Source organism: Bacillus sp. 2175, assembly GCF_057812155.1.
The window spans coordinates 360,001-590,686 of the sequence record NZ_CM173819.1 but is presented as its reverse complement, the minus strand read 5'-3'; the positions used below and the strand labels follow the sequence as shown (position 1 = coordinate 590,686).

Here is a 230,686-nt window from a genome sequence, read left to right as displayed (position 1 = left end):
TTTTTAACATTTTCTAATACTTGAGTCATCCTAATCTCCTCCATTTTTGATTAGTACAGGACTAAGATTTTTTATATAACAGCTTACACACTTAGAATACTACTTTTTTACGAAAGTGAACGAAATAGTTGTGACATGTTTGTGAAATATTGAGCAAACTACTATATATATAGTGTTAACTTCATTTAAAAGTCTTTAAAATTAACCCTTTCCTTAATTGTATTTTTTTGGTATCCTTATATACGAGTCCTATTTTGTAATATAAGAACAATACCCATTGTAGAGCTGTAATACTCTTATCTCCTAATCTGTTATAGTTTTTATAACAGAACAAAAAAGTGTACACATGTTGTACACTTTTTTGTTACTTCTATAAAACATCTCTTTTTCTATTGCCATCATAGAATCCGCCACGATTGTCTGTTAATGAAATTATTTGCTCTAGTCCCTCTATATGATCACCTATAATTCGAAGTACAGCTGGAGGGTGACCTATTTTTGCGAAATGTTCACTGGGACGAATACGGTTCATCTTATCAACCTCAACACGATATACACATGCAATTTCAAATCCAGACAGAAGAGCCTTCACTTGTGCTACACAAGGTGACAATAAAGATTTATACCCAATTGCTTTCAAACACTTTTGGCTAAATGCATTAGGTACCGCAATAAGTGAGCCTACCCCTAAATCCTTTCTATCACAAGCTAAATTTAGTGCATACTTAAATGCAGTTACAAGATGAAGTGGTACTCTTAAATCTAAATAGTGATTTAAATCATTTAATGCGACGTCCTTTCCATCTGCTATAGCTTTTGCAAAAGGATATAGCTCACTCGCTGGAATAATAAAATCGCCGTCTATAAATAACACAATTTCTCCTTTGGCAAAATAAGTTCCAAGTGAGCGCCCTACATCATTTCCGAGTGCTTCTTTATATACAATTGTCGTTGCCCCTTTGTCTTTTGCAATTTTTTTCGTTTTATCTGACGAACCATTTACGACAACGATAATTTCGAAGGGTTCAATTTTGCGAAGCTCTTCTATAACGTTTCCAATTGTTTTCTCTTCATCTTGTACGGGAATAACAACAGATAGTTGCTTTCCTTTATACAAATTAGATGTGACGCCCCATCCTTGATAAAACTCTTCAAAACTTAAAGTATGATAGACACTATCCCTTTTCCTATTTCCATCATAATATCCTCCGCGCTCATCACTGCTTAATATCCGTGCCGCTACTGCTTCTATATGATCACCTATCATTCTTTTTTCAGATTGGGAAAGATTTGTTCCATATGCAGCATGCTGGAATGGACGAAATTTATTTGGCGTAATAACGTCAATGGCGCAATGACGACTAATTCTCCATTTACTTTGAAGTAGGCGTAAATGAGCCACAATAGGATTAACAAAACATTCATATCCGATGCTTTGAACGACTTCTTTCGTCAGCGCATGAGGTACATCTAATAAAGAATTAATTTTTAATTCTTCACGCTCTAACATTGCATTTAATATTTGGCGCCATACTGTAATAGAAGTAGGTTTTTGCCTTTTTAAAAATAATGCATCCAAATTATTTAAAACTACATCTGCCTGATCGTATAAAATCGGATTAAGGAATAATTTTAATTTTGAAGTTTGAATAGCAAAATCACCATCTATAAATAGTAATACATCACCTATCGCATGTTTTGCGCCGACTGCACGTCCAACATCGTTCCCTAGTAGCTCTGTATGTTTGATTACTTTACACCCTAAACGATCTGCAACATCTTCTGTTCCATCATTACAACCGTTTGCTACTACAATAATTTCTACTGGATTTAATAGTCTTACCGATTGAATAACGTCTGAAATCGTATCGACCTCATTACATGCAGGAATAATAACAGATAATGACTTAGCCATTGTTTTGTTCACGAAACCACTTAATTGTTTCCTTCAATCCGTTTTCCCACGTTACTTTCGCCTGAAATTGAACAAGCTTTTTTAATTTTGTTACATCTGGTCTTCTATTTGGAATTTCTTCAAAACCATGAGGATATACTTCTTCAAAAGGCACTTGTACAATCTTCGAAGAAGAATTCGTTAATTTTTTAATTACTTCTGCTACTTCTTTTATACTCTGTTCATTCTCAGAACCTATATTAATAATCTCACCATTTACCTTCTCATCCATTGCCCGAATTGTTGCTTCTACCGCATCACTCACATACGTAAAACAACGTGTCTGCTTTCCATCTCCATATACGAGAATGTCTTCTCCTTGCAAAGCCGCACTAATAAATCGCGGGATTACCCCTGCATACGGACCATCTTTCGCTCTTGGACCATAAATATTAAAATATCGAACAATCGTTACCGGTAAACCTTCTAATGCGTATCCTAAACATAATGTCTCTTCCAACGTTTTACAAACTGCATAACTCCAACGAATTTTAGAAGTTGCCCCGTATAATCGATCTCCCTCTTCAGAGAAAGGCGGCTTGGCCTTACCATATACTTCTGAAGTAGAAGCAAAAACTACTTTCTTCTTTCCTTTTAACGCTGCTTGTAAAATATTTCTCGTCCCATCAAAATTCGTTTCTATGAGCTCTATACTTTTTTCCATTGTTGTTTTCACACCTAAAATTGCTGCTAAATGAAACACGACATCATGCTGATCTACTAATTCATAAATAGAATTTTTATCTAAAACACTTATTGGAATAACACGGATTTTTTTCATTAACTCTTTATGGTACTTATTTTTACCTTTATAAAAGTTATCCACAACAGTGACCTCATAACCTCTTCTCATCAACTCTTCAGCTAAATGCGACCCGATAAATCCGGCCCCACCTGTAATTAAACATTTCTTACTCATTTACTCACCTTCTTTACAATCCCGCGTGTATCTATTACTCGGTCCATTCCTTTAAAAAGCTTCCAATCAATATTAGAATGATCCGTTAAAATTAAAATACAATCCGCTTTTTTAACTTTTTCTTCATCTAAAGAAACAGATTGATACACCTTATCTCCAATTTCCGCGAAAGAAATATAAGGATCATGATATTCTATCTCGTATCCTTGATTTCTTAATAATTGAATAATCGGTAACGCTGGTGATTCTCTCAAATCATTTACATCTTTTTTATACGCAATCCCTACAATTAACACCGTTGCAGGTGATTGCACCACACTTTTTACTTTCCGGACCATTTTCTCTGGCATTTCTTCATTAATTATATGTGCTGCCTCAATTAATTGACTAATTGCCCCATTCTTTTTTATTCTCCATTGAAAATATAAAGGGTCTACTGGAATACAGTGTCCCCCTATCCCTGGCCCTGGCCAATATGGAGTAAACCCAAATGGTTTTGTAGATGCCGCTTCAATGGCCTCATAAAAATCAATGCCTAAACTTTCACATAGTGTGTTTAGTTCATTTACTAAAGAAATGTTAACTAAGCGCTGAATATTTTCAAATAGCTTGCACATCTCTGCTACTTTCGGAGAGCTAACAGGTACAACTTCGTCAAAAATGGTACTATATAAATCCTGTACCTTTTGTCTACACTTTTCTGTTTGTCCACTAATAACTTTTGGAATAGCTTGAACTGAATATTGACTATTTGCTGGATCAATTCTCTCAGGGGAATATCCGATATAGAAATCTTCCCCTACCTTGTTACTATTTTGAGAAATAATAGGTATGATGACTTCTTCAAGTGTGCCTGGATATGTGGAGCTTTCAAAAATGAAGGTTTGTCCTTTTTGAAGGTTTTGTTGTATATAATGCGAAGCTGAAATGAGGGCACTTAAATCTGGTTCTCTTTGTTCATTAATTGGAGTCGGGACAGTGACAATAACATAATCACTACTTTGAAAATCAGCAATGCCTTGATCCGGTGTGTTTACTGTTAATTTTTTTTTCGTCAATAAACTTTGTAACTCTTTAGAAGAAACATCTGGAATATAACTTTCTCCTTTTATAATTGAGTCTATTTTTCTAATATCTTTATCTAATCCAAGTACTGTATGCCCTCTTTCTGCAAAATGTACCGCTAAAGGAAGGCCAACATACCCTAACCCAATAATAGCTACTTTACTACTATTCATTTGTATTCTCTTCTTCCCTTCTCAATTGTTGAATGATATCTCTATCTCTATCTCCATCAGTAAAGCCACCACGTTCATCCGTACGTTGTAATAAATACGTAACCGCCTCAAGTTGATCACCGAAAATACGATCAAACGCTGAAATACGCCCATTTACAAATTCGTGTTGCTCTGGACGTACTCGATTTGTTTTTATAACATCTACTAACTCTACTGTTGTAATAGAGAATCCTTCTAAAATAGCTTTCACTTGTGCTAATGGCGGAATGATAAGGGCGTCATATCCTATTTTCTCTATTACCTTCTTATGCATGGCATGTGGTACAGCAGTTAGTGAGTTATTCCATAAATCTGGTCTTTTCGCTACCAAATTCAAAAAGTATTTTCCCATACTAATTGGATCTGCTGGATGAAACATATCTAATAAGCATTGTAAATCATTTAACACCACGTCATTTCCATCTTCAACAGCATGTAAAAATGGAGTGAGTTTTTTTGCTGGAATAACAAAATCACCATCAACGAATAAACAAATATCTGCCGTAGCATGCATAGCCCCTATTGCTCGTGCTACATTATGTCCAAGCGCCTTCGTAAATTCAACTACAATAACATTCTCTAGCTTTGCCTGTTTAACAGTCTCAACATCTGCTCCATTCGCGACAACTATAATTTCATCTACACCTGCTTCTTTCACTTCTTGTATAACAGACCTTATAGTTATTTTTTCTTCTGATACCGGGATAATGGCACTATATTTCGCTTTTTTCTTTTGTAATAAAACTGGTTTATACTTTCCTACAAACGCTCTATCTCTATTGTCCTCTGAAAAACCACCGCGATTACCGTATGTTTCGATTACGTATTGTAAAGCACGCAAATGATCACCCATAATACGACTAGTCGCTTTCGGATAAGGAGAGCCAGGTGATGCGCCCGTATGGACAGGACGAACTTTATTTGTGTAAATGACATCAACTGAAGCCATATCAGAAATATCTACTCCTCTAGACATCGCCATCGCTTGAAATAATGCTGGATCTGCTAAATTCCACCACCCCAGTTTTTCAATCACTTTACGACTTATCGCATGTGGTATTGCAATTAAAGATCCTACAACAAACTCCTTCTTGTTCAAATAACGATTTAACATATATTTTCCAACCGTCGTATAATGCGGTCTCATCTTCAAATAAACGGACCATGTTAAATTATTTAAAACAATCTCATGTCCTTGCTGTATTCCTTTAATAAAATTGTATAATTCTTCACTTTTCATGACGATATCACCATCTAAAAATAAAACAATTTCACCTTTTGCTTCTCTAGCACCAATTGCCCGTCCCACATCATTACCAAGGGAATATCTATAATAAATTACACGGCAATTATGCTGTAGCGCTATTTCTTTCGTACCATCTGTCGATCCATTATCTACTATGATAATTTCATATGGTTCGAGCTTTCTTACTTCTACTAAAACTTTTGATAAAGTACTTGCTTCATTATGCACTGGAATAACAACTGACACTCTCATACTTGTATCACTCTTACCCTTCCAAGCGAACATATGAAATAATAGGAATACGTACAACTACATCTTCCGGTGGTCCATAAGAAGGAGAAGTACGAACACTTACTGCTCCATCTGTCACAGATAACAGAATACCTGCAACAATTTCGGCCGCTGTCACAACTTGCACTAACTCACCAACATGGTTACGTAATTCTTCAGTAAATAACATATATAAGTCTCCTTTCTTACGCTTCTTTAATTGATATAATACTTGTAAATGGTAATAAAACTTCTGTTCCTATTCCTTCTTGCAATGTTAAGAAGTCATCACCAACTGCTACAATAACGCCTGTTAACTGTCCCACTGTCACAGTAATTTCTACGTTTTTACCTAAATACTGCTCTGCAATTTCTTTAAAAGGTGATGTATTACATTCTTTTAAAATGTTACAAATAATCGATTGAAATTGACTTGATTTAATAAATTCTTCTGTAGCTTGCTTGGAATTTCTTTGAATAAACCTCGCGAAGTTTTGCGAAAATAAAAGTCTTTCCACAGCAGGCAATAACTTATTATCTAAAAAATAATCTAATTGTCTATTAAACAATCTTGATAACTTTTTCCAATAATTACTGAACAGACACATATACTTCTCCTCCTATTATTTTTAAATTATAAAAATACATCCATACATCTTAATGTATACAAAATAGATATTTTTGTGATAGGTAAGACATACATTTTCTAAAAGAAATATTTGTTTCAGGGCATAAAAAAAACTATCCAAAAGGATAGTTTCTTACACTTCAATATTTCTTAACATCGTATATATATCGTTATTCACTTTACCAAATGATTTAATATTGTTTTGAATGTTAGATAATAAAACAACGTACACACTACCGTTTTTACTAAATCCATTTAAACAATTCCAACCTGGCATTACACCATGATTCGAATAGCTTCCTGGGTCTACGTACCAGCCAAATCCGTAATCCTTTTTCACGGCTGTAAACATTTGATCGTAACTTGCTTTTGAAATTAACTTTCCAGAGTATAACGCTTCGTTAAATAAATATAAATCATGTGCACTCGTATATATATCACCACAACCATATAGTTGTGACATGCTCGGAATATTAGGTGTTGTCATATTATTATTTACTATTTTATAACCCGTTGATGGGAATCTTGTTTGTTCTAACGCTGTGCCAAAACCAGAATGTTTCATACCCGCAGTAGCAAAAATATGTTGTTTAATATATTCTTCGAGCGACTGTCCACTTACCTTCTCGGCAATGTATGCAAGTACGGAGTAGTTCGAATCGGAATACTTCCATTTCTCTCCTGGACCACCAATACGCTTTTGATTTCCTATCCGCTTTATCAGTTCTTCATGAGAAATATCTTCTTTTCCCTGCTCATATTCGGGAATCCCTGATGTATGTGTTAATAGATGTTTTAGCTGAATACTATTACCTTGTGGGAAATTTGGAATATACTTTGCAACAGTATCTTCTACTTGTAATTTATTCTGATCTTTCAACTGCATAATAGCAGTTGCTACAAACGCCTTTGAAATAGAACCAATATAAAAAGTCGTCTCTGAATTATTCGGTACTTGCTGCTCTTTATTTGCCATACCGTATCCTTTATTCAAAAGAACTTTTCCATTCTTCACAATAACAGCTGTCCCGCTAAAGCCTGCGTTTTTTAAATACTGGTCCAATTGAGCGTTTTCATTAATTTCTTGAGTTGGTCCTTCAGCAGGCTGTTCCGCAACTTGCGCTTGCTTCACTTGTTCTTCCTGCTCTTTTTGTTTTTGCTTCTGTACTTCTTGTTTCTTTTTTTCTTCTTTCTTTTTTAGCTCTTCTTGTTTCTTCATTTCTGCTGCCGCTTTTAAAGTTTCTTCTTTCTTATTATGCGCAACAATTTTTGTATACATGAAATATACAAGTGATAATAGTAAGACGAGAATGATTGTTCTTTTGATGTATACAATCGGCCGACGTACTTTCCCATTCGCATTATTTTTTTCCTGATCCATAATTGCTTTTTTCCCCTTACTCACCAATAATTTAATTCCTCTATTAAAGATTTATTTTAGTAGATTATGGATAATCCATTCTATATCATCCCTACTTTATCACGCACTGCACATATTACCAACCTATATGTACAAAAAAGAAAAAGAAAATTTACAAAAGTAAGATTCCCGTTAAATTATTAACAAAAAAAAGAGGATATCCTCTAAAAAATTGATGTTATCAATCTTTTTGGACATCCTCTTATCTCATTATTTATACGTGTTTTTTCATATCATCGGCAACAGATTCAACATTTGTACCTACGATAACTTGTACACTTGTATTACTTAATTTCATAACACCTTTTGCACCAGCACGTTTTAATGCTGCTTCATTTACTTGACCAGCATCTTTTACTTGTAAGCGTAGACGTGTTGCACAGTTATCAATAACTGTTAAGTTTTCTTTTCCGCCTAAAGCTGCTACGTAAGTTTCACCAATTGAACCTGCAACTGGTGCATCACCATCTTCAACTAACTCATCGTCATCTTCACGACCAGGAGTTTTTAAATCGAACTTCTTAATTAAGAAGTAGAATACTATGAAATAAATTGCTGCGTAAATTAAACCAATACCTGCTAGTAAGACTGGTTTTGTTGCAATACCGAAGTTTAAAGCGTAATCGATTGCACCGGCACTAAATGAGAAACCATCATGAATGCCAAGCGATGTTGTAATGAATAAAGAAAGACCTGTTAATACAGCATGAATACCATATAATACTGGTGATAAGAACATGAATGAGAATTCAATAGGCTCTGTAATACCAGTTAAGAATGAAGTTAATGCTAGACCAGCTAACATACCAGTAACTGCTTTACGCTTTTCTGGTTTAGCAGCTGCAATCATTGCGAAACATGCTGCTGGTAAACCGAACATCATAACTGGGAAGAAACCAGTCATAAACATACCTGCTGTTTTGTCACCTGCAAGGAAACGAGCAATATCACCATTAACAACATTACCTGCTGCATTTGTAAAGTCCCCAAATACAAACCAGAAGTATGTGTTCATTACGTGGTGTAAACCAATTGGGATTAATAAACGGTTTAATAAACCAAATAGTCCTGAACCAATTGCACCTAAATTAACAATTCCATGAGCTAATGCATCAATACCATTTTGAATTGTTGGCCAAATTTGTGCAAATAGAATTCCTAATATCAGCATCACAACTGATGTAACAATTGGAACGAAACGTTTTCCAGCAAAGAAACCTAACCATTCTGGAAGTTTAATCTTATGGAATTTATTATAAAGAAGTCCTGCTATAACACCAACAATAATACCACCTAAGACTTTCATATCTACTTTAGTCGATAATTCAGCAGCCTTAGATACTTGTGTCATTGTATCCGCAAGCTTAGATGGATCTACATTTGCGCTATTACCTATTAAATCTTGGACTTTACCTAATTTACCTTGTAATTCAGCAGTTGAATACCCTTTGCTAAGTGCATCAATACTATTTTTCATAACAAGATAACCAATTGCACCTGCAAGACCTGCTGCACCACTACCATCCACTGAAAGACCGATTGCAATACCAATTGCAAAAATAAGTGCTAAGTTATCAAAAACTGCTGCGCCGGCCTGTGCCATAACAGGAATATCAAATACATCTGGTTGCCCTAAACGAAGCAATAATCCTGCTGCTGGTAGTACTGCAATCGGAAGCATTAAAGCTTTACCAATACGTTGTAAAAACTGCAACATTTTAATTCCCCCTAATCAAATTTATGAAATCGTTATCATTATAAGTACGCTTTAGAAAACGCTTTCTATTACATAACCATAATAACATATAGTTGTATAGATGTGTAGTTTTTATTTCTGAACTTTTTATGGATAAATCTCCTATTTCCAAACTGTTATATAAAAGGAAAATTCTCCTTTTTAAAATACAGAATACTCGAAACGAAAGACCTATTATAGCACATTGAACTTTCGTTTTATCATTCCACTTTTTCATGTTATTATTTATTTCCGAGCATATCGGGAAAAGTAAACTTAGTTAATTCAAAATAGGAGCGTTGGTACTATGCAGTGCATTGAAACAAACAACTTACAACAGTTGTTAGAACAAGTAAAACCATATACGAAAAAAGGAAAACTTGCTACTTATATCCCCGAACTAGGAAATGCAAATCCAGACGATTTAGGGATTGCCATTTTCCATAAAGAAACAGAATATATCCATGCAGGTAACTCACAAACACTATTTACTCTTCAAAGTATTTCCAAAGTAATTACACTTGCCCTTGCCCTTTTAGACCGTGGTGAAGAATATGTATTTTCTAAAGTTGGAATGGAACCAACGGGTGACCCATTTAATTCTATTATTAAGTTAGAAACGACAAGTCCGTCCAAACCCCTTAATCCAATGATAAATGCAGGAGCTTTAGCTATTACAAGCATGTTAGCAGGAAAAGATAACGAGGAAAAAATGGAACGTATTCTTCATTTTGTACGTGAAATAACAGATAATCCTACTATTAATTATTCCTCTAAAGTTGCCGATTCAGAACTAGAGACAGCTTACCTAAACCGTTCACTTTGTTATTATATGAAACAAAACGGAATTATCGATTGTGATATTGAAGAACTTATGGATTTATATACTCGTCAATGCGCAGTTGAAGTAAACTGCATCGATTTAGCACGTATCGGCTTAATTTTTGCAATGGATGGATATGATCCATATAAGAAAAAACAAATCATCCCTAAACATATTACAAAAATTTGCAAAACATTTATGGTCACATGTGGTATGTATAACGAATCTGGTGAATTTGCAATTCGTGTTGGTATTCCTGCAAAAAGTGGTGTAGCCGGTGGTATTTTTGGCTGCGTAAAAGGAGACATGGGAATCGGTATTTTCGGACCAGCTTTAGATGCAAACGGAAATAGTATTGCCGGTTTTAAAATTCTTGAACTTCTTTCTGCTCAAGAAGGTTGGAGCATTTTTTAATCGCGAGTTATCCTGCTATACTAGCAGGATTTTTTATTTCGCCAAAACCTCACTTTTGTCAGTTATCAATCCTCTTACAAAAACAGTGCTGAAAGTTTCTCTATATCATGCATATTTGTTCCCCCCTCCTGAATAATATAGTACAACCTAGCGCTATATGTGGAGGTGTGAAAGATGAAACTAATATTTCAAATGGGAAAACAACCTGTTCTTGAAAAAACAATCCTTCTTTTTATATTGAGTATTGTAGAAAGCTTGAAGTTAAAAGTTGTTTCACTCGACGAAGCTCACCGATACATATTCAATTTAGAAGTACTTGAATTATTAATGGATCGGAACATCGATGATCAAGTACTTGAACTTATTCATTTCGGGATGGGACTTGAAGACATTTATCATGTGCTTCCTGAAGAACTTGAGCATACGATTGAAGAATTAAAGTGGCTTTGCATTCAAGTATTAAGTGAGTACAGTATGCATGAAGAATCCGAACAATTAATTGAAGATATACGGTAAAAAAGCACCTATGTAGGTGCTTTTAATGTTTTTTTAAACTATTTTTATACGCCTCAATATTTACTGGTAGCTCTTCCTCTTCCAAAGTATGTTCATTTACATCTTTATGAATGAACGCACCTTTAGGTGGTTGATGATCATGCCCTTTTTTCTTATGATCAAATGCTTTCCCGCGTCCCATACAAATCCCCCTTTCTTAAAAGAAATCCGTATTAGTATGGAGAAAAGTACGTCGATATATGCAATCTCTTGCTGTATTTCCAAGGAAATACTCGAACCTTGTTTTCTACTCTCCTTACAACAACTGATCGATCCCAATAAGAATTAATAACACTCCTGCGATAACTGTCGCCCATTTCCCTAAGTATTCTGCTAAAAATCGTTTTCCTACATACGCAAAACCACTAATACAAATAAAACTAAACACCCCAGAAATAGTCGCTGTAAGCCAAAGATTTAAATTTGTTACCCCTGCATCAAATCCACCTGCAATATTATTAATAGACAACGCAACTCCTAAAACAATTGCTTCTGAGAAACTAATTGTTTTAGAACCATCAAAATCTGCTTTTTCCGGATCACGTAAAATTCCCATAAGTACATTATCATCTTTAGAACCTGCAGTATTTTTTTGGCCCAAGAAAGGCTGACATAAAATAAACACACCGATTATCCCTAAAAAGATTGCTCCAATCAGATTTGCTGTAAACTCTGAAATAAATAACGCAATCCAGTTTCCAAAAAATCCAGCTAGTAAAGTAAATAAAAATCCAAAGAATGCAATGATAAAATTGTTAAACCACGAAATACGAATTTTACGAATGCCATATGCAATTCCAACACCTGCATTATCTAAATTAGAAGCGATCCCGATTAAAAAAATTGAAAATAAGCCTACCGTACTCATAAATAGTCACCCCTTTTTCTCACTTTTCAATGCATATTATGAAAATGTTGAGCAACTGTGCCTGTCTGTTTCATATACTTGTAATAAATGCTCAATATTTTTTCAACACTAAAAAAGGAGTGCCTACACTATGGCTAATGAAAACCCGAATGATCGGCTTGGCAAATTAATAAAAAAACTTTTAAAAGAACGCGCCTTATCTATGCGCCAACTAGGAATACTTACAAATATTGATCCTGCAACAGTCTCAAGAATTATTAATGGCAAACAACCGCCAAAACAAAAACATCTACAAAAATTTGCAGAATGTCTTCAAGTTCCACCCCAATTGTTATTTGATGAAATGTACCCTGATTCTCCTCACATAAATAAAGAAAAAACAGATATGTACACATCTCTTGATACCATTCAGCAAACGCTGCAATCCTCTAACTTATTCGATTTCGATTACACTACAACTCGCGTAAAACAAGAACTCGAAAATTACGAACGCTATGCCCAGACAACAGAAGGTGAAAAACGTATTCATAACAGTTTCGCAAGCAAATTAGAGCAAATTGATAGTGCAGGTCCTTTTATTGAACAATTAACAGATATGTATCAACAATTTTGCAATGAAACCATTTCAAAAGAAGAACGTGCAGTTCTTGGGAGCGCATTACTTTATTTCATTTTATCGACAGATATTATTCCCGACTATCTCTTTCCAATTGGCTATTTAGATGATGCGATCGCCGTTGAATTAGCAAAAGAGAAATTACTTGAAATAAAACGAAAGACATAGCAAAATAAAGAACTATTTCAGTTGTTTATATTCAACTCTGAAATAGTTCAATAAAAAATCGTACAAGTATACATACTCGTACGATTTTACTATACAAATCTATTTTTTCGTGTGGCACCATTCATATATAAATGCTGTTATCACTTTTGTAAATTCAATTAACTGTTCAACTTCAACTTTCTCATTTACAGAATGTGCTTCTTCTAATGTACCTGGTCCATATATAATCGCTGGAATGTGAAACTCACTAAACCAACCGCCATCAGTTACCGTTGCAGACATATCTAAAATTGCATTTTTTGATAAAATAGACTCGTGTACTGAGCTAAGTTTTTTTACAGCTGCATGTTCCCTATCTACTTCTAATGAAGGGAAAATTTCACCACGATCTACAATCATTGATTCTCCGCCCCACTTAAATTGTGGCGGATTTTCACTTAACCATGGATCGGCAGCTGCTACCTTTCCAATATACTCTTCAATTTCTTTTATTATTTGTTCATGTGTTTCGTTCGGATAGAAGTGCACTGTTATCCATAACTGGCACTCATCCGCAATAAACGCCGCATGCCTTCCCCCCTCAATAACAGCTGGATTAATTGTTGTTGTTCCAGATGGATAGCCTTCATATGTTTTCATGACTGCCCAGTGGCGCTCTAATTCTTGTAAACTTTGCACAATTTTCATCATTTTTTCAATCGCACTCGCTCCGAATAAACGTCCCCCTGCATGGATCATTTGCCTACGTGTTGCATCATGAAACGTTTGCGGGCTTTTCACAGTAATCCATCCAGTAATTACGCCGCCCTGTCCTTGCATATGTAAATCACTCGTATCCACTACGACTGCAAAATCAGCATCATAACCTCGCCTGCAGCATTGAAGCGTGCCAGCTTCTCCAACTTCTTCCCCAATTACGGATTGAAAGATTACATCTCCAGGTAATTCAATGCCAGCTTCTTGTAAAAGCTGAATAGCAAATAGTGCCCCAGCCAATCCCCCTTTCATATCTGCCGCACCACGTCCAACTAACCAACCATCTTTTATAAATGGCTCAAACGGATTCATTTCCCACGCCTCATCTGCTGTCACTTCAGCTACATCCATATGTCCATTAATAATAAGACTTTTATGTGTGTCACTTTCTATCCCTTTTTTCACCCCAACAACGTTCGGATCATTCGGATATACATCCCATTTATCAACACTAAAATTTCGTTTTCTTAAAAACTCTGCAACAAATTCTTGCGCCTCATTTGTGTTTCTCGCCGGCGGTGCTAGTGTTTCAAAACGAATTAAGGTTTTTGTAAGCTCTAGTAACTCATCTTTTCGTAAATCAATCTGTTCTAATAGCTGTGAAACTTCTTGATTCATCGCTAATTCCCCTTTGCATACATAGTATGTTTCCAGCTTTATTTTCACAAAAAAAGAGACTGTTTACAATTTTACAGTCTCCAAATTACTCAATATTATAAACTTTCTACTTTTGTTGTATTGATCTTTTCAATATGCTCTACTTTACGTACCTTATTTCTTGTCGCACGGTAAAACAGTAAACAAACAATCATAAATGGAATTCCACAATATAACGCCATTCTTTGCTCTGGGATAAAAGCCATAGCAACTATAACTGTTATATTTAATGCTAATGCCAGAAGTGGTACGAATGGATATAGCGGTGTTTTAAATTTCAAGTCCTTCACATCTCCGCCCTGCTTAACATATGCCCTTCTAGCTAATAAGTTAGATAAAGCAATAGATGCCCAAACTAATATCGCCCCAAATCCGGCAATAGAAAGTAGCCATAAATAAACTGTATCTTCCGCATAAATACCTGATAGTAATGAAAGACAGCCTACAATCGTGCTTACAATCAATGCATAAATAGGAACACCATTTTTAGATAACTTACCAAAAATCGGACTAATCATTCCTTGATTAGACATAGACCATAGCATACGAGAAGTTGCATATAATCCTGAATTCGCAACGGATAGTACTGCTGTAATAATAACGAAGTTTATAATATCAGCTGCATAAGGAATACCAATTTTATCAAATACAACTACGAATGGACTTTCTATCACTCCTGCTTGCTGCCATGGGAATAATCCTGCAAGAATGAAAATAGATAATACAAAGAACACGAGTATACGCCAAACTGTATTATTAATTGCCTTTGGGATTGTTTTTTCTGGATTTTCACTCTCACCTGCTGCAATACCGACTAGTTCTGTTCCTTGGAAAGAAAAATTAACAGCAATCATCGTAATTAAAATAGCGGATAATCCATTTGGAAACAATCCACCATAATCAGTAAAACTAGAGAACATTGGTGCTGGTTCATTTCCTTTCATATCTAGAAAACCAAACATTGCTGCCCCGCCCAAAATAATAAATGCAATGATTGTAATTACTTTAATACTTGCAAACCAAAATTCAACTTCTGCAAAACTTCTTGAAGATAATGCATTGATAGCAAAGAGAAGCACCGCAAACGCTACACACCAAATCCATGACGGTACATCAGGAAACCATCGTTTCATTAAAATACTAACTGCAATCAGTTCAATACCTATCGTAGCAGACCAGTTTAACCACGACATCCATCCGACTACATAACCCGCTGCAGGGGAAATGTGCTTCGTTGCATACGTTTGATAAGATCCTGCGTCGGGCATCGCAACAGCTAACTCTCCAAGACAGAGCATCGTTAAATACATAACAAACCCTCCAACAAGATACGCTACAATTGCTCCCCCAGGCCCAGCTTCATGAATTGTATATCCAGATCCTAAAAAAAGACCGGTACCAATAACTCCTCCAAGTGCAATCATAAATATGTGCCTGCTTTTCAATTCACGTTTTAAACCTTGGTTTTGATCCATCATATAAATCCCCCCTTTTCCCTTTGGAAACCCATTTCATGTAAGCGTTTTTAAAATCATTCATAATAAAAATGATTATTGAAAAGAGTGAAATACATAGCACTTATTAATCACTACCTGTTATTAAAAGATCATCCCTCACTGTTATTAATAACTTTTTATCAGCAATGGCTTGTCCTTCTACTACTTCTAATGATTCGATATACCCACTGATTCCTACCTTAATTTCTACTTTCTGTTTATCTATTGTTTCAATTAACGCTAATTTCTCCCACTCGTATACGTATGAACTTTCCGCAACAAATAGCTTCTCTACTTTTCCATAACAAGGACTATACACACCTTCTATAACTGTCTTCACTTTATAAATTCCTCCCTCTTATTAATTGACACCAAAACGTTGTATATCCTGTAAAAATTCATATTCTCCCCTCTAGAGATTTCGAATATTATTTATGCAAAATACGTACCAAGTCTCTGATTCATATATTAAATGAGAGTTTCACACAAAAAAGTGTGCACAACCGCAAAATTTTTCTATCATTTGAAAAGTTTTAAGAGAAAAATAGCAAAAAAATTTTGCGATTTTATAAGAATTTTAATAAAATTATAAAAAGTCAGTCTTCATAGGGTGAAATGAGGAGAAGATAATCTATGCGTACAGAAGAAATTAATTTAAAACAGATCGTTGAAATGAATATGCTATATGAAACTTTACTCAATGAGCTCGATATCGGGATTCATATTATTAATGAGGAAAGTAAAACGATTATCTACAACCGCAAAATGATGGAAATTGAATCAATGGAACGCTCAGATGTATTATATAAAAGTCCTTTAGAAGTATTTGCATTTGAAGAAAATAAAAATAGTACTCTTATAGAGGCATTAAAATTAGGAAAAACAAACAAAAATATAAAACAAACGTATTTTAACAATAAAGGACAAGAAATTACAACGATTAACGATACTTTCCCTATAATAGAAAATGGAAAAATTAAAGGCGCTATTGAAATATCAAAAGAAATTAGTCACTTAAAGCAGACGATAAAAATGGGTCCTTCTCGAAAACAAAGCACCAAATTTACCTTTGATCACATAATTGGTGATTCTAAAGCCATTCAATCAATCATTACAGAAGGAAAAAGAGTAATTCGTACATCTTCCTCCATACTTCTAGTAGGAGAAACAGGCACTGGTAAAGAACTATTTGCACAAAGCATCCATAATGAAAGTCAGCGTTCAACAAAACCCTTTATTTCACAAAACTGTGCCGCTATACCTGATACCTTAATGGAAAGCCTACTATTTGGCACAAATCGAGGTGCCTTTACAGGAGCAATAGATAAATCAGGCTTATTCGAAGAAGCGAACGGAGGAACTTTGTTATTAGATGAGATTAATTCATTAAGTCCAGCACTTCAAGCGAAGTTACTGCGAGCTATACAAGAAAAAACAATAAGAAGAATCGGAGGCACACAAGAAAAAGAAATTGACGTTCGTATTATAGCAACTATTAATGAAGATCCTCTTGAAGCTATTACACACAATCGATTACGAGAAGACTTATATTATCGATTAAGCGTCGTTACTTTATGTCTTCCGCCTTTACGTGAACGAAAAGAAGATATTCCGGCTCTTGTTCAGCACTTTATCGAAAAATACAATATTCAATTCGGACTTAGTGTAACAGATGTAGATGTGCATGTAAGAGAGTTTTTATATGCATATGATTGGCCTGGAAACGTAAGAGAATTGGAACATATCATTGAAGGTTCAATGAATTTAGTTGAAGATGAAAACATCATTACAGCGTTTCATCTTCCCACTCGCTTTCGCGAACGAATAAAAAAAGAATTCAATATGCAACCTTTCTTAACTAATAACGATACTGATACGCCTAAAACGTTAAAGCACACAATAGAAGAAATGGAAAAAAACTACATCAATCAAATTCTAAAAGAGTATCACGGGAATATCTCACAAGCTGCAAAATTTTTAGGATTAAGTAGACAAAACTTACAATATCGAATTAAAAAACTGCATTTACACATATGAAATGAAACTTGGATGAGTGGATTGCTAGCCCTAATCAATTCGACTTTTATTGCTTGTTAATGCAGCATAAATCTGCTTTAACATACAAATAAACACTTGGTAAAATATGCTACAATAAACATATAACATACTAGAAAGGAGCGATATATATGAGTAATGATAACAAATTAAAGTTATTACAATACTTAGCCTTCTTCCCTACCATTGTATGTATGATGTTACTAATTGATATAAACGCCTATCCTTATGCAAAGCTATTAGCAACAATTAGTGGCTCCTTTGCAGCTATTATGCTTGCTGCTTTTTGGAATTTGAAGCTACGTATAAAAAACGAGAAATCTTCGTAATACAAAAAAAATCGAGCTACTTAGCCCGATTTTTTTATTTGCCATTAAAACTCAACATTCTCTAAATACAACCCACTTGCCTCAGCAAGACAATTAATTTGATTGCGCTGCTTTTCCTCTAAAATGTTTGGAATTGCTTCAGCGTCTAATTGTCCTAATCCAACTTCAATTAATGCCCCGACAATTTTTCTTACCATATTATGAAGGAAGCCGTTACCACTTACTCTAATTTGTACAAACCCTGCCTCTTCCATCACATCAAGTGTATATACTTCTCGAACCATAGATTTTTTCTTTGATTTCGCATTTGAAAAAGCAGTAAAGTCATGTGAACCAACTAAATGTTTCGCAGCTGCTTTCATGCTTTTCACATTTAATTTTTTATTCACATGCATGCTGTATTTACGCATAAATGGATTTGTATGCTCTTCATTCCAAATTTTATACAGATATGTTTTTGCTTTAGAATTGTAACGAGCATGGAAACGATCATGTACTTCTTCCACATTCGTAATGCTAATATCATTAGGTAAATATTGATTTAAATATTTTTTCACTTTATGTTCCACTAACTTCTCATCACTTTGAAAGTTAGCAACTTGATTCAAAGCATGTACACCAGCGTCTGTTCTACTACAACCAATAATTTCAATTTCTTTTCCGACCATTTCAGATATGACACTTTCGATTTTTCCTTGAATTGTATTATCGTTATTACCGAGACGTTGCCATCCTTTAAAACGTGCGCCATCGTACTGAATTGTTAATTTATAATTATGCATAATATTCTCCTTCATAGAAAATATTCCCTCATACCATGAGGGAATATTAATAAACTTTACTTTCTAACAAGCTTCACTACATTTTCTACGTGAGCTGTATGCGGGAACATATCAACTGGTTGCACATACTCCACTTCATAGCTCTTCATTAATGCTTGTACATCACGCGCTAATGAAGAAGGATTACAAGACACATACACAACTTGTTTCGGCTTCACCTTTAAAATTGTTTCCAGTAATTTATCATCGCAACCTGTACGTGGTGGATCGACAACAATTACATCTGGACGCCATCCTTCTTTTACCCATTTCGGTAACCATTGTTCAGCTTTACCTGCTTCATATTTCGTATTTGTAAATCCGTGACGCTTCGCATTTTTTCTTGCATCTGCAATCGCTTCTGGAATTACATCCATACCACGTACTTCCGCTGCATCATTTGCAAGCCAAAGACCGATTGTACCAACGCCACAATACGCATCTACAATTTTCTCATCGCCTGTTAACGCAGCGGCTTTTTTTGCTTCATTATATAAAACAACGGTTTGCTCTGGATTCAACTGGAAGAACGCACGTGCTGATAATTCAAATGATAAATCACCAAGTGTTTCTTGAATTACTTCTTTTCCAGCTAATTTAAATGTTTTGTCGCCAAAAATAACAGATGTTTTACGCCAGTTTACATTTTGCATAATTGATTTAACCGCTGGCATCTGTTTTTGTACTTCTGCAATAAATTGTTCTTTATTTGGTAATTCTTCTTTTGTTGTAATAAGTGTAACTTGTACTTCACCTGTTTGAACTGCAGTACGTGTTACAATTGTGCGTACTAAACCTTTTTGTTTTTTCTCATTGTAAATAGAAACATTTAATTTTTCTAAAATACGTCTTACAACTTTTGTCGCTTCATTCGTTGCTTTATGTTGAATCATACAGTGAGCGATATCAATTAACTGATGTGAGTTTTGTTTATATAGCCCTGTAATAACCTTTTCGTCTTTACGCCCCACTTGTAATTGACTCTTATTACGATAATGCCATGGATTTTCCATGCCAAGCGTTGGACGAATTTTCTCTTCCATACTATTTTTCATGTACTTCTCAAATGCTTGTACAACGATATCACGCTTTTGATTCAATTGTTCTTTATAATCTAAATGTTGCAGCTGACAACCGCCACACTCCTCATATACTGGACACGGTGCTTTCACACGATGCGGTGAAGCTTTACGAACTTTTTTCACTTTCGCTTCAGCGAAGCCACGCTGAATTTTCGTTGTTTCTGCAACAACTTCTTCTCCTGGTAATGCCCCTGGAATGAAAACAACTTGTCTCTTAAAATAACCAACGCCTTCTCCGTTAATCCCAAGACGTTTAATTGTCACAGGAAACGTTTGACCAACTTCCAACTTACTCTCATGTTGCTTTTGTATCATTATTACACCTCTACTCTATACTTTTCCATAAATATAACGCTGCATAACTGCAGTATGGTTCACACTCTTGTTTCAATTTTTCTAAAAATGCATCATCAGGTTTATCATCTAATTGAAATATACCTTGCACTGCACGCTGAATCCCAATGTCCGCTTTCGGGAACATATTTTTCCGTCCAAGCCCAAACATTAAAAAGTTTTGCACTGTCCATGCACCAATTCCCCTAATTGGCAACAATTGTGCTGAAATGTCTTCTTCCGTCCCATTTTCTATACTCGCTAAATTTAATGTACCACTGACAATACTTCGACCTAATCCTACTATATATTCAGCCTTTCGCTGACTAAACTTCTGCTCTCTCAATTCTTCTATTGAAATATTTGCTACTATTTCCGGAGTGGGGAAAAAGAATACACCGTTCTTCTCTGTTCCATACCGTTTCACAAATTGTTCTGTTAACACAGTAGCAAATTTCAAATTTATTTGTTGGTGAATGATACAGCGAAGCAGACAAGCAAAATAATCAAATTCTAAAATAATTGGAGTATAAGCATATGTTTCAAATAGTGGACGTAATGATGTGTTTAAAAAATGATTTTGTATATCTTGAAACGGTTCATTCCAATGAAAAATGGCTCTCATTCGTTTCATGACTTTCTCTGGATCTCCTGTCTGACTAGAAATCCAAAACTGTGGATTTTGAACAGTACCAATCCCTTGTAAGCGAACAACAACCTGTTCCTCGTCGATACAAAGCGGGATATAAATAACTTTCTCATCTAATTGAATGACGTTAAGAGGATCAAAAGATAAACGTTTTAATACTTCTTCAAAATGATACGGATACTCTAACGTAACATGCTCGCTCCACATACGTTTCCCCATCCTTTTTACACATCATTATAGCATGAGAAAACCGTAAGCATACATGCTTACGGTTGATTGCCTTTTACTAAGTCATCTAGACTTTTAAAATGATACCCTTTCTCGCGCAAATCATCAATGATTTTTGCAAGTGCTTCTGCATTATCTTTTGATATTGCATGAAGTAATAAAATAGATCCTGGATGAATCATCGTCATAACATTATTATGCGCATATTGCCATCCTCTTTGCTGATCCACTTTCCAATCCAAAAATGCAAGTGACCAAAATACATTATAATAGCCCATTTCTTTCGTAAGAGCTAACGTTCTTTCACTAAATACACCGCGCGGAGGACGTACATATTTCACTTCTTTTTGCCCAGTTACTTTTTTAATTTCTTCCGTTACACTCGTTAATTCTTCACGAAGTTTCTCATCATTTACCGCTGTAAAATCAGGATGACTCCAAGAATGGTTTCCAATAATGTGTCCTTCATCCTTCATTCTTAACAATAAATCTTTTTGTGTTTTAATGTAATGCCCCGTTACAAAGAAAGTTGCTGGTACTTTTTTCTCTTTTAATACATCTAATATTTTCCCTGTGTATCCATTCTCATATCCATTATCAAATGTTAAATAAATATCTTTTTTCTTCGTATCTCCTAAATAAAACCCGCCATTTTTTTGTAGTAAATCTGTATATAACTTTCCTGCATCTGGTACTGTTTCATTTTTAGGACGCGGGATTCCCCAGTTATGTGGAGTATTTGTATAAGCCAGTGCTGAAACTGGAACAAGTGCCATCATAATTGAAAAAATGAGACCGATATATAACCATTTATATTTCATAAATAGTCTCCTTTCCATATATAATCGTACTTGTAGTTTCTGTTGCAACGCATTCTTTCATGCTGAACATGTTTTTCTATATATACCAAAAAAATGCATCTCGAATCATTCGAGATGCATTTTTTATTTACTTAAATACTGGCTCTTTAAAGCTAGCTAATTTTTCAAGTGATGTTTTATCAACATCTGCATGTAAGCTATTACCATGAGAGTCCATCGTTACAACTGCTTTAAAACCGTCGATACGTAAATGCCACATTGCTTCTGGAATACCAAATTGTAAGAAATCAACATCTTTCACTTCTTTAATACATTCAGCATAATATTGCGCTGCACCACCGATTGCGTTTAAATATACACCGCCATGTTCTTCTAAAGCCGCTAATGTTTTCGCACCCATACCGCCTTTTCCAATGACAGCGCGAATACCGAATTTCTTCATAATATCGCCTTGGTACGGTTCTTCACGAATACTTGTCGTTGGACCTGCCGCTTTAATTTGCCAATTGTCATTGTCATCTTTCACAACAACTGGACCACAGTGGTAAATAATTTGTCCATTTAAATCTACTGGACAATCATTATCCATTAAATGCTTATGGATTGCGTCACGACCTGTATACATCATGCCATTAATTGTTACAACATCACCAACGCGAAGTTCACGAATTTGCTCTTCTGTAATTGGTGCTTCTAATACAATCTCACGTTGCTCTGTTTTTTCTTGTACTTCATGCTGAAGTGTATCTTCCCCTTCTTGATATAGCCAATCCATAATGTCTCCTGTTTCAGGATGGATTTTCACACCAAGGCGACGATATGCCCAGCAATTATACGCAACAGATACATAGAAACTAGCTGGCAAACGATTATAGACGCCAATTTTACAACCAAGTAAAGTTGTTTCTCCGCCAAATCCCATCGTACCAATGCCAAGCTTGTTCGCATTTTCTAATACGTACTCTTCAAGATGTTGTAACTCTGGTACTGGATTGACATCATCTAATGTACGGAATAATTGATTTTTTGCTAATTCATAACCTGATGTGCGGTCTCCCCCGATACCAACACCAATTACACCAGCGCTACATCCTTGCCCTTGTGCTTGATATACTGCATGAAGAAGGCATTTACGAATCCCTTCTAAATCACGGCCAGCTCGTCCAAGTCCTTCTAGTTCACACGGTAAGCTATATTGAATATTTTTATTCTCACAGCCACCACCTTTTAGGATTAAACGTGCATCAATATAATCTTTTTCCCATTGTTCAAACTTAATCACCGGCGTACCTGGTCCTAAATTATTTCCACTATTATCTCCAAAAAGAGAATCAACAGAATTGGGACGAAGTTTACCATCTTTTGTCGCCCGCTCAAGCGCATTATAGATAGCTTCCTTCAACTTTAATTGATTCACACCAACTGGTGTATAAATTTTAAACGTTGGCATCCCTGTATCTTGGCAAATCGGCGAGATGTTATCATCAGCCATTTTAATATTATTTGTAATTGTGCCAAGTGCCATCGCAGAACGAGTCCCTGCATTTTCTCGCTCTTTCGCTTGTTGAATCGCACGACGAACATCTTTCGGTAAGTTCGTTGACGTTTCAACAATTAGTTGATACATGCTTTCTTGAAGCTTTTCCATTGTTACTTCCCCCTCAATTGTGAACGCTACCAAAACGTTATGAGCTGAAAATTCAATTGTTATGCTCTTTAGCTATTTATTTCACGCTATTAGAGCATAAATGAAATTTTTCACAACTTGATTATACCTCTTTTTCTATCGTCCTTCTATTACCCGAACAGAAAAAGGCTACCAAATTGGAATTGGTAGCCTTTTTAATATATTATTCGTCTTTTTTAAATTGCTCACATTTTAATTCTAATTCATCTAACATTGCAAGAAGACGATCTACATCTTCTAATTCTACTTCTTCGGGTTCAATTGTATCAATTACTTCAATGAACATATTTAAACGTTCTTTTAAATATACTAATTGTGTATCTTTATCTTGAATTGCTTTTCCCATGAAGGCACTCTCCTTTTAATTCGAGTTGCTTTTATTATACCGCAAAAACGATTGCTATGGGCATGAAATTTCATCAATTTTGTCACAGTCATCCACTATAATGTAAGCCCTCTCTCTTTTCATGCTAAAAAGTTTCACTTTATAAAAAGCACATATTCTTCTATTATAGAGAATGGACAAATTGTTATTTCAATAGTCAAAGGAGTATTTCATATGATGATATCACAAAAAATGAAGCCGATTACTCCTTCTTACGATCCATGGGAAGCGTATATGGACCTTGAAGAGTACGGCAAACTACTATTAACAAATGTTGAGTTTACAACGACGACGTTATGCAATATGCGCTGTGAGCATTGCGCTGTTGGTTACACGTTACAGCCGAAAGACCCGAATCCGCTTCCGATGGATCTTTTATTAAAACGATTAGATGAGATTCCTCATTTACGTTCTTTAAGTATTACTGGCGGCGAACCTATGCTTTCAAAAAAATCCGTCGACAACTATGTAACACCACTCTTAAAATATGCCCATGAACGAGGCGTTCGCACTCAAATCAACTCTAACTTAACTATAGATTTAGCACGTTACGAACAGATTATTCCTTATTTAGACGTATTGCATATCTCTCATAACTGGGGAACAATTGATGACTTCGTTGAAGGCGGATTTGCAATGATGGAGCGTAAACCTACTTACGAACAACGTGCAAAATTATTCGAAAGAATGATTACAAATAGTAAGGCTCTATCAGATGCAGGTGTACTTGTATCTGCCGAAACAATGCTAAACAAAAGAACTCTACCACATATTGAACATATTCACCGCCAAATCGTCGAAGAGATGGGCTGTAAACGTCATGAAGTTCATCCAATGTATCCAAGTGACTTCGCGAGTAATCTAGAGATTTTAACAAAAGCTGAAATTCGTGATGCGATTGAGCATTTACTAGAAATTCGCGATGAAAATGTATGGATGTTATTTGGAACTTTACCTTTCTATGCTTGTAGCGATGACGAGCGAGACATTGCCACATTTAAAAAGTTACAAGAGAGCAAAAATGTAACTGTTCGTAACGATCCAGATGGTCGTTCACGCTTAAATGTAAATATTTTTGATGGCAATATTATCGTTACTGATTTTGGTGATGTTCCACTTCTAGGAAACATACAAACAAACACATTACAAGAAGCGTATGAAAAATGGAGCGCTTCAAAAACAGCAAAATCATTAAGCTGTCACTGTCCTGCAGTAAAATGTCTTGGACCAAATGTTCTTGTAAAAAACAGCTACTATCCGACAGAAGATTTCTTATCAAAAACAGCAAATATTACATTATAAAAAAACGTCAGCTTATAAGCTGACGTTTTTTCATGTTATTGCGAGTGGGAAGAAGAAATGAATTTAAAATACAAATAATCATGAATTGGGATAGCAGCACCGATTCCTTGAGAAGTAATATTTTTTACAACAAGCCTTTTTTGATTTCCTTTTAATACAAGGTATACTTCTCCAAATGTTACTTTTCCTTTTTCATTTACTGCTGGTGTATAAGCATATAAATATCCAAGTTGACTCGGACTAATATTATACACACGCTCATGCCCTGTACCATAACCAATAGTCGTTTTAAATGAAAGCGGCAATTGTACTTTTTCAAGTGCTTTGAGAAGCATCATTTTTTTCACATCTGCAGCATCTTTCATATCTGCTGTTAAATCGCCTTCAACCGTCTTTTGTGTTTCTTGCTTATAGCGAAGTGGATATAAACGGTCTCCTCCGCGATTATCATACACATTTCGATTCACTTGTTTATATTCCCAATTAATCGATGTGTCTACTGATTCATAATGTAAAGCCCATTGACCTAAATAAATTTTTGCCCGATACCCTACTGCAAGCGGCGCATTTGAAATTGTCGTTTCATTAAACATCCGAATTAAGTCTGGATTTTCAATTTTAATATTAGCCGTTTTCAATAGCTCTTGAGCAAATTTACTTGGTTGTAAACGTGGCAAATCTTGCGCATCATTTGGAAATGTATTGTCTTTTGAAATATTTAAAACAGATGAAGGCATTTTTGTTCCTACTGTTGTCTTTGCAAAACTCATGTTAGGAAATAATAAAATAAACGAGACCATAGTTGAAAGACATATGCTGTATACTCGTTTCACCTGTCTGGCTCCTTCCTATGTAGGTATATATACTACTTCGTTTATTGTTTTCTCTGAGCGCAATTGTTATGCCTATTTTTCATAATAAATAAAAACCAATTCCCATAATGACATACGCCGCTAGTAAAGTGCCACCTTCAAACCAGTTTGTATCTCCATCATTTGAAATCGCAATCGTTAAGAAAACGGCTGTAATCATAGACACAAGTTCTGGTATAGTAAATACTAAAGGCATCCTTTGCGCGAAGAACATAGATAGCAATACTAATACAGGAGCAACAAACATGGCGATTTGTAATGTAGAGCCTATTGCAATTTCGACTGCAATATTTACTTTATTTTTATAAGCCATAATAATTGCAGACGCATGTTCCGCTGCATTCCCAACAATCGCAACGATAATAACCCCTATAAATAACTCTGACCAACCAAATGACTTTGCAACAGTTTCAAAAGTATGTACGAGTGCCTCTGACACATAAGCTACTGCCAGTGTTGCTATCGCTAAAATAAGGAGCGCCTTCCCTTTTGACCACTCTTGCTCTTCTTCATGCGCTACTTCGTCACTTTTATGTTGATATACACCACGGTGCGTAACTAACTTAAATAGTAATGCAGCAAGGTACATGATAATCATAATAATAGAAACACCTATACTTAATTGATACGTCTTGCCAGCGTCCATCTTCATTGAAAAGATCTCTGGAATAACAAAGGCCACAACAACAGCAAATATTAATAAAGCTGAATTATGCCTTGCATCATATACATTAAAACTTTGTCTTTTGTATTTAAGACCTCCAACAAAGAAAGATAACCCTCCTACCAATAATAAATTTCCAAGTACAGAACCGGTTAAAGAAGCTAACACCACTTCAATTAACCCTGCTTGAAGTGCAAAAATTGAAATGATAAGTTCAACAGCATTACCGAAAGTAGCATTTAATAATCCGCCTATTCTAGGACCAGAAACAATTGCTAAACTCTCTGTTGCTCTCCCCATAAAACCAGCTAATGCGATAATCGTAATACAATACACAGCGAACATAATTGTTTCTGGCCAATGAAGTGTTTTGCCAAGTACAGATAGTGGTACACCTATAAGTGCTACTATAAGAAATATTTTATTAAACATGCTTTTCATCCTTCCATCGTATGTATTTCTCCTCAATATTATTATTATTCTTCTCCTAACTTGTCCGATTTCATCACGATTACGTTTAAAAAATCGACTTAAAGAAAACAGTATGAAAGATATTTAAATTATCTTGTTTAAACAGAGAAAATATAAATTAGGAAAAGAGGTAAAGAATATGCACTTAAAAGAGAAAATTGCAACTATTATTCAAGGACAACGTACTGGTGTATTATCTACAGTACGTAACGAGAAACCTCATAGCGCCTTTATGATGTTTTTCCATGAAGATTTTGTACTATATGTTGCAACAGATCGAAAATCAAAAAAGATAACAGATATCGAAAAAAATCCAAATGTACATGTACTACTTGGACGTGAAGGAAAAAAATTAGATGAAGATTATATTGAAGTTGAAGGGTTAGCTTCAATCGAGGAAGACTCAACATTAAAAAACAAGTTTTGGAATAATAGCTTAAAACGTTGGTTACTCGGTCCTGAAGACCCTAATTACGTATTGATAAAAATCAATCCCGACACAATTTATTACATTGATGGTGCCGGTACGACGGAGCCTGAGTTTTTACGACTATAAAATAAAACAAGCCCCTCCTTAGGTGGGCTTGTTTTGTCGAAAAGTTCTTTTTGAAAAAACAATAAAATAGGTGGAACTTTCTAAAGATTCTGTTATATAATAGCAGTAACTTAAATAAACTGTATTAAAACAGATTGAGAGGAGAAATAAAATTGATGAAGAGAGAAGAACGCAAAAACATGATTGAGTTTATTGAAAAGAAAAAAGGGATTGAGCGTGACGAATTACTGTTTATGACAGACGATGAAGTAGAACATATTTATAATGTAACGTACTTTTTATATGAGGAAATTGCAGAGTAGTATAATAATCCCCACCTTATTAAAAATATAAGGTGGGGATTATTTCGTTATTTAGCCCACTATTTGCAGGCAGTAAAACTCCCACCTTAAAATTCAGGTGGAGCAAGAAGTTAAGTTGAAGTCGCACTTCCTATAAAGCTCAATTGCTTCAACTTTATACATGAGAATCATTTTCATGTATAATACTGTAAGATTGGAGGAATTTTACTATGAGTTCGTGGCTCTTATTTGCACTATTATCAGCAATTGCTGCTGCCCTTGTATCTATTTTTGGAAAGTTTGGTTTAGACGGAATCGATGCAAACGTTGCAACAACAATTCGATCTATTATTATGGCATTATTTATGATAGGCGTTATTATCATACAAGGTAAATTTCAAAATATCGGCGACGTACTGCTAAATAAAAAAGCACTGCTATTTATCACATTAAGTGGGGTTGCAGGTGCTTCGTCATGGCTATTTTATTTTCTTGCCCTCAAAACAGGAAAGGTTTCACAAGTAGCTCCTGTCGATAAATTAAGCGTCGTATTTTCTATCATTCTCGCTATGATTATCCTCGGTGAAAAGTTAAACTTTATGACCGGTGTTGGTGTAGTCTTTATTACAGCTGGTGTATTATTTATTGCTTTCAGCTAAAAAAAACCGCTATTAGCGGTTTTTCTTTTTCTTTATGTACAACCATACAACACATGTAACAACTGCTGAAATTAATAAAATCCATATTCCATAATGATGTAAACTATACTCAACGAAGCGCCACTTCTCGCCTAACTTCCAGCCAAGCCCAATAAAAACACTTATCCAAATAAGCGCACCACCATAAGCGTACAAACAAAAACGCCAAAATGTCAAATTTGATACTCCAGCAAAATATGCCGTTAAATGACGTACTCCCGGTATAAAATAACCAATCATTAAAAGAAATGGCCCATATTTTTCAAATAAAATATGTGTTTTTTCAATGTGATGTTCTTTAATTCTAATTTTCGGCCCATATTTCTTTAAAACAGGGAGCCCAAGTTTTAAACCTAATATGTAGCTTAACGTGATCCCTAACATCGCACCAGCCATCCCACTTAAAAAAGCAGCAGTTCCTGACATAACTCCTTTTGAAACATTATAACCAACAAAGGTCAATAAAAACTCGTCTGGTATCGGTAATCCGACAATCCCACCAGCCAAAGCTATAACAATTCCAAAATAGCCATAATGCGCGATTAACTCGCCAATATGTTGTTCCATTCGGAAGACACATCCTATGCACGATCGTTATTCCACATTGTACCCTTTCTATCTTTAAGGCAAACATGGTATACATATTCACTATACATTGTTTTTATAATGAACTCTACTTCTATTCTTTCCTTTAACAGAGATAAAGTGAAACTTTAATCAGTGGGAGTTTTGTTTATCCTCTACTAATTATTAACCTATGCCAATCTTGCTTCTATAGACATCCCGACTCCCACATAACTTACTTACATTCAACAATTTTGAGATTAGATTCTTACTGCCCGCAAATAACCCGATAAAAAATAAAAATTCATATGCGTGTTTTTTTGTTACAATAAAGGAAAGTTACTTTTCGCAACGGTTTAACTCTCAAGAAAAATGATATATCTAGCAAAAACATAGTTTGGTCTATATAATGCAACTTCTACCTATTAAAAGAACATACACCCTTTTACATACGACATCATTTTTCTAAATTATACAGGGGGGAACGAACATGACCATTGAAAATCAATTTATTCAAAAAGTTTACTATAAAACATTTTTAACAGAAGAAACTTCTACTCCTGCATCGGAAGTACTCGGTGAAGCATATATAAATGAATCTAAAAATGAATTCTCCAACATTTCTAATATTCGATTTGCTCAAGGTGAATTTTATTATCAAAATAAAGATTTTGAAGCAGCTATATTTAAATGGGAAAAAGTAAATAATGCTCTTGCACTTTGGGCGACAAAAAATATTGCAGATGCTTATTTTGAACTAGGATTCTTACCAAAGGCAGAAGAAATTTATCAATCTATTCAAACGGAAGATACAACTCTTACGATGGAGGTTTCCTTACAACTTCTTTCTCTTTATATCGAACAAGATCGTTTAGGACTCGCTTTTAAGACGATTAGTGAAGCTGTTGCATTCCAACCGGATTATCCAAATATTACTGCAATTGCACGTTCTTTCTATGAAAAACAAGAAGATTGGAACAACGCTATCGAACTAGCTGTTCAAGAAGGTATTCGAACACAATCTTTACACTGGTTTGATACGTTAATAAATTACATAAACAAAGGATTTACAAAAAATATTAAGCCTGAATATTTCTATGAGTCTTTAAAAGCTCTATATGCTGTTGATCAAGCTCAATTTAAAGAGCTTGTTATTGCTCTTTGGAATAGCTATCAACATGAATCCTTATACCTTCCTTGGATTCAAAGTATTAATCATTTATTCTTGCATATTGAAACAGACAATAATGACGATTGGAATGAAATTTCTACTCGCTATCAAGAAACATACTTTGCATTAATTACCGGAAATCATTTTATGCATGAATTAAACGGACTTGTACCAAATTTATTAACAAATTGGTTTAGTTTAACGAAAGCAAAAGATTCTCTAGTTGTCTCTGCAGCAGTGTTAGCATGGAATGAAGTCTCACCTACAACTTTAGAATCATTACTCGTAAAAAGTGCTGGATCCTTACTTTCTAATACATCAGCTGAAGCAGATGTAAATATGGAAACAGTTTCTCATTTATTCGAAACAATCGCTGTATGGGCTGAGAAAAATGATGTAGATTTAAGTCATCAATTTACGCTACTAGTCCATGAACTATGTGATTTAAATGTCACACCACTACTAATAGCTGGAACTAGTGACCATGATAAAACATCATTTGTTAATTCAATATTGGGAGAGAACATCTTAACTGAAACTTTAACAACTCCTATTCTATTTAAAGACGCTAGTCAAACTGAAATAACAGAATTTACCGAGTTAGATATACGAAATATCCCTAACCTTGATGAATTCCATCAAATAACGGCTACATCTGCTCAGTCAGAACTTGAGAAAAAATGTATAGAAATTAAGCTACCAAGTAGGTTTTTAAGAAAAAATAAGTTTACATTTCTTCTTACACCATCCATTCAAGAGCAATTGGATAAAAACAATGCATACTTTGAATACTTACAAGCAGCAGATAGTCTTGTTTACGTATTAAATTCTTCTTCACCATTGCATAGTAAAGAAATTGATACATTAATTTATTTACGTGAACAAGTACCAAACTTACAAATTCACTTCGTATTACACACAAATAATACGACTACTAATGAAAAACTAATTAGTAAACTTAAAGTACATTTTCCAGATGCACAATTCTTCCCATACTCTCCTTCGCAAGAGAGTAGCCAGCAACTTGGAGATGTAACAGAATCTATTCTCTCTAATCTTGCAAAACGCGATATAGAAAAAGAACGTATAGAAAAGCTAATATGGTTTACACAAAAGACAATTGCTTATCTCATAAATGAACGTGTGGAATTAGAAAATACATTAGTAAAATCCGTACGCTGGAATAAACACATCTCAGTGAAACTTACTGGATTTATTAATAACCTTACTGCTCTTGAAAAAGATAAAATTCGCTCTATTACCGAATCCTATCTTTTAACGAAAGAAGAAATTACACGAGATATACATTCTCAAATTCCTGAATTATTACAGAGTTGCTCTGATCTTGTTCAAGAAGATAGTGATTTCAAACTAGTTCATGAAGAATTAAATGCTGCAATGAATGAACGTGTTCAAAAGCATGTACAACAGGTACTTCTTCCTAAATTTACTGGGTCTATTCAAGAATGGATTGAAACAGCACATAATGAATTTATTCAAGCTCAAGCTTATTTAGATGAAATGAGTGAAACGTTTAATAAATTATATAAAGAAGAACGTATGAAACTTCCTTGCGATTTCAAATTATTAGATGATTGGAATCGAGATGTTGCACGAATGACAAATCGAATTACAGTAACGAACATCAATATTTTATTACGCTTTACACCGACACAGTTTTTCTTAAAAAGTGCCGGAAAATTATTTGGTAATATGCAAAAAAACCAATCTATGCTCGCCAACAAATATAAACAATATATTGAAACAGAAGACTATACAGAAATTGCTCACACAATTTCCAAACAATTCTTCCTTCAATTTGAAGTATTTGAAGGTGCATTAGAACGTGATATCATGATGTTCTTCAAAGATCCACTTAATATATTGAAACAAAATGTAGATGCAGCTCAACTTGAGATACAGGAAGACGAGCAAACATTAGCGACGCTAAGAAGCAATCCAGAAACATATCATGATCCTTTGGCGTTATTTAAACTACAATTACTACAACATAAATTTGTTTTAAGTACTACAAAGAAACATGAAGATATCTTTGTATCAAACGAATCTCCTACTGTTTAACAAAAAAACCAAGCAAACTAAAATTTGCTTGGTTTTTTTACTTTATTATTTTCATATGTTCAAACGGATAATAAATGCCTGCTAACTTTCCTAACACATCTTCTCTATCAATAAAACCTAAACCATTTCTACTATCTTTACTTATTAAGCGATTATCTCCCATAACAAAAATCTTATTTTTAGGAACTGTAATCGGTCCAAAGTCCTCTGTTAAATTCATAAGTTTTTTTTCTGCTTGTTTTTTATTACTATCCAAATACTCTTCATCTTTCATTTCAGAATTTACATATAATTGATCATTTCTCATCTCAATTATATCTCCAGGCAATCCAATCACTCTTTTGACATAAAAATTATCTGTTTTCACAACAATAATATCTTCTCTCCCATAGCTTTCAAATTGTTTTGCTAACTTATTAACAATCACCCTATCTCCATCTTGCAACGTTGGCCTCATAGATGCTCCTTTTACAGTCGTCGGAAAAAACACAAAAATTTTCGCCAAAAACACCAATAAACATGCAATTGCAATAGTTCCAAAGAATTCACGCCAACGTTTTTTCTTTTGCATCATTTCACCAACTCATCATCTTTTTACTTTTATTATAAATAATACGACCGGTGATTTTCTACAAAATTCTGAATTGTAAAATTATAATATTAGAAATTTCACAATAAAAATACTGATCAAATTAACAAGCAAAAAAGATACTCTCAAAATAGTCTATCCACTATTTTTGAGAGTATCTTTTTATAATCCCACATATACAATACACATTTGAGCAGCTACATATGTAAGCCAAATCCAAAGTGGCTCATACTTCAATTTACGCCCTCCGATATCTGTCACGCCAATAATGAAATCAGAAATTACAAACAGTAAGCCACCAAACGCTGGTATCCACCATATCCCTGTATTTTCATAATATAAGGCGAATGCAAAGCAAGCCATTCCTCCAACCCACAATCCGTAAATTAGAGCTCCTATCGTAAACAACTTATCCTGTTTATCATTTCGGATAAAGAAGAACCATCCTACAATTAGAAAGAGCCCATATACGAGTAAGCCAATCCAAAAACCATTCCATGAAATTCCTGTTTGCAAAAATGCTTTTACATAAAAACAATGAGCAAGAGCGAAAGTAACCATCCCTCCAATTAATCGATGACCAATTGGAATCAGCCCAGCCATAAACAAATCTCCCACAGTCGATAAAGTCATACCAAGTGCAACCCACGTACTATACTCTACAGATGGATCTTGTAACCATATGCAAATTGCACTACCTGTTAAAGAAAAACTAAGAATAAGACGAATTGCTAAAGGTAACGGCATATTATCTTTCGTTCTTTTTGTCTGCCCCATTGCATAAATTGCACCAATAAAAAAAAGAAATATTTGCCCAATTAACACCACGTAAAGTAGATTCATAATATTTTCTCCTCAATAAATGCTTTTTGTATCTTTTTTCGTTACACTTAGTCTATTATCCTTTTTCTATGAAAAAAGAAGAACAGTACTGTTCTTCCATTGTAATCGCTTTTCTGCTCTCTATGCTACTTGTTTTTCTTGCTCCATTTTTTGCTTAGCTGGTGTCCTATTTACCACAATGATTCCCGCGGCTACACATGCTAAACCGAGTAGCACAAATGAATGAATTGCTTCACCTAAAATCATGCTCGATAATAACACACCAAATACGGGTATAAAGAACATATACATAGATACTTTTCCAACCTTGTTATACTTCATAATTGTATTCCAAATGCAAAAACCAGCTGCAGATAAGAAAGATAAATAAATTAGCATAAGTAGTGCATGTAGACTAAATGTAAATGGCATGACTCCAACTTGTAAAGCCCCTATACATAATAATCCTATAGAACCAAAAATCATTTGGTATGCTGTCATATAGCCAACATCTAATGTTTTACTACCTTCTTTTGCTAATATGTTTCCATATGAATACAGCATGCTGCACTAAGAAGTAATAAGCTTCCGATCCCAAAATGAAATGATAAGCTACCATCACTCGGCACATTTACTAAAATGACGCCACAAAAACCAATAGATACCCCAATTAATTTTCTCATATTGAGAGCATCATCTTTATATAAAAAATGGGCGAGTAAAATTTGAAAGAATGATGATGTTCCTGAAATGATAGCTCCTTCAATTCCTGAACTATAACTCATTCCAATGTAAAAACAGATATATTGAAGAAACGTTTGGAATAAACCAATTTGTATTAACTGTTTCCCTGTTCCTTTTTTGAAGCTCATATCTTTTCCTAACACTTTAAAGAATAATAAGAGCATGACTCCAGATAAAAAGAAACGATAACCGGCAAATAATATTTGCTCTCCAACTTCTTGTGGTTGAATTCCAAGTTCAACATAACTTAATTTAATAAAAGGAAATGCGCTTCCCCATAAAAAAGTTGCTACTATTGCAGCAATAAATACGCCAATCGGATGGGTAAAAATTTTCTCTGTCTTCACTTGTTGTCTTCCTTTCCGATCTTTTTATGAACAATATTCATATATACCAGAGGAGTTGCGAAAACACAAGTTTTCCGTTTATACTTGAAACAAAACCGTACCATCTCATAAAAACATATGATATACTATAGAATAATTACAACATAAGAACTATTAAAAACAGATTCAACAGAAATGCTGCTATCCATTATGGATGGCAGCTTTCGTCGTTTTATAGGGGTTTCGATTTTGATTATTTTTCTCAATAAGAATGCGGAAGGAGCGGGTAGTAATGAACTCAGAAGTAAAAACGTTACAGTCAAAAGAAACAATTTCTCATCCCTCTTTATGGGACACATTAAAAAAACATTATGAACTTGTATTTGCAGTAGCATCTGGTATTTTTATTTTAGTTGGCTGGTTATTCACAAAAAACGATGTAATGAATGTAGGTATTACTTGCTATATCCTTGCTTATATAGTTGGTGGATATGCAAAAGCGAAAGAAGGCATTGAAGATACGATTGAAGAAAAAGAGCTAAATGTTGAAATGCTAATGCTCTTTGCAGCTATTGGTGCTGCAATTATTGGCTACTGGGCAGAAGGGGCTATCTTAATCTTTATCTTTGCGCTCAGCGGTGCTATGGAATCTTATACATTAAGTAAGAGCCAAAAAGAAATTTCCGCTCTTCTTGACTTACAACCCGAAGAAGCATTACGCATTTCCAACGGAACGGAGGAACGTGTTCCTGTTGGAGAGTTACAAATTAACGACATTATTTTAATTAAACCAGGTGAACGTGTTCCCGCTGACGGTACGATTCATAACGGTGAAACAAATATTGATGAAGCAGCAATCACGGGAGAACCTATTCCAAATGAGAAAAGACATGGCGATGAAGTATTTGCAGGTACTGTAAATTTACGTGGTGCTATCGAAGTTAAAATTACGAAGCCAAGCGATCAAACATTATTCCAAAAAATTATCCGTCTCGTCCAAAGTGCACAAAGTGAAAAATCACCATCACAACTATTCATCGAAAAGTTTGAAGGAACATACGTAAAAGGTGTACTACTCGTTGTTGCGCTTATGATGTTCGTTCCTCATTTCTTACTTGACTGGAGCTGGAATGAAACGTTTTATCGCGCTATGATCTTACTTGTAGTCGCATCTCCTTGTGCACTCGTTGCTGCCATTACACCAGCAACGTTATCTGCAATTTCTAACGGAGCAAGAAATGGAATTCTCTTTAAAGGTGGCATACATTTAGAACGCCTCGCTTCAGTAAAAGCAATCGCCTTTGATAAAACAGGAACATTAACAGAAGGAAAACCTACCGTAACAGATGTATATGTTCGAGAAAATATGACAGAAAAAGAAGTACTTTCTATTACAGCATCCATTGAAAGTCACTCTACACATCCTTTGGCTGCATCTATTGTTAAATATGCACAACATGCGTACGACATTACATTAAAAAAACCTGAAAAGGTTGAAGATGTAACTGGTTTTGGGCTAAAAGGAATATTCGAAAACAACGCTTATAAAATAGGTAAAGCTGATTTTATCGGTGAAGAAACAAAAACATTTCATAATGGTATTTCTGCCTCACTTGAAAAGGAAGGTAAAACTGTCGTTTATATTAGTGATGAGGGAGGCATTCTTGGACTTATCGCTTTAAAAGATACGCTTCGCCAAGAAACAATAGCTGCTATTCGTGAATTACAAAGCATTGGTGTCGAAGCAATTATGATTACTGGAGATAATGAAGAAACGGCAAAAGCAATTGCCTCTGAAAGTAATATAAAGGAATATTACGCATCATGTTTACCAGAAACAAAAGTTGAAACGATTAAAAAGTTAAAAGAAAAATACGGTACAGTAGCAATGGTCGGAGACGGTATAAATGATGCACCTGCACTAGCTACTGCTAGCATTGGTGTCGCAATGGGAGAAGGAACAGATGTAGCTTTAGAAACTGCGGATGTTGTACTGATGAAGAACGAACTATCTCGTCTTTCCCAAGCAATTCGTTTATCAAAACGAATGAACCGTATTGTGAAGCAAAACGTAATCTTTTCGCTAGCCGTTATTGCCATGCTAATTTGTTCAAACTTCTTGCAATTTTTAGCTCTTCCATTCGGTGTTATTGGCCATGAAGGAAGTACGATTCTTGTCATTTTGAATGGCTTACGATTATTAAAAGGCAGCAAATAAAACGGGTCCCTCATAGAGGACCCGTTTTTTTTAATGATAGCTATTATGACCGTTCGCACTGCTACTCGTTTTATGCTTTGGATGCGAACTGCTCTTTTGTTTATTATTACTTTTATTATTATGGTTCTTTTTATTATTACTCATGAAATATCCCCCCTGTTCCTTTTTATTATGGAACAAGAGCTCATTATTCATTACGGGAATTATTGTCACCGGTTCTATAATGGTGGAGTAAACCATTAATTTCACCGCCAAGTAAAATTACCCATCCAGTTAAGTAAAACCATAACATTAAAATAATGATACCACCGAGACCACCATATGTATTGGCGTAATTCGCAAACTTATCTACATAATAAGCAAATGAGTACGATACCACAATCCATCCTACAGTAGCAAATAACGCCCCTGAAATAACTTCTCTTCTTTTTAACTTTCGATCTGGGGCAAATGTATATAAGAAACTAAACAAAGCAAATAGCACGAAGAAACTCGCTACTAATCGTGTAATGCTCCACACGAAAGAAAAACTATCTGATAAACCGAGTGCTTTAAACACTGCTGCTCCAATAACTTGTCCGAATACCGGAACAATTAATGCAAAGACAATCATAAAAATAATAGCTAATGTAAACACAATTGATAACGCTCTTGTTGTAATAAAAGAACGTGTTTCCTTCACGTCATAAGCGCGGTTAAAAGCATTCATAACCGCATTAACACCATTTGAGGCAAACCATAACATGGATAATAAACCAAATGATAATAAACCACCATTTTGCTGGTTTACAACTTTATCTACATTTACCTCAATTAAGTTCATTGCATCATCTGGTACATAAACCTCTAATAAACTAAGCACATCCTCTGTTTGAATGGGAATAAATCCAAGAAGCGTAATTAAGAAAACGAGCCCAGGAAAAATTGCAAGCAAGAAGAAATAAGCGAGCTGTGCTGCCAAGCCCGCTACATCATCGCGCATCGTCCGGTCATATAAATCTTTACCAAACGAATAAGTACGATTTCTTCTCACCTTTTCTAAAATTTTTCTCATATATGTTTAAACGCTTTTCTTCTCTTCTTTATCTTGCTTTAACTCAATGTACGCTTCAGTTTTTTTTTCCACTGCATTTGAGTCTTTCATAAATAATTCACGCGCTTCTTTCATACCACCATCTTCAGCAACTACTGGCTCTTCTTCTGCTTTCAGCTCATCTACCTTTGGAGATACAGCTTGAATTTCAATCGTTTCTGGCTTTTCTTCTGGCTCAACTTTTTTCTTACTAAAAATTTCTTTCGTTTCTTTTAACGTCTCTACAACAGATGGCGTTAATTTTTTAATTTCTGCTACTTTCGCTTTTACCACATTGAAATCAGCAAGTTCGCGTCCTTTATCTGTAACAGTTTGCACTTTTTCTTTAATCTTTGCATTTTCACCAATTTCAATCATCTTTGTTTTTGCTTTTTCTGCTGTATTTTTTACTTTTTCACGGTTTTCTTTCTTTAACATGGATACAGCTACACCTGCCGCTACACCAATCGCAATGTTTCGAGCAATATTATTTTTCTTTGCCATATTCCTTCACCCTTTCATTTCTTATGTTAGAAAGTATTTCTTTCTAAGCTTCCTCATATTCCTTGTTCATTTCGAATGAAAGCTAATAGCTTTGCACACCCTTCTGTTACAAGGTCATATACTTCTTGGAAATTCCCTGTATAGTAAGGGTCAGGAACGTCTGTCCAGCCACCGTCTGGAACAAAGTCGGACAGCCTACCAATATAGCCTCCAGTTTTACCTAAACTTTTTAAATCTGCTATATTCTTGTTGTCCATGGCAATAATATAATCAAACTTTGTTAAGTCTTCTTTTTCTACTTGCCTTGCTTTAATTCCTTCAAAAGTGACTGCATTTTCTTTTAAAATTTTTTGTGTTCCTTTATGTGGCGGATGGCCAACATGCCAATCTCCAGTTCCTGCAGAATCAATGACAATTTTCTCTTCAAGTCCCTCTTTTACGACAAGATTTCGAAAAATCGCTTCTGCCATCGGAGAACGGCAAATGTTCCCAAGACAAACAAACAATACTTGAACCATACTTTTGTTTCTTCCCTTCTTGGTGCATTTCTTTATATATACTTATAGTATAAACAACCAATTATTAAATATAAAGGAAATCCCTACTAATTTAATGGGATTGAAAAGATTCATTAACGAAAATGATAAAAAATGTTAAGATAGCCTTATGTTATTTTAAAGGGGGACACTTCGGTGGATTTATCCGTAAAGTCAGAAGAAAACGTTGAATATATGGTCGAAGCTATTAAAGAAAAATTACGTATGGTTAATGCTGGAGCGATGAGAGCTGCTAGTTTTAACGAAGAAATGTACGAAGATTTACGTGACATTTATGATCATGTTATGAAACGTGAAACATTCAGCATTAGTGAAATGCAAGCTATTACAGAAGAATTAGGTACATTAATTAAAAAGTAAAAAAGCCTCTCTTATATGAGGCTCTTTTTTATTTCCAACAAATTCATGACAACTCTTCTCTTTCCCTCAACCAACTGTAAAATATTGTACAATAGAAGTAGAACCTCACCTTAGATTTTTCTCCATACATACTACTCACAAATAATAGCAACACTACCATTGCTAACTGTTTTTACTGGAGGTGCTTACTTATGAGCAATTGGTACAGTAAGACGAAAGATCAAACATTAATTGACCTAGAAACAAACGAACAACACGGTTTAACAGATGAAATTGTAAGTGAACGTTTAAAGCAATACGGTTCTAATGAATTAGCTACAAAACAAAAACGCACTTTATGGCAGCGTATTTTCGCCCAATTTAATGACGTCCTCGTATATGTCCTTATTATTGCTGCCCTTATTTCTGCCTTTGTAGGTGAATGGGCGGATGCCAGTATTATCGCGCTTGTTGTAGTTTTAAATGCTGTTATCGGTGTTGTCCAAGAATCTAAAGCAGAACAAGCTTTAGAGGCACTAAAAAAGATGGCAACACCTAAAGCCATCGTCAAGAGACATGGTGAACTAAAAGAAATTCCATCTGAGCACGTCGTTCCAGGTGATATCGTTATGCTCGACGCCGGACGATATATCCCATGCGATTTACGCCTTATTGAAACCGCAAATTTAAAAGTTGAAGAATCTGCTCTAACTGGTGAATCTGTCCCTGTTGATAAAGATGCAATCTACCACCCTTCCATGCAAAGTGATGAACAAGTACCACTCGGCGATCAAAAAAACATGGCCTTTATGTCTACTCTTGTAACATACGGAAGAGGCGTCGGTGTTGCTGTTGAAACTGGAATGAACTCACAAATTGGTAAGATTGCTACCCTTTTACATGAAGCAGACGATGATATGACACCACTTCAAAAAAGCTTAGCACAAGTCGGAAAATATTTAGGCTTTGTCGCTGTAGCTATTTGTATCATTATGTTCCTCATCGGTTTTTTACAAGGCCGGGATACGTTAGAAATGTTTATGACTGCTATTAGTTTAGCCGTTGCAGCTATTCCAGAAGGCTTGCCAGCTATCGTTTCCATCGTTCTTGCAATTGGTGTGCAACGTATGATTAAACAAAACGTTATCATTCGCAAACTACCAGCTGTTGAAGCCCTCGGTTCTGTCACAATTATTTGTTCAGATAAAACAGGTACGTTAACGCAAAATAAAATGACCGTTACTCACTTTTATAGTGATAACACATACGATCGCTTAGAAAGTTTAAATGTAAATAATGATGCGCAACGTCTATTGTTAGAAAATATGGTGCTATGTAATGATGCGTCTTATAATAACGAATCACAAACGGGAGACCCGACTGAAATTGCACTTCTCGTTGCTGGAACCACTTTTAACATGCAAAAAGATTATTTAGAAAAAATACATGAACGTGTTAACGAAGTACCTTTCGATTCAGATCGTAAAATGATGTCAACCGTGCATACATACGATGAAAGCTACTATAGCATGACGAAAGGCGCTATCGATAAGCTCTTACCTCGATGTACCCATATTTTTAAAAACGGCAAAATCGAGATTTTAACTGATTCTGATAAAAATCAAATATTAGAATCTGCCGGAGCAATGTCTCAAGAAGCTTTAAGAGTACTTTCATTCGCATTTAAACAATACAATTCAAACGATATGGATATAAATCATCTTGAAGAAAATCTTATCTTTATTGGTCTTGTCGGTATGATTGATCCACCACGAACTGAAGTGAAAGATTCAATTAAAGAATGTAAAAAAGCCGGTATTCGCACAGTTATGATTACCGGTGACCATAAAGATACCGCCTTTGCAATTGCCAAAGAACTTGGCATTGCTGAAGAACTTGGCATTGCTGAAGAAATATCGGAAATTATGATTGGAACTGAATTAGATAACATTTCTGATACAGAACTAGCTAGCAAAATTAATCATTTAAATGTATTCGCTAGAGTCTCTCCAGAGCATAAAGTGAAAATTGTAAAGGCATTACGCGCGAAAGGAAATATCGTTTCTATGACTGGTGATGGTGTCAATGATGCACCATCTTTAAAGCAAGCTGATGTTGGCGTAGCGATGGGCATTACAGGAACAGACGTTGCAAAAGGGGCAGCAGATGTCGTGTTAACAGATGATAATTTCTCATCTATTGTGAAAGCCGTTGAAGAAGGTAGAAATATTTATCGTAACATAAAAAAATCAATTCTCTTCCTACTCTCTTGTAACTTCGGAGAAATTATCACTTTATTTTTAGCCATTTTACTCGGCTGGGCAACACCACTACGACCTATTCACATTTTGTGGGTAAATTTAATTACAGATACCCTGCCTGCATTATCACTTGGGGTTGATCCTGAAGATCCTGATGTGATGAAGGAAAAACCACGACATGCGAAAGAAAGCTTATTTAGTGGTAGCGTTCCTTTCCTTATTTTCAATGGGATTGTCATTGGGCTTTTGACGCTAATAGCCTTTATCGCCGGAGCAAAGTTCTATACTGGAGATACACATTTATTCCCTCTTTTCCCAGAGCAAATTGATGAGGATGCTCTATTACACGCTCAAACGATGGCATTTGTCGTTCTTAGTTTTTCTCAGCTCGTTCATTCATTTAACTTGCGTTCAAGAACGAAATCAATTTTTTCCATTGGGATCTTTACAAATAAATATTTAGTCTTCTCCCTTCTTATCGGTGTTCTTATGCAAGTTTGTATCATCTCCATCCCGCCCCTTGCAAATATATTCGGTGTACATGCATTAACGATGCGAGATTGGGGATTTGTTCTCTTATTAAGTATCATTCCACTTATTGTGAATGAGATTATTAAATTAGTGAAGAGAAACTAAAAGGCAATGAGGAATAGTCCTCATTGCCTTTTCATTTACCCTACTATTTTCCGTGCAGTAAAACTCCCACCTCAAAATTCAGTTTGAGCAAAGAAGTTAGGTGGTAGATTAACTGCCCATAAATGTCCAATTGTGAAGGCTAATAATCGGTGGGGATGAACAAAACCCCACTGATTAAAGTTTCACTTTATCCTTGTAATTCTTTTTTGATATTCTCTGTTAATGTAGCCATACGTTTGCGGCTTTCTTCACGCTCACGTTTGTTTTGTTCTTCAATTTGTTGTGTTTCTTGCATACCTCTTGAAATAATGTTCCAAGTTTCCTCAAGTGTTTCCATCTTAATACTAGAAGAACCTGATAATCTCGCTACTTCTACACTTTGCGTTGCGATATTTTGTGCATTTTTCTTAAGTAATTCATTTGTACGGCGATCCAGTTCAGCCATAGAATCTGCAACAAGCTTTTGACGCTTCGCATTTACCGCTTGAATGATACCATTTTTAAAAATAGGAATCGTTGTAATAAATGCTGTATTAATTTTACCAATTAATTTATTATTACCACGTTGAATCATACGAATTTGTGGTGCTGTAAGTAGCGCAACCATACGCGCTTTTTCTAAATCATCAATACGTTGCTCTAAAATTTCAACCGAGTTTTTAAGCGACTCTAATTCAATACCTGCTAATTGATCATTATTACGCACACGCTCTTCATACATCGGAACTAACTCTGTATTTAAACGCTCTAATAACATTTCTCCTGCTACTACGTACTTCTCTAAGTCTAAATAATATTTTAAGTTTTGCTCATACAAGCCATCTAACGTACCAATTGATTTTTTCATCTCATCTTGGTACTTCGTAATTTCCACATACACTTTATCAATTTCACGGCCCATCGTTTGATACTTGCTAAAGATTTGTTCAATCATTTTATCCGCTTTTTTGAACATACGTGAGAAGAAACCACTTTTCTCTTCCGCAAAGTCTTTGCTATCAAATCTGTCCATAATTTTACCAAGCTGTTTTAATAATTCACCAGAATCTTCTATCTTTGATAATGACATTGTATGTAAAATTTGATCAGCAAAACGTGAAATTTCCATAGAAGGTTCTTTTCCAAGTTCAATTAATTCTAATTGATCTTTAATATCTACTGCATTATAAATACGTTGTACATCCGCATCTTGTCTAAGTTGCAAGCGAATATCTTGTGCTGTTTGCTCATTTAATTCTGTTTTCGGATCTAGTACGACTGGGTTATTCATATGGTATTCTCCCTTTCCTTATAAAAATGGACGAAATAGTCCTTTTATTGTTTGTGATAAATTTTTATAGGCTGATGAACCATGAAACTCAAGATCGAAATTAACCTCTTCAAGCCAATGGGAATCAAATGCCCCCGCTTCAATATACGGTTCAATATCGTTTCTTCCCGTTGGATTGAAATGGAATACATCTACTCCAATTTGATTTAAAAATAGTAATAAAACAGCATCAGAACGAGTTAACTCTCCACTCTTCTCATTATTAAATATAACAATTTTCGGCACATCTTGTGAATAATCAAATTTCTCAAGCTGTTCTAAAATATTCGGTGGTATTTGAGAAAGTTGCGCGAAAACATATAGCGCTACATCTTGTTTTGTCTCTTTCGCAATTGGTTTGCACATTTCACTTTCACACGTATGGATAATCGCTTCTGCAATCCCATGTTGTAAACCTTCCGGTAAACGCTTATGCGGCCACCAATGGCTATTCATAATTAGATCAGGATGTAATTTCCCCCCACGGTCTAATGCATCTCGATAATGATATTGGAAGTTTGCTTTTTGCTCTTTCGTAAATGGGAATGTATTAACTAGTATACTGTTATCAAATGATGTAACAGCCTTTAATCGTTGAAAATACTCTTTATCATTCTTTGAAACGCCTGATATTTTCGCAAATAAAGAAGGGATATAAATATGTTTATTTTCAACAAAGAATGTCGGGCGTACAAACGCCTTTTCTTTCGTAATTAAAAAGAGCTCATCATATGTTGTTTTTAGTGTACGAGCTACAGGCGTATAGGAACGGAATTGCCACGGCTTGTACAGCAGTGAATTATCGTGGTGAAGTACTTGCTCAATTTCTTTTGAAGCTTGATACGCTACTGTTGCCACACGCTCGCGGCGGCGATCTGGAAATGGTTCAAGAGAAATACGGCCTGGATGAGACACAATAAAGGTCCTTCCCTCTTCATCAACATTCTCAAATCCATCTTTTCCTTCTGGGTGATAATAAAGCACATCACAACCGAGCATAATAAGAAAGTATAAGAAATATATACGGCTTTCCTGTGCATCACCATACCAAACGATACGCGGCATCTGTTTCTTATAATTAATCGTAGTAAACCACTTCGCTACATAATTTTCGCTTAGTTTAATTATGTCGATTAAGAAACGACGGAAGCCTTCTGTCTTTAACGACTGATTATGTTGTTTCTCATATAATTTCAATAGTGAAATAAACGTCGTATGTATGTAATGCTGTAAATCAGGATTGTCTACTTTCGGTAAAAGTTGTTTCCCAGATAAGTGTGCAACTAACCTATTTACTGTCAGACCATTTGGTGCTTCTTGATGTAATCCGAACACTTCTTGAATATGACGAAGCTTTTCCGAATCAATCACTTTGTTTAAATTTTGTTCGTGTAAAACTTCGATTCCTTTCGCTTCACTATAATCAAACAGTTCATTAAAATATTCATCTACATCATTAGGAACGCCAAGGATTCGACATGCTATATAACTAAATTTCATCTCATTCTCTGTCAGTTCATATTGTGGACGTTTTTCTAAAAGCGTTTCAAATTGCTTTAAATCTGATTCATCTTTTAATGCATATGGTTGAAGTGTAAAACGTGAAAACACAACAGTTCACCTCCAAAAACAGTTACGTTTTTTCTAAGTCCTTCTTCTATTATAAACTATTTTTTGTTATAAAAAATGGGCGCTCGCAAAACGAGCAAACCCATTTCAATTATTTATTATCTTCTTTAGTAGCTGCAACTTCTTCTTTAGCTTGTCCAGAATTCTTCATGTAGTGAATTATAAATGTTGCTCCAAATGCTACAACTAAAATAATAAAGAATAGTGTATGACTAATCTCAATCTCGATTAAAGACAGTAACATTTTCGATGCAATAATTAAGATTAAAATGTATGCTGTCGTTTCAAGCTCTGGAATACGCTCTAATAATTTCAAGAATACACCGGCAATACCACGCATCATTAAAATACCTAGCATTCCGCCTAATAATAAAATCCAAACTTCATTAGATACACCAAATGCAGCAAGTACACTATCTACAGAGAATGCGATATCCATTAATTCGACCATTGCAACTGTTCCCCAGAAGACACCGAACATTCTGAAGAAAATACTGTTTTGGTTCATACCATGAGCTTCCTCTTCTTCACCTGCACCTTTACGCTTATCAATAAAGTATTTTACTGATAACCAAGCAAGGTAAAGTGCACCAAGAAGTTTTACCCACCATAATTTAATTAAGAACATTCCGATTCCAATTGCAATAAAGCGGAATATATAAGCTCCAATAAGTCCATAGAATAATGCTTTTTTACGTTTCTCTTCAGGAAGGTGTTTTACCATTACCGCTAACACAAGTGCGTTATCAGCAGATAACAACCCTTCAAGTACAACAAGTGTACCAATTAATCCCCAAGATACTGGATCTTGCAACACTTTAATCCACATGTCCAAGTCGAAAAACTGAGCATACGTATCAAGGATTCCTTGCAAAATACTCATCTTACCTTTATCCCCTATTCTTTGCTAGATTTATAGAAAGGTCAAAAAAAGGAAACGAATATCGTTTCCTTTCTATGCATCCAAGCCATACGCTCTTACAAGCGCACCTAAACCACCTTGGAATCCACTTCCTACTGCATTAAACTTCCACTGTCCATTATGACGGTATAATTCACAAAAGACAACTGCTGTTTCGATAGAGAAGTCTTCCCCTAAATCAAAACGAAGAACTTCTTCGTTCGTCTCTTCATTCGCTAAACGAACGAATGCGTTTCCTACTTGTCCAAAGTTTTGATTACGGCCTTCCGCATCATAAATTGTAACTGTAATAGCAATTTTATGAACGTCTGCTGGAACCTTTTTCAAATCTACAACAAGTTGCTCATCGTCGCCTTCGCCTTCACCTGTTCTGTTATCGCCAGTATGTAAAACTGATCCACAAGGAGACTTTAAATTATTATAGAAGATAAAATCAGTTTCCTTCGTACATTTCCCGTTCGCATCTAATAAAAAAGCAGATGCATCTAAATCGAAATCGTCTCCGCCATCATAAGATTTAATATCCCATCCAAGACCAATTACTGCTTTTGTTAAACCAGGACTCGTCTTACCTAAATCAATCTTCTGTCCTTTTTGTAACTGAATAGCCATTTATATTCACCTCTATATTTTTATCTTTAAAAATATACCCATCAGTAAACATGCATTTCACCAATGGATATATAAATTAAATCTATTACTCTACATCTAAACCAAAGTTATTACATAGAGACGCTAACCCACCTTGGAATCCACTTCCGATTGCATTGAACTTCCAATCACCTGCATGGCGGTATAATTCACCTACTACTACCGCTGTTTCAATAGAGAAATCTTCTCCTAAATCGTAACGAATTAACTCTGCATTCTTTTCTTCATCGAGAATACGTACGAATGAGTTAGAAACTTGACCAAAGTTTTGGCTGCGGCCTTCTCCATCATAAATTGTAATTGTGAAACAAATACGTTCGATGTGAGCAGGAACATTTTTTAAATCGATTTTAATCGCTTCATCATCGCCTTCGCCTTCACCAGTTCGGTTATCTCCTAAATGCTCTACAGCACCATTCGCACCTTTGGGATTATTATAGAAAACGAAATCTTCTGCTCCTGAAACTTTACCGTTCGCACCTACTAAAAAGATACTAACATCTAAATCGAAATCAGCTTGTCCATCATAACGATTTGTATCCCAGCCAAGCCCTACAAGTACCTTTGATAAACCTGGATTTGTTTTTGTTAAATCTACCTTTTGTCCCTTTTTTAAAGAAATAGATGCCATTTAAAAATTCCTCCTTAGTTTATCCTATTGATAACGTGATACAATCTCACTTAAGTTTTTATCTTGCGTGCCTTCTCCAACTGCTGAAAACTTCCACTCATTTTCGTAGCGATACATTTCTCCTGCAATTAAAGTTGTTTTACTAGCATAGTTTTCTGATAAATTATAACGTGCTAATTCCTCACCTGTATGAGGATTTTGAATACGAATATAAGCGTTACGAATCATACCAAAGTCTTGACGTCTGTTTACACAGTCATAAATATTTACAACGAATACTAAACGGTTAATACGACTTGGGACTTTATGTAATTCTACAAAGATTGTTTCATCGTCACCTTCGCCTTCACCTGTTAAATTATCTCCTGAATGAATAATACTACCACAAGTAGAAAGTTTGTTTCCGAAGTAAACTAAATCATTTTTGTTTAAAAAACGATCTCCTTCTAACATAACAACAGATGCATCACAATCTATATTTGGTTTACTTCCAAATAATGAAGACAGAAATCCACCTGATTGCCCAATTGGATCCCAGCCTAAGCCAACCTGTAGTTTTGCTACTTTTGGTTGTCCTTTCGTTAAATCGATCTTTTGACCTTTTTCTAAAATAATAGGCATGAAGTTTCTCCCTTTCTACAAAGCATTTTCCATATCGGAAAATATTGTATTCTTCTCTTATATTGTAGCATTATTTACCTATTGATAAAAAGGATAAATTCTCAGTTATATGAAAACATTCATATAATTTACTTATGATGATGTAATAAGTGGTAAATAGCACCAATCATTCCTGCACAATTACCGTTTTGTGCAAGTTCAATCTCACAATTATTATAAATCTCTTGATTTAAGTATTTACTGACCTCTTCTTTTACTTCTTTTAAAAACTCATTTCCTCTATCGGTAATTCCTCCCCCAATAATAATTGTTTCTGGATTAAAAATATAAGCAAGATTACTAATTCCGATTGCCAAATGTTTAAAGAAAATCCCAACTGCTTGAGCAACTTCTCTATCTCCTTTATCATACAACTCAAAAATTGTTCTCCCATTCCACTCGCCTTTGCCTTTATATTTTCTTACAAGCCGAATTAATCCTGAAATCGAAGCAACCTCTTCAAACGTTTTTCCTTCTATTAGCATATTCCCCCATTCACCAGCACTAAATGAATGTCCTCGGTACAATTCTCCATCTATAAAAATTGCTCCCCCAACTCCTGTTCCAATGGTGAGCATAATAAAGTTCTCTTTCTCTCTTACACTACCATTCCACTTTTCTCCAAACGCTGCACAATTCACATCATTGTCAATCGATACTGGAACTTTTAATATCTCTTGCAATCTATCAATAATAGGAATAGTACTATATCCCGGAATATGATCCGCGCCTCCCGTCACAATTCCCGCAGTGCTAATACCAATTCCGGCAATAGTATGTTCATTCATTAATTTTTTTGATAAAAGAATGAGTTTTTGAATAATTTGTTCTCCGCCTAAGTGAATTTCTGTTGCAACTGTTTTACGCTTTAATACTCTCCCTGCTTCTGAAATAATGCCATACTTAATTTGCGTACCGCCAATATCAAACGCTATATACTTTTTCATCTACTGCCACTTCCTCTACCGTTATGAATGTAAATTCTCCACCTCTATTATTTGTAGGAAATCTACATTAACTCTTTTCTGCTTTGACAAATATACCACCTTTTTCTATATATAGTTTTTTTTGCATAAAACTCTTTTTCCTAAGAAATATTACAAAGGGATGTATTTTAGATGGAACATTCATTTCTTAGGAGGAAAACCATGACGAAAATCTTCATTTTAGCATCAACACTCTCTCTATCTTTTTTTAGCGGTTTAAATATCGGTAATGCTGCAACTGAAAACTTCCAACCATTAACAAACGCTATTGTACAAAATAGCGATCATTTTGCAGAAGGAAACTCAAAGGATAATAATAAACCTCCAGGAAATAACGGTTCTCAGGACGATAGTGGTTCCGGTGGCAGCGGCTCTGGTGAAAACGGTTCTGGTGAAAACGGTTCTGGTGGCTTTGGCGGCAACAGTTCCGGCGGTAACGGTTCTGATGGCAGTGGCCCTGGCGGCAATGGTTCCGACGATAACGGTTCTGGTGGCAACGGTTCTAGCGGCAGTGATTCTGGCGGTTCTGGCGGCAACGGTTCCGGCGGTAATGGTTCCGGTGGCAGTGGCCCTGGCGGCAATGACTCTGGTGGCGATGGCTCTGGTGGCAACGGTTCTAGCGGCAGTGGTTCTGGTGAAAACGGTTCCGGTGGCAGTGGTTCCGGTGGCAGTGGTTCTGGCGGTAACGGTTCTGGTAGCAACGGCTCTGGTGGCAGCGGCTCTGGCGGCAACGGTTCCGGCGGTAATGGTTCCGGTGGCAGTGGCCCTGGCGGCAATGGTTCCGGCGATAACGGTTCTGGTGGTAACCGTTCTGGTAGCAACGGCTCTGGTGGCAGCGGTTCTGGCGGTAACGGTTCTGGTGGTAACCGTTCTGGTGGCGATGGTTCTGGTGGCAGTGGCTCACACGGCGGTAATGGCTCTCAAGGTGGCAATCGTGTTAAAGGCGATAGCAATTCTCAGGAGGGCAACGGTTCTCAAGGGGGTAATGTAAAAGATAATACGAAAAAACAAGGTGATAAATTACCGAATACCGCAACGCATTACCCTATATCTATTTTAATGGGTCTTTCAATATTCCTAATTGGTATGTTACTGTTTATTCGTCGTAAAAACGTAAAATAAGAGCAACATACTTCCATCTAAAGAATACATGAAATACTTTATAAAACTAAAAAGGACTTTGGATTGCATTTTATTATGCAGCCCAAAGTCCTTTTTATCACCTATCAGAAAAAGTATTAATACGCTTTTCCCCAATACACCATTTGTTTAGCTTCTTTACCACAACAAATGCATTCTTCAGCTAAATGCTCTTGCTCAAAAGGCATACAACGTGAAGATACTCCAACTTCTTCTTTTAGTTTTTCTTCACAAGCTAATTCCCCGCACCACATTGCCTTAATAAAGCCTTGCTTTTCGTCAGCTATTTTTTTCATCTCTTCGAAATTTGTCGCAACATACGTATTCTCATCGCGAAATGCTTTTGCTTTATCAAATAAAGCAATATGAATTTCTTCAAGTAATGCTGGAATACGTTCTTCTAATTGATCCATTGGTACAAACTCTTTTTCCTTCGTGTCTCTTCTTACAAGTACAACTTGATTCTTTTCAATATCTTTAGGGCCAACTTCTAATCGAATTGGAATCCCCTTCATTTCATACTCATTAAATTTCCAGCCTGGTGTTTTATTACTAGCATCTATTTTTACTCGTGCAACCTTTTGAATATGTTCTTGTAACTCTATTGCTTTTGCTAAAACTCCTTCTTTATGCTGAGCAATCGGTACAATAACAACTTGCACTGGAGCGACTTTTGGTGGCATTACAAGTCCATTATTATCACTATGAACCATTATTAGCCCGCCTATCATTCTTGTTGATACACCCCAAGATGTTTGGTGCACATATTGCCACTTACCGTTACGATCTAAAAACTTAATATCAAATGCTTCTGAGAAATTCGTGCCAAAGTTATGAGAGGTTCCTGTTTGAAGTGCTTTTCCATCATGCATTAAACTTTCAATTGTATAAGTTGCCTTTGCTCCAGCAAACTTCTCTTTTTCTGTTTTTTGTCCTTTAATAACTGGTATTGCTAAATAATCCTCACAGAAAGAAGCATATAAGTTTAAAATATTTAATGTTTCAGCCTGCGATTCTTCTGCCGTTTCATGGATTGTATGACCCTCTTGCCATAAAAATTCAGTCGTACGAAGGAACGGCCTAGTTGTCTTCTCCCAACGAACTACTGAACACCACTGATTATATAACTTTGGCAAATCATTATAGGATTGCACAATTTTTGAAAAGTGCTCACAGAATAAAGTTTCAGATGTAGGACGTACACAAAGTCTTTCCGCTAACTTTTCATCTCCACCATGCGTAACCCATGCTACTTCAGGAGCAAATCCTTCAACATGATCCTTCTCTTTTTGCAATAAACTCTCTGGGATAAACATTGGCATATATACATTTTCATGGCCAGTTCCTTTTAACTTCTCATCCATCACCTTCTGCATATTCTCCCATAAGGCATAGCCATACGGACGTAAAATCATGCACCCTTTTACACTTGAATAATCAACAAGTTCGGCTTTTTTTACAATATCGGTATACCACTGCGCAAAGTCCTCTTCCATCTTCGTAATGGCTTGCACTTGTTCTTTTGCCATAGTCAGTCTTCCTCCTTCTAGAAAATACAAAAAAGCCCGCGTCCCTAAATAGGGACCGAGCTTTGCCGGCGTTACCACCCTGATTCATGCACAAAAATTGCGCATGCTCTCTTTTTGATAACGGGAAATTCCCGCTGCATATGCAGAACTCAAAGGCAGGTTCCATATTGCCTTTTTAAGAATCTTTCAGCCTGACGGATTCTCTCTCTGCTAAAAAGGTTGAACATGTACTAGTCCTTTTTCATCGTTATAACGAAATAAATTTGTTGATTATCATAATACAAATTCTTTTTTAAAACAATAGCTAATTTTCTTATTTTTATATATCCTTTTCATTTTTTGTAGTTTTATACGTAGCTTTTCCGCGTAATTTTCACAAGTTGATGTGCAATCATACCGATAAGTGTACCAATTAGGACGAAGAAACCAATAAATCCATATCCCATTCCTTCCCACCCACCAATAACCATCATTGTAACGGGAAAGGACGCTAAGCAAAGAAGTATTAAACTAAGTGCAAATATAATATCAAACTGTTTGTCTGGAAACCGTTTCTTTAGTAAATATGAAATAGTAAATACAAGGATAATCGTGATTCCGCCAATGATGTAAAAAATACCAAATCCATCTAACCAATCCATAGTGTTCCCTCCCTCCATAGATTCCCTTATACTTAATTATATGTTTAATTTTTCTGAAAATAAATAATAAACTTTCACCTAAATATATGTATTTATTACTAGGTGTTAATAGTAATATATAATAATAGGTTTTATATAATCAGGAGGGAACTTTATGGATAAAGCATTAACAAACCACGTCATCATTTTATCATTCGACTGTTTATCAGCTTTAGATTTTCCTATACTACAAAAACTACCTCATTTCCAATCTCTAATAAAAAAGGGCACGGTTGTCGAAAAAGTAGAACCAATTTATCCTTCTGTAACATATCCAAGCCACTCAACAATCGTAACTGGTAATTACCCTAACAAGCACGGTGTTGTTAGCAATACGTTACTTCAACCAGGGCGTGAATCACCTGATTGGCATTGGTACCGAAAATCAATAAAAGGAACAACATTGTATGATGAAGCGCGCAAAGCAAATTTAACGACAGCTGCCCTTCTATGGCCTGTTACTGGAAGAGCGAACATCGATTACAATTTACCAGAAATTTTCCCCAATAGACCTTGGCAAAATCAAGTGTTAGTTTCCTTATTTAGCGGTAGCCCACTATACCAATTAGATTTAAATCGTCGTTTCGGCCATATAAGAAATGGTTTATCACAACCAGAGCTGGATGATTTCGTCCTCGCCTCTGCTGTGCATACAATCCAGACGAAAAAGCCTAATGTCATGTTCGTACATTTCACCGATCTAGACACACAAAGACACTATCACGGCTTTGAATCTAACGAAACAACAGCTGCTATCCAGAGACACGACGAACGTCTAGGGAAAATTATTCAAGCACTAAAAGAAAGTGACCTATACGAAGAAAGTACAATTATTGCCCTTGGTGATCATAGCGCTTTAAGTGAAAACAAATCCATCCAATTAAATGTGCTATTCCATGAAAGAGGACTTATATCTCTTAATAAAAAAGGAAAATTAGTAGACTGGAAAGCCTATTGCCAAAGTTGCGACGGCTCTGCCTATGTATATGTAAGGGACAAAAATGATACGGATACAATCCGGGAGGTACAACTACTCCTTGAAGAACTACTTCAAAATAAACAAAACGGAATTGAATTTATACTTCATGATGAAGCTGCCAAAGACTGCGGTGCAGACGTTAATTGTTTATTCATGTTAGAAGCACGAGAAGGGTATTATTTCACTGAAAACTATACAGGAGATTTTATAAAAGAAATTACTGAAAAAGATGTTACGCCTAGTAAAAAATATACATTTGGTACGCATGGATACTCTCCAACAAAACCTAACTATGAAACAATTTTTATCGCTGCTGGGAAAGGAATAAAAAGTGGCTTTACCGTCCCGTATATGAGACTTATTGATGAAGGTCCAACTATCGCTAGACTACTCGGTTTACACTTAGGTGAAACAGACGGAGCAATTGTAGAGGATTTACTCCAATTGTAAAGAACTGTGTATATATGTAAAAGTTATGTAAAATTCATCACTGTTTCTCTTTTTATAATTTTTATTTTTGTACACTGTTAGTAAAACAAATTTAAGGGGGAACATTATATGAAAAAAATGTCCAGACAAGAAAAAAGCTGGATATTATACGATTGGGCGAACTCTGTATACTCGCTCGTCATTACAACTGCATTATTTCCAATTTACTTTAAAGCAGCTGCAAAAGAAGCTGGACTATCTGGGGCAACTTCAACAGCATATTGGGGATATGCAAACTCATTCGCAACACTTTTAATTTCTATACTTGCTCCTATTCTTGGCACAGTTGCTGATTATAAAGGATTTAAAAAACGTTTTTTCACATTCTTCTTTGGACTCGGTATCGTATTTACAAGTATGTTAGCAGTCGTTCCAACCTCTCAGTGGTACTTATTGCTAGGGTGCTATATGCTCGCCTTAATCGGCTTTGCTGGAGCAAACATTTTCTATGATGCATTTTTAGTAGACGTCACTTCTGAAGATAGAATGGACCGAATTTCTACAAGAGGATTTGCATTAGGTTATATCGGGAGTACAATTCCTTTTATCGGTTGTATCGCTCTTATTATTCTTTCTCAAAAAGGAACTATTCCCTTATCGGTCGGCATTGCTAGTCAAATTTCCTTTGCAATAACAGCTCTTTGGTGGGGGTTATTTACAATTCCAATGCTAAAAAACGTAGAGCAAACACACTATATTGAGCGTCATCCAAGACCTATTAGAATGAGCTTCAAACGTCTTGCTGATACTTTTAAAAATATTAAAGAATATAAAACTGTATTTATGTTTCTAATCGCTTACTTTTTCTATATTGACGGAGTCGATACAATTATTACTATGTCTACCGCTTACGGAACCGATCTCGGTATTAGTGCAACGAATCTATTAATCATATTATTTGTAACACAAATTGTCGCTTGTCCATTTGCTTTACTATACGGAAAATTATCTGAAACATTTACTGGCAAAAAAATGCTATATGTCGGTATCATTATTTATATCATTATTTGCACATATGCTTATTTTTTAAAAACGACACTTGATTTTTGGATTTTAGCAATGTTAGTTGCTACATCTCAAGGTGGTATTCAAGCACTAAGTCGTTCATACTTTGCAAAACTAGTACCAAAAGAATCTGCTAATGAATTCTTCGGATTTTATAATATATTTGGGAAGTTTGCCGCAATTATGGGTCCGGTATTAGTCGGTGTTACAACGCAATTAACAGGAAAAACAAACGCTGGTGTTCTTAGTATTATTGTTCTATTTATTATCGGAGGATTCTTACTAACTAGAGTTCCAGAAAATAATACATCCGTTACACCACCTAGTCCAAAGACTAAAACGCTATAAGAAAAGATCCTCTTCTCATAAGAAGAGGATCTTTTTTATTTTTAAAGGTGCGCCTTATAATGAACGACTCTACTGCTTGTACAAAAATAATTTATCAACAGTTGTTCCTAATACTTCAGCTAAACGGAACGCTAACGCTAAGCTTGGATCATATTTATTATTCTCAATTGCATTTATCGTTTGTCTAGAAACCTTACATTTATCAGCTAATGCGCCTTGTGAAATATTATTTTCAGTGCGTAATTCATAGATTTGATTTTTCACACCATTGCTCCTAACCTGTAAAATCGTTTTTACAACATCAGTATATAATTGGCTCATATAGTTGTCAAAAGTTCCTCAAAGAAAAAAGGAGCAATATTGCTCCCTTACAATAGTTATTTTGAAGCTAATGAATTTGTTAGTGCCTCTTTGTTAGCGATATCTTCTTTCTTTATTTGCATACGTACAACTGGCCCTATCGCTAATAAAATAAGTGCCATCGCTATACAAAACACAGTAACTAGTGAAGTTAGTTCCTTTAATCCTCCAGCTAATGAAGTTCCAATTAGCATTGCCCCCATAAACAGTGGTAAAATCGTTCCATTTACTCTTCCAACCATATTTTCTGGTACAAGTTGAATCATAAGCGTACCGACAACAATATTAACACAAGCTAAACAAATACCTGTTCCAAATCTCATGAAACTAGTAATCCAAAATGATGTAGATAGCCCTTCTACTAAAAATGAAAGGGCTAATATACCCATACCGAATACAAACATCTTTTTCGGATTCACTTTTGAAGCGAAAACTGCAGCAACAATACCACCGAGTAACATACCTATTCCGTCAGCTGCCGCTAAATATTGAACAGCTTCTTTTTCCATACCTAAACGTTCAATTACAAGAAATACTTCTAATGGATTCGTTAATCCAACAGCTAAACCCATAATTGTAAAAGTGATCGTAATCATACGTAAATTTTTCGTATGAAGAACATACTTCCAACCTTCTTTTATATCATTTTTTAATGAGTCTCTCGCCACCTGCTCTTTTTCAACCCATTTTGGTAAGAATGAAAGGGCGATAGCAGATAACAAAAATAAAATGATTAAGCTATATAGTGATGTAAATAAACCAAGTTGTGTATACACAAGCGATCCTACCACTGGTCCAAAAATCAGAAATAATGACTGTAATGTTTGGTTAAATGCAATCGCATTTGCTACCTCTCCTTCTTTTACATAGCGCTTAAATATACGCGAAGATGAGGGCTGAGAAAACTGACCTACAATCGCGGAAATGAGTGTTGCAAAAAATATAGCCTGCCAATAATCCAGCTTTAACAACAAGACAATTCCTATAATAGACAGTACACTTAATACATCTCCAGCGACCATTGTTCTTTTCGGATTCCAGCGATCAGCTAGCGCACCACCGATAAACGAGAAAATAAAAATAGGTGCATATTCCATAACTGATAACAACGAAACAGAAACTGGATCATTATTCGTTCGCTCCATTATAAAATACAAAAGAGCCATATTTCTGATCCAAATTGCAAATTGTTGTAAAATATCAGACGCCATAACGAGCATAAATGCTCGGTTTTTAAATAAAGCGTTCATTTTCATTCCCCTTTCATAAACCGACCGTTCGGTCTAATTTATTTTGTAAGAAAAGCAACTGACCTATTATTCAGCTGCCATTCCTTTTAACAATACATCTATTGCCTTTTTATAAATACGTTTCAGCTCTTTATAATCTAATTCGTAGTAAAGCACTCCAAGTCCTGATAATAATCCGTTTACAATATACATAAGATCACGAGTATTATCTTCACGGAACTCTCCAGACTGTATACCTACTTCAATTAATTTCTCAAACATAACATATGATTCTCTAGTTAAAGCTAACAGTTCATCCAGAATCTCTTTACTTACAACTTGGCTCATAGAGAATTCCTCTATTGCATTTGAAATTGGTTGCTGTATGTCCTCTACATGATATTCCGCGAGACCATATAGTTTTTCAGTACTAGTGCTATACAACTTCTCTTTTTCATTCCATTTTTCAATCCAATCATACGTATGCTGTTTCACTACAAATAAAAATAATTCTTCTTTACTTTTAAAGTGATAATAAATACTTCCTTTACTTCGCTCTGTAATTTCACAAATCTCTTCCATAGATGTAGCTGCGTAGCCCTTCTGTGAAAATAGACTTTCTGCTTTATATGCAATTTCTTTCTTTATCTCTTCTGCGCTTCTTCTCATATTCACACCTCTTTAAACCGACCGTTCAGTCTAATAATAACAAATCAAAAACCTCTATCGCAAGAGGCTATATTCCTTATTTAAGAAAACGTACTTTCAAACCAAGTTCGAATCATATGTATGGTTCCAAATTTAAATGCTAATTTAACAAGAAATACGCCTCCCGCAGCTAATAAAAATAACACTACTTTCCCCTTATTTTTCACTTTCGGTTCCCTTTTCATTTCCATTCCCCTTAGTATGTTAAAAATATTAAACAAACGTTTGTTTAACTGTGTTTATGCATATGTAAGCCGACTAATCAAACGTTTGTTTAAAAAGAAATACGCCTATATAAGGCGCATTTTTATCAATCACCACCGCCACCACAGCTTCCTCCGCTATCTCCCCCAAAAGATCCTCCACAATCATGTGAGCCGCCATCATGCGAGCTATCATTATCAGATCCAGCAAAGAAAAATAATGGTGATGAGCTGTTAGATGAATTATGAATGTTATTTTGTTTTGTAAGATTTACCTTCTTTTTGTTCGATCGAACTGCTGTTACGATTGTTCCAACTACAACAAATAATAGTATGACAATAATAAATTCCATTTAAAAGCCTCCCTTATTCCTCGAATAATTGAATGGTTCTCTCTAGATTTTCAAGTGAAATGAAGCGTGATTCACGAAGAATTTCTTTTCCATTATGAAATAATAAAATTGTTGGCCCTGTAAATACTCCATATCGCCCCGCAATCTCCTGCATGTCTTGTAGTAATATCTCTATTTTCTCTACGTAATCATAATTCTCTAATACGCAATTTACTTTTCTTAGCATAACATCACAAACACCACAATTTTCCGTTTTAATAAACAGAAGTACCAATTGTTGTTCTTCGATATAGGTCGCTAATTCTTCTATCGTTTTAAATGTAGTCATCTTATCCCTCTTAGCGTAATTTACGAAATACTTTGTCTTGATACATACGAAAAGCTGAACTATCTTTAATCTTTCTCTTTTCCATTACCTGCTGAAAACGAAGCGTTTTTGCTGTTAACTCTTCTTGTAATTCTTTTCTCTCTGCTTCATCATAACAGCAAGCAATTAGATCCTCTATTTTTAATATATCTTTTTGTAGTTCCATTTCTGGTAGAATCATTCCCGCATTTTTTAAAATTTTATAACTCATTCTAAGTTCTGGAGGTACCATTGAAAGATCTTCTAATTGTAGTGGTTTTCCTTTTCCCGGAAGATAATCAAGATCACCATTCCGTATTGCTTGTCGAATTTTTTCTTCAGCAATGTTCAAAAACACATCCACACTATTCCCTCCTTTACATATTTTTACTATTATTTTACATGATATTTCCTTATCTTTCTACGTCTTTAATAATTGGCTCCATACAATTTTTTCTCAAATTTATTTATAATGAGCTATTTCCTCCCATACCAATCTTTCGTTTTCATATATAGTTTGTATTCAAGCCTTTTTGTATTGAGAAAGTCTTTTTCAACTTAATAAAGCGTTTACACTAAATCTTACATTTGTTACGATTTAATCACCCCCAGCTCCCTTGTATAGACTTCGTGATGTCTGATCATTTTATCTAGACGTTTCACACGTCTAGATTCATTTTGATTTATTGGCGTATGCCTTTAAATATATCTTTTATTTTGAAAGGAGAAATGGCTATGAGGTCTCAAAAATTCACACTGCTATTACTATCCCTACTACTTTTCTTACCTCTTTTTCTCACAAATTTTATTACTCCAAATCTCGCATTAGCAGATTCACCAAAGCAAAGTCAAAAAATTGTTGGGTACTTTCCTTCGTGGGGCGTTTACGGACGTAATTATCAAGTTGCTGACATTGATGCATCAAAACTTACTCACCTTAACTATGCTTTCGCGGATATTTGTTGGAATGGAAAACATGGAAACCCTTCTACTCATCCTGATAATCCAAATAAACAAACGTGGAACTGTAAAGAATCTGGTGTACCATTGCAAAATAAAGAGGTTCCTAATGGTACTCTCGTACTCGGGGAACCATGGGCTGATGTTACCAAATCGTATCCTGGCTCAGGGACAACTTGGGAAGATTGCGATAAATATGCCCGTTGCGGAAATTTCGGGGAACTAAAACGATTAAAAGCTAAATATCCTCACTTAAAAACAATTATTTCCGTTGGTGGCTGGACTTGGTCTAACCGCTTTTCTGATATGGCCGCTGATGAAAAAACAAGAAAAGTATTTGCTGAATCTACAGTAGCTTTTCTTCGCGCATATGGGTTTGATGGCGTAGATTTAGACTGGGAATATCCGGGCGTTGAAACGATTCCTGGTGGTAGTTATCGTCCTGAAGATAAACAAAATTTCACTCTCCTTCTTCAAGACGTCCGAAATGCTTTGAATAAAGCAGGTGCTGAAGATGGCAAACAATATTTACTAACAATCGCTTCAGGTGCAAGCCAACGCTACGCTGATCATACAGAACTAAAGAAAATTTCTCAAATACTCGATTGGATTAATATTATGACATATGATTTCCACGGCGGATGGGAAGCTACTTCTAATCATAATGCAGCTCTATATAAGGATCCAAATGATCCAGCAGCAAATACGAATTTTTACGTAGATGGTGCTATAAATGTTTATACAAATGAAGGTGTTCCAGTCGATAAACTAGTATTAGGCGTACCCTTTTACGGACGTGGCTGGAAAAGTTGTGGCAAAGAAAATAACGGACAATATCAACCTTGCAAACCAGGTAGTGATGGGAAACTTGCTTCTAAAGGTACTTGGGATGATTACTCTACCGGTGACACAGGTGTCTATGATTACGGTGATTTAGCAGCCAATTACGTTAATAAAAATGGTTTTGTACGCTACTGGAATGACACAGCTAAAGTACCTTACTTATATAATGCAACTACAGGCACATTTATTAGCTACGATGACAATGAATCTATGAAATACAAAACAGACTATATAAAGACGAAAGGTTTAAGTGGAGCAATGTTTTGGGAACTAAGCGGAGATTGCCGTACAAGTCCAAAATATAGTTGCAGTGGTCCAAAATTACTTGATACGCTAGTAAAAGAATTACTTGGTGGACCTATTAATCAAAAAGATACTGAGCCACCAACGAATGTTAAAAACATTGTAGTTACGAATAAAAATTCAAACTCAGTTCAATTAAACTGGACTGCATCTACTGATAACGTAGGAGTTACGGAATATGAAATTACTGCTGGAGAAGAGAAATGGAGTACAACAACAAATAGCATTACAATTAAAAACTTAAAACCTAATACGGAATACAAATTTTCAATAATTGCCAAAGATGCTGCTGGAAATAAATCACAACCTACCGCTCTTACTGTCAAAACGGATGAAGCTAATACGACACCTCCTGATGGAAATGGTACTGCTACATTTTCAGTCACTTCGAATTGGGGCAGCGGTTATAACTTCTCGATTATAATCAAAAATAATGGAACGAACCCTATTAAAAATTGGAAATTAGAATTTGATTATAGCGGCAATTTAACACAAGTTTGGGATTCTAAAATTAGTAGTAAAACAAATAATCATTATGTAATTACGAACGCAGGATGGAATGGTGAAATTCCTCCTGGTGGATCTATTACAATTGGCGGTGCAGGAACAGGTAATCCTGCCGAACTTTTAAATGCCGTCATTAGCGAAAACTAGACGTAATATCCATTAATTACTTCACTGAAGTTTGAATTTAGGTTTGAGCAATACCTCCTAAATTCAAACTTTTAATTTTATGAAAAATCAAAAACATCTCAATAACTTGTTATAATTATATTTAGTTTCTAATATGAAGTTTATATGAAGTTCATTTGAATTTTACATGGATTTCCTTTAATTTCTATTGTCTTCCTATAATATCCATATTATCCTTTACATAAAGGAATTATTTTCATTCCATTTTGAACTATCTATATATATAAAGAAAGATAGTCACCTGTTAGGGAAAGGCTTTCGTATTATTATAAATATAACAAAAGAAAAAGCACGCTTATAAGCGCACCATAAGAGTGCTTCTTCATACAATTCTCATGTAAGAGTTCTCGAAAATCATGTTAATCACAAAGAAAAGGCATTAGCTCATAAAAGCTAATGCCTTTTCTTTATTCATATTGTTCAGCATTCCAATCTTCTATATTCCATACTTTTGTTATCCACGATTCATAGAAAGAAGGCTCATGTGAGACAATTAAAACCGTTCCTTTGTATTGTTGTAATGCTTCCTATAAAGCCATCTTAGTTTCTACATCCAAATGATTAGTCCGTTCGTCTAAAATTAAAACATCAGCTTTTTCTATTTTTTCATATAAGGAGCTAACACACTTAAAATCTCTTCTTTATCCTTTTTTAATTCGAGTGATGTTAACATATCCATCGTTCTCGGCCTAGGTAATTTCACTTGTACCTCGCCAACTATTGAAGCTGGTCTTTGAGATAAAATAAATACGCGATCTGAAAGCAAGATTGCCTCATCTAGGTCATGTGTAACCATAACGATTGTTTGCTTCTCTTGATGCCAAGAGTTTAAAAGCCAGCTATGTACTTCCATTTTTGTAAATGCATCTAATTTACCAAAAGGCTCATCAAGTAGCATAATTGGCTTTTCACATAAATATGTGCGCAGAAAACTAATTCTTTGACGCATACCACCAGACAATTCATCTGGATAATGGTCTGCATATTCATCTAGTTCGAACTGCTTTAATGCTTCCATTCCCTCTGTTAGCCTTTGTTTTTTCGGTTTCCCTTCGATTTCCAATGGAAGAACGATATTTTGCAAAGCTGATCGCCACGGTAGCAATAAATCTTGTTGTGGCATATAACTAACAACATCTTGTTCTTGTACTTGCTTATCGTTATACGTTACGTTCCCGTTTGTTGGTTTTTCAACATTTGCAATCATGTTTAATAATGTGCTTTTCCCGCAACCACTCGGTCCTACAAAGGAAACAAACTCTCCCTCTTGTATAGAGGCACTAATATTCTCTAATACATTTTTTCCGTCGAAAGATTTCACTATATTTTTTATTTGTAATCCGCTCATTTTTCACTTGGAAGGAATTCATTTGTAAAAGCATCTTTTACATCGATTTTCTTCTTAATAACTTTGTTGTCATATAAGAAATTCATGTAATTCGTCCAAATTTCTTCCTTCTGTACTCCCCATGCTTTAGCATCATCTTGATACTTCGTACTTAACCATTTTTGGCTTTCTTGAACTAAATCTTTATTCACATCTGGAACAGCTTTAATTAAAATATCAGCAGCCTCTTTCGGTTCCTTAATTGCAAAATTATAACCTTCTGTCGTTGCACTCATAAACTTTTTCACAAAGTCTTTATCTTGCTTCGTATGTTTTTCACTCGTAATAATAACAGGACTATAGAAATCAAGCGCTGGATCTAAGTCCTTCACCATAATCGTATTTAACTCTTTTCCTTGACGCTTCGCTTCAATACCATCCCAACCGTAATAAATCCATTCGAAATCTGCATCACGGCCAATTGATTTAAAGAAATCTGTTTGTCCTAAGATGATTTTTTCAACTTTATTAAAATCAGCTTGATGTTTATCCATAATCGTCTTTAATGTCGCTTCTTCTGCTGGTCCTCCCCAGCCGCCGTAACGTTTACCTTCAAAATCTTTCGGTGACGTCATATTGTCTTTCTTAAGCGATGCAAACGCTGAAGTGTTATGCTGAATAATCGCTCCTACAGATACAACAGGAATTCCTTCTACACGAGCTAACGTTACATTTTCTTGTGCGCTTATTGCGAAGTCTGCTTTTCCTGATGCTATCATTTGCTCTGCTGTTACATTGTCACCTGGTTGAATAATTTCTACATCTAATCCTTGCTTTTTGTAATAATCTTTCGTTTTCGCTACATACAAGCCAGTATGATTCGTATTTGGAAACCAATCTAATACTACTTTTACTTTTTGATCTTTACTTGCACTTTCTTCTTTCTTCGCCGGATTACATCCAGCCACACCTACCGCTACTAAGGCAGCTAACATAACTTTCAAACCTTTTTTCATTTTCTGCCGTCCTTTCTATATATCCATGGTGCTGTTATTCTTGCCATAAACTCTACGATAAAATACAGGCATAATGTCACCATAACGATGATTGCTGCAACACCAAATACTCGGGCAGTCAAAAAGGATTTTGTAGCCCTCGTAAGCATAACGCCTAATCCTTCACTTGCACCGAGCCATTCTCCGATAATTGCTCCCATTACGCTATATGTAACTGCAATTTTTAAACCTGAGAAAAAGTATGGGAGCACTGCTGGAAATTTTACTTTCTGGTAAACTTGCCATTTCGTCGCCTTCATTGTTTGTAACAGTTTCAGCATATTTTTATCTACTGTTTGAAAACCTTCTAAAATACTAAGCGCAATTGGGAAGAAACAAACGAGTATTACGACCATTACTTTCGGCAACATCCCATATCCAAACCAAATAATAAATAGCGGTGCAAGTACAACAATTGGAATTGTTTGCGAAATAACGAGCAATGGATTTATTAAAATACGAAATAACGGTATAACGTCCATAATAATTGCGATACTCGTCCCCAATAAAATTGCAAAGAATAGTCCAATTATAACTTCCTGCAGTGTTTGCATCGTATTTGGTAATAGTAAATCTTTCATCCCAATTAATTCTTGAACATTGGCAGAAGGCTTTGGTAAAATCCACGGTTCGATTTTAAATAATGAAACAGATCCTTCCCATATCGCAATGAGAAGGATAAGCCAAATAGTTGTAATAAGTTTAGATTGCTTCTGGTTTTGCATATTCATCACGGTACTTCCAAACCTTTTCATCTATCGTTACACCAGTGCTTGGACGATAATGGATTTTAATAGAAGTAATCACTTCTTCTGCTCCAGCATCGACGCAAGCTTGTTGCGCACGTTTAACGACATCAAGAAGTACATCTAATTCTCCTTCCAAAGTTGTTTCCATTGCCCCTACTTCATAACGAACTCCCGATTGTTGCACAACTTCAATTGCTTTATCGACAACAGAATATACATCTTTCGTTTTCGCTTGTGGTACTACTGAAAATGACATTGTAACTTGTTGTGACATAATAAAATCCCCCTTATAAAATTAAATTTCAAAAATAAGAAAAGGCTTTCCTACTGCGTAGGAAAGCCTTGTATGCAAGTTATTACAGAATAACATATGCTACATCACTTTAAGTAACTCCCTACGCTGGCATTATCCAGATCAGGTTGAGGGTCGATGTTTACTTACATCCTCTCAGCCAATTGGCTCCCCGGTCCTTAATTCGTTTTCATTGTAGCATGATTTATTTTATTGAACAAACAAAAGCATGCATAATCATTTCATTATTTTTGGAAAATAACCAACTTTTTCACCATGAGCTAATAACTGCTGTATAAATTCTTTATTAATTGCTGGTACTATCAATTCTTTTTTCTTAATCCATTCATTCGTTCTACGCGTACCCATTACAATTTCAGATTGCTGTGCTCCATCTCCTGCAACTTGAGAAGCAATTAACTCTGCTATTACTTCATTTCCCTTCGCTAATGCAAGTCCGGTATTTACATATTCTGAAAGTGGAACCATTTCAAGATTGTATCCACACTCTCCAATTAGCTGTATAAATTGTTCAAACTCAATTTGATGTGGATGACAAATATGTAACGTCTCTCCTACAATTTGCGCATCTTGTAAATACGATACAATTGATTTACTAGCAAAATCAATTGGTGTGAAATCAACTTTCCACTTCACATTTGGTGCTTTCCCAATTAATAGCATTGTTTTAATAAGACGATAAAATGCGTTTCCTTCAATATTTTGTTGGAACGAACCTGTTTCTGAATGACATGCTAAATTACCTGCACGATAAATATTTCCGCGCAAACCATTTTTCATTGCTTCACGAACAATGTTTTCCGCTTGTAGTTTACTATTTGAATATACATTCTCTAAGTCTACACTGTAATTAAAATCACCAGTTTTCATGTATGTATCCCATTGATCTACCGCTAATTCTAACGGGATACCAATTGTAGAAATAAAATGGAATGTAGCACCTTTCTCCGCTAATGCTAGCATACGGCTAGTTCCTTGGACATTTATATTTTCAAATTGTTTTACATCTCCAAAATGTCTTACATCTGCACCGCAATGAATTATCGTATCCATCTTAGAACTGATGAACATAAATTCTTCTTCGCTCATCCCAAGATACTCTTCTCCCAGATCACCAGCTACGGCCTGTATACGCTGTAACCATTCTTCACATATATCATTAAAGTAGCCTGTTAATGTATCTATAATTCTTTGCTGCACATCTTTGGTTGGTCTTACTAAACAATAAATAGTAGCAGATGTATCTCTCAACAATTCATATAATATGTGTGATCCTAAATAACCAGTAGCTCCTGTTAAAAAGACATTTGAAATCTGGATTTCTTCCAAAACGTTTGCATACGTGATAGTATCTGGCTCGTGAATCACTTTATATTCACGAAATACTTCTTCTTTCTCTACTTTTACTTCTCGCTCAATTCGAGCTAATCCATATATCGTTCTTTCTTTAAAGAAATCTTGAATTGTTAAATGTGAGAAATCTTCTTTTAACAATGTTAAGACTCGTAATACTTTTAATGAATGTCCACCAATTGTAAAGAAATCATCATGCACTCCAACTTTTGAAATTCCTAATACTTCCGCCCAGGCGTTCGCGATTTGTTTTTCTGCTTTATTAGAAGGTGCAACATATTCTTGTAGCCGAACCGGTTCATACTTTTCTTCTAACTGAGCTAACTTCTTAACATCAATCTTTTTATTAGGTGTAAGTGGTAATTCATTAATATAAATTAGTTTAGATGGCACCATATAATCTGGTAATTGCTCTTGTAACTGATAAACTAATTCTGGTATTTCTTTTTTATTTAAAGTTGTATAGAACGCGATTAAATATTGGCTACCTTCCTTACTCTTCTTAGCAAAAACAGCATTTTCTTTTATATTATGATTTTGAGAAATTTTACTTTGGATTTCTCCTAGTTCAATACGATGTCCTCTAATTTTTACTTGATCATCTTTCCGATGTAAAAACTCTATATTTCCATCCTCTAGCAACTTAACGATATCACCTGTTTTATATATATTAACTATAGGATTAAAAGGGTTCGGAATAAAAGCTTCAATTGTTTTATTAGGCTTATTAAAATACCCTTTTGCTAATCCCACTGAATCTATATATAATTCACCAGGTACACCAATTGGACAAAGATTCATATTCTCATCCAAAATCATAACTTGATAATTAGCACATGGTTTACCAATGGGAATACTCGCAACATCCTCATTTAACTGACTAGGTATTTTATAGGTTGTCGTCACTACAGTACATTCTGTCGGTCCGTATACATTATAAATTTCAACATTTGTACCTATTCTTTCTCTCCACAATTTAATAACCTCTACAGGCAACATTTCACCACCAATCGCAATTCTTTTTAGGGAAGCTAGCTTATATATATCTTCTTCTGCTAAATAAGTTGCTACTTGTCGAACAAAAATTGTTGCTAATGCCAAGATTGAAGTTGCTTTCACTTTATAGATTGCATTTGCAAATGCCTCTACAGACAATCGCTCTTCCTCTAATAGTACATACAAGTTTCCTCCGCAGAATAAAGAAGCAAATGACTCCCATACAGAAGCATCGAAACTAAAGGAAGGAAATTGAGCAAATACATCCTCTTCTGTCAATTCATATTGCTTTTTCATCCAAGTGTACAGATTAACAACGCCTCTATGTGCTAACATCGTTCCCTTTGGATTCCCTGTTGAACCCGATGTATAAATCATATAAGCTACATCATCACAATGAATAGACAACTTTACATCTATATCTTCATAAGTTTCACTATCATACAATGAAACTGTTTGAACCCCATCACATGTTATAGGCGTCTCTTTCATCAATATAACTTTCGCTTGGCTATCTTGAATAATGTACTGTATTCTACTTTCCGGATAATCTGGATCAATCGGAACATACGCTGCACCAGCTTTTAATATAGCTACCATACTTACTACTGTGTCTATGCTACGTTTCATAAATATTCCAACATAGTCTCCTAATTGGACGCCGTTTTTAATTAACATATGAGCTATTTGATTACTTTTTTTATTTAGCTCCTCATAAGTTAAAGTACCTTCCCTTGAAGATAAAGCTATACGATTTGGAAATTGAGTAACAGTATTATAGAACATATCGACGATACTTTTCTCAGGATATACTGCTGTCGTATCATTCACTTGACTATAAAGTGCCATCTCGGCCTCTGTAATAATATTAAAATGTTTTATATACTTATTAGTATTTTGTGATATATCAACTAAAACACCTTGTATTTGTTGTGCATAACGAGTAATCGTTGTCTCTTTCCAATTAACACTATTAAATATTATTTCTACACTTTGCATATTTTTACTAAATACAAATTGTAATGTATTCGTGTCTTGTAGCTCATAATATGTTTCACCAATAATAATAGGTGACATTTCATATAATGTATTACCGTTTTGAAACTCTTCTATTTCTTCCTCATTCATTTCTTTAATTTGCTCCAGTTGCTCTTCAATTTGTAAATTTAAACTTTCATAGGAGAGAAAATTAGAAACTTCAATAGTAATTGGAAATAAATTTCCTCTTACATGATAAAGCATGACAATATGTTTTTCTTTAGAAATATGATATAACCACGTTGCAGTCGCTCCTATTAAATCTACAATGTGAGTCAAATTTGAAAACAGTTCCGTTTTCCTTTTTATCCTAAGTTCTGTTCCGTGCACATCTTTAGGTATTTTAATACTTCCTTCTACTTTTCCTAAAAATTCTTTTATCATCTCATTATAAGAAATCACTAATTTCATATTTATGTAAATTCCTCTCTTAAATATAATAAAGGTGTGAAAATTCACACCTTTTTCATCCCTTATTAAAGGGCAGATTCGTTCAATTCATAATCAGTAGCGGAGATACCCCCCTTGATTAGAATTGAACTTTCTCCTTATTCGCTTTTAAACTCACCAATAAGCTCTTGCAATTCCTGAGAAAGCCAACTTAAAGAAGTCGCTAATTCTGCAATATCTTGTACTGATATTTCTTGCTCTTTCATGCTTTCTTCAACATTACTACTGCTGTTGGCATAAGTATTTGCAATATGTGATAATTCATTTACGACTTGAACAATATTCTGGCTATTTTGTAAAATGTCACTCGAATTACCGGAAACAGCTTTTACTTGATCTGTAACAGATTGCGCTGATTTTGAGATTTTTTCAAAGAAATCTCCACTACTTTGAACAAGCGAAATTCCAGTTTCTACTTCTTTTGAACCTTTTTGCATGGAAACTACAGCATCTTCTGTCTCAGCTTGTGTTTCACCAATTAATTTCGCTATATCTTTTGCAGACGCTTCCGTTTGTTCTGCTAATTTTCGTACTTCATCAGCAACAACTGCAAACCCTCTTCCAGCTGCTCCAGCACGTGAAGCCTCAATAGAAGCATTTAAAGCTAATAGATTTGTTTGATTTGAAATACCTGTAATTACAGTTACGATATCACTAATTTCTTTTGACCTTGTTTCTAACGAATAAATGATGGAAGATAAATCTTGTACTGCATTTTGGATTAAACTCATTTGATTAATAATTTGTCCAATCACTTCATTACCTTCAATTGAATGTTGTTCCATACCTTCAGAAGCAACCGCAACTTGTTTTGCAGCCCCAGTTATTTCTTCTACCTTATCTTCCATTCCATGTACAATTCCTAAACATTGTTGTACTGAAGTTTTTTGAGACTGTGCCCCTACTCTTAAACCTTCAATAGAACTTGCAATCTCTTGAACTGCCATGCTGTTTTCCTCTGTACTCGCCGACAATTCTTGTGAAGAAGAAGAAACTTGCTCAGCAGTTTGCCTTACTTTATCTATAATCCCTTTAAATTTTTCAATTGTGTTATTGAAATAAACATTAATAATTCCAATATCATCTGGTCTTTCTTTTAATTTAATACTTAAGTCACCTTCACCAATTTTACGTAACCCTTCTCGTAAATCTTTTAATGGAGCTAGCGAGTGACGCACGATAAAGAATTGAGTAATAGTCGCAATTGCTAATGAAATAATGATGAAGAGTAAGCCCTGTATCATAAACTTCTCTTTTGTAATAGGAACAATGGAAGCATCTAAGTCAGCCGCAATAATTGCAACAATATTGTTTTCTCCATCTGTAATTGGTTCTAATATTGTCACCCACGAACCTATTTCATCTTCATATACTTCTGTCATTTGAGCCTTTTTCGTATCAATCACTTTATCGTATGCCTTCATCCAATGAGCGGGTTGTTCATAATAATCTCCCGGCTTTATAGGAAACGCATTTGTTAACTCTGTAGTCAAACCAACGAGTTGTAATTCTCGCTTTTCATTCGGCTTTGCTCCTGTAACATACGTTTGTCCAACGCTTTTCAATTCTTTTGATACTTCATCTAATTTCTCTGTTAACTTTTCTTTTTTCACTTTTTCGGCTGTAGGATCTTTCGCCATGTCTCTAACTAATTCTACATCCAGTTTTTTCAATACTATTTCTCCTGTTTCAATAGACTGCCTTTCAAATAAAGACATCATACTATTTTGAAACATGTTAAAACTTAATGCACCCATACTTCCAACAAGTGTCAAAATAACTAATACGGTTAATAAGACGTTCTTTTGAAGGAACGATAACTTATGCCAATATTTTTTCATTAATATCCACCTTCCTTAATCAACATAAACAAAAAAAACAAAATATATGAATATTTTGTTTGAAAATGTTTCTCAATATGTTCGAGAATAAAAAAAAGCCAATGTAAAAGCATTGGCCAAGACCAACCCTATCCGTCCGGTAACTGGCTAGCGTAGCCTTTCGACCTTAGCTCCTGTAGTTTTGCGTCCTCATGTTTCCATCAGTTTGCCTTTCTCGCTGAACGAGTTGAACGATATGGGAGTTCTATGAGAATTAATTTATTCTCTTTCAAAGATTACAACATATAAATCAAAATGTCTACTTATTTAGAGATATAAATACAAATTTTTAATGAATTGCTTTTTCAAAATAATTTCAAAAAGTACGTGAATGTTACTTTTTTTATGTTATATAATAAAAAATGTATAAATAACAAGGATTTCTTCGGGTATTTATTTAATTTTCATTCAAATTAAACTATTCGAATATATCTTAACTAATGAATTTCGGAGGTAGTTTATCATGTTTTGGCTACAATTTCTTACCTTGTTACTCTGTATTTTTATTGGTGCACGCCTAGGCGGAGTTGGTTTAGGAGTAATGGGTGGAGTTGGTATGGCAATACTCGTTTTTGTCTTCCACTTACAACCAACGGCGCCTCCTATCGATGTAATGCTTATGATTTTGGCAGTAATTACAGCTGCTGGTGCTTTGCAAGCCGCTGGAGGAATGGACTACCTTGTTCATCTAGCTGAAAAGGCATTACGAAAAAATCCAAAACGCATTACATTCTTTGCTCCAATTGTTACTTATTTATTTACACTTTGTGCAGGAACTGGTCACGTTGCTTATTCTGTACTTCCTGTTATCGCTGAAGTCTCTCGCGAATCCGGAATTAGACCAGAACGACCAATGTCAATTGCCGTAATTGCTTCCCAACAAGCAATTACAGCTAGTCCTATATCAGCTGCAACAGTTGCACTTTTAGCAATGTTAGCTGACTATAAAATCACCTTATTAGATATTTTAAAAGTAAGTATCCCTTCTACTTTCATCGCTTGTATGATAGCTGCATTTGTTGCTAGTAAGATGGGAAAAGAATTAAATGAAGACCCTGAATACTTAAAACGATTAAAAGAAGGATTAATTCCTAAGCTTGAAGAGAAAAAAGAATTTGTAGGTGTAAAGGGCGCAAAATTATCAGTTATCCTTTTCCTTGTAGGAACCTTCCTTGTTGTACTTCTTGGTTCATTTGAAGCACTTCGTCCAGGATGGATAGTTGATGGGAAGTTAGCCCGTCTTTCCATGCCGAACACAATTGAGATGGTTATGTTAACTATCGCGGCTCTTATTATTATTTTCTGTAAACCAAATGTAGAAAGCATTGTATCTGGTAACGTCTTTAAAGCAGGAGCAACAGCAGTTGTTGCTATTTTCGGTATCGCTTGGATGGGAGATACTTTCTTTAATGGAAACTTAAATATGATTCAAGGATCGATTCAGCATTTAGTAACAAGTGCACCTTGGCTATTTGCTATCGCACTATTCATTCTATCTATTTTACTGTACAGCCAAGCAGCAACAGTTCGTGCCTTAATGCCACTTGGACTATCTCTTGGTATTCCACCAGCGCTACTGATTGCGATGTTCCCTGCAGTAAATGGATATTTCTTCATTCCAAACTATGGAACAATCGTTGCTGCCATTAACTTTGACCGTACTGGTACAACAGGTATCGGTAAATACGTATTAAATCATAGTTTTATGATTCCGGGCCTAATTGCAACATTTACTTCTATCGGCATTGGAATGCTCTTAATTTCAATTATGTTTTAAAGAAAAAGCACAAACCTTTATTTAAAAAGGTTTGTGCTTTTTTAATCAAATATTTGTTTAAATTTTGGGCAGTCTATTTCTTCATGTAGCACTTAAAATACTACACTTCCTTCCCTACAAACTTCTCTTTACTTCTTCAACTAATTTTCTCGTACTTTCATACGCAGATTCCGCTAAACTAATTGCTGAAATAACTGAAACACCGTCCGCACCCGCCTCTATAACTGCCGCTGTATTTTCAATTGTAATCCCACCAATACCAACGATTGGCACTGTAATTCCTTGTTCTCTAAAATAAGCTAATCCTTTCGTTCCTTGAACCGCTTTCGTATCTTTTTTCGTACTCGTTGGGAAAATAGGACCAACACCTAAATAATCCGCTCCATTTTCGATTGCAAAACGTGCTTCTTCAATTGTATGAGCAGATACGCCGATAATTTTATCTCCCATTTTTTCACGAACAGATGTAATTCCTTCATCATCTTGTCCAACATGAACACCATCTGCATCTAATTCAATGGCTAATTCTACATCATCATTTACAATGAAAGGAACACTATATTCCTTACAAAGCGTCTGCAATTCTTTTGCAAAGCGCACTCTATCTTCTCCGATTAAAGAACCTTCCCCCTTCTCGCGAAACTGAAAAAGTGTCACTCCACCATCTAACGCTTCTTTCAATACAGCTAAAGGATCCCTCGTGCAGTTATTACTTCCCATAATAAAATACACTTGCAATAGCTTAGACATTTTATCTATTTCAATGCGTGCCATTTCTTTCACTCCCTCTTACTCTAACTCCACAATCTTCCCATACTTCTCAATATCACCTGAAGTTGTATTCGCTAATTGATTTAAAAATTCAATTTGGAAACTACCAGGCCCTTTTTCTACCGCCTTAGCAGCTGCCAGTTCCGAAGCTACACCATAAAACGTTAATGCGGCTACTGCTGCTTTAACATAATCTTTTTCCACTGCTACAAATGCTCCTATTACAGAAGTTAGTAAACAACCTGTTCCCGTAACTTTCGTTAAAATAGGGTGACCATTTCGAATAACAATAGTTCTCTCTCCATCTGTAACAACATCTTCTTTTCCAGTAATGACCGCAACTGTATTTAGTTCATCTGCTGCCTGCCTTGCAATACTTACAATATTGCCATTTCCAGTACCAGCGTCTACCCCTTTAATTTCCCATTTCTCATTAATAACATTTGCTATTTCAGCTGCATTTCCGCGGATAATTGCTAAATCGATTTCAGCCGGAATATGTCTCGCAACTTCTGTTCGATATGAAGTTGCTCCTGCACCAACTGGATCAAATAGTACTGGCACATTGTTCGCATTTGCTGATTTACCCGCAAGTAACATCGCTTCTACTTCTTCAGGACGAAGTGTCCCCATATTTAATACTAACGCTCCAGCAATGCTAGCCATTTCTGCTACTTCTTCTTTTGCATACGCCATTACAGGCGATGCCCCAAGTGCCAACAAACCGTTAGCAGTAAAATTTGTTACAACAACATTTGTAATATTATGAACGAGCGGATTAGATTCTCTCACCAAATCCACTACTTTACTAATTTCTTTCATATTCATCCTTTTCATCTCCTAACTATAATGATGGGAGATACACAAAAAGACACTTTGCGCGTACGCAAAGTGCCTGAACATGTGCTTTTACACTCTCCCTACGCTGGCATTATCCAACAGGTTCAAATGGTCAATGACGGACTAGTAGTCATACTCTCAGTTTGTATCCACAAACTCCCATGTGCTTATTATTCATCTACTTCAAAGTCTACTCTTATTCTAGTAAAATAACAAGTTCTTTACTTTTCTATTTAATATAGAAGCAACCTATATAACAATAAACATAATCAAGTGAAACTTTAATCAGTGAGTGTTTTGTTCATCCCACTAAAAACCGATCAAATATGGAGCGAAACTGAATCTCAAGAAGATGTATGCTATATTTAACTTATGGAAATTTGAAAGGATGTTTTTAATATGTCAAAAAGCGTTGTAATCGCTGAAAAACCTTCCGTTGCACGAGATATTGCTCGTGTACTGAAGTGTGATAAAAAAGGAAACGGCTATCTTGAGGGTAGTAAATATATTGTAACTTGGGCTTTAGGTCATCTCGTTACATTAGCAGATCCAGAAAGTTATGATGTGAAATATAAAAAGTGGAATTTAGAAGATTTACCGATGCTACCTGAGCGTTTGAAATTAACGGTTATTAAACAAACTGGTAAACAATTTAATGCTGTAAAAAGTCAGCTACTTAGAAAAGATGTAAATGAAATTATTGTAGCAACAGACGCTGGACGTGAAGGGGAATTAGTCGCACGCTGGATTATCGATAAAGTTAAGCTAAATAAACCAATCAAACGTTTATGGATTTCTTCTGTAACCGATAAAGCAATTAAAGATGGTTTTGCAAATTTAAAACCAGGTAAAGCCTATGACAATTTATACGCTTCAGCAGTTGCACGTTCAGAAGCTGACTGGTATATCGGTCTTAATGCAACTCGTGCTTTAACGACTCGCTTTAATGCCCAGTTAAATTGCGGCCGTGTACAAACCCCTACTGTTGCTATGATTGCTAGTCGTGAGGATGAAATAAAGAACTTCAAAGCTCAAACTTACTACGGCATCGAAGCTCAAACAATGGAGAAGCTCAAACTTACTTGGCAAGATGCAAATGGCAATAGCCGTAGTTTTAATAAAGAAAAAATCGATGGTATTGTAAAAAGTTTAGATAAACAAAATGCTACTGTTGTGGAAATTGATAAGAAACAGAAGAAGTCATTCTCTCCTGGTCTTTACGATTTAACTGAATTGCAACGTGATGCAAATAAAAAGTTCGGTTACTCTGCTAAAGAAACATTAAATATTATGCAAAAATTGTATGAACAGCATAAAGTACTAACGTACCCTCGTACAGATTCACGCTACATTTCATCTGATATCGTTGGAACACTTCCAGAACGTCTAAAAGCATGTGGTGTTGGAGAATACCGTCCCTTCGCACATAAAGTATTACAAAAGCCTATCAAACCTAACAAATCATTTGTTGATGATAGTAAAGTAAGCGATCATCATGCGATTATTCCAACAGAAGGATACGTTAACTTCGCAGCATTCACAGATAAAGAACGCAAAATTTATGATTTAGTTGTAAAACGTTTCTTAGCTGTTTTATTCCCAGCATTCGAATACGAACAACTAACGTTACGCACAAAGGTCGGCAATGAAACATTCATTGCACGCGGAAAAACGATTTTACATGCTGGTTGGAAGGAAGTATACGAAAATCGATTTGAAGACGATGATGTAACTGATGACGTAAAAGAGCAGATTCTACCTCACATTGAAAAGGGCGATACATTAACTGTAAAGTTACTTATGCAAACATCAGGTCAAACGAAAGCACCTGCACGCTTTAATGAAGCAACTTTACTTTCAGCAATGGAGAATCCTACAAAATATATGGATACGCAAAATAAACAACTTGCTGATACGTTAAAATCGACTGGTGGATTAGGTACTGTAGCGACACGTGCAGATATTATCGACAAACTTTTCAATTCTTTCTTAATTGAAAAACGTGGTAAAGATATTCACATTACATCAAAAGGTCGTCAATTACTTGATTTAGTACCAGAAGAATTAAAATCACCTACACTAACTGGTGAGTGGGAACAAAAACTTGAAGCAATTGCAAAAGGAAAATTAAAGAAAGAAGTATTCATTTCGGAAATGAAGAACTATACGAAAGAAATTGTTGCTGAAATTAAATCGAGTGATAAGAAATATAAACATGACAACATTTCAACGAAGTCTTGTCCAGATTGCGGTAAACCAATGCTAGAAGTAAATGGAAAAAAGGGGAAAATGCTCGTATGCCAAGACCGTGAATGTGGTCATCGTAAAAATGTATCTCGTACAACAAATGCTCGCTGTCCGCAATGTAAAAAGAAACTAGAATTACGTGGTGAGGGTGCAGGCCAAATTTTCGCATGTAAATGTGGCTATCGCGAGAAATTATCAACATTCCAAGAGCGACGTAAAAAAGAATCTGGAAACAAAGCCGATAAACGCGACGTTCAAAAATATATGAAACAACAGAAAAAAGAAGAAGAACCATTAAATAACCCATTCGCGGAAGCATTAAAAAAATTAAAATTTGATTAAACAAAAAGGTTCCTACCTCTATCGGTAGGAACCTTTTATTTTAGTGAATGATTTTACTTCCTTTTGCATTCTCAACAAATTTTTCACTTGATTTGTTAATTGGTGTTTTCAGTAATAACGCAGCAACAATCATAACTACTACGAAAGCACTTAACACAAGTAAATCTCGCGTTACGATATCCCAAAGCATTCCACCAACTGTTTCACGAATTGCGCTAATTGCGTATGTGAATGGTAAGAACGGATAAATCGCTTGGAAGAACGCTGGTGTCATTTGGATTGGGAATGTTCCGCCCGATCCTGCTACTTGTAGTACAAGTAAAATAATCGCCATCGATTTCCCAACGTTTCCGAAAATAGAAACGAGTGAGTATACGATACAAACGAAGACTCCACCAATAAATAAACTAAATAACACAAACCAGAACTTATCGACTACGTACGTACCGAGTAAGAATATATCTCCCATCGATACGATAAACGCTTGTGAAAGACCTATCGTTAAGAATGTTAATAAACGTCCGAAGTAAATTTCATGGCTCTTATAATTCGCGCCCTCTTCGTGTACTTCTACCGTTAATAATGAAACCATTAATAATGCGCCTACCCATAATGCAAGCACTGTATAGAATGGTGACATCGCTGAACCGTAGTTCGGCATCGCAAATAATTTATTTTCTTTTAAATTTACTGGATTCGCAAAGTAATCACTTTGCTTCTCAACATCGTTTTTCAATAAGCGTATGATGTCTTTTAAATCCTCTTCAGATTCAAAATCACGAATTTTATCTGCTAATTCTTTAATCTTTTTCTCAGTAGCTGGCATTTCAGCTTTAATGTCTGCTAATTTCTTTTTACCATCTACTAAACCTTTTGATGAATCTTCTAGTAATTTTTTAACATCTGGAAGCTTTTTGTCTGCCTCTTTTAAAATTTGAGATGTATTTTTAGACATCTCTTTTGTGCGAGCAATTGCTGCATTGAAATTTGGAGTGATTTCTGAGTCATATTTAGCTAAAATGTCACCAATTTGGCCCGAAACACTTTTAGACACTTGATTAATACTTTCAATAACATCAGCTGCTGGTTTTTGACCTTTATTAATAGCGTCAATTCCTTTATCAGTTAAATCCATTCCTTTTTGCAAACCATCTTTTGCTTTATTTAACTTAGAAATTGTACCATTAAGATTTTTATCACTATTCACATCAGCTAACACTTTATTTGTACTTTCCAGAACTGGAATCATGTCATTAACTAAATTCCAACTTGCTTTGAACTGCCCATTCAAATCATTTAAGGCTACTTTTGTAGAATCTAATCCGTTAACACCTTTGTTACTTAAGTCTTCTCTTGCTTTTTCAAGCTCCGTTTTTAATCTACTGTAATCATTTACAGCTTTATCATATTTCTCTCTACCATTGTTTAATATCTCATTAGCCTTATTTATATCTTGATTTAAATTGCCTCTAAGCTGCTGTGCATTTTCTTGCGCATTTTCAGCCTTACTTTTCAGTTGCTCAGCTGTACTTACTGCTTTTTCAAAATCAGCTACAAACGTTGCATTATAATCCTTTTCAGCTTGATTTACTAAATTATTTACTGCATCTAATTTTTGATTTACAGCATCTCGCACATCTTGTTTAACTTCTTGTCCGGAACTAATTAAATCTCCTACATGCTTAACCCTATTGTTAGCGTCCACCATAGAATTTTTAAGCACCGTTAAACTTTCCACTCTGTTTCCAAAGAACTGTTTACCGAATTCCGTGGAAGCTGATTCCTTGAAAGCTGTAAAGAAATCAATCAAATATGAAACACTATCGATACGCTCTTGGAGGAGCTTTGAAGCATCCTGCACATTTTTCTGTGCTACAGCTGGATCCACGCCTTTATTTTGAAGGCCATCCATAACACTCTTTACATATGCCGTTCCAACACGAGTAGAATTGAAAACAGTGTTTACAGTTTGATCAATATTTTTAGCAATATTTTTATACCCTTCACCATTCACTTGTGGTAATGCTGGAATCTCTGGTATTTGTGGAATAGTTATATTAGGTAAGACTGGTAATTTAGCTGGATCTGGCAATGTCAGATTAAAGTCAAATGCCGGATTTTTTAAGTAATCCGTAATTTTCGCTGCAGCATCCAATCCCTGCTGCATTACTGTTAAATTATTTTTAATAGTTCCCGGAGCGCGATTCAATGTTTCATCATTTCTCGCAAAGAATTTATCTAAATTCCCTAACGCCTCTTGCCCATCATTCATAACACTCTCTACAACCGGCAACTCTTTTTGCGCTACTTTCACAACATCTTCTGCTCGAGTTGCATCATCTAACGCCTTATCCATAAGTGTATTCATTTCTGGGAACTGCGCTTCTAACTTAAATACAAGATCTTTTACTTTTTCGATACTTGGTAAGTTTGTTTCTAAATCGATTCCAAGGTCATTGAAAATTTTAAAAATCTCACCGTTTGCTGTTTTTACAAAGTTTTTACTAATTTCTTCTGTAATACCTGATGCACCTTTTGCTGTAATCTTCGGTGCAATCGCGTTTACTTTTTCATTCACATAGTAATCCAGTTCTGGTTTTTTCGGATTTTCATCCAGAACAGTTGCAATTTTTTCAGAGAAGTCTTTTGGAATCGTAATACTTGCATAATAATCCCCACGCTCAACTCCGTAAATTGCTTGTTTTTCATCTACAAATTTCCAGCCAAGATTTTTGTTTTTCTTAAGGGAGTCTACAATCTCTTTCCCGATATTAATATCTTTCCCTCTTAAATTAGAACCTGCATCTTGGTTGGAAACTGCAATGGGAACCTCTTTTGTATTTCCATATGGATCCCAAGAAGCTTTAATGTTAAACCATGCATATAACGATGGTAAAATCATTAATCCTAAAACAATAACAATTGCAGCCCAATGTTTGGCTACATTCCGTAAATCTGTCTTATAAATACGCCAAATTTGTTTCATAGAAGTTATCACCTAATTATATATTTTTCCTTCTTTAGAAAATGATACATGCATTTTGCAATTATATCACTTTCTACATCGTGTATTAACCAAAAACGTACTATTTTTTCCCATTAACTTTCACTTACTTCATTATATAACGAAGTGAGTCAAAGTATGAATACAAAATGACCAAATCGGTTTTACATTCAATAATAACAAATATATATGAAATGTCATAAAAAATACAAGTATTTTCTCTTGGAAATACTTGTATTCCTAAAAAAAATCCTCACAGCTTTTATTCTCTGTGAGGATTTCTTCTATTATATATCCAATTGAACCTCTACACCGAAATGATCTGAAATTACATTTCTGTTTGTACCATTAAAAATAACTTTTGAAGAATGAACTTTTTTACTTTGGTTACACAATATTAGATCGATTCGCAAATTATGTTTATTTTCATCCCAACCAGCAATCTCACCTTGGACAGTCGTTCCTTCATCCTTCTCTATTGCTAATTCATATGTGTCATACAACCCTTTTTGCATCATATACTCATAACCTTCGCCTTCCAACCGAGCATTGTTATTAAAATCCCCCATTAAGAAGGCGAGCTTATTGCTATCTACACGCTCCATCAAACGATCAACTTGACCTTTGAATGACTCTTCTTCATCATTCCACCAACCGAGATGGCAAGAGTAAAACGTTATATCCTTACCATTATAAGCAATTGTTGTACTTACAATTTTACGTGTTTTCCAATACGTTGTATCCTCGTTTTCTGAAATGAAGAACGTATCTTCTTTTATAATATTATGCTTCGTTATAATCGCTAATCCTTCTTCATACACGTCATAACCAATATGAGAGAAATCCCAAGTAATATTGTAATCTTTTACATGTAGCGCTTTTAACTCTTCTAATAGTAAAAGTCCAAAATTATCTTCTTTCTTGTTACCGCATACATTTTCAGCTTGTATGGACTGACTTACTTCTTGCAATGCGATGACATCGTACTCTTCTTCTTGAATTACTTTAGCAAGGTATTGTATCTTTTCTATTTGATTCTCTTCTTGCCAAGAATGACAGTTTAAAGTTAGCAATTTCATATTATTACGCACCTAACATATCTTGAATGTCTGACTTTAATACGTCAGCTTTCGGACCATATACCGCTTGTACACCTTTATCTTTTACAATAAGCCCTAGAGCACCATTTTGTTTCCACTGTGCTTCTGGTGCAACAACATCTAAATCTTTTACTGTTACACGTAAGCGCGTCATACAAGCATCTACGTCAGCAATATTTTCTTTTCCACCTAATAAATCGATAACTTTTGTTGCTAGTGAACCGTCTTTTACATTTCCTGTTCCTTCTGATGCCTCATCTTCATTATCAATATAGTTACCTGCACGCCCTGGTGTTGGTAAATTGAATTTTTTAATTAAGAAATTAAATAGTGTAAAGTTAAGACCGAAGAACACTAATGAAACAATAACAAAGTTGATTAAGTCTCTTGTTAAACCTGCGTTAACCATCATTGGTGTACGAGTAATTAACTCAATAAATCCAAATGCATGAACACGTAAGTTAATTAAATCAGCTAGCGCGAATGCAAGTCCTGTTGTAATAGCATATACAACATATAATACTGGAGCAATAAACATGAACATGAATTCAATTGGTTCTGTTACACCTGTTAAGAATACTGCTAATGCTGCTGATAAAAACATTGGTTTATATTTTGCACGCTTTTCTTTATCAACGTTACGGAACATCGCAAATGCAATCCCCATTAACGCTGCTGTTGAGCCGATAACTTGTCCAGCTTTGAAACGAGCTGGTACAACGTTATTTAATAAATCGTTATATGCCTTCGTATCTCCATTTGCTAGTAAATTATTTAAATCTGTAATCCATGCAAGCCATAATGGATCTTGTCCTGCTACAACTTGTCCAACTTTTGAACCAGTTAGCATCGTATATGTTCCGCCTAGCTCTGTATAGTTCATCGGAATCGTTAACATATGGTGTAAACCAAATGGTAATAATAAACGCTCTAACGTTCCATATACAAACGGTGCAACAACTGGTGCACTATCTTTTGAAGCTGCAATCCAGCGACCAAATTCATTTAACCCACTTTGGATGAATGGCCATAGAAGTGATAATACAATCGCAGTAACTGTAGACCAAAGAATTACAACGAATGGTACAAATCGTTTTCCATTAAAGAATGCTAATGCCTGTGGCAGTTTATTATAGTTATAATATTTGTTATATAAAGTAGCTCCTAAGAAACCTGTGATAATCCCTACGAACACTCCCATGTTTAATGCGGGTGCACCAAGTACAGAAGTAAAGTAATCTTTTACAATTAAATCTCCCGCTATTACTGAAGAAACTTTCGCTTTTGAATCCGCTAACATTTCAGCGTTTACCCCAAATATAGCTCCTGTAATTCGGTTTGTTAAGACGAATGCTAATAGCGCTGCAAATGCACCACCCGCGCGATCTTTCGCCCAAGATCCCCCAATTGCTACTGCGAATAAGATGTGTAGATTTGTAATGATTGCCCAACCGATGTCTTCCATTACGCGAGCGATTGTATGAACTGCGTTAACATCCCCAGCAGACATACCAATTAACTTACCGATGGAAATCATTAAACCAGCTGCTGGCATTACAGCTACAACAACTAATAAAGCTTTCCCGAACTTTTGCCAAAAATCAAAAGACGTAATTTTCATCTGTTCTTCCTCCCCTTTATTTATAACAACATAATGATTTAAATTATAATTTCTGTTCCCTTTATGAAAACGATTCCTTATATTACTTTATTTTTATCCTTTGCGCAACCGTTTTCATAAATCTATTTTAATAAAAGCGTTTTCACTTTGCAATAGAAATTTATTTTTTTCATAAAAAAAGATGCTCAAAGAGCATCCTTTTTTATTATGAAATGCGATAAACCCTTGTTTCATAAGGTTTTAAAGCAATTGTTGTTACTTCTTCATGTTCCGCAACTTCATAGTTATTTAAAAGCAAACGTTTGCGTTTTAGTGCAAATGAACCCTCATTATACACAGCTTCCTCTTTTGAGATATTACTAATTACAATGACTTTTTCATCCTGTAACGTACGTGTATATGCATAAATTTGTGGATCTTCTTCTAAAAGTAAATCGTACGTACCATAGTTCAGTACATCGTGCTCTTTTTTCAGAGCAATCATTTTCTTATAGAAATTGAAAATAGACTTTTCTTCATTTTTTTGCTTCTCAACATTAATTTCTTTGTAATTTGGATTCATGCTAAACCAAGGTGTACTCGTTGTGAAACCAGCATTCATCTCATCATTCCACTGCATAGGTGTACGGGAATTATCGCGGCAAGAAGCCCATATAATCTCCATCATATCTTGATGTGGTACGCCCTCTGCAATTTTCTCGCGATATAAATTTTTAATTGCTACATCATCGTAATCTTCAATATTTGGCAACTGAACATTTGTCATACCAATTTCTTGTCCTTGATAAATAAACGGTGTACCGTGCATAAAGAAATACATCGCTCCTAGAGCTGTTGCACTTTCACGCCAATATTGTTTGTCATCTCCCCATGTTGAAACGATACGTGGTTTATCATGATTCTCAATATATAAAGCGTTCCATCCTTTATTTTCCAATCCTTTTTGCCATTTCGTTAATACTTTTTTCAATCCTACAACATCAAGGTCTTTCTTCTTCTCTGCATCCCATAAACTTAAATGTTCAAACTGGAATACCATATTGAACTTACCTTGCTCTTCTCCAACCCAAAGCTCAGCATCTTCAATCTTAACACCATTTGCTTCACCAACAGTCATAATATCGTACTTAGAGAATGTATTTTCTTTTAGCTCTTCTAATAAAGGTTGAATACCTTTCACATTCATATGTTTATCAAAAGATGGCACATATTTTAACTCTTTTGGATTTGGCATATCCTTGAGGCCTTCTTCTTTTTTAATATGACTGATCGCATCAACGCGGAAACCATCAATACCTTTATCAAGCCACCAATTAACCGTATCATATAGTACTTCGCGAACTTCTTTATTCTCCCAGTTTAAATCTGGTTGTTTACGTGAGAATAGATGTAAATAATATTGTTCTGTTTCTTCATCATATTCCCATGCCGAACCATTAAAAATACTTTCCCAGTTGTTTGGCTCCGCACCATCTTTACCATCATGCCAAATATACCAATCACGCTTCGGATTATCTTTAGATGAACGTGATTCAATAAACCATGGATGTTCATCACTCGTATGATTAATAACTAAATCAATAATAAGCTTCATATCACGCTTATGAACTTCATCTAGTAAAGCATCAAAGTCTGCCATTGTACCAAACTCATCCATAATATCTTGATAATCACTAATATCATAACCATTATCATCATTAGGCGACTTATACATTGGACAAATCCAAATTACATCTATACCTAAATCTTTTAAATAATCCAGTTTTGCAATAATACCTTGTAAATCTCCAATACCATCACCATTTGAATCCATAAAGCTTCGTGGATAAATTTGATAAGCAACCGCTTCTTTCCACCATGTCTTATTCATAGTCATTCTCTCCTTTTGCATCCCATCGGAATTTTTATGCAAACGTTTTCGTAACACTATCATAACAAAATATGAACAGTTTGCAACTGTTTTCATTGAACTCTATGTAGATTCTTTATTCTTATGCTTTATTTATTTCTCACAAAGGTAAATCTCATTCTTCACCTCTTCTTGAAACTGGTAGCCCCTCTCTCTTTATAGAAGAAGTTCCTTATATAAAGGCTGTTGAATTTTTTAATGGCGGTAACATCCCTGAAAATTTCAAGCGCTCTGGTTCCTATGTCTATAAACCTATTCCCCTTAAAGGCATTCAAATCATGCAATACTTTCTTTCTCATGCACCGAATAAAGATGCTAGTATTTGGCATCAATCGCTCATAGGTGCTGTTGAAAATATTTCGCCGAATAAAACGGCTTATTTTCATCGTAAAGCAATTATTGCTCAAGAATACATTACCTCTTGGAAATGCGATGATGAAGAAAATCGAAATATACGCTGGGTTAAAGGTTTACGAGAAAGCTTAGATCCTTATACACTAGGTGACTATGTGAACTGGCCCGATATCGATATTAAAAATTGGCAAACTAGTTATTATGGCTCTAACTTTCACAGATTACGTAAAGTAAAAACCATGTATGATCCTTGTGATGTTTTTCATTTCCAACAAAGTATTCCTCCTTTTCATACATGAAAAAAGGGGATAACATAAAAAAATCATCCAATATACCGTTACCTCGCAGTATGTTGGATGATTCAAGTTGATTTTCTATATCGTTTCAAATTCTTGCTCCTACTCATAAACTTTTACTTACAGATTAATTGTATTTCGTATCATTTTCATGCAATGAATGTAATTTAATATTTGGTACTTTATCTTTTTCAATACCTCTATTATAAGAAACAGGAACTTGAAATTCGAATTGCTTTGTCTCATGTTTTTGTAAATAGACTGGTTTCGGTACTGGATAGCTTTTTGAATTCTCGTTTGCATTATCGTATAAAACAACTTTTAATGCTTGTGAATGATTACGATAATTTTTTAAAGTAACAATGCACTTCGGTTGGATATTCTCTCCATTTTTCTCCATTCTACACTGGCTATCTTCTTTTTTATATTCTATTGCTTCTACCCCTGTTTTTCCTGCGTAGTACCATGTTTTATTCAATGTCTGGAGGATTGTATTTAAAATAAACGGCATCATTACAATCAAAATACTAATGCCTACTACTTTTATCTTATTCGTTTTTCTAAATGTACTAGACTCCTTTTTTCCTAGCCATTTTAAAAATAATATAAATGCAATTACATGTAGTATGAAAGAAACAATCAATATATTTGAGACTTTATAATCCATATAAACATACGTATGTATCGGAACCTTATAGACATTGAATAGTTTTTCCCCAATTAATTCATTATCATTTGGAATTTTTAATAATAACAAAACCCCTATACTGTAACAAATAGCTACTAATCGATCATACTCAATACGAATCATTCTTTCTCCCCTTCACTTTGTATTTTATTATCGATTTTAGCTATTATTACCATACTATACAATCTTTTTATAGAGGATAACGTAAAAAAGTTCCTTATAAATATATAAAGAACCTTATTAATATACACTATGAATTAAAAAATCAATATACAATTTTCACATAGAGATTTCTTCAAAATATGTTGGATTATGTATTGTAATTTTTTTATCTAAAATTGTAACAATGCTATCATTTTTTAATTGTTTTAATACGCTGCTAACTGTCTCTCGAGATGTTCCAGATATTTTAGATATTTCAATTGTTGTAAGTGGACATGAAATTACAATCTTTTCTCCACTCTGTTCTCCTAAATCCTGCATTAAATAATTTAACGTTTGGATAACACGATCTTGTGCATTAGGAATTGTAATATTTTGCACTCGATTTTCGTTCAATTTTAATATAGATGATAATTGCTGAACAACGTACATCAATTGCGTTCTGCTGGACTTTACCATATCTTCAAAGATTACCGTTGGAATATAATATACCTCCACATCCGTCATTGCTTCTGCTGTATAGTTATATCCTCTGTCTGTAAACATACCACCATAAGGAAAAATAGAATATCGCTTCACATAGTCATCGTATAATAAGTTCCCATTTTGATTAACCCGCTCTAACTTTACAAAACCATCTAACATGAAGTAAATTCTTTCTCTTGAATCCCCTTCTAAAAATAAAAATTGACCTTTTTTATAAGTTCGCCAATAAACAAACTCTGTTAAGCCTTTCAATTTTTTTTCTGTTAAATGAGCAAATAATTCGAACTGCTTTAAGTCTTTCACTACGTTCCGTCTATTCATAAAATTCCCTCTCTCTTGCTGTATGTTGGAGCGAAAAAATCAAGAAAGCGTATTCAATTTGAATTTTATCATAATTAACTTACATATTCAGATTTCATCATGAAAACTTTATGAACAATGAGTACAAAAAATATTAATAAATAAAAAGAATGAAGTTACTAACTCCATTCTTTTTTACTACTAAGTAGCGTACATAAGAATTTAAACATACATGCATACATTCTGTTTTGAAATAATAGTACCAGCTTTTTCTTCTAGTGCTTCATATACTTTTTCTAAAGACGTAATAATTGTTTTTCTTTTTGGATTTGTATTAACAAAATTAATAGCAGCTTCAATTTTCGGAAGCATGCTTCCCGCAGCGAATTGTTGTTCTTCAATATATTCTTCTAATTGATTCACTGTGACATGCTCTAATTTTTTTTGATTCGGTTGATTATAATTTACATACACATGATCAACTGCAGTTAAAATAACGAGCGTATCGGCATCTACTAATTCTGCTAATTTCTGTGCAGCGAAATCTTTATCGATAACCGCTTCAGTTCCTTTTAGCCCTTCTTCGGAATCAATTACTGGAATTCCACCTCCGCCAACAGCTATCACTATATTTCCATCTTCGACCAAAGAATTAATCACTTTATGTTCATGAATACTTACAGGCTTCGGTGATGGAACAACACGTCTCCATCCTCTACCAGCATCTTCTTTAAACACTGCTTTTGTTTCATCCATTAATCTTCTGGCCTCTTCTTCTGTATAAAAAGGACCGATTGGTTTAGTTGGATTTTTAAATGCCTCATCTTTTTTATCCACAACAACGCGTGTTATAACCGTTGCTACGTCTTTTTTTATATTCCGTTTTTTCAATGCCTTTTCAATCGCATTTTCCATCCAATATCCAATCATTCCTTGGCTCATTGCCCCACAAGTATCTAATGGCATTGCAGGTGTCTTTTCCGTTTCTGCAGCTTTTTGCTGTAATAAAATATTCCCCACTTGTGGGCCATTTCCATGCGCAATTACTATATCCACATCATTTTCCATTATTTTCACAAGTTGTTCTGCCGTTTTTTCCAACGCTTCTTGCTGCGCTCCCGCAGTAGCTTCTCCAGACTGTATCGCATTTCCCCCTAGTGCAACTACAATTTTTCTTCGTGCCATATTCCAGCCCTCCAGTTGATTTCGCTTTCACAGCGCTTTATAAAGTAATACTGCCTGTAATTAATCCATAAATCGCAAAGAATGCTAAAGCACCAATTGCTACGGATGATGCTAATTCCACTCGAGTAAATATTTGCTTCGAACTCTTTTGCTTTTGAACATTGTAAAAAATAAAAATACCTGGCGCATATAAAGTCATTGTTAATAATAAATACTCTAAACCAGCTGCATAAACTAGCCACACGCCATAAATACTGGCTATCAAGCCAATTATTATATTTTTATTTCGATCTGCTTCTTCAGACTTTAAGCTATGCTTCAGTTGATAAAACGCTGAAAAAGCATATGGGATTAAAATAGCTGAAGATGCTAAAGAGAATGCAAAGTTATACGCCTGATCAGAAACGACGAATGTTAACAAGAACATTTGTATTAAACCATTTGTTATCCATAATGAATTTACTGGAGCCTTATTTTTATTTTCTTTTGCAAACCATTTTGGAAATACTCCATCTTTAGCCGCTAAATATGGAATTTCAGAAGCGAGCAAAGTCCAACCTAACCAAGCACCTAATACAGAGATGACCAAACCTAAATTAATAAAAATAGCACCCCATTTTCCAACAACACTTTCAAATAAATAAGCCATAGCCGGATTTTTCAAACCTGCAATATCTGCTTGCTGCATAAGTCCAAGAGACAATAATGTGATTAAAATATAAATGATGAGTGTACCAATTAAGCCAATAACGGTTGCTTTCCCTACATCACTTCTATTTTTTGCTCGACTGGATAAAACAACAGCCCCTTCTACCCCAATAAATACCCATAAAGTTACAAGCATTGTACTTTTAACTTGGCTGCCAACTGCTCCCCATGAAAAAGAACCAGTTTGCCCCCAAAATCCATCTAAGAACGTATCAATATGAAACGCGAAGATTCCTATGACAATAAATACAAATACAGGTACTAATTTTGCGATTGTAGTTACTAAATTCACAAGTGCTGCTGATTGAACTCCACGTAAAATTAACATGTGAACACACCATAATAATACGCTTGCACCAATAATGGACGCTACATTTTGCCCGCCTTCAAAGATTGGGAAGAAATATCCTAATGAAGAAAACAATAATGTACCGTAAGCTACATTCCCAAGCCAAGCAGATAGCCAGTATCCCCACGCACTATTAAATCCCATAAAATTACCAAATCCTGCTTTTGCATAGCTAAAAATACCACCATCTAAATCTGGCCGTTTTACAGTTAGATTTTGAAAAGATAATCCAAGTGCAATCATCCCAATTCCTGTTATAACCCAGCCAATAATAATGGCTCCAGCACCAGCACCTTTTGCCATATCACTCGCTAAATTAAAGGCTCCACCGCCAATCATAGACCCAACTACAAGAGCCGTTAGTGTAAACAACCCTAATTTCTTATCTTCACCCATTCCACTCACCTCTCTTAAATTGCAATAACAATACAAAAGCAATAGTGAATGATAGTGTCTAAAGGAGGAGAAAGAAGAAAGGAAGACTCCCTTTCTTCTTTACTCCATATTTCCTAAAGTAGCTGCCATAACCGCTTTAATTGTATGCATTCTATTTTCAGCTTGATCAAATACTTTTGAATGTTTACTGCGGAATACTTCGTCAGTTACCTCCATTTCTTTCAACCCATATTTCTCATAAACTTCTTCGCCATACATCGTTTCAACATCATGAAATGCAGGTAAACAATGTAAGAAAATCACGTTTTCATTCCCTGTTGCTTTAATCATTTTCATATTTACTTGATAAGGTTTCAATAACTCGACACGTTCAGCAAATTTTTCTTCTTCCCCCATAGACACCCATACATCTGTATAAATTACATCTGCATTCGCAACAGCTTCTTCCACATTACTTGTTATCATTACCTGTTCATTATATTTTTTTGCTAAATCAATTACTTCTTGTGCAGGCCATAAAGATTCCGGTGTACAAATACATACATCCATTCCAACGATTGCTCCACCAACTAGTAAGCTATTAGCAACATTATTTCGTCCATCGCCAACGTAAACGAGCTTCACATTTTTCAATTTCCCTAGATGTTCTCTAATTGTTAATAAATCTGCTAGTGTTTGTGTTGGATGCCACATATCTGTTAATCCATTCCAAACCGGTACACCAGAATTTTGTGCTAAAGATTCTACGGTTTCATGATGAAATCCACGAAACTCAATTCCGTCAAACATACGCCCTAACACTTTTGCTGTATCCTCTACAGATTCTTTTTTCCCAAGTTGAATATCACCTTTCCCTAAATATTCAGGATTTGCCCCTAAATCTGTACATGCTACTGTAAATGCACAACGCGTACGAGTAGAAGTTTTTTCAAATAAAAGCGCTACATTTTTACCTTCTAAATAATGATGCGGAATACCATTTTTCTTTTTCTCTTTTAATTCTGCTGCCAAATCTAGAAAATATAACAATTCTTCTTGTGTAAAATCTTTTTCTGCTAGAAAGCTTCTTCCTTTTAAATTTGGTCTAGTCATTAACATAATTCATCCCTACTTTCTCCGTTATTTATACTAAATATCTTTACGAACAATTGGCATACTCATGCAACGTGGACCCCCACGACCACGAGATAATTCCGAACTTAGAACCTCAATCACTTCTATACCGTGTTCCCGTAATAACGTATTAGATACATAGTTGCGATCATATGTAACAACTACACCTGGCGCGATTGCTAATGTGTTCGAGCCATCATTCCATTGTTCACGAGCAGAAGCAATTACATCTCCTCCTCCACATGGAATAAGAACTAATTCACTTAAGCCTAATACCTCTTTTAATGCTTCCATTAAAGACGTACGATGTGTAATTTTAAGAGTTTCCTCATCTGATCCTTTTTCTAAAATATAAATATTCATATTCCCTTTTGGTCCTTGAATGGCTGGGTGAATTGTAAACTTGTCATAGTCAACCATTGTAAATACTGTATCTAAATGCATAAATGCTCGACATTTTGGAATTTCTATTGCTAACACTTTCTTAATTTTATTTTGTCGGCTAAAGAGATTTTTAGCTAAACGTTCAATTGCTTTAGCTGAAGTACGAGCAGATACTCCAATCGCAATTGTTTCTTCATTTAAAATTAGCTCGTCGCCACCTTCAATTGGAAATTTATAATCACGATCTAACCAGATTGGTACATTATGTTTTGCAAATCTTGGATGATATTTAATGATGTACTCCATGAATAATGATTCACGTCTACGCGCTGGTTCTCTCATCTTATTTATCGTTAAGCCATCGCCCACGCTAGCTGCTGGATCACGAGTAAAATATAAATTAGGCATTGGATCTAAGTAAAACGGATAGTGATCTTCCATTAATTCATATAAATGTGTCTTCTTACTTGTTTCAATTTCGTTTTTCCGTACACCACCCATAATTTTTTGAATTAATTCTTCATTTGAAAAGGAAAGTAAATATTCTTTTAAAGTTTGATGTGCAACATTTACGTCGGCCTGTCCTTCTTTTAAAATACGATCAACAAATTCTTCTCGAAGTTTTTTATCTACTAACGCCTCAGCGGCTAGTTTTTCTAAATAAAGAACTTCAACACCCCGATTGCGTAACGTTTGTGCAAAATAATCATGCTCTTTTTGAATAATTGGTAAGTATGGAATATCGTCAAATAATAATTGCTGCAAATAATCTGGCGTCAAGTTTTCCACTTCTTTACCCGGTCGTTTTAATAAAACCGTTTGTAATTCCCCAATTTCTGAAGTAACATGTATCGGATGTTTCATTTGTTGTACCTCCTTTTAAATATGTTTGATGTCTTACAAGTACATAATAAATGCTCTACACTTTCATCTTTGTGAAAGTATCCACATTATCATTGTGAAATATTAAACAAGTTATTTTTTTAAAATCATACGAATATGTATTTTTATAACAAACTATCTCGCTTTCTCAATAAAAAATACATATATTACGCATATATGTTGAATATTTAACTTCCGTATTTAAACAAAAATCCTGTTTTTAATTTTATTAAAAACAGGATTTTTGCATCTAAATAATTAAATTTAATCTTTCTTCTATAATCTCCCTATCTGATTTCGACTGTGAAATTATAAGGCATGTATCATTTCCGCATATACATCCTATTTTTTCTTTCCAATCTAACTCATCAAATAAAACACCAATAACATGTGCATTACCAGGTAATGTTTTAATAACCATTAATTGATCTACACAATCAATTTTTACAACCACTTCTCGTAATTTTTTCTTTAACTTTATATCAGTTTGTACATGCTCTTCTGAGAAAACTTTATATATCATTAATCCTTCTTGAGAAGGTACCTTCGTTAAGTTTAACTCACGAATATCGCGAGAAACCGTAGCTTGTGTTACTAATACATCTTTTTTTGCTAACAATTCTACTAATCTTTCTTGCTTATCTATTTCATACTCCTTTACAAATTGTTTAATTAACCGTTGTCTTTTTTCTTTTTTCATAAAAGACACCCCTTTTAATATTATAGCTCGCTATAATTTTCATCCGAAAGGGACAGAAAAGAATGTTGCGGAAACGTTCATAGTTTAACTGTAAATATTAAATCAAGCTAAATAAAAAAGAGAAGAACAGCATTCTGTTCTTCCTTTTACATTGAAAATCGTTCAATTGTTTGTTTCAAGTCAGTTGCTTGCTTCTCTAAATCCTTTAATAATTGATCGATTACTATCATATTTTTAGACTGTTGTAGCGTCACACGCGCCACTTCTTGCGAACCAGCTGACGTTTCTTCAGCAATTGCTGCTACAGCTTTTGTTTGTGCTCCTGTTTGATGAATGTGGCTCACTTGTTCATTCATATAACTACTAATTTGCTGAGTTGCATCGGCTACTTCCATAACACTTGATGACATTTCTTTTAAAATTAATTCCGTAGCTTCCCCACGTTTCGCCTCTTCTTTAGCTATTTTCACTTGTTCTGTCATTTTCATTGCAACTTGTTGTACTTCATCTTGCATATTCCGTAATAACTGCGATATGTTTCTTGCAGAATGATCACTTTCATCAGCAAGTTTCCGTACTTCTTCCGCAACAACCGCAAAGCCTCTTCCATGCTCTCCTGCGCGAGCTGCCTCAATAGAAGCATTTAGTGCTAATAAATTCGTTTGGCTAGCAATCGCACTCACAACAGACACAATATGTTCTACTTGTTTCATTCGTTCTTCTAACTTCTGTACATTTTGCATTGAATCTTCATTTTCTTTTGCCAATGTTTGAATACCTTGAATTAAAGACGTAAAGACACGAGTACTATGCCCTAAAGCTTCAACCATTTCTGAAGACAATGTATCAGACTGCTTCGCTTTTTCTTCTACTTCACTTGCAATAGAAGTCGTTGTATCAACAGCAGAAACAATTGCTTGAATTGATGCCGCTGATTGCTCAGCGCCTGAAGAAATTTCTGCAAGTGTCTCAGATACACCTTGCGCTTGTCTCGTTGCTTCGCCTGTTTGTTTTCTAATCTGCTGTACTTGATTATTTGTATACGAAAATGTTGTATCAATATTTTTTACCATGCCCCTTAAGTTTCCTAACATCATATTAAATGCAACACTTAAAGATTTAATTTCATCATCTGTCTTCGGTAATGGAACATCTTCACGAATATCACCCTCAGCTGCTTTTCTTGCCGCCTCCTCTAACTTGCGAAGCGGTTTAATTAAAAATACGGCTGCTCCATATGCTAAAATTCCAGACCATACTACCCCTAATAACATAACGATAATATTATATACAGTTTGACTTACATAACTTTGAAAATAATCGTATATCACGTAAATAAAAAAGATACTTGTTGAATATGTAATGAAAGCTAAAACTGTAGTGAATAGCATAAGTTGTGTACGTAATCCAAAAGAAAATGTTTTCCTTTCTTTTTCCATCTTCCCTTTCCCCCTTTTTATAAGCAATATAAATACTACCTATATATTATTATCCATATTTTCATTATAGAAGGATATAGAGATTTTAAAAAAATATTATTTCTTTGAATATCAAATTGCACGAAAAAAATAAAGGATTCTGACAATTTATGACTAATAACAGAAATAAGGGGCAACATTTGTAAAATATATTTTTAACTGGGGGTTTTGTATGATTCAAGTTCGAAATCTAGTAAAATCATTCGGTTCACTTGATGTGTTAAAAGGAATTGATTTAGAAGTAAAAGAAAAAGAAGTTGTTGTTTTAATTGGTGCCAGTGGTTCTGGTAAAAGTACATTACTTCGCTGTCTTAACTTTTTAGAAATGTACGATGAAGGCGAAATTCACTTACAAGGTGAGCGAATTGATCCAAAGCATTCAAATTTAAATAAAGTCCGTGAAAATGTCGGTATGGTTTTTCAGCACTTTAACCTCTTTCCTCATATGACCTCACTAGAAAACATCATAGAAGCACCTATTCACGTAAAAAAATTAGAGAAAGCAAATGCAAAGGATATTGGAACTCAACTTCTCCAAAAAGTCGGCCTTCAAGATAAAGCAGATGTAACTCCTCATCTTCTTTCAGGTGGTCAAAAACAGCGCATTGCCATTGCACGAGCTCTTGCAATGAGCCCTAAGATTATGCTATTTGATGAGCCTACCTCAGCTTTAGACCCTGAACTTGTTGGAGAAGTATTGCAAGTTATGAAAGAACTTGCTGAAGAAGGGATGACAATGGTTATTGTTACTCATGAAATGAATTTTGCAAGAGATGTAGCTGATCGCGTCATCTTTATGGATGATGGAAAGATTGTAGAAGATGCTCCGCCAGCACAATTCTTTTCAGCTCCATCACATGAACGGGCAAAACAATTTTTACGCAACGTTTTATAATGTAACTTTTGTTTCGAACGAAAAACAATACATTCATACGGTGCACAACTAATCATCTAAATAAAATATTTCAATAACATACTAAAAAACCATCCGTATGATCAATATATAGGAGGGGTTTTATGAAAAGAAAACTATTAACCATTGTTGCGAGCATTACACTATGTACATCTTTCATACTAGGAGCTTGTAGCAAAGAAAGCTCTACTACTTCAACAAATGGTGAAAAAGAATTTCGCTATGCGATGAGTGGATTATACAAACCTTTTAACTATAAAGAAAATGACAGCAAACTTGTCGGTTTTGATGTAGAAATCGGTGAAGCTCTTGCTAAAAAGATGAACATGAAGGCTACGCCAGTTACAAACCCATGGGAAACGCTGATTCAAGGTCTTCAAGCGAAGAAATATGATGTAATACTGGGTAGTATGGCAATTACAGAGGAGCGCTTAAAAGCTGTTAGTTTCTCAAATCCGTACTATCGCTCTGGCGCCCAAATTTTTGTAGCTAAAAAGAATAACGCTATCTCTTCTCCAGAAGATTTAAAAGGTAAGAAAATTGGTGTTGTAAAAGCTAGTACCTTTAAAAATCTTGTTGCAAAATATACAGATCAAATCACAGAATATGACAGCGATATTACTGCTCTTATGGATTTAGAGCCTGGGCGTGTTGATGCAGTAATTACGGATCAAATGGTTGGTCTACGTATGATAAAAGAAGGAAAATCGAATATAAAAGAAGCCGGAAAACCATTAAATCTTGATGAAATGGGAATTGCTATTCGCAAAGATGATAAAGAAATGGTTGAGAAAGTAAATAAAGCGTTAGATGAAATCATTAAAGATGGTACGTATGAAAAAATCAGTAAAAAATGGTTCGGGCGTAATATTCTCGGTGAAGAGGAAAAAACGAAGTAAGTTAGCCATTCAAAAGATTCATAAACAGTGCCCCACTGATTAAATGTTCATTTTATGTGGGGCATTTCATTCTCTACTAAAATCTATACAATATGAGGTGAAACACATGTTTGAAATTTTTATCTCTACCTATCCCACACTCTTAAAGGCTACTATTGTCACATTACAATTAACATTAACCTCCCTAGTACTCGGTTCATTAATTGGATTATTATTTGCTTTCTTTCGAATCTCGAATAACAAAGTTTTAAATAGCATTGCTCATATCTATATTGCTATTATTCGTGGTACACCTTTAATCGTTCAAATCGCAATTCTCTATTTTGGCATTACATCTGTCATTGTTTTCTCCCCTTTTTGGGCAGGAGCAATCGCTTTAGCAATTCATAACGGTGCATATATTACGGAAATTTTCCGAGGATCCATTCAATCCGTCGACCGGGGACAATTGGAAGCCGCTCGCTCCTTAGGTATGCCTTACCCTTTAGCTATGCGCCGGATTATATTACCACAAGCATTTCGTCTGTCTCTTCCTCCTCTAGGAAACCAATTTATTATCGGATTAAAAGACTCTTCACTCGTCGCTTACGTAGGACTGTCCGAATTATGGGGATCAGGTTTATCAATTGCAGCAGGTAACTTCCAACAATTAGATACTTACATAATCGTTGGTGTATACTATCTCGTACTTGTTCTTCTATTTACTTATTTTGTTAATCTTTTAGAAAAACGACTACAACGAAAAGAAACTAACTCCGTCCAATTCCATAAAAAGAACAAAAAGGAAGTTTCTTTATAAGAAAAAGCAAGCCTGAGATGGCTTGCTTTTTCATTGCAAAAATATATTAATTTTTACTGATTTACTTTTTTAATACTCTTTTCTTCCTCTATATGTTCCTCACGATATGAAATATTATGAGGATCTAGTCCATTTCCTAAAGAACCATAGAAATGCTCTCTATGCGGATCAACTAATTCACTTCCTTGATAATACACGCGTGGTGTATTCCATAGCGCTGCCAAAGCTTTTGTCATCGGCATCTCATGATAGCGTTCCGGCCACATTTCTTTAATCTTCTCTTTTACTAACGGGTAGTATTTAGAACTCATAGCAGGAAACAGATGATGTTCTGTATGATATGAGAAATTGAAGTGTAAAACGTCTACCCAGCGCGGCACTGTTACTGACAAACAGTTTGCTAACGGATCATTTACTGGAACAATTGGATTTAAGCGGTGATTTGTTGCGATATATGCCATTACAATAAAGTTAGCAATTAACAACGGAATGACATATGCAAATAACCATTTTCCAGGTCCCATAATAAACAATAAACTAATCCAAACTGTCCAAGGCAAAAGAAGTTGAAGCCATACAGATTTTTGATTGGATGACTTGAACTCTTTTATAAAATGAAAGAACATTCGAGTCGAATGCAATGTAAATTGAATTGTTAGTGACAGAAAACTAAAGAATGAACGTACATGTAAAGGCATACGATATACCCAACTCAAAAACTTACTCTTCTTAAGTTTCTCAAGTGTCGGCCATGCATCCGGATCATTCTCTTCATGCTGTGTATGAACATGATGCGTTGCATTATGCCACTTTCTCCAAAGCTTTGGCCCTGTTGATAATGGCATAAATGCAATCGCGCCTAAGAAGTCACGAAGCCATGCCTTTCTTACAACAGTTCCATGTAAAATTTCATGCCCTAAAAATCCAAGTGAAGCAAAACATAATCCAAGAACAATCGCAATTCCTAGATTCGCCCACACATTCAATTCAAATACACCAATCGATATTAACCCCGCCAATGCCACAAGCAAATAAGCCAGTCCACCAAATAAACGAGTAGGCACTGGTTTAAATGCTTTTTTCGGCAAATGTGGTGATACACGTGCTGCATACCACCCAAACGTATGAAGCTCCTTCATCCTTTTGCTCCTTTCTTATGCCGCGCCTTGCGCAACTTACATATATCAATTCTTGCTTCCAGATTGATTTTACTAGATGATCCAAAAAGCATCTATTATAAGGAAAATATACTCACTCTATCGTCACTTATTTTTCGCTTTTATTATCAATGAAAAACATTTCTCTTTTTACTCTCTATCAACCTTTCCACATGATGAATCATAACAATAGAATTTCTATATTGTCAACACCTTTTATGACCTAGTAATAAAAGGTGGTTATATTTTTATAATCATACTTTATTTCACTAAAGAAAATGTATAGATTCCATAAGGATTTACCCACTATATATAGACATTTTCTTAAACGTCATAGACTCTATCTCATTCAATAACTCCCTATGTAATCAACAAACAGAATCACTTGAATTTAGTTTTATATAAATCCTACCACTTCATAATGCCCCATCTAATTAATTATATTAAAATAATTTATAACCTCTTTTAATAAAAATAGACTACTTCTAAAACAACACACATGAATTTCATATATTATGGAAATATTAAAAGGAAAATTGTTCTAAAATCAGGAGGTTTCCGCAATGACAAGTGATACATTTCCACAACTGCCGCTATCTTATTGGATTGAATCTACTCAGTTTCCTACTTTCCCTCGTTTATCCGAAAATATAAAGACGAAAGTTGCTATTATCGGTGCTGGTATTACAGGTATTACTACTGCCTATTTACTTGCAAAAGAAGGCATCGATGTTGTTTTAATTGATTCTGGTCGTATTTTAAACGGAACGACTGGGCATACAACAGCGAAAGTAACAGCACAACATGATCTTATTTATGATGAATTAATAAACCATTTCGGTGTAGAAAAGGCCGGGCTTTACTATGAATCAAATAATCAGGCTCTACAATTCATAAATGAAACTGTTCAAACATATAAAATCGACTGTAATTTCTCAAATGAAGATTCATATTTATATACAACTACCGATAACGGATTAAGAAATTTATCGAAAGAATATGAAGCTTATCAAAAATTAAATATACCTTGTGACTATGTTCAATCTCTATCGATTCCTATTCCAGTACAATCTGCGCTTATAATGAAAAATCAAGCACAATTCCATCCCCTTCTTTATTTAAAAACACTTTTAGAAAAGTTTGTGGAGATGGGCGGAAAGCTCTACGAACAAACAACAGCTATGGATGTGGAAAAGGGAGATCATCCACAAATAATTACAAAAGAGGGCCATCATACATGCCCATCAACTTAAGAATTTGCACTACCCCCAAGTGTCAAAAAACGTTATTCTTTCTAAAAAGCTAGCTAGAAAGGATGACATTTTTTATGAATCTTTCAATTCAAGATGAATTACAACTATTTTCTGAAGAGCTGTATCGTCATTTAACCCCTTCTCTTTTGGAAGAACTCGCTAAAGAATTAGGTTTTGTAAAAAGAAAACGAAAGTTTTCAGGAAATGAATTAGCTACCATATGTATCTGGGTCAGTCAACGTACAGCGAGTGATTCTCTCGTTCGACTATGCAGTCAATTACACGCCGCCACAGGCACTCTTATGAGTCCAGAAGGACTCAATAAACGCTTTGATAAAAAAGCGGTTGAATTTTTGAAATATATTTTTTCTGCATTATGGAAAAGTAAACTTTGTAAAACATCAGCCATTTCAAGTGCAGCACTCACGTATTTTCAACGAATCCGTATTTTAGATGCGACGATTTTCCAAGTACCGAAACATTTAGCACATGTATATCCTGGGTCAGGTGGTTGTGCACAAACTGCAGGTATCAAGATTCAATTAGAATATGACTTACACAGCGGACAGTTTTTAAACTTCCAGGTAGGTCCTGGAAAAAATAATGATAAAACATTTGGAACAGATTGCTTAGATACCTTACGGCCGGGTGATCTGTGTATTCGTGATTTAGGATATTTTTCATTGGAAGACTTAGATCAAATGGATCAACGTGGCGTGTGCTATATATCAAGACTTAAGTTAAACCATACCGTCTATACGAAAAATCCATTTCCAGAATACTTTCGAAATGGGACAATCAAAAAACAGTCACAGTATATCCAAGTTGATTTAGAGAACATTATGCACACGTTAAAACCAGGACAAACGTATGAAATAAAAGAGTCGTATATTGGCAAGAATCAAAGATTATTTACAAGAGTAATTATCTACCGATTAACAGAGGAACAAATACTGGAACGTAGAAAAAAACAAAGCTATACCGAAAGTAAAAAGGGGATTACATTTTCAGAAAAGAGTAAACGATTAACGGGTATCAACATATATGTTACGAATACGCCTTGGGAAGTGGTTCCGATGGAACAAATCCATGATTTTTACTCCCTCCGCTGGCAGATCGAAATCATATTTAAAACGTGGAAATCTCTATTTCAAATTCATCATTGGCAAACTATCAAACAAGAGCGATTAGAATGCCATGTGTATGGAAAACTCATTGCCATTTTTATATGTTCTTCCACGATGTTTAAGATGCGCCAACTTCTGTTGCAAAAGCACAAAAGAGAACTAAGCGAATATAAAGCAATTGGGATGATTCAAGATCATCTATCCCTGTTATATCAAGCGATACAGAGAAACACCCGTATAATAACAAAGGTTTTAATCCGCCTGTTTACCCTACTAAAGAAAAATGGCCGGAAATCCCATCGATATGAGAAGAAAACTATCTTTGATATTATGGGTGTTGTCTATGAGTATAATGGATTGAGAAAACAAAAGAAAGCTGCATAAGAAAAAAATGAAACCCGTTAGGGTTTATTTCGTATGCTCATTTTTAAGAGGATTATACTGTTTAAAAGTTTGTTCATTTCAATTAATGGAAAACCGTAGAGTTTCTATCCTTAAGTTGATGGGCATGGGGCCATCATATCACTTGTGAATATGTCGTCTCTTGTTCACATTTTCCTTTTTATGATGCAAATAGCTTTTTCTTTACGCGAATGTACGCAGAACGCTCCTACGCTCTTGCAATAAAAGCAAAAACGGATTATCCAGGTGGCATGTATTTAAGTATTGATGATCCAAAGCGCTCCTTACGCTATATAACAAACAATGGAGAAAAATTAATTTTGATTGGCGGAGAGAGTCATAAAACAGGACAAGGAATAAATACGATGCTTCATTATGAAGCACTTTATTCTTTTGCTGAAGCAACTTTTGGAATAGACGAAGTTCCTTATAGATGGTCAGCACAAGATTTAATCACTCTAGATAAGCTTCCTTATATCGGACATATTAACGAAAGAAATCCAAATATATTTGTTGCAACTGGATATCGCAAATGGGGCATGACAACTGGAACTGCTGCCGCTCACCTACTGAAGGACTCCATCCTAAAAGTCCACAGTCCCTATAAAGAACTGTATGCACCATCACGCTTCCATGCAAATCCAGATATAAAAACGTTCCTCTCCCAGAACATTGATGTTGCGAAACATTTAATTGAAGGAAAGATTGAAACCGCATTACGTAAGCCAGAAGATCTCGAAGTTGGTGAAGGATCTGTCGTACATGTTAACGGTAAACGAGCAGGTGCTTATAAGGACAAAGAAGGAAAATTACATATCGTCGATACAACTTGTACACATCTCGGCTGTGAAGTTGAATGGAATAATGGTGATTGTACTTGGGATTGTCCTTGCCATGGTTCTCGTTTTTCAATTGAGGGAGACGTTCTTGAAGGCCCAGCAGATCAACCGTTAAAACGCGTTGATAATGAGTAAACAAATAAAGAAGTTCAACAGAATTACGGTTGAACTTCTTTATTTGTTATAAAACCTGTTCAGATAAATTTCGACACAGGAAGGAAAATATTAACATTAAATAAAATAATATATTCATCTACAAATTAAAAGGGGTGAATATTATGCAACCTTTAGCTCCACCTCATCTAGAATCTACAGAAACTATCTTTTCAAGCTCTATTACAAAACTTGTTGTTTTTATTTGTTGGCTAGCCATTTTAGCTGATGGATATGATTTAGGTATTTACGGTGCCGTTCTACCAAAGCTCCTAGAAGACAAAAGCTGGGCGCTATCACCAGCGCACGCTGGTACAATTGCAAGCTATGCTTTATTTGGGATGTTTATTGGGGCTATTCTAGTTGGAACGATTACAGATCTAATTGGGCGTAAATGGACGCTTATATGCTGTTTAGCACTTTTTTCTATCACAATGGGTTTAGCGGCTATCGCTTCTTCTCCTGAGTTATTTGGATTATCTCGATTTATAGGAGGAATCGGATTAGGCGGTGTTATCCCAACGGCTTCAGCACTTACTGTTGAATATTCACCAAAAAAAAGGCAATCTTTTATTTATGCTCTTATGTTTACTGGCTATCCTTTAGGTATCGTATTAGGTGCTATTTTGTCTATGTTTATGTTAGAAGATTTCGGATGGAGAATTATGTTTGGTATCGGAATGATTCCACTACTCCTCATTCCTTTCATTATTCGCTATTTACCTGAGTCCATTCAATTTTTATTATCACGTAATCGCCAAGAAGAAGTGAACCAAATTCTTAATCGTTTTCAAATTGAATTTCATGTAAAAAATAAAACTCATCAAGCTCCATCTACTATACGAAAGAAAAATGGATTTTTTACTTTATTCTCAAAAGAATACATAAAAGCAACACTACTTTTTTGGATCACTTATATAATGGGAATGTTTTTAATATACGGTTTAAATACTTGGTTACCACAGATGATGCGCCAGGCGGGATATCCTCTTGGATCTAGTCTGTCTTTTCTACTTATGCTAAATATTACCGCAGCTGTTGGTGCGTTATTCGCTGGAGCAATTGCTGATCGTATAGGCGCAAAAATTGTTATTAGCATCTCTTATCTTATGGCAGCCATATGTATCGGACTATTAACAATCAAGCCATCTGTTACAATCATTTATCTTTTAATTGGCCTTGCTGGTATTGGATCGGTCGGTATTACTCAAATATTAAATGCATATGTAACACAATACTTCCCATCACATATCCGAGCTACCTCCTTAGGCTGGGGACTGGGACTTGGCCGAGTTGGTGCAATTGCTGGCCCTATTCTCGTCGGTATTATTATGACAATACAATATGACTTAGCATGGAATTTTTACTTATTCTCCTTTGCAGGTCTTATCGCAGCTATATCTGTTTTCTTCATTCCTACAAAATAAAAAGAGCACAAACTTACTTGTGCTCTTTTTCATATGCTTCAAACAGCATGTCTCGAAATAGTGTATTTAAAATTTCAATATCGATCCCTGATCCCTTTTCAATTCCTTTTACATATTGCCCATAGTAATGAATTTGTTCTTCTAAAAATTGATTTAGCACCTTAATTTTCAATCCAACATCTAATTCAGTACCTGCTTTTTTCTTTATTAACAACTTTTCAATCTCATCTAATACACTACGTTCTAATGGTAATTCTGTAATCAATCGATCAAATTCTACAGGTGGTAAAGTTGCTTTCTCTTCTAGCCACTTACAAGCTAAAATAGGACGTAATACATAAAAGTACTTTTTCAGCTTTACATTCTCACCTTGCAAAAATTCACGATAATTTTTCGACGCCATATGTAAATAATGATATATCGTTGCTTTTGGATCAAAATTCTTCTCACTCATCTGTTGAAGTAGTTCTGGAAAATTAGAGTTTTTCGAATAAAAAATTGGTGATCGAATCCACTCAAGTAAAGCTGGGTTCGACTTCGCGAATAGTTGCAACGCCTTTTTAATATCCCAACCACTTATATCTAAATCATCACTAATTGGATATTCAATTACATCTCGTTTGTCATGAATTGATAAATACCATTCTACCGGATGTATATAAACAAACCTAACATCATAATCGCTATCTTTCGATGGAAACCCCCAAGCACGACTCCCTGATTCCACCGCAAACAAAATTTTCACATCATTCTCTTTTTCAATTCTTTCTAACTCCAACTCGATTTTCTCTCTCATTTCATAACATCTCCATTTTTTGATTATTTCCTTGGAAATTCGACAATACACTATTAATTTTACTACATACTAAAAAAACTGTCAGAAATTACTGACAGCCTAATAAAACTTCTATTGTTGCTTTTCAATTACAGTAGCAGCAATTCGTTCAAACTCTTTTTGAATCTCCTCTTTATATGCATCTACTATTGAAAAATCCATAGCAGCAATATAAATTCGTTCTAATTTATCACGAACCGATTTTGCTTTCGCTAAGAAAGACATTGCCTCATTCATTTTTGCTTTATACTGAATGGAAACATCACGAATTTCCTTCGCATATTTCTCATCAGTCCCTGGCGTAACAATAAGGGCATACATATCAATAATTTCATCACCCTCACGACTTGGAAAATATTCATGCGGTGCGGTGCTATCAAAAATTGCAAAGCCTAATTCTCTTACGATAACCATATCAAGACTATTCGGGTCAAATCCGCAATGATATACTTCAACTTCAAACCCTTTTTCTTCAGCTGCCTTAGCTAACTTTTTAAGCATCGTTGATTTTCCAGAACCTGGGCGCCCTTTTATAAAATAACGATGTGGTAACCCTTCTGTTAAATTAGGAACAAAATCAACTGCTCCTTTCGGTGTAGCAGCTCCTAAAAAACGATGTTTTACAAGCGATTTTCTCCCGCTTTTATCTGCAAATAATTTCTGGATTAGCTGATCGGTTAGTTCATTTGCTTTATTAAAATCTATATTATCAATATATATCTTCTCCCACTCATCATGTATAAGCAATGCCTCTTTAAAACGTGCGTAAGCAGACTGAAAAGCTTTACTTGCTTCTGAAACAAATCTTTCAATTTCTAACTTCTGCTTCCTTAATTTATCTGAGTCCCAAGCAATTCCTAAATTTATATACTCTTCAACAACTCCTGGCATTTTGGGCTCAATTACATGTGGTGATGTCCCATCAACAATTCCTACTTTTAATTTTGGGATAATTACACCATCAACCGATTTATTGTCAGAAGAACAATGTAAAAATTCAATATCATATCCTTTTTCAACCCATTCACGACCGATGGCCTTTATTAAAGAAGATTTCCCCGTTCCTGGACCACCCTTTAAGATAAATAATCTGTCTAACCCTTTTAAATTCTCTTCATATAAATTATGAAATCCCCTAGCTGTATTACCACCAGCATAATAATTCAATACATTTCCTGTCACTGCACTCACTCCTTCGCAGCATTGTATTTACATAAGCTACAATATGCGCGTAGCTTTATTTGGGTGAATACCTATTTTGTATTGCACGCAAAAAGGAAATGAATTACAATTTAACTATCGGAAAATTCCGATTTCAAAATTAAATACTTCTTTATCAAGAGAGGCAGAGGGACCGGCCCTTTGAAGCCCAGCAACCTCAGTTTATACGAACTGAATAGGTGCTAATTCCTGCAAAATGCATTGCATTTTGGAAGATAAAACTCAACTAGCATGTAAAGCTCACCTTTCTTGATATTGAAGGGTGAGCTTTTTATTATTTGAAAAACATATATTGGAGGTATGTAAAATGAAAGTAATTGATTTATCGCAAACATTTGAAAATAATATGTCTCAATTTCCTGGAACACCTAAAATACAACTAGAAGCTGTTACAAGTGTTGAAGAATCAGGCTATCAAGTTACAGATTTTCATTCTGTCGTTCATGTTGGCACGCATTGTGATGCTCCTGCGCATTTTATTTCAGGCGCAACGACCATCGATCAATTACCCCTAAATCAATTTGTAGGCGAAGCGGTTCTTATTGATGTAACTCATGTACAAGAACGAAAACTACCTAAAGAAGTACTGGACGATGCCGATATAAAAGAAGGAGATATTGTTATTTTCCATTCCAATCTATCTACTAAATGGAATACAGAGGCGTATGAGAAAGAAGCTTTTTATCTTTCTGAAGAATTAGCCGAGGAACTAGTACAATTAAAAGTAAAATCTGTCGGTTTAGATTTTATTTCTCCTGATGAGGTAACGACAGAAACATCACCAATTCATCACATACTACTTGGGAATAATATTTATTTAATCGAAAACTTAACAAACTTAGATGCCATTCACACGAAACGTTTCTTCTTCTCAGCAGCACCTTTAAAAATTAAAGATAGCGACGGTGCTTTTGCAAGAGCATTTGCTGTAATTTTTTAAACAAACTATACAAAAAAGCAAAGATCATCATTGACCTTTGCTTCTATTTTTTTTATTTAAATTAAGAAAGAATTGCTCAACATGAGGACGTAACCAAGCTAAATAATCCTTCTCTTTCTTCTTTGTACAAGCTATTTCTTCCCCATCTACCATTTCAACAAGTTCTAGTTCTAACAGTTGCTTCGTGAATGCTAACATATTCACTTCTTCGGATGGATACTCTTCTTTTAATTTCTCCTCAATTTCCCCCAATAAAAAACCGTCACGCATCATTGCCAATGCATCAATCCAAAGTGGCGGCATTTCATATTTTTCTCCTGTAATTGTGTCTTTTACAGTATAATTCTTTTGCTCTTTTCGAAATTGAATCGTGTGTAAACATACAGTCGAATTTAATGTTAATTCCATCATACCACCTCTTTCATAATATCTGCATAGAAAAAAGGATGCGCGTGCACCCCTTCTTATCTTTTCATAACACTACTGAACCGTTACATGAGCAATCAATCTCATGTCGATATTTTCCTTCATTATAAACGAAGTATTTTATAAAAAAAACCCTTCTTGAAACATTTTATAAAATGTTTATATTTACACAACAAGAACACTTTTCTGAAAAATCTTTTCTCAAATACATTAAACGGTCGGCAGAAAAATTTCTACTTTCGTTCCTACTCCTACACTACTTTGGATCGTGATACTCCCTTGATGTTCCTTAATAATTTTATATGTAATCATTAATCCAAGTCCTGTACCATTCTCCTTTGTTGTGTAAAAAGCCTTGCCGATTTTTTCTAACTTCTCATTCTCTATACCAAATCCTTGGTCTTCAACAGAAATACACAAATATCCTTGCGTTTTTTGATATGCACGGATATGAATTTCTCCACCCTCTGGCATTGATTCTATTCCATTTTTAATGATATTTAATAACACTTGTTTTAATTGCTTATCATCACCGTTTATAGCCGGTAAATTCCCATCTACTTGTAAATGACATTTAACTCTATATTGCGTTGCATAACTTTCCATTAGATGCACAACATATAGAAGGGTGTCTCGTATATTACACCTTTCATAATTTGTTGGCTTTGGTTTCCCTAACAACATCAATTCACTAACAAATCCATTAACCCTTTCAATTTCTTGTAGCATAATGTCGTAGCTCATCGTATCAGTTGGATTTCTTTCTTTTTGCATTTGCGTAAACCCTTTTAACGCTGTTAATGGATTTCGAATTTCATGGGCAATTGTTGTAGACATAGTCCCAATCACAGCTAAATTTTCCGTCTCTTTCATATTGTTCATCATTTCAACCACTGTTCTTACATAAGATTGAAATCGTTTTAATAAAGAATGTGAAATAATGAAATAAAATACACATAAAACAAGTGGAATTATCACTTTTAAATCTTGTAATAGCAATGTGAAAAATACGTACTTTCCAATTACACTAAAGGAAACTAAATAAAAGTATTTTCTATTCACGAAAACTGGGGCAAATAAAATTAACAACATTTCTACCATACTACCATGTTCAAAAGGTCTATCCGTTCGCAAATAAATCATTAAATTATTAACAAGATTGATAAACATGTATCCAAATAAAAATAAATATTTTACAGAATATACATACCCTCTTTTTTGAAGATATATAGAAATAGGAAATAATGCTATTACAAATATAGGCACACCTATCCCAAGACTACCTTCTGGCCACCCTACCGCTGTTCCACTAATATTCATAGCAGGATATACAAAATAATATATAGCGTCATATAAAAAGAATATAATATAAAATAATAATATAAATACCTTTAAGGCTCTTCTTTCTTCATAAATCAAGCTCTTGTATTTGTTCATATAAAAACTCCCCTTGATCGATACAAAAAACTTTCATTGTTATCTCCTTAAAGTATAAGTATGAAATTGCTTTCAGGGCAATATTTAAACTTATAATACTAAAAGGAAGGAGATCTCTCCTTCCTTTTAGTAACAACTTATATCCACCTTACCCTATCATGTAACAATCCATCAGTAAAATTATTATGCCCTATTACAAAATCCTTCATATATAAATTTAAATACTCACCGTACTTACTTTCTGTATTTAATAACAACTCCTCGACGTAATAAGCACCTTGTTCAAATTGATCTAAAAGTAAACTAGACAAGCCCGCATAAATTCCGCACCCTACCTGAAAATACGTTGCATTCGTTTTATATTTACGAAAAACTTGGCTACTATTCATTACATTATACATATATGTCTCACTATTTTCATAAACGAGTAACACACCGACCAAGTCCTCTCCAGCAACCTCTTCTTCCGCTGGATTAAACACTTTACGATTCCAGTTCCATAAATCTTCTACTTGATCTAAGTTCTGTCTAATTATATTTGTTGTATACTCATTAATTCGGTAAAGAAAACCAACTTCCATATTGAAGTTTTTCCCTAAAATTAATACTTCCTCATGTAGCATTAAGCAACCATATAATTCTTTTTCTCCTAACTTCACTTTATACTCTGAAGCATATACATCTTCATAAAAGTAAAGAGGACGATGATAACTCATATACATCGGATAACTCCAGATCGCTTCATCTAAAAATCGCTCTACTGCCCATGAAGCATAAAGTGTATGTGGCTTTATAAGTGCCGTATCATTCAAAAATGATGTGTCATGTTCTACAATATAACATGCTCTTGGCCTTTCATTTGGTCGTTCCTTCATAAGCTCAACAACCATCCATTGAACAACACCTGGATTCATACCTGAACCTATAATCGCTTTTGTATTTGTAAATTTCTCTTTCTCCTTCTCAAACCTTGTATATCTTTCCGTAAGCTGAAAGCCGATTAAGCTGTCGTCCTGATCTACTGCTTCATTTTCCAAGGCTGAATTAATATAACAAATTCCTAGTTCATTACAACAGCTTAATACTCTAATTGTATCTGCCCCTGAAACATCAATCACAACACTCGTTCTTTTTTCTTTTAAATGTTTTTTAAATTCCACTACATTTTGAAGGTTTATTTCATATAAATATAATTGATCTTTCAAATTCGAAAACAGCTCATCATAATAAGTCCTATCTTTTTGTTTTATATCCACCAAATGAAATTTGGCATTCTTTAATACTTTATAAATTGGATCTTTTTCATTTACTATCGCTTGATTTAAAATTGCTAAAACTGCTTTTGCTGCTCCACCAGCACTACCAAGCAATGTAATTGATAACGAATTCGGAAACTGCTCCACAAACAAAACCCCTTTAATAAATTAGTTGAGCAGCTCCTCCTCAAAAAATAAATTGAATACATAATAAGATAGCTCGTACACAATTTTTATAAGTTAGTGCACAGTTACCTTTTAAAAAATCACACTATAATATGTTTATATTCAATTCATTTTCCCCTCATATCCAAATTAGACTAAAACAAATAGGCTCGACCTTTTCTTCTCCGGATAAAAGAAAAAGCCAGCCCTTTCAACTAATCTACGGACAATGGACGGATTTTACATGTTGAATATTCACATACATTTTTGCATCACGTGCTTTTGATATTTCAATATGACCTTCATCAATTTTCGCCATTTTTCCAATTTTATTGGACTCCTCACCTAAATCGAACACCATAATTTTCCCAGCCATTTTAATAAGCTGTTCTTCAAACGTTCTAGCTAACGTAATATTTAACGGATTTACGGGGAGTTCATTTTTATTGAGGGCATACGGTACTTGGTTTTCTTTATACGGAATTAACCATTTTAAATGCTTTAAAGATATATATACCGTTTTATAAACCGGACTATAAAAAACAATATAGTCGTTCATCACACTTGTAACATAACCATGTATTGGAGCATTTCCTGCTACATAAACTTCTGTAAAAATCCCTTTAGAAGTACTTAATACTTTTCTCAAAGAAATTGAAGGGGATTCCCTCTTAATTACAGAATCAACATCTGGTTTTAGTATGTCTTCGTCATGTGCTCTTAAAAATTTATAGTATTGTACATGATATAAAGATATATATACATAGTCTTGTCCATTGTAAAGAACAATAATGTCATTTCCTACGTCTATTAATATACCTTTAAACCTTTTTTCACCGATTAATTTAACATATATATTTTCCCCAATACTTTTGTTTAACTCATTCATCTATATCCTCCTTCCTATGAATTTCAGCTTTACTATCTTCCATTTCAAAAAAATAATCAGGGCAATGTTCTGTCTTAATAGTAAGTAATTCCTTTTCATACTATCGAAATAAGAAATTGTTCTTCTCTTTCCCTCATAATGCCCCTCTTATTTATTAAACATTATTCATCTTCATTCTTTTTACATTTCACTACTTGACTCACACTCTTAATATGATAATTAATGATATAAATAACTTCATCACCGTTTACTAGCGTAATACATTCTTCATGCACTTCACTTAATAGGCCTTCTACACACTCTGGGCCGCCACGATTAATCTTTACCCACTTATACTTCAAGTCACGTAATACATCGACGAAAGTATCATCATCAGAGCAGAAACATGAAACATAGCCATCGCCACATTTACTTTCTTTCACTTTCTTAACTAGACTCTTCACATGTTTCAATTGGTAATATACTAATTCACCAAGAGGAAGTTGTAATGTAAGGTAATCTCTTCCTAACGATACAAGTACCCCCACTCGACTCTCTGGTCCACGAAGATTTACTTTTACAGTCTCACCGACTAAGCCTTTAATTTGTTCACAGCATAATATACTTTCCAAATTTGTATCCTCCTTTCTTATTATCTTCCTCTTCTTGACTGTCTTTGTGCGCGAGCTCGACCCGAATCATCACTTTCACTATTGCTTTCACTGTCGCTTTCTTCGCTTTCTCTACAAGCTACTGCGACACTCTTAATATGAGATACTGCAACTAATATAACTTCTTCTTTTACAATTAGTGTCACAAATTCACAAGAAACATCTTGTAAAATACCTTCAACTTTCTCTGGGCCACCACGATTAATTTTCACCCAGCAATATTTGAAGCTTTGAAGTAACTTTTCAAAGTCATCTTCACATTCACATTCCAACCATCTGCAATCATCTGCTTTACAATCTTTCGCATTTTTTGTAATACTTTTCAGATGACGAATCTGATAGTAATAGAGCTCTCCTTTTTCATTCTTTAATACAAAGTAATCCGAACATACAGCGACTATTGTTCCTTTTTGAGATTCTGGACCACCCCTGTTTACTCTCACAAAAGATCCAATTAAGTCTTTCAGAAAATCACAATGAAATAAACTCACGAGAAAACCCCTTCCATTAATTTATAAGCTTTTGCACTGATAGTATATGTATCTGTACAGGTTACGTTCTCTATGTTTGTCCTAGCTAGAAAAAAATATGCTTTTAACATGGTAGACTACTACCTATCAAAATTTGAAGAAAGGCTAAGAACTCCTTATGTTTTTGATATCTTCAAACAAAAAATCCCTTATGAATATACATTTCTGCATATCTTCATAAGGGATTTTCCATAGTTTAATCTTCGTCTTTAACATCCATATCTTCTGGAATTGGTTCGTTCAATATTTCTTCCACTAATTGCTTATATTTCTCCATTTGTTCTAAATGTGTATTAAATTGTTCTTTATTTACTAAATATTGCTCTCCATCGAATAGCGCACGAATTTTCTTTTGCTGAATTAACTCTTCAATATACGATTTTGGTAAATTCAAATACTCCGCAGTCTCTTCTACTGTTATATACAATGCGTTCATTCCTTTATTATTTTTTCATCTATACTGTATCTTACTTTACTTTATTTTTGTAAACAAATAAAAAAGATTTTGTAAATGCAGTTCAAAAAGCAGGTAGATGCATTCCATATATTGTATAGTATTATATAGTAAGAATTTTTTAAATATAGAATGGTATTACCCATTTACACAAAGGAGAGTTAACATATGGCTACTCGTCACATCATTACAATGTTAGAAAAAACACTACAAGTTGAAACAGAAAACACAATTTCTCATTTAAATGTATCTTTATCTGATCGTTTTCTTTCTCAAAGCACAGCAATACATGAAAACAATTGTTATCATACAATTGGTGAATGGTACAAAAATCATTTCTTATTCCAACAAGATGATTTCCTTTGGGCTAAATATGCCTTCTATGACGCATATTGTGAAGCCATCAAAAAACAAGGTCATCTTACAAAACGTGTTCGCCAAATATTAGAATCATTAGCTCGAATGCATGGAAAACAATATATTGCTTCCATACTAAATATGCCATTTCCTAATGAACGCGCTAAAGGGACAGCGTAATTTAGCCATGTTCTGCGTAAGCAAAACATAGCTAAATTGTTTTCTAGGATGCTTTACCAATAAAAAGTTCATATCATACGAACTGATGAAACCGGTGTCATTATAATGATAGAAAATATAGTAAACAGGAAAACCCCCACGTACATCTCTCATCCATTTGAATAGAGAAATACGTGGGGGTATACTTGTTCCTTATTATTTCATTATCTGCTTAATCAGTTCGCGATTTCTCTTCTTAAATACTTCATTATGAGAAGAAACCATTCCGTACTCACTTGCATCTGGTTGGATAAATTGTTTGGCTTTATTCACAGCATTTCCAGCATCTTGGAATGCACCTGCAATTAAATGTAGTTTCCCTTCGTGCTTTAAAATATCTCCAGCAGCATATAATCCATCTACTGAAGACTCACTATTTGCATTACCTGCAATATAATAATTATCTATAATTGCAACGTCTAACTCACTATTTTCTAATAATGTAATGTCGCGTTCATATCCATGATTAATAATAACTTCATCAATAGGTAAATGAGAAACCTCACCTGTTTCATGATTTGTTAATTCTACATATTCGATTGCTTCATGATTATCACCAGCAATTAATTTTGTAATCGATGTATTAAAGAAACACTCCGCTGAGCTGTTCATAAGTTGTTTTACTTGTGCTTCATGACCAGATAATTCTTCTTTTCTATAGGTTAAATACACTTTTTCCGCAATTGGTTCTAATTCATTTGCCCAATCAACAGCAGAATTGCCTCCACCGGAAATAATAACTGTTTTACCTTTGAAACGCTTTAAAGATTTAACTGTATAATTTAAATTCGATACTTCAAATCGCTCAGCACCCTCAATAGATAACTTTTGCGGTTTCAATATACCACTTCCTGTTGCGACGATAACTGTTTTTGAAAAGTGTTCTTCCCCAGTACTTGTTTTTAATGTAAAAGTACCATCTTGATTACGAATAATTGATTCCACTTTTGTATCTAATACAACTTCTGGCTTAAATGTTAACCCTTGCTGTACAAGTTGTTCAATTAACTTATCACCTGTAACTGGTAATAGTCCTCCTACATCCCAAATCATTTTTTCCGGATACACATGTATTTTTCCACCTAAATGTGGTTGAAATTCTATTATTTTCGTTTTCATTTCTCTGAGTCCACTATAAAAAGCTGAATAAAGCCCTGCAGGTCCTCCGCCTATCACGGTTACATCAAACAATTCTTCTCGATTCATTCGTGCTCACTCCTCAGCTACTAATCATTGATTATCATTCTCAATAAAATATAACCTGTTTCCGCAAAATTTACAATCAAAATTACTATTGACAATACACCTATATAAAATTATATTATTTAAAGAATCAATAGTGATAATCATTATCATTTTGTTAATAATTAGCAAATTTGAGATTACATCTTCTTTCATTACTATGGTTATTACTATATTATAAAATCTCATATTCAAGATTTTTAATAAATTATTTTGCATTACCACTACTATTTCAAAAAGATTACAGTTAAACAAATTATTGTATACACATATCATCTATGTTAAAGGAGAAAGACGATGAAAAAGTTATTTATTTCACTAACAGTCCTTTTCGTTCTTGTTATGAGCGCTTGTAGCAATAGCTCTACAGACAAAAAGGACGATGCAAAAGGTAGCAAATCAGAAACAATTACATACCAATCTGAAAATGGTAAAGTAGAAGTTCCTGCAAATCCAAAACGCGTTGTTGTATTATCATCATTCGCTGGTAACGTAATGTCATTAGGTGTAAATCTTGTTGGGGTAGATTCATGGTCTAAACAAAACCCACGTTTTGATAGCAAACTTAAAGATGTTGCTGAAGTATCAGATGAAAATGTTGAAAAAATCGCTGAACTAAATCCAGATTTAATCATTGGTTTATCAAATATTAAAAATGCTGATAAGTTAAAGAAAATCGCTCCTACTGTAACATACACTTACGGAAAAGTTGATTACTTAACACAGCATTTAGAAATCGGTAAGTTATTAAACAAAGAAAAAGAAGCAAAAACTTGGGTTGATGACTTCAAAAAACGTGCACAAGACGCTGGTAAAGAAATTAAAGCAAAAATCGGTGAAGATGCAACAGTTTCTGTTGTAGAAAACTTCAACAAACAGCTTTATGTATACGGCGAAAACTGGGGCCGTGGAACAGAAATTCTGTACCAAGAAATGAAATTAAAAATGCCTGAAAAAGTAAAAGAAAAAGCATTAAAAGAAGGTTACTACGCATTATCTACTGAGGTATTACCTGAGTTTGCTGGTGATTACTTAATCGTAAGTAAAAACAAAGATACTGATAACTCATTCCAGGAGACAGAATCATATAAAAACATCCCAGCAGTAAAAAATAATCGCGTATACGAAGCAAACATGATGGAATTCTATTTCAACGATCCACTTACACTAGATTTCCAACTAGACTTCTTCAAGAAGAGCTTTCTTGGTAAATAATACAAACATGAGGAATTCTTAAATTAAGAATTCCTCTTCCTTTATTCTATGAACAGAAAAGATGTGAAACGAATGACAAAAGATCACGACAATCCACGTTCTATAGCTTTTACATACAAACTAATTTTGAGCATAATTGCATTCTTTCTTATTTTTATGGTGGCAATGGTATTAGGGGCTGCCGATACTTCAATAAAAGATGTATGGTTAGCGCTCACTTCCTCTGCTAAAGGGGACAAAATATCTATTATTCGAGAAATTCGTTTACCACGTGAAGTAGCTGCAATTTTTGTAGGAGCTGGACTTGCTGTTTCTGGAGCAATTATGCAAGGATTAACACGAAATCCGCTTGCAGATCCTGGATTACTAGGGCTATCTGGTGGAGCAAATGCTGCACTTGCACTGACACTTGCTTTCAACCCTTCCATCAGCTATCTTTACTTAACATTAGCTTGCTTTATCGGTGCTGCAATCGGTGCGATTATGGTATTTGGAATTGGTATGGTGAAAAAAGGCGGGCTGTCCCCTCTTCGAATTGTATTAGCCGGTGCTGCCGTTTCAGCATTTCTACTCGCAATTTCAGAAGGAGTCGGCATTTACTTCAAAATTTCACAAGAGGTATCACTTTGGACTGCTGGGGGCGTAATTGGAACAACTTGGGGCCAATTAAAAATTATTATTCCAGTCATTTCAATTAGTATCTTTATCGCTATCTTACTAGCAAAAAAATTGACAGTTCTTAGTTTCAGTGAAGAAGTTGCTATTGGACTAGGTCAAAAAATTATTGTTATTAAAACCATTCTATTTATCATTATTATATTACTTGCTGGTGCGTCTGTAGCTCTTGTCGGAAATATGGCATTTATCGGCTTAATGGTACCTCATATGGTACGTCCAATTGTCGGGCCAGACTACCGATTTGTTATACCAATGTCAGCAATTACTGGAGCTTCCTTTATGCTACTTGCAGATACAGTCGGACGTACTATTAACGCTCCGTACGAAACACCAGTTGCCGCTATTGTCGCAATTGTAGGGCTGCCATTCTTCCTATTCGTTGTACGTAAAGGAGGAAAAACATTCTCATGATGCAATCTATTCTAAGAAAACAACGTCTTATTATACTCGCTTTACTAATACTAACCATCACAACCATTGTAGTTGGAATGGGACTTGGTTCAGCATCTTTATCTTATGATCGGCTACTCCCAACATTAATGGGACAAGGGACTTTTAAAGAGGAGTTTGTTTTATACTCTTTACGACTACCTAGAATTGTTATTACATTATTAGCTGGTATGGCTCTCGCTTTATCAGGTGCTATCCTACAAGGAATTACCCGAAATGATTTAGCGGAACCTGGTATTCTCGGTATCAACTCTGGAGCCGGTGTTGCTGTTGCTATTTTCTTTTTATACTTTCCAATAGATGTAGGTTCATTTCTTTACTTACTACCTGTTGTTGGATTTATCGGCGCATTTCTGACAGCTGTTCTAATTTATGTATTTTCTTATAGTAAATCAACTGGACTTCAGCCAATCCGACTAACATTAACTGGTATTGGTTTTTCATTTGCACTATCTGGAATGATGATTGTCCTTATTTCATCCGCTGATCGTATGAAAGTGGACTTTATCGCCAAATGGATTGCAGGAAATATTTGGGGAGATGACTGGGTCTTCGTTTTAGCAATGCTCCCATGGTTAATCGTATTAATTCCGTTCGTTTTCTATAAAGCAAATCGATTAAACATTCTAGCATTAAACGAGCCAGTCGCAATCGGCGTTGGGATTGAAATTGAAAAAGAACGCAGATACTTATTAGTCGCAGCCGTTGCGCTTGCAGCTGCAGCTGTTTCCGTAACAGGAGGAATTAGTTTTGTCGGACTAATGGCTCCTCATATTGCAAAATCTTTAGTAGGTCCAAGACATCAAATTTTCATGCCTATCGCCCTTTTAATCGGCGGATGGCTATTGTTATTAGCAGACACAATCGGACGTAATATCGTCGATCCTAACGGTATTCCAGCTGGTATTGTCGTTGCTTTAATTGGTGCTCCTTACTTTATGTATTTATTGCTTAAAAAGGCGTAAGAAACACCCTCAAGATTTTTTCTTGAGGGTGTTTTTTATTTCATTCTACTGTTGCCCATACCCTTCAAACTTCTTCGCCAAATTCTCCATCTCATCTTCTGGCAATAGCTTTGGTTCCCCAATGCTTTTCGTTTGATAATAAATTTGAGCACAAAACTCAATCTCTTCTGCAACAGTAAATGCCATTTTTATATTATTTGCACCAGCAATTAAACCGTGATTTGCAAGTAGCACAGCACGACGATCAATCATGCCTTCAAAAGCAGCATCCGCTAATTGCTTCGTACCAAATGTTTCATACGGCGCACAGCGGACATTCGGACCTGCAAAAGCAATTAAATATGACACAGCCGGAAGCTCCCATCCTAATGACGCAATCGTCTTCGCGTAAGGAGAATGTGTATGCACAAGCGCATTTATATCTTCACGCTTCCTATAGTAAATAAGGTGCATATCTAATTCACTTGATGGTTTTCTCTCTCCTTCTATTACTTCACCATCTAGGTTTAATATAACTACATCTTCAGGCTTTGTTTCATAGTACTCTAAACCACTTGGGCTAATCGCAACAAGACCTTGTTCACGATTAAAGATACTAATATTACCACCCGTCCCCTTTGTTAAACCACTAGAAATCATTTTCTTTCCATACGCTACAATTTCTTCTCTTTCTTTTTGTAATAACATATACATCCCCCTAAGTATGAAGCTTATGATGACTGACTTTTATATTTATCTACTTATTGAAATATCTTTTTTAAATTCTCCGTAAACGGTGCCTTTACAATCCCTTTTTCTGTAATAATCGCTGTTACATTTTCATGTGGAGTAACATCAAATGCTGGATTATATACTTTACTTTCTTTCGGAGCAGAATATTGTCCGAAGCGATTAATCACTTCAGAAGCATCTCTTTCCTCGATGGGAATTTCTTTTCCTGTCGGTGTTTTTAAGTCGATTGTCGGCGTTGGCGCTGCTACATAAAACGGAATGTTGTAGTATTTCGCTAAAATAGATACGCCTAATGTTCCAATTTTATTTGCTATATCACCGTTCGCTGCCACACGGTCGCATCCAACAATTACAGCGTCAATCTTCCCTTGTGACATGACCATAGCCGCCATATTATCCGTAATGACAGTAACATCAATTCCCGCTCGCTGTAGTTCTAATGCCGTTAACGTTGACCCTTGTAATCTTGGACGTGTTTCATCCGAAAAGATTTTTAAGTCCCATCCTTTTTCTTTCGCTAAGTACATTGGAGCCGTCGCAGTACCATACTTAGTCGTCGCTAACGCACCAGCATTACAATGTGTTAATACTCCCATTCCATCATGGAATAATGTTAATGCATGTTCTCCAATTTGACGGTTTATTTCTTCATCTTCTCTATGAATTTCTTTTGCCTCTTCTAGTAATCTATCTTTCAACTGTGAGATTGATAAATGAATATTATCTGCCGCTACACTTTCCATTCTTTCAAGTGCCCAAAATAAATTTACTGCAGTCGGTCTTGATGTCGCCAAGTATGTACATACCTTTCTTACTTCATCCATAAATCCTTCTTCCGTACTTTCAGCAAATTCCTTTACCCCTAAATACACTCCATAAGCTGCTGAAACACCAATCACTGGTGCACCTCGTACTTTCATTACTTGAATGGCATCCCACACACTTTCAGCTGTTTTAAATGATTCATAGACAATTTCATTCGGTAATAACGTTTGATCTAACAAAACTAAAGCATCATCTTTCCACTGAATTGGTATTAATTGCTCTTCCATCATATTCTCCCCTTACTCCGCGTAGTGCATTGACTGTTCTTTTAACGTTTCTACAAAACTTCTACCTGTTCTATATTGATTCGCTCGTAAAATAAAACTCTTCGCTACTTTAAGACAAATTTGCTCCGCTCTAGCACGTGCTTCCTCATTCTCAATACAAGTAATATCTTTTACTTTCGCTAATCCAACAATACGGCGGATTAATTCAAGACCTGTCACTGCAGCTGTATCCTCTAATACAGATTGTAAATATACTTCGTTAAAGCCTTCTTCCTTCGCCATAATCTCGGTCACATGAATATCCCAAGCATCTAAAAACTTCTTCTTAAATAAATCAATTACCTCTACCATCGTAGTTTGTAACCAATCCATATACGTATCTTTCTCAGCTCCAGGTGGCATCGTTGCATCTGCATTCACCCAAGCAAACATTAAATTCGCCATTACATTCCCAACGTCATATCCCATAGGTCCATAAAAAGCAAACTCAGGATCAATAACCTTTGTAGAATCATCTCTTACAAAAACAGAACCAGTATGTAAATCACCATGAAGCAATGCCTGTGCATTCGTCATAAAAGAAAATTTACGTTTCGCTACTTCCATACGAAGCTCTTTATCACTATAAATATGCTCCCTAATCCATCCCTCATTTAAAGGAAATAACTCATTACGCTTATTATGATTTGTAAATGGTTCTGAATATACGAGGTCCTCTGTAATCTCACATAATTCAGGATTTATATAATTCTTCACAAGTTCCTTCTTCTCTTTATGATTCATTACAACATCAGATGTTAATAAAAGTGTATTTACCATAAAAGTAGTTAAGTCGTCAGCAAGCTGCGGAAATATTTGATGATTTATAAGTGCTGTACGTAATATTGTGTGATTCGATAAATCTTCCATTACGCAACAGTTCATCACACTATCAAATAAATACACCTTAGGAACAAGTCCAGGTGCTAACTCATTCTCTAACTGCAAAACATCTGATTCTATACGAATACGATTCGTCGATAACTTAAACTCATCTGAAATGCGAGCTGTATCCCCAGCTTGCTTTACGATGACAGACATGTTCTCTTTTTTATCCCAAACGCGGAACACATAATTTAAATTGCCATCACCTATTTCTTTACACTTTAGCCCCTTTGCATGTTCAAACTTAGATAATTTCTCTTTCACATATGCAATCACATCGCTAGCTTCCATTAAAAAATACTTTGTGAACTTAGACATGGTTTCCCCTCCACACCAATTGTAAGCGTTTTCTAAAAGCTATAAAAAATAATAGGTTGAATTTTTTCATCCTATAAATATGTATTCTTCTTTTTGAAAGGTATATCTAGGTTTTATTATATCTTGTTAGCACTTTGAGTCAATGTTTCTAACTATCAGCGTAATATACTTCCTAATTATATATTTGAGATGACAAAAATTGTTCAAAAAGATTTCGATTCATTTTATTTTATTTATCGCACAATTCTTTGTAAAATAGAAATAAGCAGTTCCTTTTCAAATACATAACTTCTAAGAAATATTTCCTTCCTAAGAATTTACACTTACACCATATTTCTAACATACACACTACTCTTTCAAACAATCATTGAAAATTTATAAACTTAAAGTTACCTTTCCATTCCCTGTTAGCCTTAATTGAGAATAAATATTAATTAAATTGGTATAAAGTTGGTTTATTCTCTTGACAAAATAACCACTTCTATATGATAATTAATATCGAATTAGAATTATTATAGTTAATTAAAAAATATATTTTATGAGCACACTATTTTTTGATGCTCAAAACCAACATTTAGGAGGAATTTTAATATGTTATTAATCGGCACAGAAGTAAAACCGTTTAAAGCTAATGCTTACCATAATGGAGAATTTATCCAAGTTACTGACGAAAGTTTAAAAGGAAAATGGAGTGTAGTTTGTTTCTACCCAGCTGACTTCACATTCGTTTGCCCAACTGAACTTGAAGACTTACAAAACCAATACGCAACTCTAAAAGACTTAGGCGTTGAAGTATACTCTGTATCTACAGACACTCACTTCACTCACAAAGCATGGCATGATAGCTCAGAAACTATCGGCAAAATCGAGTACATCATGATTGGTGACCCAACTCGCACAATCACTACAAACTTCAACGTTTTAATGGAAGAAGAAGGTCTTGCTGCTCGTGGTACATTCATCATCGATCCAGACGGCGTTATCCAATCTATGGAAATCAATGCTGATGGTATCGGCCGTGACGCAAGCATTCTTGTTAACAAAATTAAAGCTGCTCAATACGTACGTAACAACCCAGGTGAAGTTTGCCCAGCTAAATGGCAAGAGGGTTCTGCAACACTTAAACCAAGCCTTGACCTTGTAGGCAAAATCTAAGGAGTTCGATCAAAATGATACTAGATGCAGATATAAAAACACAACTATCCCAATACCTTCAATTAATGGAGAACGATATTTTACTTAAGGTAAGCGCAGGAGACGATAACGTATCTAAAGATATGTTAGCTCTAGTAGACGAATTAGCTACTATGTCATCTAAGATTACAGTAGAAAAAGTTGAATTAGAGAGAACACCAAGCTTTAGCGTAAACCGCCCTGGTGAAGACACTGGTGTCGTATTCGCTGGTATTCCATTAGGACACGAATTTACATCATTAGTGTTAGCTTTACTACAAGTAAGTGGACGCGCTCCAAAAGTTGAACAAAAATTAATCGATCAAATTAAAAACATTCAAGGCGAATATCATTTTGAATCTTATATCAGCCTAAGTTGTCATAACTGTCCTGATGTTGTACAAGCTCTTAACGTAATGAGCGTTCTTAACCCTGGTATTACACATACTATGATTGATGGCGCTGCATTCAAAGAGGAAGTAGAAAGCAAAGACATCATGGCAGTACCAACTGTTTACCTAAACGGCGAATCTTTCGGAAGCGGTCGTATGACACTTGAAGAAATTTTAGCTAAAATGGGTAACGGTCCAGATGCATCAGAGCTTTCTGATAAAGATCCATACGATGTTCTTGTTGTTGGTGGGGGCCCTGCTGGTGCAAGTGCAGCAATTTACGCAGCACGTAAAGGCATCCGCACTGGTATCGTTGCTGAGCGCTTCGGTGGTCAAGTAATGGATACTATGGGCATTGAGAACTTCATCAGCGTAAAAAAGACTGAAGGTCCTAAGCTAGTAGCAAGCCTTGAAGAACACGTAAAAGAATACGACATCGATGTAATGAATCTACAACGTGCGAAACGTTTAGAGAAAAAAGAACTTATTGAAGTGGAACTTGAAAACGGCGCTATTCTGAAAAGTAAGAGCGTAATCGTTTCTACAGGTGCTCGCTGGCGTAATGTTGGCGTACCAGGTGAAGCTGAGTTCAAAAATAAAGGTGTAGCATATTGCCCACACTGTGACGGTCCATTATTCACTGGAAAAGACGTAGCAGTTATCGGCGGAGGTAACTCTGGTATTGAAGCAGCTATCGACTTAGCAGGTATCGTTAAGCACGTAACTGTTCTTGAATTCATGCCAGAATTAAAAGCTGATGCTGTATTACAAGAGCGTCTTAACAGCTTACCAAACGTAACTGTTCTGAAAAACGTTCAAACGAAAGAAATCACTGGTACTGATAAAGTAAACGGTATTTCTTACATCGATCGTGAAACTGAAGAAGTTCATCACGTTGAATTACAAGGTGTATTCGTACAAATCGGTCTTGTGCCAAACACAGACTGGTTAGGCGAAACAGTTGAACGCGTTCGCGGTGAAATCGTAACAGACAAGCACGGCGCTACAAACGTACCAGGAGTGTTTGCTGCAGGTGACTGTACAAATAATCCGTACAAACAAATCATCATCTCTATGGGTTCAGGTGCAAACGCAGCTTTAGGTGCATTTGATTACTTAATCCGTAACTAATAAAAAACAGGTGCCTTGGCACCTGTTTTTTTATTACCCTAATGTATAAACTAAAAACCTCTCATTCCCATTCTTCTCATAAGCACCTGGCAATCTAACTTCTTTCTTCAGCTCAAACGCAGTCTGATTTTCTAAGAAGAAAATATAGTCCTCAGAAGGATAATATAAAATAATATCCACTTCTCTCCCCGTATTTTCTACTGAAAGCAAAATGTTATTTACTACATTCATAAACACTTGCACAGAAAACGGATTAAAGAAATAAAACCTATTATCATGTGGATCAATCTTATATTCCTGCGCTAAACAACATTGGAATTGAATTTTCCCCTTACTGTTTCGTGCCTTTCGGGCATAACGATCTCGATTATCCATCGCTTCTTTATAAAATTCTTCATTCATTTCAATTCCAACTGCTGAAGCCCCACATTTATGATGCATATAAAAGTTTAATCGCCCTTTTCCGCACCCAAAGTCTACAATTCGGTCGCTACTTCGTATTTCATATTGATTCAATAACTCATCTAACCCGCTATACGGCGTCGGTTCGTAGCGGTGATAATGCATAGACTTGTTAAACCCTTTTTGCTCACCGACTGTTTTTATATGTAAAACTGCATCGTAATATTGTTCGTTCATTCGTTTTCTCCTATTAAAAAATGGTACTTATTATTATACACCATGTACTGGAGGCTCATTTTTCATCAAATTAATAGGTACGTGAAATTATATTAACGATTTTCTTAATATATCTATCGTAACTTCAAATATATCAACGATTTTCTCAATATATCTATCATAACTTCAAATATATCAACGATTTTCTCAATATATCGATTTACCGACAATTCACGACAAAAAAACAGGAGCTCTTTAGCCCCTGTCTTCTAACACTTTCAATACAGTTTGTTTCAATATTTCTACCCCATCCATAATACAACTATGATCAAACCTCATATACGGATGGTGTAATCCAGGTTGTAGGTCTGCTCCTAGTCCAAGCATGACAGCTTTTAAATGTGGTCTTTTCACTGTATAGTAATGGAAATCATCGCTTCCTGTCGTATAGAGAGGCCCTGTGCATCTCTCTTCCCCATACACTTCGAGAATACCTTTACGCATAAAGCGCTCTGCTTCTTCGGAAACCTCTGCTCCTGGTGCAAGATCCATCCATTCGTATGAAGTTTTCGACCCCATCGATGCAGCTGATTCTATTACATGCTCAATCTTTTTCTTTAATTCTTCTAATAGTATATTACTCTCAGCTCTTACATCTAAACTGAAATGACCATTTCCTGGAATGATATTTAAATTATCACCACCTGCTTGGCATCTCGTCATTTTTACTGAATAGGAACTTTGCGGTGGCAGCCAAATATTTTTCAAACCGATATTAATCATGGAAATGACATCAATTGCATTCACACCTTGGTGTGGTCTTGCCCCGTGTGCATCCTCCCCATGAATCATACCCTCTAAAAATCCTGCTGCTCCATGGCGAATAGATGGGGCTGCTTGTTTCAAAGATAGTTCTTCAATTGGTCTTAGATGGATGCCAAATAAGAAATCAGCATCATCTACAGCACCTTTCTCCACCATCTTCAAAGCACCATTCCCCTTCTCTTCTGCCGGCTGAAAAATAAATCTAACCATACCACTTTTCCATCTCATATTTTTCAATTGTAAAATAAGTCCCATTACAATGGTCATATGAGCATCATGGCCACATGAATGGTTCGCTTTAAATTCTCCATTTACTTCTTGCCAAAGTGCATCCATATCAGCACGAATCGCAATAACTGGATTCCCGCCTCCAATCTCAGCAATTACACCTGGACAATCATCAAATGTTCTATATGAAATTCCTTCTTCTTTTAAAAAGTCAGTAATATACGCTGTCGTTTCATATTCTTTCCAACTTACTTCAGGGTTTTCGTGTAAATGCTGAAAAATCTCCGTTAAGCGCTCTTGTAGTTCTAATGTTTTCAACGTTCCAGTCTCCTTCCCACATTACAAACGATTCGGGTTAATTATACTTATGAAAAACAGATGTTTTTATGAACATATTGAATTTTAAGAAAAAAGTCAATTGTTTATTTTTAAATACTTAAAAACCTTACTCTGCACTTATATTACAAACTAAACAAACAACTAGAACATTCCTTATTTTCTGTTTTTTATGTTGACGCTTACATAAACTTTTAGTTATCATAACCTAATAAACGTCTATTTTACGACAATTCTAAAAATACAAACAAACATACGTAACAAGGAGGAACTTTATGAAAAAAGAAATACCTTTTGGAATAGCGATTATCCCTATTATCATTACCGTTGCAGTTATGATGGTTACAATTGTTGTATTAAAACAAACCCCTCACGTTCCACTTATTATCGGTACAACCGTTGCTTCTATTGTCGCTTGGCGTTATGGTTACAAATGGAATGATCTTGAAGAAGCAATGTATAAAGGGATTCGTCTTGCATTACCTGCTATCGTCATTATTATTCTTGTTGGCTTAACAATTGGTGCTTGGATTGGCGGTGGAATCGTCGCAACGATGATTTATTACGGTTTAAAACTTTTAACTCCATCACTATTTTTAGTTTCCATTACCGTCATTTGTTCTATCGTTGCATTAGCAATTGGTAGCTCTTGGTCTACAATGGGGACAATTGGTGTTGCTGGAATGGGAATTGGCCTAAGTATGGGAATCCCAGCTCCAATGGTTGCTGGTGCCATTATTTCAGGCTCTTATTTTGGCGATAAAATGTCACCGCTTTCAGATACAACTAACCTAGCCGCAGGATTAACAAATACAGATTTATTCGCACACATTCGTCATATGTTATTTACTACAGTTCCAGGTTTAATTATTACTCTTATCGTCTACGCGGTCTTAGGAAGAAGCTTCGGCGCTAACAATATTGATGCGAAGAGCATCGATCAAACGTTACAAGTATTGCAACAAAACTTTGTTATCTCACCTTTCCTACTCATTATACCCGTAGTCGTTATGGTATTGGTCGCTAAAAGGTCCCTGCTATACCAGCGATTCTCGTCGGTATTATTTTAGGATTTTTATCACAAGTCTTTATTCAAGGTGGTTCTGTCTCAGCATCTGTCGGTGCACTCCAAGCTGGATTTGTTATAGACACTGGAAACAAGCTAGTAGACGAACTATTTAACCGCGGTGGCTTAGATTCGATGATGAATACAGTCTCGATGACAATTGTCGCTATGACTTTCGGAGGAGTATTAGAACATACAGGTATTCTTCGCTCAATTGTAAATCAGATTTTAAAGTTAGCGAAATCAGCAAAAGGGCTTATCGCTTCTACTATCGCATCTTGTTTTGCAACAAACCTTACTTGCTCTGAACAATATATTTCAATTGTTGTCCCTTCAAGAATGTACGCAAATGCATACACAGAAAAAGGACTACATTCAAAAAACTTATCCAGAGCATTAGAAGATGGCGGAACATTAACTTCTGTCTTCGTTCCTTGGAATACGTGCGGTGTATTTATTCTCGCTACACTTGGCGTAGGTGCATTTGAATATGCCCCTTATGCTATTTTGAATTTCATCGTACCTATTATCTCAATCATTTATGGTATAACAGGCTTCACAATTGTAAAACTATCAGACATTGAAAAAGCAGAACTGCTAAAGAAACAAAAAGCTCAACTAGAAGCTTAAAAATAGCGGTAAATTCAGTTCATATAGTGCGCGAGGTCGCCCTTGTTGATAGGGCATTTCCTCGCCGCAAATATGAGCATACCCGTAATCAACTAATTTCTTTAACAACCTTTCTGTCGATCTTCGAGTCACTTGTAAGTACTCAGAAAGGTCAGCTGCTGTAAACTTCAATGACGGATGCGATTGACTAAATTGAATGATTTTTGACAAGTTGGCCGGACTAAGCTTCGTTTCCTTCGCTATTTTCATTAGTTCCGGATTATCATTTTTCAAACTTTGTACTCTCTGTTCTTTCGGGAACGGACCAAACAAATCTTTATCACTTGTTAGTATATAAAAACAACGATCTATTGGATTATTCTTTGCAAAACTTTGAGCAATTTTTGCATTTTGCTCCGCCTCTTTCACGGTTTTTCCATAACCAAATCCAATAGCTATCGTTCCTTCTACGCTCGCAAACAAGTTATTTATCGCATTTGTTTTAATAATCGATTCGATATCACCACGAGTTGTATACAAAATACATGTCATTTCATCCACTTGTTTAAATGAACCACGTAGTTCTTTTGAAATGACATCTAGTTTTTCAAGCAAACTCGTTCGTAATTCTAGGGAAGAAATAATACAAGCACCAACAGTAGCTGAATAGCTTTTTGCTAACTCAGCTTTTATTTTTGCATCTTTTAGACCATGTATAATGGATTGTGTTGGATCAATCATGCGCTCTGAAGGAACACCTATTTTTTGAAGCTCGTCGTAAACAGCGTGAATACTAGTTAAAGCTAAATGAGCTTCTCCAGATTGATATTTAGCTACATGAAAATCGATAACTCTATTTATTTCATCTTTACTCCACAGCATATTTTCATAATCCAACACTTGCGGGCTTTCTTTTATACCAATATCATGGAACACATTTGTAATAAACGAGCGGTCTACTAAATCGATGGAAATGTTATGTGGTTGAATACTTTGATGATACATGATAGAAAGAATTGAAGATGCGACAGTTGTCTCGTCTTGCTGTAAGTATGTACTTGGAATTCGTAATTGTTCTCTTATTTCTTTTGCCATATAATAAGGTAAAGCACCTGAGAAAAAGATGACATCACAAGGCTTTAGACACTTTAATAATTCAGAAGATTCCGCCGGATGAAGGTAAATATATGGATCAATTTCTATTCCTTCTAATTTTTGAGCAATAGGAAAAAGGTTCTCCATAAACTCCTTTGAACCGACAACTGCAATTTTTATCATCATTTTCTCTAACTCCTTATCATTAATTAACGACTATTTAACGTCAACTATATCAAATGTACAAAACTATTGTAAACAGGAAGGGGTTTCTATTCAATGAAAATTACAGCTATTCATCTTTACGCAATTCGTTTACCGCTTCGCAATCCGTTTGTTATTAGTTATGGCTCTTATTCTGATATGCCCTCTATTATCGTCAAAATGGAAACAGATGAAGGTATTATCGGTTACGGTGAAGGCGTTGCTGATGATCACGTCACAGGTGAATCATGGGAAAGTACTTTCCATACTTTAAAACATACGCTAACCCCTGCTCTAATCGGGAAAAATCCAATGAATATCGAAAAAATACACGACATGATGGACAATACAATTTACGGTGTTCCAACAGCGAAAGCTGCAATTGATATTGCTTGTTTTGATATAATGGGCAAAAAACTAAATCAACCTGTATATCAATTAATTGGCGGGCGCTATCATGAAGAATTCCCTGTCACTCACGTTTTAAGTATTGCCGATCCTGAAGATATGGCTGAAGAAGCTGCTTCTATGATTCAAAAAGGTTACCAATCTTTCAAAATGAAAGTTGGTACGAATGTAAAAGAAGATGTGAAACGTATTGAAGCTGTACGAGAACGTGTAGGAAATGACATCGCTATTCGCGTTGATGTAAACCAAGGCTGGAAAAATAGCGCAAACACATTAACAGCACTGCGGTCATTAGGACATTTAAACATTGACTGGATTGAACAACCTGTTATCGCGGACGATATTGATGCCATGGCTCATATTCGTTCTAAGACAGACCTCCCGCTTATGATTGATGAAGGACTAAAAAGTTCTCGTGAAATGCGCCAAATTATTAAATTAGAAGCTGCTGATAAAGTGAATATAAAACTAATGAAATGCGGTGGCATACATCCAGCTGTAAAGCTCGCTCATCAAGCTGAAATGGCCGGCATTGAATGCCAAGTGGGATCAATGGTCGAATCATCTGTTGCCTCTTCCGCAGGATTCCATGTCGCTTTCTCAAAGAAAATCATTACGAGCGTAGAGCTAACAGGACCATTAAAATTCACGAAAGACATTGGAAACTTACATTACGATGTACCATTCATTCGCTTAAACGAAAAGCCCGGACTCGGCATTGAAATAAACGAAGATACACTACAAGAACTAACCGTCTTTCAAGACGTTGTACGCTAAAGGAGGACTATCATATGACGGTTCTATACGAAGGAACATTAAAACAAAATAACGAATCATTTCACGTTACATTACTATCACTAGAGCACATCGAACAAATTTTATCACTACAAAACATCGTAGTTGAAGCACTAGAAGATAAAAGTCGTTTACAACCACTCTCACTAGAAGAATTTCAATACATTCTAGAAGGAAACGGCATGATGATCGGTGCTTTTATCGAAAACAAACTCATCGCATTTCGCGCTCTACTCGTCCCTCCTATCGACGATGAACATTTAGGGCTTGATATTGGTCTATCAGAAAGTGAACTGCACCGCGTCATCTATCAAGAAATCTCAAACGTTCATCCGAACTGTCGAGGAAATGGGATGCAAAAAATATTAGCAAACGTCATCATGGACGAATTACAAAAAGAAGATAGCAAATATGATTATGTATGCTGCACCGTTGCTCCTTTTAACATCCCGAGTTTGAAGGATAAATTTGCGCAAGGGATGGAGATTGCTGCGCTGAAGGAGAAGTATGGTGGTAGTCTGCGATATGTTTTTGTGAAGAAATTGCGCGGAGATAAAGAAAGCGATTGGACGGATGTTCAAAGTATTCTAATGAGTGATGCTAGTGGACAGCAGGCTTTGCTTTCGGAGGGGTATCGTGGGTATGAGATGGCGAAAGTGGATGGGGATTTTGTTGTGATGTTTGGACGCTAACCTATATACTCGAAAAGAGGAGATGTCTGCTGTGACCTCTCCTTTTACTTTCTCTTCATTGAACATATCGATTGCAACTCCGAATATATCAGCGATTTTCAAAATATATCGGCGCAACTTCAAATATATCAGCGATTTTCGAAATATATCGACTTACCGACAAAGATTGACAATAATTGCAACCTATACAAAGCGCAACATTAAACCGTCATCTTCCAACTAGATAAAGCTAACCAGTTCTCCATTTCCTTATAATCGGGCATGATTTTCCCGACAAGACGCCAAAACGATCGATCATGATTTAAATGAACCATATGACACATTTCATGAACAACTACATAGTCAATTACTCGCTGTGGTGCCATTGCTAGCTTCCAATTGAATGTTAGTTGTAAATTCGAATCGCAAGTACCCCAAGTACGACTACTATCTGTAATACGAATAGAACGTGGTTTTGTTTTGAAATTACTTTGATGCGCTTTAATACTCTTCTCTACTAAAGATTTACACTGCTTATAGTAAAATCGTTTTAAAGCTTGTTGTATTTTCTCATCCTTAAGCTCTTTCACATAAATATGTAACTTATCCCCTTTAAATACTGCGTTGTCTTGCTCAATGCTTGCATCTTGGGAAATCTGTATCGGATACGTATTCCCTAAATACAAAAAGCCTTCTCCTTGATCATAATCCTTTTCCTGTGGTCCATGCGCTCGCTCCTGCATTTCTTTACGTGTTGTCTGAATCCACCCCCACTTCTCTTCTAGCAACTGGACTAAGTATTCAACAGGTGTCCCTTTCGGAGCCTGTATTTCTACATTTCCATACGAATCTACAAAAAGACGCACGGACTTTTTCTTCTTATAAGTTATATGAAAATTAATTGTCTCACCTAAATATGTATGTACCATTTCATCACCTAGCATAGTATTTTTACAAATAAAAAAGAGTAGGATACGAACGTCCTACTCTACCTATTATATCATTTACTGCTTTAACGAACTCATTATCCTCTATACTTTACACCTAATCCCTTAATGAAATTCCTTGCGTATCTATCGCCGCACTCTTTGTAATTTTTATGACCTTTTTTTCTTAATAGAGCGCCTAACTCTCCTTTTGTTACCGTAACGCCTACGCTATCTAATATATCAAGTACATCCTCACTCGTTAAAGATAGTGCGATTTTCATTTTCTTTAGAAGAAGGTTATTGGCACTCTCCTTGCTCTGTACAGGTGCAGGCTGCCCTGGTTTCGGATCTTGCTTTCCTCTTTTTAAAGTAATAAATCCATTTAAAAATGCCTCTAACATCATCATATCGCATGTTTTTACGTACTCATCTTCAGCTACCTCATCATTTTCAGCTTCATGCTGAGGAGCTCTCTTTATTTTTGTAAGCATATCAACTACGTCTTCTTTCGTTACTTCCATCCCGCCAAGTTTAAAGATTTCTACCATATCTATATCTTTTATATCTAAAGCGTATCGTACTCTTTTTAATATATCGTTGTTGCTCATTGCCATTGGGTTTCCTCCTGAAATGTTGATTATTTATTCAGCGGTTAAAGTTTATGCTATAACCTGCTTTAAATTATCATGTTTAATCTAACCTTTTAGTTATTGTCCGCTAAATTAATACTTTAACATTTTAAAGATATGTTTTATAGTCTTACCCGAACTTTTCTCTATCATTGTATCTACAGAGCTCTTACATGTTTTTTATATGCCTATAAAAAGATTTCTCTCTTAACATTAACTAAAAGAAAAAAACAGTGCTTTGATTTCTCAAATACACTGTTCTTTTCCAGCTCTGCACTTATTTTCAACTCACTCATGTCATGCACTACATATGAAATGATTTAACTGCTTAAAAGTTAAACCATCTCACTATCCTGAGCCACACCAACACTATCCTCAAACTTATCCAACAAAGCACGCACCTCATCGGTCGATTTCGTACTCATCAATTGATTTCTCAATTCCGCAGCTCCTGGGAAGCCCTTCACATAAATTTTGAAGAAGCGGTGAAGTCCTGTGATTGAGCGTGGCAGTACTTCTGCATATTGATCTTGAAGATCAAGTTGTAGTCTTAAAAGATCTAGATGTTCTTTACTGCTATGTTCTCTTGGCTCTTTTTCAAACGCAAATGGATTTTTGAAGATGCCTCGTCCGATCATTACGCCATCAATGCCGTATTTTTCAGCAAGTTCCAGTCCCATTTTACGATCAAGGATGTCTCCATTGATTGTTATTAACGTATTGGGTGCAATGCGGTCACGTAATTTTTTGATTTCCGGAATTAGTTCCCAGTGCGCATCTACTTGGCTCATTTCTTCTCTTGTGCGTAAATGAATAGAAAGGTTTGCAATATCTTGTTTGAAAATGTGCGTTAACCAATCTTCCCACTCGCTTAACTCTTTAAAGCCAAGTCGTGTTTTTACGCTGACAGGCAGTCCACCCGCTTTTGCTGCTTGGATAAGTTCTGCTGCAACGTCTGGACGTAGAATAAGGCCACTCCCTTTTCCTCTTGATGCAACGTTCGGTACTGGGCAACCCATGTTAATATCGATACCTTTAAACCCTAGTTCTGCCATACCGATACTCATTTGACGGAAGTATTCAGGATTGTCTCCCCAAATATGTGCTACCATCGGTTGTTCGTCTTCTGTAAAAATTAAACGGCCACGTACACTTTTCATACCTTCTGGATGGCAATAACTATCCGAGTTTGTAAACTCTGTGAAGAATACGTCCGGACGACCTGCTTCACTTACTACGTGACGGAAAACAACGTCTGTCACATCTTCCATTGGTGCAAGTACGAAAAATGGTCGTGGTAATTCACGCCAAAAATTATCTATCATTTCAAATTCAAATCCTCTCACTATGAATACAATTTCAAAATCTAAATTTATAATTTGTGAAAATCAGCAATATTTATTTTAACTAAAATCGCTTATGAATGGTATTTTTGTAAACCAAAAAGCAGGTGGTATAGATTTTTTCTATATCAACTGCTTTCCTATTATACTAACTTAAGCCAAGCCACACACTCCACATGAGTCGTATAAAGTATATCATATCTTTTGGTATATCCTATATTACTGTAGTGCATTCTTTTGCAAAAAAATAAATTAAAATGTCCTCTTGTTATTTCAAATGAATTTAATTTATTTTAAGTGTGTGGTCATCTTTGTGGTCAGTGGTCAAAAAAGAGCCGAGTTTTATACTTTGCTCTTTTTTTTAAAATTTTATCTCTCACCCTCTTTAAAAAGAACGTTTGTTCGTGTAAAATAATGACATATCATACGAAATTGAGGGATCATCATGGAAAATCAAAGTTGGGGTACACCGAAGATTAAAGGAAGAGGGATGGTTTTAACAATAGTATAATATATGAGTAGAGATAACGTATACAACGATAGGTAGTTCTCTTTTTTTGTCTCTTTGTAGAAGCTATAATAATAGTATAAAAGAGATAGTATTTATAGTATAGATAGATTGAACAGTTGGAGGTGGAAAAATGTTTAAAGTACAAAGTATTATTACATCGTTTGGGGAAGAACGTTGGATGGTTTTACATAACAAGGGTGAACCAGTTATCCCAATCATGAAATTTATAAAACATAAGGATTCTTTAGGAAAAGCACCTAATACACTTAAAACATACTGTTATCATTTGAAAATATTCTGGTGTTTTCTAAACGAAAAGAATAAAGATTACAGAGAAGTGGATATAAGTTTATTAACAGAATTTATTCATTGGTTAAGAAAATCAACAGATGATATAAATACTATCTATTTAAATGACACAAAGAAGTTAGTGTACGCTAAAAGAACTGAATCTTCCGTTAACTTAATCACTAATTGTGTTATCGAATTTTTGGACTACCAATGGCGTAGTGGTCAAATCTTATTTAATGTAAAATCCAAAGTTACAAAAGAAGTCCATAATACAAGGCGGAAGTATCGTAAATTTTTAGATCATATAACACATACCCCAACAACCAAAATTAATATTTTAAAACTTAAGGAACCTAAAAGAAAAATAAAAACCATTACTACTAAGCAGGCGGAATTGATTCATATAGCATGTGATAACATAAGAGATGAGTTAATAATTCGTATTTTATATGAAGGAGGATTAAGAGCTTCTGAGTTATTAAGTTTATGGATAGAGGACTTCAATATCAATGATGGTAGTATCACTGTTAGAGAATCTAAAACACAAGCTGGAGAAAAAAGAAAAGTATATGTATCAAATGAAACAATGAATTTATTCCAAGATTATATTATCGATTACCATACTAATGATGTAGATTCTAACCATGTGTTTATTAATTTAAAAGGGAAAAATAAAGGGCAGCCAATGCAATATTGGGCTTTGCAAGCTGTTATACGTATATTGTCTAAAAAAACGAAAATAAACTTTACCGCTCATACACTTAGACATACATGTGCAACACAACTTTATGATCTAGGCATGGACGCTGGTATCATTCAAAAATTATTAGGACATGCCCAGGTACAAACTACTTTAAATATGTATATTCATCCTTCAGAAGAAACTATAAGAAAGCACTGGGATGAAGCCCAGCAGCATAGGAGAATGAGAAAATGAATATCGTAGCTATTAATTCTAATAAAATACAACGTAAAGTTATGAACGACCTTAAAGGGTATTGGGCTTTAGATGAATGGAAAATCGAAGAGTTTCCCCTGCCAGATAGAAGAGGAAAAATTAAAGAAACAAAAAAAATTGTTGATTTCAATAAAATTAGTAATGAATATATTAAACTGGAGATAAAGTACTATTCTTTTTATTCTTTAACCAATGAAATTTGGCTTTTATCCAGCTTTATGGAGAAGCATTTTTATAAAATGTACTTTCTTTCAAAATTTTTAGCCGAGAAATTCCCTCAAGTCACATCAATAATTGATATTCCTTACACTACATTATTAGATGAATACAAATTATATCTAACTGAAAATAATAAGCCGTTAAAATACCCCCATCATCGTGGAGGAGAATTTATTTCACCTTATCTTGGAGTATGTAAAAGTTTATATGATTTTTTCTCTAATTATTATGACGAACGACCTGAACATCAAAAAGATAAATGGAATATAAAAAGACTAGGGATTCCATATAATATGTCTCGAAGAGACAGATTTCTTAATTTCACCAGTATAAAATTTCCCTTTCGGGAATTAGTTAAAAAATATGTAAATCAAACATTACTTATACACCAACAAATTACCTTTGCGACCGCCCAAAATATTTTAAAGAAAATGTATTTGTTTTTTGATTTCATTGTAGAAACGTATCCAAAGTGGATAGATTTACAGAATCTACAAAGACAGGACATTGAAGATTTTTTATTTTATGTTAGAAATCGTGAAATGGGAGGAAAGAGTTATACGAAAAATCGTGTTCCTAGTAATCGTCATGTAATAGAGTGCCTTTCAAATGTCAGAAGAATAATTGAATATATGCAAGGTTTTGAATGGAAAGAAGCACCTAAAACCCCTGTTAACAGATTAATATTTCCCGAAGACTTTCCTCGAAGAGAAAAGAAAAACTATCACGAACATGTTAAACATGTGCCAGATTTTATATGGGAGCAAGTGTTGGAAAATCTACATAATTTAGATTCGGAAATTGCACGATTAATAGTCATTATGGAAGCAACAGGATTTAGAGTCTCAGATGTATGTCAGTTACAATTAAATTGTCTAGCATATAAGCAAGATGGTTGGTGGTTGGTAGGAGATCAACGAAAAGTAAATGTAAAAGAACATATTGTTCCTATTTCAGAAGAAATTGTGAAAATCGTTAAAATACAACAAGAATATATTAACAATCATGAAAAGAAGCATAACAACTTAAATCAATTTTTGTTCCCTGTTCTTACTGGAAAAAATAGAGGGATGGCCTTTTCACAAAAATCGGTTACCTATGCATTAAATCAACTAGCCGAAAAATATAAAATCCTTGATAAAAATGGAGAAATATTTCTATTTAAGAACCATGCTTTTCGACATAGATATGGGGTCAATCTAATTAATAATGGTATGAATATTCTTCATGTACAAAAGTTAATGGCACATACTAGTCCTGAAATGACATTAACTTATGCAAAAATTTCAGATAACACTCTTCGTAGGGAATGGGAAAAAGTTCAAAACTCAGTGCGTATTGACACAACTGGAGAATTAATACAAGCCAGTCTCCCTGAGCAGGCAGAAGAAAACGGTTTGGAACTAGAATGGATTCGCCATAACATGGACTCTATTCGTTTGGATCATGGATTATGCATAAAGAGTCCTAAGGTTAGCTGTGAATTCTTAGATTATTCGTTAGAAACCCCTTGTATTAAAAATAATTGTAGGAGTTTTCATGTAGATACAACATTTTTAGATTACTATAATGCGCAGATATTAAAGATGGAAGAAGATATTATAAAGTATCAAACTAGCGGTCGTATTCGTTCTATTGAATTGATTCAACCAAAACTTAATAAGTATAAGGAAATTAGGGATTCATTGAAAAATGAAATTGGAATTTTCGGTATGCCGAAACATAAACGAGAATATATAGGAGAGGAAAGAAAAATTGATGGTTAACAAACATCCGAATACAACGGGGTTATTGAATCATGCCTCTAAAAAAAAGAGGGAAACACAATATAGAGTGAATGAAGTAATACAGTTAATGGTTAAAGAAGGACAAAAAATTAATTTTAATTCAGTTTCAGAAAAAGCACAGGTTTCAAAAGCATATTTATATAGAGAACCCTTAATCAGAAAAACGATTGAAGACTTACGTCAACAGCAAGAAGGCATACATGATTTTAAGAATATAAAAAGAAGGACATCGGATGCCTCCAAGGATGTAATCATAGAAACTTTAAAGAATAAGCTCAATCTTTTAAAATATAAGAACAAGCTATTAGAAAGTGAAAATGAGCACTTAAAAACACAACTGAAAAAAGATTTAGGAAAGGTTTATGAAAATTTATAAATATGTGATATCGTCCTATCAGTTGTAAAATAACACCCTTAATAAAGCAGGATTTGAACATTTTTATTTTAAGAAATAGAATTTAAATCATAATGATACATATTAAAATCTTTTGAAAATACCTCTTGAACCAACTGAATTGTTTCTGCGTCATAAAAACTATCATAAGTAGGTAATCGTGGAAAAACAGGGGTTGTAATATCAGCGTCTGCATAAACTCCTTTGTAAATCATCTTACTCCCTTGATAATGCCAAGATTTTGATAATAGATCTAATGGTGATTTTTTTAATTTATATACCTCTTCTAGCTTCGAAATACCTGTGTTAAAATTTTCTAGATGGATATAGTTTGTAACAAATTCTTCTTCTCCTTGTATATATTGTTGTGTAAAGTGAGGATCTACTTGATCTAATTTTGTCATGTGTGCTTTTAAGTAATACAAAAATAGTTTAAAGGAAATGGGTTTATTGCAAGTTTCATCACCATACAGAAATTGCCGAATGGGTTTCCATACGGGATTTTCAATATTTGGTGGTGGAACCAGAGCAACAAAAGAACTTACTGCCCTTCTATAAGGATTTCTTACTAGTTTGTACGTCTTCTTCTCTTTAGTTTGTAATCCATTAGCTAATTGTGCTAAATAATGTGTAGAGTTCTTATATACTTCATACTCATAGTTGTGAATGAACGGATTGTACTTTATCGCTTCTTTAAATAAATTAATTTGATAAAAAAACCAGTGGGCTAGCGAAGTACATCCGCTTTTTTGGCTCCAAAACAAGATGAGGGGAAAATCTTTATGAAAATGAGGGACACGCCCTTGCTTGTATATAAAATTATATAGTTCTATATGATCCATTTTGAACCTCCATTCTTATATAGCAAAACATGAAATATTTTTAATAAGCGATAACTAACTTTAGTCCACTAACACCAATAATGATAGCTAAAAATATTTGAAGAGGTTTAACGGGAATCTTAGTGGAGAATTTACTACCAAGTATGACACCTGGGATAGAACCAATGAGTAAGTGAATTAATAAAAGATAATCTACGTTTCCTAAATTCATATTTAGTATGCTTGCAACCGTCACTAATAAAAACGCATGTGTAATATCTGTGCCTACTAATTCGGATGGTTTCAGTCGATATAAATATATCATTGCAATAGCAAATAAAGAGCCTGATCCAACGGAAGTAAGTCCCACGATAAAACCGAGTATTGCACCGATAAGAATTGTTAGGTTCTTTTTTTGGACCATAGTCTGTTTTTGAAAAAAACTTTGTGTAGATTCATTATAGAAAAATGTTTTTATAAAAATAGAAATTGCCGCAAGGATTAAAACATATCCTAATATATATTTTATAATTCCCTCTCGATTATCATGAAAAATTGGCAAGAAATGAATTATTATTACTGCGATAATTGCACTAGGTAAACTCCCAATAGCTAGATATTTTACTAGTTTAAAATTGATGGTTTTCTGTTTCCAGTGTTGGGATATTCCAAACATTTTAGTGATAGAATTATATACTAGATCCGTTCCAACAGCTACAGAAGGACTTATGCCTAATGTTAGAAGAAATGGAGTCAGTAATGCGGCCCCGCCTATCCCTGTTACTCCAACCAATCCCCCTATGATGAAACCCATCATTATAATAGAAATGCTCATTATAATTCCCCTTCCATACCGCTGGCTTTTCATAGTGGTTATAGTTTTTAAAGAGACTCTATACATAGTCGGGTGATAGGTATATTAGTTAAAAATTAATTTCATTCTTCTTATATCCATATGCTTCAAAATCGTCAGTAAATATTTCTGAAACAAGGTTTAGAGCTTCTTCATCATAAAAACTTCGATAGGTTGGTAATGAAGGGAAGTGTGGATTTGTAATATCATCATCTGCATAATTTCCTTTATGAATCATTTGATGTGCCCTATGGTGATTGGAGTTTGTAAGGAGTGATATATCAGAAGAAAGTAATCCATATTCTTTCTCCAGCTGCGGAATTATTGTATTAAAATTCTCTAGTTTTATATTTTGTTTGATGACCTTTTCTTCTCCCTCAATATATTGTTGTGAAAAATGTTGATCTAACAGAATGGATTTAGCCCCTATTTCTTTTACATAATATAAAAATTGTTTAAATGAAATTCCTTTCGATTCATTTTTATCATTATAAAAATACTCTCTAATCTGTTCCCATTGTTTCGAGGCGTAAGGGTTGTCATAAAGTATTAAAAATGAGCTTACAGCTCTTTTATAAGGGTTGCGCACAAGTTTTATGGTATCCTTACTTAGTTCCAAGAGTTGCATTTCTAAATTTGTGTAGTAATCAACTTTATTTTTGTATATTTCAGATTCATAGTAATGAATGAACGGTGCATATTTCATTGCTTCCTCATATAACCCAATTTGGAAGAAAAACCAATTCGCCAGAGAAGTACAACCACTTCTGTGACTCCAAAATAAAATTATGGGGAAATCTTTATGAAAATGTGGAATACGTTCGCCATATTCAATTAATCCTTTAATATTGTTCTTCATCAGCCAAACCCCTTCGTTATTCTGATATTTATTGAACACTTAAATACAATGGTAACTACTCATACCATTGTATTTAAACACCACTGTAAAGGTACTTAAGTTGGCATATAAAATCCCAGTGTATTAAAAACAGCTTACATAGGTGTCTTAATTTTCCAGGTTTATCAAAATGTAATAATTGCTTAACAAACTTTAAAATATAGAAATCTATTATAAAGAGAATTATGTATGAAGATATGTATACAACGATAGAGGCATTAATATCGCTACAATAATCGAAAAAAAGTCTTGATAAAATGGTGAAGTGGCAACCATTTGCCAGTATGCCGGAACAGTTTGCAGGAATTAGAGAAATACTTAATGACTTAAATAAAGTACCGAAACCAATAGTTTCTGAAGATATGAAAGAGCAAATTCAACATAGTCTTATTCGATCCATGCAAACTCATGAAGAAATATCAATTTCTTACTATCGCGATGGCATGATACAGGACATGTACATAAATGTGCTACACATCGAACCAATGTTAAAAATCGTATATTGTACGGATGCATTTGGTCTCAACACAGAATTTAAGTTTGATGAATTAGTGAATATAAATTAAATAAGAGCCGCCCGACAGGACGGCTCTTATTTCTGTTCGTAAAACTATTCTTTTGTATAAAAATACTTAAGGCCTTTTGCATCTAACCACGCAGTTACTTTATCTAATTCATTTCCTTGACGATAATCCGTTTCAAAATATACAAGCCCTTGACGATCTCCACGAGACACAATTTTAGAAGTGTATCCAAGCGTATCCATCATTTGAATCATTTCTGGAATTAAATTTACACCAAATTCATAAGTAATCACCTTATTATGTTTGTTCACGATAATCTCCACTCCTTCTTGTTTATACGATTTATTTGTAAACCAATCTAACGATTTGCTTCCAATTAATTCATTTAAATCACACTTTCCAATACCAGGTACATTACCTGTTTCAGTGTATTGCCATATATCGCATGGATAATCCGGTTTCTTCCCTCCATAACGTGGAATCCACACAAAGTCAGCTTTCACATTCGCCATACCAAATGGAAAATACATATGATGGCCAACATATAAACCAACTTTTTGAGCACCTAATCGGCGTAGTTCATCGATAAAAGCTTGTGTTCCTGCTCTCATATCATCCATTGTTTTTACTTCTACATCAGCAACCCAGACCGTTGCGCTCTTGTCTCCGCGGTTCCAAAAGTCTCGAGCTTCTATACGTGCATCATTTTCAGAAACAAAACGACAAAACGCATAGTTACCAAAAGGAATTTTATGCTGCTTCATAGCTTGTACATATCCTTTATATAGAGGATCTACATAATTTGAACCATCTTGTACACGAGCGATGATAAAATCAATGTATTGTTTTGCCACGGGCCAATTAATATCTCCATTCCATTTTGAAATATCTACAGTGTAACCCATTATTTATCCTCTCCTTCGCTGTTTACATCATGATCAGACCAAATTCCCAATGCGATACCAACTGTCAACAAATATGGTGCTAATTCATCCAAAAAGCTTTTAGCTTCTGGTACACCAAATTTCGTAAATAAAAATCCAAGCAAAGAAAAAACCGCAACCCATGTTTTCCAGTTGCGGAATCGTTTTTTTATATTCTCTTTTGTCATAATTAATTTATCTCCTTTTCTAAGGTATCAATACGTTTATGTGCTTGTTTAGAACTTTCCTCTACTCTTGTAATTCTTTCTCCAAATAAAATCATTTGTTTTTCACTTGCCTTTTGATCTATGCGAATATCGTCAACACCTTTACTGATGTATTCTAATTTCGCTTTCAATTCTGCCCCTTGCTGACCATCTGATTTAATTTCTTTTGAGCGGTTCAGCGAATAAGAAAAATACCCAATTAATGCTGATGCGATTGCGATAATTAATCCAATTTCAACTGTCATAATTCCCCTCCTTTTTAGGCAATAAAAAAAGACCAGCTATTGCTGCTCCTGCTCTGTTTCTGTGTTATTTTCATTAGTTGGTGTTGGCGGTTCTTGTGGAGGATATTCACCTGTAAGTTTAAAATAATCATTTGCACAAATGTTCCGTTTAACAACTCCTAAGTTCAATTCATATAATTTGGCTCCACAACCACATAACTCACATTTCGTTAAAACCCTAAAACCAATAGTTCCGTCAGACATGTCCCGCCACACCTCAACTTTACTCGTATCATTGGAAACCCCTGCATTATCTAACATGTCAGCAGGTACTTGTATAAAGACTCCTGTTTCCGTTCGTTTTACGTCTACTATTCTTCCCATATAAGGAAGCGTTTCACCTTCTTGAAAAGGCATCATATAGTTAATATCCATGTTTAATCCTTCCTTTCTATCCAAGTGCGTTAAATTTCCAACCACTTGGAGTACTCGCATAAAAACCCGGTCCAGCATTACCGTCTGTAAAACGAATATGACCCCACTGTTGGAATCCACCGCCACCTAAGTTAATTCCCTGCATTGCTCGTATATTCCTAAAGATTTTAACTTCTTTTTCAGTACTTATATCAAACGTTTGTCCGTCTGGTGCTGGAGATATATTATTATTCACACCACCTACAGCAAGTGCGTTAAACGGCTGAATACCATCTGCTCTTTCTGCTGCAGCACGATCCCAATTATACATAGATGCATATTTGCCACTGTATAGCGTTACACCACTTACACAAATCGCTGTCCCTTGTCTCATGTCAGCATTAGCAGAACAAACTTTAATAATCAATGCATGTTGTTGCGGAATATAGTTTGTTGGCACTTTGAAAGTAAAAGAATACCTTCTGATTTCTCCGTAGAATGTAGACGGCTCAGGAAAGTCCATCTTTTGTTCACTCAATATGTCGTAACTTACGTTGTCTCGGAATTTAACGCAGCATACGTGTATTCTCGGTTTTCCTGTCTTACGCACGCCATTTATCATAGCAGTTCTAAAATGAGCTGATGCTGTATATTCGTTACCAGGATGTATACCGTTATTCACGATTGCTTCTGGATAGTTATACATATCTACCCTTGCGGCATTCACCATTTGCTCGTAATCAAATATATGTGTATTCTTTTCTATTACGACATTTCCCCAGGACTTCCAAGTAAGACCGTATCCACCTTCAAATCCATAATAATCGTTATGTCCAATGTTTTTCTTTGTAACACTAGAAAAGTCGGGATCTGCTATTAGGTTTCGTCTTGATACTGCAGTTGTTTTTGTGCCCCATTCGTCTTGGAATAGGAAGTCTAGCATTTTAACAGTTACACCATCTTTATCAATGGTTATCTTATCACCATCAATTCTAATAAGATTCGTATCAATGCCTTTTGCAGTTAACCATTTCACCATTGTATCAGCATTAATATTCAGTTTCTCAGCATCGATTGTAATCTTACCAGGTGACATATTAATAGAAGTAATAATACCGTCTTTTAAAATTTGTGCTAAGATCCCTTCATCTAATACCTGTAACTTCGATTCTGTTTTCTTTACATAGGCATTATAGGTCTCATTAATAAAACTTTCCTGTTTTTTGGAAATGATAGTAACGCCTTCTTCATTAGTAGCGATACTTCTTTCTAATTCGGTTACTTTTTTATCGTAATCTTTAGTTGCTACCCTATTAGCAATATCTTCTATCATTTTGTCAGCATCCGTTTGATCTTTCGGATGTAACCAAAATTCTGTAGCTATAGTGCCACGTTGTAACATTGGTGCGGCACACCATAAACGCCCATTTCTTGTAACGTAATAACGCCATCTCACAAACGCTGCATTGGCTGGCGCTTTATCTGTACATACAGCACGAATCCATGTATGATTTACAACCTTGATATTCGTTCTAGCTGTTTTAATGCGAGTTTTTTTGTCAGCAGTCCACCATTCAATTTCAATAAATGCACCGCCACTATCAATAGGTGTTTTCCCATCAGTATTGAAATAGCCTGATGCAACAAAGTCTTCGTTAACCTGACACTCAATGAATTGACTTGTAAGTCCCCACCAACGATCTTGAGTCTGGCCAGTAACGGTAATTGCGAATGTACTCATACCTTTGTATTTTAAATTCGTATCAACAGATCCAGTTGCTCCATTACCACTATTCCAAAACCAATATTTCTGTCCTAACTTAAAATCAGCATCACGCAACTCGTTTACAGTACCTAAACCACCTACATAATTCTCAACATCTTTTATTTCTACTTTTCCTTCCAGAGCTTTTGCAGTAGTTTCCCAACCCGCTTTAGCTTCTTGTAATTGCGTACCTTGTTTGGTTTGTATTTCTTGTATACTAGTAACATTTTCTTTAATACCATCTGCTGTTTTCTCTACAGTAGTAACACGCTCGCTAAAATCAACTTGTGTTTTTTCTACCGTTTTGATACTTTCTTTGATTCCATCCACACTTTTCTCAATCTCGGTTGTTTTCTTGTTGAATTCCTCATTCGTTACTTGGTCTTCTGGTGCCGGTGTCCATGCGGTAGGTACTGTGCCAACTTCTAATTTAGGCTTTTCAATTAACACGTCTCCTGTGAAATCACGTCCTAAAGCGTAAACTAAAATCTCTTTAATAGGCTTATCCATTACTACAGCACTCGCTGTAAATCTTTCCTGTTTATACTGTTTACCTAGTGTTAGACGGTTTTCTACACGGCAGCTAGGATAAGCAAATGTATTGTCTGTAAAAGTAATTTTCACTTCGAAACCAACCCATTTATTCGTTGTACCCCATGCAGTAACCTTACCTGTAAATAAAAAACTCATAGCAATATTCTTGCCCTGAATTAAAGTAACCGCATCCTTAGCTACACCAAAATAGGTATGAGGCTTATTTTCTCCAGTCTTCACTGAATGGGATTTAGTAGCTGTTTCTAGTAATAGATTTCGGATACCAATTTCCGTATTATCAACTTTCTTTTCTACACTAGTTAACTTTTCGATGATTTCCCCAGCTTTTTCTTCTATTTCAGTAGTTGTTTTCTTTAGATCATTTGTTGTTTTCTGTACCTCAGAGATTTTCTTTATTGTGCCATCGGAAGTCTCTACTACTGTATTTAATTTCTCAGTGATCTCACCGTTTTTTTTCGTTAACGAGTCAATAGATTTAGTAAAACCTTCGTTGGTTTGTTTCATTTCAGAGACAGTTTTGTCAATTTCACCTTGAGAGTTTTGTACATTTTTAATAGTTAAAGAAACTTCTTGAAGGTTTTCTGTTACTTCCTTGAATTGACCAGCAGTTTCATTTTGCGCTTCTTCCACTTTCTTATTTAATTCTTCTTTTGTAAGTTGAATATCCTTATTAACCTGCTCTAGTGTATCTTTTTTAATTGATTCCACATCAGGAATAAGAAGCTCCCAACCTTTACCGTTCCACACTTTTAGAACACCAGGTTTACCGTTACTAATATCTCGCCATATCGTCTTACCAATTTTAAGATTCGTTGTTGGTGGATTCACAGCCTCGATGATTTCTACTGTATTATTCTTCAAGTTTTCTTGAACTTTCTCTGCTAACTCTTTCGCTGCTTTCGACTCTTTCTGTGCTTCATTTACTTTTTTATCAGTATCTTGTACAAGTTCTTCTAATCTATCTAACAATTCTTTATTTGCTTTATTTCCTAAAGTAGCGCGAATCCTATTGTACATTTTTCTTAACTCTTCGTTCGCATCAGTAATTTCATGATAATCACCAAACACGTATTGATCTTGTGAAGGATCAGTATGTGATTCATCACCAACGATTGCCCTTGCTTCAAGGTATAACTTAGGTGTGAATCCTGTATCTTTGATTCGGATTGTATCGCCCTCATTAATTAGTTCATGTGCTAGTCCGAAAATACGTCCAATCGATTGCGCTTCTACTTCGTATGAAACAGAAGATACACGTTTTGCTAGCTCTGTTTTCATAAGAGTCAGTAAACGTTCTGGTGTGATGTTTTCTTCTGTTTCCGGAGTATAGAAACCAAATTTATGCTTTCCATGTTCATTCCACCGTTGGAACGCATCATTATCAACAATGTAAGGAAGTCCGTTATTGATACTCTCAATTGTGATAAGTTTATCACCTTCATCTCGTACAAAACCGACAAGTGCTGTGCAAATATCTCTTGAGTGCTCAATACGTCTAACACCAACTAAATCTTTTCCTAGCACTACTTCTTTTCCAGTTTCTTGGCCACGTTTCCTTATCATATCTACATACCAGCCAGTGATTTGAGAACCTACTACTTCGACACGATATTGGATTTCTAACTCAAATAAAGTAGCGATTTTCTTTAAAAAAGCGAGCGGATCTATAAATTCATCAATAGTCATTGTATGGAATGAAGAATAATCGGTTTTTCCACGTTTCCACTTTGAATCCGCAAGAGCAATATCTATAAACGTATTAACTGTTTCGCTCTCTATGCGTTGTGGTTTAATGAACCCATCCTTGGCTATTTGAACCCAAGCGCCAGAAGCATGTACAGTAATCGTTCTATCATTAGATTCTTTTTCTACTTCATTATTGATAACATACGGAACAATACGACCATCACGCACTTCCTTTAATACTAAGTTCTGTTGTTGTAATGCAACTGCATGTGAAGTTCCATCAAAAGTTTTAAATTCTAACGTATCAATGTTGTTTTTGATTTCCCAATGGCGTTTATCATCCCAATAGTCTTTTGATTGAATGACTGATATAATCTGATCTGTTTTGAAATCAACAACATGAAGTATCCCACTTGGTGTTCTCATCTAAATCGCTCCCTATATTTCACCTTTGCTGTTCCTATATCGGAAGGTATGATTTCAAGTGTATTAATACCTTTATTGATAACAGGAAAATTACTAAAAATATCTTTTATGTTAATAGCGTTTTTCCCCTCAATACTGACATGACTGCTTTCTGTATCAATCACGACTTTGTCACCAACATCGAATATATAAGGCGGTGTATTTTGATTATTTAAATTCACTTTCCAAAATTTCAAATCAGAAACTGACATCGCTTCTACTGGCGGAACATCTTGCCACTGCATGATACTAATCTGTATTTGAGCTGCTTTTTCCATATGTTTATTGTCTTTATCGGTCCATCTTGCAAAGCGTTCTGAATCATCTTTTTCTGTTCCAGGAAGAAATTTTGAAATATAAGCCTCCCAATCATTACCGGTTCTAGCGATCCACAACCTACCATAATACTGATTCCATGTATTCGGATAATCACCACTCTCATAAATCAAACCTATTTTTCCAGGCTTATTATCATATCCAATTACCATCGTTCCAAAATTTTGTTCAGCTTGCCAATAGAGATCATTCATGGCAATTTTTGAAAGAACTTTGCTGTTTTCATCGAGTATCGCTATCTCAACTCGTCCCATTTCATTGATCTTTTTACTTTTACATGTAACGTGGGCTTGCATAATAAAATCTTGTACTGGCCCACCAGGAATACTCTTTTTAACAGATGCGCCATGCCATCCATTACTCGAACCATAGTCCGAACAATAGAATTGGTAACTATCTGTTTTCATTTCACCAACTGGATTACCATCTTCCATAGAACTAACCTTACTCCACCCTACAGTAGTGGACATATCATCCCATATAAGACGCTGATTTCTTTCTACAGGCAATTGTTCCATTTTTAATGGCACTCCAATACGGAAATAATCTGGTTCTTTTGAATATTTATCTTCAAACCATACATCTAAAAAAGTGTTTGGTTTTTTAATATCAATTTCAATAATCGGATTTGAATGCACAGAGCCTTTGTTTTTAACATTGGCAATTAACCCTCGACCATCATTTTCAAAATCAACCGTTTGCTCATTTCCTAACTTATACGGCATTGGACAAATAAATTTCAAAGTGCCTTGTCCGATATCTACAAATTTATCAATATCAAAATCTTCATCTATAACTGCCATATATGTTCTATCAGGCATTACATCAAAAATCAGTTCTGCTGGATTTTCAGTAATAAGCCACTCCGCTATTTCTTCTTTTAACGTTTCTAAATTCGTCCCATTTGGAACGATAATCCCCACAGGTACAGAAAGAGGACGGGTTTCGGTATCTGTACTTAATAACCTTGCGCCCGGATATCCGGGGGTTTTCAGAAAATTCCTCCTTAAAGGCGCCCATGTTGGAGGATTCCAGCCTCTTTCAATATAGATATAACTTTTTCGTTCTCCATTAAATTCAAAGGAACTCATCGTCTCTCTCCTTTTATACAAAATAAAAGAAACCCAAATCTAAAAGATTGAGTTTCTTGCTTGTGCTCTATTTTGATATTCGGTTACATACGGATGGCTCACACGCGCTATTTCCCTTCCTTCTAGTATGACAGGAATTTCTATATAAGTAGGTTCTGACTTTATATAGGGTTGCTTATCAGGATTATCATTGTCAGGTCTATATTGAATGACATTAGGATTATCAGATAACACTTCTCTCCATCTAGAAAGGCTGCCTACATCATGAATGGAAAGTCCCTCGAATCGTTCCATTTGACGTCCAATTTCTCTTACCATATCACGCATATTTTCAGGGATATGTGTAATCCAATCATTTTGCCAATCTCCATCTACAAAGATTGCATTAAAATACTTTGTTAGTGGGTCATCACCTTGGAAACTAAATATTTCTTCTGGTTTTATAGAACGAATACTATCCATAGCTCCTGTTACTGTATCTTGTAATGCATCTCGCACAACAGAATATTGACTTTTAATACCTATCGCAATTCCTTGTGCCATACGAACACCAGAAAATCTCAACTTATTTGATTCACTATTTAATTTCAGTTCATTTACAAGAGCTGCGTTTGCCTTGGTACCCATTTCTCTACTTTCTTTTTCAGCCATGTGAGCTGATTTCTGAATACCTAGCGCAAATCCTTCACTAAACGGCTTACCACCTTGATCACGTGTTAATTTTGATGGAGAGTTTACATTAAGTGTAGCTTTCAATGCATCAAATGCACCTCGTGCCAAACTAGCTGCTACATTTTGTACATTCCATTCACCATTAGATATACCTTTAGCAAACCCACTAGCAAAAGCTTCTCCAGGACTAAGAGAGCTGACACTCCCTAATCCATCTTTACCACCTTGAGCAACACTTGTTCCGCTTGCAACAGCGGCTCCACGTTTTGCTCCCATATCACTTGCGAATTTATTACCAGCCTTATCACCACCGCCACCATCGGTTGCACTTCCTAACATGCCCTCTACACCTAATTTAACATTACTAGCTGCTCCGACTACATTCCCTTTATTCCCGTTAATTAGTCGTTGCATAAGAAGAGTAGAAGATGCGCCACCATTTCCATCTGTGGTTGATCCTAAAGTATTTTCTACACTTTGTTTAACACCTACGGCCGCTCCATTGACATTGCCTTTATTATTATTAATATTATTAAACATCATAGAAGTCGCGTTATTACCGCCATTATTATCAGTTGTACTTCCTAATTGCTGTTCAACGCCTAGTTTAATATTAAAAGCTTCACCTATAATACTTGGCTTATATTGAGCCATAATTCGATTCATTAATGTAGTAGAAGCTGCTCCACCATTTCCGTCTGTGGTTGATCCCAGTGTTTGTTCTACACCCTGCTTAACTTCCTCTGCGGCTTGAACAGGTTGACCCCCATTTTGACGAATTCCATCTGCGGTACTTTGCGGAATAGCTGCCCCTTGCTGAGTTGTATCAATGTTTGTTTTTTGTACAACCATTTGTCTTATAACTTCGAGTGCCTGATCTATATTAAACTTCCCATTGTGTAAGCCTTGAACAAGAGACGCAATTGTCACTTCTCCATTCGGCCCTAAGTTGTACTTAGTCTTATCTTCAATATTAACTCCCAATGTATTGAGAACGTCTTGCACATTAATAAACCCTGTTTCCATACCAGTTTTTAACGTAGCCATTATACGAGTGCCGTCTTTTGCTAAATCTGCTGCTGTTAATTTAGATAACTGTTGTTGAAAAAAAATAAACACAGCGTCAATACCTACTGTGCCCTCGTGTAATCCATTTACAAATTGTGTAGTTTTCATTTTTCCGAGTGGTCCTAAATCTATATCGAGATTCTTCTTTAAATCTAAGTTTAACTTAGATGCGACCTCCCCGATATTCATCTGTTTAAAACCATCGGTAAATGAAGTCATGACTTTAATACCTTCTGGTGTCAATGGTTTATTACCCATTTCTGACCGCATAGTGTTTATGATTGCAATCGCTACATCTTGGACTTTGTACTTACCAGATTTAATTCCATCAACAAATTCTTCTACTGCAACCCAACCTTGCTCTCCTAAATCAATCGTTTTACTTCCATCTTCAAATGTTTTTGCGATGTCATTTGCAACTTCAATAGATTTTTCACGAGTTGACTGGAAAAGATTATCATAAACAATATTAGAATTTGCAATTAATGACTCTCCATATGTTTTTACTTCATCAGCACTTTTCTTTCTCAGATCAGCTTCTTTTGAAGCTCTATCTTGAAGTCGCTTGAATAGATTCTCATTTGTGCTTTCAATTATTTCGGAATTCTTAACGTACTCTCCGAATCCTCGACCCTGAATTTTAATTTTTTCAGTTTCAGCCTTCGTAATACCTGTTGTTAAATCCATCTCAACACCTTTGGATTCTAACACTTTTTGCGCTTGTTGAAGTTGTTGCTCATACCCTTTTGTTATCAATACAGATTGCTCAGAGTATTTTTTGTTAATTTGAGCTATCGCAATTTCTTGCCCTTTAGTATCAGCTATTTTGCTTTTCGCAAACTCTATTTCTTTTTGTCTTGCTTTATCTAATTCATTTGTTAATTTCGTATACTCTGAACCTAGCTCTTTTACTTTACCTTGAATTGTCTCAACAGAAGTATTTTTGTTGAAATTATCCATTGCTTTACCTATTTTTTGAATCTCATCCACACTTTTTGAAGCTGCTTTTCCAACCTCTGCATCAATAGCTTTTAAAGCTGTAAGAAATACCGACTTATCGGCCGCAGTCATCTTATATATTTGTCCATTATATTGTGTAAGTAAGCTCTGAATTTTCTCATTTGCCTTAATAACTGCTTCTTCTTGTGCCTTAAATACTTCCATTTGATCGTTAACAATTTTATCTTTTGCCCTTAATACTGCGGAATCAGTTTCTCCAGCAAACCAACTATCTAAATGAGCTTGTAACTTGCCTCTATCTTTATTAATCGCTTGGATTGCCTCGTCTGCTAACTTACCAAATTCGTCATGTGCTCGTTGTACAGCCTCTTTAGCCTTATCACCTGTCATTGTTGGTATTTCATCTAATGTTTTAAAAGCCTGTTCTTTTAAATTCACATACCCTTCAAGAGCTTTTTTCGTACCTTCACTTACACCATCACCAAAGCGCCTACTGTCCTCCTCTGCTTTTTGTGCCTTTTTCCCAGCATCTACGAAAGCAAAACCTAATGCACCAAGTCCAATTACAACTCCACCAATTGTTGCGACAATTGGATTTGCTATAATTGCACCAATACCAAAAGAAAGGAACCCAAGTGCACTAACTACTCCCATAACTGCCGGGGCTAGTAATAATGCTGTCCCATATACTTTTTTAGAGCTATCATCTAATCCGTTGAACCAATCAGCGACACCCTTCACAGATTCTTTCAATTCAGGAATCGCTTGTTTAGCGATATCTAAAATCACCTTACCAAGTGGTTCTAGAGCAATTTGTAGTTCTCTTGTTACAGATTTCCATTGCTTAGCGCTTGTATCGTAACCATCAACCATTTTATTCATTGCGCCACTGTAGTTTCCAAGACCTGTTTCCATATTATTTAGTGATAACATAGTAGTAGCTTCAAGGTCTTCCCATTTCACGCCGAAAAGTGCAACGCCTAACTGATTCACTTTAATTTGATCATCCGTTGTTCGTAACTCATTTAAAACAGCATTAAAAACATCTTTGGAAGTCGCTTTTCCTTCTAGCATCGCTTTCCAAACTTTTTGCGTTTCTTTACCCATTTGACCCATTGCTTCTGTTGTGGACTTACTACCATCTTTTACACGGATACCAAATTCTTTTACAACGTCATTCACATAATCCAAGTTATATGCGCCGTTTTTCGAACCGTTAATGAGAATTGTGAACATTTCATCTGCACTAAATCCCATTTCATGGAACAAAGGACCATACTCACTTAAATTATCAAATAGCTCATTTGAGTAGTTTAAACCCTTTACAGAACCTTGTGCTAATAAATCAAATGCTTGTTGGCCAGATAAACCAAAGCGTCCCATTAATTGGGCTGCACCACGAGTTACCTCGTTTACATCTGATTCCATTGTTTCTGCTAAGATTTCACTATCACGAGTTACTTGTTTTAAAGTATCATCATCATTAATATCCTTAATATTGCGCTTTACTTTAACTAAAGAATCACTGACACTAGCTAAATCTTCCCCATAGCCTTCGCGCCATACTTCTTTGGCTACAGCACTAACCTTTAAACTTTCTTCCCTTGTTAATCCTAAACCAGATTGTACCTTCTTGTTCGCTTCTTCAAATTGACTTGCATTTACGACTAAAGCTCCAACTCCAGCCGCCACGCCAACTGCTGCTGCGCCAAACCCTTGGCTCACTTTCGTACCTGTTTCTTGCATTGTGTTTCCAACTTCGTTCATACGCTCGCGTAATCTTCCAGAAACGTTACCCAATCGCTCTATTCTTTCTTCCGTATCACCTAGCTCATTACGATAACGATGTAAGGCTGCTGAAGCATTATTAAATGCTGTATCATTTCTAGAAACTTGAGCGGTTAATCTTTGTAAAGCTTGTGTGCCTTGTTTGTATTCTTGCTGTAATTGATTATATTGAGCTTGCAAATCTTTTGTTTCTTGAGCATTTTTCCCGTATGCCTGAGTACTTTGTTGTATCTCTTGTTCTAATTGTTGCATAGATGTAGCCAATTGCTCACATTTTTGACGCATTTCTTGTTGTTTTTGTTGTGAAGTTCTCAAAGCTTGCTCATAATGCTTCATTTTTTGCGTCTGAGCTTCTATTTTTTGATTTAAATGGTTTACCTTATTCTCCAGTTGATCCATCTCTGAACCAACTCCACGTAACTGCTCAGACGTGTTACGAAATTCAGCATCTATTCTTTTCAGACTTCTATTAATGCCTGCAATCCCATTTTCGAATTGATCTGTATCCAAACGGACACGACCACCAATTGTATTATCTCCTAGTGCCATTCAAATTCTCACCTACCTTTACAACCACATTGGTACTTTATCTGCTGTTGTCACTCGATTTGCTTTTTGTTTTCTCGCTAAACAGGTAAAGTAAAACGCAATATCCATTTCATTGATTTGATTTTGTGTCATACCTGCGTCCATCAATATGTTATAAATATCAATTACAGCGTCGCTATATTTGATTTTTCCTCCGTCGGTTTCATTTCTAGTTGTGCCATTAACTTTTTTTTCGCATCTTCTACCGTTTCCATTACCTTAATCGCATCATTTAAGCGTCCCATAATTGTTAAACAAACAGAATGAATTGTAAGACTTAAAAACCATACATGAGTGCCATCCACAAATTCCTGTGCTGTAAATTGATTTCCGTACACACTGGCAACAAAATTAGCGGCTCTTTCAATTGTTTCTTTTGGTACTAAGTCCGCTTGTAATTCATCAGCTAATGTTGAAGCTTCAAAAGTAGCTGAACCTGGGATAAATTGTGGTAAATAAAAATCTTTTTTACCTTCTGTATTTTGTAATGTGATTTTCATAATCTGTTTCCTCCTTAATAAAAATAAGGATGGCATTTCGCCATCCCTTTTCTTAATTACTTCCCACTTGGTGGGGCTGTTTCTATTGGTGGAGCTGGTACTTCTTTAAACCACTTTGCTGCAACTGCTGCGTCGTGTCCTTCTTCCTCTTCATCTAATCGATGTCTCCAATTACCGTCCGAACGTTGAATTGCCTTACCTTTAATTTTTGCGCTTTGGAATGTTGGTTTATCTTCTGCTGTTTTATGTTCATCACTTGGAAGCTCAAACTTCATTTTGTAATAACATACATATAGGTTTTTTCCGTTGTCGTATGGTAAACGATATAGCAATGCTACATAAGGAGGAACATCACTTGTATTATCTACAACTTGACCTTTTACAACCTTTTTACCTAACAATTCGGCATAAACGGATAAAGGTAATGTATCAACTTCTAATTCAATTTCTGTTCCACCAAATGCACTAGCTGTTGCTGCTGGTCCACCTTCAGCATAAAAAGTTACTGATTCCGCTTTAGGTGACGCTTTACCACTAACTGTTTTACCGATTCGTTTTGGTGTAGAATAATTAAATTTACCATCTGATGTTTCAGTTAAAACTGCATAATGTAAATCTCTAAAATCTATTGTCATTGCCATATTTCATTTTCCTCCTTAATTAATAATTTCCGTTACAAAACGAAAACCATATCGATAAATTTTTGTATCCATTTCATAATCTGGATAAGTGCTTAAACGCTGAAAAGACAGCTTTTTCATAGCTGCCTGAACTGCACTTTTTAATTGCGTTTTGATTGGTGCCATTGACCATATATCAACCTGATACATAACGTTAGTGGTTTTTTCCTCATTCTCCGCATATAGCCCAGGAGAACTATTTAACTCTGAAAATGTAAGCCATATATCTGTTTTGTCATTTCCTTTGACAAATTGATATATAAATTCTCCACCTAACTCAGATTTAATAACTACATCTGTACGTAAAACATCAAATATTTCCTTATTAAAATTTCTCATCGGCCTGTCACTCTACGCATAAATTCTCTTTCCATAACTCTCAAGACCTCTTTTTCACTTTGGATTAAAGTCTTTTCTGCAAAACCTTTATGTGGAGGATTTGGATTTTTACTAGTCCCCCAGTTTTGAAACTTCATATAAAAGTGAGGAGAGCGATCCGCTTTATCCCATCCAACTTCAATGAAATAAGAACCACCTTTTTTTACAACCTTTCCTTCTTCAATAGCGTTCTTCGCGTGTTTACCATCCCACCACGGTTGTTTTAGTGTTGGTTTATTAGGTTCGGGGCCAACTGGAGAATTAAATTCCAACTTCTCTTCAAATACCCTTGCACCAGCTTTTAATGATTCTTTTGTAATTTTTGGGACATCCTGTCCTAAATTTTCTAATTCACGAATCCATTCTTCTATACCGAAGACCTCTAATTCTGCCAATTAGATCGCTCCTCACAGATTAAACACATATCTTTGTGTTTTTCATCAATATCAATCACTGATTTAATTTGAAAAAGCTTCCCTTTATATTTCACACGCATATCAGAATGAACACCTTTTCTGTACGGAATTGTAAAATTTATTAACTTAATAACAAATTCTGCATTTCCCTTAAAAACTTCAGAATTAAACCCTGAACCTACGGGAGTTTCAGCCTTCGCCCACGCTTTAGAAAAGACTTCCCAGCCTGCTGGTAGCGCGTTTCCCTCATCGTCTTTCCTTTCAGTTTTATGTTCAATCATAATTCTTTTATCTCTTTTTCCTGGATTCATGCTGTTTCCTCACTTAATTGAAGTTGCAATACCATACTCTTAATGGTATATCGTACTTTTTCATCTACTTGACCAGAAAAATCACGATTTTCATACCAATTTGTGATTAAAACTAATGCGATTTTTTGCGCTTGTTTTCGGTTATCCTCAGTAGCATTGTAATGCTTACCTACAGATCCTTTTACATATATCTCGGCATTATCAATTAAAAGCTCTAAGATATCATCCTCTTCTATATCCTCTTCTTCTAATCTCAGCCATTTTTTTGCCAAATTTAAATCTATTAACATGAAACCCCTCCTAAAAAAGAGGGGATATCCCCTCTTATGCTTGTGTTTGTTCTGCTAATGTAAGCTCTCCCACTACTAACGCTTTTTTATCAACTGGTTTAACATCTAAGCGCTCTCTAACTTTCATACCAACTAAATCTTTCCCCCATAAATCTAATGCTTGCTCAGAGAATTCAATAAATAATGCTTCTCTATCAAAAACAGTTATCGCTTCTTTTAAATCACCAAAATACATTGGTACTTTCTTTGTTTTACTATCTGTTTTTAGCGTCTTATTACTTAATACAACAATTGGATACTTGCCAAATAACAGTTTCTTCGTCGCCATTGTTGGATCTGGTTGTAAAATGTACTTACCATCTGAATCTTTCAGTTTATCTAAATAATTAAAAGCATCTTGATTCATGATGGCAATTGCCGTTGTTTCAAACGCAGTATCCAATTTAACATTGAAAATGTCCTTTAAATCATCTACCTTACTAACCGGAACCTTTGTTGTACCGAAATTATCATTTATTGCTTTTAATATCAGAGCATTACGAGTTGCTTTTGATTTTTTTCCTGTCCATTTCCTAACATATCCTTGAATATTTTCTGCTGTATCTGCGAGTAATTCTTTAGAGAATTTTAAAATTCCACCTTTTTTCTTTACAGCAAATTGAATATCTTCAAATTTTGGTGATTCCATTTCTGGAAAGTCTGCCGCTTCATCAATATTATCGAAAGGAATGTAGTCCGCTTCTACTTCAATAACACGAGAACCAGTAAGAGTAGATACAGATTCTACATTTACATAATTCTCAAGTGCATCTGGAGCACTACGACGTAATTCCTTGATAGCTGTTCGAATATCCTTTGGTACTGTTAAACCACCATCGGATGGAACACCTTCTGTCATTGTAGTTGCATTTAATACTTCCTTTTCGTCATCTGTAAGTTTATGTTTCCCTACAGCCGCTTTCATTGCATTAACAAATGCATCAGCAGGTTTTACTGTATTATTTTGTGGTTGTGGAATAGGGTCTGTTGGAATATTGTTTTTTTCATCTTCATAAAGAGCAGATGCAATATCAAATTCCTTCTGCAAATCCTTAATTTCATTTGTAAGTTGCTCTGCTTCCTCAAGCTTTTTTTGAGCCAATAACTCTCTTGCTGCTGCTTTTTTGTTCTGAATCTTATTCAATAACTCTCTTAATTCTTTTGGCATCTTTCTTCCTCCTTAAAATTGAGCAATAAAAAAAGAGTTAGATTAAATCTATCTCTCTCATCAAATTATTAATTTTTTCTTCTTCACTTTTTTGCATCGGTTCTCTTCTTGGCTCTTTAAATGCCTTTGGGGTATTCCTGTATTCCTTAAACAGATTACTTGTACATGCAACCGCAGTATTTTCTTCTGCCACTTCAACGTTAAAATATTCACTTGCTTTAAGACCGTTTAGCCACGTCTCATTTTGCACCATTTCTCTTATTACTTCGATGTCTACGCCCTCTTTTAGATTATCCTTATAAACATTGATGATCCCTTCCTCTATTGCATCTAAGTCATCGGCCATCTTTCTAAAATCATTGGCATTTCCATATATACCATTCCACGGTTTATGAATCATTAAGTATGCATTAGAAGGAATGATCAACTTATCCCCGGCAAATGCAATTACAGAAGCGATTGAACCTCCAAGCCCATCAATATGAACCGTTTTATGCCCCTCGTGACGTTTAATCATATTATAAATAGCCATTCCTGCAAAAACAGAGCCTCCACCGCTATTTATATAGATGTTTAAGTCTTTCCCTTTTACACTATCAAGGATATTTCTTACATTCTCAGGATATTGGTCCTCATCATCCCAAGCACCCCACCAAGAAGAAACGATATCACCATAAAAATAAAGAGAAGCAGTATCTTCAGCTTGATTTTTAATCTGTAGCCAATCCACTTCCATCACCTCCTCGTATGATAAAGTTAGGTTTTTTAGGAAAGGGATTTACCTATAAACCCGTGAGTATCTAGTTATATGAGATACTTATATTTGTAGATAGAGTGTTGCCGACCACCTCCTTGAATCTTTGTATTCGGTTGAAAGAATGGTACCTCTGTCTAATAAGTAGTTTACGAATGAGTTGGATGTTGATGACCATTGGTCATTCTTCGTATCTCTTACGAGGTAGTAGCGCTTATTAGTTCAGAGGAGGACAACACTATCTAACACTGATTAAAATAGGGGTGTAAGCTATGTTCTATTTAGGTATTGATATCGCTAAACATAAACATTATGCGTCCATTATCGACCAAACTGGAAAACCTATTACTAAGCCATTTCCCTTTCAGAATCATAAAGAAGGCGGACAAGCACTGTTAAATTGGATGTACCAATATATTGAGTCTCCTACAGAAATACTGATTGGAATGGAGGCAACAGGACATTATTGGTTAGCCGTTTATTCTTTTCTACTTGATCATGGCTTCTCAGTCGTTGTATTAAATCCAATTCAAACCAATGCTTGGCGAAAAGGAACAGAAATTAGAAAGCGAAAAACAGACGCCATTGATGCCACTATGATTGCCGATATCATTCGATTCGGCCGTTTTGTTGAAACCCCACTTGTGGACGAGAAAATGTTCGCTCTAAAACAAATGAGCCGCTTTCGTAATGCGCTTGTAAGTAATATGAGTGATTTAAAACGAAAAGCTCTTGTCGTATTAGATCAGACTTTCCCAGAGTACCAAAGCATCTTTTCGGATGTTTTTGGTAAAACTTCTTCGCAAATCTTACTTGAATATGCCTCTCCTAGTGACTATGAACAGATATCTATTGATGATTTAACACAAATAATTGAGCAAACCAGTCGTAATCGACTGGGGAAGAAAACAGCCAACAAGCTAATGGAATTAGCCTCTAATTCGTTTGGTGTTACCTTCTGTAAAGACGCTTTTTCCTTCCAACTAAAAATGTTGATGGAACAAATTCGTTTTATCGAAGATCAAATCAAAGAATGTGAAGAAGAAATGTCACAACTTTTAATTGATTTAGATACTCCTATCATGACAATACCTGGTGTTGGGCCCATTTTAGGAGCCACTATACTAAGTGAAATTGGGGATATTCACCGCTTTGACAAACCATCTAAACTTGTCGCTTACGCAGGCATTGATGCCTCTGTGTCCCAATCTGGACAATTTGAAGCCTCAGGTACGTCTATATCCAAACGTGGTTCTTCTCATTTGCGTAGAGCCTTATTCCAAGCGGCTATTACAGCGCATAAACATGACCCTGTATTAAAAGCTTTTTATGAAAAGAAACGAAAGCAAGGAAAGCACTACTATGTTTGTATAGGGGCGGTAGCTAGAAAGCTGTGTTACATTATCTATGCCATTCTTAAAAGCAATAAGCCTTATGAAGTACCACCTCACACAACAGAAACATGACCTTTTCATTTTTTTTGAAAATCCTTAGGTTTATTTGGCACGCCCTTTTTTAGAAAAACACCCCCTATTTATATAAAAAACTCCCCTTGACTTCTCATAGTTGGTCTTTCTCAACTGATACTAATGGAACATAGTTTCCATTACACATTAATGAATCCCCGCCATCTTTACGCGGCAAATCTACAAATTCTCTTGCCTCATTTGGAGTATAAATAGCATTGTTTACACCCTTTGATAGGCCTTCCATCTGTATTGCGAAATCAGCACGTAAAATACCATTCACATTAAATTTAAAGCAATATCCATTTTGAAATTCATCACTAAGAAGAAGCTTATAACTCATTTCTTCCTCGTAATTTTTCAAAATATATAAAAGGGTATCTACGTAAAAAGAACGCTGTTGCGTTTCAACATTTGCATAGTTACCCTTATCATAATTATTTACTTGTGCAGGTTTAATACCAAATGCCCCAGCAACCTGTAGTGCTGTATATTTGTTAATCTCTAAGAATTGAGCATCTGCCATGTTCACATTTAATGGAGTGAGTTGAAAACCTAATGGTAGCGGGACAATTCTTCCTGCATTTTTCAAACCATTACTAAATTCTTCAATTTTTGCTACCATTTTCTTTGCTTTGTCATGATCCAAATCACCAGTATACTGGACAACTGCCTTTCCCATTAAACCATTTGAAAAATAGTTATTGAGATATAAAGCTCCACTTTGTATGTTCTCAATTGATACCTTCAATATGTCTTTTACTGCTAAACCAGATATACCATCTAAAGATAATGAAGTTTTAAAATGCATAACCTGATCATATCGAAACCTATATTGTTTACCAGATTTATTATCTCCCCATATATACCAAATCGCATTTTCCCTTTGGAATATACCTGCATTATCAATCCAAATCTGTACGTGTTCGCTAGGAAGAATCCACAAATCTTTTACTTTATCCCTCTCCGTATTAACATAGACATACGCATTCCCATAATGATTTTTATTTGCTTCTACTGTAGACCAAAATGTACTTGAAGTCATATATGGATTAGGCCGCATTTTTAAAAGTGTATACAAATTATGATCTGTTGCTTTTTCAAGACCGTTATTTGTATCTCTATATAATTTTAAAGGTAATTTCCCAATACTTTCAGATAAAAGCCTTAAACAGGTAAAATATGTGATTTCACTTAATTTATTTTTATTTACACTACCTATATCAATACCTAACATCTTTAAAAACTCGTCCGAATCAAGTGATACTGAGTTTTGAACCTTCTTAGGTTTTAATTTATTGAGCCATTCCCACATTCACTCACCTCCTTTACCAACCAAGTTTATCTAGATTTTCATCCGTAACATATTGGCTTAATTTCAATCCTACTTCTCCCTTCATTGCCATCTTATATGCATCAATAACCGCATCAATTGGATCAATTCTTTTCTCTTTTAAGTGTTTATCGATCTTGATTTCACCGAAACTATTGGATACTGTCTTTGCGTTGGCTATACTCCATGTTAACAATTTATTTTTACGATTATATTGAATGTTTTTAGCCTCAACCTCTAGTCTAAAATCGACTGTAGCATCATTTAAATTCTTTGCTGATTGGACAATCATGATGCTGTTATATCCAAGCTCTTCAAGATCATTCAAAAAGGCATCTGCATTGTGGGGATCGTATGCTATTATATTTACAATTAACTCGTACTCTTCTACAATTCTTTTTATATAAGCGATTATATATTTATAATCTGTTTTAATACCCCCTAATGTCTCTGTAACAGTTAATAACCCATCTCTAATCCAGATGTCATAAGGAGCTTTATCAGTCTCTATATGTTCTTTTACACGATTTTTAGGAATAAAACTATGAGAATGTACGAAATAATTTTTCACTTCTTCTTTTAAATATGGGAATACTGCCCCTAAACTCGTTAAATCACCACCGCTAGATAAATCCAGACCTAAATAACACTCTTTCCCTCTAAAATCCTCTAAATCTAAATCTGAAGCACATTTTTTCCAATGTTCCATGTTCATATATTGATTGTCTGTGAATTGTACCCAAATATTTAAGTGCTTTGTAAGGAAATTGCGAAGTTCACTTCCGCCCCTACGTTTTGCTGCACTTGCCATAGTTAAAAGTGTTTCTATTCCTTCTTGATCTCTTGCTACTAAAGGATTAGCTTTTATCCAATTACTTGAATCCCAAATATCATCATCTTTATCTAATTGAGCAATATATACAAACTGTTTATCGTCTTCATATACACCTTCAAGAAGTCTACAACAATCTTCATACAACTCGTAGCAAGGACTGTTTAAATCAAATCCTGCTGTTGTGATAACTGATATTAAGCATTCTTTTAATTTAGTTGTTCCACCCTCCAATAATTTATACATTTGATTTGTAGGGTGTTTATGGTATTCATCCACAATGCCAAGGTAAGCGCGAAATCCATCTATACTCTCCGTATCTCTTCCCAGAGCACGGACAACTCCATTTGTTACAAGTGCTTCAATGGTATTTTTATATTCTTTCACCTTGAAACACTCACTTAAATCTTCATCTGTTTCAATGAACTTAATCATTTCTTTGAGAACTATGTTTGCTTGATCCTGTTTTGTAGCTGTACAGTATACTTGCGCATAATTATAGCCATCAAAATTGCTATAATATGTCCCTAATACACCATTCATCATAGATTTACCATTTTGTCTGCCCACTTGAACATAACTACTTCTAAATCTACGATAACCCGTTTCTTTATGGACCCAACCATGTAATGATCCAAAAATAAATGCTTGGAATGATGCTAAAGTAAGTGGTTCTACTTCTTCTCCTTCACCTATCATTAAAGTTTCAGCATACTCAAGTAACCGATCTGCCTTTTCCTCATCAAAATAATAGACGAACGGCGCCAACTTACTTTTTTCCAAATCATCTAAGTGCCTTTGGCAAGCTAACTTAACGTACTTCCCTGCAATTTCTCGACCTTCTAATACATCAAGAGCATACTGTGTGACCCTATTCATACAACTTACCTACATAAACTTATTAAATTTATTTTGAGGTTTTTCATCGTTCTGTTTTGGAACTACTAATCTGCATCTTGATGTAATTGTTAAACCTAAATCGCTGGAAGCTTGTCTACATTGTTTAAAAAGTTTGTCTTGATTTATAAGTAAGTCTGAATACACGCCGTTAGATACGGTATACCTATTCTCAGATATGATGTTACCTTCCTGATCCTTTTTTACATCCACCACTTCTTCTAACGGACTAAGCTCAAGCATAGCATTTGTAATTTCTACATACATTTTCCTTGCTATTAAAAATCTTGCTAAAGCATCAACATCAAGATTGGACATGATTTCAATTCTGATTAGCTCATCGGATATTTTTTTAAAGTCTCTTCTCAAATCTTTTGGTAAATAAGAAGGCGCCCTAATCTTATCACTAGGCGCCTTGATTTCTTTTGATTTACGATTTGCAATTTCAGCTTTTGTTAAATGTTTTTTTCCTTTGAGTACAACTAAATCCACAGGTTCTCTCGGTCTAGCCATCCACCTTCCTCCTTTCGGAATTTTCATTTAGGGAGTTTTCGCGAAAAAAAAGACCACCCGGCGACTCGTCGCCCTCCTTGAAAAGTTTTTGATATCCCCCTACCCTATCAAACTTCTTAACTTCTTCTGTATATTGAACTTCTCTGTCCTAACGTCATACAGCTTATGGACTTTCTGGTGGCATTTCTCACACAATGAAATCAAATTACTTCTTACTAAAGCTAATCGATTATTTTCTTCTAAAGGAATAATATGATGTACTGTGTTCATTGGTTTAACCTTGTTCTCACTCCAACATAGTTGACACAACCCATTGTCTCTATCCTTTACCCTTGCTCTAGTTACTCGCCAAGGCTTTGAGTTATAGAACTTCTGGTTGTCCGTATCCGTTCGCTTCGCCTTGTAATCTCTGTGCCTTTGTTTCCTTCTTTCTTCAGTAACAACAGCACACTCCTCGCACATACCTTGTTCCATCGGTACTGTCTTACCACACTTACATATCTTCAGTAACATGATTACTATCCACAATCAATCCATTTATAATATGATCGATAAGGTTGTTGTAGTGGAAGTGTTTATATTCACTAAATTCGAGACTTGTTACACCTGACAATTCATGTTTACCTTTAACCACAGTGTACCTTACAAATACTGTTTCTATCTGACTAAAAACCTTCGTGGAATTGTTTGTAAGTACATCTATTGTTTCAAAGCCAATGTTGTTAATTACTACTTTCATCCTTATCTCACTCCTCTTAATCTCGATTTATCAATCACCCATGTCTTACCTATCTTCTTTGCAACAATCTTTCCTTCAGCGCATAAGTTCTTAACATGACCAGATGATACATTGAGAATAGATGCAGCTTCATTTACACCGATTACATTGTGTAAGAATGTATTCACCTCCTCACTCCTTATATTTGTTTTTATAAAACACACCAGCAATCTTCATGGTTACTAACGCTGGCCAAACAGGTGTGAAGATTCCAATGACTAAGAGCATTACTACAATAGTAATTGCTTCTTGTTTAGTATCACCCTCTTCTTCTTTTAACATCTTACGTAAAGCTGGTTGCATACCAAAAGAAACATATATCATACCTACAATTAAATAACCTAATAACCACAACATCATATATTCTTCCGCATTTTATCTGCCATATTGTTAGACACTACCTTCTGAGCAATAGATAGATAGCAAGACGTACATATCTTTCTTTCTTCACCATAACGAAGGTCTTTGATAATATGGATAGCTTTATCTTTATGACACCATTCGCATTCATAATGATCCTGTAACTCTTTCTCCTTAGCAAGTGCAATCTGAGATTTCCCAGACGGTTCAACCTTAGTAATAGCTTCAGCTATTTGCTTTCCATTTAGAAAGAGAGGAACTTCTATTTCAATCGAATCATTATTATTAGTAAACCTACCAATAACCTTTTCCAACTTCTCTAATGCGGCCACACATTCATTAGCAACTTCAGTTACTTCCTTCATTTGTTTTAACGCTTCAGATGTATTAGTTTCAGTATCTATATTAATCTTTAATTTATTATTAGCCATCTACAATTCCCTCCGCGGCTTTCTTTAATCGCTCTATCTTTTCTTGCGCATCTTTGGGAAGATCGTTCATTTTAGCGCTTAATTCCTTTTTTAAATGATCAATCGTGTTGATTACACCTTCAATTCTCATAGATAATTCGTTAATCACTTTTTGTTGATCTCGATTCACACTATCTAAATCATTAACTGTTTTTTCTAATTGATTGATTCTTTCCGCAAGATATTGATTATCCATCCCTCATCCTCCTCCAAAATAAAAAGCACCCGAATGGATGCTTTGTTATCATTTATTGATTTGCATTTTGATTACGGTATGTGAAGTTTTATTCTTCTTTCAGCTAACAACCACGACAGACACCATCGGAAAACTTATCAGGTTATCCTAATTCTGTCTACCTAGGATGTTGTTAGCTCAAAGAAGAGCAAAAGCTCTCCTTAATAATGGTATCATTCAATCGTTACCATCTGCTGGTTTCGGATTTAATTTGCTACCATTACGGAATCGTTTAAACAACATATAAATTATAAAGGAATCTTTATGAGTTGTGTTTTCCGCCACTTCTCACAATACAAATATATCACGTAAATTCCAAAACAACCGGCACATTTCCTGCCAAAAAGCGGTCACGACTCTGCCACTTATTTTTCCCTATCAATATCCTGACCTACTCTTTGCAACTGTTTTACCCAAATCAGTAGTTTTTGGCAACTACTTACTCCTCCTGTTTTTCCTCTAATGACTTACCCATATCTTGTATTGTGTGTAACTGACCCCTTCGCCAAACCCCTTGATATCATTGATTTTGTTTCACTTTCTCTTTTGAGTTACACAGTACGAAATTTATGAGTAACTGTATAGATTTAAAAAGAAAAGCAATGCTTAGATTTTAAATCTAGTCATTGCTTTATCCATTGCATCTTGGTTTACACCTATATAACGTAACGTGACCTTCTCTGACGAGTGATTGAATATCTCCATAAGTAATGCTATGTTTTTCGTTTGCATGTACATATGATACCCGTACGTCTTTCTCAGTGTATGTGTTCCTATTTCATCTAGCCCAAACTCTGCCGCTGCTCCGCTTAATATCTTATATGCCATACTACGACCAATTGGACGATTTTTACCTTGTCTACTTTGCAATAAATACTCATTATCTTCTCTTTCTTCAATAAACCATTTAAGTTCTCTTTTCAATGCTGCAGTAATTTGTATTCGTTTCTGTTTCCCTGTTTTCTTTTCTCTCATAGATATATGACTACCTTTGACATCTCCTACCTTCAATTTCAAAATGTCCGAGATTCTCAGGCCTGTATTAATTCCCATAATGAAGAGAATGTAATTACGTAAGCTCTTTTCCTTAAAATAATCTTTTAGCTGCTGTATTTGCTCCGGATCACGTATCGGTTGAACAAAATTCATTATTCATTACCTCCCGTTTCTTCTGTCTCGTAAACTTCTAATCCAAGTGCAAAAGCAAGCTTATAAAATGCTTTAGACTTCCAACGGCGATAAGTACGCTCTGACATCCCTATTTCGTTATAAACCATGTAATCACATACGTCCTCTTCTTCTAAATAACGTTTATAAATAATATCTCTTTGTATACTTCCTGCACGTCCGTTTCCTAATCGATTTAGAAACTGATCAATACGTACTGACATTCTTTCAAGCCACTCTTCTCGTTTACTTTGTTGAATATTTGCTATAGCAACATCTTCTAATGGTTTTCCAACTGTATGTGTAGGACCATGCTCACGTACTTCATAAGAAGGAGTGACTTTCATTTCTTTACGCATCATCCCAAATTGTCTATGTATACGTACGCTTTCCAACACACCTTCTAATTCCTCTTGTGTCGCTGTTCTATCAATTTTTGGTAAGAAAGATAATTGTTTAGTCATGTAAGACCACTCCTTTTTATTTTTAGATTACTTTTGTCTTATTGCTCCACGTCTTCGTTCATAACAAGGTCTATGCATGCCCATTAAATCTTCAATATCACGAGTGCTAAATTTCTCTTTTCGTTTTTTCTTCTTTTTCTTCTTTGCTTTATTTGTTTGCTTTTTCCATTCACGCAATTGATCTCTTAACCCCTTCATTTCCCCATCTCCCTTTTCAAAATAAAGAGGACACCTATTCCTAAAACAGCTTTAATTACTGCTTTAATGAATTGGTGTCCTCTAGTTTTCTAGCCGGACTATATTCTGTTTGCTTTACTTTAAAAGGATTATTTTATTAAGTTTTGATTGTCATATACATTTCCTATTACTTCGAATGACACTGCACTCATTCTCAAATCTTCATCCTCATCTCCATCTGGATCTTTGTAGTAAAACATAGCGTCCTTTTCGTGCCAATCAACTCTGTAGACTAAATCGTTATGACATTTGACAATATCACCTTCGTAAATTGCCTTGCCGTTCTTATCTTCTACGCCTGTATATTGACCAACTGTTTCAGCTTCAACTCGAACATCACCCTCTAATTGGCTTTGGACTATAAATGGAACTGACTCCCAAAGACCTAGCATGCCATCAAACATATAACCATCAACATAATAACCATAATGCCACTTCCCTCTTTCATCTCTTCCACGACATTTAATTTTTCTCATTTTCTTGTTCCTCCCCTGAATAAAACTCAATATTCCGTCAATACTGTAGACAACCCATTAAGTTACTTTCTCCTTGTTCCCCCTTGGAGATGAGCAGTTAGCTTTTGCTAGCTGCTCTTTTATGTTAGTGACGAATCAATTAGTAATGTTGTATTCTTACGCTCATTAAATTCTTTTGTTATTTCTTCAATCGTTAAATATCCTGCTACTGAAATTGACGATTCAATATATCTGTTTAATGCTTGCTCTCTTGTTATTTCTGTAGGTTCTCCCTCTTCTTCTATTTCCTTAATGCTTTCTCCAGCAACTTCTTCTACATAAACCTCGATAGCTTTATCTTCATCCTCTGCTGCAACCATTGCCCAATATCCATGTTTATCAAACTCAAAGTATTTCATATCAATTCCCCCTCTTTAATAGGCTTCATGCTCTTGATTATTTCTTTTACATGTTGCACTAACTCTTCACGATCCATTTTTGTGTAACCTTTTATTTTGTTATGTCTACAAACTGATTTAAGTTGTTTTAACGGCCACTTTTCTACTGGTGGAATACTAACGATTACAGTTTGGTCATTCATACCTATATCCATATCCATTCTCCTTTTCTACAAAATGAAATTTTTGTTCAGTTTTCTTTAACTTCAATTTCCTCTGCTACATCTTCTAGTACGCTAGCTAGATAATAAGCATCATCTACATAATCTGTATGGATCGTAAATGTATTAGCTTTTGTAACAATCGTTACTTTACCTTTTCTCATTCTTTCTTCATTAAATCCCGTTTCATTAACCGTAATTTCCATCTTTCATTCTCCTTTTCTACTAAAATGAAGTTTTTATTCGATTTCTGCACTTATACCATCTTCGCTTAGAAACTCACATAATATTTCTAAGTCTCCACTCGCTACAACCATTTCCCATGCTTCACCTTCAAATCCATACTCCTCTGAAAGAACATTTACAGCATGTTCAAAATTCGTAAAACTAAGTTCTCCGTAATTTATAACCAAACTTCGAACGTTATCCGGTTCTTCCGTTTGTTCCAGTTTTAGCTCATCGATAGTTATGTCTTTTTCAACTAGCACCTCTTCTTCGACATATCCATCACGAACGCGATCAGCTGCTTGTTCTAATGTTTCCGCTTCTACAATTCCCTCATACACCTTAGTTTCCGTATACGTTACAGTAAATGTTTTCATCATTCATTCTCCTTTTCTAATAAAATAGCGTTTTTGTTCAGTTTTTATCTTTTTCCAACTGTTCTTTCGCTCTATTAACTACCCACTTCAACTCCTGTTCATTTAGATTCTTACAATGAACATTATCTCTATAGTTATCTGTTATTTCCCCGCTTTGCATATCAAAAGACAACCAAATTGCAGCAATTTCTAATCCCATTTCATAGTAGCCTATGATTATTCACCTCTAACCAAATTACGATTTTATGAAAAAGCTTGCTTAATTCTGGCATCAATAAAATTCCGATCATTACCCCAGCAATAAGCTTCATAGCATTTAATTTCTTCTAATAAACACTCTAATTCCTCAACACGACCAATTACCTTATCAAGCAATTGCATCATATCTAATTCATTTGTTAACTCTTCTTGAAGTGCTTTCCATTTACTCCTTTGGCGAAAATGAATATTCCATGCTTGCTGCGGAGTAAATCCCATACCCATTAATTCCTTTACTATATCTGGTAGCTCGGATTCAAAACTGAAACTTGTTTTTTGCGGGATTTCTACACTATGCTTGCTTTCGAACTTAAAATTAAACTCAACACCCTTTACTTCCGCCACTTTCATCGGCTTACCATCTTTTTCGATGAAAAAAATAGCATCTTTAATATCTGTAAGTGTATGATCCATATTGTTTTATCCTTTCAAATAACGAATTTATTTGGTCTCTTCACATTTACAATCGTGTAACCACTCATCACACTTCCTGCATTCACACTCACAGTTTTCTAATTTCTCATCACATCTAGAGCAATAATCTATGACTTCATAAATCACTTGTTTCCCTCCTTACTAAGTTCCTTAATAGTCCGAATCATCCAAGCAAAACTGTTCGCTTCAACTACTATGCTCTTCCCTTGTACTAAACTAGCGTCACATATCAGGTGTAGTTTTTCGATTGTTGTCATTTCCTTTTGCTCAATTACTTTCTCCCAGCCCATTTTGTCTCCCCCTATCAAATAAAGATTTTGTTATATTTCACCTTCGTGCTTTTTTATAATGTTTAGAACTTCCTCTGCATACGGCTCGTCTTGATTAACCACATAATATTTAGGTTGTGGGTTACGCCCTTGTTTCTCCCTTTCGCACTCTATCTTTCGTGAAATCCCCTCTAAAATATCCCTTTCGTTCGCGGATGTCATTTTTAAAATATCATCGAATTTTAAAACTAAAAATTTCACTTATTGCCACCTCCTTTTCGATTAATTAAGAAATTTTGTTTAAACTAATGTTCCATCAATTAACAACGGAAGGTTTTCGCATTGATCAAACATTTTAATCCATTCTGAAATATCATCCCTACCCATTACATCTAAATACTTTGATAGTGCCTGTTCACGCGTGATCTCTACTGGTAAACCTTCTTCCTCTACTTCCTTGATGCTTTCCCCAGCTACAATTTCAACATATAGCTCGATTGCTTTTTCTTCCCCACCATCTTTAACTGCCATCAAAGCGTAATAATCATGTTTATCAAACTCAAAATATCTCATTATTATTTTCCCCTCTCGTTTAAAATAAGAATTTTGTTATAAATTAACGATTAACTACTTCGATATTAACTATCTGGCCAAATGTAGGATATTCCTTAATTTCTTTTAGCCATTCGCTGATTTTTGAATCTAACTTTTTCTGAAGTAGGTCTATTTCATCTTGGCTAGGTTTAGATAACCAGCTTTCTGAAACTTCTCCACATGCCTCATACGCATTTACAGTAACTTGATCAATAACATCTTCTGCACTAACATATGGCACATAATCACTTATCTGTCCGATTGAAAAGTTATCTCCATAAGGAACTCCATCATATTTTTCAAGTTCATTCATTTCTTCCTTCGCTGCCTCAATCGCCTCTTCTTTAGTAGCAAAGCGATCACTTGTCCAAATTTCATTGCCAGTAAGGTTGTACATCCATTCCATCTCTCATTCTCCCTTTCGTGTTAAAATAACTATTTTGTACTAATTGACTCCCAATCAAATGTTTCTAATATATTCAACAATCGTTCCACTTTTGGCGCCCGCCATGCCGTCATAGCGTATGTGTGGACCTTGCTTGTGTAATGATGTTTGTTTAACTCTATGTGCTTCTTAGCTTCCGCTTTAGTTAAGAACATCGTATTTTCAACAATGAATGCTTCTTCCTTTTCGTATACTAAATGGCAATCTTCATCGATGTTTTCTTTAATCCACTCAACTAGGTCGTATTCAGAAGCGTATTCTTGCAATTCTTTTAAGTCTTCAATCTGTTCTTCAGTAAGTTCATGTTCAATTTCATCGTTAATAATTTCTTTTACGTATTCATCGACAATTACAGCTTCACAATCGTTAACAAAGTATAATGATGTTCTTTCGTGGTACCCTTCTGCAGTTACAACCCATTTATAATCCATTAAAGTCCAAAAGCGTGGTGATGCTTGGCAATCGATTTCCTGTGTTTTTAATTCCTGCTGCAATTCCTTTAAAAATTGAATGTCCTTATTCATTTCCCGATTCCCCCAGTTTTTTTATTCCATCGTTTACACTTTTCAATTGCTCTTCGAACATTTTTATCATCGATCTTCTCATGCGTTCGGTATTAGTAGGATATAAAACGTGATCTTCTATATCCTCGATTTTATCTTCCAATCTCTTTTTCTCTTTATTTAACGTGTATAGAGCGTGATTGTATGCCATATCTATCCACCTTTTCGATTAAAATAATGCTTTGGTTAAAGCTTTATAGGATTGTTTCTTTTGATAGGTTTAGTCGAATATGTAATCTCAACTTCTCTTGAATACTCAATTTCAGAACCGCACATACTACAATCAATTTTGTCATTGTCTTGCGAACGCTCCCAGGCATCTACATCCTTCTCGCCACAATAAGGGCATGTTAAATGTTCTTCATATTCGACATCTTCTGGTTTAGACTGTAATTGTATTTCTCTAACACCGATCAAATTATTTTTTGGGTATTTTGCGCAAACGTGATAAACTTTACCATCTATCATAATGTTAGTGCTTATCGCCAAATCACAATCTACTACTTTTATAACTTCCGCTTCTTTATTCTCATCGAACCATAGTTCCATATCGTATTTAACGATTGTGTATGCCATCTCTAATTCCCCTTTTCGATTAAAATAACGCTTTTGTTTGATTCTCATCCGCCCATATTAGGATTGATGCATTCCCACATATAATTATCAAATTCAATCTCTACGTTCTTAATAATCTCGCCTTTATGAATCTCAACATCTTGGTTGAATTCCATCCCTTTCTCAAACGCATAAATTTTTATATCCACGTTGTACTCTTTAGACAAGGTTGCTAATGGTGCTGCATCTATGCCCCAAGCCGCCTTATAATCTTCCAGTACGCATATTTCTAATTTATCTTCATCATCTTCAAAATAATGTTGAATGTTACTCTCTATAAAATTCCGACGTGTTCCTTTAATATGAAAAGCATTTTCTGACTTGATGAAGATTTCATACTCATCTTCCTCTACGATCTTTTCCACAGGCGTTTGTTCAAAGAATCCGTTTGGAATAGGAGTTAGTGCTTCCAATAAAAACTTTCTAACATCCTCTTTTGCTCCTCTAACTTTAAAAGTACCTTCACACCAATTTGGCATATCTCTCATTCTCCTTTTCTAATAAAATTCAAATTTTGTCTTAATATCCGTTATCCTGGCGCTGGTGGTTCACTTCATTCTTTTTGTAATAACCTTGTTCAATTTCTTCAAATGTGAATCCTAATTTCTTACCTAACCCTAAAAACGAGTACAATAATTCTTCATAAAGCTCAATATCTTGAGTTGCACGAAATTCCGATATACCTTCATATACATTGTTAAATTGATTGACTAACGTACTTGCCGTATAGACGTTTGCATTATGTTCTAATAATTTCAGGCTATATTCATTAGGATTAAATCCGATGCCATTCCCTAGTGAAGCTATAAAATGAAATCCATCTACATACTCCATTAAAATAACTTCTTTTTCACTAGGTCCTTTATTGCTCCAATGCTTAAAGCATCTTGTTTCATTTGCAAGTTCTCCAATTTCCACCTGTAAAGCAAGGATCATATTGTAAAATAAATTTTGTCCTTCCAATCCATGCTCCTTAATGATTCTTGTATCTAATACCTTTTGCATTCCGAATATTTTAGTTAAGTTCATTTTGATTTCCCCTTCCTATTTAGCAAATTCCTAATCCTATCGGACGATTTGTTATTAATTCCTGATCAGCTTGGTCTATCACAAGGAGCGCAACCTCCGCTTGGTGCCTCCTTAACGCTTTTGCCATCTTTGGCAAGCTCATACCTTGTTTCCACATTTCACGAAAACGAATTACATCTCTTTCATCCCAAATAAAGTTAGCTTCCTCTAAAGCGATGTAAATTTTTAATCTTGATTCCTTCATCGCTTCATGATTACTTGCTACGCTCATAAGCGAACCTACTTTCTAAAAATGATTATTTTATCTTTTCAGTAAACTTAGTATCCACTCGATCCACTTTACCGTTAACCCATACTGCGACTTGCTCACCAAATCCACTGATTGGCGGGTTAACTGCCGTAACATTCCCGTCCTTGACTATATAAAGTTTGTTGCTGCTAACATCAATTTCTATTTTTTTCATATGTCCCTCTCCCTTTTACTACCGCATGTACTCGACAACATCAGGTTTGAATCCACTTCCTAAGTAAATCCTTACCGGAATTATTTCTTTTTTATCCCTTGCTGCCTTACACAATTCTTCAGCCGTATCCCAATTGAAAAACTTATCTACAGCCCTTTGAAATCTCCAAATTGCCATTACATATTGTTCAAAGATGTCATAACGATCATCTTGTTTAGTTGTGCGTGGTAATTCATCCGTACCCTTTGCATTTCTTGGAACTTGGACGCGTACATCAGCGTATGTATTGCGTCCAGTTCCTTTCTTAACATTGGCCTTCATTACATCGAACTGACAAATTTCCGGTTCTACATCGAAAATATTTAATTGTTTAGGCATTTACAATCCCACTCTTCTCAATAGCGCCCAGCAACTCACTTGCACCTTCCTTACTTAAAAACATCCGACCCTCTAGCAACTCTATGTTTGATTCAGAAACTTCACCCGTTACAAAGCATGACTTATCCTGTTTTTTTAAAACGATGTTTTCCCCTTCAACATGAAATCCTAATGCTGTACCTTCAACAATTCCTAAATTTCTGCGTAACTCTACTGGAATTACCACACGCCCTAGCTCGTCCACTTTTCTTGAAACACCTGTGTTTTTCATAACTTTCTCCCCCTTTTTAGCTAACTTTTTGTTGTTGATTCCGTTTCAACTCTTGTTTCATTGATTCAAATTTGATTAACCATGCTTGCCAACGCTTATCGTTTTCTTCTTGCTGCTGCTTTGCTACCTCACAGTTACACCCTTCCGTTAGAGCTACACCTGGATAAATTTCTTTACGAATAATTCCTTTATCACGACATAATACACACATGCTTATTCCTCCTTTTTGAAGTTTCGCAAACTGTAATTTTCACCGTTCATTTTCAACACTTGAGTATCTTCCATAATCCGACTAAACTCACGCTCTCCGTACATTCCTGCTAACTCCATAACTCCAAAGTTTGTTGTAAATAAGTTTGTTCTGCCTAGCCTACGCTCTAGAATGTCCTTGGTTTTCGTTTTCTTCCAAGTAACTCCCTCAGCATCTTTTTCCGTAAACTCGGCTCCAAAATCATCTAATACAAGTACATCCACATTTGCGAGAATAGACATTAGCTTGTCCTCTGTTAACTCGCTATTTTTATTCCAGGTAGATGTTATTTTTGTGAAGAGAGCGTTCATTTCTATAAACATTGCGCTATAGCCTTTTCTCATAATTTCTTTTGTAGCCGCTACACATAAATGACTCTTTCCAACTCTATAGTCACCCGTAATTACAATGCTTTCTGACTTGTTAGGTTCAAAGTTTCTAGCAAAATCCATCATTACTTCTTTAGCATTTGCTAATTCCTGTGTAGGTGGTGCGTAACTATCAAATGTTGCTTTTTTCAATTTAGGATTAATAAGGCTGTTATCTGAAAACGAATCGTATAAATGAATAATTTCGTTTTTCTTTTTAATAGCCAATGTTTCTTTTGCAAGTTGCTGGTCCTCTTGCTCTACCGATCTACATTGTGGACAAAACTCTTCATTTGTTTTTGTATCTATAAGTAAGCGTTTATTACAAACGTCTTTAATTTTGTCTTTACCGACCAAGAAAACATTTGTACATCTATTAGGAGACAACACATAACTTTGAGCAAATTTACTCAAAATCGTATTTTTCGATGAAGCTACTGTTTTTCCTAACGCTTGCATTGTTTTTCTCTCCTTTTTTACCTTTGTTTTTAAACTCTATTTCTGCTGCATTAACATCAGCTAAAGTACGAATGTTTTTATTAACCCACTGTTTTAAAATGCCCTCAGCATAATTCCATTTCTTCTGCTGTTTCAAAGCACGCTCCATAGCTGCTTGTACAAGTTCTTCGCTTGTATCGTTTACCCATTGTGAAATACTTTCGGCTATGAATGAATTTAAAATGCCGAAATTATTTTCGTAAAAAGAGAAGATGCTACTACTACTTTGTATATTAGTATTTTGTTTATTAGTACTTAGTAAATTATTAGTACTTAGTAGTGTTTGATTTTCTATATATGGATTCTCCACATGTGGAATGTCCATTTGTGGATTTTCTACATATGGGTTTTCCTCTTGTGGCACTTCATAAACGATTGTTTCCCATTTAATAATTTTTCCTTTTTCATCTTTTACAGGGAACCTTTTTACATAACCGTACTTTTTAAGTTCCTTCATTCCTGAATATAAGCTACTAATTTTATCCTTCGCGTGTGTCGCTATTTCTTCCATGTAAAATACCCACTCATCTGGTAATGATAAAATATAAGCCAATATTCCTTTCGCTTTCCAACTTAAACGTTCGTCACGAAGACCTGTATTATTAATGGTTGTGTAATTTTTACTTTTATTAACTCGAAACGTTGCCATTTATTTACCTCCTCGTACAAACTGCCACATATGCTTGCCCACTTTTGATAATTCGTTGAATTTCATAATGCGGATAACCAACCTTGAAATACTGATCAATCATCTTCTTTAATTGATCTTGACTATCTGCTAAGTCCCAAAACTTATTAGGTAATAGCACTTGATATTCGATTGAATTCATATACTATTTCCCTACTTTCCGTGGTATACTTATAACAACTTGTTTTTCTTAAAGGACCCACTGCTATGGGTCTTTTTATTTTGTTCTACATCACTCCAAGCCCAACGTTTTATCGGCTCGTAAGTAATGTAAAGCGACCACGCACTGCATGCGATAAACATTGCGAATAAAGCTAGCGATGTTGTATCTTCCATCATGCTGACACCCCCTTTTCTATCCAATTAAAGAATGCATCCCTGGGAACTACTTTCTTTCTCCCAATTTTCACTAAAGGAAAACCCTTTTGATCCATAATGCCGTAAGCTGTTCTTTTCGCTACTCCTAATATTTCTTCTACGTGTTTTACGTTTAACATAAGCGGATAATCGTTCGCGCTATCATTAGTGACTGGAATGCTATCTAACTTTTCTACAGTTGTTTGTCTTTCATCTTCTTTATTGAAGCGAAGTAACTCAATAGCCTCCCAAAATTCTTCATCCCTCCATCCCTTTTGGGCTGAAAACTTTGTAAGTGATAATGCTATTTGAACTGTTGAATTTCTCATGATTCTTCATCCTCTCCCTCTTTGTCGTCATTTTGACGACTTTCATTCAAAAAAATTTCTTCAATAGTTACGCCTAGACTTTCAGCTAATTTGGGTATTTTATCGGCGTTTAGTTTACGCTGACCATTTTCGATATAAGAAATAGCTGAAGAACCGCTAAAGCCAAGCATTCTTGCTAATTCTCCTTGAGTTATTTTCTTTTCTTTACGTATATGACGTATTCTCATGCCTATAGACAAATGTTTCACCTCCAAGTCGTCGTTTTGACGATTTGTTATTTTCATTATATGTCGTCATTCTGAAGAAGTAAACATGTTTTTTGTCATTTTGTTATATTTTTTTTATCAAATTGATAAAAAACAGTGTAAAGTCGTCAGAAAGTATATATACTGTAATTAACAACAATTCGAATGTAATGTAACTCACACATAGAAATTTATTTATAAAGGGGAATAAATTTATGACTCTAGGAGAAAGATTGAGAGCCTGTCGTGAAAAAAGCGGCTATACACAAACGTATATAACTGAAAAACTAGAAATACACCGTGGGACTCTTTCTAGTTACGAATCCGGGAGACGAAAACCAGATTATGATACTTTATCTAAACTAGCTGATATTTATAAAGTATCTGTAGATTTTCTATTAGGAAGATCCACTGACGAAAGATTAACCGCAGAACAGGATAAACAAGCAACCGCAATGGGGAAAAAGATTGAACAACTGATCTCTAAATTATCAGAAGAAGAACAGAAAAAAGCTTGGGAACAATTAGAAATGTATGTACAATATCAACAAAACAAAGAACAAAAATAAAAAAAGCTAACCTCTGTGGTTAGTCTTTTTTTATTTTAAATAAACCGTCTAGTAAGTGTTCTAATTGTTCCTCAGTATTGGGAGTGTTTCCCTCTAATAACAACTTAATTGCCGCTTCTTTTGCTACTTGCTCTTTTACCATTATAATTTCCCCCTACACCCTCTGTATATTTTGTTTGTAATTTAATAATTTTTAGAGTTTCTCTTTATAGCAAATTATAATAACCGTTAGTTCTTTATAAAAATGACGTTTGGAAAAAAATAGGTGTCGGTTTTTTTGCCGTCAATAAAAAACCTACAGTCCCTAAAAAGTACGAAAGACGCTGCGATTTACGCAACGTCTCTTTTTTCATTGTTATTTTAATTTTTAAGAACCACCTGGTTCAACCATCATATATTGTACTTCATGTTTAGATAATTGGCTTTTACTATCCTTTGTTGCTCCACTAACATTTAAAGTTAAAGTCATTACAGTCAGAATAGATAATACTACCATACTAGCTTTTTTCATATTCATCCCACTCTTTCAACTATACTAGCTAACGTTCGTCTCACCGCGTTAGCATAATGATAATTACCAACACGCTCAAAACGTCTCAAAGATTCCCTTAATCCCAGTATATCATTGTTAATTCTGGAAATATAGTACATTGTGAATGGAGAATCCATTTTTCTTTCTGCAGCTAACTGTTTAAATATTTTTAATGCTTTATTTTTGTCGCCATATAATCCTTCGAAATATCCTATTTCAGATGTATCAAGGTATTCAAATTTTATTTTATCAAGATTAAATCCATTATCTATATAAAGAAAGGCTAAAGTAGATTGGAATGATTTATATTTTCGACTTTCTCTTCCTATGCCATTGTCCTCTAAATACTTTATGCAATCCAATAAATACTTTTCTGATTTTAATACATCCAAGAACATATAACTTTCTCCCATACAGCACAATGCAGTTGCTTTGGTTATTGGGACTTCCATTTCGTTATCTAATATTTTACGGCATTTCTCTCTACATATTTCTAATTTATCATCAAATAAATTCACATAGGCCATACGTTCATTAAAATACATACTAAGCCAATTTCTTATAAATCCATCCTTAATCTCTACTAAATTTTTCTCTACCTTATCTAAATATGGATTCATTGCCCTTATATTAAAAATATCATGCATCGACAATGCATACAGAATATTAATAACTACTTGGCATTCTGGATCATTGGGAAATACCTTTTTATTAATCTCATCCAATAAAGGCTGTCCACGTTTTTTATCCTGATTTCTTTTATTAAACAATTTGTACGCTTTCAAATATTTATTTAACAACTTACAATTACTATGTTTATTAACTAAATAATCTATTACTTCATATTCTCCAGTTCCTTGGCAATAACACAAAGCCTTCCTAACGTTTAGATTCTTTTTACATAGTGTAATAAATTGTCTGATTATCTTATTTCTTTCTTTAACATCTCTGTATATTTCAGATACCACACACAAAAAATTCTCGAATTTCATTTCTGCTGTTTTTCCAGTGATCGCATCATTTATCACTACACGATCTACTCCGGTTTTTCTTTCTAAGTCAGGAAACGTTAATTCTTCTTTTTTTATTCGCTCCTTTATTAGTTTCATTAAACTCTTCACTAGAAACACTTCCTTTTCCCGAACACGGACACCACCTAACAATTCAAAAAAGTTGGAAACAAAATACGAGAAGAGAATATTTATTTTTTATGTTATACTTAGTTGTGACTCGTATGTAGCAAAGTGTTTCCTAAGTACTGGTTAGGGAACGGTTCAAGAGAACGTTTAGCAGACACCTCTTGAACACGCTCATATGGGTCTTTTTTCGTTCATTTTTAGTTACTTCCATACTATCACGAATTTTAAAAATTTTAATAAAATAATTGTTAATCAAATGTTGAGAAAGTTTTTTTATCGCTATAAATCAAGATTTAGTTACATATGCAATTTTTCATATCGTTATTTTTATACTTTATAGATATAATACCACAAAAAGCGAACCTTTGTTCTGTTTTTTTCACAATAAGAGATTGAATTATTATCAACAATGACAATTTGAGTAAGAAAGCTATTTATTCTCTTTTTTATTTGTTCATTCGACATAATATGACAAGTTATTAATATTTTGTTTGCTATGCTAACTTCAGAAATCTTACATTTTATATTTTTGGAGGATTAAGAATGAAAATTTCTAATAAAATGTTTATTTTAATTAGTATAGGGATAATAATCCTACTCTTTATTAGAGGACTCTATAATAGCATTAAGCTTGGAGACTCAGAATTTGGAATAGGATATGTTTTTGGACAAGCTGTAGGAGGAACTTTAGCCTGGTTCAGTATTATTGCGCTTATAGCTGCATTAGTTTTTCTAATTATAGGATTCATTAATAAGAAGAAAAACAATGAGACAAAACCATTATTCGTAAGATCTGCAATATCTTTCGGAACATCTATTGTTTCTTTTGTAGTGCTATTCGTAATTATTTTTATTACAATGGGGATCGAAAATGATCATAAGGCCGTTGCTCTGGAACAGAAAAAAGAAAGCGAATATCTAATGGCAGCCGCGAATTTTTATAACGACATCGATTCTTTTGAATGGTTCTCAACAACTGTGTTATCAGGCTATTCAACTACATGGTCTGAGGCAATTAACAATAGAAAAGATTTTAATGTGGAGATAATATCAAAAAAAACAGAGTCTGATAAAATGATTAAACATGCTGAACTATTGTACTCAGAGATGGGACAACAACTGAAAGTTATCTCTAAAGCTGCAAAAGAACAACCTGAACAATATAAGGAACTTTACGATGAATATAAAAAGATATATAGCATCGTAACGGCACTTAATGAGCAAGTGAACTCTCCAACTGGTAGTTTAATCTCATTTAATCAAAATGTTAATTCTTTACTACAGGAATACAAAAAAGCAAAAGGGAATATTGATATTGCCATTACTGAAGATATAAAAAACAAATCTGAGCAAATTAAAGAAGCGAACAATAGTACATCAAATGATAATGATTTAACAAAATACTGATTTTGTACCAATAAAAAAAGCCCACAAATTATGTGGGCTCAGAAGTATGGATACATATATTTTACCACATAGACACTCGAATGGGTGTCTATTTCCTTTTTCTAATACTGGAATTATTTGTGCTATTCGAATACTATTAGTTCAAGGAGGTATGGATAATGAAAGGATATTTTAGAAAACGCGGTGAAAAATGGTCATTTACAATTGATATTGGAAGAGATCCTCTTACTGGAAAAAGAAAACAAAAAACAGTATCAGGCTTTAAAACAAAGAAAGAAGCCGAAAGAGCATGTAATGAACTTATTCATCAGTTTAATACTGGGAGTCTAGTTGATGATAAAAATCTTACTCTCAGTGAATATTTACAGGAGTGGCTTGAAAACACAGCTAAGCAACGAGTGAGAGATTCTACATTCATTAATTATAGAAGAGCTGTGAACAGTAGGATTATTCCTGTAGTTGGTTCGCATAAACTGAAAGATTTAAAACCTCTACATGGACAAAGATTTGTTAAATCGCTAATCGATGACGAATTATCTCCTAAATATATTGAGTATATTTTTATCGTTTTAAAAGGTGCATTAGAAGATGCTGTTAAATGGGAACTTTTATATAAAAATCCGTTTGAACATGTAGAAATCCCTCGCCCACGAAAAGTGGTCAATAATACGTGGTCAATTGAGGAGACGAAAACCTTCTTAACATACGCTAAATTTGACAATCCTATTTACTATCATTTATTTTTACTTGCGCTTAATACCGGTATGCGTAGAGGTGAATTGCTAGGCTTAAAGTGGAAAAATGTAGATTTAGTTGAAGGTAAGGTTAGTGTGACTGAAACTCTAATTTACGATGAATTAGGATTTCGATATACAGAACCGAAAACATCGGGTTCTAAACGCTTAATTTCCATTGATCAAAGCTTATGTAAAGAGTTAAAAAGTTATAAAGCAAAACAAAATGAATTTAAATTAGCTATCGGTAAAGCTTATGAAGATAATGACTTAGTTTTCAGTAGAGAAGATGGTAGACCAATCTATCCAAGAACATTAACTACTGTCTTTGAAAGGTTTATAAAAACAGCACAAGTGCCTAAAATTAGATTCCATGACTTACGACATACTCATGCCACACTTCTTCTTAAATTAGGTATTAATCCGAAAATCGTAAGTGAACGATTAGGACATAATTCCATTAAGACCACATTGGACACCTATAGTCATGTTACATTAGATATGCAAGAAAGTGCCACTATAGCGCTAAGTGAGGCGTTAAAATCATAAAAAAATTGTTGATGTGGTCATTTTGTGGTCAACCCCATCAACAATTAATATCAAACCCCTATATTTCAAGCTTTAACCAAGCCACACACTCCACATGAGTCGTATGTGGGAACATATCAACAGGTTGTACTTCCTGTGTTTTATATCCACCTTCTTCTAGTACTTTTAAATCACGTGCTAATGTTGCTGGGTTACATGATACGTATACGACGCGTTTTGGCTTCATGTCGATGATTGTGTTTAGTAATGCTTCGTCACAGCCTTTACGCGGTGGGTCTACGACCATTGTGTCAGCAATTACGCCTTCTTTGTACCATTTTGGAATGACTACTTCTGCTTCTCCTACCCCAAATTCAGCGTTTGTCATGTTGTTTAGTGCTGCATTTCGGTTTGCGTCTTCAATTGCTTCTGGGACGATTTCAACACCGTACACTTTTTTCGCTTTTTGCGCTAGGAATAACGAGATTGATCCGATTCCGCAATAGGCATCAATTACTGTTTCGTTACCGCTTAATTTTGCGTATTCTAACGTTTTATCGTATAGCACTTTCGTTTGTTCTGGGTTTACTTGATAGAATGAACGTGCTGAAATCGCAAATTTAATGTCCCCGATAAAGTCATAAATATATTCTGATCCGTATAGTACTGTCGTTTTGTCTCCGAAAATTACGTTTGTACGCTTCGTATTTACGTTTTGAACGATTGATTTTACTTCTGGGAATTTCGCTGCAATTTCTTCAATGATTGCTTTTTTGTTCGGTAATTCTGCTGTACGTGTAATGAAGACAAGCATAATTTCCCCTGTTACTTGTCCGTAACGAGCCATTACGTGACGAAGTGTTCCTTTATTACGCTCTTCGTTGTATGCAGTGATACCGTGCTTTTCACAAATACGTTTTACTTCTTGGATTAATGTATCGTTTTCTTCTGCCTGAATTAAGCATGATTCCATATTAATGATGTCATGCGTTCCTTGGCGATAGAAACCAGCTACAAGTCCGCCTTCACGTTCTCCGATTGGTACTTGTGCTTTATTGCGATATACCCACGGATTTTTCATGCCAAGTACAGGATGAACAGGAACATCACCTAGTCCTCCAATGCGCTGCATAACGTCACGTACTTGTTTTTCTTTCGCCTGTAATTGTCCTTCATAAGTTAAGTGCTGAAGCTGACAACCGCCGCACTGATTATATACTGGGCATTCTGCATCTTTACGATATGGACTTTCTGTATGAAGCTTCATTAAACGACCAAATGCGAAGTTTTTCTTCACTTTAATAATTTTAATTTGCGCTTCTTCACCTGGTAATCCGTTTTTAACGAAAATAGGATAGCCCTTTACTTTCGCAACACCGGCACCATCATGTGTTAAATCTTCAAATACTACATCTATAAACTCGTTTTTCTCAACTGGTGGCGTCATTTTAGTACTCATTTTCCGACCTCTCTTTTTCATAACACTGCGTTACATTTTATCATACTTATATGGTCTTTTTCTATTGGAAGAAAAAAAGCTATTGACGATAGTTCTCTGTTAATGTTACGCTACTACTAATTTAATACGGACGATGTTACCTCATATATACTTGATAATATGGATCGAGAGTTTCTACCCAGCAACCTTAAATTGCTGGACTATGGGGAAAACTAATGAATATTAGCCTATGCGCAAAAAAGGACTCATATTGATTAGCTTTCTCTCATAGATGAAAGTGAATCCATATGGGTCTTTTTTTATTTTTATTTTTCTAAAAGGTCAGACATCTTACGTATGACATAAAACCTCATTCCTTTATTTTTAGTAATATAACGAGCGTTTTATGTACAAACTTTATACGAACTTCTGAAAGGGGCAACTACATGCAATATGTAATGAGCATTATCGGTATTCTTGCCGTGTTAGGTTTATGTTTTGCTTTGTCAAACAACAAAAGTAAAATCAACTTCCGTGCAATTGCAATTATGATTGGTTTCCAAATTTTAATCGGTTGGTTTATGTTTGCTACAAAGATTGGTCAACAAATCATTATTTTCATTAGTAAAGTTTTCAACAAACTAATTAAACTTGGTACGACAGGTGTCGATTTTCTCTTTAATGGAATTCACAGAGATTTTGTCTTTTTCTTAAACGTATTACTAATTATCGTATTTTTCTCAGCACTACTTTCAATCTTTAGTTATTTAGGTGTTTTACCATTCATCGTTCGCGTTGTCGGCGGTGCTATTTCAAAAATTACTGGTTTACCACGCGTTGAGTCATTCCACGCAGTAAACTCTGTATTCTTCGGTTCAAGTGAAGCATTAATCGTTATTAAAAACGATTTACAGCATTTCAATAAAAACCGTATGTTTATCATTTGTTGTTCTGCGATGAGCTCCGTTTCTGCTTCTGTTACAGCATCATACGTAATGATGTTAGATGCAAAATACGTACTAGCAGCTCTTCCGCTAAATTTATTCTCAAGCTTAATCGTTTGTTCGTTATTAACACCAGTTGATACGAAGAAAGAAGATGAAGTGATTCAAAAATTTGATAGAACGCTATTCGGGGACAGCTTTATCGGTGCAATGATTAACGGTGCGCTTGATGGTTTAAAAGTAGCTGGTATCGTTGCCGCATTAATGATCGCCTTTATCGGTGTGATGGAAGTTGTAAACTACGTAATTAGTGCAGCTTCAGGCGCAATGGGACATGCCATTACTTTACAACAAATCTTCGGTTACGTACTTTCTCCATTCGCATTCTTAATGGGTATTCCAACTCAAGATATTATCCCAGCTGGTGGTATTATGGGTACGAAGATTGTTTTAAATGAGTTTGTAGCAATCCTTGATTTAAAAGACACAGCTACAACATTAGCTCCACGTACAGTTGGAATCGTTACAGTATTCTTAATTAGCTTCGCAAGTATTAGCCAAATTGGTGCAATCGTTGGTACAATCCGTGCCCTTTCTGAAAAACAAGGAAGCGTTGTTTCTAAATTTGGTTGGAAAATGCTATTTGCATCAACACTTGCTTCTATTTTATCTGCGACAATCGCTGGATTGTTTATTTAATAAAAAATCACCTTACTTTAACGAGTAAGGTGATTTTTTTGATTCTTTATGAAACCGAGTGAAATTCAACTGCTTCTTCTGTATTGATAATCCTATCTTTATATATACCTTTTATTGAAATGTAAATGATAGATTTGTTTATGTTTTTTAACTTTCCTAATGAAAAATGATAAAGCAATCCATTACTTTTTAAAGTCCACATCTTCCCACTCCATGGACCAGTAGCTTTTTGTTCATCCGACGCCTTGATTTCACCTTCATATTCGCATTCTCCCAAAGGAGTTTTAATTGTATTCTTCTCTGTATCAATTCGAATATTTTTAATTAGATTCAAATTTTCATCAGAGAGAATTTGAATTTCATGATCTTTCTTTTTAAAAAAGAGTTTTCCGTCTTTGGTATTTATATATTCTGCATTATCCATTTTATCTATCATAAAATCATATTCTTCTTTTGTAATACCTAAGTTTTGATGATAAGGAAACGTTTTTTTCGGTATAATTTCTTCTTCGGCATACTTCAAATACCAATCTAAATTATTTGTAATACTATCGCTCATTTTATTTCCGATTTTCTCTAATTTCTCTTTTATCTCATAAGGAAATTCAAGTGTCATAATATCCGCCGTCACTTCCGCATTCATAAGATGCGATGGAATATACTCTTCCACACTATTTGCTTTACTCACTTCACTTTGACAACCAACTATAAATAGCGATATGAAAAAGATATATATTATTTTTTTATATTTCATTTCTATTCTCCACTCCATACATTATTCTTACTTAGTTTTATAGCGGTTTTCATTATAGTATAAAATCTTTATATTTTAATAAAATACATATCCTTATGCAAAATTGCATATTAATAAGTCTTCTTCTTACTTTAAAATTAGCTTAAATTACTTTCCAAATTATACAAATAACAAGCATTAAATGTTATAATTTGTAAAAAACATTGGAGGACCTTATGAAAATTCACGCCCTTTTCGATTTCTTACATTTACTAGTCTTAACCCTGAAAAGCTATTATGTATGGGGAATGCCTATCTATGTCTTCATTATTCCTCTTATCTTTGTAGTCGGTTATATTATTATTAATTCTAATAAGAAACAAAAAAACACATCTATTCAAAGTCACTAATCTATTACATTAATAACCTCCTAAAAATCATATTCCCCTCATTTTCTTCAAATGATATGATGAACAAGGGTATATCCCCACCACTCTTATAGCGGTGGGGATTTTAATATAAATATGCAACATACTACACAATAGAAGGTGATTTTTATGAGAAAATACGCAGCAATTGCTTTATGTACGTCTGCCATTCTAGCAGGCTGTAATACTAACAATGTAAGTCCAGAACCTAAAAAAGAGAAAACGGCTCAAGGGATTAAGAAACAAGAAGAGACTGTGCAAGAACAAGGTAAAATCTCATATAATTCAGTTACACACGAATCTACAAACACAAGTATTCATATTACAGACATAAAAGATTCTTTAAATGAAGTACAATATAAAATTTGGCGCACAGCTGATGGCAAGGAAAGTGCTAAATCTTTTTCTTCTAAAGAAAAAGAGAAACAATTCACACTTCCTTTTGATATAAAGGAATTTGAAGGAAAACGCGGTGAGTTCCAAATTGAAGCAACAGGAATGAAAGAAGATGGGAAAACAATCCCGCTTACGAAATCTACTATTACTTTCGAACAAAAGGTTCCTGTTCTTATGTATCACGCAATTGATGATTATCATGGTCAAGGCATTAAAGACTTATTCGTATCACCAGCTAACTTTGAAGCACAAATGAAACATTTAAAGGACAATGGTTATACGCTTTTAACGTTTGAACGCTGGGGCGATATAAATAAAGTAAATAAACCGATTTTCGTTACATTTGATGACGGTATGAAAAATAATATGAATGCATTTCGCATTTTACAAAAGCTAAAAGATGATACTTTTAAACCGGCAGCAACAGAATATATGATTGTTGATAACGTTGATGTAGAAGGAGCATTGTCTACTTCTGAAATAAAAGAAATGGTTGATTCCGGCATTTTCTCGGTGCAATCTCATACTGCAACACATGCAGATTTACCGAAAATTACAAACTATGAGGAAGAGTTAAAAGGTTCAAAAGAAAAGCTAGAAAAAATAACAGGTAAGCCTGTTATCGCGATTGCTTATCCATTCGGTCATGTAGATGATAAGGTTGTTGCAGAAACGAAGAAGTATTATCAATTTGCGACGACGACAAAGCCTGGGCAATTCATTACGAAGGGTGAACCTGATGAATTGTTAAAGATGAAGCGCGTTCGTATACACCATACAACGACTGTAGAGCAGTTTGCTTCTTCAATTAAGTAAATATAAGGGCTCAACACATTTTGAGCTCTCTTTTTACTTTATATTTATATATATTTTTAGAATTTTCTTGTATTATATATAGTAAGAAATCTTTCAAATTAAAGGAGATTATACATATGTCATTTGAACAAACGTTAGAGAAATATGCTGCTCTTGCAGTTAATGTTGGTGTTAATATTCAACCTGGACAAACTTTATCAATTAGTGCACCTCTTGAAGCTGTACAATTTGTACGCCTCGTTACAGAAAAAGCATATAAATCTGGTGCAAAACACGTATATGTAGATTGGAATGATGAGACGTTAACACGCTTAAAATTCGATCTAGCTCCTGAAGAAGCTTTCGCTGAATTTCCATCTTGGAAAGCACATGCTCGTGAAGAATTAGCAAAAGAAGGCGCTGCATTTATGTCTATCTATGCAGAAAACCCTGATTTATTAAAAGGTGTAGAACCATCGCGTATCGCAACAGCTCATAAAGTAGCTGGAGAAGCAATGAAAGTATACCGTGATTACGTACAAGCAGATAAAGTAAGCTGGTGTGTCATTTCTGTTCCTACGAAAGAATGGGCTGCGAAAGTATTCCCTGACGTAGCGCCAGAAGAACAAGAAGCCAAGTTATGGGATGCTATTTTCAAAGCTACTCGTGCTGATTTAGAAAATCCTGTAGAAGCATGGAAAGAACATGATGAAACATTACATACAAAAGTGGATTACTTAAACGAAAAGCATTATAAAGCTCTTCACTATACAGGTCCTGGAACAGATTTAACAATCGAACTTCCAGAAAAACATGTATGGGCTGGTGCTGGTAGCTTAAATGAAAAGAACGTACCATTTATGGCTAATATTCCAACTGAAGAAGTATTTACAATGCCACTTAAAACAGGTGTAAACGGCCAAGTTTCTAGTACAAAACCGTTAGTATTTGCAGGTAATATTATCGATAATTTCACGTTAACATTTGAAAACGGACGTATCGTAGACTATAAAGCTGAAGCTGGTGAAGAAGCTTTAAAACATTTAGTAGAAACAGATGAAGGTTCTCACTTCTTAGGGGAAGTAGCTTTAGTACCTCATGACTCACCAATTTCAAACACAAATGTTTTATTCTACAATACACTATTTGACGAAAATGCATCTTGCCACCTTGCGATTGGAAATGCTTACGCATTTAACTTAGTTGGCGGAAAAACAATGTCTAAAGAAGAACTTGCTGAAAACGGCGCAAACGCTAGTATTACACACAACGACTTCATGATTGGATCAGCTGAGCTTGATATTGACGGTATTACTGCTGATGGCAGACATGAGCCTATCTTCCGTAAAGGTAACTGGGCGTTTTAAATTTATTACCATAAAGAAACACATTGGATAATCCAATGTGTTTCTTTATTTATTTGGTTTCAATTCAAATTTTATTGTTCTATTTTCACGCGTAAACTCTGGTCTATACGTAGCGATATACGTATTTTCTTTCGCTACGTCAAATAGCATGATATCTTGAATTTTTTCTTCTGGTGCTAACTTTTTACTAATAAAGCTATCAGGGTTATTATATTCTTTAAATCTTGTACCTTTCTTATCGGTAATCTCAAATTCATAAAATGCAAAAGGTATTTCCTTTTTACTATTATTTTCTACTTTGAAAATAATCCCCAAAATCTCCTCTTTCTTTTTATCCTCATCATAATCCGTATATCCTAATTTAACTGAATCGATAGTTACTTGCAAACCATCTACGTCTACTGTCTCCCCTATTTTATACACTTTATCTTGAACATCTTCTTGTTTACTTTCATTACTATCTTTAGTCTCAGTGCAAGCACTTAAACTAAAAGCTATGCCAAAAATTAAAACAATTTGACTCACCTTTTTAACATACTCTTTCCTCCACATAAGACAATATTTCATATGTATCATAACAAAATGCTTTACGCTTTCTTGTCATATTTTGTCGTATTAATTGCTAACTGCACAAATAGAAAAAAGCTATCTTCTACAAAAGATAGCTTTCATGATGCCGATGAAACCTTAAGCCCAATGACACCCAAAACAATAAAAAGAATACAAAATGCTTGAAATAAACTAATATGCTCTTTAAAAAAGTACACACTAATGATTGTAATAAGTAATGTTCCAACGCCAGACCAAATAGCATAAGCAATACTTAAATGGATCTTTTTCACAACGATGGCGAACACGCTGAAACAAATTCCATAAAACACGAAAATCAGTACACTTGGAACGAGCTTTGTTAAACCATTTGATAGTTTCATCGCAATTGTTCCAGCTACTTCAAAAATAATTGTAACAAGTAATAATAGCCAATATACCATACTAGAATCTCCTTCTCTGTTACCTTATAGAGATTCTAGTATACTACTTATAGTCCCAATGAAATATATTTAATTTCTAAATATTCCTCGATGCCGAAATGGCCTCCTTCACGGCCGATACCACTTTCTTTAAATCCACCGAATGGTGCTTGTGCAACTGATGGAAGACCGTCGTTTAGACCGATAATACCGTACTCTAACGCTTCACTAATTTGGAATGCTTGGCTAATGTCTTTCGTGAAAATATACGCAGCTAAACCGTATGGTGTATTATTTGCACGTTCGATTACTTCATCAACTGTTTTGAATTTCGCAACTGGTGCCACTGGCCCAAATGTTTCTTCATTCATACAAAGCATCGTATCATTTGCCACCCCAATTACAGTCGGTTGAATGAAATGTCCCTCTAACTCTGCGACCTTTTGACCACCATATAAAACTGTTCCACCTTTTTGAATAGCATCTTCAATATGTTCTTGTACTTTTGAAACTGCATTCTCATCAATAAGTGGCCCAACAGTCGTTCCGTCACCGAAACCGTCTCCTACTTTCAACTGCCCTACTGCCTTTTGGAACTTCTCTACAAATACTTCGTATACTTCTTCTTGAACGAATACTCGGTTTGTACATATACACGTTTGTCCTGCGTTACGGAATTTCGAACCAATTACCGCTTCTACTGCTTTATCTAAATCTGCATCATTCATTACGATAAATGGAGCGTGGCCACCTAACTCAAGCGAAACTTTTTTCATCGTTTGTGCAGCACTAGCCATTAACTCTTTCCCGATTTCCGTTGACCCTGTAAAGGACACTTTTCGAACGCGACTATCTTCCATCCATGTATCAGCAATTGCTTTTGCACTACCTGTTACGATATTGATTACGCCCTTTGGAATATCTGCTTCATGAGCTAATTCAGCTAATTTCAATGCAGTTAATGGCGTTTGACTCGCCGGTTTCACAACGGCTGTACAGCCTGCTGCAAGCGCTGGTGCTACCTTTCTCGTAATCATCGCTGCCGGGAAGTTCCAAGGTGTAATAGCTGCCATAACGCCAACTGGTTGCTTCATAACTAAAATGCGCTTATTCGGATGAGAAGCAGGAATCATTTCACCATATACACGTTTCCCCTCTTCTGCATACCATTCAACAAAACTATTTGCATAATTTACTTCACCAAGCGCTTCTGCAAACGGCTTTCCTTGTTCCTTCGTCATAATCGCTGCGATTTCTTCTTTATTTTTATCAATAAGCATGAACCACTTTTTTAACTTCGTGGCACGATCTGCTGCCGTTAACTTAGACCACGTTTTAAAAGCTTCATGTGCAGCATCAACAGCTTGCTTTGCCTCTGTTACTCCGCCCTTTGGTACAGTTGCAAATATTTCCTTCGTCGCAGGATTATTTACTTCAATTTGTTCTTGTAGTGTAATCCACTCACCATTTATATACATCGCCTTTTTATCTATACTTACGAAAGTCGCCTTTTTATCCAATGTTTTCTTCCTCCTCTATGAACTTCTTAATTTTCCTAGTAGCAGCAGATTGACTAATTTGCAAAAACTCAGCTACTTTATAACTTGATCCATACGTTTTATACGCTTTAAGAATAATATTTCTCTCTACCTCTTCCAGCATTTTATAAAGGCTTTGCCCCGATTGTTCAACTGCAGCCTCTTGCATAGAGAGTGGCAAATCCTCTACCGTTACAACATCATCGACAGTAATAACAATTCTCTCAATTACATTCTCTATTTCTCTATTGTTTCCTTCCCACGGATATCCAACAAACATTTGTAACGTACTCGGCGCTAGTTTCACATCACGTCCGTATTTTTTATTAAAATGCTGCAAGTAATGATAAATAAGCGGCAAAATATCTTCTGTTCTTTCCCTAAGCGGGGGAATTGCAATTGGAATGACATTCAAACGATAGTATAAATCTTTCCGAAATGTTCCTTGTTTCACCATCTCGCTTAAATCTCTATTTGTTGCCGCCACAATTCGGACATCCACTTTTTTTAATTCTCTTCCGCCTATAGGACGAAATGTTTTTTCTTGCAATACTTGCAAAAGCTTCGCTTGAATTTCAAGCGGCATTTCACCGATTTCATCTAAAAAAAGAGTTCCTTTATGCGCGGATTCTAATAGTCCCTTTTTCCCTTCACGATTCGCACCTGTAAAAGATCCACCTGAATATCCAAAAAGCTCTGATTCAATTAAATTAGTTGGCAATGCCGCACAATTAATTTCATAGAAACTTTCATTCTTACGGTGACTCACTTCATGTAAATGGCGTACTAATCGACTTTTCCCAACTCCAGTCTCGCCTAAAACGAGAACAGTACTATCCACTACAGATACTTTTTTGATTGTATCGACTATTTTTTGCATAGCTAGACTTTTAAAAATAAGTCCTTCATGCTCATATGTTTCTCTTAATTCTTTTTTATATGTTTTTAGCTGATTATCCATTTCCTCTACCTTTTGACGTAATTGATAGAGTTCAGTAAGGTCCCGAGAATAACTAATCACTCTTCTTAAATTTCCCTCATCATCAAAAACAGGCCTTGTACGAACGTGTAAATACTCTCCTGATTTTGTAGTTTGAACGAGTTCAATTGGCCTCTTTTTTTCAATCACTTCTAATGTCGCTGATGGATAAAAGATTCCATCCTTTTGTAGTTCTTTTACATGCTTACCAACTAACTCTTCGGCAGCTAGTTGGTAGTGCCTTTCACATGTACTATTTACACGCACAACGATCCCTTGCTCATCTGTAACAAAAATTTCGTCAAACGCATATTCAAATACATCTTTTAAATCCATTAACACTCGTTCCTTTTCTGCAACCATCCTAGCCACCCCTAACTTCAAATCCATCGATCCACTTCACTACCTTTATTATAAAGTGAATTTTCTGCATTTAATATAGAGTCAGCTAGAATGTTTGCTATTTATACTTCATTTTTTAAACGCGAGCGATGTTTGTTTGCTCATAACAAGCTTGCAATGATTCTTCAATTATTGTTAAACCTTCTTCAAGTTGCTCATCTGTAATAACTAAAGGCATTAACACACGGATAACATTTCCATATGTTCCTGCTGATAATAACAGTAACCCACGCTTATTTGCCTCTGCACATAGATTAGCCGTTAACGTTTTGTCAGGTGCTTTCGTCTTACGATCTTGAACGACCTCAAATGCACACATTGCACCTAACCCACGCACATCGCCGATGCAATGATATTTATTTTTCATCTCTTCGAATCGGTTCATTACGACTTTTCCTAATTCTATCGCTCTATCATTTAATTTCTCATTTTCTATTACATCGAGAACAGCTAATGCAGCCGCACATCCTAATGGACTTCCTGCATACGTTCCACCAAGTTCACCTGGTGCAGACTCATTCATAATTTCTTTACGTCCAATGACACCACTTATCGGTACACCAGCACCTAATGATTTAGACACTGTAATTAAATCTGGAACGACATTATAGTGATCAATTGCAAAATATTTTCCTGTACGACTAAAGCCTGTTTGTATTTCATCCGCTACAAATAAGATGCCGTTCTCTGAACAAATGCGGCGTACTTCTTGAACAAATTTCTTACTTGGGACGATAAATCCACCTTCCCCTTGAACAGGCTCCATTACAACAGCTGCAATTGTTTCTGGTGCTACTTCCGATATGAAGAAGTTCTTAAACTCTTCAATAATAAAATCATCATATTGCTCTTCCGTTAATCCCTCTGGGCGACGGTATTCGTATGGAAATGGCGCTTTATATACTTCTGGAGCAAAGGGACCAAACCCAAATTTATATGGCTTCACTTTACTTGTCATCGTCATTGTCATTAATGTACGCCCGTGGAAACCTTTAGAAAATGCGATAATACCAGGTCTCTTCGTATATTTACGAGCGATCTTCACCGCGTTCTCAACTGCTTCTGCACCACTATTTAAAAAGAGGACTTGCTTATCGAAACTTCCTGGTGCCAATGCCGCAAGCTTTTCCGCTAATTCAATATATGGCTCATACATCATGACATTAAATCCAGTATGAATGTATTGATCGACTTGTTTATGGAGCGCTTCTTTAACCGCTGGATGACAATGCCCTACGTTAATTGTCCCGATTGCTCCTGCAAAATCAATGTACTGATTACCATCAACATCTGTTACAAGAGCACCATTTGCAGATTGTACAAACGTTGGGATGCCGTTACTTACTCCTTTTGGTACTATATTTTGACGGCGTTCTAATAAAGATGCCGCTTTCGGTCCTGGAATTTGTTCATTTACTTTAGCAAATTTTTTTGTGTTCATTGCGTACCCCATCCTTTTCTTTACATTGTTTTCTCTTTTTATTGCAAAATGTATGCCAACTTTCTTTTCTAGCATTTATCCTATATTCTTTGTATCCAGGCATAAAAAATAAGTCTATAAAGACTCATTAAGAGTCTTTATAGACTTATTTTCCTTACACATTAGACTTTTCTTTCTCCCAGAAAAACTCACCCGATTGAGAAATAAACTCTCCAACAGAATCTAACACTAAATCAGCAAGTGGTTCTAATGTTGGACGGTCTCCCGTACCAGATAGCACCCCAATTGCATAGCAATCGCCATTTTTGGCTAAATGTAAATCAGTTGGCGTATCTCCAACAACCGCAACCTCACATGATGCTAAATTAAATTTTTCACAAAACACTTCTATAATCTTTTTATCTGGTTTTTGCGCAGGGAATGTATCCGAGGCTATAATATAATCAAAAAAGTTCTCCAACTTATATTGTTTTAAAAATAATTCTGTTGGTGCGAAATCATCCGCCGTGACAACCCCTAATATAAATCCTTTATCTTTTAATGCCTGTAACACTTTCGGTAAATCTGCTGTCATTTTCATATGCGAACGATGCTCATACATAAGGGAAAATAACTTCTCACTTACCCAATGATGCATCTCTTCTTCTCTAGCAGACTCAATATAATTACAAAGCCCCTTCGCTACATCAAGGCTTGTTCCAGCAGCTATTGCACTCCTCGGATTAACAAATGCTCCCTCTACACCAATCTCTTCTAATAAGGTCTGCCGCATTGTACTTGGTAAATGATATAAACTTATACATTCAGCTACAAGTTCTTCAGCTACTTTTATCCATATTGAATGAAAATCCATTAATGTCCCATCTTTATCAAATAATATCGCCTTTACCTTCTCCATAGCACCCTACCTCTCATTTCTTATCTCTTCCAGTGTATCAATAAAGTATGGATGTAAAATAAAAGAATTGTAAAAATACCATAAAAATCAAACTAACTCCCAATTTACAATTCATTTTAACAAAGTAAAAAGGATGCCTTTACAGGGCATCCTCTTGATGTTCAGGAACAAATAGTTCTAAACAATGATATATATTTTCGAATTCCATCGGTGCATCTCCACCATACTCACCATCTAAATTAATCATTAGTTTATCTGGTGAATGTACTTTAATTCGGTTCGCTTGTGTATATAACACTTTTGGATTATTAATATGTTCACCACGTTGTGCTTGTGTTGCTGCTTTAATTAAATCAGCGATAGAACCTTTTTTCAGTACTAATAGGTCAAATAACCCATCGTTAATAGATGCATACGGTGCTACCTTTTCAAATCCACCTACTGAACGGGTATTCGTAATTAAAAACATCGTAATTTCTTCTTGTAGTAACTTTCCATCATACTCAATTTCAACATATGTCGGATGCAATGATGGTAACATCTCGATACCTTTTAGGTAATAAGCAAGTTGTCCTAATACTGTCTTTAACTTACTCGGTACTTCGTATGTTAATTCTGTAATACGACCGCCACCAGCGATGTTAATAAAATATGTATCGTTCGCTCTACCAAGGTCTAATGGCACTGTTTTTCCTTCGCAAATAATATCTGCTGCCTCTTCAATAGAACGAGGTACACCAATTGCACGTGCAAAGTCATTTGTCGTTCCAACTGGAATAATTCCAAATTTCGGACGGAATTCATGCCCAACTAAACCGTTTACTACTTCATTTAATGTACCGTCGCCACCAGCCGCAATAACAACATCAAACTTACGATCCGCAGCTTGCCTCGCCGCCACAGTAGCGTCTCCAGGACCCGTTGTCGCATGACAAGATGTCTCATAGCCAGCTTGTTCTAATTTTTGTAATACTTCTGGTAAGCTCTTCTTAAATAGCTCACGCCCCGAAGTAGGATTATAAATAATTCTTGCTCGCTTCATCATTTATTAGCACAGGAAATTTCTTTATGTATCGAAAAAGAACATACTGAACTTCTATTCAGTATTCCCATGCCTACCTCCTCTCATCTTGCTATCCTTCTTTTATCCCGCTCAAACAGGCAGTAAGAACCCGATTCGTGTAGTCCATCAAAAGTAAATATTCATTTCAATGGTTTTTTATTTGACTTCAAAATTTATCCCGCTATTTGCGGGCAGTAAATGCCCGATTGGTGAGGGCTAATAATCAATGGTGGATGAACCTCCTACTGATTAAAGTTTCACTTTATTTCTATCCATTCTTCCATAAAAATTTACATATAACGAATAATAACTATCTATTATTTCATGAGATGAAAAAAACCTCTATGTTTAGATTTATCATTATTCCCACCTTTTTGCAACTATCATACCATAGTTGCTATACAAACATTTTTCCACTTTTGACAGTTAATCAAACGTTTGTTTAAACGATTTTGTCTCATTTAAACAAACGTTTGATTAACCTAGAAAAACACCCATGTACGGGTGTTTTTCTGCTTAATCTTTAAAAGTCACTACTATTATCGCTTATTAATCTCTTCAAGTAAGATTTTGTTAACAAGTGGTGGATTTGCTTGTCCTTTTGTAGCTTTCATAATTTGACCAACTAAGAAGCCAATTGCACGGTCTTTACCGTTTTTAAAGTCTTCGATAGATTGCTCATTATTATCAAGAATTTCTGTTACAACTTTACGAAGTGTACCCTCGTCAGAAATTTGAACAAGACCTTTCGCTTTAACGATTTCTTCTGGGTCTCCACCTTTTTCAATTAATTCGTTAAATACTTTCTTCGCGATTTTAGAAGAAATTGTACCTTTTTCAATTAATTGAACCATTTTAGATAAACCAGCAGGCGTTAATGCAACGTCTTTTAATTCTTTTTGTTGTTTGTTTAAGTATGCAAGTACTTCACCCATTAACCAGTTCGATGTTAATTTCGCATCAGCACCGTCTGCAACAGTTGCTTCAAAGAAATCAGACATCTCTTTCGTTAATGTTAACACGTGTGCATCATAAGCTGGTAAGCCTAATTCTGCAACGTAGCGAGCTTTACGTGCATCTGGAAGTTCTGGAATAGAAGCTCGAACTGCTTCTTTCCACTCATCATCGATGTAAAGTTCAACTAAGTCTGGCTCCGGGAAGTAACGGTAATCGTCAGATCCTTCTTTCACACGCATTAAGATTGTTTTCTTTGTTGCTTCATCATAACGACGTGTTTCTTGTTGGATGATGCCACCAGATAACAGTTCTTTTTCTTGGCGCACTTGCTCATGCTCAAGACCTTTTTGTACGTAAGTGAATGAGTTTAAGTTTTTCAGTTCCGCTTTTGTACCGAACTTCTCTTGTCCAACTGGACGAAGGGAAATGTTCGCATCACAACGTAAGGAACCTTCTTCCATCTTACAATCAGATACACCAGTGTATTGAATGATTGATTTTAACTTCTCTAAGTATGCATATGCTTCTTCTGGCGTACGCATATCTGGCTCAGATACGATCTCGATTAAAGGCATACCTTGACGGTTGTAGTCTACTAATGAACCATCAGCTGTATGCGTTGATTTACCAGCATCTTCTTCTAAATGAAGACGTGTAATACCGATACGTTTCTTTTTACCGTCTACTTCGATTTCAATCCAACCATTTTCACCAATTGGCTTATCAAATTGAGAGATTTGGTAAGCTTTCGGGTTATCTGGATAGAAATAGTTTTTACGGTCAAACTTCGTTTCCGTTGCGATTTCACAGTTTAATGCCATTGCAGCTTTCATTGCAAAGTTAACTGCTTCTTTATTTAAAGTAGGAAGTACCCCTGGGTATCCTAAGTCAATTACACTTGTTTGTGTATTTGGCTCCGCTCCGAATTCTGTTGGACTCGCAGAGAAAATTTTCGAATTTGTTTTTAACTCAACGTGAACCTCTAAACCAATAATTGTTTCTAAATTCATCTATGCTCGCCTCCTTACAGACTTGCTTTTTTTGTATGATAGTCTGTTGCTTGCTCAAACGCATGTGCAACGCGGTAAATTGTCGCTTCATCGAAGTGTTTACCAATGATTTGTAGACCAAGTGGCATGTTGTTAGCACCGAATCCACATGGAACAGAAATCGCTGGAACACCCGCTAAGTTTACTGGGATTGTTAAAATGTCATTTGCATACATTGTCATTGGATCATCAACTTTTTCGCCCACTTTAAATGCCGGAGTTGGCGTTGTTGGTCCAATAATAACATCATAGTTAGCAAATACATTTTCAAAGTCGTTTTTAATTAATGTACGTACTTGTTGTGCTTTCTTGTAATATGCATCATAGTAACCAGAGCTAAGCGCAAATGTACCAAGCATAATACGACGTTTAACTTCATCACCGAAACCTTCACTACGTGTGTTTTTGTAAAGATCTAATAAGTTATTTACATTATCAGAACGAACACCGTAACGCACGCCATCAAAGCGTGAAAGGTTCGCAGATGCTTCAGAAGAAGATAGTAAGTAATACGTTGCTAGAGCGTATTTAGAGTGTGGAAGCGATACTTCCTCCCAAGTTGCGCCCATACCTTCTAATACTTTTAAAGCAGCTAGTACTGACTCACGAGCTTCTTCGCCAACACCTTCGCCTAAGTATTCTTTCGGTACAGCAATGCGTAAACCTTTAACATCGCCTGTTAAACCAGCTAAATAGTTTCCAACTTCAACGTTTGCAGAAGTTGCATCCATGCGGTCAATACCTGAAATAGCTTGTAATAAGTATGCATTGTCTTCTACTGTACGTGTAATCGGTCCGATTTGGTCAAGTGAAGATGCGAATGCTACTAATCCGTAACGAGATACGCGTCCATAAGTTGGTTTTAAACCTACAACACCGCAATATGCAGCTGGCTGACGGATAGAACCACCCGTATCAGAACCTAGAGAGAATAGTACTTCTCCTGCTGCTACAGCTGCTGCAGAACCACCACTAGATCCGCCCGGAACGTAATCTAAGTTCCATGGGTTTTTCGTAGCGTAGAATCCTGAGTTTTCATTTGAAGAACCCATTGCGAACTCGTCCATGTTTAATTTACCGATTGTAATTGTGTCAGCAGCTTTTAGCTTTTGCACAACTGTCGCATCATAAATTGGATCGAAGTTTGCTAACATTTTGCTCGCACAAGTTGTACGAAGACCGTTAGTTACAATGTTATCTTTTACACCAATTGGCATACCGAATAATAAACCATTATCTTCAGCGCCGATTTTTGCATCTAATTCTTTCGCTTTTGCGCGTGCATTTTCTTCATCTAATGTAAGAAAAGCTTTTACGTTATCTTCAACATCCGCAATACGTTTGTAAGATTCTTCTACTAAATCCGTAACGGAAATTTCTTTGTTGTTTAACTTCTTATGTAACTCTGATACTGAATGATCAAATAATGACATCGAAATTCCCCTCCTCTATTCTAATACTGCTGGAACACGGATTTGATTATCTTTGTGATCCGGTGCATTTTTTAATACTTCTTCGACTGGTAAACCTTTTTCTGGTACATCTTCACGCATAACATTTTTCATAGTTAATACATGAGTTGTTGGTTTTACATCTGTTGTATCTAATTCATTTAACTGTTCTGCAAATGTAACAATTGCATCTAGTTGTTTTTGAAATTTTTCTGCTTCTTGATCAGTAATTGCAAGACGTGCTAAATGTGCTACGTGCTTTACATTCTCAACGGAAATTCTTGACACGGCTAGGCCACCTCCATAATATATCGTTCAATCTACAATACTATTGATGATACCAAATTTTCAGTACTTCAAGCAAGTCAACACAGAGTACTTACGCCATTTTTACATAAAAAAAGAAAGGCAAATGCCTTTCTTTACAATTTACTCTTTATCTAACGGTTTATTTTTCGGAAATCTCTCGTTATCTTCTTCATTATCACGAATTGTTTTTTGTAATACAAAACAAGACATCGTTAAAAATAATGTTCCAATTAAATAGTATCCTTTTACACTAAGCGTTTCATCTAACGTATAAATCCCAATTAGCATACCTGAAATCGCACAAACAAATGAAGTCCATGCTAAAAACGTGAACGCTTGCGTATTACGTCTTCTCATCGTTCTCCCCCTCGTTAGCTGCATACCCATTATAGATAAGTATATTTACCATGATGGATTTTTATGTAAATTCTCGTTTTATATTTATAAATCTATCATAAAAGAATACTATTTTAAAGAAAGTTTTCTGCCTAATCTGAAAAAACAATTAAAATCATTGACAATTATTTCTATTCTACATAAAATAAAAATAAATATTACGAACCTCGAAATATACGGGAGTGGAATTAATTGTTGCAATATGAACATTTTTTAGACTTACTGCTAGATAACGCCAAGAAACTTTTCTATCCTGAAGAATGGGTAAGCCTAGATTTAACACTTTCTAAAACAGAAGTATTTTGTTTACTTTGGATGGAACGAAATACAGATATTACAATGACGAAAATTGCTGATCTTCTTGATATACCGATGAGTACAACAACGGGCGTTGTAAATCGCCTTGTAAAAAAGGGATATATTGAACGCTACCGTGATGAAAATGACCGACGTATTGTATTAATTCGGTTAACAGAAAACGGCGTAATGCTCGTTCAAGAAGTAAAACAAAATGCGGCCCATTACTTTAGCTTAGTAACAGAAGCATTATCAGAAGAAGAAAAAGCATTCTTACTACAAATCTTCCAAAAAATCATGAATCACATCGCTACGTCACAGCAAAAAACAGAAGAAAAGATTTCTACACCTAAAATGAAAAACATTCCGATTGAATAAAACCCTATCTGGGTTTTTATTCAACCATTTACTTCGACACTCGTAATATTCGACATTCGAAACAAAGGGGATATGAATGATGAGAATTATCTTGTATACAGGTAAAGGCGGCGTAGGAAAAACTAGCATTTCAGCAGCAACAGCAATTCAAAGTGCGAAACAAGGATTAAAAACATTAGTAATGAGCACAGATCCTGCTCATAGTTTAGGAGATTCATTTGGTATAAAGCTATCTTCTGAACCACTAGAAATTCGTGAAAATTTGTGGGCACAAGAAATTAATACGATTTATGAAATGGAAAAAGGCTGGGGAAAATTACAGAAATATATTACACTACTCTTCACTTCTAAAGCAGCTGATGATATTACAACAGAAGAATTAACGATGTTTCCCGGTATGGAAGATTTAATTAGCCTACTTCGCGTACTCGATTATTATAAGCAAGACACATATGATGTTATCATTATTGATTGTGCCCCTACAGGAGAAACATTAGCAATGCTAAGCTTTCCAGACATGCTCGGCTGGTGGATGGAAAAATTATTTCCTATTAAAAGAAAAGTTTTAAAAGTCGTTCGTCCTGTAGCTCAACCACTCCTTGGTGTCCCTCTTCCAACCGACGATATTATGGACGAATTAACAAGTACACTTGAACAGCTCGGAGAAATGAGAGATATTTTATCAAATCGAGAAGTAACAAGTATCCGCATCGTTGTAAATCCTGAAAAAATGGTCATTAAAGAAGCCCAGCGCAGCTTTACTTATTTGAATTTATACGATTATAACGTAGATGCCATTATGATTAACCGCGTCATCCCTAACACTGTCACCGATCCTTATTTTCAGGCATGGAAAGATACACAGAAGAAATATAAAACATTAATTAAAGATAGTTTTCAACCCCTTCCTATTTACGAAGCTCCAATGTTTGAACAAGAAGTTGTTGGTTTGTCTATGTTAGAACGTGTAGGAGATTCTTTATTTAAAACTGATCATTCCCCTACAGAAGTAAAATTTAACGGGCGCACTCAATATGTAAAAAAGGATGGCGATGAGTATATTTTCGTTCTGTCCATTCCCTTCTCAAACAAAAGTGAACTTTCCTTAAATCAAAAAGGTGATGAACTTATTATTCGAGCGGGTTCTGTTAAACGGAACATCACGTTACCAAAAACATTAACACACCTTTCTATTCAAGGAGCAAAATTTGAAGAAGATGTACTAAATATTCGGTTTGGAGGTGTAGTACATGCATGAGGAATTACTACGAAGGGTAATTCGTACAAAAGTAAAAGTCGGGATGCATATATTAGAAGAGCTACCTAATCCAATCCAACAATCAGCTAAGCAAATATTAAATATTTTACAAGAGGAACTAGCTGCTTATCTGAAAGAACGAGAGCATCATGAAGTTAATTTAAAAAATATCATAATTGAATAACCATCTCTGTATAGAGGGCCTTTTTTTAGGCTTTCTATACTTTATTGGAGTGATGTAAATTGATGAAAAAACATTCCACTACTATATTCTGGATCATTCCCTTATTATTTTTCATTCATAACCTTGAAGAAGCTTTCCAAATGCCACAATACCTTGCTAATCAATTTTCAATCCGTCTTATAACTAGCCAACAATTTTTCATCGCCATTTCCGTATTAACAATCTTTGTATTACTTATCGTCTTTCTATATCAACTTAACTTCTTGTCTTCTATATGCTGGATTATTTTTATACAAGGGGCCATCTTCTTCAACTCTGTTCAACATATTATTTTGTTTTTCATTTATCGCTCTTATAACCCCGGCGTAATATCAGCATTTTTCATTACTCTCTTTTCTATTTTCTTTTTTTTATCAAAAAAACACTTAATTCATCCAAAGCAATTCGTAATTACACTCCTTTTCAGCTTATTTTCTTATCCCATTATAATTTGGATCACCTTACTGTTCGCTAGCTACTTTCATTCATAAAAAAAGACCAGGAAAATTCCTGGTCTATCACTCTACTTAACAAACATTGGATTCTATGTTATACAAAATTGGAAGGTACAGAATTAGGGTTTGTTTGTTAAGTTTATATGTTGAACGAACTAACAGCGGAGGGGTTCCTTCTGTTAGTCCATTAAACCCAATGATTATTTTACGATTTTTTCAAGCTCATCAAGTGAAAGATCTACTGAAATGGAACCATCATTTGTTTCTTTCTTAATTGCGTCTGTTACTTCTTTTGAATGATATAGTTCAATTACTTTTTTCAATGTTGGATCATCTTTATCTTTCTTACGAGCTGCAAAAATATTAATATATGGCTTTGCATTTTCATTCTTTGGATCTTCTAAGAAAATAGGATCCTTCGCTGGATCTAATCCAGCTTGACCAGCAACACCGTTATTAATAACTGATGCCGCTACATCTTTTAACACACGAGGTGTTTGCTGTGCGATAACCGGTGTAATTTTTAATTTCTTCGGATTTTCAGCAATACCACTTGGATCTCCAAATAGACCAAAGTCTTTTTTAAGCTTTAATAATCCAGCTGCATCAAGAAGTTTTAATGCCCGTGCTTGGTTCGTTGGATCGTTTGGAATTGCAATTTCTGAACCATCTGGGATTTCATTTGCTTTCTTATATTTTTCAGAGTATAAACCCATTGGCGCAATTTGCGTTGTACCAACAGCTGTAATATCTAACTTATGCTCTTTTTTAAATTGCTCTAAGAAAGCAATATGCTGGAATGAGTTTAATTCAATATCTCCATCAGCTAACGCTTTATTTGGCGTTGTGTAATCAGAGAACTCGACCAGTTTAATCTTAATCCCTTCTTTTTCAGCTTTTTTCTTCAAAATTTCCCAAGCGTCTCCATCCGTTCCAGTTACACCGACGCGAACTACTTTTTCTTTCGCTCCTGCACCCGTGTCTCCACTTGAGCAGCCGCTTAATGCTGAGACTCCTACAATCGCTGATAATGCAAATGCTAAAATTTTCTTCATTTTCTTTTCCTCTCTTCCTTTTTATGATCTGCGTAACAAGACTTTCGCAAAGTAGTTTCCTAAATTTTGAGCTATCTGTACGAGAATGATAAGTAACACGACCGTTACGAACATAACTGATGTATCAAAACGTTGATAACCATATGTCATTGCCAAGTCACCAAGACCGCCACCACCGACAAGCCCAGCAACTGCAGAGAATTCAATTAAACCAACTGTCATAAATGTGACACCTAAGATTAATGGTGCTAACGCTTCTGGTACAAGGATTTCAAAAACAATTCTAATTGGTGAGGCGCCCATTGCTTGCGCTGCTTCAATTACTCCTTTCGGAACGGAAACAAGGTTTGTTTCAACCATTCTAGCAATACCAATTGATGCGACTAACGTCATCGGGAAAATTGCCGCTGCTGTTCCAATCGTCGTTCCGATAACACTTCTTGTTAGTGGACTTAAGGCTACTAAAAAGATAATGAATGGTACCGGACGAATTGTATTAATTATGATGTTAAGAATAGAAAAGACCCATTTATTTTCTAAAAAGTTTCCTTTTCTCGTTACATATAAAAGTAAACCTAGAGGTATACCCAGAATTGTAGCGAATATAAGGGTTACAATTACCATTAAGAGGGTATCCCCCGTCGCATCTAGTATGCGCGGCCAAAATATACTCCAATCAACTCGCATGAGCTTCTACCTCCTTCAGCTGCACTTGCAGTCTTAGATGTTGTAATGCTTTTTGAATTTCCCTCTGCTCACCTTGCAACTCTACAAGAAGATTTCCAAATAGCACATTTTGAAGTTCAATAATATTTCCGTACAGTACATTTACATCGACGTTATAGTTTTTTGCGATATATGATAGTACCGGCTGTCCTGTCTCCTCACCAGTAAATGTTAGACGATAAATTTGACCACCATTTTGAATTTTCGCTAGAACACTTTCCGGTAAATGATCATTAATGACAGAACGTACAAAGTTTTGAGTCGTCTTTGTTTTTGGTTGCGTGAAAACATCAAACAGTTTTCCTTCTTCAATAACTTTCCCCTTCTCCATTACAGCTACACGGTGACAAATTTCTTTCACAACATGCATTTCATGTGTAATAAGAAGAATTGTTAAATTGTATTCTCGATTTACTTTCTTTAATAAGTTTAGAATTTCTGTCGTCGTTTCTGGATCTAAGGCTGATGTTGCCTCATCACATATAAGAATATCTGGCGATGTCGCAAGTGCTCTAGCAATGCCCACACGCTGCTTTTGCCCACCTGATAGCTGCTCTGGATAATAGTTTGCTTTATCTTCTAACCCTACAAACTTCAGCAGTTCATTTACTCTTTCTTTTATCTCATTCTTTGGTACTTTCGCTAACTTTAATGGATAAGCAATATTTCCAAATACTGTTCTTGAATTAAATAAATTAAAACTTTGAAAAATCATTCCGATTCTTTGTCTTAGTTTACGCAATTCTTTCGTCGATAATGATGTAATATCTTTATCATCTATTGAAATCGTTCCTGCCGTCGGTCTCTCTAACATATTTACTAAGCGTAATAACGTACTCTTTCCAGCGCCACTAAAACCGATAATGCCAAAAATTTCGCCTTTCTCAACTGATAATGTTACATCCTCCACCGCATGAACAGATTGGCCAGCTGATTCATACACTTTACTTACATTGGTAAAAGAAATCATTTTTTTCCCTCCTATATGCTGTAAAAACTTGAAGCAGAGCTTTCGAGGTAAAATAAAAAGTGCCCTCCTTCTTATCAACCATAAAGATAAGAAGGAGAGCACTTATATGTACTCGTTCACATCTTCTCATCTTCCAAGCCTTTATATGGCTTGCTGGAGTTAGCACGGTATTAAAAAAACCCGTTGCTGAGGTATCGTAGGGCCAGTCCCTCCACCTCTCTGGATAAGAATGTATCGATTTAATTGTCGTTTAATTAATTCTCATTATAGAACTCAGAATAATAAGAGTCAATACATTTTTTAGAAAAATATTAATTATTCCTTTATTAAAATTTTCAGATGAATATTCATCTGAAAATTAGTAACTTTCAAGGTTATTTAAAATTCTTCTTCCTCATATTTTTAAACAGGAGAATCCTCTCTACGAATTGAATAAATTTATTTGAATATGAAACTCGGAGGAAGATAAATATATGAAAACAGCTCTTTTACTCGTCGATATTCAAAACGATTATTTTCCAAATGGAAAGATGGAATTGCGTAATCCAGTAGAAGCAAGCGAATATGCTAATCAGTTATTACAACAATTTAGAACAAACAGCGAACCTATTTTTCATATCCAACACGTAGCTATAAAAGATGACGCTACTTTTTTCCTACCTAATACAGAAGGTGTACATATTCATGAAAGCGTACGTCCACTTAGAGAAGAAACAGTTATAGTCAAACATTATCCAAATAGCTTCCGAGAAACTAATCTTCTAGAGCAATTAAAACGTTTAAATATTGAACATGTCGTTGTATGCGGGATGATGACTCATATGTGTATCGATGCAACAGTAAGGGCTACATTCGATTTTGGCTTTCAATGTACCGTTATACATGACGCTTGTGCTACAAAAGACCTTTCTTTTAAGAACGCTACTATACCAGCTGTTTATATTCACAATACAATTTTAGCTAGTTTAAATGGCGTATATGCAAATGTAATAAGCACGCAAGAATTTTTAGCTACATAAAAAAACACTCCTTTCAGTGAGCAAAACTGAAAGGAGTGTTCCTTGTCGAACCATAGATTTTCTTTCAAATTGTATTATACAGGAAATTCTCAAAATGAATACTAAAAAATATGACTAATAAGTCAACTTTTCTCATCATTTTATTTCTGTTCACATGTTTATCACGCTATTAATAGGTTTTAGCTCATTCTCTTCGAACGACGGTAATATATGGGGTTTCAATTTTAAAAGGAGCTCTTCACATTCTGTGAAGAGCTCCTCTACTATTTCTTATAAAGTTTCAGAAGTAGTTTTTGCTTGCATGTGAAGTGCTAAGTAATCAGGTCCACCAGCTTTAGAGTCTGTACCAGACATGTTAAAGCCACCGAATGGTTGGTAACCTACGATTGCACCAGTACATCCACGGTTGAAGTATAAGTTACCAACGTGGAAGTCTTCGCGTGCTTTTTCAATATGGTCACGGTTGTTAGTAATAACAGCACCTGTTAAACCGTATTCCGTATTGTTTGCAATTGCAAGTGCATGATCGAAGTCTTTCGCTTTACAGAATGCTACTACCGGTCCGAAGATTTCTTCTTTCATTAAGCGAGCATCTTCTGCAACGTCAGCAACGATTGTTGGTTGGATGAACCAGCCTTTAGAATCGTCTCCTTCGCCACCTGCTAAGATTCTACCTTCTTCTTTACCAATTGCAACATAGCTCATTACTTTATCAAATGCAGCTTGGTCATTAACAGGACCCATGTTTGTACCTAATACTGCTGGGTTAGCAACTGTTAATTCTTTTGTTAATTCAACAGCACGATTTAATACGTGATCGTATACATCTTCATGGATTACTGCACGAGAACATGCAGAACATTTTTGTCCTGAGAATCCGAATGCTGATGCAACGATAGACTTAGCTGCTAATTCAAGATCTGCTTCTTTATCAACAACGATTGTGTCTTTACCGCCCATTTCAGCGATAACGCGTTTTAACCAAATTTGTCCTGGGTTTACTTTCGCTGCACGCTCATAGATGCGGATACCTACATCACGAGATCCCGTGAAGCTTACGAAACGTGTACGAGGATGATCTACTAAGTAGTCACCAACTTCAGAACCGTTACCTGGAACGAAGTTTACTACACCAGCTGGTAAGCCAGCTTCTTCTAATACTTCCATAAATTTCGCCGCTACTACAGGAGTTGTACTAGCTGGTTTTAGTAATACTGTGTTACCAGAAACTAAAGCAGCTGTTGTCATACCTGCCATAATTGCGAATGGGAAGTTCCAAGGAGAAATGATAACACCTACTCCTAATGGAATGTAAGAGAAACGATTATATTCAATTGGACGGCTTTCTACTGGAATACCGTCTTTTAATTTTAACATTTGACGACCATAATATTCCATAAAGTCGATTGCTTCTGCTGTATCAGCATCTGCCTCATTCCATGGCTTACCTGCTTCTTTTACAAGAATAGCAGAGAATTCATGTTTTCTGCGACGAACGATTGCTGCAGCACGGAATAAAATGTCTGCACGCATTTCTGGCTTTGATTTTCTCCAAGTTTGGAATGTTTCATCCGCTACTTGCATTGCTTTTTCAGCTAACTCACGGCTTGCTTTTGAAACACGACCAACAAGTTCTTCTTTATTTGCAGGGTTTACAGAAACAATTTTGTCTTCTGTAGTGATTTTTTCTCCCCCAATAATTAATGGATAGTCTTGTCCAAGATAAGATTCTACTTTCTTTAAACCTTCTTCAAACGCTAATTTGTTAGCCTCCACTGAAAAATCTGTAAATGGCTCATGTTTGTATGCTACTACCATTTTTTTTAGCCTCCCCTTAGAAAAACGTTTACATTTTACAACATTATTCTACACGATAATTTAGATTTATTCAAATATTCCTAGACTTATATTTTAAAAATTAATAAATTTTTAAAATATAATAAAAAAAAGAGATTCATACATGCGTATGAATCTACAAAATATGAGTATATTCCAAAACATTTTTCCCGATCAATAATATAGTAACTAATAAAAATAAAGTCCTTACATATCCAACACCTTTTTGAACCGCAAACTTCGATCCAAAATAAGCACCTAAGATCATTGATAATCCCATGATAATACCGTATTCAAAATGAATTATGTCTAAGAATAAAAAAGTAATTAAAGATACAATATTACTAACAAAGTTCAAAAGTTTTCCAGATGCTGCCGCTTGAATAAAATCCAAGCCAATTAATAAAAATGCAAAAATTAAAAACGACCCTGTCCCTGGTCCAAAAAACCCATCATAAAATCCTATCATTAAAATAGCAAAGAAAAATATTAATGTTTTTCTTTGCGTCATCTTCTTATAGGTAGACACACTTCCCCAATTCTTTTTTGCAATAATATAAATAGCAATAAATACCAACATTACAAGTACTAATGGGCGTAAAATATCCGATGGAATAAATTTTACTACTAAAGCACCTGCAACAGCTCCAACAATAGTTAACGGGATTAACTTTCCTACAATTTTAAAATCAACTTTTCCTGATCGAATGAAATACATCGCACTCGTAAACGTCCCCATTGTTGCCGCTAATTTATTCGTTGCAATTGCCGAAGCTGGCGATAGGCCAACAAACATAAGTGCAGGAAGCGAAATTAACCCTCCTCCTCCAACAACGGAATCAATAAAAGCTGCTAAAAAACCGAATGCAATTAATAAAATAATGACTTGAAAACTTAATTCTTCCATGAGCTTTACCCCTCACCCCTATTTTTTACAACATTTTAAATTATAACAAAATTACATAAGAAAAAAAGCTGTTCCATAGAGGAACAGCCTTCATATTTAATCTAAAATTTTCACAAGTGGTTCATCTTGTTTTGCTTCACGTATAATAATAGCTTCTGGGCGTTCTACAGATTTAATCGTTACTTGTACTTTCATATAATTCGGGAAGTATTCCATAACAAGCCCTGCCACATATTGTGTAAAACCAACTATTTCCGCTTTTCCATTAAACTGGACAGGAATATCAAGCTTCATTTCTCTTAATTCATCATCTCTATACATACCAGTACCAATAACAGCTGTATAGTCGCCTTGGAAATAATCGCTTAGTTTTGCCTTAAAGTTGGATACTCTTGCAAGATCTTCACGTTTATTATCTGTTTTCGCTTGCTCTGATGGGAACAAATAATATTTTTCATTAATTTGTTTCCAATCTTCAACCGTTTCACTACCTTTTTCGACATTTGCATAAGAAACAAAATTACCTGGCACGAGCGAAGACTTTGGAGCTTGGCGATAAATCGCAAATGTTATCGGAATATTTTTTGTTTCAGGTTCTTTTTGATGTATGACTTTCAAAATTTCTTGCGCCATTTTTTTCCCTTCAGCTAACATCTTTTCATCTGGGATTGCAGCTTCACGTGGGTAACCATGCTCTTCGTTAAAATATTGAACAGAATTCATCGCTAATCCAACTACCATACCAACACGTTCCTCGCCGTTATCGCCTTTTTTCACATAATAATCATGCTCTAAAATATTTGAAATATATATTGGATTTTTTTTATTTTTCACTTCTAGTGATTCGGATCCTGTTCCTAACGCAGGATTTAATCCTATATTTGGAAATTTAACTGCATCTTTTTTTAATTTTTCCTCTAGTTCCTTTTGTTCAGCATCTGTACGTTTTCTTTTAACAAGCATCTGTATAGTTTGAGTATCTAGAGCTTTTCCGCCTTTTAAAAAATTATCTTTCGTACTAAATGATTCTTTTGCAATTCGCATTAATCCTGTTTCAAATTCATCTATATCAAGGCGACTATTTAACCCTTGCACCACTAAACCACGTGCCTTTCCACCATCAAATGGAATAGTCGTCTTATAATATTCATCCGAAATAGCGTATTTTGGAACAACTGATTGTTCTTTTGCTTTCCCCGATTTCCCAGCCACTTTTTCATCTTTGTCGGCACCTGCACTACACCCACTTACAAGTAGGCCAAGGCTTAATACCGCTAATGCTATTTTTTTCATGGTAAGTTTGCACCTCTTACTTATTTAGCTCTTGTAAGAACCTCTCTTCATTCCAAACCTCAACATTATGTTTCTCCGCTTGTGCTAATTTCGAACCAGCTGCTTCACCTGCAACAACTAAATCCGTACTCTTACTAACACTTCCTGTTACTTTTCCACCTAATGCCTCAATCTTCTTCTTCGCTTCACTTCGTCCCATAACTTCTAGCTTACCTGTTAAAACAACCGTTTTTCCTGCGAAGTAAGATTCAACATTTTGTAAATCTGCAATTTTTATACCTTTGTATGTCATATTCACGCCATACTCTTTAAACTGCTGTAATAACTCTAATACATCTTCATTATCAAAATATGTCACAACAGATTGAGCCATTTTTTCGCCAATTTCATTAATTGCTTTTAGTTCTTCTTCCGTTGCTTTTACAAGCTCATCCATCGTTTCAAAGTGCTCTGCAAATGTACGTGCTGCTTTCGCTCCAACGTGGCGAATTCCAAGACCAAATAATAATCGCTCTAACGAGTTTTCTTTAGAATTTTCAATTGCTTGTATTAAGTTTGTTGCTGATTTTTCACCAAAACGTTCTAACTGTAATAATTGCTCTTTCGTCAATGCATATAAATCAGCAAATGTACGAATGTAATCAGCATCAAAGAGTTGTGTAATGACACGTTCTCCAAGTCCATCAATATTCATTGCATTTCTTGAAACGAAATGGATTAACCCTTCTCGAATTTGAGCAGGACAAGTTGGATTTATACAACGAAGTGCTACTTCTTCTTCTAAACGAACAAGTTCACTCTCACATGCTGGACAATGAGTTGGCATGCGGTATTCTTCTTCCTCACCAGTACGCTTATCAAAAATAACGTTCACAACTTCAGGAATAATATCTCCAGCCTTCTTCACAACAACGTAGTCACCAATTCGAATGTCTTTTTCACGAATTAAATCTTCGTTATGTAAAGAAGCACGACGAACAATCGTACCAGCAACTCTCACTGGCTCTAGTTCTGCAGTCGGTGTTACAACCCCTGTTCGGCCAACACTTAATTCAATGCCTGTTAATCTCGTTACAACTTCTTCAGCCGGAAATTTATAAGCAATCGCCCACCTTGGACTCTTCGCTGTAGTTCCTAGACTTTCTTGAAGAGCAACATCATCTACTTTTATAACGATTCCATCAATCTCATAATCAAGATGCGGACGTTTTTCTTGCCATTCTTCTACATAAGCTATAACTTCTTCAATTGTTTCACATGTACGGCGATTTGGATTTGTCTTAAATCCAAGTTCACCTAAGAAATCCAGCGATTCACTATGTGATGAAATTGTTTTTTCTTCTACATTCGCAAGACCATACACAAACATAGATAAGTTACGCTTCGCTGCAATTTTCGGATCAAGTTGACGTATTGAACCTGCTGCTGCATTACGCGGATTCGCAAATACATCTTCTCCATTTTGCTCTTTTTCTTCATTTAGTTTAACGAATGAACGCTTCGGCATATAAGCTTCGCCTCTTGCTTCTAACGTTACTTCTTCATTTAAACGAAGTGGGATAGCTTTAATCGTTTTTAAATTTTGAGTAATATCTTCACCTGTTACACCATCACCACGTGTCGCCCCTTGAATGAAGCGTCCTTTTTCATAATGAAGCGAAACGGCAAGCCCGTCAATTTTTAATTCACATATATATCTTACATTCGCACCATCAATTCCTTGACGTACTCTTCTGTCGAAATCACGTAAATCTCCTTCGTTAAATGCATTTCCTAAACTTAACATTGGTGACTTATGTGTTACTTTTTCAAATATATCAAGAACAGTCCCCCCAACGCGAACGGAGGGAGAATCTTCACTCATAAACTCTGGGTTCTCTGCTTCTAATTTTATAAGCTCCTGCATATTACGGTCATATTCCGCATCAGAAACAGAAGGATTGTCTAATACGTGATATTGATAGTTAAATGTATTTAACAAGTCACGTAATTCTTCTATACGTTTTTTTACTATCTCTTTTGACATATCCTCATTCCTTTCCTATTGTTTCGTCACAGGCGCAAATTTTGCTAACAAACGTTTAACACCAATTGGGCTTGGGAACGCAATATCTAATTCTTTTGCATCACCTTCACCTTTTACACTTACAACTGTACCGACTCCCCATTTTTGGTGGGAAGCTTTATCTCCTACTGCCCAGCCAATTTGTTCGCCGCCTGTCGTCTTAGCTGCAGGGCGCGCGAAAGCTGAACGAGAGCGTGTTGCTGTTGTGATTGTCGTTTTGCCGCTACTTGCCGTTCTGCCTTTTGTACCAAACGATGTTTCACGCTTCGGCGCTGTTTCATTTAATGATTCCACTAGTTCTGTCGGGATTTCTGTAATAAATCGAGACGCAGCGTTCATACTTGTTCTACCAAATAATGTACGCATTTGCGCGTTAGATAAATATAGCTCTTCTTCTGCACGAGTAATACCTACATAAGCAAGACGACGTTCTTCTTGCATTTCATCCTCTTCCATAAGAGAACGAGTATGAGGGAATATCCCTTCCTCTAAGCCAACAATAAAGACAACCGGGAACTCTAATCCTTTCGCCGAGTGCATCGTCATTAAAATAACTTCTTCACCAGCAGTTGGGTCTTCATCTACACGATCAATATCAGCAACAAGTGCTAAATCTGTTAAGAATGCAACAAGGCTCTTATCTTCGCTTTGAGATTCAAATGTTTGCGTAACAGATAAGAACTCGTCTAAGTTTTCTAAACGACCTTCCGCTTCTAAAGAACGTTCATTTTTCAACATATCGCGATAGCCTGTTTTTTCAATAACTTCTTCTACTAATTCTGTAACAGATAAATACTCTTGCATATTTACCCAGTTATTTAATAAATTCGCGAATTCTTTTACTGCCTTTGTAATTTTTGCACTTACTCCAACATGCTCAATCTCATCAAATACAGCAGTTAATGAAATTCCATTTTGCACACCGTAATTAATAATTTTATCGATAGAAGTCGCACCAATGCCACGCTTTGGCACATTTATAATACGTGCAAAACTAATTTCATCATCTGGATTACCGATTAAACGTAAGTACGCCAAAATATCTTTAATCTCTTTACGATCGTAGAACTTCGTACCCCCGACAATTTTATACGGAATGTTAGATTTAAGGAAAATCTCCTCGACCATACGAGACTGAGCATTCGTACGATATAGCACTGCAAAATCAGTATATTTTCGTTTCCCCATTTGAATATCGTCACGAATTTTTTTTGCAACAAAATACGCTTCGTCCTTTTCAGTTGCAGCACGATAATACGAGATTTTACTTCCAACTTGATTGTCTGTCCATAATTTCTTCGGCTTACGATTCGTATTTTTTTCAATAACAGCATTCGCTGCATTTAAAATATTTTGTGACGAACGATAGTTTTGTTCTAACAGAATTACTTGTGCATTCTCATAGTCTTTTTCGAATGACAAAATGTTAGAAATATCTGCACCACGCCAGCGATAAATAGACTGGTCAGAGTCACCCACAACACAAAGATTTTTAAAACGCGCTGCCAAATGTTTAACAAGAAGATATTGCGCTTTGTTCGTATCTTGATACTCATCAACATGAATATATTGGAACTTACGCTGATAAAACTCTAATACTTCTGGAACACGTTCAAATAGCTGAATCGTCGTCATAATTAAATCATCAAAGTCTAATGAATTATTTTTCAAAAGACGTTTTTGATACTCTGTGTATACATCGCTCGTTAATTTTTCATATGGATCAGCCATTGTAATTTTTTTTGCATATTTATCCGCAGATAACAGTTCATTTTTCGCATTACTAATACCCGCTAAAATAGAGCGCGGCTCAAATTTCTTCGGATCAACATTGCGCTCTTTCATAATTTTTTTGACTACAGTTAGCTGATCACCTGAATCTAAGATTGTAAAGTTACGATTAATACCAATACGATCGATATCGCGTCGTAAAATACGTACACACATAGAGTGGAACGTCGAAATCCAAATATCTTCTGCTTCTGGTCCCACAAGTGTATCAATACGCTCACGCATTTCACGAGCTGCTTTATTTGTGAAGGTAATAGCTAGTACATTCCATGGTGCTACACCTTTTTCACCAAGTAAATACGCAATACGATGTGTTAACACACGTGTCTTACCACTACCTGCACCTGCCATTAATAGAAGTGGTCCATTCGTTGTTTGTACTGCTTTTTGTTGCTGTGGATTTAAACCGTTTAATAACTTATCTGTCATACTCATATACGCCTGCACCTACTCTCCTTTTACTGCTTTAACTATTTTTAACGCCGATTTTATATCATCATAAATAATATTTCCAACAACTACTGTATCAGCATATTGTGCCATTTCTTTCGCCTGTTCTGCATTAGAAATACCACCGCCATAATATAACTTAGCTTGTTTCAATTCTGCTTTTACATTTTTAACAAGTTCAACATCTCCATACGTACCGCTATATTCTAAATAAAATATCGGTAAACGTAATAGCTTGTCTGCTAAACGAGCATATGCAATAACGTCATCTTCTGTTAAATCACATTTCGCTTCTGTAAGCTGGGCTACTTTCGCTTCTGGATTTAAAACACAATACCCTTCCATAAAAATTTCGTCCCAGTCCATAATATCCCCAAATTCTTTCAATGCCTCATGATGAACACCTGTTACCCATTCTACTTTTCGGCTATTTAAAACACTTGGGATGTAATAAAAATCAAATCCTGGTGTAATTGCTTCTACATCAGAAACCTCTAATACACAAGGAACTGCATATCTACGAATGCTAACTAGCATGTGTAATACGTTATCAATTGTAACTCCATCACTTCCGCCTACAATAACCGCATCAGTTCCAGACTCACAAATCATTTCTAAATGTTCATCGCTTAACTCCTTATTTGGATCAAGCTTAAATACATGTTTCCATCCGGAAATATCGTACATGAAAACACCCTTCCTTTTCTCTAGTTATATATATTTCTGTTCAAAATAACAGTTTATTTTCATCATTATTGTTTTAACTTCATCTTAAATATTTGTTTAAAACGGAGAATTAAGTTTGGAATTACCTCTTCCATATTTTTTAAACTAGAGGATTTAATTTTGAAGTTCCTTTTATGCATTCTTTCATTATAACAAAAAAAGTTACTTACACACACGCACAATCCAACATCTTTTTCCACGTCAAATGTTGGATTACATATCCCAAAAATCAAACGGGATACTAATAAGAGAAATAGTATTATCTATTTCAACTTTCATAAAAAGGAGTGTTTTTCTAATGAAGCAAAATATCGGGACAATAAACGCTCTAATTCGAATTACACTTGGGCTCGTCCTCTTCGGATGTAGTGCAACTAAACTTGTACGCAAGCCGTGGTGCACTTGGTCTAACATTTTTCTATGGATTGGTGCAATGAAAGTTGCAGAAGGAATTGTTCGTTTCTGCCCTGTTGTTGAAATGTGGAAATTCGGAAAATACATGAATATGGGGGCATTTAAAATGCCTAGCATGAATTTTGGTGAAAAAGGACATGCTAAAGAAGAAGTGAATCAAACTTCCACTCATGACAAGCCAGAGTCAAAAGGAAGTTATGACGCTTCTGACAAAGAGATTGAGTCAGCGATTGAAGATATAATCCTGGCAAAACCGCTTTGAATCATTTGTCACGATGCAAGATGCTCTCAAAGGGACTTAGCTGCTGCAGTGGGCGGTTAAGTCTTCTTTATTTTACTATAAAACAGAACGTATATTCTCTTTTTGAACCTTAAAATGTATATAAAAGATATCAACCAATAAAATTCAGAAAATTAGATGCATACCTCTTGCTTAAAATGATATAAAAGTGATATCATTTTTATATCAGGAGGCGATCATATGAAAGAAAAACAAGTATTTTATGTAAATGGTTTTCTCGGTATTATTGGAATTTTGATTTTAGCTGCTATCGGTGTATTTTTCCTTGCACAAGAAATTTTCATAGGAGCGGCACTAACTATTATATTAGCCGCAGTTCTCGCTACAGGTATCGGTATTGTTCAACCGAATCAAGCGAAGGTTATTACGTTCTTCGGTAATTATTTAGGAACAATTCGTCAAAACGGTTTATTTTTAACGATTCCTTTCGCATTCCGTCAAACTGTATCTTTACGTGTTGAAAACTTTAACAGTAAAAAATTAAAAGTAAATGACGTTGATGGAAATCCAATTGAAATTGCAGCTGTTATCGTATATAAAGTTGTTGATTCTGCAAAAGCAATGTTTGGTGTTGAACATTATGATCGATTTGTAGAAATTCAAAGCGAAACGGCAATCCGCCATGTTGCAACAAAATATCCTTATGACAATTTCCAAGATGAAACCTGCGTTACGTTACGCGGAAATACTGAAGAAATCTCTGAAGAATTAAAACGTGAGTTAGAGGCGCGTCTTGAAATTGCTGGTGTAGAAGTATTAGAAACTCGTTTAACGCACTTAGCTTACGCAACAGAAATTGCCCATGCAATGCTACAACGCCAGCAAGCAAAAGCAGTATTAGCTGCTAGAAAAGAAATTGTTGAAGGTGCTGTGAAGATGGCGAAAGATTCCATCCATATGTTAGATGAAGAAGGCGTACTAGAACTCGATGACGAGCGTAAAGCAAATATGGTAAACAACTTATTAGTTGCCATCGTTTCAGATAAAGGTGCGCAGCCAGTTATTAATACAGGAAGCCTATACTAAGGGCTATAAGTAATTATGGCTAAAAAGAAAAGCTTTCCATTACGTATTGATCCTGAATTACACGCAGTCATCGAAAAATGGGCAAATGATGAATTTCGTAGCGTCAATGCACACATCGAGTATTTACTTCGAGAAATGGCAAAGCAAAAAGGGAAATTAAAAAAAGATGAAGATGCATAAAAAATCCCGCTGATTCCTCAGCGGGATTTTTACATATTAACTTTTCGTCATCTCATGCCCAATTGCACGATATCCTATATCACTTCGATAAAATAGACCATCACTCTCAATTTTACCGATTTCTTTATATACTTTATCTTTTGCTTCTTGTAAACTATTTGCCTTACAAGCAACAAATAATACACGGCCACCGTTCGTTACAAAGTCCCCATGTTTCATTGCTGTACCTGCATGGAAAACAATCACATCTTGCAGTGCATCTAGTCCGCTAATAATATCACCTTTTTTATATGCTTCTGGATATCCTTTAGAAGCAAGTACAACACCGATTACCGCTTCTTCTGACCATTGTAACGTTAGTTCACTTTCATCTAATACAGCGTTACATACATCAACTAAATCGTTTTCTAATCGAGGTAATACAACTTCTGTTTCAGGATCACCGAAGCGTGCATTAAATTCAATTACCTTCGGACCATCATTTGTTAAAATAAGACCTGCGTATAAAATACCTGTAAACGAACGGTTTTCTTCAATCATCGCCTTAGCAGTTGGATGCAATACGGTTTGAATCGCTTCTTGAACTGCTGTTTCTGGAATTTGTGGTACTGGAGAATATGCACCCATTCCGCCCGTATTTGGACCTTTATCACCATCAAAAGCTCTTTTATGATCTTGGGCGATTATCATTGGATGTACAGTTGTTCCATTCACGAATGCCATTAATGAAAATTCTTGTCCATCTAAAAACTCTTCAATAACGACCTTCTTACTTGCCGCGCCGAATTTCACATCTTGCAGCATTTCTTTCACAGCTTGTAATGCCTCTTCAAGCGTCATCGCTACCGTTACACCTTTACCAGCAGCTAGGCCGTCAGCTTTAATAACGATTGGTGCACCAACTTTTTGAATGTACTGTACTGCTTCTTCATAATCTGTAAAAGTTTCGTACGCCGCAGTTGGAATATCATACTTTTTCATAAGCTCTTTTGTAAAAGCTTTACTACCTTCAATAACAGCAGCCGCTTTATTCGGACCAAATACGCGAAGTCCCTCTTCTTTAAAACGATCAACAATTCCATTCATAAGCGGAATTTCTGGTCCAACGAAAGTTAACTCAACATTATTCTCTTTTGCAAATAAAACTAATGCATCAAAATCATTTTCATCAATATCAACTGGTGTTGCAACATCTCTCATACCTTCATTACCTGGTGCTACATATACCTTTTCTACTTTTTCAGATTGTGCAAACTTCCAAGCTAAAGCATGCTCACGCCCACCGCGGCCAATTACTAAAACATTCATATTTCATCCCCCAATAATTAAATAAGTACAAACTAGAAGCTATGCTCCTAGTTTGCTTTTTCATATCAATAAAAGGTTATCTCGACCAGACTTTTTAAACATCCATATCAATAAAGGTTTAAAAAGGAGGATTAAGAGAACCGAGCAGGTCTAGGCGCATTTGCCAGGAGGACACGGAGTGTAGCTTTCCTACATGAGTACCGCACTGGCGATGCAACGACGACATGCGAAGGTTATCTCGACCGGACTTTTTAAACATCCATATCAATAAAGGTTTAAAAAGGAGGATTAAGAGAACCGAGCAGGTCTAGGCGCATTTGCCAGGAGGACACGGAGTGTAGCTTTTCTACATGAGTACCGCACTGGCGATGCAACGACGACATGCGAAGGTTATCTTAACCGGACTTTTTAAACATCCTCTATTAGTGTTTGAAATGACGTACGCCAGTGAACACCATAGCAATCCCATAAGTATCTGCCACTTTAATAGAATCTTCATCACGGATTGATCCGCCCGGTTGAATGATTGCTGTAATTCCTGCTTTTGCTGCTTCTTCTAATGTATCTGGCATTGGGAAGAAAGCATCAGATGCAAGCGCGCTACCTTGTGCTTTTTCACCAGCTTGTGTAATTGCGATTTTTGCAGAACCTACACGGTTCATCTGTCCCGCACCGACACCAATTGTCATGTCATCTTTCGCTAAAACAATTGCGTTTGATTTCACATGTTTTACAACTTTCCAAGCTAGTTTTAAATCTTTCCATTCTTGCTCTGAGGGTTCACGTTTCGTTGGAATTGAAATTGTACTTTCATCTAATGATAACGTATCTTCCTCTTGAACGAGAAGTCCACCTTGTACAGAAGTTAGTTTTTTGCTTGCACTTGTCGCTTTTTCAATATTTATAGTTAATAAACGTAAGTTCTTCTTACTTTGCAACACTTCTAAAGCTTCTTGCGAGAACGAAGGTGCGATAACAATTTCTAAGAAAATTTCATGTAACTTTTCTGCTGTAGCTTTATCAATTTCACGATTTGCTGCAATAATACCGCCGAAGATTGATACTGGATCTGCTTCATAAGCACGAGTATATGCTTCGTGAATATTAGTTCCTACTCCAACACCACATGGATTCATATGCTTTACTGCTACTACTGCTGGTTCTGTAAATTCTTTTACGATGCTAAGCGCTGCGTCTGCATCATTAATATTGTTATACGATAATTCCTTACCGTGTAATTGTTCTGCGTATGCAACAGAAGACGTTGCTGCGAATGGCGCTTTATAGAAAGTTGCTTTTTGATGTGGGTTCTCGCCATAGCGTAAGTCTTGCTTTTTCTCAAATGTCACAGTTAATGTTTCTGGACTTTCTTCACCCATTTGCTCTGTTAAGTAGTTAGAAATTAACGCATCATACGCTGCTGTATGACGGAATACTTTCGCTGCTAGTTTACGTTTTGTTTCCTCTGCTACTTCACCGTTCTCTTTCAGTTCTGCTAACACAATATCATAATCTACTGGATCTACAATTACCGATACGAATTTATGATTTTTCGCAGCAGAGCGAATCATTGTTGGGCCACCGATATCAATATTTTCAATTGCATCAGCAAATGTTACATCAGGCTTAGCGATTGTTTCTTTAAATGGGTATAAGTTAACAACAACAAAGTCAATTGGCTCTATACCTAACTCATTCATTTGTGTTACATGTGTTTCATTATCACGAACTGCTAATAGACCACCATGAATATTTGGATGTAATGTTTTCACACGGCCATCCATAATTTCAGGGAAACCAGTTACTTCAGAAATGCCGATTACTTGTAAGCCATTTTCTTCTAGTAACTTTTTCGTACCACCTGTTGAAATAACTTCAATCCCTTGTTCTAGTAACCCTTTAACAAATTCTACTACTCCTGTTTTATCTGAAACACTTACTAATGCACGCTTTTTCATTTATCCTTCACCCCTGGTTGTATGTTAGTTAACAGTTGATTCTTTCACAGACTGAACAATTTGATTCACTGTATTTACGTATAATTTATGTTCAACTTGTTGAATTTTCTTTTGTAAGCTTTCTCTCGTATCCCCTTCAGAAACAACCACTGCTTCTTGTGCAATAATTGGCCCTGTATCCATACCTGCATCTACATAATGAATTGTTACTCCAGTTACTTTCACACCTGCTTCTAACGCTTGACCGACAGCATCTTTACCCGGAAAGCTCGGTAGTAATGATGGATGAATATTAATAATCTTCCCGCCGTATGCTTCTAGTAACGTCGGCCCGATTAAACGCATATATCCAGCTAAAATAACATAATCAATTTCATATTCTTCTAGCTTCTTTAATATCTCTTTTTCAAACGCTTCTTTTGACTCATATGCTTTCGCTGAAAAAGCAAAACACGGAATATGATGATAATTTGCCCGTCCAACAGCTCGTGCTTCTGGTTTATCACATACTAATAAACTAATTTCTGCATCCAATCTTTTTTCTTCTACCGCATTAACGAGAGATTGAAAGTTAGATCCACTTCCAGAAGCAAAAACTGCTAATCTACTCATAGTGCTGTGCCCCCATTAAAAGTAACGCCAGCTCCTTGTATAGTACGTCCAATAATACGAGCCATTTCTCCTTGCTCTTCAAGAAGACGAACAACATCTTTTGCATCTTCTTCCTTCACTGCTACTACCATACCAATACCCATGTTAAAAATATTGAACATTTCTTTCTCTTCCAGTTTTCCAACTTCTTGAAGCAAACTAAAGATCGGCTGAATTTCCCAAGATCCTAGTTCAATCTCAGCACCGATTCCTTCTGGCAACATGCGTGGAATATTTTCAATAAATCCACCACCTGTAATATGCGCCATACCGTATACTTCATGTTTCTTCAATAGTTCTAAAATAGGTTTGACATAAATTTTCGTTGGTTTTAATAATTCTTCACCAAGAGGTAGTTCTAAGCGGCCATAAATACGCTCTAAAGATAGTTCCCCATCTTCTAATAACACTTTTCGTACTAAAGAGTAACCATTGCTATGAATACCGCTAGATGCTAAGCCAATTAGCACGTGACCAGCTTCAATCTTTTCACCTGTTACAATTTTCTTTTTATCAACAATCCCAACTGTAAAACCAGCTAAATCATATTCTTCCGTAGAATACATTCCTGGCATTTCAGCTGTTTCTCCACCGATTAATGCACAACCAGCTTGGCGACAGCCCTCTGATATACCTTTGACGATGTTTTCAATTTTACTAGGTTCAGCTTTACCACAAGCAATATAATCAAGGAAGAAAAGCGGCTCTGCTCCTTGGACAACAATATCATTTACACACATTGCTACTGCATCAATACCAATTGTGTCATGTTTATCTGCCATAAAAGCGAGCATCAATTTCGTTCCCACGCCATCTGTTCCAGATACTAATACAGGTTCTTCTAATGCAAATTTTGATAGATCAAACATACCTCCAAAACCGCCTAAACCGCCTAGTACTTCTTTTCTCATAGTTGTTTGTACGTGTTTTTTCATGCGAGATACCGCTTCATATCCAGCTTCAATATCTACTCCTGCTTGCTTATATGCATTCGCCATCGTTATTTACACCTCGTCTTTTAATTTCTCCCCATCCAGGGCGGGCTATTTTAAGAAAGGATCTAGCTCCTACATCAAAAGAAGTAGAAGCTTTTCTCACTTTTCTTATTTCATACTTTCTAAAAGCTCTTGCTCATAATCATAAAGAGCTGTTGGATAGTCCCCATTAAAGTAAGCCATGCATAGGCCGCCATATTTCCCTTCATATGGACGCCCAATTGCATCTACTAATCCATCTTCGCTTAAAAATGTTAAAGAATCTGCTCCGATCATTTCACGGATTTCTTCTACTGTATGATTTGCTGCAATTAATTCTTTTCTCGTTTGAATATCAATGCCATAGAAACATGGATATTTCAGAGGTGGTGAAGCAATTCTTACGTGAACTTCTGTCGCTCCAGCCTCACGAAGCATACGAACAATTCGTTTACTTGTCGTTCCTCTTACGATAGAGTCATCAATCATAACAACTCGTTTCCCTTCAACTACACCTCTTACTGCGGAAAGCTTCATCTTAACCCCTTGCTCGCGCAGTTCTTGAGAAGGTTGAATAAACGTACGTCCAACGTAACGATTTTTAATTAATCCTAACTCATATGGAATACCTGTCGCCTCCGCATAGCCAATCGCAGCTGAAATACTAGAGTCTGGTACACCAGTAACAACATCTGCTTCAATAGGAGCTTCTGCCGCTAAACGTTTCCCCATATTCTTACGTGCTGCATGGACGTTAACACCAGCAATATTAGAATCTGGTCGTGCAAAGTAAATATATTCCATACTACAAATTGCATGTTCTACATCGTTTGTGAAACGATCTACGTGAATTCCTTCATCATTAATGATAAGTAATTCACCCGGTTCTACATCGCGAATGTATGTTGCACCTACTACATCAAAAGCACATGTTTCAGATGCTACAACGTAAGCATCCCCCATCTTTCCAATTGAAAGCGGACGGAACCCATTCGGATCTAATGCAACGATCATTTCATTTCCAGTTAGTAAAAGATACGCAAACGCACCTTTCACTTTATTTAAAGCCTCTTTTACACTTTCAATTAAAGAATCTTTCGTGCTACGTTTAATAAGATGTAAAAGTACTTCTGTATCTGAACTAGTTTGAAAAATACTGCCCTCTGCTTCTAATTCACGACGAAGCATTTTTGCGTTAATTAAATTTCCGTTATGAGCTAACGCCATACTATGATCGGAAAAACGGAACAACAATGGTTGAACGTTAGCAACTTCACTTCCACCAGCTGTTGCATATCGTACATGTCCGATTGCTGATTTTCCATTTAATCCTTCTAGCTCACCTCTTGAAAACACTTCTGATATTAAACCTAACCCCTTGTGACCGACGATTTTTTCCCCATTATTTACGACAATGCCTGCGCCTTCTTGCCCACGATGCTGTAAACTGTGCAATCCGTAGTATGAAACTTGTGCTGCATTTTCATGCCCCCAAATTCCGAAAACGCCACATTCTTCGTTTAACCCCTTTATTTCAGCAAGCATGGGATTGCCCCTTTCCAAGCCTTTCTCATTTCATCTACATTTGCTGTAAGTAATACTTCATTTTCTTCATTATGAATTGTTACTTCATTTGTACTTGTTACTTCTCCAACTTGGATTGCTTCTACTGCTTTCTCAAACGCCTCTTTATTTTCACGTTTTACAGTTATCACGAAGCGAGACTGTGATTCAGCGAATAATGCTGCTGTTGCTTCTCCATCTAATTTCACAGTAGCACCTAAGCCTTTAGCACCAATTGCACTTTCTGAAATCGCAACTGCTAAACCACCTTCAGCAACATCATGTGCAGATTGAACAAGACCAGCTTGAATTGCTTCTAATACTTGTTTTTGGCGTTTTAATTCTACATCTAAATCGATACTTGGTGATTGACCGAAAATTTTGCCGTGAATCATTTTCTGTAATTCACTTCCGCCAAACTCAGCTTTCGTCTCACCAATTACATACACTAAATCACCAGCTTGCTTAAACTCTTGTGTTGTTACATGTTTTAAGTCATGCACAAGTCCGACCATCCCAACAGTTGGTGTTGGATATACAGCTTCACCACTACGCTCGTTATACATCGATACGTTTCCGCCGATAACTGGTGTTTGTAATGTGCGACAAGCTTCACTCATACCGTCTACTGATTTCTCAATCTGCCAGAAGATTTCTGGTTTTTCTGGGTTACCGAAGTTTAAGCAATCTGTAATTGCAAGTGGCTCTCCGCCAGAACATACGATATTACGCGCTGCCTCTGCTACTGCAATTTTACCGCCCATCTCTGGGTCTAGATAAATGTAGCGAGAGTTACAATCTGTCGTCATTGCTAATCCTTTTTCTGTACCGCGTACACGTACAACTGCAGCATCTGAACCTGGCGTAACAACTGTGCTTGTGCGAACTTGGTAATCGTATTGATCGTATACCCACTCTTTACTTGCAATTGTTGGTTGCTGTAATAAAGCGAATAACGTTTCTTTATAATTTTCTACTTTTGGCGTTTCCATTTTCATTGCTTGGAATTCAGCAAAGTATGCTGCTTCTTTTGATGGCTTATGATAAATTGGTGCTTCTTCTGCTAAAGCATCTGCTGGAACTTCAGCTACCTTTTCACCTTTATGGAATAAACGAAGCATTTTATCTTCTGTTACTTTCCCCATCGTAACCGCTGCAAGACCATACTTCTCAAATAAATCTACTATTTCTTGTTCTCTACCTTTTTTCACGACAATTAACATACGCTCTTGTGATTCAGATAGCATCATTTCATATGGTGTCATTCCTGTTTCACGCTGTGGTACATCATCTAAGTACATTTCAATACCCATTCCTGCTTTACTTGCCATTTCTGCAGATGATGATGTTAAACCAGCCGCACCCATATCTTGAATTCCAACAAGTGCATCGGATTGAATTAATTCTAAACACGCTTCAATAAGAAGCTTTTCCATAAATGGATCCCCTACTTGAACCGCTGGACGTTTCGCTTCTGAGCTTTCAGATAGTTCTTCCGACGCGAATGTTGCACCGTGAATACCGTCACGACCAGTTGATGCTCCTACGTACATTACTGTGTTACCAGCACCGTGCGCTTGCCCTTTTTTAATGTCTTCGTGGTTAATCAAACCTACGCACATTGCATTTACAAGTGGATTTCCTTCATAACATGGATCAAATTGTACTTCGCCGCCAACAGTCGGAATACCGATACAGTTACCGTATCCTGCAATTCCTGCTACTACTTCTTCGAATAAATATTTCACACGTGGTGACTGTAATTCACCGAAACGAAGTGAGTTTAATAGAGCTACCGGACGTGCTCCCATAGAGAATACGTCACGAATAATACCACCAACACCTGTTGCAGCTCCTTGATATGGTTCAATAGCTGAAGGATGGTTATGACTTTCCATTTTAAATACAACTGCTTGATTATCACCGATATCTACAATTCCAGCACCTTCTCCAGGTCCTTGCAGAACGCGCTCACCTGTCGTTGGAAACTTACGAAGAACTGGTTTCGAATTTTTATAACTACAATGTTCAGACCACATTACAGAGAATAACCCTGTTTCTGTATAATTTGGCAGACGACCTAAAATCTTTTCAACCATGGCAAACTCTTCGTCTGTTAGCCCCATTTCCGCATATATACGCTCTTCTTTAATTTGTGTTGGATTTGGTTCAAGCATTAACGACATATGTTTCCCTCCACTGTTTTAAGATAGATTGAAAGACTTTTAACCCTTCAGCACCACCAAGTAATTCATCTACAGCACGCTCTGGGTGTGGCATCATACCAAGTACATTTCCTTTTTCATTTACAATACCAGCAATATCTGAAACGCTACCGTTAGGGTTTTCTACGTAACGGAATGCGATTTGATTGTTCTCTTTTAATTGTTTAAGCGTCGCTTCATCACAATAGTAATTCCCCTCACCATGCGCGATTGGAATATTAATTACTTCATCTTTTCCATATTGTGATGTAAACATCGTTTCATTATTTTCAACACGCAACTGAACAGTGCGACACATAAATTTTAAGTTTTCGTTTCTCATTAACGCTCCTGGTAGTAATCCTGATTCAACAAGAATCTGGAATCCATTACATACACCTAAAATCGGCTTTCCTTGCTCAGCAGCTTTTTGCACTGCTTTCATTGCATTAGCAAAGCGAGAGATAGCACCGCAGCGTAAGTAGTCACCATAAGAAAATCCACCTGGTAGTAGAATTGCATCATATTCATCTAAATTCTCTGTATCGTGCCAAACGTAATCTACTTCTTCGCCAAGCTCATCTTTAATTGCATGGAACATATCGACATCACAGTTCGAACCCGGAAATACTATTACGGCAAATTTCACTGTGCGACAACCTCCTCAACTTCATAACGGAAGTCTTCCATTACAACGTTCGCTAATAGTTTTTCACACATTTCCTTTACCTTGCTATCTAAATCAGATACAGATTTATCAATTGTTAGTTCCATGTACTTTCCGATTCGAACATCTTGTACTTCTGTGAATGAAAGACTATGAAGTGCTCCTTTTACTGCTGTTCCTTGTGGATCTAATACGCTTTCTCTTAATGTTACATATACCTTAACTTTATACATGTGAAATTCCCCCTAAACGTTTTAAAATCTCTTCATAAGCATCTGTTAAATTTCCAAGATCGCGACGGAATACGTCTTTATCAAACTTTTCATTGCTCGTTTCATCCCATAAACGGCAAGTATCTGGTGAAATTTCATCCGCTAAAATGATTTCTCCTTCTTCCGTTACACCAAACTCTAATTTGAAATCTACTAATCTTACACGACAGCTTGCGAAATGATCAATCAACACTTGATTGATTTGTAGAGCCATATCTCGTAATACGCTTACTTGCTCTGGTGATGCAACGTTTAATACACGAATATGATCTTCCGTTACAAGCGGATCTCCTAAATCATCATCTTTGAAGTAAAATTCTACGATTGGTTCTGCAAGTACAGTTCCCTCTTCCATTCCTAATCGTTTTGAAAGACTTCCTGCAATTACATTTCTTGTGACAACTTCTAAAGGAATAATACTCACTTTTTTAACAAGTTGTTCTGTTTCAGATAACTTCTCAACAAAATGTGTTTTAATTCCCACTTCTTGTAACTTTCTGAACAATAAAGTTGTAATTTCATTGTTCAAACGACCTTTCCCTGTAATCGTCTCTTTTTTCTCCCCATTGAAAGCAGTCGCACTATCTTTGTACTCTACCCAAACCATATCTGCTGATTCTGTACGATAAATTCTTTTTGCCTTACCTTCATACAGCAATTCTAGCTTTTGCATTTCGCAAGCCCCCTGTAGTTTGAAAAATGTGAATAATGTTTTTATAAAGAATGGCACAGAATGACTCTATTCTGTGCCATATGAAATTTTACGCTTCGTTTAATCCAAGGCGTTCAAAGATTGTATCAACGTGTTGCATATGATGCTCATAGTTGAAGCATTCATTAATTTCTTCTTGTGTTAACTTGCTTGTAATACGCTCATCAGCTTCTACAAGCTCTTTAAATTGTACTTGTGTTTCCCAAGCTTCCATCGCTTTAGGCTGTACGATATCATAAGCTTCTTCACGTACCATACCTTTGTCGATTAGTGTAAGCATTACGCGCTGAGAATAAATTAAGCCGTATGTTCTTGTCATATTGCGTTTCATATTCTCTGGGTATACAGTTAAGTTTTTAACGATATTACCAAAGCGATTTAACATGTAATTTAACGCGATTGTAGCATCTGGTAAAATTACGCGTTCTGCCGAAGAGTGAGAAATGTCACGCTCATGCCATAATGGAACATTTTCGTAAGCCGTCATCATATAACCGCGGATAACACGAGCTAAACCAGTCATATTTTCAGAACCAATTGGATTACGTTTATGTGGCATTGCAGAAGAACCTTTTTGACCTTTTGCGAAAGCTTCTTCAACTTCACGTGTTTCACTCTTTTGTAAACCACGAATCTCAACTGCCATCTTTTCGATAGATGTTGCAATTAGTGCAAGTGTTGACATGTAGTGTGCGTGACGATCACGTTGCAATGTTTGTGTTGAAATTGGTGCTGCTTCTAATCCTAAGTTTTCACAAACATATTTTTCTACGAATGGATCGATATTTGCATATGTACCAACCGCACCAGATAGTTTACCAACACGAACTGTATCAGCAGCTTGTTTGAAACGCTCTACGTTACGTTTCATTTCTTCATACCAAAGACCAAGTTTTAAACCAAATGTTGTTGGTTCTGCATGAACACCATGTGTTCTTCCCATCATGATTGTGTATTTATGCTCTTTCGCTTTGTTAGCTAAAATGCTTACAAAGTTCTCTAAGTCTTTTAATATAATTTCATTCGCTTGTTTTAAGATGTAAGATAATGCTGTATCCACTACGTCTGTAGATGTTAAACCGTAATGAACCCATTTACGTTCCTCACCTAATGCTGGCGTTTCTGATACAGCACGAGTGAATGCAACTACGTCATGACGTGTTTCTTTTTCAATTTCATAAATACGATCAATATCAAATGATGCATGCTCACGAATTTTCTTAACATCTTCTTTTGGAATATCGCCAAGCTCAGCCCATGCTTCACAAGCTAAAATCTCAACTTCTAACCATGCTTTAAATTTGTTCTCTTCCGTCCAAATTGCACCCATTTCTGGGCGTGTATAACGACTAATCATCTTTTTCCCTCCAACAGTTGTTCTTGATGGTCCCAAATATGCAAACTCTTCGCTTTTTCTAGAGCGACTTCAATATTATCATTTAAAATATTAACATGCCCCATTTTTCGCTGTGCTTTTGCTTCTTCTTTTCCATACAAGTGTAAATAGCACCCGGTTAATCTATTCACTTGTCTTAGGACCCCTTCTATATGTTCGCCTAAAATGTTTACCATGACAACTGGTTTTAACAAATTTGTTTCTCCTAGAGGTAAATTACAGATTGCTCGAATATGTTGACCAAATTGACTCGTCTCACATGCATCCTGTGTATAGTGTCCTGAATTGTGAGGTCTTGGCGCTAATTCATTAATATAAATCTCACCATTATCTGTAGCAAACATCTCTACAGCTAGTGTTCCCACAAGTTCTAATTCATCCGCAAGTACTTTTGCATAAGCAATTGCTTTTTGAGAAAGCTCTTCTGTAATGCGAGCTGGAACGATAGATTCATGTAAAATGTTATTTACATGAATATTTTCTGCTACTGGAAACACTTTTGTTTCACCACTTACACTACGAATCACAATAACTGATACTTCTTTTTCAAAAGGCACCCATTTCTCTAAAATACATTCTGCTTTATCCACAAGATTTCTTGCTGTCTCAACATCAGCTTCACTTCTTAAAACAACTTGTCCTTTCCCATCATATCCACCTGTCGTCGTTTTTAAGACGGAAGGGAATGATAACTCAGCAATTGCTTCTGTAAGCTGATCTTGATTTTGAACTAATCTATACGTTGCTACTGGTAACCCAGCCTTCTCAATCGCATTCTTTTCTGTAAAACGATTTTGCGTTGTATTTAACAACTGACTACCTTGTGGTAAGTACGCATGTTTTTCAAGCCATTGTAAACATCTATAATCAATATTCTCAAATTCATATGTGACAACATCACTTATCTCTGCTAAATGCTGAATTGCTTTTAAATCATCATATGGTGCAACAATTTCAATATCAGCAACTTGTGCACATGGTGAATGCTTTGTAGGATCTAAAACAGCAATTTTATATCCCATTTCCTTAGCTGCCAATGCCATCATTCTTCCTAGCTGGCCGCCTCCAATAATACCGATTGTTTTTCCAGGTAAAATGATCCTCGTCATACTAGCTCACTACCTTCACGCACATCTTTTTCAATCGCTTCTCGTCTCAATTCTAATGCATCATGTATATCATCATGGAATGATCCAAGTATTTGTGCGGCAAGTAATCCAGCATTCGTTGAACCGGCTTTACCAATTGCAACAGTTGCAACTGGAACACCTCCTGGCATTTGGACGATGGATAATAATGAATCTAAGCCTTTTAATGCTTTTGATTGAACTGGAACTCCAATTACAGGAAGATTTGTCTTCGCTGCAACCATTCCTGGTAAATGTGCTGCTCCACCAGCTCCAGCAATAATAACTTTCAATCCACGTTCACGAGCCGTCTCTGCATATTCAAACATATAATCCGGAGTCCGATGAGCGGATACAACTTTTTTCTCATACGGTATATTTAATTCATCTAAAATGTCACAAGCATATTTCATTGTTTCCCAGTCTGACGTGCTTCCCATTATGACTCCAACTAGTGATTTCATATTAGAATCCCCCCGATTCAAATAAAAAAAGCCTGAAATAGAACAGTTTCTCTTTTACTATGAGAGAAAGCGCTCTACTCAGGCATACGTATCCCTTGTGAATAGAAAAATACCGAGTGACTTTCCCTCATAGTCTAACGAATAACGGTCGTTAGGTAGAGACTTGCAGGCCATATCCCCGCGATTATATGAGGTCTTATATTATTGTTTCTATGGTTATATTAACAATATTTCATAAACAATGTCAATAAATAATCGAATGTTTTTTTATTAGTAGTCAATAACGTTCGTGTTTTAGTTATATTCAAAAGAAGAATTGCAACTATATGCAAGAAGAAAAGGGAATTAGAATATATATTTCTAGAGATCTATTTTACGTATAATCGTTTAAATGGCACTTCAGTATGTTTTAAATCAAAATATATACACTCTTGTATTATTATAACGATTTAATTTCTAAAGAGGATAACTGTTAAAGAAAGAACTATGCTATTATCCTATTTATTTTTCTCTATTGCAGTAATTTCTGTAATTATTAAATACTTATTTATAGCATCTCATTATTTAAAATATATACTTATGATAGTAATAATTTGTCCTATTTTAAGTATTACTTTAGTGGCATTAGGAAAATCAGGAACACAAAAAATCATTGCTATTATTTTAAACAGTCTCTATTTCATTCTTTTTTCGTCTTTAGCTTTATTAAATTTATGGATTATAGCCTTCGGTAAATAAAAATAAACACAAAAAAACCTAAGTCGAAACGACTTAGGTTTTTGCTTGGCGACGTCCTACTCTCACAGGGACAAGGTCCCAACTACCATCGGCGCTAGAGAGCTTAACTTCCGTGTTCGGTATGGGAACGGGTGTGACCTCTCTGCCATCATCACCAAACTATTGAAGGCATATTCCTTCAAAACTAGATAACATTTGCTACATATTATATGGTTAAGTCCTCGATCTATTAGTATTCGTCAGCTCCACATGTCACCATGCTTCCACCTCGAACCTATCAACCTGATCATCTTTCAGGGATCTTACTAGCTTACGCTATGGGAAATCTCATCTTGAGGGGGGCTTCATGCTTAGATGCTTTCAGCACTTATCCCTTCCGCACATAGCTACCCAGCTATGCCCTTGGCAGAACAACTGGTACACCAGCGGTGCGTCCATCCCGGTCCTCTCGTACTAAGGACAGCTCCTCTCAAATTTCCTACGCCCACGACGGATAGGGACCGAACTGTCTCACGACGTTCTGAACCCAGCTCGCGTACCGCTTTAATGGGCGAACAGCCCAACCCTTGGGACCG

General features: G+C 35.4%; 228 protein-coding genes, 2 rRNA genes, 11 pseudogenes, 7 riboswitches and 1 other annotated feature (2 of these 249 running past the window's edge). Of the genes and pseudogenes, 57 read left to right on the top strand and 184 right to left on the bottom strand.

What is annotated here, in order from left to right; genetic code table 11:
* From pflB to ACXKY9_RS03200, 11 genes and pseudogenes are all read right to left on the bottom strand, one after another.
* A protein-coding gene (pflB, locus tag ACXKY9_RS03250) for a formate C-acetyltransferase (protein WP_000195464.1) crosses the window boundary here: on the bottom strand, positions 1-29 show its beginning. The gene continues 2,221 nt to the left of window position 1, outside the view; 29 of the gene's 2,250 nt are visible here — the first part of the coding sequence; it begins with the start codon at positions 27-29; the stop codon falls past the left edge of the window.
* Between the two features lie 152 nt (positions 30-181).
* Positions 182-402 (bottom strand): annotated as a pseudogene (locus ACXKY9_RS03245) (hypothetical protein).
* Positions 371-1,915 carry a glycosyltransferase family 2 protein gene (locus tag ACXKY9_RS03240; RefSeq protein ID WP_228221467.1) on the bottom strand — a complete coding sequence of 515 codons (1,545 nt, stop codon included), beginning with the start codon at positions 1,913-1,915 and terminating at the stop codon, positions 371-373. The pseudogene ACXKY9_RS03245 and the gene ACXKY9_RS03240 overlap by 32 nt, the downstream one beginning before the upstream one ends.
* Positions 1,908-2,873 carry a UDP-N-acetyl-alpha-D-glucosaminuronate decarboxylase gene (locus tag ACXKY9_RS03235; protein ID WP_000037023.1) on the bottom strand — a complete coding sequence of 322 codons (966 nt, stop codon included), beginning with the start codon at positions 2,871-2,873 and terminating at the stop codon, positions 1,908-1,910. Before ACXKY9_RS03235 ends, ACXKY9_RS03240 begins: the two co-directional genes overlap by 8 nt.
* A complete protein-coding gene (locus ACXKY9_RS03230) occupies positions 2,870-4,111 on the bottom strand; it encodes a nucleotide sugar dehydrogenase (RefSeq protein WP_001088932.1) in 1,242 nt (413 codons plus the stop codon). The genes ACXKY9_RS03235 and ACXKY9_RS03230 overlap by 4 nt, the downstream gene beginning before the upstream one ends.
* Positions 4,104-5,648, bottom strand: a complete 1,545-nt coding sequence (locus ACXKY9_RS03225) for a glycosyltransferase family 2 protein (protein ID WP_001266458.1) — start codon at positions 5,646-5,648, stop codon at positions 4,104-4,106. Before ACXKY9_RS03225 ends, ACXKY9_RS03230 begins: the two co-directional genes overlap by 8 nt.
* A 13-nt stretch (positions 5,649-5,661) precedes the next feature.
* Positions 5,662-5,856 (bottom strand): LSm family protein, encoded by a 195-nt coding sequence (locus ACXKY9_RS03220; RefSeq protein ID WP_000899480.1) that lies wholly within the window; start codon positions 5,854-5,856, stop codon positions 5,662-5,664.
* 16 nt (positions 5,857-5,872) lie between these two features.
* On the bottom strand, positions 5,873-6,274 hold the full coding sequence (locus ACXKY9_RS03215) for an LSm family protein (RefSeq protein WP_000335550.1): 402 nt from the start codon (positions 6,272-6,274) through the stop codon (positions 5,873-5,875).
* A gap of 153 nt (positions 6,275-6,427) precedes the next feature.
* Entirely contained in the window at positions 6,428-7,675 is a 1,248-nt protein-coding gene (locus ACXKY9_RS03210) for a serine hydrolase domain-containing protein (protein WP_000371843.1), read from the bottom strand.
* A 253-nt stretch (positions 7,676-7,928) separates the two neighbouring features.
* Positions 7,929-9,431, bottom strand: coding sequence for an N-acetylglucosamine-specific PTS transporter subunit IIBC (gene nagE, locus ACXKY9_RS03205; protein WP_000938900.1), 1,503 nt, complete (start codon positions 9,429-9,431; stop codon positions 7,929-7,931).
* 141 nt (positions 9,432-9,572) lie between these two features.
* A pseudogene (locus tag ACXKY9_RS03200) lies at positions 9,573-9,687 on the bottom strand (transcriptional regulator).
* A 69-nt stretch (positions 9,688-9,756) separates the two neighbouring features.
* Between ACXKY9_RS03200 and glsA the strand changes: the two are divergent.
* Positions 9,757-10,686, top strand: a complete 930-nt coding sequence (gene glsA, locus ACXKY9_RS03195) for a glutaminase A (RefSeq protein WP_001149850.1) — start codon at positions 9,757-9,759, stop codon at positions 10,684-10,686.
* 174 nt (positions 10,687-10,860) lie between these two features.
* Entirely contained in the window at positions 10,861-11,202 is a 342-nt protein-coding gene (locus tag ACXKY9_RS03190; RefSeq protein ID WP_000766604.1) for a DUF3969 family protein, read from the top strand.
* Positions 11,203-11,224: 22 nt separating this feature from the next.
* On the opposite strand, the gene ACXKY9_RS03185 is transcribed toward ACXKY9_RS03190, so the two are convergent.
* Positions 11,225-11,383: a hypothetical protein gene (locus ACXKY9_RS03185; protein ID WP_000532409.1), complete on the bottom strand. Its 159-nt coding sequence runs from the start codon at positions 11,381-11,383 to the stop codon at positions 11,225-11,227.
* Between the two features lie 114 nt (positions 11,384-11,497).
* Positions 11,498-12,109 (bottom strand): sporulation membrane protein YtaF, encoded by a 612-nt coding sequence (gene ytaF / locus ACXKY9_RS03180; protein ID WP_000108727.1) that lies wholly within the window; start codon positions 12,107-12,109, stop codon positions 11,498-11,500.
* A gap of 130 nt (positions 12,110-12,239) precedes the next feature.
* On the opposite strand from ytaF, the gene ACXKY9_RS03175 reads away from it, so the two are divergent.
* A complete protein-coding gene (locus tag ACXKY9_RS03175) occupies positions 12,240-12,893 on the top strand; it encodes a DUF1232 domain-containing protein (protein WP_001262775.1) in 654 nt (217 codons plus the stop codon).
* A 99-nt stretch (positions 12,894-12,992) separates the two neighbouring features.
* On the opposite strand, the gene ACXKY9_RS03170 is transcribed toward ACXKY9_RS03175, so the two are convergent.
* From ACXKY9_RS03170 to ACXKY9_RS03160, 3 genes are all read right to left on the bottom strand, one after another.
* Complete coding sequence (locus ACXKY9_RS03170) at positions 12,993-14,267, bottom strand: acetylornithine deacetylase (protein WP_001071197.1); 1,275 nt, start codon at positions 14,265-14,267, stop codon at positions 12,993-12,995.
* A 95-nt stretch (positions 14,268-14,362) separates the two neighbouring features.
* The gene (locus ACXKY9_RS03165) at positions 14,363-15,784 is read right to left on the bottom strand and encodes an amino acid permease (protein ID WP_000969238.1); all 1,422 of its coding nucleotides are present in this window, start codon (positions 15,782-15,784) and stop codon (positions 14,363-14,365) included.
* Between the two features lie 103 nt (positions 15,785-15,887).
* A complete protein-coding gene (locus ACXKY9_RS03160; RefSeq protein WP_000859483.1) occupies positions 15,888-16,142 on the bottom strand; it encodes a biotin/lipoyl-containing protein in 255 nt (84 codons plus the stop codon).
* Between the two features lie 293 nt (positions 16,143-16,435).
* Between ACXKY9_RS03160 and ACXKY9_RS03155 the strand changes: the two genes are divergently transcribed.
* Positions 16,436-17,839: a sigma-54 interaction domain-containing protein gene (locus tag ACXKY9_RS03155; RefSeq protein WP_001258455.1), complete on the top strand. Its 1,404-nt coding sequence runs from the start codon at positions 16,436-16,438 to the stop codon at positions 17,837-17,839.
* 149 nt (positions 17,840-17,988) lie between these two features.
* Positions 17,989-18,186 (top strand): hypothetical protein, encoded by a 198-nt coding sequence (locus ACXKY9_RS03150; protein ID WP_000063913.1) that lies wholly within the window; start codon positions 17,989-17,991, stop codon positions 18,184-18,186.
* 44 nt (positions 18,187-18,230) lie between these two features.
* Here the strand turns inward: ACXKY9_RS03150 and truA are convergent, their stop codons facing one another.
* The 6 genes from truA to ACXKY9_RS03120 all read right to left on the bottom strand — a co-directional run bounded on the left by truA (position 18,231) and on the right by ACXKY9_RS03120 (position 24,153).
* Complete coding sequence (truA, locus tag ACXKY9_RS03145) at positions 18,231-18,968, bottom strand: tRNA pseudouridine(38-40) synthase TruA (protein ID WP_000553118.1); 738 nt, start codon at positions 18,966-18,968, stop codon at positions 18,231-18,233.
* A gap of 56 nt (positions 18,969-19,024) precedes the next feature.
* The gene (rlmD, locus tag ACXKY9_RS03140; protein ID WP_000615200.1) at positions 19,025-20,404 is read right to left on the bottom strand and encodes a 23S rRNA (uracil(1939)-C(5))-methyltransferase RlmD; all 1,380 of its coding nucleotides are present in this window, start codon (positions 20,402-20,404) and stop codon (positions 19,025-19,027) included.
* 10 nt (positions 20,405-20,414) lie between these two features.
* Entirely contained in the window at positions 20,415-21,278 is an 864-nt protein-coding gene (locus tag ACXKY9_RS03135) for a DNA-3-methyladenine glycosylase family protein (RefSeq protein WP_000269421.1), read from the bottom strand.
* A 59-nt stretch (positions 21,279-21,337) separates the two neighbouring features.
* Positions 21,338-22,120: a delta-lactam-biosynthetic de-N-acetylase gene (gene pdaA, locus ACXKY9_RS03130; RefSeq protein WP_000875956.1), complete on the bottom strand. Its 783-nt coding sequence runs from the start codon at positions 22,118-22,120 to the stop codon at positions 21,338-21,340.
* Positions 22,121-22,247: 127 nt separating this feature from the next.
* Positions 22,248-23,768 carry a class I fumarate hydratase gene (fumA, locus tag ACXKY9_RS03125; protein WP_000413520.1) on the bottom strand — a complete coding sequence of 507 codons (1,521 nt, stop codon included), beginning with the start codon at positions 23,766-23,768 and terminating at the stop codon, positions 22,248-22,250.
* Positions 23,769-23,970: 202 nt separating this feature from the next.
* Complete coding sequence (locus ACXKY9_RS03120) at positions 23,971-24,153, bottom strand: SE1561 family protein (protein ID WP_000513558.1); 183 nt, start codon at positions 24,151-24,153, stop codon at positions 23,971-23,973.
* Positions 24,154-24,366: 213 nt separating this feature from the next.
* Between ACXKY9_RS03120 and yfkAB the strand changes: the two genes are divergently transcribed.
* Complete coding sequence (gene yfkAB / locus ACXKY9_RS03115) at positions 24,367-25,494, top strand: radical SAM/CxCxxxxC motif protein YfkAB (RefSeq protein ID WP_000973550.1); 1,128 nt, start codon at positions 24,367-24,369, stop codon at positions 25,492-25,494.
* Positions 25,495-25,529: 35 nt separating this feature from the next.
* On the opposite strand, the gene ACXKY9_RS03110 is transcribed toward yfkAB, so the two are convergent.
* Positions 25,530-26,327: a YfkD famly protein gene (locus ACXKY9_RS03110; protein ID WP_002100706.1), complete on the bottom strand. Its 798-nt coding sequence runs from the start codon at positions 26,325-26,327 to the stop codon at positions 25,530-25,532.
* Between the two features lie 79 nt (positions 26,328-26,406).
* The gene (gene cax, locus ACXKY9_RS03105; RefSeq protein WP_000482135.1) at positions 26,407-27,462 is read right to left on the bottom strand and encodes a calcium/proton exchanger; all 1,056 of its coding nucleotides are present in this window, start codon (positions 27,460-27,462) and stop codon (positions 26,407-26,409) included.
* A 178-nt stretch (positions 27,463-27,640) separates the two neighbouring features.
* On the opposite strand from cax, the gene ACXKY9_RS03100 reads away from it, so the two are divergent.
* The 3 genes from ACXKY9_RS03100 to ACXKY9_RS03090 all read left to right on the top strand — a co-directional run bounded on the left by ACXKY9_RS03100 (position 27,641) and on the right by ACXKY9_RS03090 (position 28,997).
* Positions 27,641-28,057 carry a pyridoxamine 5'-phosphate oxidase family protein gene (locus tag ACXKY9_RS03100; RefSeq protein ID WP_000550211.1) on the top strand — a complete coding sequence of 139 codons (417 nt, stop codon included), beginning with the start codon at positions 27,641-27,643 and terminating at the stop codon, positions 28,055-28,057.
* A 155-nt stretch (positions 28,058-28,212) separates the two neighbouring features.
* Complete coding sequence (locus ACXKY9_RS03095; RefSeq protein WP_000817786.1) at positions 28,213-28,359, top strand: BH0509 family protein; 147 nt, start codon at positions 28,213-28,215, stop codon at positions 28,357-28,359.
* A gap of 209 nt (positions 28,360-28,568) precedes the next feature.
* Positions 28,569-28,997, top strand: coding sequence for an EamA family transporter (locus tag ACXKY9_RS03090; protein ID WP_000100296.1), 429 nt, complete (start codon positions 28,569-28,571; stop codon positions 28,995-28,997).
* Positions 28,998-29,009: 12 nt separating this feature from the next.
* On the opposite strand, the gene ACXKY9_RS03085 is transcribed toward ACXKY9_RS03090, so the two are convergent.
* Positions 29,010-29,603 (bottom strand): DedA family protein, encoded by a 594-nt coding sequence (locus ACXKY9_RS03085; protein ID WP_000434873.1) that lies wholly within the window; start codon positions 29,601-29,603, stop codon positions 29,010-29,012.
* Positions 29,604-30,090: 487 nt separating this feature from the next.
* Here ACXKY9_RS03085 and ACXKY9_RS03080 point away from each other — a divergent pair, with 487 nt between their 5' ends.
* A complete protein-coding gene (locus ACXKY9_RS03080) occupies positions 30,091-32,853 on the top strand; it encodes a tetratricopeptide repeat protein (RefSeq protein WP_000151409.1) in 2,763 nt (920 codons plus the stop codon).
* Positions 32,854-32,890: 37 nt separating this feature from the next.
* Here ACXKY9_RS03080 and lepB read toward each other — a convergent pair whose 3' ends face one another.
* From lepB to ACXKY9_RS03065, 3 genes and pseudogenes are all read right to left on the bottom strand, one after another.
* Entirely contained in the window at positions 32,891-33,427 is a 537-nt protein-coding gene (gene lepB / locus ACXKY9_RS03075) for a signal peptidase I (protein ID WP_000983311.1), read from the bottom strand.
* 177 nt (positions 33,428-33,604) lie between these two features.
* The gene (locus ACXKY9_RS03070; RefSeq protein WP_001051071.1) at positions 33,605-34,285 is read right to left on the bottom strand and encodes a lysoplasmalogenase; all 681 of its coding nucleotides are present in this window, start codon (positions 34,283-34,285) and stop codon (positions 33,605-33,607) included.
* A gap of 120 nt (positions 34,286-34,405) precedes the next feature.
* Positions 34,406-35,355 (bottom strand): annotated as a pseudogene (locus tag ACXKY9_RS03065) (DMT family transporter).
* Positions 35,356-35,626: 271 nt separating this feature from the next.
* Between ACXKY9_RS03065 and ACXKY9_RS03060 the strand changes: the two are divergent.
* The gene (locus tag ACXKY9_RS03060) at positions 35,627-37,552 is read left to right on the top strand and encodes a heavy metal translocating P-type ATPase (protein ID WP_001083773.1); all 1,926 of its coding nucleotides are present in this window, start codon (positions 35,627-35,629) and stop codon (positions 37,550-37,552) included.
* 187 nt (positions 37,553-37,739) lie between these two features.
* Here the strand turns inward: ACXKY9_RS03060 and ACXKY9_RS03055 are convergent, their stop codons facing one another.
* Genes ACXKY9_RS03055 through ACXKY9_RS03045 form a run of 3 tightly spaced genes read right to left on the bottom strand, consistent with a single transcriptional unit; the run spans position 37,740 to position 39,646 of the window.
* A complete protein-coding gene (locus ACXKY9_RS03055) occupies positions 37,740-38,606 on the bottom strand; it encodes a YihY/virulence factor BrkB family protein (RefSeq protein WP_001226536.1) in 867 nt (288 codons plus the stop codon).
* 6 nt (positions 38,607-38,612) lie between these two features.
* Complete coding sequence (locus ACXKY9_RS03050) at positions 38,613-39,128, bottom strand: DUF4075 domain-containing protein (RefSeq protein ID WP_001085388.1); 516 nt, start codon at positions 39,126-39,128, stop codon at positions 38,613-38,615.
* A 53-nt stretch (positions 39,129-39,181) separates the two neighbouring features.
* Entirely contained in the window at positions 39,182-39,646 is a 465-nt protein-coding gene (locus ACXKY9_RS03045; RefSeq protein WP_000250916.1) for a low molecular weight protein-tyrosine-phosphatase, read from the bottom strand.
* Positions 39,647-39,820: 174 nt separating this feature from the next.
* Here ACXKY9_RS03045 and ACXKY9_RS03040 point away from each other — a divergent pair, with 174 nt between their 5' ends.
* Together ACXKY9_RS03040 and ACXKY9_RS03035 are read left to right on the top strand one after the other, a co-directional pair.
* The gene (locus ACXKY9_RS03040; RefSeq protein ID WP_000366196.1) at positions 39,821-40,045 is read left to right on the top strand and encodes a DUF1128 domain-containing protein; all 225 of its coding nucleotides are present in this window, start codon (positions 39,821-39,823) and stop codon (positions 40,043-40,045) included.
* 191 nt (positions 40,046-40,236) lie between these two features.
* Positions 40,237-42,921 carry a cation-translocating P-type ATPase gene (locus ACXKY9_RS03035; RefSeq protein WP_000073687.1) on the top strand — a complete coding sequence of 895 codons (2,685 nt, stop codon included), beginning with the start codon at positions 40,237-40,239 and terminating at the stop codon, positions 42,919-42,921.
* Between the two features lie 187 nt (positions 42,922-43,108).
* Here the strand turns inward: ACXKY9_RS03035 and ACXKY9_RS03030 are convergent, their stop codons facing one another.
* From ACXKY9_RS03030 to ACXKY9_RS03000, 7 genes are all read right to left on the bottom strand, one after another.
* A complete protein-coding gene (locus ACXKY9_RS03030; RefSeq protein ID WP_001064404.1) occupies positions 43,109-44,191 on the bottom strand; it encodes a toxic anion resistance protein in 1,083 nt (360 codons plus the stop codon).
* 18 nt (positions 44,192-44,209) lie between these two features.
* A complete protein-coding gene (locus ACXKY9_RS03025) occupies positions 44,210-45,841 on the bottom strand; it encodes a YceG family protein (protein ID WP_000492868.1) in 1,632 nt (543 codons plus the stop codon).
* A 109-nt stretch (positions 45,842-45,950) separates the two neighbouring features.
* Positions 45,951-46,742, bottom strand: a complete 792-nt coding sequence (locus ACXKY9_RS03020; RefSeq protein ID WP_000025688.1) for a TerC family protein — start codon at positions 46,740-46,742, stop codon at positions 45,951-45,953.
* A 72-nt stretch (positions 46,743-46,814) separates the two neighbouring features.
* Positions 46,815-47,393, bottom strand: a complete 579-nt coding sequence (locus tag ACXKY9_RS03015) for a TerD family protein (RefSeq protein WP_001007532.1) — start codon at positions 47,391-47,393, stop codon at positions 46,815-46,817.
* A gap of 85 nt (positions 47,394-47,478) precedes the next feature.
* Positions 47,479-48,063, bottom strand: coding sequence for a TerD family protein (locus tag ACXKY9_RS03010; protein ID WP_000146720.1), 585 nt, complete (start codon positions 48,061-48,063; stop codon positions 47,479-47,481).
* 24 nt (positions 48,064-48,087) lie between these two features.
* Positions 48,088-48,684 carry a TerD family protein gene (locus ACXKY9_RS03005; RefSeq protein WP_001121578.1) on the bottom strand — a complete coding sequence of 199 codons (597 nt, stop codon included), beginning with the start codon at positions 48,682-48,684 and terminating at the stop codon, positions 48,088-48,090.
* Positions 48,685-48,812: 128 nt separating this feature from the next.
* The gene (locus tag ACXKY9_RS03000) at positions 48,813-49,670 is read right to left on the bottom strand and encodes an ROK family protein (protein ID WP_000759850.1); all 858 of its coding nucleotides are present in this window, start codon (positions 49,668-49,670) and stop codon (positions 48,813-48,815) included.
* Between the two features lie 201 nt (positions 49,671-49,871).
* On the opposite strand from ACXKY9_RS03000, the gene ACXKY9_RS02995 reads away from it, so the two are divergent.
* On the top strand, positions 49,872-50,831 hold the full coding sequence (locus tag ACXKY9_RS02995; RefSeq protein ID WP_000161145.1) for an LPXTG cell wall anchor domain-containing protein: 960 nt from the start codon (positions 49,872-49,874) through the stop codon (positions 50,829-50,831).
* A 116-nt stretch (positions 50,832-50,947) separates the two neighbouring features.
* Here the strand turns inward: ACXKY9_RS02995 and proS are convergent, their stop codons facing one another.
* Together proS and ACXKY9_RS02985 are read right to left on the bottom strand one after the other, a co-directional pair.
* Entirely contained in the window at positions 50,948-52,378 is a 1,431-nt protein-coding gene (gene proS, locus ACXKY9_RS02990) for a proline--tRNA ligase (RefSeq protein ID WP_001040992.1), read from the bottom strand.
* 47 nt (positions 52,379-52,425) lie between these two features.
* Positions 52,426-52,632: a binding site (T-box leader), on the bottom strand.
* Between the two features lie 93 nt (positions 52,633-52,725).
* The gene (locus ACXKY9_RS02985; RefSeq protein WP_000383858.1) at positions 52,726-53,019 is read right to left on the bottom strand and encodes a YesK-like family protein; all 294 of its coding nucleotides are present in this window, start codon (positions 53,017-53,019) and stop codon (positions 52,726-52,728) included.
* A 154-nt stretch (positions 53,020-53,173) separates the two neighbouring features.
* Here ACXKY9_RS02985 and ACXKY9_RS02980 point away from each other — a divergent pair, with 154 nt between their 5' ends.
* Entirely contained in the window at positions 53,174-54,487 is a 1,314-nt protein-coding gene (locus ACXKY9_RS02980) for an alkaline phosphatase family protein (RefSeq protein ID WP_000356416.1), read from the top strand.
* A 108-nt stretch (positions 54,488-54,595) separates the two neighbouring features.
* Positions 54,596-55,879 carry an MFS transporter gene (locus ACXKY9_RS02975; RefSeq protein ID WP_000738812.1) on the top strand — a complete coding sequence of 428 codons (1,284 nt, stop codon included), beginning with the start codon at positions 54,596-54,598 and terminating at the stop codon, positions 55,877-55,879.
* A 69-nt stretch (positions 55,880-55,948) separates the two neighbouring features.
* Here ACXKY9_RS02975 and ACXKY9_RS02970 read toward each other — a convergent pair whose 3' ends face one another.
* The 7 genes from ACXKY9_RS02970 to ACXKY9_RS02940 all read right to left on the bottom strand — a co-directional run bounded on the left by ACXKY9_RS02970 (position 55,949) and on the right by ACXKY9_RS02940 (position 59,442).
* Positions 55,949-56,200: a helix-turn-helix transcriptional regulator gene (locus ACXKY9_RS02970; protein WP_002023181.1), complete on the bottom strand. Its 252-nt coding sequence runs from the start codon at positions 56,198-56,200 to the stop codon at positions 55,949-55,951.
* Between the two features lie 56 nt (positions 56,201-56,256).
* Positions 56,257-57,489 carry an MFS transporter gene (locus tag ACXKY9_RS02965; protein WP_000992568.1) on the bottom strand — a complete coding sequence of 411 codons (1,233 nt, stop codon included), beginning with the start codon at positions 57,487-57,489 and terminating at the stop codon, positions 56,257-56,259.
* Positions 57,490-57,555: 66 nt separating this feature from the next.
* Positions 57,556-58,137 (bottom strand): TetR/AcrR family transcriptional regulator, encoded by a 582-nt coding sequence (locus ACXKY9_RS02960; RefSeq protein ID WP_001254434.1) that lies wholly within the window; start codon positions 58,135-58,137, stop codon positions 57,556-57,558.
* Between the two features lie 80 nt (positions 58,138-58,217).
* Positions 58,218-58,361, bottom strand: a complete 144-nt coding sequence (locus ACXKY9_RS02955; protein WP_000817981.1) for a hypothetical protein — start codon at positions 58,359-58,361, stop codon at positions 58,218-58,220.
* A gap of 125 nt (positions 58,362-58,486) precedes the next feature.
* Complete coding sequence (locus tag ACXKY9_RS02950; RefSeq protein WP_000394369.1) at positions 58,487-58,732, bottom strand: hypothetical protein; 246 nt, start codon at positions 58,730-58,732, stop codon at positions 58,487-58,489.
* A 13-nt stretch (positions 58,733-58,745) separates the two neighbouring features.
* Positions 58,746-59,060 carry a thioredoxin family protein gene (locus ACXKY9_RS02945; protein ID WP_000206517.1) on the bottom strand — a complete coding sequence of 105 codons (315 nt, stop codon included), beginning with the start codon at positions 59,058-59,060 and terminating at the stop codon, positions 58,746-58,748.
* A gap of 10 nt (positions 59,061-59,070) precedes the next feature.
* A complete protein-coding gene (locus ACXKY9_RS02940; protein WP_000382372.1) occupies positions 59,071-59,442 on the bottom strand; it encodes a DnaJ family domain-containing protein in 372 nt (123 codons plus the stop codon).
* A 371-nt stretch (positions 59,443-59,813) separates the two neighbouring features.
* Here ACXKY9_RS02940 and ACXKY9_RS02935 point away from each other — a divergent pair, with 371 nt between their 5' ends.
* Positions 59,814-61,838, top strand: a complete 2,025-nt coding sequence (locus ACXKY9_RS02935; RefSeq protein ID WP_001257484.1) for a glycosyl hydrolase family 18 protein — start codon at positions 59,814-59,816, stop codon at positions 61,836-61,838.
* Positions 61,839-62,284: 446 nt separating this feature from the next.
* Here ACXKY9_RS02935 and ACXKY9_RS02930 read toward each other — a convergent pair.
* From ACXKY9_RS02930 to ACXKY9_RS02900, 7 genes and pseudogenes are all read right to left on the bottom strand, one after another.
* A pseudogene (locus ACXKY9_RS02930) lies at positions 62,285-62,479 on the bottom strand (P-loop NTPase family protein); the annotation flags it as partial.
* The gene (locus ACXKY9_RS02925) at positions 62,476-63,225 is read right to left on the bottom strand and encodes an ABC transporter ATP-binding protein (RefSeq protein WP_000016078.1); all 750 of its coding nucleotides are present in this window, start codon (positions 63,223-63,225) and stop codon (positions 62,476-62,478) included. The gene ACXKY9_RS02925 and the pseudogene ACXKY9_RS02930, both read right to left, overlap by 4 nt.
* Positions 63,222-64,220 (bottom strand): ABC transporter substrate-binding protein, encoded by a 999-nt coding sequence (locus ACXKY9_RS02920; RefSeq protein WP_000715568.1) that lies wholly within the window; start codon positions 64,218-64,220, stop codon positions 63,222-63,224. Before ACXKY9_RS02920 ends, ACXKY9_RS02925 begins: the two co-directional genes overlap by 4 nt.
* Positions 64,217-64,990 (bottom strand): ABC transporter permease, encoded by a 774-nt coding sequence (locus ACXKY9_RS02915; RefSeq protein WP_001057169.1) that lies wholly within the window; start codon positions 64,988-64,990, stop codon positions 64,217-64,219. Before ACXKY9_RS02915 ends, ACXKY9_RS02920 begins: the two co-directional genes overlap by 4 nt.
* Entirely contained in the window at positions 64,962-65,282 is a 321-nt protein-coding gene (locus ACXKY9_RS02910) for an MTH1187 family thiamine-binding protein (RefSeq protein WP_000082906.1), read from the bottom strand. Before ACXKY9_RS02910 ends, ACXKY9_RS02915 begins: the two co-directional genes overlap by 29 nt.
* A 101-nt stretch (positions 65,283-65,383) precedes the next feature.
* Positions 65,384-65,485: riboswitch (TPP riboswitch) on the bottom strand.
* Between the two features lie 52 nt (positions 65,486-65,537).
* A complete protein-coding gene (locus ACXKY9_RS02905) occupies positions 65,538-69,119 on the bottom strand; it encodes a non-ribosomal peptide synthetase family protein (RefSeq protein ID WP_000780001.1) in 3,582 nt (1,193 codons plus the stop codon).
* A gap of 137 nt (positions 69,120-69,256) precedes the next feature.
* Positions 69,257-70,999 (bottom strand): methyl-accepting chemotaxis protein, encoded by a 1,743-nt coding sequence (locus tag ACXKY9_RS02900; protein WP_000761081.1) that lies wholly within the window; start codon positions 70,997-70,999, stop codon positions 69,257-69,259.
* A gap of 135 nt (positions 71,000-71,134) precedes the next feature.
* A riboswitch (cyclic di-GMP riboswitch) is annotated at positions 71,135-71,219 on the bottom strand.
* Between the two features lie 282 nt (positions 71,220-71,501).
* Here ACXKY9_RS02900 and ACXKY9_RS02895 point away from each other — a divergent pair.
* Positions 71,502-72,815 (top strand): anaerobic C4-dicarboxylate transporter family protein, encoded by a 1,314-nt coding sequence (locus ACXKY9_RS02895; RefSeq protein ID WP_000498691.1) that lies wholly within the window; start codon positions 71,502-71,504, stop codon positions 72,813-72,815.
* A 114-nt stretch (positions 72,816-72,929) separates the two neighbouring features.
* Here the strand turns inward: ACXKY9_RS02895 and thiE are convergent, their stop codons facing one another.
* Together thiE and thiM are read right to left on the bottom strand one after the other, a co-directional pair.
* Positions 72,930-73,589, bottom strand: coding sequence for a thiamine phosphate synthase (gene thiE, locus ACXKY9_RS02890; RefSeq protein ID WP_000090967.1), 660 nt, complete (start codon positions 73,587-73,589; stop codon positions 72,930-72,932).
* A gap of 15 nt (positions 73,590-73,604) precedes the next feature.
* Entirely contained in the window at positions 73,605-74,414 is an 810-nt protein-coding gene (thiM, locus tag ACXKY9_RS02885; RefSeq protein ID WP_001056093.1) for a hydroxyethylthiazole kinase, read from the bottom strand.
* Positions 74,415-74,486: 72 nt separating this feature from the next.
* A riboswitch (TPP riboswitch) is annotated at positions 74,487-74,599 on the bottom strand.
* A gap of 226 nt (positions 74,600-74,825) precedes the next feature.
* Here thiM and topB point away from each other — a divergent pair.
* Positions 74,826-77,015, top strand: a complete 2,190-nt coding sequence (gene topB / locus ACXKY9_RS02880; protein ID WP_000047299.1) for a DNA topoisomerase III — start codon at positions 74,826-74,828, stop codon at positions 77,013-77,015.
* A 40-nt stretch (positions 77,016-77,055) separates the two neighbouring features.
* Here the strand turns inward: topB and ACXKY9_RS02875 are convergent, their stop codons facing one another.
* From ACXKY9_RS02875 to ACXKY9_RS02860, 4 genes are all read right to left on the bottom strand, one after another.
* Positions 77,056-80,001, bottom strand: coding sequence for a YhgE/Pip domain-containing protein (locus tag ACXKY9_RS02875; protein ID WP_000810092.1), 2,946 nt, complete (start codon positions 79,999-80,001; stop codon positions 77,056-77,058).
* 305 nt (positions 80,002-80,306) lie between these two features.
* Positions 80,307-81,098 carry an endonuclease/exonuclease/phosphatase family protein gene (locus tag ACXKY9_RS02870; RefSeq protein ID WP_000771987.1) on the bottom strand — a complete coding sequence of 264 codons (792 nt, stop codon included), beginning with the start codon at positions 81,096-81,098 and terminating at the stop codon, positions 80,307-80,309.
* A 4-nt stretch (positions 81,099-81,102) separates the two neighbouring features.
* Positions 81,103-82,740: a PTS transporter subunit IIBC gene (locus ACXKY9_RS02865; RefSeq protein WP_000705559.1), complete on the bottom strand. Its 1,638-nt coding sequence runs from the start codon at positions 82,738-82,740 to the stop codon at positions 81,103-81,105.
* Positions 82,741-82,945: 205 nt separating this feature from the next.
* The gene (locus ACXKY9_RS02860; RefSeq protein WP_001044704.1) at positions 82,946-84,610 is read right to left on the bottom strand and encodes a glycoside hydrolase family 13 protein; all 1,665 of its coding nucleotides are present in this window, start codon (positions 84,608-84,610) and stop codon (positions 82,946-82,948) included.
* 155 nt (positions 84,611-84,765) lie between these two features.
* Between ACXKY9_RS02860 and ACXKY9_RS02855 the strand changes: the two are divergent.
* A pseudogene (locus ACXKY9_RS02855) lies at positions 84,766-85,302 on the top strand (BBE domain-containing protein); the annotation flags it as partial.
* Between the two features lie 124 nt (positions 85,303-85,426).
* Here ACXKY9_RS02855 and ACXKY9_RS02850 read toward each other — a convergent pair.
* From ACXKY9_RS02850 to ACXKY9_RS02810, 9 genes and pseudogenes are all read right to left on the bottom strand, one after another.
* Positions 85,427-86,110, bottom strand: a complete 684-nt coding sequence (locus ACXKY9_RS02850; protein WP_000619194.1) for a hypothetical protein — start codon at positions 86,108-86,110, stop codon at positions 85,427-85,429.
* Between the two features lie 156 nt (positions 86,111-86,266).
* Positions 86,267-86,956 carry a Crp/Fnr family transcriptional regulator gene (locus ACXKY9_RS02845; RefSeq protein WP_001081906.1) on the bottom strand — a complete coding sequence of 230 codons (690 nt, stop codon included), beginning with the start codon at positions 86,954-86,956 and terminating at the stop codon, positions 86,267-86,269.
* 201 nt (positions 86,957-87,157) lie between these two features.
* Positions 87,158-88,120 (bottom strand): carbamate kinase, encoded by a 963-nt coding sequence (gene arcC / locus ACXKY9_RS02840; protein ID WP_000113948.1) that lies wholly within the window; start codon positions 88,118-88,120, stop codon positions 87,158-87,160.
* 37 nt (positions 88,121-88,157) lie between these two features.
* Entirely contained in the window at positions 88,158-89,573 is a 1,416-nt protein-coding gene (gene arcD, locus ACXKY9_RS02835) for an arginine-ornithine antiporter (RefSeq protein ID WP_000503399.1), read from the bottom strand.
* Positions 89,574-89,672: 99 nt separating this feature from the next.
* A complete protein-coding gene (gene argF, locus ACXKY9_RS02830) occupies positions 89,673-90,671 on the bottom strand; it encodes an ornithine carbamoyltransferase (RefSeq protein WP_000930287.1) in 999 nt (332 codons plus the stop codon).
* A gap of 30 nt (positions 90,672-90,701) precedes the next feature.
* Positions 90,702-91,934 carry an arginine deiminase gene (gene arcA, locus ACXKY9_RS02825; RefSeq protein ID WP_000682331.1) on the bottom strand — a complete coding sequence of 411 codons (1,233 nt, stop codon included), beginning with the start codon at positions 91,932-91,934 and terminating at the stop codon, positions 90,702-90,704.
* Positions 91,935-92,202: 268 nt separating this feature from the next.
* The gene (gene argR, locus ACXKY9_RS02820) at positions 92,203-92,652 is read right to left on the bottom strand and encodes an arginine repressor (protein ID WP_000711827.1); all 450 of its coding nucleotides are present in this window, start codon (positions 92,650-92,652) and stop codon (positions 92,203-92,205) included.
* Between the two features lie 146 nt (positions 92,653-92,798).
* Positions 92,799-93,371: pseudogene (locus ACXKY9_RS02815) on the bottom strand (methyl-accepting chemotaxis protein); the annotation flags it as partial.
* A gap of 369 nt (positions 93,372-93,740) precedes the next feature.
* Positions 93,741-93,926: pseudogene (locus ACXKY9_RS02810) on the bottom strand (HAMP domain-containing protein); the annotation flags it as partial.
* A gap of 376 nt (positions 93,927-94,302) precedes the next feature.
* Between ACXKY9_RS02810 and ACXKY9_RS02805 the strand changes: the two are divergent.
* The 3 genes from ACXKY9_RS02805 (at position 94,303) to ACXKY9_RS02795 (ending at position 96,741) form a co-directional block, all read left to right on the top strand.
* Positions 94,303-95,025 carry an amino acid ABC transporter ATP-binding protein gene (locus tag ACXKY9_RS02805; protein ID WP_000616925.1) on the top strand — a complete coding sequence of 241 codons (723 nt, stop codon included), beginning with the start codon at positions 94,303-94,305 and terminating at the stop codon, positions 95,023-95,025.
* Between the two features lie 122 nt (positions 95,026-95,147).
* Positions 95,148-95,942: an ABC transporter substrate-binding protein gene (locus tag ACXKY9_RS02800; protein ID WP_000823769.1), complete on the top strand. Its 795-nt coding sequence runs from the start codon at positions 95,148-95,150 to the stop codon at positions 95,940-95,942.
* A 43-nt stretch (positions 95,943-95,985) separates the two neighbouring features.
* Entirely contained in the window at positions 95,986-96,741 is a 756-nt protein-coding gene (locus tag ACXKY9_RS02795) for an amino acid ABC transporter permease (protein ID WP_003283038.1), read from the top strand.
* A 53-nt stretch (positions 96,742-96,794) separates the two neighbouring features.
* On the opposite strand, the gene desB is transcribed toward ACXKY9_RS02795, so the two are convergent.
* Positions 96,795-97,880, bottom strand: a complete 1,086-nt coding sequence (desB, locus tag ACXKY9_RS02790) for a Delta(10) desaturase DesB (RefSeq protein ID WP_000661226.1) — start codon at positions 97,878-97,880, stop codon at positions 96,795-96,797.
* Between the two features lie 581 nt (positions 97,881-98,461).
* Here desB and ACXKY9_RS02785 point away from each other — a divergent pair.
* From ACXKY9_RS02785 to ACXKY9_RS02770, 4 genes and pseudogenes are all read left to right on the top strand, one after another.
* Positions 98,462-99,139: pseudogene (locus ACXKY9_RS02785) on the top strand (NAD(P)/FAD-dependent oxidoreductase); the annotation flags it as partial.
* An 86-nt stretch (positions 99,140-99,225) separates the two neighbouring features.
* The gene (locus ACXKY9_RS02780) at positions 99,226-100,662 is read left to right on the top strand and encodes an IS4-like element IS231C family transposase (protein WP_001053969.1); all 1,437 of its coding nucleotides are present in this window, start codon (positions 99,226-99,228) and stop codon (positions 100,660-100,662) included.
* Between the two features lie 128 nt (positions 100,663-100,790).
* Positions 100,791-101,654 (top strand): annotated as a pseudogene (locus tag ACXKY9_RS02775) (FAD-dependent oxidoreductase); the annotation flags it as partial.
* A gap of 143 nt (positions 101,655-101,797) precedes the next feature.
* Positions 101,798-103,099, top strand: a complete 1,302-nt coding sequence (locus tag ACXKY9_RS02770; RefSeq protein ID WP_001182683.1) for an MFS transporter — start codon at positions 101,798-101,800, stop codon at positions 103,097-103,099.
* Positions 103,100-103,112: 13 nt separating this feature from the next.
* Here the strand turns inward: ACXKY9_RS02770 and ACXKY9_RS02765 are convergent, their stop codons facing one another.
* Positions 103,113-103,895: a nucleotidyltransferase domain-containing protein gene (locus ACXKY9_RS02765; RefSeq protein ID WP_001208232.1), complete on the bottom strand. Its 783-nt coding sequence runs from the start codon at positions 103,893-103,895 to the stop codon at positions 103,113-103,115.
* Between the two features lie 111 nt (positions 103,896-104,006).
* Positions 104,007-105,116: a PRK06851 family protein gene (locus tag ACXKY9_RS02760; RefSeq protein ID WP_000147471.1), complete on the bottom strand. Its 1,110-nt coding sequence runs from the start codon at positions 105,114-105,116 to the stop codon at positions 104,007-104,009.
* A gap of 148 nt (positions 105,117-105,264) precedes the next feature.
* Positions 105,265-105,377, top strand: a riboswitch (SAM riboswitch).
* Between the two features lie 85 nt (positions 105,378-105,462).
* On the opposite strand from ACXKY9_RS02760, the gene ACXKY9_RS02755 reads away from it, so the two are divergent.
* The gene (locus tag ACXKY9_RS02755; RefSeq protein ID WP_000862985.1) at positions 105,463-106,095 is read left to right on the top strand and encodes a cyclase family protein; all 633 of its coding nucleotides are present in this window, start codon (positions 105,463-105,465) and stop codon (positions 106,093-106,095) included.
* Between the two features lie 27 nt (positions 106,096-106,122).
* On the opposite strand, the gene ACXKY9_RS02750 is transcribed toward ACXKY9_RS02755, so the two are convergent.
* From ACXKY9_RS02750 to ACXKY9_RS02720, 7 genes are all read right to left on the bottom strand, one after another.
* Positions 106,123-106,503 (bottom strand): hypothetical protein, encoded by a 381-nt coding sequence (locus ACXKY9_RS02750; protein ID WP_000424119.1) that lies wholly within the window; start codon positions 106,501-106,503, stop codon positions 106,123-106,125.
* 228 nt (positions 106,504-106,731) lie between these two features.
* Positions 106,732-107,958 carry an ATP-binding protein gene (locus ACXKY9_RS02745; RefSeq protein ID WP_001046104.1) on the bottom strand — a complete coding sequence of 409 codons (1,227 nt, stop codon included), beginning with the start codon at positions 107,956-107,958 and terminating at the stop codon, positions 106,732-106,734.
* 137 nt (positions 107,959-108,095) lie between these two features.
* A complete protein-coding gene (locus tag ACXKY9_RS02740; RefSeq protein ID WP_000434752.1) occupies positions 108,096-109,361 on the bottom strand; it encodes a hypothetical protein in 1,266 nt (421 codons plus the stop codon).
* 238 nt (positions 109,362-109,599) lie between these two features.
* Positions 109,600-110,268 carry an LSm family protein gene (locus ACXKY9_RS02735; protein ID WP_001004265.1) on the bottom strand — a complete coding sequence of 223 codons (669 nt, stop codon included), beginning with the start codon at positions 110,266-110,268 and terminating at the stop codon, positions 109,600-109,602.
* 161 nt (positions 110,269-110,429) lie between these two features.
* Positions 110,430-110,879, bottom strand: coding sequence for a hypothetical protein (locus ACXKY9_RS02730; RefSeq protein ID WP_000443836.1), 450 nt, complete (start codon positions 110,877-110,879; stop codon positions 110,430-110,432).
* Positions 110,880-110,899: 20 nt separating this feature from the next.
* On the bottom strand, positions 110,900-111,409 hold the full coding sequence (locus ACXKY9_RS02725) for a hypothetical protein (protein ID WP_000051528.1): 510 nt from the start codon (positions 111,407-111,409) through the stop codon (positions 110,900-110,902).
* Positions 111,410-111,644: 235 nt separating this feature from the next.
* The gene (locus ACXKY9_RS02720; protein WP_001998970.1) at positions 111,645-111,884 is read right to left on the bottom strand and encodes a helix-turn-helix domain-containing protein; all 240 of its coding nucleotides are present in this window, start codon (positions 111,882-111,884) and stop codon (positions 111,645-111,647) included.
* Between the two features lie 186 nt (positions 111,885-112,070).
* Here ACXKY9_RS02720 and ACXKY9_RS02715 point away from each other — a divergent pair, with 186 nt between their 5' ends.
* The gene (locus tag ACXKY9_RS02715) at positions 112,071-112,439 is read left to right on the top strand and encodes a hypothetical protein (protein WP_000235475.1); all 369 of its coding nucleotides are present in this window, start codon (positions 112,071-112,073) and stop codon (positions 112,437-112,439) included.
* A gap of 195 nt (positions 112,440-112,634) precedes the next feature.
* On the opposite strand, the gene ACXKY9_RS02710 is transcribed toward ACXKY9_RS02715, so the two are convergent.
* A complete protein-coding gene (locus ACXKY9_RS02710) occupies positions 112,635-113,684 on the bottom strand; it encodes an NAD(P)/FAD-dependent oxidoreductase (RefSeq protein WP_001078266.1) in 1,050 nt (349 codons plus the stop codon).
* 333 nt (positions 113,685-114,017) lie between these two features.
* Here ACXKY9_RS02710 and ACXKY9_RS02705 point away from each other — a divergent pair, with 333 nt between their 5' ends.
* The 3 genes from ACXKY9_RS02705 to ACXKY9_RS02695 are packed head-to-tail and all read left to right on the top strand — an operon-like array spanning position 114,018 to position 117,028.
* Positions 114,018-114,935, top strand: a complete 918-nt coding sequence (locus ACXKY9_RS02705; protein WP_000732593.1) for an iron-hydroxamate ABC transporter substrate-binding protein — start codon at positions 114,018-114,020, stop codon at positions 114,933-114,935.
* A gap of 48 nt (positions 114,936-114,983) precedes the next feature.
* Positions 114,984-116,024, top strand: coding sequence for a FecCD family ABC transporter permease (locus ACXKY9_RS02700; RefSeq protein WP_002100683.1), 1,041 nt, complete (start codon positions 114,984-114,986; stop codon positions 116,022-116,024).
* Positions 116,021-117,028, top strand: a complete 1,008-nt coding sequence (locus ACXKY9_RS02695) for a FecCD family ABC transporter permease (RefSeq protein WP_000983744.1) — start codon at positions 116,021-116,023, stop codon at positions 117,026-117,028. Before ACXKY9_RS02700 ends, ACXKY9_RS02695 begins: the two co-directional genes overlap by 4 nt.
* Before the next feature lie 45 nt (positions 117,029-117,073).
* Here ACXKY9_RS02695 and ACXKY9_RS02690 read toward each other — a convergent pair whose 3' ends face one another.
* The 3 genes from ACXKY9_RS02690 to mtnK are packed head-to-tail and all read right to left on the bottom strand — an operon-like array spanning position 117,074 to position 120,054.
* Positions 117,074-117,715 (bottom strand): L-fuculose-phosphate aldolase, encoded by a 642-nt coding sequence (locus ACXKY9_RS02690; RefSeq protein ID WP_000926553.1) that lies wholly within the window; start codon positions 117,713-117,715, stop codon positions 117,074-117,076.
* Positions 117,716-117,768: 53 nt separating this feature from the next.
* Entirely contained in the window at positions 117,769-118,815 is a 1,047-nt protein-coding gene (gene mtnA, locus ACXKY9_RS02685) for an S-methyl-5-thioribose-1-phosphate isomerase (RefSeq protein ID WP_003283000.1), read from the bottom strand.
* Between the two features lie 9 nt (positions 118,816-118,824).
* Positions 118,825-120,054, bottom strand: a complete 1,230-nt coding sequence (mtnK, locus tag ACXKY9_RS02680; RefSeq protein ID WP_000033255.1) for an S-methyl-5-thioribose kinase — start codon at positions 120,052-120,054, stop codon at positions 118,825-118,827.
* Between the two features lie 591 nt (positions 120,055-120,645).
* Between mtnK and ahpC the strand changes: the two genes are divergently transcribed.
* Both ahpC and ahpF read left to right on the top strand, forming a co-directional pair.
* Complete coding sequence (gene ahpC, locus ACXKY9_RS02675; protein ID WP_000924420.1) at positions 120,646-121,209, top strand: alkyl hydroperoxide reductase subunit C; 564 nt, start codon at positions 120,646-120,648, stop codon at positions 121,207-121,209.
* Positions 121,210-121,223: 14 nt separating this feature from the next.
* On the top strand, positions 121,224-122,750 hold the full coding sequence (gene ahpF / locus ACXKY9_RS02670) for an alkyl hydroperoxide reductase subunit F (RefSeq protein ID WP_000599501.1): 1,527 nt from the start codon (positions 121,224-121,226) through the stop codon (positions 122,748-122,750).
* A gap of 33 nt (positions 122,751-122,783) precedes the next feature.
* Here ahpF and ACXKY9_RS02665 read toward each other — a convergent pair whose 3' ends face one another.
* Positions 122,784-123,389: an SAM-dependent methyltransferase gene (locus ACXKY9_RS02665; RefSeq protein WP_001005631.1), complete on the bottom strand. Its 606-nt coding sequence runs from the start codon at positions 123,387-123,389 to the stop codon at positions 122,784-122,786.
* A 234-nt stretch (positions 123,390-123,623) separates the two neighbouring features.
* Positions 123,624-124,739, bottom strand: a complete 1,116-nt coding sequence (locus tag ACXKY9_RS02660) for a M20 peptidase aminoacylase family protein (protein WP_000853511.1) — start codon at positions 124,737-124,739, stop codon at positions 123,624-123,626.
* Between the two features lie 293 nt (positions 124,740-125,032).
* Here ACXKY9_RS02660 and nhaC point away from each other — a divergent pair.
* Positions 125,033-126,453 (top strand): annotated as a pseudogene (nhaC, locus tag ACXKY9_RS02655) (Na+/H+ antiporter NhaC).
* Here the strand turns inward: nhaC and ACXKY9_RS02650 are convergent.
* A complete protein-coding gene (locus ACXKY9_RS02650) occupies positions 126,442-127,713 on the bottom strand; it encodes a hypothetical protein (protein ID WP_000972812.1) in 1,272 nt (423 codons plus the stop codon). The pseudogene nhaC and the gene ACXKY9_RS02650 sit on opposite strands and share 12 nt — an antisense overlap.
* A 93-nt stretch (positions 127,714-127,806) precedes the next feature.
* Between ACXKY9_RS02650 and ACXKY9_RS02645 the strand changes: the two genes are divergently transcribed.
* Positions 127,807-128,916, top strand: a complete 1,110-nt coding sequence (locus ACXKY9_RS02645) for a mandelate racemase/muconate lactonizing enzyme family protein (protein WP_000704490.1) — start codon at positions 127,807-127,809, stop codon at positions 128,914-128,916.
* A 14-nt stretch (positions 128,917-128,930) separates the two neighbouring features.
* The gene (locus tag ACXKY9_RS02640; RefSeq protein ID WP_000217543.1) at positions 128,931-129,626 is read left to right on the top strand and encodes a hypothetical protein; all 696 of its coding nucleotides are present in this window, start codon (positions 128,931-128,933) and stop codon (positions 129,624-129,626) included.
* A 200-nt stretch (positions 129,627-129,826) separates the two neighbouring features.
* Here ACXKY9_RS02640 and ACXKY9_RS02635 read toward each other — a convergent pair whose 3' ends face one another.
* From ACXKY9_RS02635 to ACXKY9_RS02625, 3 genes are all read right to left on the bottom strand, one after another.
* On the bottom strand, positions 129,827-130,534 hold the full coding sequence (locus ACXKY9_RS02635; protein ID WP_000233735.1) for a M48 family metallopeptidase: 708 nt from the start codon (positions 130,532-130,534) through the stop codon (positions 129,827-129,829).
* A 95-nt stretch (positions 130,535-130,629) separates the two neighbouring features.
* Positions 130,630-131,148 (bottom strand): YehS family protein, encoded by a 519-nt coding sequence (locus ACXKY9_RS02630; protein ID WP_001251702.1) that lies wholly within the window; start codon positions 131,146-131,148, stop codon positions 130,630-130,632.
* A gap of 350 nt (positions 131,149-131,498) precedes the next feature.
* Complete coding sequence (locus tag ACXKY9_RS02625; protein WP_000566707.1) at positions 131,499-132,488, bottom strand: tRNA dihydrouridine synthase; 990 nt, start codon at positions 132,486-132,488, stop codon at positions 131,499-131,501.
* Positions 132,489-133,147: 659 nt separating this feature from the next.
* Here ACXKY9_RS02625 and ACXKY9_RS02620 point away from each other — a divergent pair.
* From ACXKY9_RS02620 to ACXKY9_RS02610, 3 genes are read left to right on the top strand one after another with little or no spacing between them, the layout of a single operon-like run.
* Complete coding sequence (locus ACXKY9_RS02620; RefSeq protein ID WP_176887141.1) at positions 133,148-134,245, top strand: phage lytic cycle repressor MrpR family protein; 1,098 nt, start codon at positions 133,148-133,150, stop codon at positions 134,243-134,245.
* Positions 134,242-136,251 (top strand): tyrosine-type recombinase/integrase, encoded by a 2,010-nt coding sequence (locus ACXKY9_RS02615; RefSeq protein ID WP_001028065.1) that lies wholly within the window; start codon positions 134,242-134,244, stop codon positions 136,249-136,251. The genes ACXKY9_RS02620 and ACXKY9_RS02615 overlap by 4 nt, the downstream gene beginning before the upstream one ends.
* The gene (locus tag ACXKY9_RS02610) at positions 136,244-136,648 is read left to right on the top strand and encodes a DUF6262 family protein (RefSeq protein ID WP_000247457.1); all 405 of its coding nucleotides are present in this window, start codon (positions 136,244-136,246) and stop codon (positions 136,646-136,648) included. Before ACXKY9_RS02615 ends, ACXKY9_RS02610 begins: the two co-directional genes overlap by 8 nt.
* A 68-nt stretch (positions 136,649-136,716) precedes the next feature.
* Here ACXKY9_RS02610 and ACXKY9_RS02605 read toward each other — a convergent pair whose 3' ends face one another.
* The 3 genes from ACXKY9_RS02605 to ACXKY9_RS02595 all read right to left on the bottom strand — a co-directional run bounded on the left by ACXKY9_RS02605 (position 136,717) and on the right by ACXKY9_RS02595 (position 139,199).
* Complete coding sequence (locus tag ACXKY9_RS02605) at positions 136,717-137,508, bottom strand: sulfotransferase family 2 domain-containing protein (RefSeq protein WP_000349585.1); 792 nt, start codon at positions 137,506-137,508, stop codon at positions 136,717-136,719.
* A 40-nt stretch (positions 137,509-137,548) separates the two neighbouring features.
* A complete protein-coding gene (locus ACXKY9_RS02600) occupies positions 137,549-138,322 on the bottom strand; it encodes a sulfite exporter TauE/SafE family protein (RefSeq protein ID WP_000027993.1) in 774 nt (257 codons plus the stop codon).
* 88 nt (positions 138,323-138,410) lie between these two features.
* Complete coding sequence (locus tag ACXKY9_RS02595) at positions 138,411-139,199, bottom strand: sulfotransferase family 2 domain-containing protein (RefSeq protein ID WP_000794364.1); 789 nt, start codon at positions 139,197-139,199, stop codon at positions 138,411-138,413.
* 296 nt (positions 139,200-139,495) lie between these two features.
* On the opposite strand from ACXKY9_RS02595, the gene ACXKY9_RS02590 reads away from it, so the two are divergent.
* A complete protein-coding gene (locus ACXKY9_RS02590; RefSeq protein WP_002133890.1) occupies positions 139,496-139,804 on the top strand; it encodes a YolD-like family protein in 309 nt (102 codons plus the stop codon).
* A 44-nt stretch (positions 139,805-139,848) separates the two neighbouring features.
* Here the strand turns inward: ACXKY9_RS02590 and ACXKY9_RS02585 are convergent, their stop codons facing one another.
* From ACXKY9_RS02585 to ACXKY9_RS02515, 15 genes are all read right to left on the bottom strand, one after another.
* Positions 139,849-140,667, bottom strand: coding sequence for a GH25 family lysozyme (locus ACXKY9_RS02585; protein WP_000542507.1), 819 nt, complete (start codon positions 140,665-140,667; stop codon positions 139,849-139,851).
* Complete coding sequence (locus ACXKY9_RS02580; RefSeq protein ID WP_000159646.1) at positions 140,667-140,873, bottom strand: hypothetical protein; 207 nt, start codon at positions 140,871-140,873, stop codon at positions 140,667-140,669. The genes ACXKY9_RS02585 and ACXKY9_RS02580 overlap by 1 nt, the downstream gene beginning before the upstream one ends.
* A gap of 2 nt (positions 140,874-140,875) precedes the next feature.
* Complete coding sequence (locus ACXKY9_RS02575) at positions 140,876-141,157, bottom strand: hypothetical protein (RefSeq protein ID WP_000215408.1); 282 nt, start codon at positions 141,155-141,157, stop codon at positions 140,876-140,878.
* A 36-nt stretch (positions 141,158-141,193) separates the two neighbouring features.
* Positions 141,194-141,571 carry a hypothetical protein gene (locus ACXKY9_RS02570; protein WP_000354142.1) on the bottom strand — a complete coding sequence of 126 codons (378 nt, stop codon included), beginning with the start codon at positions 141,569-141,571 and terminating at the stop codon, positions 141,194-141,196.
* 16 nt (positions 141,572-141,587) lie between these two features.
* On the bottom strand, positions 141,588-145,982 hold the full coding sequence (locus tag ACXKY9_RS02565; protein WP_015382161.1) for a phage tail spike protein: 4,395 nt from the start codon (positions 145,980-145,982) through the stop codon (positions 141,588-141,590).
* A complete protein-coding gene (locus ACXKY9_RS02560) occupies positions 145,979-147,448 on the bottom strand; it encodes a distal tail protein Dit (RefSeq protein ID WP_015382160.1) in 1,470 nt (489 codons plus the stop codon). Before ACXKY9_RS02560 ends, ACXKY9_RS02565 begins: the two co-directional genes overlap by 4 nt.
* Before the next feature lie 39 nt (positions 147,449-147,487).
* Complete coding sequence (locus ACXKY9_RS02555; protein WP_044157404.1) at positions 147,488-152,485, bottom strand: phage tail tape measure protein; 4,998 nt, start codon at positions 152,483-152,485, stop codon at positions 147,488-147,490.
* 164 nt (positions 152,486-152,649) lie between these two features.
* A complete protein-coding gene (gene gpG, locus ACXKY9_RS02550) occupies positions 152,650-153,024 on the bottom strand; it encodes a phage tail assembly chaperone G (protein WP_015382157.1) in 375 nt (124 codons plus the stop codon).
* 56 nt (positions 153,025-153,080) lie between these two features.
* Positions 153,081-153,665 carry a major tail protein gene (locus ACXKY9_RS02545; RefSeq protein WP_001251821.1) on the bottom strand — a complete coding sequence of 195 codons (585 nt, stop codon included), beginning with the start codon at positions 153,663-153,665 and terminating at the stop codon, positions 153,081-153,083.
* Positions 153,666-153,680: 15 nt separating this feature from the next.
* Entirely contained in the window at positions 153,681-154,043 is a 363-nt protein-coding gene (gene gp17, locus ACXKY9_RS02540) for a tail completion protein gp17 (protein WP_001243517.1), read from the bottom strand.
* Entirely contained in the window at positions 154,040-154,477 is a 438-nt protein-coding gene (locus ACXKY9_RS02535) for an HK97-gp10 family putative phage morphogenesis protein (protein WP_000818832.1), read from the bottom strand. Before ACXKY9_RS02535 ends, gp17 begins: the two co-directional genes overlap by 4 nt.
* Entirely contained in the window at positions 154,465-154,809 is a 345-nt protein-coding gene (locus tag ACXKY9_RS02530; protein ID WP_001068032.1) for a phage head closure protein, read from the bottom strand. The genes ACXKY9_RS02535 and ACXKY9_RS02530 overlap by 13 nt, the downstream gene beginning before the upstream one ends.
* The gene (locus ACXKY9_RS02525; protein WP_000904085.1) at positions 154,806-155,099 is read right to left on the bottom strand and encodes a head-tail connector protein; all 294 of its coding nucleotides are present in this window, start codon (positions 155,097-155,099) and stop codon (positions 154,806-154,808) included. Before ACXKY9_RS02525 ends, ACXKY9_RS02530 begins: the two co-directional genes overlap by 4 nt.
* Positions 155,100-155,133: 34 nt before the next feature.
* Positions 155,134-156,306, bottom strand: a complete 1,173-nt coding sequence (locus ACXKY9_RS02520; protein WP_001123701.1) for a phage major capsid protein — start codon at positions 156,304-156,306, stop codon at positions 155,134-155,136.
* A 37-nt stretch (positions 156,307-156,343) separates the two neighbouring features.
* A complete protein-coding gene (locus ACXKY9_RS02515) occupies positions 156,344-157,042 on the bottom strand; it encodes a head maturation protease, ClpP-related (protein WP_002134054.1) in 699 nt (232 codons plus the stop codon).
* Between the two features lie 290 nt (positions 157,043-157,332).
* Between ACXKY9_RS02515 and ACXKY9_RS02510 the strand changes: the two genes are divergently transcribed.
* On the top strand, positions 157,333-158,526 hold the full coding sequence (locus ACXKY9_RS02510) for an IS110-like element ISBth13 family transposase (protein ID WP_000499523.1): 1,194 nt from the start codon (positions 157,333-157,335) through the stop codon (positions 158,524-158,526).
* A 94-nt stretch (positions 158,527-158,620) separates the two neighbouring features.
* Here ACXKY9_RS02510 and ACXKY9_RS02505 read toward each other — a convergent pair whose 3' ends face one another.
* The 39 genes from ACXKY9_RS02505 to ACXKY9_RS02315 all read right to left on the bottom strand — a co-directional run bounded on the left by ACXKY9_RS02505 (position 158,621) and on the right by ACXKY9_RS02315 (position 175,547).
* The gene (locus ACXKY9_RS02505) at positions 158,621-159,841 is read right to left on the bottom strand and encodes a phage portal protein (RefSeq protein WP_000264107.1); all 1,221 of its coding nucleotides are present in this window, start codon (positions 159,839-159,841) and stop codon (positions 158,621-158,623) included.
* A 13-nt stretch (positions 159,842-159,854) separates the two neighbouring features.
* Complete coding sequence (locus ACXKY9_RS02500) at positions 159,855-161,570, bottom strand: terminase large subunit (RefSeq protein WP_001082759.1); 1,716 nt, start codon at positions 161,568-161,570, stop codon at positions 159,855-159,857.
* A 9-nt stretch (positions 161,571-161,579) separates the two neighbouring features.
* A complete protein-coding gene (locus ACXKY9_RS02495) occupies positions 161,580-162,101 on the bottom strand; it encodes a phage terminase small subunit P27 family (protein WP_000113652.1) in 522 nt (173 codons plus the stop codon).
* Between the two features lie 99 nt (positions 162,102-162,200).
* The gene (locus ACXKY9_RS02490; protein WP_228161156.1) at positions 162,201-162,563 is read right to left on the bottom strand and encodes an HNH endonuclease; all 363 of its coding nucleotides are present in this window, start codon (positions 162,561-162,563) and stop codon (positions 162,201-162,203) included.
* A gap of 31 nt (positions 162,564-162,594) precedes the next feature.
* A complete protein-coding gene (locus ACXKY9_RS02485) occupies positions 162,595-162,735 on the bottom strand; it encodes a hypothetical protein (RefSeq protein WP_228522936.1) in 141 nt (46 codons plus the stop codon).
* Between the two features lie 107 nt (positions 162,736-162,842).
* On the bottom strand, positions 162,843-163,007 hold the full coding sequence (locus tag ACXKY9_RS02480) for a helix-turn-helix domain-containing protein (RefSeq protein WP_001091354.1): 165 nt from the start codon (positions 163,005-163,007) through the stop codon (positions 162,843-162,845).
* A gap of 4 nt (positions 163,008-163,011) precedes the next feature.
* Positions 163,012-163,236: a hypothetical protein gene (locus ACXKY9_RS02475; protein ID WP_000964495.1), complete on the bottom strand. Its 225-nt coding sequence runs from the start codon at positions 163,234-163,236 to the stop codon at positions 163,012-163,014.
* Positions 163,236-163,670 carry a hypothetical protein gene (locus tag ACXKY9_RS02470; RefSeq protein ID WP_000002735.1) on the bottom strand — a complete coding sequence of 145 codons (435 nt, stop codon included), beginning with the start codon at positions 163,668-163,670 and terminating at the stop codon, positions 163,236-163,238. Before ACXKY9_RS02470 ends, ACXKY9_RS02475 begins: the two co-directional genes overlap by 1 nt.
* Positions 163,663-163,905: a hypothetical protein gene (locus tag ACXKY9_RS02465; RefSeq protein WP_000370222.1), complete on the bottom strand. Its 243-nt coding sequence runs from the start codon at positions 163,903-163,905 to the stop codon at positions 163,663-163,665. Before ACXKY9_RS02465 ends, ACXKY9_RS02470 begins: the two co-directional genes overlap by 8 nt.
* A 645-nt stretch (positions 163,906-164,550) precedes the next feature.
* Positions 164,551-165,093, bottom strand: a complete 543-nt coding sequence (locus ACXKY9_RS02460) for a site-specific integrase (protein ID WP_016090301.1) — start codon at positions 165,091-165,093, stop codon at positions 164,551-164,553.
* The gene (locus ACXKY9_RS02455; RefSeq protein ID WP_000166188.1) at positions 165,093-165,575 is read right to left on the bottom strand and encodes an ArpU family phage packaging/lysis transcriptional regulator; all 483 of its coding nucleotides are present in this window, start codon (positions 165,573-165,575) and stop codon (positions 165,093-165,095) included. The genes ACXKY9_RS02460 and ACXKY9_RS02455 overlap by 1 nt, the downstream gene beginning before the upstream one ends.
* 27 nt (positions 165,576-165,602) lie before the next feature.
* Positions 165,603-165,773 carry a hypothetical protein gene (locus tag ACXKY9_RS02450; RefSeq protein ID WP_000677456.1) on the bottom strand — a complete coding sequence of 57 codons (171 nt, stop codon included), beginning with the start codon at positions 165,771-165,773 and terminating at the stop codon, positions 165,603-165,605.
* Between the two features lie 128 nt (positions 165,774-165,901).
* On the bottom strand, positions 165,902-166,288 hold the full coding sequence (locus ACXKY9_RS02445; protein ID WP_001226456.1) for a YopX family protein: 387 nt from the start codon (positions 166,286-166,288) through the stop codon (positions 165,902-165,904).
* 119 nt (positions 166,289-166,407) lie between these two features.
* The gene (locus ACXKY9_RS02440; RefSeq protein WP_000873130.1) at positions 166,408-166,686 is read right to left on the bottom strand and encodes a hypothetical protein; all 279 of its coding nucleotides are present in this window, start codon (positions 166,684-166,686) and stop codon (positions 166,408-166,410) included.
* Positions 166,683-166,880 carry a hypothetical protein gene (locus ACXKY9_RS02435; protein ID WP_000351065.1) on the bottom strand — a complete coding sequence of 66 codons (198 nt, stop codon included), beginning with the start codon at positions 166,878-166,880 and terminating at the stop codon, positions 166,683-166,685. Before ACXKY9_RS02435 ends, ACXKY9_RS02440 begins: the two co-directional genes overlap by 4 nt.
* Positions 166,881-166,915: 35 nt before the next feature.
* Positions 166,916-167,092, bottom strand: a complete 177-nt coding sequence (locus ACXKY9_RS02430) for a hypothetical protein (protein ID WP_000406974.1) — start codon at positions 167,090-167,092, stop codon at positions 166,916-166,918.
* Positions 167,093-167,125: 33 nt separating this feature from the next.
* Positions 167,126-167,335 (bottom strand): hypothetical protein, encoded by a 210-nt coding sequence (locus tag ACXKY9_RS02425; RefSeq protein WP_071686402.1) that lies wholly within the window; start codon positions 167,333-167,335, stop codon positions 167,126-167,128.
* A gap of 190 nt (positions 167,336-167,525) precedes the next feature.
* A complete protein-coding gene (locus ACXKY9_RS02420; RefSeq protein ID WP_002134063.1) occupies positions 167,526-167,687 on the bottom strand; it encodes a hypothetical protein in 162 nt (53 codons plus the stop codon).
* 44 nt (positions 167,688-167,731) lie between these two features.
* Positions 167,732-168,160 (bottom strand): hypothetical protein, encoded by a 429-nt coding sequence (locus ACXKY9_RS02415; protein ID WP_000350118.1) that lies wholly within the window; start codon positions 168,158-168,160, stop codon positions 167,732-167,734.
* A 143-nt stretch (positions 168,161-168,303) separates the two neighbouring features.
* A complete protein-coding gene (locus tag ACXKY9_RS02410) occupies positions 168,304-168,471 on the bottom strand; it encodes a hypothetical protein (RefSeq protein ID WP_000539656.1) in 168 nt (55 codons plus the stop codon).
* Between the two features lie 30 nt (positions 168,472-168,501).
* Positions 168,502-168,711 carry a hypothetical protein gene (locus tag ACXKY9_RS02405; protein WP_000670920.1) on the bottom strand — a complete coding sequence of 70 codons (210 nt, stop codon included), beginning with the start codon at positions 168,709-168,711 and terminating at the stop codon, positions 168,502-168,504.
* A 39-nt stretch (positions 168,712-168,750) separates the two neighbouring features.
* On the bottom strand, positions 168,751-169,023 hold the full coding sequence (locus ACXKY9_RS02400) for a hypothetical protein (RefSeq protein ID WP_001268380.1): 273 nt from the start codon (positions 169,021-169,023) through the stop codon (positions 168,751-168,753).
* A gap of 43 nt (positions 169,024-169,066) precedes the next feature.
* Complete coding sequence (locus ACXKY9_RS02395) at positions 169,067-169,450, bottom strand: hypothetical protein (RefSeq protein WP_000455138.1); 384 nt, start codon at positions 169,448-169,450, stop codon at positions 169,067-169,069.
* A gap of 29 nt (positions 169,451-169,479) precedes the next feature.
* Positions 169,480-170,013 (bottom strand): hypothetical protein, encoded by a 534-nt coding sequence (locus tag ACXKY9_RS02390; protein ID WP_001030635.1) that lies wholly within the window; start codon positions 170,011-170,013, stop codon positions 169,480-169,482.
* Positions 170,006-170,203 (bottom strand): hypothetical protein, encoded by a 198-nt coding sequence (locus tag ACXKY9_RS02385; RefSeq protein ID WP_000323893.1) that lies wholly within the window; start codon positions 170,201-170,203, stop codon positions 170,006-170,008. Before ACXKY9_RS02385 ends, ACXKY9_RS02390 begins: the two co-directional genes overlap by 8 nt.
* 35 nt (positions 170,204-170,238) lie before the next feature.
* Positions 170,239-170,676 carry a hypothetical protein gene (locus ACXKY9_RS02380; RefSeq protein WP_002134064.1) on the bottom strand — a complete coding sequence of 146 codons (438 nt, stop codon included), beginning with the start codon at positions 170,674-170,676 and terminating at the stop codon, positions 170,239-170,241.
* Positions 170,673-171,146: a hypothetical protein gene (locus ACXKY9_RS02375; RefSeq protein WP_001134294.1), complete on the bottom strand. Its 474-nt coding sequence runs from the start codon at positions 171,144-171,146 to the stop codon at positions 170,673-170,675. Before ACXKY9_RS02375 ends, ACXKY9_RS02380 begins: the two co-directional genes overlap by 4 nt.
* Before the next feature lie 40 nt (positions 171,147-171,186).
* Complete coding sequence (locus ACXKY9_RS02370; RefSeq protein ID WP_001054607.1) at positions 171,187-171,696, bottom strand: dUTP diphosphatase; 510 nt, start codon at positions 171,694-171,696, stop codon at positions 171,187-171,189.
* 19 nt (positions 171,697-171,715) lie between these two features.
* Positions 171,716-171,967 carry a hypothetical protein gene (locus ACXKY9_RS02365; RefSeq protein WP_000109543.1) on the bottom strand — a complete coding sequence of 84 codons (252 nt, stop codon included), beginning with the start codon at positions 171,965-171,967 and terminating at the stop codon, positions 171,716-171,718.
* A 25-nt stretch (positions 171,968-171,992) separates the two neighbouring features.
* Positions 171,993-172,160: a DUF3954 domain-containing protein gene (locus tag ACXKY9_RS02360; protein ID WP_000717829.1), complete on the bottom strand. Its 168-nt coding sequence runs from the start codon at positions 172,158-172,160 to the stop codon at positions 171,993-171,995.
* An 18-nt stretch (positions 172,161-172,178) separates the two neighbouring features.
* Entirely contained in the window at positions 172,179-172,538 is a 360-nt protein-coding gene (locus ACXKY9_RS02355; RefSeq protein WP_001125972.1) for a hypothetical protein, read from the bottom strand.
* Complete coding sequence (locus ACXKY9_RS02350) at positions 172,531-172,809, bottom strand: AbrB/MazE/SpoVT family DNA-binding domain-containing protein (protein WP_000799098.1); 279 nt, start codon at positions 172,807-172,809, stop codon at positions 172,531-172,533. The genes ACXKY9_RS02355 and ACXKY9_RS02350 overlap by 8 nt, the downstream gene beginning before the upstream one ends.
* A gap of 16 nt (positions 172,810-172,825) precedes the next feature.
* Entirely contained in the window at positions 172,826-173,020 is a 195-nt protein-coding gene (locus ACXKY9_RS02345; RefSeq protein ID WP_000337984.1) for a hypothetical protein, read from the bottom strand.
* Between the two features lie 2 nt (positions 173,021-173,022).
* On the bottom strand, positions 173,023-173,886 hold the full coding sequence (locus ACXKY9_RS02340) for an ATP-binding protein (RefSeq protein WP_001148230.1): 864 nt from the start codon (positions 173,884-173,886) through the stop codon (positions 173,023-173,025).
* Positions 173,834-174,574 carry a DnaD domain protein gene (locus ACXKY9_RS02335; protein WP_000190244.1) on the bottom strand — a complete coding sequence of 247 codons (741 nt, stop codon included), beginning with the start codon at positions 174,572-174,574 and terminating at the stop codon, positions 173,834-173,836. The genes ACXKY9_RS02340 and ACXKY9_RS02335 overlap by 53 nt, the downstream gene beginning before the upstream one ends.
* A gap of 4 nt (positions 174,575-174,578) precedes the next feature.
* Entirely contained in the window at positions 174,579-174,755 is a 177-nt protein-coding gene (locus ACXKY9_RS02330; protein ID WP_001084331.1) for a hypothetical protein, read from the bottom strand.
* Positions 174,756-174,784: 29 nt separating this feature from the next.
* Complete coding sequence (locus ACXKY9_RS02325) at positions 174,785-174,952, bottom strand: hypothetical protein (RefSeq protein WP_000969632.1); 168 nt, start codon at positions 174,950-174,952, stop codon at positions 174,785-174,787.
* Positions 174,949-175,299: a helix-turn-helix domain-containing protein gene (locus tag ACXKY9_RS02320; RefSeq protein WP_001246222.1), complete on the bottom strand. Its 351-nt coding sequence runs from the start codon at positions 175,297-175,299 to the stop codon at positions 174,949-174,951. Before ACXKY9_RS02320 ends, ACXKY9_RS02325 begins: the two co-directional genes overlap by 4 nt.
* A complete protein-coding gene (locus ACXKY9_RS02315) occupies positions 175,296-175,547 on the bottom strand; it encodes a helix-turn-helix domain-containing protein (protein ID WP_228244385.1) in 252 nt (83 codons plus the stop codon). The genes ACXKY9_RS02320 and ACXKY9_RS02315 overlap by 4 nt, the downstream gene beginning before the upstream one ends.
* Positions 175,548-175,759: 212 nt before the next feature.
* Here ACXKY9_RS02315 and ACXKY9_RS02310 point away from each other — a divergent pair, with 212 nt between their 5' ends.
* On the top strand, positions 175,760-176,113 hold the full coding sequence (locus ACXKY9_RS02310; protein WP_000172107.1) for a helix-turn-helix domain-containing protein: 354 nt from the start codon (positions 175,760-175,762) through the stop codon (positions 176,111-176,113).
* A 19-nt stretch (positions 176,114-176,132) separates the two neighbouring features.
* Here the strand turns inward: ACXKY9_RS02310 and ACXKY9_RS02305 are convergent, their stop codons facing one another.
* Positions 176,133-176,255: a hypothetical protein gene (locus tag ACXKY9_RS02305; RefSeq protein ID WP_000237930.1), complete on the bottom strand. Its 123-nt coding sequence runs from the start codon at positions 176,253-176,255 to the stop codon at positions 176,133-176,135.
* Positions 176,256-176,626: 371 nt separating this feature from the next.
* Positions 176,627-177,766, bottom strand: a complete 1,140-nt coding sequence (locus tag ACXKY9_RS02300) for an AimR family lysis-lysogeny pheromone receptor (protein WP_000838797.1) — start codon at positions 177,764-177,766, stop codon at positions 176,627-176,629.
* Positions 177,767-178,327: 561 nt separating this feature from the next.
* Between ACXKY9_RS02300 and ACXKY9_RS02295 the strand changes: the two genes are divergently transcribed.
* Together ACXKY9_RS02295 and ACXKY9_RS02290 are read left to right on the top strand one after the other, a co-directional pair.
* The gene (locus ACXKY9_RS02295) at positions 178,328-179,191 is read left to right on the top strand and encodes a hypothetical protein (protein WP_000703672.1); all 864 of its coding nucleotides are present in this window, start codon (positions 178,328-178,330) and stop codon (positions 179,189-179,191) included.
* Positions 179,192-179,349: 158 nt separating this feature from the next.
* Positions 179,350-180,474, top strand: a complete 1,125-nt coding sequence (locus ACXKY9_RS02290; protein ID WP_000679465.1) for a tyrosine-type recombinase/integrase — start codon at positions 179,350-179,352, stop codon at positions 180,472-180,474.
* Between the two features lie 58 nt (positions 180,475-180,532).
* Here ACXKY9_RS02290 and rlmD (ACXKY9_RS02285) read toward each other — a convergent pair whose 3' ends face one another.
* Positions 180,533-181,912: a 23S rRNA (uracil(1939)-C(5))-methyltransferase RlmD gene (gene rlmD / locus ACXKY9_RS02285; protein ID WP_000105033.1), complete on the bottom strand. Its 1,380-nt coding sequence runs from the start codon at positions 181,910-181,912 to the stop codon at positions 180,533-180,535.
* A 121-nt stretch (positions 181,913-182,033) separates the two neighbouring features.
* Positions 182,034-182,135, top strand: a riboswitch (purine riboswitch).
* A gap of 202 nt (positions 182,136-182,337) precedes the next feature.
* Here rlmD (ACXKY9_RS02285) and ACXKY9_RS02280 point away from each other — a divergent pair.
* Positions 182,338-183,534: a NupC/NupG family nucleoside CNT transporter gene (locus tag ACXKY9_RS02280; protein WP_001200489.1), complete on the top strand. Its 1,197-nt coding sequence runs from the start codon at positions 182,338-182,340 to the stop codon at positions 183,532-183,534.
* A 46-nt stretch (positions 183,535-183,580) separates the two neighbouring features.
* On the opposite strand, the gene ACXKY9_RS02275 is transcribed toward ACXKY9_RS02280, so the two are convergent.
* Positions 183,581-184,288: a hypothetical protein gene (locus ACXKY9_RS02275; protein WP_000875595.1), complete on the bottom strand. Its 708-nt coding sequence runs from the start codon at positions 184,286-184,288 to the stop codon at positions 183,581-183,583.
* Between the two features lie 536 nt (positions 184,289-184,824).
* Here ACXKY9_RS02275 and ACXKY9_RS02270 point away from each other — a divergent pair.
* Both ACXKY9_RS02270 and ACXKY9_RS02265 read left to right on the top strand, forming a co-directional pair.
* Positions 184,825-185,907 (top strand): polysaccharide deacetylase family protein, encoded by a 1,083-nt coding sequence (locus ACXKY9_RS02270; RefSeq protein WP_001233712.1) that lies wholly within the window; start codon positions 184,825-184,827, stop codon positions 185,905-185,907.
* A gap of 116 nt (positions 185,908-186,023) precedes the next feature.
* Positions 186,024-187,253, top strand: a complete 1,230-nt coding sequence (locus ACXKY9_RS02265) for an aminopeptidase (RefSeq protein WP_000007357.1) — start codon at positions 186,024-186,026, stop codon at positions 187,251-187,253.
* A 45-nt stretch (positions 187,254-187,298) separates the two neighbouring features.
* Here the strand turns inward: ACXKY9_RS02265 and ACXKY9_RS02260 are convergent, their stop codons facing one another.
* From ACXKY9_RS02260 to ACXKY9_RS02210, 11 genes are all read right to left on the bottom strand, one after another.
* Positions 187,299-187,805 carry a DUF4352 domain-containing protein gene (locus tag ACXKY9_RS02260; RefSeq protein WP_003283018.1) on the bottom strand — a complete coding sequence of 169 codons (507 nt, stop codon included), beginning with the start codon at positions 187,803-187,805 and terminating at the stop codon, positions 187,299-187,301.
* Positions 187,806-187,921: 116 nt separating this feature from the next.
* Positions 187,922-188,245 (bottom strand): DMT family transporter, encoded by a 324-nt coding sequence (locus ACXKY9_RS02255; protein ID WP_000263262.1) that lies wholly within the window; start codon positions 188,243-188,245, stop codon positions 187,922-187,924.
* A 47-nt stretch (positions 188,246-188,292) separates the two neighbouring features.
* Positions 188,293-189,744, bottom strand: coding sequence for an NADP-dependent succinate-semialdehyde dehydrogenase (gene gabD, locus ACXKY9_RS02250; RefSeq protein ID WP_000358128.1), 1,452 nt, complete (start codon positions 189,742-189,744; stop codon positions 188,293-188,295).
* Complete coding sequence (locus ACXKY9_RS02245) at positions 189,737-191,104, bottom strand: sigma-54 interaction domain-containing protein (RefSeq protein WP_000225143.1); 1,368 nt, start codon at positions 191,102-191,104, stop codon at positions 189,737-189,739. Before ACXKY9_RS02245 ends, gabD begins: the two co-directional genes overlap by 8 nt.
* A gap of 115 nt (positions 191,105-191,219) precedes the next feature.
* The gene (gene gabT, locus ACXKY9_RS02240) at positions 191,220-192,584 is read right to left on the bottom strand and encodes a 4-aminobutyrate--2-oxoglutarate transaminase (protein WP_001093008.1); all 1,365 of its coding nucleotides are present in this window, start codon (positions 192,582-192,584) and stop codon (positions 191,220-191,222) included.
* Positions 192,585-192,738: 154 nt separating this feature from the next.
* Positions 192,739-193,482, bottom strand: coding sequence for an HAD family hydrolase (locus ACXKY9_RS02235; protein WP_000416667.1), 744 nt, complete (start codon positions 193,480-193,482; stop codon positions 192,739-192,741).
* Positions 193,483-193,621: 139 nt separating this feature from the next.
* On the bottom strand, positions 193,622-194,527 hold the full coding sequence (locus ACXKY9_RS02230) for a diacylglycerol kinase (RefSeq protein ID WP_000977679.1): 906 nt from the start codon (positions 194,525-194,527) through the stop codon (positions 193,622-193,624).
* Positions 194,528-195,084: 557 nt separating this feature from the next.
* Positions 195,085-196,512, bottom strand: coding sequence for an Asp-tRNA(Asn)/Glu-tRNA(Gln) amidotransferase subunit GatB (gatB, locus tag ACXKY9_RS02225; RefSeq protein WP_001047685.1), 1,428 nt, complete (start codon positions 196,510-196,512; stop codon positions 195,085-195,087).
* A 14-nt stretch (positions 196,513-196,526) separates the two neighbouring features.
* Positions 196,527-197,984 (bottom strand): Asp-tRNA(Asn)/Glu-tRNA(Gln) amidotransferase subunit GatA, encoded by a 1,458-nt coding sequence (gene gatA / locus ACXKY9_RS02220; RefSeq protein ID WP_000051441.1) that lies wholly within the window; start codon positions 197,982-197,984, stop codon positions 196,527-196,529.
* A 15-nt stretch (positions 197,985-197,999) separates the two neighbouring features.
* Entirely contained in the window at positions 198,000-198,290 is a 291-nt protein-coding gene (gene gatC / locus ACXKY9_RS02215; RefSeq protein ID WP_000086999.1) for an Asp-tRNA(Asn)/Glu-tRNA(Gln) amidotransferase subunit GatC, read from the bottom strand.
* 141 nt (positions 198,291-198,431) lie between these two features.
* A complete protein-coding gene (locus ACXKY9_RS02210) occupies positions 198,432-198,668 on the bottom strand; it encodes a YiaA/YiaB family inner membrane protein (RefSeq protein WP_001254391.1) in 237 nt (78 codons plus the stop codon).
* A 231-nt stretch (positions 198,669-198,899) separates the two neighbouring features.
* On the opposite strand from ACXKY9_RS02210, the gene ACXKY9_RS02205 reads away from it, so the two are divergent.
* From ACXKY9_RS02205 to ACXKY9_RS02190, 4 genes are all read left to right on the top strand, one after another.
* Positions 198,900-199,382 (top strand): MarR family winged helix-turn-helix transcriptional regulator, encoded by a 483-nt coding sequence (locus ACXKY9_RS02205; protein ID WP_000942481.1) that lies wholly within the window; start codon positions 198,900-198,902, stop codon positions 199,380-199,382.
* 76 nt (positions 199,383-199,458) lie between these two features.
* On the top strand, positions 199,459-200,640 hold the full coding sequence (locus ACXKY9_RS02200; RefSeq protein ID WP_002100673.1) for an ArsA family ATPase: 1,182 nt from the start codon (positions 199,459-199,461) through the stop codon (positions 200,638-200,640).
* Positions 200,633-200,824: a DUF3926 domain-containing protein gene (locus tag ACXKY9_RS02195; protein ID WP_000544105.1), complete on the top strand. Its 192-nt coding sequence runs from the start codon at positions 200,633-200,635 to the stop codon at positions 200,822-200,824. The genes ACXKY9_RS02200 and ACXKY9_RS02195 overlap by 8 nt, the downstream gene beginning before the upstream one ends.
* 62 nt (positions 200,825-200,886) lie before the next feature.
* Positions 200,887-201,354: an HXXEE domain-containing protein gene (locus ACXKY9_RS02190; protein ID WP_001986283.1), complete on the top strand. Its 468-nt coding sequence runs from the start codon at positions 200,887-200,889 to the stop codon at positions 201,352-201,354.
* Positions 201,355-201,518: 164 nt separating this feature from the next.
* Here ACXKY9_RS02190 and ACXKY9_RS02185 read toward each other — a convergent pair whose 3' ends face one another.
* The 3 genes from ACXKY9_RS02185 to ACXKY9_RS02175 are packed head-to-tail and all read right to left on the bottom strand — an operon-like array spanning position 201,519 to position 204,069.
* Entirely contained in the window at positions 201,519-202,373 is an 855-nt protein-coding gene (locus tag ACXKY9_RS02185; RefSeq protein ID WP_000721594.1) for a MetQ/NlpA family ABC transporter substrate-binding protein, read from the bottom strand.
* A 21-nt stretch (positions 202,374-202,394) separates the two neighbouring features.
* Complete coding sequence (locus ACXKY9_RS02180; RefSeq protein WP_001261865.1) at positions 202,395-203,060, bottom strand: methionine ABC transporter permease; 666 nt, start codon at positions 203,058-203,060, stop codon at positions 202,395-202,397.
* A complete protein-coding gene (locus tag ACXKY9_RS02175) occupies positions 203,050-204,069 on the bottom strand; it encodes a methionine ABC transporter ATP-binding protein (RefSeq protein ID WP_000623013.1) in 1,020 nt (339 codons plus the stop codon). Before ACXKY9_RS02175 ends, ACXKY9_RS02180 begins: the two co-directional genes overlap by 11 nt.
* A gap of 123 nt (positions 204,070-204,192) precedes the next feature.
* A riboswitch (SAM riboswitch) is annotated at positions 204,193-204,299 on the bottom strand.
* A 243-nt stretch (positions 204,300-204,542) separates the two neighbouring features.
* On the opposite strand from ACXKY9_RS02175, the pseudogene ACXKY9_RS02170 reads away from it, so the two are divergent.
* Positions 204,543-205,108: pseudogene (locus ACXKY9_RS02170) on the top strand (cysteine hydrolase family protein).
* Positions 205,109-205,358: 250 nt separating this feature from the next.
* Here ACXKY9_RS02170 and pruA read toward each other — a convergent pair.
* The 6 genes from pruA to pcrB form a co-directional block, all read right to left on the bottom strand.
* Positions 205,359-206,906, bottom strand: a complete 1,548-nt coding sequence (gene pruA / locus ACXKY9_RS02165) for an L-glutamate gamma-semialdehyde dehydrogenase (protein WP_000259555.1) — start codon at positions 206,904-206,906, stop codon at positions 205,359-205,361.
* A 154-nt stretch (positions 206,907-207,060) separates the two neighbouring features.
* A complete protein-coding gene (locus tag ACXKY9_RS02160; protein WP_000391975.1) occupies positions 207,061-207,831 on the bottom strand; it encodes a TSUP family transporter in 771 nt (256 codons plus the stop codon).
* Positions 207,832-207,927: 96 nt separating this feature from the next.
* Positions 207,928-209,124, bottom strand: coding sequence for a CamS family sex pheromone protein (locus ACXKY9_RS02155; protein ID WP_000717034.1), 1,197 nt, complete (start codon positions 209,122-209,124; stop codon positions 207,928-207,930).
* A gap of 16 nt (positions 209,125-209,140) precedes the next feature.
* Complete coding sequence (gene ligA / locus ACXKY9_RS02150) at positions 209,141-211,150, bottom strand: NAD-dependent DNA ligase LigA (RefSeq protein WP_000031613.1); 2,010 nt, start codon at positions 211,148-211,150, stop codon at positions 209,141-209,143.
* 15 nt (positions 211,151-211,165) lie between these two features.
* A complete protein-coding gene (pcrA, locus tag ACXKY9_RS02145; protein ID WP_002100669.1) occupies positions 211,166-213,415 on the bottom strand; it encodes a DNA helicase PcrA in 2,250 nt (749 codons plus the stop codon).
* Positions 213,416-213,427: 12 nt separating this feature from the next.
* Positions 213,428-214,117 (bottom strand): heptaprenylglyceryl phosphate synthase, encoded by a 690-nt coding sequence (pcrB, locus tag ACXKY9_RS02140; RefSeq protein WP_000272101.1) that lies wholly within the window; start codon positions 214,115-214,117, stop codon positions 213,428-213,430.
* A gap of 337 nt (positions 214,118-214,454) precedes the next feature.
* Here pcrB and ACXKY9_RS02135 point away from each other — a divergent pair, with 337 nt between their 5' ends.
* The 3 genes from ACXKY9_RS02135 to ACXKY9_RS02125 all read left to right on the top strand — a co-directional run bounded on the left by ACXKY9_RS02135 (position 214,455) and on the right by ACXKY9_RS02125 (position 216,077).
* Entirely contained in the window at positions 214,455-214,832 is a 378-nt protein-coding gene (locus tag ACXKY9_RS02135; RefSeq protein WP_000812348.1) for a YgaP family membrane protein, read from the top strand.
* Between the two features lie 219 nt (positions 214,833-215,051).
* On the top strand, positions 215,052-215,897 hold the full coding sequence (locus ACXKY9_RS02130; RefSeq protein WP_000660669.1) for an SPFH domain-containing protein: 846 nt from the start codon (positions 215,052-215,054) through the stop codon (positions 215,895-215,897).
* Between the two features lie 15 nt (positions 215,898-215,912).
* Positions 215,913-216,077 carry a type II toxin-antitoxin system antitoxin gene (locus tag ACXKY9_RS02125; protein WP_001085170.1) on the top strand — a complete coding sequence of 55 codons (165 nt, stop codon included), beginning with the start codon at positions 215,913-215,915 and terminating at the stop codon, positions 216,075-216,077.
* Positions 216,078-216,113: 36 nt separating this feature from the next.
* Here ACXKY9_RS02125 and purD read toward each other — a convergent pair whose 3' ends face one another.
* The 12 genes from purD to purE all read right to left on the bottom strand — a co-directional run bounded on the left by purD (position 216,114) and on the right by purE (position 229,373).
* Entirely contained in the window at positions 216,114-217,385 is a 1,272-nt protein-coding gene (gene purD / locus ACXKY9_RS02120) for a phosphoribosylamine--glycine ligase (RefSeq protein WP_001101976.1), read from the bottom strand.
* 422 nt (positions 217,386-217,807) lie between these two features.
* Positions 217,808-219,343, bottom strand: a complete 1,536-nt coding sequence (gene purH, locus ACXKY9_RS02115) for a bifunctional phosphoribosylaminoimidazolecarboxamide formyltransferase/IMP cyclohydrolase (protein WP_000745434.1) — start codon at positions 219,341-219,343, stop codon at positions 217,808-217,810.
* A gap of 24 nt (positions 219,344-219,367) precedes the next feature.
* Complete coding sequence (gene purN / locus ACXKY9_RS02110) at positions 219,368-219,955, bottom strand: phosphoribosylglycinamide formyltransferase (RefSeq protein WP_000088589.1); 588 nt, start codon at positions 219,953-219,955, stop codon at positions 219,368-219,370.
* Positions 219,952-220,992 (bottom strand): phosphoribosylformylglycinamidine cyclo-ligase, encoded by a 1,041-nt coding sequence (gene purM, locus ACXKY9_RS02105; RefSeq protein WP_001262439.1) that lies wholly within the window; start codon positions 220,990-220,992, stop codon positions 219,952-219,954. Before purM ends, purN begins: the two co-directional genes overlap by 4 nt.
* A 105-nt stretch (positions 220,993-221,097) precedes the next feature.
* Complete coding sequence (gene purF / locus ACXKY9_RS02100; RefSeq protein ID WP_000879025.1) at positions 221,098-222,513, bottom strand: amidophosphoribosyltransferase; 1,416 nt, start codon at positions 222,511-222,513, stop codon at positions 221,098-221,100.
* Positions 222,498-224,717, bottom strand: a complete 2,220-nt coding sequence (gene purL / locus ACXKY9_RS02095; RefSeq protein ID WP_000055562.1) for a phosphoribosylformylglycinamidine synthase II — start codon at positions 224,715-224,717, stop codon at positions 222,498-222,500. Before purL ends, purF begins: the two co-directional genes overlap by 16 nt.
* Positions 224,701-225,384, bottom strand: coding sequence for a phosphoribosylformylglycinamidine synthase subunit PurQ (purQ, locus tag ACXKY9_RS02090; RefSeq protein WP_000666789.1), 684 nt, complete (start codon positions 225,382-225,384; stop codon positions 224,701-224,703). Before purQ ends, purL begins: the two co-directional genes overlap by 17 nt.
* Positions 225,381-225,635, bottom strand: coding sequence for a phosphoribosylformylglycinamidine synthase subunit PurS (gene purS / locus ACXKY9_RS02085; RefSeq protein ID WP_000278823.1), 255 nt, complete (start codon positions 225,633-225,635; stop codon positions 225,381-225,383). Before purS ends, purQ begins: the two co-directional genes overlap by 4 nt.
* Positions 225,628-226,347, bottom strand: coding sequence for a phosphoribosylaminoimidazolesuccinocarboxamide synthase (gene purC, locus ACXKY9_RS02080; protein ID WP_001170544.1), 720 nt, complete (start codon positions 226,345-226,347; stop codon positions 225,628-225,630). Before purC ends, purS begins: the two co-directional genes overlap by 8 nt.
* 88 nt (positions 226,348-226,435) lie before the next feature.
* A complete protein-coding gene (gene purB, locus ACXKY9_RS02075; RefSeq protein WP_000625682.1) occupies positions 226,436-227,743 on the bottom strand; it encodes an adenylosuccinate lyase in 1,308 nt (435 codons plus the stop codon).
* Positions 227,740-228,891 carry a 5-(carboxyamino)imidazole ribonucleotide synthase gene (gene purK, locus ACXKY9_RS02070; RefSeq protein WP_000196770.1) on the bottom strand — a complete coding sequence of 384 codons (1,152 nt, stop codon included), beginning with the start codon at positions 228,889-228,891 and terminating at the stop codon, positions 227,740-227,742. Before purK ends, purB begins: the two co-directional genes overlap by 4 nt.
* Positions 228,888-229,373, bottom strand: a complete 486-nt coding sequence (gene purE / locus ACXKY9_RS02065; protein WP_000839364.1) for a 5-(carboxyamino)imidazole ribonucleotide mutase — start codon at positions 229,371-229,373, stop codon at positions 228,888-228,890. The genes purK and purE overlap by 4 nt, the downstream gene beginning before the upstream one ends.
* A 110-nt stretch (positions 229,374-229,483) precedes the next feature.
* Positions 229,484-229,585, bottom strand: a riboswitch (purine riboswitch).
* Between the two features lie 274 nt (positions 229,586-229,859).
* On the opposite strand from purE, the gene ACXKY9_RS02060 reads away from it, so the two are divergent.
* Positions 229,860-230,111, top strand: a complete 252-nt coding sequence (locus ACXKY9_RS02060; RefSeq protein WP_000927502.1) for a hypothetical protein — start codon at positions 229,860-229,862, stop codon at positions 230,109-230,111.
* A gap of 43 nt (positions 230,112-230,154) precedes the next feature.
* Here the strand turns inward: ACXKY9_RS02060 and rrf are convergent.
* Together rrf and ACXKY9_RS02050 are read right to left on the bottom strand one after the other, a co-directional pair.
* A 5S ribosomal RNA gene (gene rrf / locus ACXKY9_RS02055) occupies positions 230,155-230,270 on the bottom strand.
* 50 nt (positions 230,271-230,320) lie between these two features.
* A 23S ribosomal RNA gene (locus tag ACXKY9_RS02050) occupies positions 230,321-230,686 on the bottom strand; it runs 2,557 nt beyond the window's last position.

Coding starts and splice junctions, on each gene's coding strand:
- ACXKY9_RS03240 (WP_228221467.1), bottom strand. CDS start 1,915: ATGGCTAAGTCATTATCTGTTATTATTCCTGCATGTAATGAGGTCGAT.
- ACXKY9_RS03235 (WP_000037023.1), bottom strand. CDS start 2,873: ATGAGTAAGAAATGTTTAATTACAGGTGGGGCCGGATTTATCGGGTCG.
- ACXKY9_RS03230 (WP_001088932.1), bottom strand. CDS start 4,111: ATGAATAGTAGTAAAGTAGCTATTATTGGGTTAGGGTATGTTGGCCTT.
- ACXKY9_RS03225 (WP_001266458.1), bottom strand. CDS start 5,648: ATGAGAGTGTCAGTTGTTATTCCAGTGCATAATGAAGCAAGTACTTTA.
- ACXKY9_RS03220 (WP_000899480.1), bottom strand. CDS start 5,856: ATGTTATTTACTGAAGAATTACGTAACCATGTTGGTGAGTTAGTGCAA.
- ACXKY9_RS03215 (WP_000335550.1), bottom strand. CDS start 6,274: ATGTGTCTGTTCAGTAATTATTGGAAAAAGTTATCAAGATTGTTTAAT.
- ACXKY9_RS03210 (WP_000371843.1), bottom strand. CDS start 7,675: ATGGATCAGGAAAAAAATAATGCGAATGGGAAAGTACGTCGGCCGATT.
- nagE (WP_000938900.1), bottom strand. CDS start 9,431: ATGTTGCAGTTTTTACAACGTATTGGTAAAGCTTTAATGCTTCCGATT.
- glsA (WP_001149850.1), top strand. CDS start 9,757: ATGCAGTGCATTGAAACAAACAACTTACAACAGTTGTTAGAACAAGTA.
- ACXKY9_RS03190 (WP_000766604.1), top strand. CDS start 10,861: ATGAAACTAATATTTCAAATGGGAAAACAACCTGTTCTTGAAAAAACA.
- ACXKY9_RS03185 (WP_000532409.1), bottom strand. CDS start 11,383: ATGGGACGCGGGAAAGCATTTGATCATAAGAAAAAAGGGCATGATCAT.
- ytaF (WP_000108727.1), bottom strand. CDS start 12,109: ATGAGTACGGTAGGCTTATTTTCAATTTTTTTAATCGGGATCGCTTCT.
- ACXKY9_RS03175 (WP_001262775.1), top strand. CDS start 12,240: ATGGCTAATGAAAACCCGAATGATCGGCTTGGCAAATTAATAAAAAAA.
- ACXKY9_RS03170 (WP_001071197.1), bottom strand. CDS start 14,267: ATGAATCAAGAAGTTTCACAGCTATTAGAACAGATTGATTTACGAAAA.
- ACXKY9_RS03165 (WP_000969238.1), bottom strand. CDS start 15,784: ATGATGGATCAAAACCAAGGTTTAAAACGTGAATTGAAAAGCAGGCAC.
- ACXKY9_RS03155 (WP_001258455.1), top strand. CDS start 16,436: ATGCGTACAGAAGAAATTAATTTAAAACAGATCGTTGAAATGAATATG.
- ACXKY9_RS03150 (WP_000063913.1), top strand. CDS start 17,989: ATGAGTAATGATAACAAATTAAAGTTATTACAATACTTAGCCTTCTTC.
- truA (WP_000553118.1), bottom strand. CDS start 18,968: ATGCATAATTATAAATTAACAATTCAGTACGATGGCGCACGTTTTAAA.
- rlmD (WP_000615200.1), bottom strand. CDS start 20,404: ATGATACAAAAGCAACATGAGAGTAAGTTGGAAGTTGGTCAAACGTTT.
- ACXKY9_RS03135 (WP_000269421.1), bottom strand. CDS start 21,278: ATGTGGAGCGAGCATGTTACGTTAGAGTATCCGTATCATTTTGAAGAA.
- pdaA (WP_000875956.1), bottom strand. CDS start 22,120: ATGAAATATAAATGGTTATATATCGGTCTCATTTTTTCAATTATGATG.
- fumA (WP_000413520.1), bottom strand. CDS start 23,768: ATGGAAAAGCTTCAAGAAAGCATGTATCAACTAATTGTTGAAACGTCA.
- ACXKY9_RS03120 (WP_000513558.1), bottom strand. CDS start 24,153: ATGGGAAAAGCAATTCAAGATAAAGATACACAATTAGTATATTTAAAA.
- yfkAB (WP_000973550.1), top strand. CDS start 24,367: ATGATGATATCACAAAAAATGAAGCCGATTACTCCTTCTTACGATCCA.
- cax (WP_000482135.1), bottom strand. CDS start 27,462: ATGTTTAATAAAATATTTCTTATAGTAGCACTTATAGGTGTACCACTA.
- ACXKY9_RS03100 (WP_000550211.1), top strand. CDS start 27,641: ATGCACTTAAAAGAGAAAATTGCAACTATTATTCAAGGACAACGTACT.
- ACXKY9_RS03095 (WP_000817786.1), top strand. CDS start 28,213: ATGAAGAGAGAAGAACGCAAAAACATGATTGAGTTTATTGAAAAGAAA.
- ACXKY9_RS03090 (WP_000100296.1), top strand. CDS start 28,569: ATGAGTTCGTGGCTCTTATTTGCACTATTATCAGCAATTGCTGCTGCC.
- ACXKY9_RS03085 (WP_000434873.1), bottom strand. CDS start 29,603: ATGGAACAACATATTGGCGAGTTAATCGCGCATTATGGCTATTTTGGA.
- ACXKY9_RS03080 (WP_000151409.1), top strand. CDS start 30,091: ATGACCATTGAAAATCAATTTATTCAAAAAGTTTACTATAAAACATTT.
- lepB (WP_000983311.1), bottom strand. CDS start 33,427: ATGATGCAAAAGAAAAAACGTTGGCGTGAATTCTTTGGAACTATTGCA.
- ACXKY9_RS03070 (WP_001051071.1), bottom strand. CDS start 34,285: ATGAATCTACTTTACGTGGTGTTAATTGGGCAAATATTTCTTTTTTTT.
- ACXKY9_RS03060 (WP_001083773.1), top strand. CDS start 35,627: ATGAACTCAGAAGTAAAAACGTTACAGTCAAAAGAAACAATTTCTCAT.
- ACXKY9_RS03055 (WP_001226536.1), bottom strand. CDS start 38,606: ATGAGAAAAATTTTAGAAAAGGTGAGAAGAAATCGTACTTATTCGTTT.
- ACXKY9_RS03050 (WP_001085388.1), bottom strand. CDS start 39,128: ATGGCAAAGAAAAATAATATTGCTCGAAACATTGCGATTGGTGTAGCG.
- ACXKY9_RS03045 (WP_000250916.1), bottom strand. CDS start 39,646: ATGGTTCAAGTATTGTTTGTTTGTCTTGGGAACATTTGCCGTTCTCCG.
- ACXKY9_RS03035 (WP_000073687.1), top strand. CDS start 40,237: ATGAGCAATTGGTACAGTAAGACGAAAGATCAAACATTAATTGACCTA.
- ACXKY9_RS03030 (WP_001064404.1), bottom strand. CDS start 44,191: ATGAATAACCCAGTCGTACTAGATCCGAAAACAGAATTAAATGAGCAA.
- ACXKY9_RS03020 (WP_000025688.1), bottom strand. CDS start 46,742: ATGAGTATTTTGCAAGGAATCCTTGATACGTATGCTCAGTTTTTCGAC.
- ACXKY9_RS03015 (WP_001007532.1), bottom strand. CDS start 47,393: ATGGCTATTCAGTTACAAAAAGGACAGAAGATTGATTTAGGTAAGACG.
- ACXKY9_RS03010 (WP_000146720.1), bottom strand. CDS start 48,063: ATGGCATCTATTTCTTTAAAAAAGGGACAAAAGGTAGATTTAACAAAA.
- ACXKY9_RS03005 (WP_001121578.1), bottom strand. CDS start 48,684: ATGCCTATTATTTTAGAAAAAGGTCAAAAGATCGATTTAACGAAAGGA.
- ACXKY9_RS03000 (WP_000759850.1), bottom strand. CDS start 49,670: ATGAAAAAGTATATAGCGTTTGATATTGGCGGTACGCAAATTAAGTAT.
- ACXKY9_RS02995 (WP_000161145.1), top strand. CDS start 49,872: ATGACGAAAATCTTCATTTTAGCATCAACACTCTCTCTATCTTTTTTT.
- proS (WP_001040992.1), bottom strand. CDS start 52,378: ATGGCAAAAGAACAAGTGCAAGCCATTACGAAGATGGAAGAGGACTTT.
- ACXKY9_RS02985 (WP_000383858.1), bottom strand. CDS start 53,019: ATGGATTGGTTAGATGGATTTGGTATTTTTTACATCATTGGCGGAATC.
- ACXKY9_RS02980 (WP_000356416.1), top strand. CDS start 53,174: ATGGATAAAGCATTAACAAACCACGTCATCATTTTATCATTCGACTGT.
- ACXKY9_RS02975 (WP_000738812.1), top strand. CDS start 54,596: ATGAAAAAAATGTCCAGACAAGAAAAAAGCTGGATATTATACGATTGG.
- ACXKY9_RS02970 (WP_002023181.1), bottom strand. CDS start 56,200: ATGAGCCAATTATATACTGATGTTGTAAAAACGATTTTACAGGTTAGG.
- ACXKY9_RS02965 (WP_000992568.1), bottom strand. CDS start 57,489: ATGAACGCTTTATTTAAAAACCGAGCATTTATGCTCGTTATGGCGTCT.
- ACXKY9_RS02960 (WP_001254434.1), bottom strand. CDS start 58,137: ATGAGAAGAAGCGCAGAAGAGATAAAGAAAGAAATTGCATATAAAGCA.
- ACXKY9_RS02955 (WP_000817981.1), bottom strand. CDS start 58,361: ATGAAAAGGGAACCGAAAGTGAAAAATAAGGGGAAAGTAGTGTTATTT.
- ACXKY9_RS02950 (WP_000394369.1), bottom strand. CDS start 58,732: ATGGAATTTATTATTGTCATACTATTATTTGTTGTAGTTGGAACAATC.
- ACXKY9_RS02945 (WP_000206517.1), bottom strand. CDS start 59,060: ATGACTACATTTAAAACGATAGAAGAATTAGCGACCTATATCGAAGAA.
- ACXKY9_RS02935 (WP_001257484.1), top strand. CDS start 59,814: ATGAGGTCTCAAAAATTCACACTGCTATTACTATCCCTACTACTTTTC.
- ACXKY9_RS02925 (WP_000016078.1), bottom strand. CDS start 63,225: ATGAGCGGATTACAAATAAAAAATATAGTGAAATCTTTCGACGGAAAA.
- ACXKY9_RS02920 (WP_000715568.1), bottom strand. CDS start 64,220: ATGAAAAAAGGTTTGAAAGTTATGTTAGCTGCCTTAGTAGCGGTAGGT.
- ACXKY9_RS02915 (WP_001057169.1), bottom strand. CDS start 64,990: ATGAATATGCAAAACCAGAAGCAATCTAAACTTATTACAACTATTTGG.
- ACXKY9_RS02910 (WP_000082906.1), bottom strand. CDS start 65,282: ATGTCACAACAAGTTACAATGTCATTTTCAGTAGTACCACAAGCGAAA.
- ACXKY9_RS02905 (WP_000780001.1), bottom strand. CDS start 69,119: ATGAAATTAGTGATTTCTTATAATGAGATGATAAAAGAATTTTTAGGA.
- ACXKY9_RS02900 (WP_000761081.1), bottom strand. CDS start 70,999: ATGAAAAAATATTGGCATAAGTTATCGTTCCTTCAAAAGAACGTCTTA.
- ACXKY9_RS02895 (WP_000498691.1), top strand. CDS start 71,502: ATGTTTTGGCTACAATTTCTTACCTTGTTACTCTGTATTTTTATTGGT.
- thiE (WP_000090967.1), bottom strand. CDS start 73,589: ATGGCACGCATTGAAATAGATAAAATGTCTAAGCTATTGCAAGTGTAT.
- thiM (WP_001056093.1), bottom strand. CDS start 74,414: ATGAATATGAAAGAAATTAGTAAAGTAGTGGATTTGGTGAGAGAATCT.
- topB (WP_000047299.1), top strand. CDS start 74,826: ATGTCAAAAAGCGTTGTAATCGCTGAAAAACCTTCCGTTGCACGAGAT.
- ACXKY9_RS02875 (WP_000810092.1), bottom strand. CDS start 80,001: ATGAAACAAATTTGGCGTATTTATAAGACAGATTTACGGAATGTAGCC.
- ACXKY9_RS02870 (WP_000771987.1), bottom strand. CDS start 81,098: ATGAAATTGCTAACTTTAAACTGTCATTCTTGGCAAGAAGAGAATCAA.
- ACXKY9_RS02865 (WP_000705559.1), bottom strand. CDS start 82,740: ATGAAAATTACGTCTTTTGATTTTTGGCAAAAGTTCGGGAAAGCTTTA.
- ACXKY9_RS02860 (WP_001044704.1), bottom strand. CDS start 84,610: ATGAATAAGACATGGTGGAAAGAAGCGGTTGCTTATCAAATTTATCCA.
- ACXKY9_RS02850 (WP_000619194.1), bottom strand. CDS start 86,110: ATGATTCGTATTGAGTATGATCGATTAGTAGCTATTTGTTACAGTATA.
- ACXKY9_RS02845 (WP_001081906.1), bottom strand. CDS start 86,956: ATGAATAGACGGAACGTAGTGAAAGACTTAAAGCAGTTCGAATTATTT.
- arcC (WP_000113948.1), bottom strand. CDS start 88,120: ATGGCACGAAGAAAAATTGTAGTTGCACTAGGGGGAAATGCGATACAG.
- arcD (WP_000503399.1), bottom strand. CDS start 89,573: ATGGGTGAAGATAAGAAATTAGGGTTGTTTACACTAACGGCTCTTGTA.
- argF (WP_000930287.1), bottom strand. CDS start 90,671: ATGTTAATGACTAGACCAAATTTAAAAGGAAGAAGCTTTCTAGCAGAA.
- arcA (WP_000682331.1), bottom strand. CDS start 91,934: ATGAAACATCCGATACATGTTACTTCAGAAATTGGGGAATTACAAACG.
- argR (WP_000711827.1), bottom strand. CDS start 92,652: ATGAAAAAAGAAAAAAGACAACGGTTAATTAAACAATTTGTAAAGGAG.
- ACXKY9_RS02805 (WP_000616925.1), top strand. CDS start 94,303: ATGATTCAAGTTCGAAATCTAGTAAAATCATTCGGTTCACTTGATGTG.
- ACXKY9_RS02800 (WP_000823769.1), top strand. CDS start 95,148: ATGAAAAGAAAACTATTAACCATTGTTGCGAGCATTACACTATGTACA.
- ACXKY9_RS02795 (WP_003283038.1), top strand. CDS start 95,986: ATGTTCATTTTATGTGGGGCATTTCATTCTCTACTAAAATCTATACAA.
- desB (WP_000661226.1), bottom strand. CDS start 97,880: ATGAAGGAGCTTCATACGTTTGGGTGGTATGCAGCACGTGTATCACCA.
- ACXKY9_RS02780 (WP_001053969.1), top strand. CDS start 99,226: ATGAATCTTTCAATTCAAGATGAATTACAACTATTTTCTGAAGAGCTG.
- ACXKY9_RS02770 (WP_001182683.1), top strand. CDS start 101,798: ATGCAACCTTTAGCTCCACCTCATCTAGAATCTACAGAAACTATCTTT.
- ACXKY9_RS02765 (WP_001208232.1), bottom strand. CDS start 103,895: ATGAGAGAGAAAATCGAGTTGGAGTTAGAAAGAATTGAAAAAGAGAAT.
- ACXKY9_RS02755 (WP_000862985.1), top strand. CDS start 105,463: ATGAAAGTAATTGATTTATCGCAAACATTTGAAAATAATATGTCTCAA.
- ACXKY9_RS02750 (WP_000424119.1), bottom strand. CDS start 106,503: ATGGAATTAACATTAAATTCGACTGTATGTTTACACACGATTCAATTT.
- ACXKY9_RS02745 (WP_001046104.1), bottom strand. CDS start 107,958: ATGAACAAATACAAGAGCTTGATTTATGAAGAAAGAAGAGCCTTAAAG.
- ACXKY9_RS02735 (WP_001004265.1), bottom strand. CDS start 110,268: ATGAATGAGTTAAACAAAAGTATTGGGGAAAATATATATGTTAAATTA.
- ACXKY9_RS02720 (WP_001998970.1), bottom strand. CDS start 111,884: ATGAACGCATTGTATATAACAGTAGAAGAGACTGCGGAGTATTTGAAT.
- ACXKY9_RS02715 (WP_000235475.1), top strand. CDS start 112,071: ATGGCTACTCGTCACATCATTACAATGTTAGAAAAAACACTACAAGTT.
- ACXKY9_RS02710 (WP_001078266.1), bottom strand. CDS start 113,684: ATGAATCGAGAAGAATTGTTTGATGTAACCGTGATAGGCGGAGGACCT.
- ACXKY9_RS02705 (WP_000732593.1), top strand. CDS start 114,018: ATGAAAAAGTTATTTATTTCACTAACAGTCCTTTTCGTTCTTGTTATG.
- ACXKY9_RS02700 (WP_002100683.1), top strand. CDS start 114,984: ATGAACAGAAAAGATGTGAAACGAATGACAAAAGATCACGACAATCCA.
- ACXKY9_RS02695 (WP_000983744.1), top strand. CDS start 116,021: ATGATGCAATCTATTCTAAGAAAACAACGTCTTATTATACTCGCTTTA.
- ACXKY9_RS02690 (WP_000926553.1), bottom strand. CDS start 117,715: ATGTTATTACAAAAAGAAAGAGAAGAAATTGTAGCGTATGGAAAGAAA.
- mtnA (WP_003283000.1), bottom strand. CDS start 118,815: ATGATGGAAGAGCAATTAATACCAATTCAGTGGAAAGATGATGCTTTA.
- mtnK (WP_000033255.1), bottom strand. CDS start 120,054: ATGTCTAAGTTCACAAAGTATTTTTTAATGGAAGCTAGCGATGTGATT.
- ahpC (WP_000924420.1), top strand. CDS start 120,646: ATGTTATTAATCGGCACAGAAGTAAAACCGTTTAAAGCTAATGCTTAC.
- ahpF (WP_000599501.1), top strand. CDS start 121,224: ATGATACTAGATGCAGATATAAAAACACAACTATCCCAATACCTTCAA.
- ACXKY9_RS02665 (WP_001005631.1), bottom strand. CDS start 123,389: ATGAACGAACAATATTACGATGCAGTTTTACATATAAAAACAGTCGGT.
- ACXKY9_RS02650 (WP_000972812.1), bottom strand. CDS start 127,713: ATGATGATAAAAATTGCAGTTGTCGGTTCAAAGGAGTTTATGGAGAAC.
- ACXKY9_RS02645 (WP_000704490.1), top strand. CDS start 127,807: ATGAAAATTACAGCTATTCATCTTTACGCAATTCGTTTACCGCTTCGC.
- ACXKY9_RS02640 (WP_000217543.1), top strand. CDS start 128,931: ATGACGGTTCTATACGAAGGAACATTAAAACAAAATAACGAATCATTT.
- ACXKY9_RS02635 (WP_000233735.1), bottom strand. CDS start 130,534: ATGGTACATACATATTTAGGTGAGACAATTAATTTTCATATAACTTAT.
- ACXKY9_RS02630 (WP_001251702.1), bottom strand. CDS start 131,148: ATGGCAATGAGCAACAACGATATATTAAAAAGAGTACGATACGCTTTA.
- ACXKY9_RS02625 (WP_000566707.1), bottom strand. CDS start 132,488: ATGATAGATAATTTTTGGCGTGAATTACCACGACCATTTTTCGTACTT.
- ACXKY9_RS02620 (WP_176887141.1), top strand. CDS start 133,148: ATGTTTAAAGTACAAAGTATTATTACATCGTTTGGGGAAGAACGTTGG.
- ACXKY9_RS02615 (WP_001028065.1), top strand. CDS start 134,242: ATGAATATCGTAGCTATTAATTCTAATAAAATACAACGTAAAGTTATG.
- ACXKY9_RS02610 (WP_000247457.1), top strand. CDS start 136,244: ATGGTTAACAAACATCCGAATACAACGGGGTTATTGAATCATGCCTCT.
- ACXKY9_RS02605 (WP_000349585.1), bottom strand. CDS start 137,508: ATGGATCATATAGAACTATATAATTTTATATACAAGCAAGGGCGTGTC.
- ACXKY9_RS02600 (WP_000027993.1), bottom strand. CDS start 138,322: ATGAGCATTTCTATTATAATGATGGGTTTCATCATAGGGGGATTGGTT.
- ACXKY9_RS02595 (WP_000794364.1), bottom strand. CDS start 139,199: ATGAAGAACAATATTAAAGGATTAATTGAATATGGCGAACGTATTCCA.
- ACXKY9_RS02590 (WP_002133890.1), top strand. CDS start 139,496: ATGGTGAAGTGGCAACCATTTGCCAGTATGCCGGAACAGTTTGCAGGA.
- ACXKY9_RS02585 (WP_000542507.1), bottom strand. CDS start 140,667: ATGGGTTACACTGTAGATATTTCAAAATGGAATGGAGATATTAATTGG.
- ACXKY9_RS02580 (WP_000159646.1), bottom strand. CDS start 140,873: ATGACAAAAGAGAATATAAAAAAACGATTCCGCAACTGGAAAACATGG.
- ACXKY9_RS02575 (WP_000215408.1), bottom strand. CDS start 141,157: ATGACAGTTGAAATTGGATTAATTATCGCAATCGCATCAGCATTAATT.
- ACXKY9_RS02570 (WP_000354142.1), bottom strand. CDS start 141,571: ATGGATATTAACTATATGATGCCTTTTCAAGAAGGTGAAACGCTTCCT.
- ACXKY9_RS02565 (WP_015382161.1), bottom strand. CDS start 145,982: ATGAGAACACCAAGTGGGATACTTCATGTTGTTGATTTCAAAACAGAT.
- ACXKY9_RS02560 (WP_015382160.1), bottom strand. CDS start 147,448: ATGAGTTCCTTTGAATTTAATGGAGAACGAAAAAGTTATATCTATATT.
- ACXKY9_RS02555 (WP_044157404.1), bottom strand. CDS start 152,485: ATGGCACTAGGAGATAATACAATTGGTGGTCGTGTCCGTTTGGATACA.
- gpG (WP_015382157.1), bottom strand. CDS start 153,024: ATGAAAATCACATTACAAAATACAGAAGGTAAAAAAGATTTTTATTTA.
- ACXKY9_RS02545 (WP_001251821.1), bottom strand. CDS start 153,665: ATGGCAATGACAATAGATTTTAGAGATTTACATTATGCAGTTTTAACT.
- gp17 (WP_001243517.1), bottom strand. CDS start 154,043: ATGAGAAATTTTAATAAGGAAATATTTGATGTTTTACGTACAGATGTA.
- ACXKY9_RS02530 (WP_001068032.1), bottom strand. CDS start 154,809: ATGAATCCAGGAAAAAGAGATAAAAGAATTATGATTGAACATAAAACT.
- ACXKY9_RS02525 (WP_000904085.1), bottom strand. CDS start 155,099: ATGTTAATAGATTTAAATTTGGCAAAAAAATGGCTGAGATTAGAAGAA.
- ACXKY9_RS02520 (WP_001123701.1), bottom strand. CDS start 156,306: ATGCCAAAAGAATTAAGAGAGTTATTGAATAAGATTCAGAACAAAAAA.
- ACXKY9_RS02515 (WP_002134054.1), bottom strand. CDS start 157,042: ATGGAAGTGGATTGGCTACAGATTAAAAATCAAGCTGAAGATACTGCT.
- ACXKY9_RS02510 (WP_000499523.1), top strand. CDS start 157,333: ATGTTCTATTTAGGTATTGATATCGCTAAACATAAACATTATGCGTCC.
- ACXKY9_RS02505 (WP_000264107.1), bottom strand. CDS start 159,841: ATGTGGGAATGGCTCAATAAATTAAAACCTAAGAAGGTTCAAAACTCA.
- ACXKY9_RS02500 (WP_001082759.1), bottom strand. CDS start 161,570: ATGAATAGGGTCACACAGTATGCTCTTGATGTATTAGAAGGTCGAGAA.
- ACXKY9_RS02495 (WP_000113652.1), bottom strand. CDS start 162,101: ATGGCTAGACCGAGAGAACCTGTGGATTTAGTTGTACTCAAAGGAAAA.
- ACXKY9_RS02490 (WP_228161156.1), bottom strand. CDS start 162,563: ATGTGCGAGGAGTGTGCTGTTGTTACTGAAGAAAGAAGGAAACAAAGG.
- ACXKY9_RS02475 (WP_000964495.1), bottom strand. CDS start 163,236: ATGTTGTGGTTATTAGGTTATTTAATTGTAGGTATGATATATGTTTCT.
- ACXKY9_RS02470 (WP_000002735.1), bottom strand. CDS start 163,670: ATGGCTAATAATAAATTAAAGATTAATATAGATACTGAAACTAATACA.
- ACXKY9_RS02465 (WP_000370222.1), bottom strand. CDS start 163,905: ATGGATAATCAATATCTTGCGGAAAGAATCAATCAATTAGAAAAAACA.
- ACXKY9_RS02460 (WP_016090301.1), bottom strand. CDS start 165,093: ATGAATTTTGTTCAACCGATACGTGATCCGGAGCAAATACAGCAGCTA.
- ACXKY9_RS02455 (WP_000166188.1), bottom strand. CDS start 165,575: ATGACTAAACAATTATCTTTCTTACCAAAAATTGATAGAACAGCGACA.
- ACXKY9_RS02450 (WP_000677456.1), bottom strand. CDS start 165,773: ATGAAGGGGTTAAGAGATCAATTGCGTGAATGGAAAAAGCAAACAAAT.
- ACXKY9_RS02445 (WP_001226456.1), bottom strand. CDS start 166,288: ATGAGAAAAATTAAATGTCGTGGAAGAGATGAAAGAGGGAAGTGGCAT.
- ACXKY9_RS02440 (WP_000873130.1), bottom strand. CDS start 166,686: ATGAAATACTTTGAGTTTGATAAACATGGATATTGGGCAATGGTTGCA.
- ACXKY9_RS02435 (WP_000351065.1), bottom strand. CDS start 166,880: ATGGATATAGGTATGAATGACCAAACTGTAATCGTTAGTATTCCACCA.
- ACXKY9_RS02430 (WP_000406974.1), bottom strand. CDS start 167,092: ATGGAAATTACGGTTAATGAAACGGGATTTAATGAAGAAAGAATGAGA.
- ACXKY9_RS02420 (WP_002134063.1), bottom strand. CDS start 167,687: ATGGGATTAGAAATTGCTGCAATTTGGTTGTCTTTTGATATGCAAAGC.
- ACXKY9_RS02415 (WP_000350118.1), bottom strand. CDS start 168,160: ATGGATCATACACTTACAGATATTAAAGATGCTATTTTTTTCATCGAA.
- ACXKY9_RS02410 (WP_000539656.1), bottom strand. CDS start 168,471: ATGGGCTGGGAGAAAGTAATTGAGCAAAAGGAAATGACAACAATCGAA.
- ACXKY9_RS02400 (WP_001268380.1), bottom strand. CDS start 169,023: ATGAGATATTTTGAGTTTGATAAACATGATTATTACGCTTTGATGGCA.
- ACXKY9_RS02395 (WP_000455138.1), bottom strand. CDS start 169,450: ATGGAATGGATGTACAACCTTACTGGCAATGAAATTTGGACAAGTGAT.
- ACXKY9_RS02390 (WP_001030635.1), bottom strand. CDS start 170,013: ATGAATAAGGACATTCAATTTTTAAAGGAATTGCAGCAGGAATTAAAA.
- ACXKY9_RS02385 (WP_000323893.1), bottom strand. CDS start 170,203: ATGGCATACAATCACGCTCTATACACGTTAAATAAAGAGAAAAAGAGA.
- ACXKY9_RS02380 (WP_002134064.1), bottom strand. CDS start 170,676: ATGAGAATCAAACAAAAGCGTTATTTTAATCGAAAAGGGGAATTAGAG.
- ACXKY9_RS02375 (WP_001134294.1), bottom strand. CDS start 171,146: ATGCCAAATTGGTGTGAAGGTACTTTTAAAGTTAGAGGAGCAAAAGAG.
- ACXKY9_RS02370 (WP_001054607.1), bottom strand. CDS start 171,696: ATGAACTTAACTAAAATATTCGGAATGCAAAAGGTATTAGATACAAGA.
- ACXKY9_RS02365 (WP_000109543.1), bottom strand. CDS start 171,967: ATGAGCGTAGCAAGTAATCATGAAGCGATGAAGGAATCAAGATTAAAA.
- ACXKY9_RS02360 (WP_000717829.1), bottom strand. CDS start 172,160: ATGAAAAAAATAGAAATTGATGTTAGCAGCAACAAACTTTATATAGTC.
- ACXKY9_RS02355 (WP_001125972.1), bottom strand. CDS start 172,538: ATGCCTAAACAATTAAATATTTTCGATGTAGAACCGGAAATTTGTCAG.
- ACXKY9_RS02350 (WP_000799098.1), bottom strand. CDS start 172,809: ATGAAAAACACAGGTGTTTCAAGAAAAGTGGACGAGCTAGGGCGTGTG.
- ACXKY9_RS02345 (WP_000337984.1), bottom strand. CDS start 173,020: ATGTGTGTATTATGTCGTGATAAAGGAATTATTCGTAAAGAAATTTAT.
- ACXKY9_RS02340 (WP_001148230.1), bottom strand. CDS start 173,886: ATGCAAGCGTTAGGAAAAACAGTAGCTTCATCGAAAAATACGATTTTG.
- ACXKY9_RS02335 (WP_000190244.1), bottom strand. CDS start 174,574: ATGGCAACGTTTCGAGTTAATAAAAGTAAAAATTACACAACCATTAAT.
- ACXKY9_RS02330 (WP_001084331.1), bottom strand. CDS start 174,755: ATGAATTCAATCGAATATCAAGTGCTATTACCTAATAAGTTTTGGGAC.
- ACXKY9_RS02325 (WP_000969632.1), bottom strand. CDS start 174,952: ATGATGGAAGATACAACATCGCTAGCTTTATTCGCAATGTTTATCGCA.
- ACXKY9_RS02320 (WP_001246222.1), bottom strand. CDS start 175,299: ATGAGAAATTCAACAGTTCAAATAGCATTATCACTTACAAAGTTTTCA.
- ACXKY9_RS02310 (WP_000172107.1), top strand. CDS start 175,760: ATGACTCTAGGAGAAAGATTGAGAGCCTGTCGTGAAAAAAGCGGCTAT.
- ACXKY9_RS02305 (WP_000237930.1), bottom strand. CDS start 176,255: ATGGTAAAAGAGCAAGTAGCAAAAGAAGCGGCAATTAAGTTGTTATTA.
- ACXKY9_RS02295 (WP_000703672.1), top strand. CDS start 178,328: ATGAAAATTTCTAATAAAATGTTTATTTTAATTAGTATAGGGATAATA.
- ACXKY9_RS02290 (WP_000679465.1), top strand. CDS start 179,350: ATGAAAGGATATTTTAGAAAACGCGGTGAAAAATGGTCATTTACAATT.
- rlmD (WP_000105033.1), bottom strand. CDS start 181,912: ATGAGTACTAAAATGACGCCACCAGTTGAGAAAAACGAGTTTATAGAT.
- ACXKY9_RS02280 (WP_001200489.1), top strand. CDS start 182,338: ATGCAATATGTAATGAGCATTATCGGTATTCTTGCCGTGTTAGGTTTA.
- ACXKY9_RS02275 (WP_000875595.1), bottom strand. CDS start 184,288: ATGAAATATAAAAAAATAATATATATCTTTTTCATATCGCTATTTATA.
- ACXKY9_RS02270 (WP_001233712.1), top strand. CDS start 184,825: ATGAGAAAATACGCAGCAATTGCTTTATGTACGTCTGCCATTCTAGCA.
- ACXKY9_RS02265 (WP_000007357.1), top strand. CDS start 186,024: ATGTCATTTGAACAAACGTTAGAGAAATATGCTGCTCTTGCAGTTAAT.
- ACXKY9_RS02260 (WP_003283018.1), bottom strand. CDS start 187,805: ATGTGGAGGAAAGAGTATGTTAAAAAGGTGAGTCAAATTGTTTTAATT.
- ACXKY9_RS02255 (WP_000263262.1), bottom strand. CDS start 188,245: ATGGTATATTGGCTATTATTACTTGTTACAATTATTTTTGAAGTAGCT.
- ACXKY9_RS02245 (WP_000225143.1), bottom strand. CDS start 191,104: ATGGTTGCAGAAAAGGAACGAGTGTTAATGGATTTAAAAGATGTATTT.
- gabT (WP_001093008.1), bottom strand. CDS start 192,584: ATGAACACAAAAAAATTTGCTAAAGTAAATGAACAAATTCCAGGACCG.
- ACXKY9_RS02235 (WP_000416667.1), bottom strand. CDS start 193,482: ATGGAGAAGGTAAAGGCGATATTATTTGATAAAGATGGGACATTAATG.
- ACXKY9_RS02230 (WP_000977679.1), bottom strand. CDS start 194,527: ATGATGAAGCGAGCAAGAATTATTTATAATCCTACTTCGGGGCGTGAG.
- gatB (WP_001047685.1), bottom strand. CDS start 196,512: ATGAATTTAGAAACAATTATTGGTTTAGAGGTTCACGTTGAGTTAAAA.
- gatA (WP_000051441.1), bottom strand. CDS start 197,984: ATGTCATTATTTGATCATTCAGTATCAGAGTTACATAAGAAGTTAAAC.
- ACXKY9_RS02210 (WP_001254391.1), bottom strand. CDS start 198,668: ATGAGAAGACGTAATACGCAAGCGTTCACGTTTTTAGCATGGACTTCA.
- ACXKY9_RS02200 (WP_002100673.1), top strand. CDS start 199,459: ATGATGAGAATTATCTTGTATACAGGTAAAGGCGGCGTAGGAAAAACT.
- ACXKY9_RS02195 (WP_000544105.1), top strand. CDS start 200,633: ATGCATGAGGAATTACTACGAAGGGTAATTCGTACAAAAGTAAAAGTC.
- ACXKY9_RS02190 (WP_001986283.1), top strand. CDS start 200,887: ATGAAAAAACATTCCACTACTATATTCTGGATCATTCCCTTATTATTT.
- ACXKY9_RS02185 (WP_000721594.1), bottom strand. CDS start 202,373: ATGAAGAAAATTTTAGCATTTGCATTATCAGCGATTGTAGGAGTCTCA.
- ACXKY9_RS02180 (WP_001261865.1), bottom strand. CDS start 203,060: ATGCGAGTTGATTGGAGTATATTTTGGCCGCGCATACTAGATGCGACG.
- ACXKY9_RS02175 (WP_000623013.1), bottom strand. CDS start 204,069: ATGATTTCTTTTACCAATGTAAGTAAAGTGTATGAATCAGCTGGCCAA.
- pruA (WP_000259555.1), bottom strand. CDS start 206,906: ATGGTAGTAGCATACAAACATGAGCCATTTACAGATTTTTCAGTGGAG.
- ACXKY9_RS02160 (WP_000391975.1), bottom strand. CDS start 207,831: ATGGAAGAATTAAGTTTTCAAGTCATTATTTTATTAATTGCATTCGGT.
- ACXKY9_RS02155 (WP_000717034.1), bottom strand. CDS start 209,124: ATGAAAAAAATAGCATTAGCGGTATTAAGCCTTGGCCTACTTGTAAGT.
- ligA (WP_000031613.1), bottom strand. CDS start 211,150: ATGTCAAAAGAGATAGTAAAAAAACGTATAGAAGAATTACGTGACTTG.
- pcrA (WP_002100669.1), bottom strand. CDS start 213,415: ATGAGTATGACAGATAAGTTATTAAACGGTTTAAATCCACAGCAACAA.
- pcrB (WP_000272101.1), bottom strand. CDS start 214,117: ATGTACGATATTTCCGGATGGAAACATGTATTTAAGCTTGATCCAAAT.
- ACXKY9_RS02135 (WP_000812348.1), top strand. CDS start 214,455: ATGAAGCAAAATATCGGGACAATAAACGCTCTAATTCGAATTACACTT.
- ACXKY9_RS02130 (WP_000660669.1), top strand. CDS start 215,052: ATGAAAGAAAAACAAGTATTTTATGTAAATGGTTTTCTCGGTATTATT.
- ACXKY9_RS02125 (WP_001085170.1), top strand. CDS start 215,913: ATGGCTAAAAAGAAAAGCTTTCCATTACGTATTGATCCTGAATTACAC.
- purD (WP_001101976.1), bottom strand. CDS start 217,385: ATGAATGTTTTAGTAATTGGCCGCGGTGGGCGTGAGCATGCTTTAGCT.
- purH (WP_000745434.1), bottom strand. CDS start 219,343: ATGAAAAAGCGTGCATTAGTAAGTGTTTCAGATAAAACAGGAGTAGTA.
- purN (WP_000088589.1), bottom strand. CDS start 219,955: ATGAGTAGATTAGCAGTTTTTGCTTCTGGAAGTGGATCTAACTTTCAA.
- purM (WP_001262439.1), bottom strand. CDS start 220,992: ATGGCGAATGCATATAAGCAAGCAGGAGTAGATATTGAAGCTGGATAT.
- purF (WP_000879025.1), bottom strand. CDS start 222,513: ATGCTTGCTGAAATAAAGGGGTTAAACGAAGAATGTGGCGTTTTCGGA.
- purL (WP_000055562.1), bottom strand. CDS start 224,717: ATGTCGTTAATGCTTGAACCAAATCCAACACAAATTAAAGAAGAGCGT.
- purS (WP_000278823.1), bottom strand. CDS start 225,635: ATGTATAAAGTTAAGGTATATGTAACATTAAGAGAAAGCGTATTAGAT.
- purC (WP_001170544.1), bottom strand. CDS start 226,347: ATGCAAAAGCTAGAATTGCTGTATGAAGGTAAGGCAAAAAGAATTTAT.
- purB (WP_000625682.1), bottom strand. CDS start 227,743: ATGATTAGTCGTTATACACGCCCAGAAATGGGTGCAATTTGGACGGAA.
- purK (WP_000196770.1), bottom strand. CDS start 228,891: ATGACGAGGATCATTTTACCTGGAAAAACAATCGGTATTATTGGAGGC.
- purE (WP_000839364.1), bottom strand. CDS start 229,373: ATGAAATCACTAGTTGGAGTCATAATGGGAAGCACGTCAGACTGGGAA.
- ACXKY9_RS02060 (WP_000927502.1), top strand. CDS start 229,860: ATGCTATTATCCTATTTATTTTTCTCTATTGCAGTAATTTCTGTAATT.